We start from the raw sequence: 195,487 nt of genomic DNA, 5'->3' as shown, positions 1-195,487 counted from the left end.
AAGGCCGGATGGAGCCCCGACTACCTCGCCTCAATCCTCGGTCAACTTCCCCGTTAACCTGGATTCGCAGCCCTGCGGCCAAAAGCCTGTGGCTCCAGGGTTGTTGCAGGCGCATGGCCGCCATGCGGCAATCCCCCTGTGAGAGCCTGTGGGGCGCTCTTATTTGTTAGCCATCAAACGAATTGAATTGGCGCGCGCTGGCGCGCGAAAGGACAAGGCCATGAGCAAGCGCAAGATATTTTCCACCTTGGGCGATCTCTTCACCACATTCGGCAGCGCCGTTGCCGCATCGCGCGCCGTGGAAGCCGGGCGTAAGCCCAGAGCCGACGACCTGCGCAATCTCGGCATGGACCCGGCCGTATTCAACAGGATCGGTCGTTTCTGACTGCGATAAGCACTCAACCCAGACTCCCGACAGCTTGCTGGAGCCATTGCCGGTTGGGCTCGCTTACGTCCTGATAAAGGTCAGATAGGCCGGTCGGCGGCCCTCGCGGATGGCCTTCGCCTCATAGCGCGTACCCGGCCAGCCCTGATAGGAGCGATGCCAGTCCGCCGCTTCCGCGGCCTGCCATGCGAAGGCGCCATGCGCGCGGCAATGCAGCAAGGTCCAGTTCACATAAGTGTCGATGTCGGACGCGAAGCGAAATTTTGAGCCCGGCTTCAGGACGCGCGCGAAACGGTCGAGATTAAGCGGGCTGACGAAACGCCGCTTCCAGTGCTTCTTCTTCGGCCAGGGGTCGGGATAGAGAAGGTCGATACCGTCGAGCGAGGCCGGTGGCAGCCAGTCAAGCAACTGGGTGGCGTCGTCGTCGTAGACCCTGAGATTGGCCAGCGGCGCTGCCCGCACCGCCATCATCATCTTGGCCATGCCGTTGACGAAAGGTTCTACGCCGATGAAGCCGATCGTCGGCGCCTCGGTCGCGCGATGCAGGAGATGTTCGCCGCCGCCAAAGCCGATCTCGAGCCGAACCGCCGAAACGTCGGTTTTGAACAAGGTTCGCAGATCCGATGGGACTTCAGCCGTCAGATCGAGCCGGTAGGCGCCGAGGCCGCTTTCCAGCGCCGCCGCCTGCTGCGGGCGAACGGGTTTGCCGCGCCGACGGCCGAAGAAGGCTTCGGTCGTGCGGCTTGGCCTGTCTTGCTGGCTCATCTGGTCGCGTAGGTCCGTCGTGGCGATCAGGCCGCGACAGCATCCTTGAGCGCCTTGGCGAGATCTGTCTTTTCCCAGGAGAAAGACCCGTCACGGCCGGCCTTGCGGCCGAAATGGCCGTAAGACGACGTCTTGGCGTAAATCGGCTTGTTGAGATCGAGATGACGGCGAATGCCGGACGGCGACAGGTCCATCACGCTGCGCAACGCATCCTCGAGTCTGGCCTCGTCGACCTTGCCGGTGCCATGCAGGTCGACATAGACCGACAGTGGCTGGGCGACGCCGATGGCGTAGGAAAGCTGGATGGTGCAGCGGTCGGCAAGTTTTGCCGCCACGACGTTCTTGGCCAGATAGCGCGCCGCATAGGCAGCCGACCGATCGACCTTGGTGGTGTCCTTGCCGGAGAAGGCGCCGCCACCATGAGGGGCCGCGCCGCCATAGGTGTCGACGATGATCTTGCGGCCGGTCAGGCCGGCATCGCCGTCCGGGCCGCCGATGACGAACTTGCCGGTCGGGTTGATATACCACATGCAGTCGTCGGCGATCTTGAGGTCGCCGAGTGCTTCACGGATATAGGGTTCGACAACCTTGCGGACCTTCTTGGAATCCCAGGTCGAATCGAGATGCTGGGTCGACAGCACGATCTGCGTCGCCTCGGCGGCCTTGCCGTCGACATAGCGGACGGTGACCTGGCTCTTGGCATCGGGGCCGAGCTTCCCGGCCTCGCCGTTGTTTTCGTGACGGGCAGCGGCCAGGAGTTCGAGGATCTTGTGGCTGTAGTAGATCGGCGCCGGCATCAGGTCCGGCGTCTCGCGGCAGGCATAGCCGAACATGATGCCTTGGTCGCCGGCACCTTCCTCGCCCTGACGGTCGGCGGCGTTGTCGACGCCCTGGCCGATGTCGGGCGACTGGCCATGCAGCAGGACCTCGATCTTGGCCGTCTTCCAGTGGAAGCCGGCCTGCTCGTAGCCGATCTCGCGGATCGCCTTGCGGGCGACGGATTTGAACTTCGCCGGGTTGACGACAGGGTGGCCCGCGGCGTCCTTGAGGATGTTGCCGGCCTTGTCCTTCTTCAAGAGCGTCTCGGGGACGCGCACCTCGCCGGCGATGACGACGCGGTTGGTGGTCGCCAGGGTCTCGCAAGCGACACGGACTTTCCACGGGTCCATGCCGGTCTTCTTGGCTTCACGATAGACCAGATCGACAATTTCGTCGGAGATCCGGTCACAGACTTTGTCGGGATGGCCCTCGGCAACGGATTCCGAGGTAAAGAAGTAGTTCTGCCGCGTCACGGGTGTCCCCTCTTGAAAAACGATCGGCAGGCTGCCGATTTTGGCGCGCCACGTGTTAGCGGGGCAAAGCGCTGCTCGTCAAGCGTTGCCGCGGGTCTGGCCCGAATGTCGGAGGCGATATCTTGTGCCACCGGCGGCGCACGCCGCCGGTGCAAGGCGCATTGCGGATCAGTCGAGATCGTCCTCGGCGAGCGATTTCACCAGGTCTATGATCCTGCGGCGCACCTTGACATCGGCGATCTTGACAAAAGCCCGGTTGAGCTGAAGTCCTTCGGGACTGCCGCAGAATTCGACGGCGAAAGCCATCGAGCTATCCTCGGCAAAGCCACGGTTGGCCGTCAGTTCCTGGCCCGGCGCGTCCTCGAAAAAGAAGGCGACCGGCACGCCGAGTATGGAGGCTATCGCCTGCAGACGGCTGGCACCGACGCGATTGGTGCCCTTTTCATATTTCTGGATTTGTTGAAACGTGATGCCGAGATTCTCGCCCAGCTTTTCCTGGCTCATTCCGAGCATATTGCGGCGAAGCCGGACCCGGCTTCCAACGTGAATATCGATGGGATTGGGCTTCTTCTTGTTTTCTTCTGTCATTTTTTCCTCGCCGAATTTTTTCGGCTTTTGATTTTTTCCTGCCCAAACAAAGCCGGAGGCGACTGCCCCAACAGAACGATCCACCGGCTTCGAGAAATTTTCAGGCGGTACAGTATGGGTTTCTAATGTGCCAACTGTCAATTCACCCGTAGCCTTCGCCTTACGTTCGACAGCACCCCTACAAGCGCAAACAGCAACATGATCAGCATTCCGTTAATGCGCCGCTGGCGGGGCGAAATGACCGTCTGTTCGGAAACAGGCACCTTCACATCGATGGCTCCGCGCGCGTCGATCGCCAGCGCATCGACAACGCGGCCACGTGGGTCGACAACGGCCGAAATGCCGTTGTTGGCGGCACGCAACAAGGGCAATCCGTTTTCCACCGCGCGAATCTGGGCCTGCCTGAAATGCTGATACGGTCCCGGCGTGTCGCCGAACCACGCATCATTGGTAACGTTCACAATAAGCTGCGCTGACGTAGCGTCAACTGCCACCAGGTCGGGAAAGATCACCTCATAACAGATAAATGGCAGGGCACGAATGCCGCCCGGCAGCGTGATGGGATGACGCGCGTTGCCGGGCGTGAACGTCATGGGTCCCGCGACGAGCTGTTCGATGCCGAAACGGCGGAGCAGGTCGGCAAAAGGCAGGTACTCGCCGAACGGCACCAGATGGACCTTGTCCACGGCATCGGCGATCTCGCCCTTGTCGTTGATCGCCACCACGGAGTTGTAATAGCGGCTGTCGGCACTTGCCGCCGAGCCGCCCTCCTCACGCACGACGCCGGCAATCAGCATCTGGCCGTCGCCCAGCATGTCGCCCAAGGCCGTCAAGGCATCGGGACGCTCGGTGAAAAGGAACGGCACCGAGGTTTCCGGCCAGAGAATCAGCTGTGGTTTTTCGTGACCTGGGTCCGGCGCCTTGGCGGACAGGCCCAGCAAGGTGGCGAAGATACGGTCGCGCACCGAGGCATCCCATTTTTCCGACAGGTCGACGGCCGGCTGGACGATGCGGACATCGAGACTGCGCGACGCCGGCTTTTCGGGGGCGGTGAGCCTGACATAGCCAAAGCCGGCATGGGCGGCCGCGAGCGCGACAAACAGCGCGGCGCCCAGCCGAAGATGCCGGCGCGCCGCCAGCAGCGCCGGCAGTGCGAAAACGAAGACCGCGAGCGCGTTCATGCCGATCATGCCGGTCACCGAGACGCTCTGCATCAAAAGGGGTACAGGCATCGCCGCGTAGCCGATGGCATTCCACGGAAAACCGGTGAACAGGAAGCCGCGCAGCCACTCCGCCAGCGCAAAACCGAAGGCAAGGGCAGCGATGCGGCCGATATCGCTGCTCCACAGGAGCCGGGCAACCATCGTTGCGAAGCCATAGAAAAATGCGAGCGCGAAAGGAATGCCGACCACAGCGAAGGGAAGCGCCCAGGCAAAGTCGTCGGCCTCGACCAGCAGCGCCGAGCCGATCCACCAGAGGCCGGCGAGGAAATAGCCGAAGCCGAACCACCAGCCGATGGCGAAAGCCGGCCGCAGGCGCCGCAACAGGCTGCCCGAAGCTTCGCCGGTCGCGCCGTCGAGCAGCCAGACCAGAACCGGAAACGAAATGAAACAGGCGGCGAAGAAATCGTAAGGCGCCTGGCCCAGCACCGCCAGCGCCCCGGCGAGAAAGGCCACCAGCGCACGGCGCCAGCCCCAGAGCAGAATTATCCGGCCGGCAAGGCGCACCATGAATACTTCCGAGTCGCGCGAATCAGGACGCAAGATTTATCAGGCTGTGGCCTGCACTCCAAACGCCGGCGCGACGACCCGGCTGCGGTTCTACCGGTGCCAGCCTTCGATGTGCAAGCCACCCAACCGCTCGGCCTCTTCACGGGAAACAGAACGGATTGGCTGCGTGAACGTCCAGACATGGCCTTCGGGATCGCGCGCCCGATACTGGCGTTCGCCGTAGAACTGGTCCGCCGGCTCCTGGATTATGGCAGCACCGGCCGCGCGGGCCTGCTCGCAATGCGCATCCAGACCGTCTTTCAGCCTGACATAGACCGACTGCGTGTTCTTGCCGCGGACCGATGCGGGGCTCGCGACATGATCGGCCCATTCGGAATCGACGATGATGTAGCCATCCCCGAACCGCATCTCGGCATGGACCAGTTTTCCGCCGGTTTCGCTGACCACCATGCTGGGCTCGAAGCCGAAGGCCGCTTCGAGCCAATCCATCGCCGCACGCGGGTCGCGGTAGAACACGCCAGAACCGAGGACCGGATGCTTGAACGGATCCTCGACCGCCATGGCGCGGCAGCTTCTCAAGCCTGTTCGGTGCGCGCCGTGGCGCGCCGGCGGCGCTCGCCCTTCTGGCTCTGCACGATGCGCACGCGCTTGACGCGGCGCGGATCGGCATCGAGCACATGGAACTCGAAGCCGGGAATGGCCTGTACCACCTCGCCGCGTGCCGGCACGCGGCCGAGCGTGTTGAAGATCATGCCGCCAATGGTGTCGACATATTCGCCATGTTCGCCCGCGGTGAAATCCTCGCCGATCATCTTGGCGACCTCGTCGATCTCGGCCTTGCCGTCGACGATGAACACGCCGTCGCCGGTCTGGGTGATCAGCGGCTCGTCGTCATCGTGCTCGTCCTCGATGTCGCCGACCACCATTTCGACAATGTCCTCGAGCGAGACGAGGCCGTCCGTGCCGCCATATTCATCGATGACCAGGGCCATTTGCGTGCGTGTCGTCTGCATGCGGCCCATCAGGTCGGAAGCGAGCATCGACGGCGGCACGAACAGGACCTGGCGGATCAGGTTGAGCTCCCCGATGGTGCGCGCCAGGTCGACCTTGGCAAGATCGAGAACCGTGGCGACGGGCGCTTTGCGGGTTGCACGGCCCTTCCTGACGCGCGCGATCTTGGTGATATGGGCCAGCACGTCGCGGATATGGACCATGCCGCGCGGGTCGTCGAGCGTCTCGGAATAGACCGGCATGCGGGAATGGCCGGATTGTTCGAACATGCCAAGGAGATCGCCGAGCGTCGTGGCGATCTCGACCGCCTCGATATCGGCGCGCGGCACCATGACGTCCTCGACGCGCACTTCGCGCAGCCGCAGGATGTTGTTGAGCATGGCGCGCTCGCCAGGCGAGAAGGATTCGACATCGCTCGTCGTCTCGGCGAGCGCGCCGGCGATCTCCTCGCGCAGGCTGGTGCCGTTGCGTTGCCGGAACAGGCCCAGCACGCGGTTGAACAGGGAGGGACCGGCAGGCAACTGCTCGACGGCGGCGCTGCCGGTGTTGGCAACACCAGGGGTAACGGTACTCGGACTTGATCCCTCTTCCGACGTATCGGAAGCCTTGATCGCACTGCCGGCATCGGGGCGGGCGGCAGTCTCTGGTTTGTCGTTCATCGTCGTCCGGTCAATTGATCTTTTTTAGTTACGCGTAGGGATCGGGAATGGCAAGCCTTGCAAGCGCGGCGCGCTCGATGGCTTCCATCTCCTCGGCCTCGGCGTCGGTCTCGTGATCATGGCCCATGAGATGCAGCAGGCCATGGATGACGAGATGGCAGATATGGTTCTCCAGCGGCTTGTCTTCCAGTGCCGCCTCGCGCGCCACTGTTTCGGCGGCAAGCAGGATGTCGCCGAGCATCGGCGGCAGCGGGCCACCTTTCACATGCGGAAAAGCGGGGAAAGACAAGACGTTGGTGGGCTTGTCCTTGCCGCGCCAGTCCGCATTCAAGCTACGGATATGGGCATCGTCGGAAAAAACAACGCTGAGTTCGGAACGACCCGTCGCGCCGGTCTCGGCAAAGGCGGCGTCAACCGCGCGATCGACCAGCCGCGCCAGGCTTGCTTCATCGGGCCAGTCGCCCGCTTCAACCGATATATCGATCTCGACGGGAACCGGAAGGCTCCCGCCGCCGGATATGTTGTCCTCAGGCATGAGGCCGCATCGTCACATCAATTCTCGGCACCGAGGCCACGAGCCAGCTTGGTGTCCCGGTCATAGGCCCTGACGATTTCCGCCACCAGCGGATGGCGAACGACGTCGACATCGTTGAAGCGCACGGTTACCGCGCCAGCCACACCGTCGAGGACACGCAAGGCTTCGACCAGGCCTGACTTGGTGCTCGGAGGAAGATCGATCTGGGAGGGATCGCCGGTGACGATCATGCGCGAGTTCTCGCCGAGACGGGTGAGAAACATCTTCATCTGCATCGGCGTGGTGTTCTGTGCCTCGTCGAGAATGACGGCGGCGTGCGCCAGCGTGCGGCCGCGCATGAAGGCAAGCGGCGCGATTTCGATCACTTCGGCGGCAATCGCACGCTCGACCTTGTCGGCCGGCATCATGTCGTAGAGCGCGTCATAGAGCGGGCGCAGATACGGATCGACCTTTTCCTTCATGTCGCCCGGCAGAAAGCCCAGCCGTTCGCCGGCTTCGACGGCCGGCCGCGACAGAATGATGCGCTCGACCATGCCGCGCTCGAGCAGCATCGCCGCATGCGCCACCGCCAGATAGGTCTTGCCGGTGCCGGCCGGACCGATGCCGAACACCAGCTCCGAACGCTCCAGCGCCCGCATATAGGCGTCCTGGTTCAGCGAACGGGCATAGATGGTCTTCTTGCGGGTGGCGATCTGGGCGGCGGAAACCTTGCCCTTGCGCTCCAGCGTCGGCAGCGTCAGCTGATCGTCGGCTGCAACCGCCATGCGCACGGCGCCGTCGACATCGGACTGGCCGATGTCGACGCCCTTCTGCAGGATGCCGTAGAGATTGTCCAAGGCACGGCGTGCCTGTTCGGCGGCGGAAGCGGACCCCTTTATGGTCAGCTGGTTGCCGCGCGAGCGGATGTCGACGCCGAGCTTCTGCTCGAGCCGGGCCAGGTTCTCATCGAACTGGCCGTAAAGGGCGCTGGCAAGCTTGTTGTTGTCGAAAGTCAGAACGATGTGCGCCATGTCAGAAGCCCCGGATGCCGGTACCGGGGGCAGATTCTTCAGCTCCGCTGCGCTCAACCGTCTCTCCTCATCTGCCGAGACCATCAGGCCAATTCGGCGAACAGGCTGTTGTAGCCCGTCTTCGTGATTCGCACCTTGATAATGTCACCGATTTCGCCGGCCTTTTCATCAACAATAACCGGCTGCAGCCAAGGCGAGCGACCAACCTTCTGGCCGGCCTGACGGCCGGGCTTCTCGATCAACGTATCTATGGTGCTGCCGACCAAACTCAAGCCGAAATCCTGCTGTTGTTTCAACAGCAGCGCCTGCAGGCGCTGCAAGCGCTCGTCCTTGACCGCTTCCGGCACGTGGTCGGGCATGTCGGCGCCCGGCGTGCCGGGACGCGGCGAATATTTGAACGAGAAGGCCGAGGCGTAGTTCACCCGGCGCACCAGTTCCATGGTCGCTTCGAAATCAGTTTCCGTCTCGCCGGGGAACCCGACGATGAAGTCGCCCGACAGTGCGATATCGGGCCGGGCGCCCCGGATGCGGTCGAGCAGCGCCAGATAGTCTTGCGCCGTATGCCTGCGGTTCATCGCCTTCAGAATGCGATCCGAGCCTGATTGCACCGGTAGATGCAGATAGGGCATCAGCGACGGCAGGTCGCGATGGGCCGCGATCAATTCGTCGTCCATGTCGCGCGGATGGCTGGTCGTGTAGCGCAGCCGCGCCAGTCCGGGGATTTCGGACAACCTGAACAGCAGGCGGCCGAGACCCCATTCCTGACCGTTCTCGCCCTGGCCATGCCAGGCGTTGACGTTCTGGCCGAGCAGCGTCACCTCGCGCACACCGGCCTCCGCCAGGCGCTCGGCCTCCGCGACGATCTGCGCCACCGGCCGCGACACTTCCGAGCCTCTGGTATAGGGCACGACGCAGAAGGTGCAGAACTTGTCGCAGCCTTCCTGGACGGTGAGGAAGGCGGTGACGCCGCGCTTGATCACCTCGGCGCGCTTGGGCTGCGGCAGATGCTCGAACTTGTCCTCGATGGCGTAGTCGGTCTCGACGATCTTCTCGCCGCCGCGAACCCGGGCCAATACGTCGGGCAGACGGTGATAGGTCTGCGGACCGATGACCAGGTCGACGGCCGGCGACCGGCGGATGATCTCGGCGCCCTCGGCCTGCGCCACGCAACCAGCGACGCCGATCAGCATCTCGCGGCCGGCGCTGGCGCGCTCGGCTTTCATGTCACGGATGCGGCCAAGTTCGGAATAGACCTTTTCGGCCGCTTTTTCCCTGATGTGGCAGGTGTTGAGCAGCACCAGATCGGCCTCGCCGATGGCATCGGTCGCGGTATAGCCGTCGGCGGCCAGCGCATCGGTCATGCGCTGTGAATCATAGACGTTCATCTGGCAGCCATAGGTCTTGACGAAGACCTTCTTGCCTGCCGTGGCGCGCGCCGCCGGCTGTCCGGCCACGGTGCCGAGTTCGTCGCTTTCAATCGTGTTCAAGTCCATCCGGCGGCTTCTAACGCCTTTCCGTGACAAAAAACAGACGATTCTCCGCATGCGCCGGCTGGCGCATGCCGGCGGCTAACGGCTCGGGTGCGGATCGGCGAGGGCCGCCTGCATCATCTCGCGCACTCGGCCCTCCATCAGCTTGGCCGTTTCCTTGCGGTTGGAACCCTTGGCAAAGGCGATCGGTTCGCCGAAATGCACCTCGACGTCGAGCGAGCCCTCGGCCATCAGCACCTTGAGATGCGGCATCAGGTCCTCGTCGCCGATCCAGGCCGCGATCGGGCGGTGGCGGCGGCCAAGCGGGACGCCGTGCAGGCGCGTGTAGGCGATCGCCACCGGCTGGATGAACACTTCCTGCGCGGCACCTTCCGAGATCGCCATCGAGGCGGCGCCGAACAGCGTGCTCTTGAAGGGCAGCACGACATTGCCATCACCGGTCGACCCCTCCGCGAACAGCACCATGGCATCGCCCTTGGCCATGCGATTGGCGATCTCGCTGGCCTGGTCGCCCGAGGAGCGCTTGCGCTCGCGCTCGATGAAGACGGTGCGCTGCAGCTTCGACAGCATGCCGATCAACGGCCAGCCTTCCATGTCGGCCCTGGCGATGAACTTCACATCGGCAAAGGAGCCCAGCACCATGATGTCGGTCCAGGAGATGTGGTTTGAGGCCACCAGCAAGGGACGCTTGGTCGACAGCGTTCCCCTGACATGAATGCGCATGCCGAGCGCCCGGATGATCAACCTGTGCCAGGTCTTGAGGATGACGGTTTCCGGCCACCAGCCGGTTTTCATCGACAGTATCTGCAGCGGCACGAGAACCAGCGACCCGGCGACGACAAGGCCCAGCGCCAGGAAAATCCTGATTTTTCCGATCATATGTCCTGGCCCTACCCGATCCCTCGCTAGCGAAGATCGCGGCGCATGACAAGCGCGCCCGTCGGCCCCCGACCCGGCGACTTGTAGTAATCCGGGCGCTTGCCAACTTCCCGAAAACCCAGCCGACGATAGAGGGCGATCGCGGCGGCATTGGTCTCATCGACCTCCAGGAACAGGGCCTCGGCGCGCTGCGAATGCAGCTCGCGCAGCACCGCGTCCATCAACTGCCAGCCCAGGCCCTGGCGGCGATGCGACCGCGCCACCGCGACAGTCAGGATTTCACCCTCGCCCGCCGCCAATCGAGCGAGAACGAAGCCAACGGGCGGTTTGGCGCCCTGCCCTGTTTCGCGCGCGGCATAACCGAAGACGGTATCCTGTTCGAGCAGGGCGGCGAACTCACCGTCGGTCCATGGGCGGACAAAGTCCTCGCGGTGCAGCACCGAGACAGCGGGGCTGTCGGTGATCCTGAGCGGCTCGAGCGCGTAGTCCCGGCGGCGGGATTGGAGAAATGGTATGCGCATCAATTCTCGTTTTCTCGTCTGACCATGATCTGTGGGCAAACGGGACCGCTTGTCCGCGAAAACCGGCTTCCACTTTTCGCTAACGCGGTCCTTCGGTTCGGGATCATGGTCTTTGCCTCGAAAGTATAAATCCGGCCTGCGGCTTGGCATCGGCACCGCGCAGATAAAGCGGTTTCGGCCTTTCGCCCTGGCCCTTTGCGACAGCCAGCCGGGCGTAGGTGAGGATGTCGGCGGTGGCCGTCCGAGGCCCGACATCGAAGGTGCGGCCGGCCGCTTCGGCGATCGGCGTCGCCGCCGTGCCGGCGAGCACAGCGGAACATTCCGACGCCATGGCCACCGCGTCCGCAAGCGTGACCACCGCCGGACCGTAAGTCAATGCTGACATTTCATCGTAGAGCGCGGCATGGATTTCGTCGCGTCCGGCATCGAGCGCCGCCAGCACGGCACGGCCTGGAAATGCGGTGGCCGCCTCGGCCGCCAGCGCCTCGAGGGTCGTCACCCCGATTGCCGGAACCTTGAGCGCCAGCGCCAGGCCGCGCGCGGTCGACACACCGACGCGCAGGCCGGTGAAGGAGCCGGGGCCGACGGAAACGGCAACGGCGCCAAGGCCGGCGTAGTCGGTCGCGCCAGCCTTCAATGCTTCGGCGATGACGGCCATCAGGTGCTCGGCATGGCCTTTGCCCAGGTCAAGCACCGAACGGCCGAGCTCCCGCCCGACCGCCGCGTCGTAGACACAGGCGGCGCAGAGGCTGGCGGCACAGTCGATGGCGAGAACTTTCATGAAACGACCGGTTCGAGAAACATTCCCTGTGCCCGCCATGGCGCGCAACCGCAAGGGTATAGTGCACAATTTGTTAAGCGGCTTCGGTTTGGCCTGGCAGAGGACCTTATGCCGCCTGGCCTATGCGCAGCATGTGGTTGTCCCAGACATAGTCCGGTTCCGACCGCGTGGCACCACCGCCCTCGATGATCTCGCCGGCGCCCGTTGTCGCCATGAAACCGGCCCCGTCGGGCGCCACGCCGCAGACTTCGACCAGCGCGCTGGAGGAGACGACCCCGCCGCTGCCCGCATCGATCACGACCAGTGAATTGCCTTCCGGCGAGGAGACGGCGACGGTACCGGCAACAGGATTGGCGGCGACCGAGCCGATATAGTTGCGGAAACCGGACAGCACGTCCTGCGGCATGTCGAGCAAAGCCAACGCCTTGCCACGCGCGGCGCGGCCGACCAGCAGCGGACGATCGGTGCCGGGGCCCCGGTACTGGCAACCGAACCAGACGGCGCCGGTCTGGTCGATATCCATGTGGCGGATCGACAATTGGTGCAGTGCGGCCGGCAATTCATGCTTTTCGATCAGATCGCCGGTGGCGCGGTCGACCAGCACATAGGAGGGTTTCATAGTGGCAATGTTGAGCTCGGCGTGGCCATAGTCGGGATGGGTCTCGATGCCGCCATTGGCGACCGCGATCGTCCTGCCGTCGCCCAGCAGCAGAAGTTCGTGCGGGCCCATGCCGTAGGTCGGGAATTCGCCGATGCGATTGAATTTCGCCCGCGCGTCATAGACGCCGACCACGCCGGCCGCGTTGTCGAAATCGTTCTCGGTGGCGTAGAGCAATGCGCCGTCGGGCGAGAACACGCCGTGACCGAAGAAGTGCCGGCCGGTGATGCTGGCGATGGTCAGCGGAGCATCGCGTCCCGTGTGATCGAAAACGACGGCGAAAGTGCCGGGCTGGCGGGCAAAGACCACCGAACGCTTCAATACGGGATCGAAGGTGACGTCATGGCCGCGATCGGGCAGGTCGATCGCATGCAGCACCTTGCCGGCTTCGGACAGGACGGCAGCGCCAAAACTGCCGTCGCGCTTGACGAAGGCGGTGGCAAAGACGGCATCCGCCGCAAGCGTGTTCGCCCAGGCTGAGGGCGTCAGGGCGGCGGCAAAGCTTGCACCTGCCACTTTAAGGAAATCGCGGCGGTCGATGAGCAATCTCTTCATGCTCAGTCCCCATCCAGCGACGAGAAGCCGGCGGTCAGGCCGAATTCGGCGGTCAACCTGGTGCCGATCAGGGTCGACAGGCTGGAGGTGATCAGGACGAAATGCTCGAGTTTTTCGCGCAGCGCCGGATCGGCGAGCGTCTTGTCGATCGGGTCCTGGACAGCCTTGGCGACCGCGACGCCGTTGACCAGCTGGATGTGGATCGATTCCGCCATCCAACGCGCATCAGGCGGCAGCGCGTCGCCAAGCTTCGACACCTGGAACAGCGCATCGATGCCGGCCAGATTTCCGGCCAGCGCATTGGCGGTGTTTTGCGAACGCCAGTAGATCGCCTGTTTTGGCTTGTCGGCCTCGGGCTTGGCACCCAGAAAACCCTTCAGGCGCACATCGCGGACCATTTCCAGCTCGTTGATGAAGACGCCGACCAGTTCGGTGACCGCCTCGTTGCCATCACGATAGAGCGCGTTTTGCGGCCCCGGATTGGCCCAGAGCGCCGCGAATCCGTCCGGTTTGTTCCAGGCCGCGCTGACGTCGGCGGCGATGGTTTCGATGTTGCCGGCAACGGCCGCGCCGTACGCACAGCGATAGGGTTCAGCCTTGCCCGTCAAGGCATCGGCGCCCTCGCCGTAAAGCACGAATTCCAACGCGCCCAGCCCCTGCATGGCAACGCTTTTGCCGGCGAGCTGCGCAGGATCGGCGGCGGCGGGATCCTTGTCCGACAGCGCCGCCTGCACCTGTTTCAGACCGATGCTCTTGCGGTCCGGCCAGAATAGCATGCGCTCCAGCCTGTTGTTCTCCTTGATCGGCCCGAAACCGATGATCTCGGCCGATGACCAGGCATGGACGGTAGCCGAGAACGCAGCCCGCGCGACTTCGAGGTCGGCTTGCGAGGGCGCCTCGCAGAGCTTGTGCATCGCTTTGGCGAGGACCTCCGCATGCTGGTGCAGACCGTCATATACCGGGCGGACAAAGCCGTCGATCGCGCGCTGGATGACGTCAGAGGCTTTCACCGCGGCCGATGCGGGCAGGGCCCCCAGCAGAACCAGCGGAAGAACGAGAACCAGCGCGAAACGCTTCGGCATCAAAGTGACTCCAGGAATTTGACCAATGCATCGCGCTCGGTAGCGCTGGTGGCGGCAAAGCGATCGCGCGCCTTCCGCGCCTCACCACCATGCCACAGGATAGCCTCGACCAAAGAGCGCGCACGGCCATCATGCAGATAGAAGGAATTGTCGTTGACCGTTTCGGTGAGGCCGACGCCCCATAGCGGCGGGGTGCGCCACTCATTGCCAGTGGCCTCGCCCACTGCCTGACCATCGGCAAGATCCGGCCCCATGTCGTGCAGCAGGAAATCGGAATAAGGCCAGATCAACTGGAACGCCTGCGCCTTGTCGGGCGCATCGCGACGGGTGACGAATTTCGGCGTGTGACAGGCAACGCAGCCGATTTCGTAAAAGACCTTCTTGCCCGTGAGCACGTCAGGCGACGCGAGGTCGCGTCGCGCCGGCACCGCCAGGTTCCGCGAATAGAAGGTGACGAGATCCATCACCGGCGCCGGCGCCTCGGCAGGGCCGAGGCGCGGCTGCACGCCGTTGGGCATGGCGAGGCATTTTTCCTGCGCGGCGGTGCAATCACCCCAGTGTTTCGGCTCTTGCGGCGTCGAGATGCCGATATCGCCGGCAAAGGCATCCGCCGCCTGCTGGCGGATCGACGCCGTCTGCGCCTTCCAGCCGAAACGGCCAAGCGTCAGCTCGCCGCTCAGGCCATCGCGCACGATGTTCGGCTTGCCGGAGATCCCATCGCCATCCCTATCGTCCGGGTCGGCAAGGGCCAGAATGTCGCCGGGCGCGATCTGCTCGATCAGGCCAAGGCCGATCATCGGCGGTGTCAGACGCGGCGACAGCGTGGTGCGTGGACCGAGCGGCCCGTAGGCGAGATCGGCAACGGAATAACTGGGTTTGCGCAGGGAAACCACGGCGCCATCCGTCAGCTCCACCTTACGTTCCTGATAGTCGACACGCATCCTGCCCTCACCCCTGAGGCCAGGGACGGCCAGTTCCTGCAACTGCGTACCATAGACCGGGTCCGGGAGATTGAGCAGCCTGTGGTCGGCGAACGCCGCTTTCTCTTCCGCGCTGCTGGCGTCGCGCGCCAGCCGCAGGAACATCGAGGTGGTGCCGGCATCGCCTTGCGGCGGCCGGCCACGGCCATCCTTCAGATGGCAGTTCTGGCAGGCTCGTTCGTTGAACAGGGGGCCAAGCCCATCCGACGCCTGCGTCGAGGATGGCGACGACACCCAGTTCTTGCGGAACAGGGCGTTGCCGAGCTTGAAGGTGCCTTCTTCCTCGAAGCTGATGTTGGCCGAGGATTGCGAGAAGGAATCGCGGCTGACGTCCTTCCGCGAGGTGCCCGCGCCACCTTGCATCAGTTCGAAGGACTCGGGTTTGGAGAAATCCGTGGTCGGCCCGGTGATGGCGGTGACGCGCGCCTGATCCTTGGCGGTGAGATCGGTGCGCGTGGTGGCGAGGCCGGCGGGTTGAAGGTCGCCGGCGATCGCGGAGGATGTCAACGCCAGCATGAGAATGATGCCGCGCCGACCAGCCGATATGGCTGGCGCTTTCCGGAGGGGCAGCGGGGCTTTGGCCCGCCGCAAGCGGCGCAGGAAGTCTAAGAGGCGCCGCATTCCTGCATATCCTCAATCCGCCTCGTCCGCCGATGCGGCGTTGAGCTGGCCGTACTTTTCCTCGCCGATCGAGGCCAGCAGGTCGAGCTGCGTCTCGAGGAAGTCGATGTGGCCTTCCTCGTCGGCCAGCAGTTCCTCGAACAGTTTCATCGATACGTAGTCGCCCGCCTCATCGCAGATTTCGCGCGAGCGCTTGTAGGCAGTGCGCGCGTCATATTCACCGGCAAGATCGGATTCGAGCACTTCCTTGACGTTCTGGCCGATGCGCAGCGGCGCCACGGACTGCAGGTTGGGATGGCCTTCGAGGAAGATGATGCGGGCGACCAGCTTGTCAGCGTGGTGCATCTCCTCGATCGATTCCGCCCGCTCCTTCTTGGCCAGCTTGGCATATCCCCAATCCTCGAGCAGGCGGAAATGCACCCAATACTGGTTGACGGCGCCGAGCTCCAAAAAAAGAGCCTCGTTAAGCCGCTCGATGACCTGTGGTTCGCCTTTCATGGGTTCTGCTCCCGTATTGGACGCGCAGGCCTCTGACGCGATCCAGATGTGAAACGATGTCCACGCCGCTCGCCTGCGAGCGGGCATGGTAGTTCTCGGTGACCCGAATGATCGTTTCGACCACATTTGGGAAACAGCCGCAACAGCGGCCCCGTTTGTGCATGGCGTGATAGACCTTCGCCGGCACGATGAGCTGCCAGGGATCCTGATCCAGCAGGCCGATGATCGTCTGCTCGATCTCCTTCTCGGTGATGATGTTGCAATGGCAGATCAGCATTTCGTCGCTCTGGCTGACGGCGCCGGTGCGGCGCCGTTTGGCTGGGGTGGTAGGATTACTTGAACACCTTGTCGGGTGCGTCGAGGCTGTCGGAGCCTTCGAAGGCGATGGCGTTCAACTTCAACGAACCGACCGCGCGCTCGATCGACTTGGTCTGGTCGATCAGCGCGTCGATCGCCGCCTGAACGGTGGCATTGCCCGCGGTATTGCCTTCGGCGATCTGCTGGTCATAGGCCTCGCCGGCCTCGGCCCGCGCCTTGATCGCCTCCATCCTGGCGACGGTGACATCGAGTTTATCAGACAGTTCCTTGTCGATCGCCGGATCGGCGGCCTTGACCATATCGGACGCCGAAGGACCCGAAACGACGGTGCCGTCCAGCCTGGTATAGCTGGCATGATAGGCGGCGCGGATGCCGACGGCATCATAGAGGTGGGAATTGTATGTGTTGTCGGAGAAGCAGTCCTGCTCCTCTTCGGGATCGTGCAGCAACAGGCCGAGCTTCATGCGTTCGCCGGCCAGTTCGCCGTAAGAGAGCGAGCCCATGCCGGTGAAGATCACCGAGATCGCGGTGTTCGGCGCACCGTCGACAAGGTTCTTGCGCGCCGCACCGTCTTCCTTCCAGTTGCCGACCATCTCCTGCAGGTCCGAGACCAGAAGGGTGCTGGCGGACTTCAGATATTCGGCGCGGCGGTCGCAATTGCCGCTGGTGCAGTTCTTTGGGTCATAGTCGGTGTAGGGGCGCTCGCCGGCGCCTGGGCCGGTGCCGTGCAGGTCCTGGCCCCAGAGCAGGAATTCGATGGCATGATAGCCGGTGGCGACATTGGCCTCGACGCCGCCGGCCTCCTGCAGCGTGCCGGAGAGGAACTCCGGTGAGAGCTTCGAGGCATCGACCTTCTTGCCGTTGATCTCGATTTCCTTGTTGGCGATCACATTGGCTGTGTAGAGCGAATTCGCGTCGGACTCGGTGCCGTAGCTCTTGGCGACATAGTCGATCAGGCCTTCGTCCAGCGGCCAGGAATTCACCTTGCCTTCCCAGTCGTCGACGATCTTGTTGCCGAAGCGATAGACCTCGGTCTGCTGGTAGGGCACGCGCGATGCCTTCCAGGCGTCGCGGGCGGCATTGAGCGTTTCCGCCGACGGATCGGCAAGCAGCGCGTCGACCGCCTTGTCGAGCGCCTGCGCCGTGGTCAGCGAATCCTCGTATTTGGCAAGCCCGATGTCGGCATAGGTCTTGATGACCGCCTTTGCATCGGTTTCCGCCTTGGCAGGCAGCACGAACACCGCTCCCGTCAGCAGCGCCGTGGCGCCGATCGCCGTCAGCCTGCCGCCATATCGTGCTGTCATTATCGCTCTCCAGTTTCTCGGGAATTTTCCAAGCGGCGCGCGCGCCAACCCGCGCCAGGCCACATTCATGCCATTGGGCGCAAGACATGCCGCGCGATCGCGCGGCTCAGGGAAGAAAGACACCAAAATGCCTCCAATCGAACGGGTTCAAGGCCCAGACATCAAAGGGATGCGCCAATGCGCGAGCTTCCTTAAAGCTTTGAGTCCGAAGGAAGTCAATGGACAATTTCTGGAAAACTCAATTGAAACAATAGTTTAGAATTATTCTAAACTACGATTGTCAACTTTACACGCCCGCTGCACCGGCTTTGCGGACGAACTGTACGATTGACAGTCGCCATCCCGGGTGCGACCCGCAACCCCCCTCTTGCGGCGGCGCCAGACAATTGCCACTTGGCGAGACGTCCTAGGATCGAACGGGATCGGAATGCGATGAAGAACGGCGTGGTCATTATCGGTGCGGGTCATGCGGGCGTGCAGGCGGCCGCCAGTCTGCGCGAGGATGGCTACGATGGGCCGGTGATCCTGGTCGGCGACGAGAACGAACTGCCCTACCACAAGCCGCCGCTGTCGAAGACCTTCATCAAGGATGCCGAAGCCAAGCCTCAACCGCTTCGGGGCGAGGCCTACTATACCGGCAGCGCCATCGACTACCGGCCAGGGATCCGGATCGAGCGTATCGATGCCGGCAGCCACAGTCTCGACATTGCGGGCGGCGGCGCACTTGCCTTCGACCATCTGATCCTGGCGACCGGATCGCGCCCACGCGCCCTGCCGCTGCCCGGGGCGGATCTGTCCGGCGTGGTGTCGCTGCGCTCGCTGGCCGATGCGCGGTTGATCCGGCAGCTGAGCGCGCGGAGCGAAGATGTGGTCATCCTCGGCGGCGGCTTCATCGGGCTGGAGATCGCAGCGACGCTGCGGGCTGCCGGCCGCACCGTGACGGTTGTCGAAGCCGTCGACCGGCTGCTCGGCCGCGCCGTGGCGCCGGTGGTGGCGAGCCATGTCCGGCAAAGGCTGGAAGCGACAGGCGTGCGCATTCTCACCGGGACCTCGATTTCAAGGCTCGAAGGCGAAAACGGCCATGTCACGGCCGCGATCACCTCGTCAGGCGAAAGACTGCCGGCGCGTATGGTCGTGGTCGGCATCGGCGCCGTGCCGAATGTCGAGCTGGCGCAAGCCGCGGGCCTTGCCGTCGCCAACGGCATCCGCGTCGATCACCAGATGCGCAGCTCGGCTCCGGAGATTCTAGCCATCGGCGACGCCGCCTCGTACCGGCACTGGTTCACGGGCGGCGACGTGCGGCTGGAATCGGTGCAAAACGCCACCGACCAGGCACGGCTTGCCGCCAGGACAATTACCGGTCACACCGACGCCTACTCGGCGGTGCCATGGTTCTGGTCCGACATTGGCGACATGAAGCTGCAGATGGTTGGCCTAACCGCTGGCGGCGACAGCCATGTCGTACTCGGCGATCTTCCCGACAACAAATTCTCGATCTACCACTATGCCGGCGACCGCCTGCTCGGTATCGAATCCGTCAACCGCCCCGGCGACCACATGCTTGGCCGCAAGATGCTCGGCGCCGGTTTCTCGCCGACGCCGCAGACGGTAGCCACGGGTCCCGAGGGGCTAAAGGCGGCGTTGGCCGCATTTCAGAACATGGAGTCAGTCAAGGTTAGGGCCTAGGGTTGCCAATTTTGCCATGGGCAATAAAATCTCGCAATGAGCACAATGAACATCTCGCTGCCTGACAGCCTGAAGCATTTTGTCGATCAACAAGTGACGGATCGCGGCTTCGGCACGAGCAGCGCGTATGTGCGTGAATTGATCCGCCGTGACCAGGAACGCCAGCTTCTCCGCGGTTTGCTCCTCGAGGGCGCATCATCCGCGCCAGGCGCTCCCGTTGACGATGACTATTTCGCCGCGCTGCGAAAGCAGGCGCAGGGCCAATAGATCAGGTGGCCGCAAAGGCAATTATTCCTCGAAGCCTTGCTCTGCGCGATATCGAGGAGGCTGTTGATTATTTTGCCCGCGAAGTTGGTTCGCAAATGGCGTTGGGCTATGTCGACGATCTCCAGAACGCCCACGAACTGATAGCCAGCCATCCGGCATCGGCTCTCCGAGATATGGCTACGAAATTGGATTGCCCGGCCTGCGCAGCGTGCAACTCAAGCGCTATCCATACCTGATTTTCTATCTTGAGCAGGCCGATCGTATCGACGTCTAGCGGGTGCTGCACGCCAGAATGAACATCCCAGCTTGGTTGCAGAATCCGAGCTCCTGACGGCACGGCCACCGGCTTCGTCGTAGACCGTCAGGAGAAAAAGGCGCTGCCTTTTCAGGCGGCGCAGACTTCGCGGATCGAGCTTTCCAGAATGTCGAGCGCTTCGTTCATGACCTCGTCCTGGATGGTGATCGGCGCCAGGAAGCGGATGACGTTGCCGTAGACGCCGCAGGTCAGCAGGATCAGGCCCTTGTCGAGCGCCTTCAGGCGGATCGCGTTGGCGATCTCGGCCGACGGCAGGCCCTTCTTGACGTCGTTGAACTCGACCGCGTTCATGAAGCCCAAACCCCTGATGTCGACAATCTCGGGCACGTCGTCACGGACCGACTGCAGACGCTGCTTCAGCCTCGCACCCAGCGTGTTGGCGCGGTCGCAGAGCTTTTCGTCCTCGATGACGTCAAGCACGGCATGTGCCGCGGCAACGCCGATCGGGCTGCCGCCATAGGTGCCGCCGAGGCCGCCGGGGCTGGGCGCATCCATGATCTCGGCGCGGCCGGTGACCGCCGACAGCGGAAAGCCGCCAGCGAGGCTCTTGGCCATGGTGGTGATGTCGGCCGCCACATCATGGTGGTCCATGGCGAACATCTTGCCGGTGCGGGCAAAGCCGGTCTGCACTTCGTCGGCGATGAGCAGCATGCCGTGCTGATCGCAGAGCTTGCGCAGCGCCGTCAGGAGTTCACGCGGCGCGTCGTAGAAGCCGCCCTCGCCCTGAACCGGCTCGATGATGATCGCGGCGACGCGGGCCGGATCGACATCCGCCTTGAACAGCTTGTCGAGCGCCGCCAGCGAATCGGCGACCGAGACACCATGCAACTCCACGGGGAACGGCACGTGGTAGACGTCACCCGGCATGGCTCCGAAGCCAACCTTGTAGGGCACGACCTTGCCGGTCAGCGCCATGCCCATGAAGGTGCGGCCGTGGAAGCCGCCGCCGAAGGCGATGACGGCCTGGCGGCCGGTGGCGTTGCGAGCGATCTTGATGGCATTCTCCACCGCCTCGGCGCCGGTGGTGACGAAGATGGTCTTCTTCTCGAACTTGCCGGGCAGCATGGCGTTCAGCCGTTCGGCGAGCCGCACATAGCTCTCATAAGGCACGACCTGGTGGCAGGTGTGGGTGAAGCGGTCGAGCTGCGCCTTGACCGCCTCGATCACCCTGGGATGGCGGTGGCCGGTGTTGACCACGGCGATGCCCGAGGAGAAGTCGATATAGCGGCGCCCCTCGACATCCCAGATTTCCGAATTCTCGGCCCGATCGGCGTAGATCTGCGTGGTCATGCCGACCCCGCGCGAGATCGACTGGTTCTTGCGTTCGGAAATGGCGGAGTTCTTCATGATATCCCTCACCGGGCCGGCGCCCGTTCTGTTTGATGTCGTTGAACTCCCCTTCTGGCCTTATTTCAGATTTTCCTCAAGTCGGCACCATCACCGGGTCGATTGGGCCTGACTTAACCAGTCCAGCGATACACGCGGCCGTGGTGCCGCTGATGCTGTTCGTCATGGCGACCATCCCGATGGTTGCAGTTGCAGAGCTTCCAGCGCCTGCTCCTGGTGGTGGCGGTGGCGCGGCTGGGCCTGATCGGCGTTGTGGCCTACGCCATGATGGGCGGCATTATCGCGGGCACCGCGATCACGCTGCTGTTCCTGCCGGCGCTTTATGTGACGTGGTTCAGGATCAAGGAGCCGAAAGACCAGGAAACCCCGCCCGTTGCGGAGAATGGCGACCCGGTTAAAGCTTCGACGTAAGGCTTTGCTGGATTATTCGTTGTCGTTGGAGGGTACAGGACGCGACTTGGCCCGCTGCCACGGCGAGGACTTCGAGCCGCGCCAAGCATGCCAGCCTTCAGGCAAGTCGGCCAAGGCCAGGATGGTTTCATCCCGCCGCAACACGTTTTGCAAGCTGACAATCATGATGTCGCCGTCGTCAACAGGGCCAGTTTCGCTGTTGTGGAATTGCCAGCTGCCATCATCATCGTCATGCGATACATATGCGATCCAGTCCCCGCGGGTGACTATGCCTCTATCCAGAAAAACCGCGACATGGGGCGGATCTGCAAATTTCCATTCCTCCATGGGAATCCCCTGAAAACCAACGGTTCAGCGCATAGTGAGAAGGATTCTCATGAATTCAGCCGGTTCTCACAAACCCGTCGCTCGCCCTGAGCAGGTTGCGCGTATAGTCCTTCGAAACACGGCGCTCGACAAGGTCACCCGCCACCAGATTCTCCACCGCCTCGCCGCCCTGCATCACCATCAGCCGCTCGCACATATGGGTGATGATGGCGAGGTCGTGGCTGACCATCAGGAAGGTCAGCTTGCGCCGCCGGCGGACTTCTTCCAGCAGGTTGAGCACCTCCGCCTGCACCGAGGCGTCGAGCGCCGAGGTCGGCTCGTCGAGCAGCAGGATTGAGGGTTCGAGGATCAGCGCGCGTGCAATCGCCACACGCTGACGCTGGCCGCCCGACAATTGGTGGGCGTAGCGGAAGCGAAAGCCGTTGCCGAGGCCGACTTCGTCGAGAGCGCGTTCGATCCGCTTTTCGCCATCGGCAAAGCCGTGGATGGCAAGCGGCTCCTGCAGCAGGCGATCGACGGTCTGGCGCGGATGCAGCGAGCCATACGGATCCTGGAAGACCATCTGCACTTCGCGGTAAAAGGCCTTGTCGCGGCGCGCGCCGAGCGTCTTGCCGTTGACGACAATGCTGCCCGAGGCAACCGGCGCGAGGCCGGCGATGGCCCGCAGCAATGTCGATTTGCCGGAACCGGATTCGCCGACAAGGCCGAAGGATTCGCCCGGCTGCACGTCGAGGCTGACGCCCTTCAGCGCGCGGAAGCGATCGAAGATCACCTCCAGCCTGTCGACGGCAATCGCAGAAGTCATGCCGCCCACTCCGGCTTGCGGTCGAGCACCGGCAGCGGGTGACGGTCGGCGCCGATCTTGGGCATGCAGTTGAGCAGCCCACGCGTGTAGGGATGTTGGGCCTGGCTGAGTTCCGAGGCCTTGAGCTGCTCGACCACCTTGCCGGCATACATGACGATGACGCGGTCGCAGAAAGAGGAAACCAGGCGCAGATCGTGCGAGATGAAGATCAGTCCCATGCCACGCTCTGCGACCAGCCGGTCGAGGATGCCGAGGACATCGAGCTGCACCGTGACGTCGAGCGCCGAGGTCGGCTCGTCGGCGATCATCATTTCCGGCCCGGCGATCAGCATCATGGCGATCATGGCGCGCTGGCCCATGCCGCCGGACACTTCGTGCGGATGCAGGTCGAAGACACGTTTGGGATCGCGGATCTGCACCGCCTCCAGCATGGCCAGCGCGCGCTCGCGCGCCTCGGCCTTGCCGACCTTTTCATGGGTGCGCAGCGTTTCGACGATCTGACGGCCGATGCTCATCACCGGGTCGAGCGAATATTTCGGGTCCTGCAGGATCATGGCGATGCGGTTGCCGCGCAACGCCCGGCGTTGGCGCGCCGAGACGCCGAGCAGGTCGATGCCGTCGAAGGTCAATTTGCTGGCCGATATCCGGGCCTGCGGCGGTGTCAGTCCCATGATGGCACGGCCCGTCTGCGACTTGCCCGAGCCGGATTCGCCGACGATGCCGAGCCGCTCGCGGCCGAGCGAAAAGGAAACCCCGCGCACCGCCTCAATCATGCCGGTGCGGGTCGGAAAGGTGACCCGCAGATCCTCGACGTCGAGAAGCGTGCTCTTTGATCGCCGTTGATCAGGGGGCCCACTCATTGGTCACCGCTGCGGGGATCGAGTGCGTCGCGCAGGCCGTCGCCGAGCAGGTTGAACCCGAGGCTGACGATCAGGATGGCGAAGCCAGGCGCGCCGGCAACCCACCATTGGTCGAGGATGAATCGGCGGCCCGAAGCGATCATGGTCCCCCATTCCGGTAGCGGCGGCTGCGCGCCAAGGCCGAGGAAGCCGAGGCCCGCGGCCGTCAGGATGATGCCAGCCATGTCGAGCGTCACGCGTACGATCAGCGAGGAGATGCACAGCGGCATGATGTGGCGCAGCACGATGCGGAAAGGCGAGGCGCCCATCAATTGCACTGCCTTGATGTAGTCCGAGTTGCGCACGGTGAGCGTCTCGGCCCGAGCGATACGCGCATAAGGCGGCCAGGAGGTGATGGCGATCGCCAGCACGGCGTTCTCGATGCCGGGACCAAGGGCGGCGACGAAGGCCAGCGCCAGCACCAGCTTGGGGAAGGCAAGGAAGATGTCGGTGATGCGCATCAGCACGGCATCGGTCCAACCGCCGGCATAGCCGGCGACGGTGCCGACCAGAAGGCCGATGGGGGCGGCGATGATGGCGACCAGGACGACGACATAGAGCGTCCAGCGGGAGCCGTAGAGGATGCGCGAATAGATGTCGCGGCCGAGGTCGTCGGTGCCGAACCAGTGCTGCCCGCTCGGCGCCAGCAGCCGCGCGTTCTTCAGGTCACCGAAGGTCGGCGAATACGGCGCCAGCACACCGGCAAGGGCGGCGACGAGCAGCAGGGCGATGATGATCAGCAGGCCGACAAAGGCCAGACGATTGGCGGAAAAGCGCCGCCATGCGACATAGGTGCGGCCGAGTCTTGCCTGCATGCGCGATGCCGGCCGCTCCGACAGCAACCATTCGCGACGGGAGAAGGGGCGGGCGTCGGAGACGGTCATGACGATGCCTCTTGAAGCCGTCGACCCCCACTCCGGTCTGCTTCGCAGACCACCTCCCCCCCGTTCGACGGGGGAGAGGAAAGGCGCCAAGCGTGCGGCGGCCTTTTCCTCTCCCCCGGGCAGGGGGAGAGGTGGCCCGAAGGGCCGGAGTGGGGGTGATTAGCCGCAGCCAAGCCCGAAAGCGCGATACCTCTGCTCATCCTGTCTTGGTCCTCGGGTCGAGGACACGGTAGAGCAGGTCGGACAGGAGGTTGATGCCGATGAACACCGAGCCGATGACAATGGTACCGCCGAGCACCGCGTTCATGTCGGCGTTCTGCAGCGAGTTGGTGATGTAGAGGCCGATGCCCGGCCAGGAGAAGACGGTCTCGGTCAGCACCGAGCCTTCGAGCAGCCCGGCATAGGATAGTGCGATCACCGTCACCATCGGCACGGCGGCATTGCGCAGCGCGTGACCCCAGATGATACGCGTTTCCGACAGGCCCTTGGCGCGCGCCGCGACGACATATTCCTGGGCGAGCTCATTGAGCATGAACGAGCGCGTCATGCGGCTGATATAGGCGAGCGAGAAATAGCCGAGCAACGAGGCCGGCAGGATGATGTGCCGGAAGGCGTCGTAGAAGACGTCCCACTGTCCCTGCATCGCGGAATCGAGCAGGTAGAAACCGGTGATCGGCGTGAAAGTGTATTCGTAGACGACGTCAAGCCGTGCAGGGAAGGCCACCCATTGCAGCTTGGCATAGAATAGGACGAGCCCAAGCAGGCCGAGCCAGAAGATCGGCACGGAATAACCGATCAGGCCTATGACGCGCACGATCTGGTCGACGAGGCTGCCGCGTTTGACCGCGGCCAGCACCCCGAGCGGAATGCCAAACAACGCGCCGATCAGTGTCCCCAGTGTCGCCAGTTCCGTCGTTGCCGGAAGCGCGCGGCGGATGTCGGTCATGACAGGATTGGTGGTCAGCACCGAGATACCGAAATCGCCGCTCAGCGCGTGTTTCACATAGATATAGAACTGCTCGATCAACGGCAGGTCGAGGCCCATCTCGCGGCGCGTGCGCTCCACGACATTGGCGGGTGCCCGGTCGCCCAGAACGGCCAGCACCGGGTCGATCGGGATGACGCGGCCAATGAAGAAGGTGACCGCGAGAAGACCAAGATAGGTCGTCACCGCGATGACCAGGAAGCGACCGAGCGATGATGCAAGGGCGGCGGCGCGGGCGCTGCCGCGCCCGCTTTCGTTTTCAATCGCGCTCATGCGGCGTGTCCGCGAACGCTATTCCTTGGAAACCGGCCCGACGAAGTTGGTGTCGAAGCTCGGACCGAGCACGAAGCCCTTGAGGTTCTTGCGCAGACCGGCGACTTCCAGCTGCTGGTGGATGATGACGAAGGGGCTGGTGTCGAGGACTTTCTTTTCGAGATCCTTGTACATGTCGGCGCGCTTGCCCGAATCCTTCTCCAGCAGTGCTGCTTCGGTTTCCTTGGTCAGGTCCGGAATGTCCCAGCTGTTGCGCCAGGCGAGCGTGTGGGACTTGCCGGCATCCGAATTGTCCGGGTTCGAGGCAAAGGTCTGCGCGTTCGAATTCGGATCGAAATAATCCTGGCCCCACTGGCCGATATAAATGTCATGGTTGCGGGCGCGGTATTTGGTCAGCGTCTGTTTGCCGTCGCCGGGGATGATCTCCAGCTTGATCCCGGCCTGCCCCAGCGTCTGCTGGATCGATTCCGCCATGCCGGTGTATGGCTGGCCGGTGCGCACGTCCATGGTGACGCTGAAGCCGTCCGGCAGGCCGGCCTTGGCCAGCAACTCCTTGGCCTTGGCGACATCGAGCTTGAACGGGTTTTCGTCCAGTTCGCCGAGAACGCCCTTGGGCAGGAAGGTCTGGTGGATTTCGCCGATGCCCTTGAGGATGGTCGAGCTCAGCGCATCATAATCGACAAGGTATTTGAAGGCCTGGCGAACCTCGGGCTTGGCAAGGTTCGGGTTCTTCTGGTTGAGGCTGATGTAAAAAACTGTGCCCTTCGGCGCGCTGGTGGTGGTCAGGTCGGCGTTCTTGGCGATGGCGCCGAGATCGTTCGGCTCGAGATTGCGGGCAACGTCGATGTCGCCGGCTTCGAGTGCCAGGCGCTGCGCCGAGCTTTCCTTCATGTTGCGGTAGATGACGCGGGCGAGCTTGGCCTTTTCGCCGTGATAATTGTCGTTGCGCTCCATGACGACGGCTTCGTTGGCACGCCACTCGCGCAGCTTGTAGGCGCCGGAACCAGCATAGCCTGTTTTCAGCCAGGCGTTGCCGAAGTCGTTGTCCCATTTGTAGTCGGCAGTGGGCGCTGCCTTGACGACGTGCTCCTTGACCAGCTTGCTATCGACGACCGAGGCGACCGTCGCCGACAGGCAGTTCAGGACGAAACTTGGCGCGTAGGCCTTGTCGACGGTGAACTGGAAGGTGGTGTCGTCGACGGCCTTGGCCTTTTCGGTGACGTTGTCGCCGCTGATGCCGAACTGGTCGATGATGAAGGCGGGACTCTTGTCCAGCTTGACGGCGCGCTCGAACGAGTAGGCGACGTCGGCTGCGGTGATCGGGTTGCCGGAGGCGAATTTCAGGCCCGGCTTGAGCTTGAACGTATAGGTCAGACCATCGTCGGAGACGGTCCAGCTTTCGGCGAGATCGGGCTTGACCTTGGAGGTGTCGCTGAGGTCCAGGCGGACAAGAAGGTCATAGGTGTTGCCGGTGACTTCGGCGGTCGACAGCTCGAACGCCTCGCCTGGATCCATCGAGATGATGTCATCGATGGCAAAACCTTCGACAAGCGTGTCGGCGGGGGTGACCGCGCCGGCCGGCGCTCCGGCCAGAAGCAGCGCCGACATGGCGGCGCCCGCAAGCAGGATGCGGGATCGTAGAGCAAGCTTTTCCATCATCATGATGATTGTTCCCTGTTTTGTTGTTTGTTGACCTGAGTTCCCGGCTCAGGTTGCGGTGTTCTTTCAAGACTCGACGAGAGCCTCTGAGCCACCAACGTCGTGGTTTTTGTCCAGTTGGTCAATACCTTATCCGGCGACGCCCGACCCGGCAACGAGGATTTGCGAGACGGCCTCAGTGGAGCAGAATGCACGGCGGCGTGTCGACGCATGCGCCGGCCAAATGACGCCGCGGATCGTGAAAAATCTGCTAAAATTTCGAAGCTATTTCAGCGCGGCGACGAGGCCGGCATCGGGAAAACAGGTTGCGGCCCGACCATTCTTTTCCTGCCATCTGCCAATCGAGCGGCGAGTCTTGAAGCCGGGCAGGCCATCGGCGCTGCCAACGTCGTAGCCCTTGGCTTCCAGGGTCCGCTGCAAGGCGGCGATGTCGGAGCGGTGGAGGTCGCCGACCGGACCCCAGCTACCGGAAAAATTCTGATCGCCATGGGCGATGCGGTCGGCGCCATGGCCGATGAACAGCGCATAGAGGTCGCTGGTGTTGTATTCCTTCAGCACGTAGAAATTGGGGGTCGCGATGAAGGCCGGGCCGCTGCGCCCGGCCGGCATCAGCAGGAAGCCTTCCGCCTTCATCTCGGCGGCCGGGAAGGCCTTGCCGCCGACGCGCTCGATGCCCATGGCGGCCCATTGCGAAATCTTCTTGCCCTGGTCCGGACCTTCCAGCGAACAGGACACGCTCTGAGGTACGGTCACCTCGAAACCCCAGCCGCGTCCCCTCACCCAGCCGTAGTGGACAAGATAATTGGCGATCGAAGCCAGCACGTCGGGAGTCGAATTCCAGATGTCGACGCGGCCGTCGCCGTCGAAATCGACCGCATGCTTGAGGAAGGAGGTCGGCATGAATTGCGGCTGGCCGAGCGCACCGGCCCAGGACGATTTCATCGCGCCGACCGGGGCCAGCCCGCGCTCGACGATTTCGAGCGCCGCCAGCAGTTCGGTGCGGAAGAAATCCTTTTTCGTCGACATGAACGCCTTGGTGCCCAGCACCTCGAAGGCATCGTAGGGCATCTTCGCCGCGCCGAAGCCGGTCTCGCGGCCCCAGATCGCCAGAAGGATTTCGCCCGGCACGCCATAGCGCTTTTCGATCGCGGCAAGCGTGCGGGCATTGGCGGCTTCGCGGGCGCGTCCGCCCGATGTCACCGCGCGAACCGTCTTCTCGGCAAAATAGGCGCCGGGCGAACCGAACTCGGCCTGGTGCTGCTTCTGCGGCGTCTTAGGCTTCTCGCCCGGCATGACAAGATCGGGGAGATTGAGATTGGGCTTGATGCCGTTGAACGCGGCATCGAACGTTTTTTTGGAAATGCCTTTCGCCTTGGCGTCGGGCCAGAGGTCGGTTTGGAGCCAGGCGCGGAACTGATCGTCGATGCTGGCGGCGGAGGCGGGGATGGTGAGAAAGATGGCGAGGAGCGCGGCCATAAAGAAAATAAAGCCGAATTTGCGAATGCCGCGTTTTGTGGCGCCCCCCTCTGTCCTGCCGGACATCTCCCCCTCAAGGGGGGAGATTGGCAGCTTCGACCTTGCCGCCAATCTTGCAGCGTTGAAAATCAGCGACCGCAGACAAATCTGGCGATCTCCCCCCTTGAGGGGGAGATGTCCGGCAGGACAGAGTGGGGCGTGCAGCACCAACTTCGAAGGAGACGCAATCATCGTCAGCATCCGCCCCGCCGACTTGTCAAAACGCCGTCCGCGAGCGCAGCGCCGCGGCTAGCGTGCCTTCGTCGAGATAGTCGAGTTCGCCGCCGACCGGCACACCGTGCGCCAGCCGGGTTATCTTGACCTCGAAGCCGGAGAGCTGATCGGTGAGGTAGTGCGCGGTGGTCTGGCCCTCGACCGTCGCGTTGACGGCGAGGATGACCTCCTTGACCTCGCCCCCGGCGATGCGGTCGATCAGCGAACGGATGTTGAGCTGATCGGGGCCGATGCCGTCGAGCGGCGACAGCGTGCCGCCGAGCACGTGGTAACGCACATTCATCGCCGCTGCCCGCTCCAGGGCCCACAGATCCGAGACGTCCTCGACGATGATCAGGGTGGCGGCATCACGACGGGCGTCCGTGCAGATCATGCAGGGGTCCGACGTATCGACATTGCCGCATGTCGAGCAGATGCGCACCTTGTCGGCCGCCTCGCCCATGGCGGCGGCGAGCGGCGACAGCAATTGTTCCTTCTTCTTGATCAGGTGCAGCGCCGCGCGCCTGGCCGATCGGGGGCCAAGCCCCGGCACCTTGGCCAGGAGCTGGATCAGGCGTTCGATCTCGGGACCGGCGATTCGCTTGGACATCGCCCTGATCTAGGATTTTTCAGAGCGCTTTGAAACATCCCCATCGACGCATGGCCCGCCATGCTGCCATGTGGAAGGGATCAGTTGGCTTCGAGCGGGCGGCCCTGGCTGACGATCATCGCGCCGATGGCATCGGTGTTCTCAGGCGTCGACTGGAAGCCCATCGACGCTTCCTGCGGAGCGTCCTCAACCGAGGAGATGACCCTTTTGTTCGAGGTTCCGCTGTTCAGGGTTCCGCCAAAACGGGCGGCATCCGGCTCTTCCATCGGCTCCTGCATGGCAACTTCGATCGGCTTGGCCTGGATCCGCGCGGACTTTGCCGTCGGTGCTGCGGATGCCGTCAGATAGGTCTGCTGCGCGGGGGCGATGCGGGCGGGCGACGGCTTGGTCGCCGGTTCCGCGGCGGCGGTCATGTAGACCTGCTGTGCCGGAGCGGTGCGAGCGGTTGCCGTCTTGCTGGGGCGTGACGGCTCCGCCGCTGCGGTCATGTAGACCTGCTCTGCCGGAGCGGTGCGAGCGGTTGCCTTGGCCGGGCGCGCCATCTCGACGGATGCGACACGCGTCGCGGGTACTCCCGGCAACGCGGTCGGCGGCTCGGCCGATGCGACCATCGGCTCATCCGGCAGCGGTTGCCAGTTGCGGCCGCGCTTTTCGTAGAAGGCATTGCCGCCCGCAACCATGGTGTAGTGCATGTTCTTGTAAGGGAAGCGCAGGCCGGCGGTGTGGAAATACATCGTGTTCTTGAGCTTGGCCTTGCGCTCGCCCTTGAGCACGGCGTCGGCGGCCTCCTCGACATCGGGCATTGCGCGCGAATTCATCGGCCTGGTCATGACGCCCGGCGCGAACTGCCCGGGTTCACCCACCACCTGGCAGATGGTGCTGCCATGATTGCCCGAGCGCAGCCGGTTCATCACCACCGTGCCGACGGCGATCATACCGTCGCGGCTCGACCGGTTGGATTCGAAGAACATTGCCCGTTCCAGGCATTCCCTGTCCTTCGGCGTGTGGCTGTAGGCGCGCGAACTCAGGAAACTCGGCGTGATGGCGTCGGTCAGGCTGGCAACCGACATGCCGTGCGAGGTGGTCTGGCTGCAAGCGGCCAAGAAAAGGGGAGACGTGACGACGCCGAGCAACAGCGGCGTCTTCCATCGCATGGCGATCAACAGGTAACCCTCTCACTTCAATGCCCGCCCCCAGGCTGCGGCAAGAATGAGACACTTTCGGGCAAAATGATGGCCAAAACGTTATTAACGGCAGACTGTTGCCGAATTGACACAAATCGAGGCTTTCCAGATGGATCGAGCCGTCGTTTCACATAGACGATGACCACCTTTTCTTCGTTTCGCCGCAATTCCCTTGGGGAAGCGCCATGCGCTTTTCCCGGGAAAGCCGCGCCACGCTTTCTCAAAAACAGCCTATCGCCCGGCGGCGATTGCTGCCGGTCGACCGGGTTCGACCTCTTCGACCGTCTCTGAAAACAGGCCCCGCCCGAGAAACAGCGCCCGCGCCTCCCTGGCCGTCGGCGCGATCTTGCCCGGCCAGTCGCTGTCGATGAACTCGGCCTTGGTGAAATCAGGATTTGTTTCGGACGCCGCCTCCAGGAATTCGGCGATTTCCAGCACGATGGCGCGTTCGTCCTTCGAAAGCGCCGACGTGCCGGCCTCGATCGAAGGGCGGTGCACGAAATCCTCGAAGAGATTGAAGTAGCCCTTGATGCCGACGAGATCGACGCCCGCATCGCAATCGGCGAGGATTTCCAGAATCTCGTAGATCCTGTTGCGGATACGCTGCTCGATCAGCCTTTCGGACGGCTCGCCGATCATGGCCGCGCCGGTCTCAGCTTTATGCATATCGTTGCCCCAAAACCGCTGCGCACTTTTGGGCGACATGCATTAGAAAGGCAGTTTCATTCCTGGCGGGATGGGCAGGCCGGCGGTCAGCGCCTTGGTCTTTTCCTGCATGATCTGCTCGACCTTGGCCTTGGCGTCATTGTGCGCGGCAAGAATCAAATCCTCGAGGATTTCGACCTCGTCTTCCCTAAACAAAGACGGGTCGATCTTCAGCGACTTGATGTCGAACTTTCCGCTCAACGTAATGCTGACCAAGCCGCCGCCGGCCTGGCCGACGGCTTCGACAGTGGCGATCTCATCCTGCATGGCCTGGAACTTGGCCTGCATTTCCTTCGCCTTGCCCATCAGGCCGAGAAGATCTTTCATGGTCCGATCCTTTGCGGATTAGTGCTGGATATCAGGGTTCGTCGTCATCGGCCGGCGGCTCGACCGGCATGTCGGCCTCGCTCGTTTCGGCGTCCGGCGTGTCGGGAATGCGCACGTCGATGATCTTGGCGCCGGGAAAGCGGGCCAGGATGGCGGCCACGGTCGGGTCGTTCCTGGCATCGAGGAAGGCGTTTTCACGCTTCGTCGATTCCATTTCGGCCAGGGTCTGGCCGCCCTCCTCCTTCGACAGCGACACCAGCCAGCTGCGGCCTGTCCAGGCGCGCAGTTTCATCGTCAGCTCGTTGAGCAGCATCTTGGGCGCATCATCGGTCAGGCTGACGTCGATGCGGCCAGGTTCGATGCGCACGAGACGGATGCAGCGCTTGACCAGCACCTTGAAGGCGATGTCGCGCTGCGCGTCGGCGAGGGCAACTATGTCGGCCAGCGATTTCAGCGGTACGGCTTGCGTCTCCTGCGCCGGTTGCGGGGGCGCGACGAAGGCGGCCGGAGCAGGCGTGGCCTCGACCAGCCGCATGGTCTGCGCGCCGCCCGACCCGCCAGGCATGCGCGCCTGCGCCACGGCGCTGGCGCCATTGCCGCCAGCACCGCCATTGCCGGGGTTCACGGGCGCGCCGTTCGGGCGCGGCGCGGCGCCAGTTGCCGAGGCGCCGCTCTCCAGCGATCTCAACGCCTCGTCCAATGTCGGCAGGTCGGCGGCGTGCGCCAGCCGGATCAGCACCATTTCGGCGGCACTGACCGGCCGGTTGGACGACTGCACCTCGGGAATGCCCTTGAGCAGCATCTGCCAGGTTCGCGACAGCACGCGCACCGACAGCGCCCTGGCGAAATCGGCGCCGCGCTGGCGCTCGTCCTGCGACAGCGAGGCATCGTCCATGGCGCTCGGCACGAAACGCAGCCGCGTGACGAGATGGTTGAACTCGGCCAGATCGGTGAGCACGGCGGCCGGATCGGCGCCGGTGTCGTATTGCGCGCGGAATTCGCCGAGTGCGGCCGCCACATCGCCCTTCATCACATGTTCGAACAGGTCGACGATGCGGGCGCGGTCCGCCAGGCCCAGCATGGCGCGCACGGCCTCGGCGCTGACCGAGCCGGCGCCATGAGCGATCGCCTGGTCGAGAATGGAGAGCGAATCGCGGGCGGAACCTTCCGCCGCGCGCGCGATCATGGCCAGCGCGTCGTCGTCGACCGAAATGCCTTCCTTGCCGGCGATCGAGGAGAGATGCGCGACCAGCGCGCCAGCGTCGATGCGCCTCAGGTCGAAACGCTGGCAGCGCGACAGGACCGTGATCGGAACCTTGCGGATCTCGGTGGTGGCGAAGATGAATTTGACGTGCGGCGGCGGTTCTTCCAGCGTCTTCAGCAGGCCGTTGAAGGCCTGTGTGGACAGCATGTGCACTTCGTCGATGATGTAGACCTTGTAGCGGGCCGAGACGGGTGCGTAGCGCACGCGTTCGATGATGTCCCTGATGTCGTCGATGCCGGTGTGCGAGGCGGCGTCCATCTCGATGACGTCGACATGGCGGCCTTCCATGATCGCCTGGCAATGCTCGCCGAGCATGGCGAGATCGACCGAGGGCTGGTCGACGGTGGCGGTCTTATAATTCAGGGCTCGCGCCAGGATACGTGCCGTCGTGGTCTTGCCGACGCCGCGCACGCCGGTCAGCATCCATGCCTGGGCAATGCGGCCAGTGGCAAAGGCGTTGGTGAGGGTGCGCACCATCGGCTCCTGGCCGACCAACTCGGAGAAATTCGACGGACGGTATTTGCGCGCCAGCACGCGGTAGGCCGCGGCCTTGCCGGTCGCCAGACTATCGGACCCCGAATTTCCGGCTTCACTCATTCGCCCGTTAAGCTCCAAAAGGCCGCGCCCGAAGGCGCCGATTCCTGCGCATAGTCTCGCCCGCGCTGCAATGCGTCGTCAATGTCGCGAGGAGGGCCGATGAGGTGGGAGGCTGGAACAATGACCCGTTCCGGGCTCGTTAGGGCTGCTTCCTTCCGGACCTGACCCGGTTGGCGAGTGGATCGTCCACCACCAACCTCCCGCTGTCCATATCGGCAATTGCGCGACGAAATGCAAGTGCGCAGGCAAATCGGCACCGCGAAGCACGGGATTCGCTTGCAGCCCCGATGCAGCCGCTCTAGCGTTCAAGGTTTGAGGAAACCAAGAAAAGCAAGGGAAACGCCGATGCTGCCGGGCCTGAAGGCCGGATTCACGCTGGATGCCCGGCTGGAGGCGGACAGCGAGCAGTTGATGTGGCTTGGGCTGTGCGAATTGCGGGTGATGAACGACCGCCGCTGGCCATGGCTGCTCCTGGTGCCGCAGCGCCCGGGCGCGGAGGAGATCCACGACATGACGCCGCTCGACCAGGCGATGCTGACCTTCGAGACCAATATGGTGGCGCAGGCGCTGAAGAAGGTGAGCGGCTGCACCAAGATCAACACCGGCGCGCTCGGCAACATCGTGCGCCAACTGCATGTCCATATCATCGCACGGTCCGAGGGCGATCCCGGCTGGCCCGGCCCGGTGTGGGGGCATGGCCTGCGCGAGCCGTATGAGCGTTCCGACCTGCGCCGGTTTGCCGAAACGATAAGGGCGGCGCTATAAGCCTTCCCCGTGTCCATCCCAAGCATGTCCATCCCAAAGCACCAGAGTCCATATGAGCTTCCGCCTGTTTGACGCGCCTCTGCGCGAGCCGAGCCAGTTCGTCGGCTTTGCCGGCAACACGATCGACCGGCAATCCGAGAACCGCGCCGACGATTCGGTCGACAAGGCGCTGGCCGATCCGACGACACGGCTGCTTTTGATGAATGGCGGCCGGCTCCACCTGAAACTCGCCGATGGCGGTTTCGACCCTTGGTACCGCGTCGCCGAGAGCCAGCCCTTCAGCCCTTCCTTCACCCAGGGCGTCCTGCTCGGCTTTTCCGAACAGGGGCCGGTGCTGGCCGTGCTGGCCGGCATCGATCCCGAACAGTTGCCCGAAACCGTCAAGGCGATCGATTACCGCTCGGTCTACATGCAAGGGCTGATCGACGAGGCCGCCGCCGGCGCGATGGCGCAAGGCGCCGCCCTGCTCGCCTGGCACGCCAGTCACCGCTTCTGCAGCAAATGCGGCACCGAATCGCAGATGCGCGCGGGTGGTTACAAGCGCCATTGCCCGAATTGCGGCACCGAGCATTTTCCGCGCACGGACCCGGTGGCGATCATGCTGACGGCGACGCGGGAGAAATGCCTGCTCGGGCGCGGCCGGCATTTTGGGCCGGGCATGTATTCGGCGCTTGCCGGCTTCATCGAGCCCGGCGAGACGATCGAGGCGGCGGTGCGCCGCGAAACGCTGGAGGAGGCCGGGATCCGGCTCGGCCGCGTCGTCTACCATGCGAGCCAGCCGTGGCCGTTTCCCTACTCGCTGATGATCGGCTGCTTCGGCGAGCCGCTCAACGAAGACATCCAGGCCGATCTCGACGAATTGGAGGACTGCCGCTGGTTTTTGCGCGACGAGGTGCGCCTGATGCTGGACCGTACACACCCCGACGCCCTGGTCACGCCGCCGAAAGGCGCCATCGCGCACCACCTCATCCGCGCCTGGGTCGACAGCGAATAGCGAATATCGAAGTCATTGCAGGAGAGACAAATGATCCGTCACACCGTCGTCTTCACGCTGAAGCACCCGCCGCACTCGCTGGAGGAAAAGCGATTCCTCGTCGACGCCAGGAAAATCCTCTCGGCGATCCGGGGCGTCACGCATTTCGAGCAATTGCGGCAGATCAGCCCAAAGAACGATTATCAGTTCGGCTTCTCGATGGAGTTCGCCGACCAGGCCGCCTACACCAGGTACAACGACCATCCCGACCATGTCGCCTTCGTGCGCGACCGCTGGGTGCCGGAGGTCGAGACGTTCATGGAGATCGACTACGTGCCGCTGGGCTGGTAGCTCAATCCGCCACCTTCCACTGCTCGCGTGACTCGCTGGCCGGATAGACGCCAAGTATCCTCACCTCGCGCGAGAAGAAGCGCAGTTCGTCCAACGCCAGCTTGACCAGCGGATCGTCGGGATGGCCCTCGATGTCGGCGTAGAACAGCGTCGCCGTGAAGGCGCCGAGCTGGTAGCTCTCCAGCTTGGTCATGTTGATGCCGTTGGTGGCGAAGCCGCCCATGGCCTTGTAGAGCGCGGCCGGCACGTTGCGGACGCGGAAGATGAAGGTCGTCATCATCTTGACGTCGGGTGACGGGCGCTCGGCCCATTGCTTGCTCTTGGTCAGGACGACGAAGCGGGTGACGTTGCTGTCGGTGTCCTCGACGTTCTCCTCGATGATGTCGAGCCCGTAGAGCGTCGCGGCCAGCGCCGGGGCCAGCGCGGCCATGCTGCGGTCCCTGACTTCGGAGACCATTTTGGCGGCGCCCGCCGTGTCCCCGGCGACTACCCCTTTCCACCCATTCTTGCGGATGTATTTGCGGCACTGGCCGAGCGCGTGGATGTGGGTGTGCACGGTCTTGATCTCGTCGCGCTTGACGCCCGGCAGCACCATCAGCTGGAAATGGATCGGCAGGAAATATTCGCCGACGATGTGCATCCTCGATTCCGGCAGGAGATGGTGGATGTCGGCGACGCGTCCGGCGATGGTGTTTTCGATCGGGATCATGGCGAGATCGGCCTTGCCGGTCTCGACGGCATTGAACGCATCCTCGAAGGTCGGGCACGGCAACGGCTCCATCGAGGGATAGACGTTGCGGCAGGCTGTGTCGGAATTGGCGCCCGGCTCGCCCTGGAAGGATATTCTGTTGGTCTTTTCAGGCATGCTGATATCTCAGTTTGAAAGGATTTCCCTGGCACGTTCCAGGTCATGCGGCGTGTCGACGCCAAGCGGCAGCGACTGGACGATCTCGGCGTCGATGCGCATGCCGGCTTCCAGCGCCCGCAGTTGCTCCAGCCGCTCGCGGCGCTCGAGCGGCGACGGCTTCAGCGCGACGAAACGCTCGAGCGCGGCGCGGCGATAGGCGTAGAGGCCGACATGGTGATAAAGCGGCCCGTCGCCCCAAGGTGCCGTGGCGCGGGTGAAGTAAAGCGCCCGCAACCGCGTGCCGGAGAGCGGCGACCCGACGATCTTGACGACGTTGGGATTGGTCTTTTCCTCCTCGCGGACGATCTCGACGCCGAGCGTGGCGATATCCACCGAGGCGTCCTCGAACGGCCTCAGCGAGGCCGCGATGATCGCTGGGTCGATGGTCGGCAGGTCGCCCTGCACATTGACGATGGTTTCGACCTTTTGCCCGGGGTCAAGTTCCATCAGAGCTTCAAAGATGCGGTCGGAACCCGACTCATGGTCCATGCGCGTCATCACCGCCTCGAAACCATGCGCGCGCACCGCCTCGGCCACGCTTTGCGTGTCGGTCGCCACCGCCACCCGACCAAGGCCGGCTTCGGCCGCACGGCGGGCGACATGCACGATCATCGGCGCGCCTGATATATCGGCCAGCGGCTTGCCCGGCAGCCGTGTCGAGGCCATGCGGGCCGGTATCAGGATCAAGGTGGACATCGGTCTGGCAAGGCGTCCGAAACGAGGAGGGGAAAAGTGGCAAAAGGTCTCACTGGCAGCGCCCTTATAGGTGTTGCAACGCCCGAGCAAAAGACCTAGTTTCCGCCCGATTTGACCGGCTCTGGAGGGCAGGTCTCGATACCGACGGACGGAGTGGACGGATCAGTCCGCCGGAAAAGGGAGCAAGGGGCGAATGGATTCCAACGAAGTCAACAAACTGCTCGCCGGATTGCTCGGAACCGTTTTCGTCGTTTTCTCGGTCGGGCTGGTATCGGACGCGCTGTTTGCCTCGCCGGCCCCGGAAAAGCCCGGCTTCGCCATCGAGGCCGCGGAGCCCGCCGAAGGTGGCCCCGCCGCTCCGGCAGCAGCCGAAAAGCCGATCGCCGACCTCCTGGCCAGCGCCAGCGCCGAAAAGGGCGCTGCCATCTTCAAGAAGTGCCAGGCCTGCCATTCCGGCGAAAAGGGCGGCCCCAACAAGGTCGGTCCGGATCTCTGGGACCTCGTCGACCGCCCGGTCGCCGAGCATGAAGGCTTCGCCTATTCGGCCGGCATGAAGGAATTCTCCAAGGGCGGCACCGAGAAGTGGACCTATGACAACATCAACCACTTCATCACCTCGCCGAAGAAATTCGTGAAGGGCACGGCGATGGGCTTTGCCGGCCTGCCCAAGGAAGAAGATCGCGCCAACGTCATCGCTTATCTGCGCACGCTGTCGGACAACCCCAAGCCGCTGCCGGCACCGGGTGCCGCCGCGGACGCCTCCGCGCCCGCCAAGCCGGCCGATGGGGCCGCTCCGGCGAAACCGGCTGACGGCGCCGCACCGGCCAAACCCGCGGCTCCCGCCGCGCCTGCGCCGGCCGCACCGGCAAAATAACCGGAAATGCGGTGATCATCTTGAAAAAGCCGGGTTCTGCCCGGCTTTTTCGTTAGGAAAAGCTCCGATGCGGCGACAAAGCCGCGCATGGCGGTTTTCACGAGCGCCAAATCATCTAGATTGCGTCTGGATGATCCGCAGGCATGGCGAAGAGGATGGTGCATGACGGTTGGCCGAACGGTTCTAAGGTCGTTGCTGACGGCGGCCCTGCTGGCGGTAGGGTTGCAGGCGACCCGAGCCGACGAGTGGCGGACCACCTCATCGCTGATCGGCGACTCCAAATACGGCGACAATTTCCAGCACTACGACTACGTCAATCCGAACGCGCCCAAGGGCGGCACACTGAATTCAGTGGTGCTCGGCACCTTCGATAGTTTCAACCCCTACATCGTACAGGGAACGCCGGCAGCAGGCCTGTTCGGGTTCGGCGGCGGGTTACTTTATGACACGCTGATGGAGCAGGCGACGGACGAGGGCAGCACCTACCATCCGCTGATTGCCGATGCTCTCAAATACCCGGCCGACTATTCCTCGGCGACCTACCGGCTCGACCCGCGCGCGAAATGGCATGACGGCCAGCCGATCACCGTCGACGACGTGATCTGGTCATTCCAGGTGCTGAAGACGAACAGCCCGCAATACAACCGCTATTTCGAGAATGTCACCGATGCGGTGGCGGTTTCCGACCGCGAGGTCGAATTTCACTTCAACCAGAAGGGCAACCGCGAACTGCCCAAGATCATGGGCGACCTTGCCGTGCTGCCGAAGCACTGGTGGGAGGGTACCGATGCCAACGGCAAGAAGCGCGACGTCACCAAGTCGACGCTGGAAATTCCACTCGGCTCGGCGGCCTACAAGATCGCCAGCTTCAAGCCTGGCTCCGAAATCATCTGGCAGCGCGTGCCGGACTATTGGGCCGCCAAACTGCCGGTGAAGGTCGGCCGCGAGAATTTCGATACGCGCCGCTACACCTACATCCTCGACGACAATGCCGCCTGGCTGGCCTTCACCAAGGGCGGGCTGGAAGACATCCACCGCGAAAACAGCTCGCGCAAATGGGCGACGGCCTACAATTTTCCGGCTGTCCAAGCCGGTGATGTCATCAAGAAGGACTTCCAGACCCGGTCGCCACAGCCGATGCAGGGCTTCGTTCTCAACCAGCGGCGGCCGCAGTTTCAGGACCGGCTGGTGCGTGAGGCACTGACTATGCCGTTCGATTTCGAAAGCATGAATCGTACGCTGTTCTTCGGTTTCAATACCCGCACATCGAGCTATTTCCAGGGCACCGAACTGGCATCCAGCGGGCTGCCGCAAGGCAAGGAACTGGAGATCCTGGAAAAATATCGCGACAAGCTGCCGCCGGAACTCTTCACACAGGAATTCAAGCTGCCTGTCTACGACTCTCCGCAAGCGGAGCGAAGGTACCTGAAGCAGGCCGTCGATCTGTTCGCAAAGGCCGGATGGGTCATCAAGGGCGGCAAGATGGTCAACGCCAAGACAGGCGCACCGTTCAAGTTCGAGATCCTCGGGTGGAACGACACAGACCAGGTGATCGCCAGCCCCTACATTGCCAACCTGCGCAAGATCGGCGTCGACGCTACTCTGCGCATCATCGATCAGACGCAGTACATCAACCGCGTCAACAACTTCGATTTCGATGTCGTGACGGGTCTGTTCGGCCAGTCGGATTCGCCCGGCAACGAGCAGCGCGATTTCTGGAGCTCGAAAGCCGCCGATGCGCCTGGTTCGCGCAACCTGATGGGCATCAAGAATCCAATCGTCGACGCGCTGGTCGATCGCATCATCTTTGCCACCGACCGCGATGATCTGGTCGCCGCCACCCATGCGCTCGACCGCGTCCTGCTGTGGAACTTCTACGTGGTGCCGCAATATTACCGTTCCGCGGTCTGGCTGGCCTATTGGAACAAGTTCAAGTTCCCCGACAAGCAGCCTGCCTATGTGGGCGTCGACATCGATTCCTGGTGGGTCGATCTCGACAAGGAAAAAGCGCTGGCGGCCAAATACAAGGGCGGTAATTGATGGGGCGGCAATCGATGACGGTGCTGCCCCGCCGCGATTTTCTCGCTCTTGGCGCAGCCGCCGCTGCCGCCGCCTTGCTGCCGGGCAAGGCTTTCGCAAGCATCGCGACCGGGACCAAGCTGCACGGTCTGTCCGCCTACGGCGACCTCAAATACAAGCCTGATTTCCCGCATTTCGACTATGTCAATCCTGACGCGCCCAAGGGCGGCCAGATGAATTTCGCGCCGCCCAACGCAACCCTCAATCAGAGCTTCCTGACTTTCAACACGCTGAATTTCCTGGTGTTGAAGGGGGAGGCGCCGCCGCGCGCCGAACTCTGCTTCGATTCCCTGATGACAAGCGCCCTCGATGAGCCGGATGCGGTCTACGGCCTGCTTGCCGAGTCCGTCACGCTGTCGCAAGACCGCAACGGCTTCCGCTTCGTGCTTCGGCCGCAAGCGCGTTTCCACGACGGCTCGCCGCTGACCGCAGAGGACGTCGCCTTCGCGCTGAAGCTTTACAAGGACCAAGGTCACCCGAACCTTTCCAAGGCACTGCGGCATATGACGGAAGCGGTCGCGGTCGATCCGACCACGCTCGAGCTGACCTTCAATGGCGAGCAGTCGGCGCAAAACATCCTGGCGGTCGTGGTAATGCCGATCGTGTCCAAGGCCTTTTATACGGCCAATAAATTCGACGCCTCGACGATGACACCGCCGCTCGGCTCCGGGCCTTACAAGATTGGACGCGTGGCGGCCGGACAGACTGTCGAATATGAGCGCGTGGCCGACTATTGGGGCCGCGATCTCCCTGTGAACCGCGGCCTGTACAATTTCGACCGCATCCGCATCGATTTCTACCTCGACCGGCAGGCGGCCTTCGAAGCGTTCAAAAAAGGCGACACGCATTTTCGCGAGGAATTCACCGCGCGCGTATGGGCGACCGGATACGACTTTCCAGCGTTGAAGGACGGCAAGGTCGTCAAACGGGAATTTCCCGGCGAGAAGACGCCGGACATGCAGGGCGTCGCTCTGAACCAGCGTCGTCCGCAATTTCGCGACGAACGGGTGCGACGGGCGATCGCCAGATGCTTCGATTTCGAATGGATGAAGCGGGCGCTGTTTTACGGCTCCTACGAACGTGCTCAGTCGAATTTCGAACGGTCGGATTACAAGGCAGAAGGGCTGCCCTCGCCCGAGGAATTGGCCCTGCTGGAGCTGTTCAGGGCCGAGTTGCCGCCAGAAGTCTTTGGTGAAGCGGTGACGCAGCCCCTCTCCGACGGTTCGGGCCATGACCGCAAGCAGCTGGGCGAGGCTTCGCGATTGCTTGCGCAGGCCGGCTGGAAACGTGCCGGCAGTTTCCTCGTCAACGACAAGGGTGAGCGGCTGCGGGTTGAAATGCTGGCGGAGGATGACGGCATCGTTCGCATCTACACCCCGTGGTCCGAGAATATGAAGGCGATCGGAATCGACGCATCGATCCGGCAAGTCGATTCAGCGCAATATGAACAGCGGCAGAGCGATTTCGACTTCGATCTCGACATGCTGCATTGGTCGATCGGAGCGACACCGACCGATGACGGGCTGGAAATGCTCTATGATTCCCGGATGGCTGACATACCGGGGCAGCGCAATTATCCGGGTACGAAAAGCAAGGCCATCGATGCGCTGATCGTGGCGGCCGGCAAGGCACAAAGCCGCGTAGAACTGGTCACCGCGCTCAGGGCGCTCGACCGGGTCTTGCGCGCGCGGCTAGACTGGATACCAACATACTATCTGGCGAATCACCGCGTCGCCTATTGGGACATGTTCGGCTTTGTCGAGCAAAAGCCCGATTTCGGCTTTCCGGTCGAGACGCTGTGGTGGTTCGACAAGGGCAAGGCGGCAAAAATTGGCAAAGGCTGAATTTCTTGCGGGTGTTGGCGCTGCCCCTCACCTGCCTGCCGGCATCCTCTCCCCGTATAGTGACGGGGAGAAGGGCGCTCTCATCGGTGATTTCGCCAACTGCAAACGTCGCGATAAGAGCGCCGAGGCTGCGGCCAGTCCCTTTCTCCCCGTCACTATACGGGGAGAAATGTCCGGCAGGACAATGAGGGGCGGCGCCGGCGTCGACAATTGGACTGAGGCGACTGCCTTGGGGGTGCCGCCGGACACGGTGGCTCTCCTTGAGGAGGATACCATCTGATGGGCGCCTATATACTGCGCCGTATCCTTTTGATGATCCCGACCCTGTTCGGCATCATGGCGATATCCTTCGCCGTCATCCAGTTCGCCCCAGGCGGCCCGGTCGAGCAGGTCATCGCCAAGCTGACCAACCAGGGCGGCAGCGACCGCCTCGGCGGTGGTGGCGGCGACGCGGGCGGCTCCAATTTCGACGCCGCCGGCGATGTCGGCTCGAAATATCGCGGCGCCCAGGGTCTCGACCCGGAATTCATCAAGAAGCTGGAGAAGCAGTTCGGCTTCGACAAGCCGCCGCTCGAACGCTTCGGCATGATGCTGTGGAATTACGCCAGGTTCGATTTCGGCAACAGCTATTTCCGCGATATTTCGGTGCTCGACCTTATCCTCGAGAAGATGCCCGTTTCGATTTCGATCGGGCTCTGGATCACGCTCCTGTCCTATCTGATCTCGATCCCGCTCGGCATCCGCAAGGCGGTGAAGGACGGCACCCCCTTCGACGTCTGGACCAGCGGCGTCGTCATCGTCGGCTATGCCATTCCGGGCTTCCTGTTCGGCATCCTTTTGATGGTGCTGTTCGCCGGCGGCTCGTTTTGGGACTGGTTCCCGTTGCGCGGCATCGTCTCGGACAATTGGGACCAGTTGTCGTGGCCGGCCAAGATCGCCGACTATTTCTGGCACATGACCTTGCCGCTGACGGCGCTGGTGCTGTCGGCCTTCGCCACGACGACGCTTTTGACCAAGAACTCGTTCCTGGAGGAGATCCGCAAGCAGTATGTGGTGACGGCGCGCGCCAAGGGCCTGTCGGAACGGCAGGTGCTTTACGGCCATGTGTTCCGCAATGCCATGCTGATCGTCATCGCCGGCTTCCCGGGCGCCTTCATCTCGGCCTTCTTCACCGGCTCGCTGCTGATCGAGAACATCTTTTCGCTCGATGGCCTCGGCCTGCTCGGCTTCAGGTCCGTTGTCGAGCGCGACTATCCCGTGGTGTTCGCCAATCTCTACATCTTCTCGCTTCTCGGCCTGTTCATCGGGCTCCTGTCCGACCTGATGTACACCTGGGTCGATCCGCGTATCGATTTCGAGCGGAGAGACGTCTGATGTCGGAGGCAAGCGTTACCGCCGGTGTCTTGCCGGAGCGGCTCCCACGGCCGTTCCTGTCGCCGCTCAACAAGCGCCGTCTGCAGAATTTCAAGGCTAATAAACGCGGCTTCTGGTCTTTGTGGATTTTCCTCGTCTTGTTCGTTTTGTCGCTGTTTGCCGAGTTCATCGCCAACGACAAGCCGATCATCGCGTCCTACAAGGGCGAAATCCTTTTCCCGGTGATGGTCGCCTACCCGGAAGAAAAATTCGGCGGCTTCTATGCCGTCACGGACTACCGCGACCCGGTGATCCAGGACGAGATCAACGCCCATGGCTGGATGGTCTGGCCGCCTATCCGCTACTCCTACCAGACCGTCAACAACGCCATCCCGGAAGCAGCACCCGCCAAGCCGTCCTGGGAATATGACGCCAAGACGCGCTGCAACCAGTATCCGCAAGGAGCGGCCGATCCTGCCTGCAATGTCGGCAACTGGAACTGGCTCGGCACCGACGACCAGGCGCGCGACGTGCTGGCGCGCGTCATCTACGGCTTCCGCATTTCGGTGCTGTTCGGCCTGATCCTGACCGCGGGGTCGGCCTTGATCGGCGTCGGCGCCGGAGCCTTGCAGGGCTATTTCGGCGGCTGGACCGATCTGCTGTTCCAACGCTTCATCGAGATCTGGTCGGCCATTCCCGTGCTTTATCTGCTGCTCATTGTCGCCGCCATCCTGCCGCCGGGCTTCTTCATCCTGCTCGGCCTGATGCTGCTGTTCTCCTGGGTGGCGTTGGTCGGCGTGGTGCGGGCGGAGTTCCTGCGCGCCCGCAACTTCGAATATGTCAACGCGGCGCGCGCGCTCGGCGTGCGCAACCGCACCATCATGTTCCGGCATCTGCTGCCCAATGCGATGGTGGCGACATTGACGTTCCTGCCCTTTTTGCTGAGCGGCTCGATCTCGACGCTGACCTCGCTCGACTATCTCGGCTTCGGCCTGCCGCCGGGTACGGCCTCGCTCGGCGAACTGCTCAAGCAGGCGCAGCGCAACCTCAACGCGCCTTGGCTCGGCATTTCCGGCTTCGTCGTCATCTCGCTGATGCTGTCGCTGCTGGTTTTTGTCGGCGAGGCCACGCGCGACGCCTTCGATCCGCGCAAGACGTTCAAATGAGCGAAACCACCTTGCTCAGCGTCCAGGACCTCAGCGTCGCCTTCAGCCAGGACGGCGGCCAGTCTGTCGCCGTCGACCACATCTCGTTCGACATCGCCAGGGGCGAGACGGTGGCGCTGGTCGGCGAATCCGGCTCCGGCAAATCGGTCTCGGCGCTGTCGGTGCTGAAGCTGCTGCCCTACCCCAGCGCCAGCCATCCCTCGGGCAAGATCCTGTTCCAGGGCGCCGACCTGCTGGCCATGAGCGAGAAGCAATTGCGGCAGGTGCGCGGCAACAAGATCACCATGATCTTCCAGGAGCCGATGACCTCGCTCAATCCGTTGCACACGATCGCGCACCAGATCGTCGAAATCCTGAAGCTGCATCAGGGCATGGGCGATCGTCCGGCCAAGGCGCGGACGCTGGCCCTGCTCAACGAGGTCGGCATCCGCGATCCACAGAAACGGCTCGACGCCTATCCGCACCAGCTTTCGGGCGGCCAGCGCCAACGCGTCATGATCGCCATGGCGCTCGCCAACGAGCCGGAACTGTTGATCGCCGACGAGCCGACGACGGCGCTCGATGTCACCGTGCAGGCGCAGATCCTCGAACTGCTCGCGGGCCTCAAAAGCCGCAAGGGCATGTCGATGCTGTTCATCACCCATGACCTCGGCATCGTACGCAAGATCGCCGACCGGGTCTGCGTGATGACCAAGGGCAAGATCGTCGAGACAGGACCGACCAAGGACATCTTCGCCAACCCGCAGCACCCCTATACGCGCCACCTCCTGGCCGCCGAGCCGAAAGGCAAGCCGCCGGTGGCCAATGCAGGCGCCAAGCCTGTCATGACCGGCAAGGACATCAAGGTCTGGTTTCCGATCAAGCAGGGCTTCTTCCGGCGTGTCGTCGATCACGTGAAGGCGGTCGACGGCATCGATGTCACGGTGCGCGCCGGCCAGACGCTGGGCGTGGTCGGGGAATCCGGTTCGGGCAAGACGACGCTCGGCCTGGCGCTGGCGCGCATGATCTCGTCGACCGGAGCCATCCAGTTCAACGGCCGCGACATCAACCAGCTCACCTTCAACGCCATGCGGCCGCTCAGGCGCGAACTGCAGATCGTCTTTCAGGATCCGTTCGGTTCGCTCAGCCCGCGCATGTCGATCGCCGAGATCATCGAGGAAGGCCTGAAGATCCACGAGCCGAAGCTGTCACCCGACGAGCGCGACGACAAGGTCGCCGCCGTGCTGAAGGAAGTCGGCCTCGACCCGGCGACCCGCAACCGCTATCCGCACGAATTTTCCGGTGGCCAGCGCCAGCGTGTCGCCATCGCGCGCGCCATGGTTCTCAACCCGCGCTTCGTCATGCTGGACGAGCCGACATCGGCGCTCGACATGAGCGTGCAGGCGCAGGTCGTCGATCTCCTGCGCAATTTGCAGGCCAAGCACGACCTCGCCTATCTCTTCATCAGCCATGACCTCAAGGTCATCCGGGCGCTGGCCAACGACGTCATCGTCATGCGCAACGGCCGGATCGTCGAAGCCGGCACGTCCGAACAGATTTTTGGAAATCCGCAAACCGACTATACTCGGGCGCTGATCTCGGCCGCCTTCAAGATCGAGACGGCGCCGACAGGCGTGGTCAGCGAGTGATCCGCACAAGGAAGGACTGAACGAACCGCGATGGAAAAAGGCCGTATCCTGCTTGCCGTCACCGGCTTTCATCCGCAGCGCTGGCGCGACCTGTTGTCGGCCGAGCGCGAGGTGGTGCTGGAGCCGGACGGCGCCAAGGATCCCTCGATCACCTATGCGGTGGTGTGGAAGCACAAGCCCAATCTGATGTCGTCGCTGCCCAATCTGCGCGCCATCTTCTCGATCGGCGCCGGCGTCGACCATATCTTCGCCGATCCCGGCCTGCCTGACGTGCCGATCGTCAAGGTCGTCGCCGAGAACCTGACGCAGTACATGACCGAGTACGTCGTCTGGCGAGTGCTCGACCATCATCGCCAGGGCCTGCTCTACCGGTCGCAGCAGCTGAAGAAGATCTGGCACGAACCGCAACAGAGGCCGGCCGGCGACATTTCCGTCGGCATCATGGGTCTCGGCAGTCTCGGCCGGGCCGCGGCCTCGGTGCTTCTGTCGCTCGGCTTCGCGGTCAATGGCTGGTCGCGCAGCGACCGGCCGATGAAGGGGGTGGCGACCTATTCCGGCGAAGCGGGCCTGATCCCGTTCCTCAACGCCACCGACATTCTGGTGGTGCTCCTGCCGCTCACTCCGGACACGCAAGGCATCATCAATTACGGCGTGCTGAAGGAATTGCGCAAGCGCAATGGACTTGGCGGCTCGGTGCTGATCAATGCCGGACGCGGGCGGTTGCAGAAGGACGCCGACATCGTGCGGGCATTGGACGACGGCACACTGAAGGAAGCCAGCCTCGACGTGTTCGAGGTCGAACCGCTGCCGAAGACCAGTCCGCTGTGGCGCCATCCGAAAGTTTTCGTGACGCCGCATGCCGCGGCGACTTCCGATCCCGTGCACCTGGCGCCAATCATGCTGCGCCAGATGGACGCTTTCGAGCGCGGCGAGAAGCTCGACAATCTGGTGGACCGCAAGGCGGGATATTAGCCAGACGTCGTCGTCACCTGGCCAAGTCCCAGTCCTGAAAACATTTCTTGATCGCCCGAACCGAAGGCAGCTGCAGCTTTGGCAGGTCGATCGGCTCGAACATCGCCCTGTATCTCTGCCGGTTTTCCGGCGTGGCCACGGCGATGTGGTGGATCATGTCCCATTTGATGCTGTCGCGCCCGCCTTCCAGGCCACCGCACCTCTCCTTGTCGAACAGGGTTCGCCTGAAATAACGCAGCAGACTTGCCGAGGTGGAGATGTCCAGCAGGATCAATCCCGTCGCGCGCTGGAAGCGTTGCGGCATGCAAACCGAGTAGTTTCCGTCCATCACCCACCGCTCGCCGGCGATCGCGGCGTCATGCAAGGCAATGAACTCGTCCCTCGGGCGCTGCTCCCAATCCGTGTTGGGCAGATGAAAGAGCAGATCGAGATGGATGGGCGTCAGGCCACGCTTGCGCGCGATCGCGTCGGCAAGCGTCGACTTGCCGCTGTTGGACGGCCCCAAAATACAGATGCGGTCGCCTAAGTCCGAGAGATTCACCGGATGGAGCCTTGCGATTGGATCATCAGCCGGGCAGAGCGAACTTCTTCTGCTTGTCCGGCTTGCCGCAGTCGCGGCGGTCGATGGACCGGTTCATGGCATCGATTTCGCCTGACGCCTTGTCGCTGTCGCGCTGGGCCTTGGAGCGCAAGTCGGGCGTGAACGGGCCGAAGCCCATGGCAGGATTGGAGAAGGCCGGCTTGGCGGTCGTCGGGAGGTTGTATTGCTGCGCCAGCCCGTTGCGTTGCGCCAGCAACTGATCGCATGGCACGGTGTCATATTGCAGCGAGGACTCTACGTTGGCGTCCTGCCGCTCGGACGCTGAATTGCCGACGCAGCCGGTGGTTGCCAGGCAAGACGCCAAGATCATCATATTCCAGCGCATCGAAGTGCTCCTCCTGGTATCCCGCCCTGATGCGACCAGATCGCAAATATCAGTCGCGCACGCAAATCGGACTTTTTCGCAGCAGTACCAAGGGCTGCCCTCACACAGCGTGAGCTTTCCGTGCCACGACGGCCAGGCCTTTGACGGGCTCGCGGCGATCCTGCCGGATGGTGGTTGGCTCCAATGCCACAATTGAAAAGCCATTGGCCTCGAGGGTCCGTCCAACATAGCCCTCCGAATGGGCATAGCGCCGCGACGGCTGCAGCGCGAAGTCGCCGCCATCCGCCAAGCTCTCGACGGAAAAGGCAAACAGGCCGCCCTCGGCGAGCAGGCCGGCGACCGTTCCCACAAAACCTTCGAGCCCGCCGATGTAGATCAGCACGTCGGCTGACGTCACCAGATCGGCCACGTCGCCGGAATAGGAAAAGTCCTGCAAATCCGCTTTTGTCAGCGCGTCATAAATACCTTTTGCCCGCGCCTTCCTCAGCATCCTTGCCGAGATATCGACCCCCTCCAGCCGGTCGACGATCGGCCTCAGCCTCTCGCCCATCAATCCGGTGCCGCAGCCCAGGTCGAGCGCGAGGCGGAAGCGGCCCGGCCTTGCCTTGCGGATGGCGGCGTCGAGTACCTCGGGCAGCCGGTAGTCGAGCTTACCGACCAGCATCTCCTCGAATGTCTCCGCATAGTGGTCGAACAGCGTTTCGACAAAGGCACTGGGCGGCGCCATGGAGACCGGACCCTTGCCGATCAGCTGCAATTTGAGGGCCGCGCCCTGGCGATCGGCCGGATCGAGTCTCAGCGATGTCGTCCAGGCTGGCGCCGCCAGGTCGAGCCTGCCTGATGCCTCCTGCATCTCGCCGAGCCGAAACCAGCCCATTGCCCATTGCGGCGCCAGTTCCAGCGCACCGAGCAGCAACTCGGCCGCAGCAGTATGATCGCCTGAGGCAAAGAGCATTTCGGCATAATCTGCACGGCGATCGGCGTTCGGGTCGCCCGACGAGGTCTGAAGCGGTTTCATTGATGATGGTTCCACCGGCAGGGTAGCCAGCCGCCATCTCTGTAGAGCAAAGCATGCCGAAGCTGAACCGAATTGAGCTGGCTTTGCCCGGGGAGTCAGCAGTCTGGGGCAACGGGCTTCTCGCAGCGGAATTATATCCTATCTTGGGACCATGCGTGCCAGCGACCTGCTTCATCCCCGGCCCGAAGGCCTCTACTGCCCGCCGGGCGATTTCTTCATCGACCCGGTGCGGCCGGTGAACCGGGCGCTGATCACCCACGGCCATTCCGACCATGCTCGTTCCGGCCACGGCTCGGTGCTTGCGACGCAGCAGACGCTCGATATCATGGGACTTCGCTATGGCGAGGATTTTGCCGGGACGACGCAGGCAGCCATGCTCGGCGAGACGATTGCCATCGACGGCGTCGATGTCACCTTTCATCCGGCGGGCCATGTGCTGGGTTCGGCGCAGATTGCTGTCGAGCACCAGGGCAGGCGCATCGTCGCCTCCGGCGACTACAAGCGGCAGAAGGATGCGACCTGCGCGCCGTTCGAGCCGATCCGCTGCGACGTCTTCATCACCGAGGCAACCTTCGGCCTGCCGGTGTTTCGCCATCCGCCCGACACGGAAGAGATCGCCCGCCTCTTGAAATCGGCGGCGCAATTTCCGGAGCGATCGCACCTGGTCGGCGCCTATGCGCTGGGCAAGGCGCAGCGCGTGATGCGGCTGCTGCGCGACGCCGGTTACGACAAGCCGCTCTACATCCATGGCGCACTGGCCAAGCTCAGCGCGTATTACCAAAGCCAGGGCATCGATCTCGGCGAACTCGAGCCGGCGACGGTGGAGAGCGGTGGCAAGCAGGATTTCGCCGGGGCCATCGTGGTCGGCCCGCCATCGGCCTTCGCCGACCGCTGGGCTCGGCGCTTTCCCGATCCGATCTCGTGCTTTGCGTCGGGTTGGATGCGCATCCGCCAGCGCGCCAAGCAAGGCGGCGTCGAACTGCCGCTCATCATCTCGGATCATGCCGACTGGGACGAACTGATCGTCACCATCAAGCAGACCGGCGCCGAGGAAATCTGGGTCACGCACGGCCGAGAGGAAGCGCTGGTGCGCTGGTGCGAACTGGAAGGGATAGCGGCCAGGCCACTGCATCTGGTGGGCTATGAGGACGAGGGCGACTGAGGATGACACCCATCGATGCCGCGCCCTACGGCGCCCCCCTCTGGCCTGCCGGCCATCTCCCCCTCAAGGGGGGAGATTGGCAGTTTTGGCGGCTGCGCCCTTGCTTCTGCGTTGAAGATTGGCGAAAGCCGTCGCGACATCTGATCTCCCCCCTTGAGGGGGAGATGGCCGGCAGGACAGAGGGGGGCGCCTCGCGCCGGCTTTCACTACTGGCGTGGTGCGTCCAGCCATGAACCGCTTCGCCGAGCTTCTCGACCGCCTGGTGCTGACGCCGTCGCGCAACGGCAAGCTGACGCTTTTGACCGACTATTTCCGCAGCGTCGAGGATCCCGATCGCGGCCTGGCGCTGGCCGCCATCACCGGCGATCTCAAGATTGCCGCGGTCAAGCCGGCCATGCTGCGCACGCTGGTCATCGAACGCATGGACCCGGTGATGTTCGGCTATTCCTACGACTATGTCGGCGACCTCGCCGAGACGGTGTCGCTGGTCTGGCCACAAACGCCTGGCGGGATCGCGAACCGCGAGCCGACGCTTGGCGAAGTTGTGGCGAAGCTGCAGGCGGCGAGCCGCTCCGATGGACCGATGGTGCTGGCGGGGCTGCTCGACAGCGCCGGCATCTCGGCGCGCTTTGCCATCATCAAGCTGGTCACCGGCGGCCTGCGCATCGGCGTCTCGGCGCGGCTGGCCAAACAGGCGCTGGCCGATTTCGGCAAGGTCGACGTGGCCGAGATCGAGGAGCTCTGGCATGGGCTGTCGCCGCCCTACACGGCGCTGTTCGCCTGGCTGGAAGGCAAGGCCGAAAAACCGCGCAACACGGCGCTGGCGCTGTTTCGCCCGGTCATGCTGTCGAATCCGATCGGCGACGGCGATCTCGAAAAGCTCGATCCCTTGGACTATGCGGCGGAATGGAAATGGGACGGGATCCGCGTCCAGGCGGTGGGCGAAGGCGGCATCCGCCGGCTCTATTCGCGCACCGGCGACGATGTCTCAGGCGCCTTTCCAGATCTCGCCGACGCCATGAACTTTTCCGCGACGCTCGATGGCGAATTGCTTGTCGGCGATCCGCGAGAGGCGACGGGAACCTTCTCGGACCTGCAGCAACGGCTGAACCGCAAGACGGTGACGCCGAAGATGCAGCAGCAATATCCGGCCTTCATGCGTTGCTACGACCTGCTGCAGATCGGCGCGGAGGATCTGCGCCCACTGTCCTTCCGCGAGCGGCGCGGCCGTCTCGAAGCCTTCATCGGGACGCTCGACCCCAGCCGCTTCGATCTTTCCCCCTTCGTCCACTTCACGGACTGGCAGGCGCTCGAGGACCTGCGCCGCGCGCCGCCGCATCCGATCATCGAAGGGGTGATGCTGAAGCGCTGGGATTCGCCCTATGTCGCTGGCCGGCCGAAGGGGCCGTGGTTCAAATGGAAGCGCGATCCGCACACGGTGGACGCCGTGCTGATGTATGCCCAGCGTGGCCACGGCAAGCGCTCGAGCTTCTATTCCGACTACACGTTCGGCGTCTGGTCCGGAGCCACGGGCGAGGAGGAACTGGTGCCGGTCGGCAAGGCCTATTTCGGCTTCACCGACGAGGAGCTGAAGCAGATCGACAAATATGTCAGGGACAACACCGTCGAGCGCTTCGGACCGGTGCGCTCGGTGCGCGCCGATCGCGACAATGGCCTGGTGCTGGAAGTCGCCTTCGAGGGGCTCAACCGCTCGACCCGGCACAAATCGGGTGTGGCCATGCGTTTCCCCAGGATTTCACGGCTGCGCTGGGACAAGCCGGCCAACGAGGCCGACCGCATCGAAACCCTGCAGGCGCTGCTCGACCGCTAGAGACCACCGATGTGTCGGTCGCAGTTCAAGGCTCGATCGACACGCGGATCTCGTAGATGTTGACCGCCTTGCCCTGCTTGTCGAAATCGGAATTGATGGCGATGGTTCCGGCCGAGCCCGGATGCTTGTCGGGGAACTTCACGTCGAACAGATATTCGTTTTTCTGCTGGCCGACCGCGTAACGCTTGCGGCCGCAGTCGCCGAGTTCGCCGAAATTGCAGTCGACGGAGATCTGCGTGTCCTTGCCGTCCTCGGCGCGGGCGATGATGTCGAACACGGCGTGCTTGCCGGCGAGCTTTTCCAGCACGCCCTGCCCGACATCGAAGGCGATCGCCGAGCCGGAGGCGCCGGACTGGATGCGCAGGAACGGCCCGCTGTCGTCCTTCACGGCCTCGGCCTTGGCGTCCGACGGGGCGGCGACATGGGTCGGATCTGTCGGTGAAAACACATTGATCCAGGCGCGCGACTGGTCCGCGGCACCGGGCTTTGCCGGCGCGTTGGCGCCGTCGGCCGGGGTGAAATCGGGGTCCTCGACCGTCGGAGGCGCTTCCGGCGGCGCGGTGTTGAGCTGCGCGGCCGTCTTGAACACACCGGTCTGCATGGCGAAGTACAGTCCGATGCCAATCGCCGCGAGCAGCGTGACCGTGAAGAAAATGGCGGTCAGCGGCATGCGCCGGCCGCGAATGCGCCGCTCATCGCGGTCTGGGGTCACTTCCGTCGCGGCTCCCGGCGCTGCGGGAGCCGACATGTCGATGGCTGGCGCGCCGGGAAGGTTGGCGTCGGGCATGATGTCGGGAACCACCGGCAGCACGCGCGAGCGCGGCGCGTCGGAGGCCGGCTGCACCGGGCCGTCGACGGTGACAGCGGGCGATGGCGCCCTCGGGCCGGCCTCGACCGCAGGCGCACCGTCAGCCTCGGCCTCGCCCGCCGGCGCGTCGATCTGCGGGGCAACGCCGGGCACCGCGGGCAGGTACTCGGATTCGATTTCGGTGATTTTCGCCTGGATAGCCTTACGGCGCTTGATGGCGACTTCCACCGTCACGCCGGGATTGGCCTGGAGCGCACGGTCGAGCGCGGCGAAGGCCGACCGATAGACCCTCTCGCGGAACGCTCGGTTCTCGGCATTGCCCTTTTCCAAGGCGTTCCGGATCGCTTTTTCGATCGCGTCCAAGCGAGATCCCTCTGCAAATTGCCACAAGCTTTCACGATGGTTAGCGGCAGGCGACCAATCAATCAACGGGCGGGCGGCCGCATTCTGCCTCGACGTGCCGTCCAAAGTCCATCTTCGCGATGTTCCGGCAAACAAAATCGGAACATGGCGCCGATTCCAGCATGCAGGGGCGCTAGAACCCCGGTTTCGATCGCGGCGGCGCTCTTCGCATGATTTGCCAAGTCGCATCTTGAATTCGCGGCCCGTTGAGTCTATCACCCTGCCCATCTTGGAGGTCCTGGCCTCCCGGGCCGCTTTAGCTCAGTTGGTAGAGCACATCATTCGTAATGATGGGGTCAGGTGTTCGAGTCACCTAAGCGGCACCAGTTTTCAAACCAATGATCGAAGCAGCTCGGGTGCGTAGAAGATGGCCCGAATCCTGGCCGTTTGCTTCTGCCAGGCCGGATAGTCGTGCGACTTGCAGATACCGGCCCAGGCGCGAGGTCCTCCGGCCCTATAAATGCGTCGACAAGGTGCGATGGGGCCTTTTTCAAACCTCAACAACAAATGATGGACCGCGCGTTTCTATTTTTTTGGAACAGACGCCTGTTTTTTGGAACAGACGCTTGGGTCGCACATTTCCTGCCGTGGTTTCTACGGACAGGAGGTTTCAAATTGCCAAGGCGTGTCGACAAGGAAAGGCTCGAAAGGGCGGACCGCGAGGCGAAGCGGGTGCTGGATGCCGAGCGTCACGCAAGGGACGCCAAGACAACCCGACTGAGGGAGCAGAGACTGCAGCAGGAGGCATTGGCGGACAAGTCTCCGCCTGCGCGCCGACGCGAGCCGGTCAGGAAGCAGGCGCGGCGTGTGATCGAGGTGGACTGATCCGCGGAGGTCGCCGGTTCGCCCCTGGAGCGCGATCCGCGTTGCCGCATAAGGCGGCAACCCAGAAGACCCATATGCCATTGTCGGGACACCGGTTTTGGTATGAAATAACAGGCGTCAGCATGGGAGGTCCAAATGCCCAACACTTTCAAGACCGGAGACGTCGTCAAGCTGAGGTCGGGAGGCCCGAAGATGACGGTCAGCGACGGCGCCGCTTCCGGCATGTATCTGTGCCACTGGTTCAACAAAGAGGGCGAGGTGTGGACGCCGCAGCATGCCGGCTTCAAGCAGGAGCAGCTGGTAGCCGCCGACCAATCGACGTAATTCCCGCTTTCGCCAAGGAATGGCCGGCCCGGGCGTATCCAGACGCGCCGGAGGAGGTGTTCTGCTGCTCCCCGGGCCGCGAAGGTCCGTCATCGCCGGCAAGCGGCGTGATCGGCATGGGTGACCGACGGATTTCTCCGATCGCGACGTTTAACGGTTGAAGCGTGACCATGGCATTGGGCCATGGCATGCGCCAACCGGAGACGTAAAGCCATGATACGCCGTTCGATCCTTGCCGCTGCCTTGAGCCTGCTGACCACCGCGGCTCCGGCCCAGACAGCGGCACAGCCACCGGCCGCGACGCCACCGGCCGCCGCGTCGCCCGCTGCTACATCGTCGGCCGCCAAGTCCGACATCACACTGGCCAAGTTCCAGAAACGGCGGGAGAAGGCGATCATGGCCGCCGACACGGACGGCGACGGCAAGATCAGCCTGCTGGAGTGGGAGGCTTTTCAGGCCAAGCGCAACGTCAAGGGCGATCCGGCCAAATCCTTCGCGCGCATCGATTCCAATCATGACGGCTTGATCGACCGGGCCGAGCTCGATGCGTTCTTCGCCAAGCGCTTTGCCCGGCTCGACAAGAATGGCGACGGCATGCTGACGGCCGACGAGATGCCGGGCCACAAATCCGCTCCCAAGCCGGAGCAGTGACCAAGAGGCTATGACGTGTGATGGATATCGGAAGTGCGCCAGCCGATGAGCGGCGATCCGGACGAGGAGTTGGTTCGTCGGGTCGGTGCTGGCGATCCCGCGGCGGTGCAGGCGCTCGTCGCGCGGAAGTTGCCGCGCATCCTTTCGCTTGCCGTGCGCATGCTGGGCGATGCGGCGGAGGCCGAGGATGTCGCGCAGGAAACCTTTATGCGCATCTGGCGTCATGCCTCGAAGTGGCGGCGTGGCAATGCACGCTTCGACACCTGGATCCACCGCGTCACGCTCAACCTTTGCTACGACCGGCTGCGTCGGCGCCGCGAATGGGTGACCGACGAAGTGCCGGACATTGTCGATCCCGCCCCGCTTCCCGATTCCCATCCTGGCGACGAGGCGCATCGGGTCGAGCGGGCCTTGCAGGCAATCGCGCCACGCCAGCGCGAGGCGATCATCCTGGTCTACTACCAGGAGATGTCCAACATCGAGGCGGCCGCGACCCTGGAGATCAGTGTCGATGCCCTGGAGAGCCTGCTGTCGCGCGGCCGGCGGGCGCTGCAGGCGATGCTGGCCAGGGATGGCTGCGATGACTGAGAAAGGCGCGCGCCCGAATACTGTACATTCAACCCGCCTTGCGGGTGTCCGGGTGGTCTGCGTCGTTTCCAACCCGCGTGGGCACCCGGCACCAAGGGGCAAGGGGAAAACAAATGGCTGAAGACATCGAAGACGGGCCGGCAATGGATGCCAAGCGTTTCGCGGCGCTCGCGCAAGCCTATGGCGGCGATGTGCGCCGCTGGCCGGAAGCAGAACGCGAAGCCGCCTGGGCCTTTGCGTCAAGCGAAGCGGGCCAGGCCATTTCGCGACACGCCGGCAGACTTGACGCCCTGCTCGACAGCTATCGGGTCCAGCATCCCGGCAAGGCGCTGCACGGCAGCATCCTGCGCGCGGCCGACCGGCACCTCGTCCAGCGTCGGCGTCATCGGTTCTGGTGGCTGGGCCTGGGACTGGCCGGCATTGGCCTCGCGGGGGCCGTCGCCGGGCTGGCGCTGGTGAGCATTGTCACGCCGGAAGCCGGATCGGATCACTATGTGCTGGACGCCAACGCAACGGCGTTCGGCGATGCCGGCCCCGATGCCGAAAATGGTGAGGAGAGCTTATGAGCACGCGCTGGGTTCGTGGTCTGGTCATCGCCTCGGTCGTGCTGAACGTCTTTCTTGCCGGGGCATTTGTCAGCGGGGCCGTCTGGCTGAGAAATGCCAAGGCAGGCGCCGGGTACTCGTTGGAGTCGGTTGGCGGACAGCTTCCCGAAAAAGATCGCAAGTCCTTTCGCAAGGCGCTGCGGCAAGTACGCATTGAAGCCCGCCAGACTATTCTTGACGGCCAGCAGGCAAGGCAGGAGGCGGCGGACCTGTTGCGCCAACCCGTTGTGGACACCGTGGCTTTGTCCGCCGCCCTGGAGCGGGCGCGCAACGCTGACGTGACCGTGCGCACGCGGCTTGAACAGGCCATTGTCGACTTCGCGGCGAACACATCGCCGCAGAACCGGAGCGCGCTGGCCGCGGCACTGATGCGCCATGTGGAACGCCGCGCGGCCGTAGCACCAAAAAAATCGCCGTGACGACCGACGGAAAACGCTCGCAAGGCCGTTTAACTAGGGGAAGGGCAGACCTGCCGGACCAATCGGTACGAACAGGTTTTCATTCTCGGACAACATTCGGAGTAACGTCATGAACCGTCTGACACAATACGCGGCAGCAGCCGTCCTCGCCTTGACCGGAACCGGCGCAACCGTCGCGACCTCCGCCGCCATGCCTATGACGGTGCAACCGGCCGCCCCGGCGCTGATCGAGCATGTGGCCTGGGGCTGCGGGCCCGGCTGGCATCCCAATCACTGGGGGCGCTGCGTTCCCAACCGTGTCGTGGTGTATCCGCGCTACCGCTATTGGCACGGCCCGGCCTATTACGGCTGGCATCCGCACCGCCACTGGCACCGCTGGCATCGCTGGTAGGCGCGTGGAGGGCCGGGCGACACACGCCGGCCCGGCCGCCTATTCCCAACTTGAGCTGGGAAACAGCCCAGTCGGGCGTCGCGCGCCTCCCGTGATATCCAACCATGGAGAGCTGACATGGCAGCCCCGGCTAAAGGTTCCGCCCTGCTGGATCCAGCCCTGATTGCCTTCAATCGCTTCGGGCTCGGGGCCCGGCCCGGCGACCGCGACGGGCTGGCGGACGACCCTCGCGGCTATCTCAAGGCGGAACTGCGACGGCCGGACGTCGCCATGATCTCGCCTGACGATCCGGCCTACACCGATCTCGAGGGAAGCACGTCTGCCATCCAGGCCAGCATGGCGGCAAACCTCCAGCGCAAGCTGGACCGGGAGCGGATGGCGACAGGTCAGCCGGCAACGGCAACGGGCACGCCAGCCTCGGCCTCGGCTACGCCGCCGCCCGCTGCCTCGGCCATGTCGCCGTCCGCCGCCCCGGCCGCTGCCAAGGCCAAACCCGCCGTGCCGCCTGTCGAGGTCACCTTGTTCCGGGCCGAGGCACAGGCGCGCTTCGACAAGGCAATGCAGGCCGAGGCCGGCTTCGTCGAGCGTCTGGTCTATTTCTGGTCGAACCATTTCTGCGTCTCCGTGGCGAAGGGCAACATCGTGCGCGCCAGCGCCGGGGCCTTCGAACGGGAAGCCATCCGGCCCTTCGTGCTCGGGCGTTTCGCCGACATGCTCATGGCGGTGGAGCGGCATCCGGCGATGCTGTTCTATCTCGACAACCAGCACTCGATCGGCCCGAATTCGCGCGCCGGCAAGAACCGCCAGCGCGGCCTCAACGAGAACCTCGCCCGCGAGATCCTGGAACTGCACACGCTCGGTGTCGGCAGCGGCTATAGCCAGGCCGACGTCACCAGCTTCGCGCGCATCCTGACCGGCTGGACGATGGCCGGACGGGAAGGACGGCTGGGCGAACCCGGCAGTTTCGTCTTCAACGCCAATGCGCACGAGCCGGGCGAGGCGGTGCTGCTCGGCAAGACCTATCCGGCCGGCGGCATGGGCCAGGCCGAGGCCGCGCTCGATGACATCGCCCGTCATCCGGCGACCGCGCAACACATCGCCACGCAACTTGCCCGCCATTTCATAGCCGACGCCCCGCCGCCGGCGGTGGTCGCCCGTCTCGCCAAGGTGTTCATCAAGAACGACGGCAATCTCAGGGCACTGGCGGTGGCGCTCATCGACCTGCCGGAGGCGTGGTCGACACCATTGGCCAAGATGCGCTCGCCCCTCGACTATGTCACCGCCATCAGGCGGGCGGCCGGCCCGGGACCGAACGATCCCGGCCAGTCGCTCAACTGGCTCAACGCGCTGGGCGAGCCGCTCTGGCGGCCGCCGGGACCGAACGGCTTTTCCGACAAGGCGGACAGCTGGGCATCGGCGGAGGGCATGAAGACACGGCTCGACATCGCCTGGCAGGCTGCCAGGCAAGTGAAAGACATCGGCAATCCCAACGACATGCTCGACGCGGTCATCGGTCCCTCCGCCTCGCCGGAAACGCGCCAGGCGGTCGCCCGCGCCGAGTCCAAGCAGCAAGGCCTGGCGCTGTTGCTGATGGCGCCCGAATTCCAGCGCCGATAGCGCCAGCGCGGACAATGGAGACAATGTCATGAGCCTGCTGTGTGAAACACCTCATCCTTCCCGCCGCGCCGTGCTGATGACCGGCGGCTCGCTGTTCGCCTGGGCCTATCTGCCGCGCTTCGCCCGCGCCGCCGACAATCGCGACCCGCGCCTGATCGTCATCGTACTGCGCGGCGCGCTGGACGGCCTGTCGGCGATCGGTCCGGTCGGCGATCCCGACTATGCCGGCCTGCATGGTGACATCGCGCTATCGCTTTCCGGCCCGCATGCGGCGCTGCCGCTCGATGCTTTCTTCGCGGTCAATCCGGCGATGCCGGAGTTCGCGCGCCTGTTCAAGGCGAACCAGGCGGCGGTCGTGCATGCGGCGGCGACCGGCTATCGCGAGCGCTCGCATTTCGACGGACAGGATGTGCTGGAAAGCGGCTTTGCCGGTCCCGGCCATGTCGCTACCGGCTGGCTCAACCGGGCGCTCGAGAACCTGCCGGCGGGCGACCGCGTGGCGACGCTTGGCGGCCTGGCCGTCGGGCCGTCGACGCCGCTGGTGATCCGTGGCGCTGCACCAGTACTCGGCTGGGCGCCGCAATCGCTACCGGCGCCCGCCGGCGACCTCGCGACGCGTGTTCTCGATCTCTACCAGCACCGCGACCCGGTTCTGGCGGTGGCGCTGCAAGAGGGCCTCGACGCCGACCGCATGGCGCTCGACGACCAGATCGGCTCCAAGGCGATGAAGCCTAGAGGCGGCCTCGACAGCGCCGCCGGTATGCGGCAGGCCGCGCAAGGTGCCGCCAGGCTGATCGCGGCCGATGACGGGCCGCGCGTCGCGGCACTCGCCTTCGACGGCTGGGACACGCATGTCAACGAAGGCGGCGCGAGCGGCCGGCTCGCCACGTTGCTCGGCGGCCTCGACGGTGCCTTCGAGGAATTCGAAAAAGGTCTCGGCGAGCGCTGGAAGGATACGGCGATCGTCGCCATCACCGAATTCGGCCGCACGGCGCGGATCAACGGCACGGTCGGCACCGATCACGGCACCGGCACCGTGGTGCTGCTCGCCGGCGGCGCGATCAAGGGCGGCCGCGTCATCGCCGACTGGCCGGGGCTGAAACCGGCGCAACTTTACCAGCAGCGCGACCTTGCGCCGACCAGCGATGTCAGGGCGGTGCTGAAAGGCCTGCTCGCCGACCAGTTCGGACTTTCGGCCGCCGTGCTCGGCGAGAAGGTGTTTCCGGACTCGGGTGCGGTGAAGCCGATGATGAACCTGATCGCCTGAGGCTCTGGCAACGCCGCGTTCCTGACGCGGCGTCGCCTCGCTCTTGCCGGTGATCAGGCGGCCTCGACCTTGGCGGGCGCGAAGTCTTCGCCGCGCACCAGTCTGGTCACGCCGACGAAGTCGATCTTGCCCGAGCCGAGCACCGGCACATGCGACACGACGCGCACTTCGGCCGGCACCATCAGGTCCATGGCGCCGTTCGCCTTGGCGAAGGCCAGAAACTCGGCGCGCGTCGCCCTTTCGGCTTCGGTGACGAGCACCAGCTTTTCGCCCTTGCGCGGATCCGGCACGGTCGCGACCGCCGAGAGCGAACCTTTCCACAGCTCGCCCGCCATCGCCTCGACGGCAGCCAGCGAAATCATCTCGCCGCCGATCTTGGCGAAGCGCTTGGCGCGGCCACGGATGCTGACGAAACCGGCCTCGTCGATGCTGACGATGTCGCCGGTGTCGTGCCAGCCATCATGCAGCGGTTCGAGCACACCAGGCTTTTCGGCCCTGAGATAGCCCGCCATGACGTTGGGGCCGCGCACGAACAACCGTCCGCCACCTTCGACGCCGATCACCGGTTCCAGGCGGCATTCCATGCCGGGCATGATTTTTCCGACCGTGCCTGATTTGTTGTACATCGGCGTGTTGATGGAGATCACCGGCGCCGTCTCGGTAACGCCGTAGCCTTCGAGAATGCGCAGGCCGAACTTCTCCATATAGGTTTCGCGGGTCGAGGCCTTGACCGGCTCCGCACCGGAAAAGCAATAGCGCACCGAGCGGAAATCATAGGGATGCGCCGTGCGCGCATAGCCGTTGAGGAAGGTGTCGGTGCCGAAGATGATCGTCGCGTTCGAGGCATAGACCAGTTCCGGCACAATGCGGTAGTGCAGCGGCGACGGATAGAAATAGACGGGGACGCCCGACACCAGCGGCAGCACCGTGCCCGCCGTCAACCCGAAGGAATGGAAGATCGGCAGCACGTTGAACACCTTGTCGCCCGAGTGGAAATCGATGCGCGAGGCGGCCTGCGCGGCATTGGCCAGGATGTTGCGATGGGTGAGCACCACGCCCTTCGGCGTGCCTTCGGAGCCCGAGGTGAACAGGATCACGGCCGGGTCGGAGGCCTTGCGGGCAACCCTGGGCGTGCTCTTGCGCAACAGGCCAAGCAGCTTGTCCTTGAGGCCGATGGTTGCACGCAGATCATCGAGCCAGACGATGTTGACCGACCGGCCGACCTCCTCGACCGTCGCGACGAGCTTGGCCTGCTCGACAAAAGCCCGAGAGGTCAGAATGGTGGTAACCCGCGCCGCCTTGCAGGCGGACAGGATATTGGCGGCACCGGCGGTGAAGTTGATCATCGCCGGGACCTTGCCGGCGGACATGACGCCGAGCAGCGCGGCACAGGCGCCATTGGCGTTGGGCAGCATGATGCCGAGCGTGTCCTGTCCGGCATAGAGCGTCTCGAACTTCTCGCCGAGCACCGCGACGCCAGTGAGCAGCTTGCCGTAGCTCAGCGAACCGGCGACCGGATCCTGCACGGCGAGTTGCTTCATGCCGCGCTCCGTCGCCGTCTCGATGATCCTTTCGAGCACGGTCTTGTCGATATGCTGGGTGCGGAAGACGAGGTCGGACATCACCTGGTAGAGCGCGGCACCGGCGGCGGCTCGGCGCTTGCGGCCTTTCAGCTCGTCGTCGACCTTGAGCTTGACCGGCGGCAATATGGTCACCCTGACCTTCGGGAACAGGCGGTGGCGGACATGCTGCGCCGTCAGCCGCGAGAAGGGGCTTTTCTCCAGCCCCTCGATATGGATCGGCACCACCATCGAGCCGGTCTTGTCGGCCACCATGGCGGCGCCGTCATAGACCTTCATCAGCCCGCCGGTGACGGTGATGCGGCCCTCCGGGAAGATGACCAGCGGGTCGCCGTTCTGCACGATCTTGATCAGCGTGCGCGTCGACATCGGCTTGGCCGGATTGAGCGGCAGGGCTCGGGTCAGTTTGAGGAACGGCTTCATCCACCAGGCCCGCGCGATCGTGTAGTCGATGGCGAAGACCGGCTCTTCATCGGTCAGCGTCAGCGCCAGCGGACCGTCGAGGAAGCTGACATGGTTGAGCGCCAGGATCGGTGCCGGGCCCGCGGCCTTGAGGTTCTCCAACCCTTCCACTTCGAGCCTATGGAAGGCGCGGAAGAGAATGGAGACGAAGTCGCGGAAGGCGTTGGTCGGCAGATATTTCAACATCAGCCAGGCGGCCACGGCATTGAAGGCGGCAAGCCCGAACAGCACGCTGGCAATGGAGACGCCGGCGGCCTGAATGGCGGCGACGAGGATGCCGCCCAGCGTCATGAAGCCGGCGTTGACGATGCTGACAGCGGCGACGACGCGGGCGCGGCGCGCCTCGGGCGACCAGGCCTGCACGGCAGCGAAGGTCGGCACCACCAGGAAGGCGCTGGAAATGGCCATGCCGGCAAGGTCGATCGCAACACGGATCGTGTTCGGCCCGGCGAAGAAGAGGCCAAGGGTTTCGGCCTTGGGCGAAGGCTGCATGCTCCAGATCGTCCAGGCAAGGTGCAAGCCGAACAGCGCCAGCAGCGCCGTGCCGACCGGCGCCGGAAGCAGCACCATGCGGCCCTGCGACATCCAGGCGGCGATCGCCGAGCCGATGGCGATGGAGACGGCGAACACCGCGAGATAGGCGGTGACCGCGATCTCGTTGCCGCCGAGCTGATCCTTGATCAGCGTCGGCAGGATCGAAAGCACGATGGCGCCGATCAGCCAGAACCACGAGGTCATCAATCCGGCGCGCCAGGTGCGCGTGTCGGTGCGCAATTCGCTGACCTGCCGCCATGTCGAGCGGAAGATGTTCCAGTCGATGACAAGGTTCGGCGCGGCCGAGCCGGTCGAAGGGATGGAACGGCTGACGACCCAGCAGCCGACCGCCAGGATCATCATCATCGGGCCGAAGACGGCGACACCAATGCCGTCGGCGGAGACGATGCCGCCCACGATCGTGCCGCCGAGGATGGCGGCGAAGGTCGCCGACTCGATCCAGGCGTTGGCGCGGGGCAACTCCTTGCGTTCGAGATGATCGGGCAGGATACCGTATTTGATCGGCCCAAACAGTGCCGAGATGACGCCGAACATCAACAGCGCCGTCATCAGCACGGGAATGGAGGACAGCGCGATGCCGACGACCGCGACGGCGGCGGCGCCGATCTCCGCAAATTTCAGCCGGCGGGCGATGAGCGCCTTGTCGAAGCGGTCGGCAATCTCGCCGCCCAGCGCCGACAGGAGCAGGAACGGAGCCATGAACACGGCGCCGGCCAAAGTGACCAGCGAGGCCGCCTGATCGGCGGCAAGTGTAAAGAGGATCAGGAACACCAGCGTGTTCTTGAGGAAATTGTCGTTGAAGGCGGACAGGAACTGCGTCCAGAAAAGCGGCGCGAAGCGCCGCGAAAGCATGAGATGCGTGTTCATGGCGATTTCCCATTTGGCGGAACCACGCGGCGATGCTCCGGTGATCCCCGCGGGTTCATGCGCTGTTTCAATCGTGTAATAACGCGAGCTGGTTAAACTTCCTTACTGCGCTTGATGCCCATCCGTAGCTTTCGGCCTGTCGGAAATGAACATCGTTCACAATCACACTCTATCACGTTTTGAACATTGTTCAAGCTCAAAAATGAACATCGTTCACTGCGGCTTAAAACGGAACCGACGAGTTTAAGACTGTTGGTTAAGCGCCTGCCGGGCGTAGTCCCAGCCTCGCCACAATTTTCAAGCGCCATAAAGCATGACGGTAAAACGGTTGACAGTGTTCTATAAATATGAGAACATTGTTCCATCATGAAGCAAGCTGATTTGAAGACGATTCTTTCCGACCTTGAACTTTCGCAGGCCGATTTTGCGCGACTTATAGATGTTACGCCTCGTGCAATCAGCCTTTGGCTGGCTGGCGAGCGCGCCATCCCAGGTCCCGTCGAAAGCTACCTGCGCTTGTTCAAATTCCTCCCAGGGAATCTTCGGCAGCAGGAACTGCTGCGGCTAAAAGCGAAAGGAACAAACATGCGTGACGGAATGTACGGTATCAGTTTTCAATACGGAAACTCCGCAGGAATGGGCGCTCTCGTGTTCGAGGGCGGCCGCATCTATGGCGCCGACTCAGGCGGCGTGAAGTATGATGGCGAGTATGAGTTTCATGAAGAGACTGGGCTTGCTGATGTGAAGCTGAAGGTCTCGTTCCCGCCCAATGTTCCCTCGGTGTTCGGCGTCCAGAACCCGTATGAATGGTCGATTGACATCACCTCCACGTTCAATCCGAACATTACCTCCGGGAATATGGCCGTGAAGACATCGATCGGAAGGAGTTTGCAGGCTCAATATGTCTATCTGCGTCAACTCCCCGAGGCCGCGTAGTTGTCGCGACGAAGCACAGGGTGAACTGCTGAAGCAATTCAACCTCGCCATGATCATCTGGCTGGGAAAGGGTCCGTGTTCAGCGTTGCCACGGTCTTCAGCGCGCCATCGAGCGTGTCGCCCTTCTCGTCCTTCAGCGCCGTCTCGCGCAGGCGGCGGATCCAGTCGGCGGCGTCGTCGCGGCCCTTGAGCAGGTCGAGAGATGAGAGTACCCGGTCGAACTTCGACTGGGCGCGGACATGGGTGTCGCTGTAGCCCTTGATCAGCCGGCGGCAGTTGAGGATTTCGACGGCCAGCGCATAGTCTGAGGGTACGTAGCCAAGTGCCAGCGTATACCAACGTTCCAGATGCGCCGTCTCGACCTGGTGGCGCAGCAGGCGGCGACGCCAGCGGCGCAGGCCGCCGATGAACCACAGGGCGGCAAAGCCGGCAAAGCTGTCGGTGCGGATGCGGCGGCCACGGTTGATGCGGCGGTCGAGGAAGCCGGCGAGTTTGGGCCGGTTCTCGATGTAGCTGCCGAGCCCCGCCGGCAGCGTGCCGCAGAACTCCTCGATGCGCGGATGGAAGTACTCGGTCACCTGCAGGACCGAACCGCCCTTGACGCCAACCTCCTTGCGTACCCGCCTGTCGCGAGTCGAGCGCGTTTTCAGATCGGCGACGCGGATCATGTCGTCGTAGCACATGGCATTGGCCAGATGCTTGGCGGCGGCGATGGACAGCGCATGGGCGTGGCCGGCGCTGTCCAGCGCGACGGCCTTGTCCAGCCGGTCGAGATATTCGCGCCCATAGGCGATGTCCTGATAGTCGACGACCTTTTTCAAGCCGCGAAGCGCCATGTCGCGCACGGCCACGGGCATCAAGTCGATGCGGGCGGCCAGCGCCCGCAATCCGTGCAGCAGGTCTTGCGGACCGCTCACGCGCCCGAGACCCAGGGCGGATTCGACTACCGCTGGATCCGCCGCCTTTGACGAAGGTGCGGCCGTCACGCCGCGCGCGCGATCGAACGCGGCGCCGAAGGCGGCGAGGCTGGCCTTGACGCCACGGCCGCCGGTGCCGATCGCCTGCTCATAGGTTTCGCGGGTAAACGGCAACGCGTCGGAGCCGGCCAGCGCGCCAAGCAGGCTTGCAGAGATCATCGAGCCGTTGTCGGCGGCGATCTTTTCCATGTCGAATGCGATGAAGCGTTTCGACACGGCTTCCGCCGTGGCGTGGACCTTCGACGACGGAGCACGGCCGTCGCCCGGTTCGATCTTTTCCGACACGGCGGCGATGCGGTGCGAGGAAGCGATCAGCGTGGTGCGGTTGGGGGTGACGAAGCCCCTGATGATGGCGCGGCCGGCCTCCATCAATTCGGCGGCGATCAATATGTCGACATCGCCCTGCGAGGGTGACAGCGCGAAGACCGGCAGGCGGCCCGTGTCGCGGGCCATCTCGATATAATAGATGGTGGCGCCGGTTCGCTGGGCGACGCCGGCGACCGAGGTCGATTGCGCGACATAGCCATTGCGCTCGGCGACATCGGTGATCCAGTCGGCGAGCACGCCGCCGCCCTGGCCGCCAACCGCCAGCACGGCGAGCTTGATCACCGGCTCATCGGCAGCACCGGACCTGGGACGCAGGGAGGGAACAGGCTCAAGCATCGGCGAATGTCAGGCGCCGGCTTTCGCGCCGCCTCTGCAGGAAGCCGATCGTCGCGCGGCGCGTGGCTTCGAGGAAACGATCCCAGCGGCTTGGATTGTGTACGACATCGGCGCGGTAGAAGGACGGGCAGAGCACAGCCGCGTCCGCCACCTCGCCGCAATTGCCGCAGCCGACGCAGTTCTGGTCGATCGATGCGACCGGATCGTCGCGCAGCGGATCGTCCAGCGATTTCACCGACAGCGACGGGCAGCCGGAGAGCCGCATGCAGGCATGGTCGCCGGTGCAGATGTCCTCGTCGACGCCGAATTTCGGCTTGACGACACGCTCGCCGCCTTTGATCGCCTTGTCGACCAGCGGCTTTTCGCGGCGCTGGCGGTTGAGCATGCATTCCGACGAAGCGACGATGACTTTTGGCCCCTTCTCGTCCGTCGTCAGCGCCTCGCGCAAGGTGTCCTGCATCTTGCCGACATCATAGGTGCGGTCGACATGGCGCAGCCATTTGACGCCCATGCCTTTCACCGCCTCGGTGATCGGATGCTTGGTCGACTTGGTCTTGTTGCCGGCGCGGGACGACAGGATGTCCTGCCCGCCGGTGGCGGCCGAGTAGAAATTATCGACGATGACGATGACGCCGTCATTCTTGTTGAACACCGCATTGCCGATCGAGGAGGTCAGGCCGTTGTGCCAGAAGCCGCCGTCGCCGACGAAGGAGATCGAGCGGCGCTTGGCGTCGGGCGAATTGAACGCCGAGGCCGAGGCCGGACCCAGCCCGTAGCCCATGGTTGTAGCGCCGAGTTCGAAAGGCGGCATGATCGAGAACAGATGGCAGCCGATGTCGGAGGCGATGTGGTGCTTGCCGAGCTCCTGCTCGACCAGTTTGGTTGCAGCAAAGATCGGCCGTTCCGGGCAGCCTATGCAAAAGCCGGGCGGGCGGCCCGGCACGACGTTGATCAGATCAGCCGTGTCGACGCCGTCGCCGATCTTGTTGGGCGCGCGCACCTCGCCCGGCAACAGATGCGGCGCCTCGGCGCGCAGGAAGGCGCCGATGCCGTCGAGCATGACCTGGCCGGTATATTCGCCGGCCATCGGCAGATGCTCCTTGCCGACCAGGCGGGTGCCGCGCCCGGCCTTGTGCAGCATGGCGGCAAAGGCCTGTTCGATGTAGTTGGGCTGGCCTTCCTCGACCACCAGCACCGCCTGCTTGCCCTCGCAGAAGGCGAGGAACTCGTCGTCGATCAGGGGATAGACGGCATTGAGGACATAGAGCGGCACATCGGTGTCACCATAGGTGTCGGCAAGTCCGAGCCGCTGCAGCGCACGGACGACCGAATTGTACATGCCGCCCTGCATGATGATGCCGACCGAGCCGTGGTCCGAACCGAAGAATTCGTTGATCTTGTTCCTAGTGATGAAATCCACCGCCGCCGGCCAGCGCTTCGCCACCTTCTCCTTCTCGTGCAGGAAGGAGGCGGGCGGCAGCACGATGCGGCCGGTGTCGCGACGCGGTGCGTCCAGCGCATCGGCGACCGTCATCGGCGGGCGCTTGTTGTCCTTGGCGATGAAATGCCCATGCACATGGCAGCAGCGGATGCGCACCTGCAGCATGACCGGTGTGTTGGAGATTTCCGAGAGCTCGAAACCATCCTCCACCGCCTTGACGATCGACGGCAGGTTCGGACGCGGGTCGAGCAGCCAGACCTGGCTCTTCATGGCGAAGGCATGGCTGCGCTCCTGCATGATCGAGGAGCCCTCGCCATAATCCTCGCCGACGATGATCAGCGCGCCGCCGGTGACGCCGCCGGAGGCGAGATTGGCCAGCGCGTCTGAAGCCACGTTGGTGCCGACGGTCGACTTGAAGGTCGCGGCACCACGGATCGGGTAATGCACGGAGGCGGCCAGCATGGCGGTGGCGGTGGCTTCCGAGGCGCTGGCCTCGAAATGCACGCCGAGCTCGCCCAGAATGTCCTGCGCGTCGGCCAGCACGTCCATCAGATGGCTGATCGGCGCGCCCTGGTAGCCGCCGACATAGCCGACGCCGCATTGCAGCAGCGCCTTGGTGATGGCGAGGATGCCCTCGCCGGCAAATTCCTCGCCGGCGCCGAGCCTGAGTTTTTCGACTTCCTTGGCAAAAGACCGTTCGGCCATCTCTGCCTCCTTCCGTTGCCGCCGACAGCCGGCGGCGCGTGCGTTCTAGAATCCTTGTTTATGCATGTCGTTTCCCCAAAACCGGGTCCACTTTTGGGCGACATGCATTAGATGTCGTGCTTGCGAATGTTCTTCAGCATCTTCAAAAGCGTGGCGATAAGCGCTGCATATTCCGCGTCGTCGATATCGTCGAACATCGCCTCGAACGCATCATGCATGGCCGGCCAGGCGCGGGTGAACTCGGCGCGCCCCTCGTCGGTCAGGAACACATGGCGGATGCGGCTGTCGGTGACGCCCTGCTCGCGCCGCACGAACCCTTGCCCCTCCAGCGTGTCCAGCGTGCGGCTCAAGGTCGACTGCTCGATGACAGTATAGACCGAGAGGTCGTTGACGGTGACGCCGTCGGTGACCGACAGCACGGCCAGCGTGCGCACCTGCGAAATCGTCAGGCCCTGCTTGCGGAAATCTTCACGCAAGGTGGCGTTGTAGCGGCCCATGATGCGGTTCATCAGATAGGGCGCGAATTGCTGCAGGCCGATCTGACCGAGGGTCGAAATGCGTTGGCGTTTTTCCGCGACCTTCTGTTCCATCACAGCTTCCCCGCCAGCAGGAAACCGGAGCCGCCGCCAAGGCCCGCACCGGGATGGGTCGACGCGCCGATATGGTAGAGGTTCTTGATGCCGGTCTGGTGGTTGCGGCTGGTCTTGAACGGCCTCCACAGGAAGGACTGGTCAATGGTCGAGGAGCCGCCGTAGGGATCGCCGCCGACCAGGTTGACATTCATCGCCTCGAGATCGGCCGGCGAATAGACGCGGCGCGCGATGATGCTGTCCTTGAAGCCGTCGATATGGCTGGCGAGGATCGCTTCGGCACGGTCGGCATAGGCTTCGCGCAGCGCCTCGGTCCATTGACCGTCAGCCGGCGCCTGCAGCTTGCCGGCAGCGTCGCCCTTGATGTGGCGCGGCGCCTCGGGCAATTGCAGCCACAGGATCGCCTTGCCTTCCGGGCAGCGCGACGGGTCGAGCGCATGCGGCTGGCCGACACAGATGGTCGGCACATCAGGCAGCATGCCGCGCGCCGCCTCGTTGCAGGCTTTCGAGACGCCATCCAGGCCAGGCGTCAGATGCAGCAGCGCCACCTTGTCGAGGCCCTCGCCGCCGCGCCAGGCCGGTGGCTTGTCGAGGGCGTAGTGAATCTGGAAGTTGCCTTTGCCATAGCGGTATTTCCGCGTCGCTTCGACGTCGTCCTTCGGAGCGTCCGTGCCGAGCAGGCGACCATAAAGCTGCGTCGGCGTGACCGAGCAGATGACGCTCTTGGTGGCGTGAACGGTTTCGCCCGAGGCCAGCCGTACGCCTGTGGCGCGACCTCCGGTCAGGAGGATGGAGGCAACGTCCGCTTCGGTGGAAATGACGCCGCCACGCTCCTTGATGAGCGCCTCGAAAGCCGACAGCAGGTTCTTCGCGCCGCCCTTGACGATCGGCGCGCCGGCAGCCTCCAGCGCGAAGGCGATCACCTTGGCGATCTGGCCGGAAAAGCCGTCTTCCGGGCCAAGCCCGGCATGCAGCACCCACGGCGCCCAGAGCGCGCGGACGGTCTCGGACTGATAAGCGCTTTCCAGCCAGCCGCGCGCCGACACAAGGGCGTCACCGAGAAAGGCGGCAAGCCCGCGCGGACCACGCCGCCAGGCGTCGCCGGCCAGCAGCTTGGCCGTCGGATAGGACCACAGACTGCCACTGAGCAAGCCGAACAGCAGGCCGGCATTGCGCTCGATGCCGCCGACATCTTCCGCATGGCGGTCACCGTCGCCGGCCGCGATCGCGTTGAACGCAGCGATGTTGGCGGCGCGGTCGGTGGTGAGCACCGCGTGGCTGCCATCCGGCCGCAGCACGCCCGTTGGCGTGCCGGTGTGGCAGAATTCCAGCCCGTGCCGGGCGAGGTCGGCGCCCAGTGCCGCGAAGGCCGGCGAGGTGATGAACAGCACGAAGGTCGTCGCCATCACGTCGTGGATGAAGCCGGGCGCGGTGATCTCCTCGGTGCGCATGCAGCCGCCGATACGGTCATTGCGCTCCAGCACGAGCACCCTGGCGCCATTACCGCCAAGCATCGCCGCGCAAACCAGCCCATTGATGCCGCTGCCGACGATGATGTGATCGGGGGCGTTCATTGGGGGGTGCTCGCCGTCTCTGGGAGATGGCGTTCGATTGCGTGGGCTGGCGCTCTCCGGCGCCCCCCTCTGTCCTGCCGGACATCTCCCCCTCTAGGGGGGAGATCGGCTGTCATCGCGGCTTTCGCCAATTGTCGGCGGCGCAGGATTGAGCGGGGTGCCGAAGCTGCCAATCTCCCCCCTTGAGGGGGAGATGTCCGGCAGGACAGAGGGGGGTGAGCGCCAGCGCTGCAAGGCTGCCACCCATCACTCATCGTCATTGCGTTTTCCGCAACCATGATCTTCTCCCGAAGACCGCCTTCGCCCTATTTCCCCGGCACCAGCGCGAGTGCGCGGATCGGGCTGCCCGTGCCGTGCTCGATCTTGAGCGGTGCCGCGATCAGGATGGCACCTTTCGGCGGCAACTGGTCGAGGTTGCAGAGGCTGGCCAATCCATAGCGGTTGGCCTTGTGCATCAGCGTGTGCGCCGGGAATGGCGGCTCCATGCCGCCGGCCTTGCCGGCATCGGTGCCGATGGTCTCCGAGCCCCAGCCCTTGATATTCTTGCTGATCAGGAACTGGATGGCTTCAGCCGTCGGGCCGGGCGTGTGCGGGCCGGTCTCGTTGGCGTTGAGGAACTCGGCTTCCGAGCCGTTGCGCTTGTACCAGTCGGTGCGCATCACCACCCACTCGCCGGCATTGATGGCGCCATGCTTGGCTTCCCAGGCCTTGATGTGGTCGACGGTGAGCAGGAAATCAGGGTCGGCGGCGGCCTCTTTCGAACAGTCGATGACATTGACCGGACCGATGAAATTCTGCGCCGGAATGGTGTCGGTGGCGCCGTCCGGATAGTCCTTACCGCTGATCCAATGCTGCGGCGCGTCGAAATGCGTGCCGGAATGCTCGCCGAGCTTCAGCCAGTTCCACGCCCACCACGGACCGTTCTTGTCGTAGCGGGAGATCGAGTGGATCTCGACCTTCGGCGTGTCGACCGCGAGCTCTGGCGGGAGCTTGATCAGCGGTGTGTCCGGTCCGAGCGGCGCCGTCAGGTCGACCACCTTGATGGCGCCGGAAAGGAGCTGGCCGGCGACTTCGCCGAGAAGTTTTTGGGTGTCCATGGTCTCTGTTCCCTCTTGTCTGACATGATCAAGGCTCGTCTCGGCCCTTAATATCCTACTAGACGAAAACATATGCATCTGCAATTATCTTTAAGCATAAAGGAAATGGGAACGGGGCGTGAGCGAGTTCGACGCCATCTTTGTCGGGGCGGGCCATAACACTCTGGCATGCGCCGCGCATCTGGCGCTCAAGGGCTGGAAAACCGGGGTTTTCGAGCGCAGCGCGACAATCGGCGGCGCCGTCCAGACCCGCGAATTCACCCTCCCCGGCTTCCGCCACGACTTCGGCGCGATGAATCTGAGCCTGTTCGCCGGCTCCGCCTTCCACCGGAAATATGCAAATGAATTGAAAGCGCAGGGGCTGGAATTCGCCCCGGTCGCCGACTGTTTCGCCAGCGCCTTTCCGGATGGACGCTGGTTCGGCGTCAGCAACGATCTGGAAAAGACCGCCGGCCACATGGCCGCGTTCTCCGCCGCCGATGCCGCGACGTGGCGCAAGCTGGTTGCCGCCTTCCCGGCCGAAGCCGAGCATTTGTTCAAGCTGCTGGGCTCGCCAATGGGCGCTCGTGCGCTTGCGGGCACCGCCTGGAACCTGTGGCGCAAGAAGGGTGTTTCGGGCGCGCTCGACACCGGCCGGCTGCTGTTGTCTTCGCCGCGTGCCTGGCTGGAGGAGACTTTCGAGTCTCCACACATCGGGGCGACGCTCGCAACCTGGGGCATGCATCTCGACTTCGCGCCCGATATCGCCGGCGGCGCCGTGTTTCCCTATCTGGAATCGATGGCCAACCAGAGTTTTGGGATGGTGCTCGGCAAGGGCGGCGCCGACACGATCATCCGTGCGCTGGCCGGCATGGTGACGTCGGCCGGCGGCAAGATCGTCACCAGCGCCGATGTCGCCGAGATCAAGGTCTCCGGCGGCAAAGCGACAGGCGTACGGCTTGCCTCCGGCGAGACGCATACGGCCACCAGGGCGGTCATTGCAGGCGTCGCGCCCAAGGCGCTGACCGGCAAGTTGCTGCCCGGAGGTTCCGGCGACACCCGCTTCGACACGGCGATGCAAAAATTCCGGCATGCGCCGGGCACGATGATGATCCACCTGGCGCTGGCCGATCTGCCGGATTGGCGGGCCGGGGCAGAGTTGCGCCAATTCGCCTATGTGCATCTGGCGCCATCGCTCGACCAGATGTCGCGCACCTATCAGCAGGCGATGGCAGGCATGTTGCCGGACGAACCGGTACTTGTCGTCGGCCAGCCGACGGCAGTCGATCCGTCGCGCGCGCCTGCGGGCAAACATGTTTTGTGGGTGCAGGTGCGCATGCTGCCCGCCGAAATCGCGGGCGACGCCTCGGCCAAGATCGCGCCGGCGCATTGGGATCAGGTCAAGGAGGCCTACGCCGACCGCGTGCTCGACATCATCGAAACCTACGCGCCGGGCCTGCGCGCAAAAGTCCTCGGCCGCGCGGTGTTTTCGCCCATCGATCTCGAGCGCGAGAACCCGAACCTCGTCGGCGGCGACCAGGTCTGCGGCAGCCATCACCTGTCGCAGAACTTCCTGTTCCGTCCTGCGCGCGGCTATGCCGGCTGGAACACGCCGGTCAGCAATCTGCACCTCACCGGCGCCGCGACATGGCCCGGTGCCGGCACGGGCGCCGCCTCGGGGTTCATGCTCGCGCAACAACTTGGCGGGAGGTAGGCCAGACGATTTCATGAGGGCGACGAGAGGCAAGGCGCTGCTGCCGACGAAGCCCGAACCAATGACCGGACGAAGCCGCGCGAAGACAATAACCAACAAGGGGAACGACCATGACAATCAACAGACGCGAATTGCTGGGGTACAGTGCCGCGGCACTTGGCGTGGCCGCCGTTGGCCTGCCAACCACCGCCCAAGCTGCCGCCGGCGAACTGACCATCGCCTACAACGTCAACCTGCCGTCCTGGGATCCGACCACCGGGCCGTCAGCCGTCAACCCGACGATCCAAGGCCTCTACCAATCGGTGTTCGACCAGTTCATCCCGCAGAAGCCGGACCTGTCCTTCGCGCCTGGCCTGCTGACCGAATGGGGCTGGAACGACGACCGCACCAAGATCATGATGACGGTGCGCGAAGGCGTGAAATGGCATGACGGCTCACCCTTCACACCGGAAGACGTCGTCTGGTCGCTGCAGCGCGCTGGCGACGAAAAGACCGGCAACCCGATCCAGTTCGTCTGGAAAAACGTCAGCAATTTCAAGATCGACGGCAACAAGATCACAGGCGACGTCGTGCAGTTCGACCCGGTCTATTTCAAGTGGATGTCGTTCCTGACCGGCTACATCATGCCCAAGGCCTATTACGAGAAGGTCGGCGCCGAAGGGTTCGAGAAGGCGCCGATCGGCACCGGCCCCTACATGGTCGAAAAATTCGAGCGCAATGCCTTCCTGCGGCTGAAGGCCAATCCGAATTATTGGGGCGGCAAGCCGGCCTTCGAGAATGTGACGATCAAGTTCGTCACCGATGCGGCAAGCCGCGTCGCCGAGATCGAATCCGGTTCCTCGCAGGTGACGCTCGAAGTCCCCTATGAGGAGTATGACCGGCTGATCGCCAAGGATGGGCTTGCCGGCTCGATCAAGAACGTTTCCGACATCGGCATGATCTTCTTCAACAACAAGGATGCCATGCTCGACAAGAACGTCCGCCAGGCAGCCGTCATGGCTGTCGACAAGGAGCTTTTGGTCAAGCGGCTGCTGCGCGGCTACGGCCAGCCGATCGACACGCTGGAGACACCGGAATACGCGGCCTACGACGCTTCTATCAAGGTCGAGCACAATCCTGAGAAGGCCAAGGAATTGCTCGCCGCTTCTGGCTATTCGCAGGAGAAGCCGGCCAAGATCACCGTCCAGACGACCAAGGGCTTCAAGCCCAAGGACTATGAGATGGTGCAGGCCATCGTCGGCATGTGGCGCAAGATCGGCATCGAGGCAACGATCGAGGTCTACGAGATCGCCAAGCACTACGAGCTGCGGGCCGCGCACAAGCTGGCGCCGGCGGCCTTCTACAACTGGGGCAACGCCATCGGCGATCCGACCACTTCGACCGGTTTCGCCATGTTCGGACCCTCGCCGCACTCGTCATGGAAGACCGACGACCTCGACGCAAAGATCGGCCCGCTCTGGGGCGAGAAGGACGAGGCCAAGCGCATCGCCGGCTGGAAGGCGGTCGATAAATACATCGCCGAGCAGGCCTACGTGCTGCCGCTGTTGCAGTTCGCGCAGCCGATCGTGCATGCCAAGGGCGTCAATGTGGTGCAGCATATTTCCGGCGCGCTGCTGCCGGCGCTGATGACCCCAGCCTGATCGGCCTGGAATTGCCGCGCGCCGTCGCCAATGACGGCGCGCATTTTCCATCGGGCATACGAGCCCCCTGCAAAGATTTACATGCTCCTGCAACGATTCCTGATCCGTCTGCTGACGATGCTGATCACGCTGTTCGGCGTGGCGGTCGTCGTATTCGTGGTCATCCGCGTCGCGCCCGGCGATCCGATCGCCATGATGCTGCCGCCCGGCGCCACTGACGCCGACATAGCCCGGCTGCGCGCGCTCTACGGGCTCGACAAGACGATCGTGCAGCAATTCTTCATCTGGCTGTCCCGCGTTGCCAGGGGCGATTTCGGCACCTCGATCTCGCTGCGGCAAGAGGTGCTCGGCCTCGTCTTCAACCGGCTTCCGGCAACGCTGGAGCTTGCCATCGTCGCGCTTGTCATGGCGGTGGCGATAGGCGGCACGACGGCGATCCTCGGCGCGCGCGAACGCGGTACGGCGGTCGAGGCCGGCATCGACATCGCCAGCGGTGCGGCGCTGTCGATTCCCGACTTCCTGTGGGGCCTGGTGCTGATCCTGCTGTTCGGCGTGCTGGTGCCGATCTTCGACATTTCCGGCCGCGTGTCGCCGCAGCTCGACCTGCCCTTCGTTACCCAGTTCTACTTGTTCGAGAGCCTGGTTCGGCTGCGCTTCGACCTGACCTGGGATCTCTTGAAGCACATGCTGATGCCGGCGATTGCCCTGGCGCTGCCGCTCGCGGCAATCATCTCGCAGCTGTTGAAACAGTCGCTGAAGGAAGTGCTCGACCTCGACTACGTCGTGCTGGCGCGGGTCAAGGGTTTTTCGGAAACGCAGGTCATCCTGCGCGAGGCGCTGAAGAACGCCGCCCTGCCGACACTGACCCTGGTCGGCGTGCAGTTCACCTTCCTCATCGGCGGCACGGTCATCGTCGAACGGCTGTTCTCCTATGAGGGCCTCGGCAACATGGCGATCGACGCCGTCATCAACCGCGACCTGCCGCTGATCCAGGGCATCGTGCTGGTCTTCGCGCTGCTGTTCGTGTTGATCAACCTCGCCGTCGACATGATGTATGCGCTGCTCAATCCGAGGCTGCGCCATGGATGAGGCACGCATCTCGCGACGCGGATTGAGCCCGAGGCTGTGGCTGGCCGGCGGCTGGCTCCTCATCGCGCTCTTGGCGGCGATTTTCGCGCCGCTGGTCGCGCCGCAGGATCCGCTGGCGCAGGATTTAATGCTCGAACGTCTGCCGCCGTTCTGGCTCGATGGCGCCGAGCCTGGTTATTGGCTCGGCACCGACAGCCTCGGCCGCGACCTGCTTTCGCGCCTGATCTTTGGTGGCCGCATCGCCTTCATCGTCGCCTTTGCCGCGGCCATCGCCGCCTGCGTCGTCGGTTCGACGCTCGGCTTGATCGCCGGCTATTTCGGCGGCTGGGCGGACCGGATCATCTCGCGCATCGTCGATATCTGGATGGCGTTCCCGCCGGTGCTGTTCGCCATTCTTCTGGTCGCCGTGCTCGGCACCGGCTTAAGCTCCGTCATTCTCGCGATCGCCATCATCGACTGGACGCGCTTCTGCCGCGTGATCCGTGCCGAAGCCATGGGTCAGTCGCGCATGGATTATGTCGAGAATGCCCGCATCGCCGGTTATGGCCGTATCGGCATCATGCTGCGCGAGGTGCTGCCCAATGTAGTGCCGTCTATCGTGGCGCTGCTGTCGCTGGAAATGGGCATCGCCGTCATCGTCGAGGCGATCCTGTCGTTCGTTAATTTGTCGATCTCGACCGACGATCCTACCTGGGGCGGCATCATCGCCGAGGGCCGGCTGTCGATCCATCAGGCCTGGTGGGTTCTGGTTTTCCCGCTGATCACGCTCATCCTCACCGTGCTCTCGTTCAGCCAGTTCGGCGAAGCGCTGAAGACGCGTTTCGATCCGGTGCTGCGATGAGCGCCTGTCTCGACATCGCCAATCTGAGCGCCGTGCTGGCCAACGGCCAGCGCGTGCTGCGCTCGGTATCGCTCTCAGTGCAGCCCGGCGAGGTGCGTGCCCTGGTAGGCGAAAGCGGCGCCGGCAAGACGATGATCGGCAAGGCGGTGCTTGGCGTCCTGCCATCGAGTGTGCGCATCGTCGAAGGCGATATGCGGCTCGAGGGCGAAGACCTCGGCAGACTCCAGCCCAAGGCGCGGCGCACGCTGATCGGCGCGCGCACGGCGCTGATCCCGCAGGACCCGCTGACCGCGCTCAACCCGTCGCGCCGCATCGGCCCGCAGATGACCGACCGGCTGGTGCGCATCCTCGGCTGGAGCGGCGACAGGGCCGACCGGCGCATCCGGCAATTGCTGGACGAGGTGCAGATCCGCGACCCGGACCGCGTGCTGAAGAGCTATCCGCACGAGCTGTCCGGCGGCATGCGCCAGCGCGTGCTGATTGCCGCCGCCTTCGCCGCCGAGCCACGGCTGATCGTCGCCGACGAGCCGACCACGGCGCTCGACGTCACCGTGCAGAAACAGATCCTTCGGCTGATCGCCGCGTTGCAGCGCGAGCACGGCACGGCGATCCTGTTCGTCACCCACGATCTCGGCGTCGTCGCCAAGATCAGCCAGAAGGTGTCGGTGCTCTATGCCGGCAAGGTGGTGGAAGAGGCCGATACCGCTGATCTGTTCGCGGCACCTCGGCACCCCTACACCCGGGCACTGATGGCTGCCACGCCGCGCTATACCGATCCCTTCGCCTCGCTGAAACCGGTGGACGAGACGGTGCTGGCCGGACTTGCCGCCGAGATCGCGTCCGCCGATCAGGCCTGGAGGCGACCGCATGGCTGAGCCGCTGTTTTCCGTGCGCGGGCTGAAGGTCGCGCTGCCCGACATGACGCGCAAGCCGCTGATCGGCCGCGCACCGCTGGCCGAGATTCTGAAAGGCCTGGATTTCGACCTGCCCAGCGGCTCGGTGACGGGCATCGTCGGCGAATCCGGATCCGGAAAATCGACGCTTGGCCGTACGCTGGTGCGGCTGTTGGAGCCAAGCGCCGGCAGCGTCCGTTTCGAGGGCCGCGACATCACCCATCTGCCGGAAGCGGCACTGCGGCCACTGCGCCGCGACCTGCAGATGATCTTCCAGGATCCGATGTCGTCGCTCAACCCGCGCCGCACCATTGCCAGCATCATCGCCGCGCCGCTCAAGCAGAACGGGCTTGGCGACAATCTGAAGACGCGTGTCGCGGAGGCCCTGCAACGCGTCGGCCTGCCGCAAAGCTTCGCCACCCGCTACCGCCACGAACTGTCGGGCGGCCAACGCCAGCGCGTCGGCATCGCACGCGCGCTGGCGCTGTCGCCGAAATTCGTACTGGCCGACGAGATCGTCTCCGGGCTCGACGTCTCGACGCAGGCGCAGATTCTCACCTTGCTGGAGAAGCTTGCCGCGGAGATGGGCCTGACGGTCGCCTTCATCAGCCACGACCTGTCGGTCATCCGGCGGCTCTGCCAACAGGTGATCGTCATGCGCGAGGGCAGGATCGTCGAGGCGAACGCCACCGACGCGCTGTTCGACGATCCCAGGGAGACTTACACGCGAGACCTGCTTGCCGCAATTCCGCTTCCCGAGATCGACGCGGACTGGCTGCGGCCGCCCGGGAAGGCGCCGGCATAAGACTGTCCATCCCGCACGGTGCTTGCCGCGATCCTGTTCGGCTCGATGGGAGCGGCCTCGGCGGATACGCCTGAAGGTCGTCACGGCAAGCGCGCGACCCACGTCCGCATAATCATTTCGACATAAAACTTTAAGCTTGAAATATCTTGCCGCCGGCGCGATACTCGATATGCAGCAAGCGAAGAGGAGAGCGCACGGATGAAGGTTGCGGTTCTCGGCGGCGGACCAGCCGGCCTCTACTTTGCCATTTCAATGAAGCTGAGGGACGCCGCGCACGAGGTGACGGTTTTCGAGCGCAACCGCGCCGACGACACGTTCGGCTGGGGCGTCGTGCTGTCGGCCGAGACGCTCGACAATCTTGCGAAGAACGATCCGGTCAGCGCCGTCTGGATCAAGAAGCATTTTGCCTATTGGGACGACATCGCCGTCATCCATGACGGCGTGCGCACGGTCTCGTCAGGCCACGGCTTCTGCGGCATCGGCCGCAAGCGCCTGCTGGTTCTCTTGCAGCGCCGCGCCCGCGAACTCGGCGTCAAGCTGATGTTCGAAACCGACATCGCCGATCCAAAACCCTATATGGAGACCCATGATCTGGTCGTCGCCGCCGACGGGTTGAACTCCAGGGCGCGCAACAGCTTCGTCGATATCTTCAAGCCCGACATCGACACGCGCAAATGCAAGTTCGTCTGGCTCGGCACCAACCAGAAATTCGACGACGCCTTCACCTTCATCTTCGAGAAGACCGAGCATGGCTGGGTGTGGGCGCACGCCTACCAGTTCGACAGCGAGACCGCGACCTTCATCGTCGAGTGCAGCGAACAGACCTGGGCCGCCTTCGGCTTCGGCGCGATGACGCAGCAGGAGTCCATCGCGGTGTGTGAGCGCATCTTTGCCAAACATCTCGGCGGCCACGCGCTGATGACCAACGCCAACCATATCAGGGGCTCGGCCTGGATCAATTTTCCGCGCGTGCTGTGCGAGCGCTGGTCCTACAAGAACCTCGCGCTGATGGGCGACGCGGCCGCCTCGGCGCATTTCTCGATCGGTTCCGGTACCAAACTCGCGCTGGAAAGTGCCGTGGCGCTGGCCGACTATGTCGAGACCGAACCGGACCTCGAGGCCGCGTTCCGCAAATATGAGGATGCCCGCCGCACCGAGGTGCTGAAGCTGCAGTCGGCGGCGCGCAATTCTCTGGAATGGTTCGAGGAGGTCGAACGCTATCTCGGTCTCGATCCGGTGCAGTTCAACTATTCGCTTTTGACCCGTTCGCAACGCATCAGCCACGAGAATCTGCGGCTGCGCGATGCCGAATGGCTGGGCGGCGCCGAAGAGTGGTTCCAGCGGCAGGCCGGTGCCGGCGGCAACAGGCTGCGTCGGGCGCCGATGTTCGCGCCCTTCAAGCTCCGCGACATGGTCCTCAACAATCGCGTCGTCGTTTCGCCGATGGCGCAGTACAAGGCCGTCGACGGCTGCCCGACCGACTGGCATTTCACCCATTATGCCGAGCGCGCCAAGGGCGGCGCCGGGCTCGTCTATATCGAGATGACCTGCGTCAGCCCGGAAGGACGCATCACGCCCGGCTGCCCCGGCTTCTACGCGCCCGAACATGAGATGGCATGGAGGCGGCTGGTCGACTTCGTCCATACCGAAACCGAAGCGAAGATATGCGCCCAGATCGGCCATTCCGGCGCCAAGGGTTCCACCCGAGTCGGCTGGGAAGGCACCGACGTGCCGCTGGTCTCGGGCAACTGGCCTGTCATGGCGGCATCGGCCGTTGCGTGGTCGCCTGAGAACCAAGTTCCGAAGGCGATGAACCGCGCCGACATGGATTTGGTGCGCGATCAATTCGTGGCCTCAGCCGAGATGGCCGATCGCTGCGGCTTCGACATGCTCGAAATCCACGCCGCGCACGGCTATCTGCTGTCGTCGTTCATCACGCCGGTCACCAACCGGCGCACGGACGCCTATGGCGGTCCGCTGGAAAACCGCATGCGCTATCCCCTCGAAATCTTCCACGCGGTGCGCGCCGCCTGGCCGGCGGGAAAACCGATCTCGATGCGCATTTCGGCCAATGACTGGGTCGGCATCGAAGGCGTGACGCCGGCAGATGCCGTCGAGATCGCGCGGATGCTGCACGAGGCCGGCGTCGACATCTGCGACGTTTCGGCCGGCCAGACTTCTGTGTTGGCAAAGCCGGTCTACGGACGCATGTTCCAGACGCCGTTTTCGGACCGCATTCGCAACGAGGTCGGCATGGCGACGATGGCGGTCGGCAACATCTTCGAGCCCGACCACGTCAATTCGATCCTGATGGCTGGCCGCGCCGATCTGGTGGCGCTGGCGCGGCCGCATCTCTCCGATCCCTACTGGACGCTGCATGCGGCGGTGACGCTCGGCGACCGTGGCGTCAAATGGCCGGATCCCTATCTCCCCGGGCGTGATCAGATTTACCGACTGGCCGAGCGCGACGCGGCCGCGGGGCTGAAAGTATGACGGCCGCGACGACGATTCCCGGCAAGCACGCGCTGGTCACCGGTGGTGGCTCCGGCGTCGGCCGGGCCATCGCGCTCAATTTGGCCGAGGCTGGTGCCGACGTGACCATATGCGGGCGCCGCGAAGCTGAGCTCGCCAAGCTTGCCAGCGCAAACGGCCACATCCATGGCATCGTCGCCGATGTCACCAATGAGGTGGCGATGGCATCGCTTTACGAGACGGCAGAATCCGCGCGCGGGCCGTTCGACATCGTCGTCGCCAATGCCGGCATGGCCGGCAGTAGACCGGCGGACAAGACCTCGCTGGCCGACTGGCAGCGAACGCTCGACGTCAATCTGACTGGAGCCTTCCTGACGGTGAAACCAGCGCTGGCCGGCATGGCCGCGCGCAAGGCAGGCCGCATCGTCTTCATCGCATCGACCGCCGGACTGAAAGGCTACGCCTATGTCGCGCCTTACGTCGCGGCCAAGCATGGCGTCGTCGGCCTGATGCGGGCGCTTGCCGCCGAGATGGCGAAATCCGGCGTCACCGTCAATGCGGTGTGTCCGGGCTTCGTCGAGACCGACATGTTGGAGGAATCCATCCAGCGCATCATCGAAAAGACCGGCCGCTCGGCTGGCGAGGCGCGAGCCAGCCTCGCCTCGACCAATCCGCAAGGCCGTTTCATCCAGCCGCAGGAAATTGCCGAAGCCGTGCTGTGGTTGTGCGGCGACGCGGCGGCGTCGATCACCGGACAGGCGATTTCTATCTCGGGAGGTGAAACATGGTAGCCGGCCCCCTGCCCGTGCCATCGGGACCCGGCAAGGACCGGCTGCGTCTTTGGATCAGGCTGCTGCGCGCCTCGCGTACGATCGAGTCCGAACTGCGCGAACGGCTAAAGAGGGAATTCGATACAACCCTGCCGCGCTTCGACGTCATGGCCGCGCTTTACCGGGCGCCGGAAGGCATGCTGATGAGCGACCTGTCACGCTTCCTGCTGGTGTCCAACGGCAATGTCACCGGCATTGTCGACCGGCTGGTGTCGGAAGGGCTGGTGGCGCGTGCGCGCCGCAATGGCGACCGCCGCACCTCGATGGTGCGGCTGACCGACGAAGGCACGAAGTCCTTCGCCACCATCGCCGCCGCGCATGAGGGCTGGATCGGTGAATTGCTGGGCAAGGTCAGCGAGGAGGATGCGCGCCGGCTGACCGGCATGCTGACCTCGTTCCGCAGCAACTGGGAGGGACGCGAATGACTGCAATGGCCGGCCTGAAGCCGAAGCATTTCCTGTGGGAGGTCGAGGGCAGGATCGCCAAGATCCGGCTCGACCGGCCGGAGCGCAAGAATCCGCTGACTTTCGACAGCTATGCCGAGCTACGCGACACGTTCCGCGACCTCGTCTATGCCGACGATATCGACGCCGTGGTGTTCCTGTCCAATGGCGGCAATTTCTGCTCCGGCGGCGATGTCCACGACATCATCGGTCCGCTGGTCAAGATGGACATGAAGCAACTTCTCGCCTTCACCCGCATGACCGGCGATTTCGTCAAGGCGATGCTCAATTGCGGCAAGCCGATCCTCGCGGCGGTGGACGGCGTGGCGGTCGGCGCCGGCGCCATCATCGCCATGAGTTCGGACATCCGCATCGCCACGCCGGAAGCCAAGACGGCGTTCCTGTTCACCCGTGTCGGCCTTGCCGGCTGCGACATGGGCGCCTGCGCGATCCTGCCGCGCATCATCGGCCAGGGCCGCGCCGCCGAACTGCTCTACACCGGCCGCACCATGACGGCTACGGAAGGCGAGCGCTGGGGGTTCTACAACAGGCTGGTCGATGCGGCGGCTCTCGAGGCCGACGCGCTGGAGACGGCGGCACGGATCGCCTCCGGCCCGACCTTCGCCCACGGCATCACCAAGACGCAGCTCAACCAGGAATGGTCGATGAGCCTCGACCAGGCGATCGAGGCCGAAGCGCAGGCGCAGGCAATCTGCATGCAGACGCGCGATTTCGAGCGGGCGTACCTGGCTTTCGTGGCCAAGGAAAAGCCGGTGTTCGAGGGAAATTGAGGATGGGCGTTCTATCGGAGACGTTGGCGGGACAGCGCCCCCCTCTGTCCTTCCGGACATCTCCCCCTCTAGGGGGGAGATTGGCTGTCACGTATGCTTTCGCAAACCGCCAACGTCGCAGAAAGGGCGCCGCTGCCGACACTGCCAATCTCCCCCCTAGAGGGGGAGATGTCCGGCAGGACAGAGGGGGGCGCCGTAGAGCACTAATCTTGAAGTACCGCGGAGGCAGACATGCCTGACCGCTCTTTCCTCAACTGGCCTTTTTTTGAAGACCGCCATCGCATACTCGCCGAGCACCTAGACACTTGGTGCGCGAAAAACCTGCCCGTCGATCATCATGACGTCGATCCCGCCTGCCGTGAACTGGTGGCTAAGCTCGGCAAGGACGGCTGGCTGAAGCCGACGGCGCTCGACACCGACAATCCGGGACCGCTCGACGTACGCACGCTGTGCATCACGCGCGAGACGCTGGCGCGCCATGATGGGTTGGCAGACTTCGCCTTCGCCATGCAGGGGCTCGGCACCGGCGCGCTCAGCCTGTTCGGCACGCCGGACCAGCAGCAATGGCTCGCAAAGACACGCGCCGGCAAAACGATCTCCGCCTTTGCCCTGTCGGAGCCGCGCTCCGGATCCGATGTCGCCAACACCGAGATGACAGCGACGCGTGACGGCGACAGCTACGTTCTCACCGGCGAGAAGACCTGGATCTCCAATGGCGGCATCGCCGATCTTTATGTTGTCTTTGCCCGCACGGGAGAGGCACCGGGCGCCAAGGGGCTTTCGGCCTTCATCGTGCCGGGAGACGCCAAGGGCCTCGGTATCGCCGAACGTCTCGAAGTCATCGCGCCGCATCCGCTGGCGCGGCTTTCGTTCGGTCAGGTCCGGCTGCCTGCCTCTGCGCTGATCGGCAGGCCGGGCGACGGTTTTCGCATCGCCATGTCGGTGCTCGACGTGTTCCGCTCGACGGTCGGCGCGGCGGCGCTCGGCTTTGCCCGCCGCGCGCTCGATGAAAGCATCAAGCGCGTGGCCGAGCGCAAATTGTTCGGCGCGCCTATGGCCGAGTTGCAGATGGTGCAGGGCCATGTCGCCGACATGGCGCTCGACATTGATGCGGCGGCGCTGCTGGTCTATCGCGCCGCCTGGACCAAGGACATGGGCGCCGCGCGGGTGACGCGCGAGGCGGCGATGGCCAAGCTGTTCGCCACCGACAAGGCGCAGGAGGTCATCGACAAAGCAGTGCAACTGCATGGCGGCGACGGTGTCCGCAAAGGCCACATCGTCGAGAGCCTGTATCGCGAAATTCGCGCACTGCGCATCTATGAGGGAGCATCGGACGTGCAGAAGGTGGTGATCGCGCGGCAGGTGATGGGCGAGGCCTGAACAGGTCGCGTTGATGGATTGGATTGTTTTGAAACGCGGATATTGCGGACCCGATATTGGATAGGCGGAGAGACGACATGCACGAGATCCTGCAGCCGGAAGGCTGGGCAAAACCGGTCGGCTACGCCAATGGCATAGCCGCGCGCGGCAGGCTCGTCTTCGTCGGCGGACAGGTCGGCTGGAACGGGCAATGCCAGTTCGAGACCGACGATTTCGCCTGCCAGGTGCGGCAGACGCTCCAGAACATCGTCGCGGTGCTGGCCGAGGCCGGCGCGGAGCCACGGCACATCACCTCGATGACCTGGTATTTTACCGACAAGGCCGAATATCTCGGCAACCTCAAGGGGATCGGCGAGGCCTATCGCGAGGTGATCGGCCGACATTTTCCGGCCATGGCCGCCATGCAGGTGGTGGCGCTGGTGGAAGACCGCGCCAAGGTGGAGATCCAGGCGACCGCCGTCGTTCCGGAATAAAGAATTCGTCTCTCCGGAATATTTTATTCGCGAAGTCCGGCCTGCCTCAGCAAGGGCAGCACGTGGTCGCAAAAATAGGGCAATTCCTGCGTATAGTTGACGAAGGACAGGGCGATACCTTGATAGCCGTGCGCGGCAATGGCGGCCATCTCGGCGGCAATCGTCTGCGGCGTTCCAACCAGCGGATAGGTGCCGGCGCCGCCGGCGAAACGCTGGCGGTAGCGGTCATAGGCATGCGGGTCGTGCGACTGCGAGAATTCCTTCTTGCCGGCCATATGCGCATCGACCGCCTCGTGATCGGCCAGATCGACGGCATATCTGTTATAATAGGCCTGCGCTTCTTCCATGGTCGGGCGGCAGACGACATGGGCCACGGTGTAGACGCCGACCTCGCGGCCCACCTTGTCGGCCCGCTCGCCGATGTCGGCGACATGCTTGCCGGCATCGGCGATCTCGGAAAAGGTCGTGAACAGGTAGTCGCAGTGGGCGGCGGCGAAATCGCGGCCCGGGCCGCCGAAAGCGGCATTCATGGTCACCGGGCGCGGAACCTGCAGGCTGGCCGGCCGGCTGACCGCCTGGGTGAGGTGATAATAGGTGCCTTCATAGTCGAGCGGCTCCGCCGACGCGTAGAGCTTCTCCAGAATTTCGATCCATTCAGCCGCCTGGTCATAACCCTTCTCGACCAGCGGCGTGCCGAACATGCCGAACTCATTCGGGTTCCAACCGCAGACGATGTTCAAACCGGCACGGCCCTGGCTGATGTGGTCGACCGTCGCCAGCGCCTTGGCGGCATAGAGCGGATGCACCAGCGGCACATGCACGGTCATGAACAGGCCGATCCGGTCGGTGGCCACGCCGAGCGCCGCCGCCCAGGTGAAGGTCTCGAACGACGATTCTCGTACCTTGTTGCGGCCGCCAAAGCCGCGCCAGCGAGCGATCGGCAGCAGGAACTCCAGCCCGGCGCGGTCGGCGATCCGGGCTGCGGTCAGATTGTCCTGCCAGCTCGCCGTCCAGCGCTCCGGCACATCCGATATGGCAAGGCCACCATCGGCGTTGGTCGAGAAGACGCCAAGCTTCAGTTTGTTGGAGCCATGCAACGGATGTGCTTTGTTCATGTCGCGACCTCCCGGCGAAGATCGCACGCTACGGCTCCGCGAAAATATTTCAAGCATGAAATAGCTTCGCCTCGCGCTGGTTTGCCGATATGAATTTGGCGGGATGAAAAAGGGATCGGCATGAGCGAGTTCCGCCAGAAATGCATCGGCAAGACCAGCCTCGTCGGCTCCTTCGCCGCCATTCCTCACCCCGTCGCGGTCGAATTGCTGGCGCTGTCCGGCCTCGATTTCCTCTGCATCGACTGGGAGCATGCCCAGATTTCCCGCGACATGGTCGAGAGCATGGTACGCGCCGCCGATGTGCATCGCGTGCCGGCGATGGTGCGCGTTCCCGGACATGCGCCCGAAGCCATCCAGGCGGCATTGGACAGCGGCGCGCAAGGCGTGCTGGTGCCCCGCGTCTCAACACCGGCACAGGCGGCAATGGCGGTGAAAGCGGCCCGCTATCCGCCACGCGGCGAACGCGGCGTCGGACCCGGCCGCGCCGCCGGTTATGGCTATCGCATTCCCGAATACCTGGCCGGCGCCAATGACAGGACCGTCGTGGCGCTTCAGGTCGAAACTTCCGAGGGATTGGCCAACATCGAGGCGATCGCCAATGTCGACGGCGTCGACATGATTTTCGTCGGCCCCGGCGATCTCTCCGTGTCGATCGATGCGATCGGACCGAAGGGCGCCGACAAGCTCACGGATGCGATCCGCAGGATCATCGGCGTGACGATCGCTCACGACAAGACCTCCGGCATATTTTGCGCCAGCCCGCAGACCGTCGGCCAATGGGCAGCCGTCGGCGCCAGCTTTTTCGTCCTGGCCAGCGACACGATGTTTCTCGGTGCGGGCGCCGCGGCCAACTATGCCGCCGCCCGGGCCGAACTGGCACGGGAAAACCCGCGCTAGCGCCCAGCCGAGCGGCAAGCCGGACAAGTTTTTTAAGCTTAAAACTTTTGCCTTGAAAAGCGCTGCACTTTGGATAAGCATTCAAGATCGATGGCGGCCGTCGGGCTGGCGGGTTTCCGGGCATTTCATCGTTCTGCTCCGGGTAGGAGAGGTTTCAGTCCTTGTCGTTTGTGCTGCCCCAATCATCGTCCAGCGCGCCCTACGCCTGTGATGCGTGCGCCCAGGAATCCGCATACCGAGACCATCGCCAACCTTGCCGCGCGCATGAATGCCTACGCGACGGTGACCAGATTGCAGCCACGCTCGAGCCCATGGTCGCCATCATGAATTGACGCCCCGCTGGGAGGCGGGACGGCAACAAACCGTGCGGGGCAGCCCGCCCGATCAACAACCAGAGGGAACACCCCAGAGGGACCACCAATGAACCTGACCCGTCGCAATCTCATCCTTTTCGCAGCGGCAATCGGCATCGCCGCCGGACCGGCCACCTCCTATGCCGCCGATGTGCTCAATGTCGGCGCCTACCCGACCAACCCGCCCTTCGAATACAAGAACGAGAGCGGTACCTTCGAGGGTTTTGAGGTCGACATCGTCAACGAGGCGGCCAAGCGCGCCGGCATGACAACAGACATCGCCGATCTCGGCTTCCAGGCACTGTTCGCCGCGACCACTTCCAAGCGCATCGACGTCGCCATCTCCTCGATCACGATCACGCCGGAGCGGCTGAAGTCGCAGTCGTTCACCCAGCCCTATTATGATTCCGACATGGGCATCGCCACCAAGACCGACAGCGCGGTCAATGCCGAGGCCGACCTCAAGGGCAAGATCGTCGGCGTGCTCTCGGGCTCGACCGGCGAGACCTGGGTCAAGGCGCACCAGGACGCCGACGGCTTCAGCGACGTGAAGGGCTATGACACGCAGCAGAACCTGCTGCTCGACCTCAGCGCAGGCCGTGTCGACGCCGCCGTCAGCGACATTCCCGGCATGGAATATTCCTTCACCAAGATGAAGGACCTGAAGGTCAAGCAGCGCATCAAGACCGGCGAGCAGTACGGCCTGATGATGACCAAGGATCATCCGCTGCTCGGCAAGCTCAACGACGCGCTGAGCGCGATGAAGAAGGACGGTACGCTGGCCGCCATCCACAAGAAGTGGTTCGGCAGCGACGCCCCGGCCGATTCCTCGACCGTCAAGGAAATGCCGCTGCCCAAGGCCTGAGCCGCGATCGACAGGACGGAAGGCGTGCCGGCTCCGAAAGGATCGGCCGTTTTCACGCATAACCTTCCCGGGACCAGCATCCGTTCGGCAAAGCCGATCTTGATCCCGGGACGGCTCTCTGGCGTCAGATGACGCAACACCGTTCGGGAATGCTCCGATGTCGCTGATCGACACTTTCTTCAACGCAGACGTCATCGCGTCGAGCCTGCCGGCGCTGCTGCGCGGCTTCCTGAACACGCTGCTGCTCGGCCTGCTCAGCATCGGCATAGGCATTCCCATCGGCCTGGTGATCAGCCTGTTGCGGCTCTATGCGCCGAAGCCGCTGCGCTGGCTGGCGGTCGGCTACACCGACATCTTCCGCGCCTTGCCCGTTCTCGTCGTGCTGATCCTGATCTACTATGCGCTGCCTTTCCTCGGCATTCGCCTGTCGTCCTGGGCTTCGGCGGTGACCGCGTTCGCCATCATCATGTCGGCCTACTCGGCGGAAGTGTTCCGCTCCGGCATAGAGAGCATTCCGCGCGGCCAGTTCGAGGCCTCGCAGGCGCTCGGTCTGCCGTTCCTCTTGACCTTGCGCAAGGTGGTGCTGCCGCAGGCGGTGCGCGTCGTCATCCCGCCGATGACCAGCAACTGCGTCTCGATGTTCAAGGATACATCGCTGGCCTCCACCGTGGCGCTGCCGGAACTGCTGAAGGAAGCGACCAACGCGCAATCGCTCTACGCCAACCCCTCGCCGCTGATCGGCGCGGCGCTGGTCTATCTCATCTTCCTCTGGCCGATGGTTCGTCTCGTCAGCCTGCTTGAAGCCCGCTTCAAGGACGAGAAAGCCCGCTAGAGCGGTTCAGTGTTCGTTGGAATCGCCGAACCGCTCTAACTCTTTGTTTTCACGCAATTCCGGACGGAAAACCGCTACGCACTTTTCCTGGAATTGCTCTAGCCACCACAATCACTTCGCAGGAGATATTCTTGAGCAATCCCCAGGCCACCGGCGGCTTTCCCGTCGACACCATCCGCGTCATGTTCCCTGCCCTGCAGCGGGCCGGCGATTTCATCTTCATGGACAATGCCGCCGGCGCGCAAATCCCGCAGAGCGTGCTCGACGCGGTGACCAACCACCTGGTTTCGCACAATGTGCAGCGCGGCGGCCGCTATGGCCGCAGCGTCACCGTCGACCAGTCGGTCGCCGATGCTCGGACAAGCGTCGCCTTGCTGATCAATGCCTACAGCCCGGCGGAAATCTGCTTCGGCATGAACGCCACCTCCTTCATCCGCCTGGTCAGCCTCGGCATCGGCCAGATGCTGCAAGAGCGCGATGAGATCGTCATCACCGACATGGACCACGATGCAAACATCGCCACTTGGCTGGCGCTGGAATCCGCCGGCGCCAAATTCAAGTGGTGGCGCATGCGCGAGGACGGCAATCTGCATGTCGACGATTTGCGTCCGCTGGTCTCCGATCGCACCCGCCTCGTCGCTTGCACGGTGACGGCGCATTCGATCGGCTCGATCGTCGATGTCGCCTCGGTGGCTAAAATCGCGCATGCGGCCGGCGCCGAAGTGTTCCTCGACTGCGTGCATTACGGGCCGCATGGACTGATCGACGTGCAGGCCTGGGATTGCGACTACCTCGTCTGTTCCGGCTACAAGAATTTTTCGCCGCATATGGGTTTCCTGTGGGGCCGCTTCGAAACGCTGAAGCGCCTGCCGACCTTCCGCGAGGACTTCATCCCCAACGAGCCGCCCTACAAGGTCGAGGCCGGCACCTTCATCTATGAGAACGTGTCCGGCATGGATGCCGCCGTACAGTACCTGGAACTGATCGGCCGCAATCTCGCGCCGTCCAACAACCGCTCGCGGCGCGAGAATATCGTCGCCGGCATGGGCGCCATCCGCGACTATGAGCTGGTGCTGGCGCGCGAGATGATGAGCGTGCTGAAGAACTGCGGCGCGACCATCTACGGTGTCGCCGACGACGCCCGCATCAACGAGCGCGTGCCGACCTTCTGCTTCAACATCGGCAAGCTGTCGCCACAGCGGATCGTCGAGGAAATGGCCGAGATGCAGATCGGCATCCGCGACGGCCACATGTACGCGCCCCGCCTGATGAACCGCCTCAACCTGTCGATGGACAGCGGCGCCATCCGCGCCTCGCTGGTGCATTACAACACGGTCGAGGAGATCCACAAGTTCGGCGAGGCGCTGCGGGCAATCATTGCGAAGCTGTCGTAACCGGATGGGCCGTGCCTGACCTCCGGTCAGGCCGCCTTCTTCTTCGCCAACCTCGCCTTGATCGAGGCAACATCGGCGCGCGGCGTGGCGGCGAACAGCGTCCTGGTGTAGCTGTGCTTGGGGTCGGCAAAGACCTCGTCGCGCGAGCCGTATTCGACGGCCTCGCCGAAATACATCACCATCACGTCGTCGGCGATGTAGCGCACCACGGAGAGGTCGTGGCTGATGAAGACATAGGTCAGCTGGAATTCGTCCTGCAGGTCGGCGAGCAGGTTGAGCACCTGCGCCTGCACCGACAGGTCGAGCGCAGAGACCGGCTCGTCCAGCACCAGCAGGCTGGGGTTGAGCATCAGCGCGCGGGCAATGGCGATGCGTTGGCGCTGGCCACCCGAGAACATGTGCGGATAGCGGTTGTAGTGCTCGTGGCCGAGGCCGACCTTCTTCAGCATCTTCATGGCGAGGTCGCGCCGTTCGGCGGCCGGCTTGTCGGTGTTGATCAGCAGCGGCTCGCCGAGCACGTCGCCGATCTTCTGGCGCGGGTTCAGCGAGCCATAAGGGTTCTGGAAGACGATCTGCACCTTGCGGCGCATCTCCTTCGTCAATCCGCCCTTGGCGATGTCGACCTTGTTGCCGTCGATGAACAATTCGCCCGACGTCGCGGGATCGATCAAGGTGACAATGCGGGCGAGCGTGGACTTGCCGCAGCCGCTTTCGCCGACAATGGCCAGCGTCTTGCCCTTGTCCACCGTGAAGGAGACGCCCTTGACCGCGTGCACGGTGCGCGGTCCGGTGAACAGGCCGCCGCCGATATGGTAGTCGCGAACGATGTTCTTGCCTTCGAGGACCGTCGTGCTCATGCGGAGGCTCCCGCTACCGAGGGGGCCGGCTCGAACAGCATGTCGGACACGGTCGGCAGCCGGTCGCCGACGGCGTTTTCCGGCAGCGCCGACAGCAGTGCGCGCGTGTAGTTGCTCTTCGGCGATTCAAACAGCGACAGCACGTCGGCCTCTTCCATCTTGCGGCCCTTGTACTGGACGATGACGCGATCGGCGGTCTCGGCCACCACGCCCATATTGTGGGTGATCATGATCAGGCCCATGCCGTATTTGGCCTGCAGCGAAACGAGCAGATCGAGGATCTGCTTCTGGATGGTGACATCGAGCGCTGTCGTCGGCTCGTCGGCGATCAAAAGCTTCGGATTGCAGGCAATGGCGATCGCGATCATGACGCGCTGGCACTGACCGCCGGACATCTGATGCGGAAACGAACTCAGCCGTTCTTCCGGATCGGCAATACCGACCAGCTTCATCAGTTCGATGGCGCGGGCGCGGCGCTGTGCTCGGTCCATGCCCATGTGGAAGCGCAGCACTTCCTCGATCTGGAAGCCGACCGTGAAACACGGGTTGAGGCTTGCGATCGGCTCCTGGAAGATCATCGAGATGTCCTTGCCGACGATCTTGCGGCGCTCGGACGGGCTGAGCTTCAACAGGTCGACGCCGTCGAAGGCCATGCGGTCGGCCTTGACCGTCGCGGTGTTGGGCAACAGCCCCATCACCGCCAGCATCGATACCGACTTGCCGGAGCCGGACTCGCCGACGATCGCCAGCACCTCGCGCGGCTCGATCGAAAGGTCGATGCCTTGCACGGCCATGAATGGCCCGGCGGCGGTGTCGAAGGAAACGGTGAGGTTCTTGATCTCGAGCAGAGGCATGCTCACGACCTCTTCAGCTTGGGGTCGAGGGCGTCGCGCAGGCCGTCGCCGATCAGGTTGATGGCAAAGACCGTGATCAGGATGGCGAGGCCCGGGAAAGTCACCACCCACCAGGCGCGCAGGATGAACTCGCGCGCTTCGGCAAGCATCGTGCCCCATTCGGGCGTCGGCGGCTGGGCGCCCATGCCGAGGAAGCCGAGGGCGGCGGCCTCGAGAATGGCGTTGGAGAAGGACAGCGTCGCCTGCACGATCAGCGGTGCGATGCAGTTGGGCAGGATGGTGACCAGCATCAGCCTGACATGGCTGGCGCCGGCGACCTTGGCCGAGACCACATATTCGCGGGTCTTCTCCGCCATCACCGCGGCGCGGGTGAGCCGGGCAAAGTGCGGCTGCAGCACGAAGGCGATGGCGATCATGGCGTTGACGAGGCCGGGGCCGAGCACCGCGACCAGCACCAGCGCGAGCAGCAGCGACGGGAAGGCCAGGATGATGTCCATGATGCGCATGATCAGCGTGTCGACCCAGCCGCGGCAGTAGCCGGCAAGCAAGCCGAGGATGACGCCGGAGATCAGTGCCGTGGTGACGACGACGAAACCGATGGCGAGCGAGAAGCGCGAACCGTAGATAAGGCGCGAAAGCATATCGCGGCCGACGGCATCGGTGCCGAGCAGGAACTGCGCGTTGCCGCCCGCCTGCCAGGCCGGCGGCGTCAGGAAGAAGTCGCGGAACTGATCGTCCGGCGAATGCGGGGCGAGCAGCGGCGCGAAGATGGCGACAAGGATCAGCAGGGCGAAGACGACGAGGCCTATCACCGCGCCCTTGTTGATGGAGAAATAGTGCCAGAATTCGGCGAACATCTGCAGCCGCGCGTCCCGCGGTTCGACGACGGTCGCGGCTTCGATGGTGGCTGGGCCTTCATTGGTCATGTCAATTCGCCCGGATACGCGGGTTGATGACGGCGTAGAGCACGTCGACGATAAGGTTCACCGACATGACGATCAGCGCGATCAGAAGCAACCCGCCCTGCACGGTGAAATAGTCGCGCTTGGAAATAGCGTCGATCATCCACTTGCCGATGCCGGGCCACGAAAAGATGCTCTCGGTCAGGATGGCGCCGGTGAGCAGCGTGCCGACCTGCAGGCCGATGGTGGTGACGACCGGGATCAGCGCATTGCGGAAGGCATGCAGGCCGATGACACGGCGCGGCGCCAGGCCCTTGGCGCGCGCGGTGCGCACATAATCCTCGCCCAGCACTTCGAGCATGGCCGAGCGCGTCTGCCTGGCGATGACCGCCAGCGGAATGGTGCCGAGCACGATGGTGGGCAGGATGAGGTGCGACACCGCCGAGCGGAAGGCGCCCTTCTGGCCCGAGATGAGGGAATCGATGGTCATGAAGCCGGTCACCGGCTTGAAGAAGTAGAGAAGGTCGATGCGGCCCGAGACCGGGGTCCAGTGCAGCATGCCGGAGAAGACGATGATCAGCAGCAGCCCCCACCAGAAGATGGGCATGGAATAGCCGGCGAGCGCGGTGCCCATGGTCAGCTGATCGAACCAGGAGCCACGGCGGATCGCGGCGAAGATGCCGAAGGCGACACCGAAGATGACGGCGAAGATCATGGCGAAGATGGCGAGTTCGACCGTGGCCGGGAACCGCACCAGGAAATCCTTGAGCACCGGTGTCTTGGTGGAAAACGAGGTGCCGAAATCGCCGCTGAGGATGTTGGTCAGATAGGTCAGATACTGTTGCCAGATCGGCAGGTCGAAACCGAACTGATGCATCAGCGCCGTGTGGCGTTCGGGCGACAGGCCACGTTCGCCCGCTAGCACCAGCACCGGATCACCGGGCAGGATGCGCACGAAGCCGAAAGCGAGGATGGTTATCCCGACGAAGGTCGGGATGATGAGGGCGAGCTTACCGAGGATGTAACGCAGCATGGCGGGCGAGGTGGGGCGGCGCCCTGTGGCGCCGCCCCGTTTCGCGAACCTTATTCGGCGATATCGACGCCGTCAAAGCGGTGGATGCCGAGCGGATCCATCGCAAAGCCGGAGACTGTCTTCTGCATCGGCATGAACACCTTGGAATGGGCCAGCGTCGCCCACGGTGCCTGCTCCTTGAAGATGACCTGTGCCTGTTCGTAGAGCTTGGTGCGCTCGGCCTGATCGGAAACCGTCTTGGCCTTGTTGATGAGCGCATCGAAGTCCTTGTTGCACCATTCCGCGCGGTTGTTCGAACCGACGGAAGCGCAGCTCAGGAGCACGCCGAGGAAGTTGTCCGGATCGCCGTTGTCGCCGGTCCAGCCGACGATGACGGCGCCGTCGTGATCGACCGCCGAAGCGCGCTTGAGGTATTCACCCCAATCGTAGCTGACGATGTTGACGGTGACGCCGACCTTGGCGAAGTCGGCCTGGATCAGCTCGGCGGTGCGGCGCGCGTTCGGCATGTACGGACGCGACACCGGCATGGCCCAGACGTTCATCTTGAGGTCCTTGACGCCAGCCTCTTCAAGCATCTTCTTGGCCGCGTCCGGATCGTACGGATCGTCCTTCACGTTCTTGTTGTAGGACCACATGGTCGGCGGGATCGGGTTGATCGCCACCTGGCCCGCGCCCTGGAACACGGCGTCGATGATGGCCTTCTTGTTGATGGCCATGTTGAGCGCCTTGCGGACGCGCACGTCGTCGAACGGCTTCTGCTGGGTGTTGTACATCAGCGCGCCGACGTTGAGGCCTTCCTGCTCCGCGACCGTCAGGTTCGGATCAGCCTGCAGGCCTTTAATATCGGCTGGCGCCGGGTAGGACATGATGTTGCATTCGCCGGCCTTCAGCTTCTGCGCGCGCACCGCCGGATCGGTGGTGATGGCGAAGACCAGATCGTCGATCTTCTGCTTGCCGCCCCAATAGTCCGGGTTGGCCTTGTAGCGGATTGCGGCGTCGGTCTGGTAGTCGACGAAGATGAAGGGGCCGGTGCCGACCGGCTTCTGATTGAACAGTTCAGGCGTCTTGTCGGCCTGCAGCTTGTCGGCATATTCCTTCGAGACGATCGAGGCGAAATCCATGCCCAGCGTCGGAATGAAGGTGATTGCCGGCTCCTTGAGGGTGAACTTCACCGTCAGGTCGTCGACCTTCTCGACCTTGGTGATGTTGTCGCCGAACTGGTCATTGTAATACTGATAGGCGATGCCCGGTATGTACTGGAACCAGGGGCCGTTCTTGTCGACCTGGCGCTGGAACGAAAACACCACGTCGTCGGCGTTCATGTCGCGCGTCGGGGTGAAATAGTCGGTGGGCGCGAACTTGACGCCCTTGCGCAGCTTGAAGGTATATTCCTTGCCGTCGTCGGAAATCGCCCAGCTCTCAGCCAGGCCGGGCGAGACCGAGGTCTTGCCGTGATCGAATTCGACGAGGCGGTTGAAAACGGTACGCGAGGACGCATCGAACGTCTGTCCCGCGGTGTACGGTGCCGGATCGAAACCTTCCGGCGACGCCTCCGCGCAATAGACCAGAGTTTTCGCGTTGGCCACGCCTCCCAGGACGCTTGCAGCCAGCAACGCGGCTGCAAAAGTCAATTTCTTCTTCATTGAGCACTCCCTGATGTTCTGCCAAGCCCCTCTATCAGGCTCGCGAAGCGCGCATATAAGCACCGTTTTTCCGGCTTTGGAACACCCCGTTTGCTTACCCCTCGGGAAGCAGAAAAAGAATCCGCGATTTCGCTAAACGGCAGAAAAAATTAGCAGTTCTTTCTATTCACGATATTATTAACGACCGCATTTTTTTATTGATCCGGCGGCCAGCGACCAAGGTGCCGCGCGCCGTCTTCATGCGGCCATCGATGCGGAAAGATGCCGGTTCCAAATGCAGCCGGCGGGAACGATTTTCGGCGGCAAGTCTTTCGGCGTCTTGCCGCAAGGGCAAGACTTGCACCGCCGCCGATAGTGGCAATACATAGATGGACAACGAGCGGCGGCGGAGGACGTGTCCATCAATCCGGAGGCGGCGCGGCACGGGCCAACGAGAAACAGGCGACCAGGGTTGTCGAGGAGGAACGGGTGGCAAAAGCATCGAAGGCGCCAGTGAAGGCGTCGGCCAAGGCGGTCTCGAAACCAGCCGCTGGAGCCGATAGGCAAGGCAAGGCTGCGGGCAAAGCCGCGACCGCGAAGGCGGCGACCAAAACCGCCAAGAATACCCCCGCGGCAAAAGCAGCGGCCACCGCCAAGAAGCCGGCGACGAAAGCCGCGCCGGCAAAGGCATCCGCGACCAAGGCCGGAACAGGCAATGCCGGAACCGGCAAGATCGCGATGACGAAGAGCTCGCCACCAGCGAAAACTTCACCGGTCTCGAAACCGGCAACGGCAGCCAGCCAGCGGTTGCCGAAGGCGCTCACCGAACTCACCGCCGGCCTGCCGCAAAAACCATGGCTCAACAGCTATCCCAAGAACATGCCGGCCGAGATCGGCGCCCTTCCCTACAGTTCCATCGGCGACTTCCTCGTCGGCGCCTGCAAGCAGTTCGCCGGCCAGCCGGCTTTCACGTGCATGGGCAAGTCCATCACGTACGCTGAACTCGAGCAACTTTCGGCGGCCTTCGGTGCCTATCTGCAGTCCACCGGATTGCAGAAGGGCGCGCGCGTCGCCCTGATGATGCCGAACGTGCTGCAGTATCCCGTGGCGATGATGGCGGTCGCCCGCGCCGGTTTCACGGTGGTGAACGTCAATCCGCTCTACACGCCGCGCGAACTGGAGCATCAGCTCAAGGATTCCGGGGCGCAGGCCATCGTTATCCTCGAAAATTTCGCCAGCACCTTGCAGGCGGTCGTCGCCAGGACCTCGGTCAAGCATGTCATAGTCGCCGCCATGGGCGACATGCTCGGCGGCCTGAAGGGCTCGATCGTCAATCTGGTCGTGCGCCGCGTCAAGAAAATGGTGCCGGCCTGGTCATTGCCCGGCCATGTCAAGTTCAATGCCGCCCTGAAGGCTGGCCGCGGCATGACTTTCAAGCCGGCCACGGTGGCCGCCAGTGATGTCGCCTTCCTGCAATATACCGGCGGCACCACCGGAATCTCGAAAGGCGCGACCCTCTTGCACAGCAATGTGCTGGCCAATGTCGCGCAAAATTCGCTGTGGCTGCAGGACGCCTACACGGTCAAGCCGAAGCCAGCGCATCTCAACCTCGTCTGCGCACTGCCGCTCTACCATATCTTCGCGCTGACGGTGAATGCGCTTATGGGCATGCAAATGGGCGGTCAGAACATACTGATCCCCAATCCGCGCGACATTCCCGGCTTCGTCAAGGAAATGGGCAAATATCCGATCCATATCTTTCCAGGCCTCAACACGCTGTTCAACGCGCTGCTCAACAATGAGGACTTCCGCAAGCTCGACTTCAAGCCGCTGCTTCTGACCCTGGGCGGCGGCATGGCGGTACAGAAGGGCGTCGCCGAGCGCTGGAAGGCGCTGACCGGTTGTCCCGTCAGCGAAGGCTATGGCCTTTCGGAGACCTCCCCGGTGGCGACGGCCAACAAGTTCAGCTCCGGCGAGTTCACGGGAACCATCGGCCTGCCGCTGCCTTCGACCGAAATCGCCATTCGCGACGACGACGGCAACAACGTGCCGCTGGGCGAGGTCGGCGAGATCTGCATCAGGGGACCGCAGGTGATGGCCGGTTACTGGAACCGGCCGGACGAGACCGCCAAGGTGATGACCAGGGACGGCTTCTTCAAGTCGGGCGACATGGGCTTCATGGACGAGCGCGGCTACACCAAGATCGTCGACCGCAAGAAGGACATGATCCTCGTTTCCGGTTTCAACGTCTATCCGAACGAACTCGAGGAGGTCGTGGCGGCACATCCCGGCGTGCTCGAAGTGGCGGCGATCGGCGTGCCGGACGAGCATTCGGGCGAAGTGCCCAAGCTGTTCATCGTCAAGAAGGATCCGGCCCTGACCGCCGAAGCCATCACCGCCTTTTGCCGTGAGAACCTGACCGGCTACAAGCGGCCCAGATACATTGAGTTCAGGACGGAATTGCCGAAGACGCCGGTCGGCAAGATCCTGCGCCGGGCTTTGCGCGAATAGTGGATCTCGCCGACGACGATGCGCCGGACCGGCGCCTCCGCCTCGACCCGACGGAATTCATCAAGGCGAATATGCGCCTTGCCCCGGTACCGGCGCTTCCCGAAATCCAGCTTTACACGGCTCACCCGGGCAGCGGATTGAGGCGCCTCGTCGACCCCGAAGACGATGGCGATACGGACGATGGCAGGCCGGAACCGCAGCCGCCCTATTGGGCCTATGCCTGGGCGGGCGGCGCCGTGCTGGCGCGCTATATCCTCGACCATCCGAAGATCGTGGCCGACCGCCGCGTGCTCGACCTCGGAGCGGGCTCCGGCATTGTCGGCATCGCCGCCGCGAAGGCCGGCGCGCGCGAGGTGATTGCCGCCGAGATCGATCGCAACGGCGTTGCCGCGATCGGCCTCAATGCGGCGGCGAATGGGGTCGAGATCGCCCTTGTTGACAAGGATGTCACCACAGGCCCGCCGCCGGCCGTCGACCTCGTTCTCGCGGGCGACGTGTTCTACGGCCGCGAGGTTGCCCTGCGGGTTATCCCGTTCCTCGATCGCTGCCTGGCAGCCGGTATCGAGGTGCTGGTCGGCGACCCCCGCCGCAGCGACCTGCCGCTGCACCGGCTGCGATTGCTCGCCGAACATCAAGTGCCGGATTTCGGTGACGCGAGGGGCACTGCAACCAAGCCGAGCGGGGTGTTTTCCTTCGAGACGGAATGTCGCTGAAACCCCGACTCAAATACAATCGCCCTTGCAGACGATCCTATACAAGCTATAGTCCAATCATGGGGTATCGGCTCGATATAGAAGCCTTGCTAGCCCCGCTAGAGCTTGATCAAAACACCTCCGATCGACCACAATTTGTTTTCGAAGTTTCGTTCGCCCAGTCGAGGTTCCGGCAATCCGGAGCTGATGACCAACCCCGTCTGGGCATGGGCGGTTGAGCACCGTCTCACCGGTTACGGTCTGAACAAGGCGTTCCTCGGCCCACGCTCGGAGCATGTAGGGCCGTGCTGGAGCTTCAGCCGGTACGGGGGCACTGAAACACTGCTGCCAGACGGTCGCCTTGTCAGGATCGGCGGCGAGTATGAAGATCACTACGATGCCGATTTCTATATTTACAATGATGTGATCGTGAGCGACGCCGAGGGGCACACCGAGATTTTTGGCTACTCGGATAAGGTTTTTCCGCCCACCGATTTCCACACGGCAAATCTTGTCGACGACCGCATATTTATGATCGGCAACCTATCTTACCCCTTTATTCGGGCCGACAAGGCGCAAGTGCTCGTGCTGGACACAACAAGTTATGGCATCGGTCACTTCGAAACGACAGGCGAGGCTCCGCCATGGATATACAAGCACTCTTCAGAACTTGTGAAAAATGGTGGTGCGATCCTGGTTCGCGGCGGTCTCCTCATCGGGCCAGCGTGGCCTGTCGTGGTCGAGAACATCGACGACTGGCGCCTGGACATCACCGCGGGCCGGTGGGAACGCCTCACCAAGCGGCCATGGCCTCGATTTTCATTCGTTCGAGATGACGGCTTGCCTAACCATCTAACTTGGCTTCGCCGCGCTCTGTCGGATCAAAAATGGGGGAAAAGCGAAAACAGAAGCAGCTTTCTAGCCGAGCGCCTTCGCGAACTTGGCCCCAACCCTCGGATAGACCTGATCGAAACGTTGTACACGCCCGAGCTTCCACACTCGAATATCCCTGAAATGGCGGACGAGCATGGCGTCCACCGTCTGTGTGTCGAAGGCGTCACCGTGCGCTATGTCGAGGACTGGCACGATATCCAGTTGACGGTCGAAGGTGTTCTTCCAGACCAGACCGTCGAAATGATCCGCCTGGATCTATTGACCAAACTGGCCGCCATCGAGAATGCGAATATCGACTGCGTCCGCCTGACAGTCGACTAGTGCCTGGAAGAACTCCCTGTACTCGTTCGACTATTGGCGACAAAGCACAGATTGATTGCGCTTGCCCCGCCTTCCTGATCAGACCGTCTCTTTGACCCGTGCCGATAGCAAATCCGGCAGATCGGCAACCGAATCCAGGACGACGTCGGCGATCTCGGCCAGCGACTCACGTGTGCCGGTGCCGGAGAGCACGCCGACCGCGAGGCCGCAGCCGCCGGCACGCGCCATTTCGAGATCGTGCCTGTTGTCACCGACCATGGCGATCTCCGCCGGCTTCAGCCCGGTAAGATCGCAGAACGCCTGGATGGTGTCGGGGGCCGGCTTGGGGTTCGCCACGGCGTCGTAACCATAGGCCGCGTCGAACAGCTGGGCGACGCCCAGCGTGACCAAGGTCTTCTCCGCGCCGCTGGTCGAATCGTTGGTGGCGACGCCAAGCCGGTAGGATCGCTTGTGCAGCAGAGCCAGCGTGTCGACGATATCAGGCAGCGCCACCGCCATCGCCGAGCCCTGCACCGAAGTGATCTCGTTGAAGCGGGCGACGGCCAGCATCTGGTCCTCGTTGGACAGGCGCGGAAACCACAGTTCGACGACGTCGAGATTGGTGCCGGAGGCAAAGATGGAATCGGGTTTGAAGCGCCGGTTGGCGAAATCGAAGCCGGCGGCCGCCAGCAGTCTGTCGGCCTTCCAGCGATCGCCCTCGGCTGCATCCATGGCCATGAAATCGGCCACGCCCAGCCAGGTCGCGTTGAAGTCGACAAGTGTCCCGTCCTTGTCGAACAATATCCCCTTGATGTCTGCCAAACTTTTCACTCCGAACCACGCAATTGGTGGATGTATCCCACAAGGCCAGCGGTCGACGCGCCGCGCTTGGCGGCGCTTTCCTTGCCTTCGACGACAGGCAGAAGGCCAGTCGCCAGTTCCTTGCCGAGCTCGACGCCCCACTGGTCGAAGGAGTTGATGTTGAACAGCGTGCCCTCGACGAAGACGCGGTGTTCGTAGAGCGCGATCAGCCGGCCGAAGGTGCGCGGATCGAGCTTGCGGTAGAGGATGGTCACCGAGGGCCGGTTGCCGGAGAAGACACGATGCGGCGCGATACGGTCGACATCGGCAGGCTTCATGCCCTTGGCCAGCATCTGCGCGCGCGCCTCCTCCAGCGTACGGCCCTTCATCAAGGCTTCCGACTGCGCCAGGCAGTTGGCGAGCAGCAGGTCATGCTGGTGCTTGAGATCAGGCTCGTGGCCGATGGCGGCGGCGAGGAACTCGACCGGGATCAGATCGGTGCCCTGGTGCAGCAGCTGGAAGAAGGCGTGCTGGCCGTTGGTGCCTGGCTCGCCCCAGACCAACGGTCCGGTCGGCGTCGTCACCGCAGTGCCGTCAAGGGTGACGCTCTTACCGTTCGATTCCATGTCGAGTTGCTGAAGATAGGCCGGCAGCCTGGACAGGCGCTGGTCGTAGGGGATGACCGCGCGGGCCGGGTAGCCGCAGATCACGCGGTGCCACCAGCCGACAAGCCCCAGGAGCGCCGGCAGGTTCTTGCGGAGCGGCGCGATGCGGAAATGCTCGTCCATCTCGTGCGCGCCATCGAGAAAGGCACGGAAATTACGCGGGCCGACGGCGATCATGACCGGCAGGCCGATCGCGCCCCACAGCGAATAGCGGCCGCCGACCCAGTCCCAGAAGCCGAAGACGCGATCCTGCTCGATGCCGAACTTGGCCACCAGGTCGAGCGCGGTCGAGACGGCGGCGAAATGCTTGCCCACGGCCTCCTTGCCGAGCGCCTTCTGCACCCAGTCGCGCGCCGTCTGCGCATTGGTCATCGTCTCGACCGTGGTGAAGGTCTTGGACGCGATGATGAACAGCGTGGTTTCGGCGGACAGCCCCTTCAGCGTGTCGTGGATGTGGGCGCTGTCGATGTTGGAAACGTAGTGCGCGCGCGGGCCGTCATGATAGGGGGCGAGCGCCAGCGTCGCCATGGCCGGACCAAGGTCCGAGCCGCCGATGCCGATGTTGACGATGTCGGTGATCTTCTTGCCGGTGGCGCCTGTCGCCTTGCCGGAGCGGATGGCATCGGCGAAGGCGCCCATGGCGTCGAGCACGGAAATGACATCCGCCTTGACGTCCTGGCCGTCGACCGTGACACCCTTGCCGCTGAGGTTGCGCAGTGCCGTGTGCAGAACGGCGCGGTCTTCCGTGACATTGATCTTCTTGCCGGCGAACATGGCGGCGCGACGGCCTTCGAGATCGGCAGCGGCGGCCAGCTTTTCCAGCAGATCCATGGTGGTCGCATCGACGGCGCATTTCGACCAGTCGAGCAACATCTCGTTGTCCGTGGCGGAGAATGTCGCGAACCGCCGCGGATCGGCGGCAAAGGCCTGGCGCATGCTGGCGGGCGCCACGGCGCGATGATTGCGCAGGGCGGCAAGCTGTTTCTGGAAGGCTGACTGATCCACTGGCGGGGACTCCTGGCGTTTTGGACGCACCATATCAGACCGGATGTTTCCGGCGCGTGTCGTCGCGCCGAAACTATTGAGCCGAATTCCATCCGGTCAATACGCGGCGATGACGCAGCGCATCACGATGCGATGACACAATGTATCGGGCAGGGAGGTAGCAGCGCGTTGGTTCGGGCCTGAAGGATCACTGGCATAAATCCCAAAGATCAGAAAAATTGATTGGCGCAACCCCTTGTGCCACGGGTACGTTCGGCTGGTCCAGCCAAGCGAAAAAAGCTGGCCATCGAGGAACATCTTCCATGCCACAGAGAAACGACACGGCGATATGGTCCGGCCTGTTCCGGATTTCGGCCGAATCCGGCCAGACCCTGCAGGCGCAGATCCGCCAAGCCATCGTGGCCGCCATTCTCGACCGCCAGATCGCCGCTTCGATGCCGCTTCCTTCCTGCCGTATCCTGGCCGAAAAACTCGGCGTGGCGCGCGGGACCGTGGTGCTGGCCTTCCAGCAGCTCGTCGACCAGGGTTTCCTGGTGGCGCGCGAGCGGCGCGGCCATTTCGTCAATCCCGACGTGCTGGCGACACCCGCCAAGCCGCACCAGAAGGCGCCCGACCAGGCCAACGAGATCGACTGGAAGGCGCGCCGGCAGATCGCCGCAAGCGACATGCCGCCGCCGGCCAAGCACGAGAACTGGATCAAGTCGTCCTATCCCTTCGTCTACGGCCAGTTCGACCCGGCGCTGTTCCCGACCGCCGAGTGGCGTGAGTGCAACCGCATGGCGCTGGCGGTGCTGGAGATCCGCAACTGGGCGTCCGACATGGTCGACCGCGACGATCCGCTGCTGATCGAGCAGATCCAGGCACGGCTGCTGCCCAGGCGCGGCATCTTCGCCAATCCCGACGAGATCATCGTCACGCTGGGCGCCCAGAACGCGCTCTATATGCTGGCTTCGCTGCTGATGACCAAGGGCTCCAAGGTGGCGATGGAAGATCCGGGCTACCCCGACGCGCGCTCGATCTTCCGGCTCGCGGGCGCCGACATCGAGCCGGTGCCGGTCGACCAGTCCGGCATCGTAACCTCTTCTATTCCCAATGATTCCGGCTTCGTCTTCGTCACGCCCAGCCATCATTGCCCGACCATGGTGCCGTTGTCGGCGGAGCGGCGGCAGGACCTTCTGGCGCGCGCCAACCGGCACAACCAGATCATCATCGAGGACGGCTATGACAGCCAGCTGCTCGACGAGGCGCCGCAGCAGGCGCTGAAGAGCCTCGATCGTTCCGGCCGCGTCGTCTATGTCGGCTCGATGTCGAAGACGCTGGCCCCCGGTCTGCGGCTTGGCTACATCGTGGCCTCGGCTGGGCTAATCGCTGAACTGAGGGCGCTGCGCCGCTTCATGCTGCGCCATCCGCCGGCCAACAATCAGCGCGCCGTGGCGCTCTTCCTGTCGCTCGGCCATCACGAAGCGCTGGTGCGGCGGCTGTCGAGCGCCTTCGACGAGCGGCGCAAGCGTCTGGTCCATGCGATTTCCGCCTTCCTGCCGGAATGGCGCTCGACCGATTCGGCCGGCGGCACGTCGCTGTGGCTGGAAGGACCGCGGGGTACCGATTCCCGCGGTTTGGCCGAAGCCGCCGCCTCGCGCAGCGTCATCATCGAGCCTGGCGACCGCTTCTTCGACCGCACCGAAAAGCCTTCGCGTTTCATGCGGTTGGGTATTTCCTCGATCGCGCTGCAGCACATCGAGCCCGGCATCCGCGAACTGGCCACCGCCGCCGGCCGCAGGCCCGCAGCCGCCTGATTCCACTGACCGGAGCCGCCCAATGGCGGCTTCGGCTCCTTTAGCGCTGGCATATGCAACCGGGCCGGCTGGCTCATAGGCTGTGCCAATGCCGGCAGCATAGTCGTGGCACAAAGGGGAAGAAGCAGCCGATGGTGGGCCAACCGCCGCGCTGTTTCTCAGCAAAGGTGGAGTGCTTCCATGTCTGTGGTTCTTGAAAAGCAGGAAGCGGCGGCGGATCAACGCTCGCGCCGCTCCGGCGGACGCGAAGCGCGTCGCGCCATGCGGGCAGCGCCATTGGCCGACGACATCAAGCCGGTGCGTGCCGGCCTCGAGGGCGGCAGCTACGGACCACTCAAGGGCAATGATCGCGAGCGCATCCACGAAGCGGTGCTGACGCTCCTGGAAACGGTCGGCTTCGCCAACGCCATCCCCTCCTGCATCGAGGCGCTGACCCAGGCCGGCGCCACTTATGGCGACGATGGCCGCATCCGGTTCCCGCGCGCGCTGGTGCTCGAGACGATCAAGAAGGCGGCACGGAACTTCACCCTGCACGGCCAGGATCCCAAACACGACATGGTGATCCAGGGCAAGCGCGTGCACTACGGCACGGCAGGCGCCGCGGTTCATCTGGTGGATGTCGAGAAGCGCGAATACCGCGAGTCGCTGCTGCAGGACATCTATGACGCCGCCCGCATCGTCGAAGGGCTCGACAACATCCATTTCTTCCAGCGGCCGATGGTGCCGCGCGACATTCCCGATCCGCTCGAAATGGACTTCAACACGCTCTACGCCTGCGTGATGGGCACGTCCAAGCATGTCGGCACCTCGTTTACGGTGCGCGAGAACGTGCAGCCGGCGCTCGAAATGCTCTATGCCATCGCCGGCGGCGAGGAGAATTTCCGCGCCCGGCCATTCGTGTCGAATTCGAACTGCTTCGTCGTGCCGCCGATGAAGTTCGCCGAGGACGCCTGCGGCGTGCTCGAGGCCTGCGTCGAGGGCGGCATTCCGATCCTGCTTTTGTCAGCGGGACAGGCCGGAGCCACGGCACCGGCGGCGATTGCCGGCGCCGTGGTGCAGGCGGTGGCCGAAGTGCTGGCCGGCCTGGTCTATGTCAACGCCATCAAACCAGGACATCCGGCGATCTTCGGCACCTGGCCGTTCGTATCGGATCTCAGGACAGGCGCCATGTCGGGCGGCTCGGCCGAGCAGGCCGTGCTGACCGCGGCCTGCGCCCAGATGGCGCAATATTACGACCTGCCGGGCGGTTCGGCCGCCGGCATGACGGATTCGAAACTGCCCGACATCCAGTCCGGCTATGAGAAGGGCATCACCGACGTGATGGCGGGCCTTGCCGGGCTCAACCTGGTCTATGAATCGGCCGGCATGCATGCCTCGCTGCTCGGCTTCTGCCTGGAAAGCCTGATCATCGACAACGACATGCTCGGACACTGCCTGCGCTGCGTGCGCGGCATCGAGGTGACCGACGAAGCGCTGTCGATCGACACCATCGCCGATGTCTGCCTGAAGGGGCCAGGTCATTATCTCGGCAACGAACAGACGCTGCGGCTGATGCAGACCGAATATTTCTATCCCGCCGTCGGCGACCGGTTTTCGCCGAAGGAGTGGAACGAGAAGGGTCGGCCGGACATCCTGCAGCGCGCGATCATCGAGAAGAAGCGCGTCCTTGCCGAACGCTTTCCGCGCCATGTGCCGAAGCTGCTCGACGACAAGTTGCGCGCCCGCTTCGGCGACATGATCAAGCTGCCGCGCGGCGGCATGGGCGGGTAGAACTGCTTCTCGCCAAGAGATTTAGTCGGCGCCCCTAATTCGAAGAGATACGTCTCTACAATCGCCAAGACCTAACTTGATTTAATGTCGAGACAACAATAGATAAATAATTATTTAAAATCTTGAGATTGCTATCGGATGTATCGCAATATTCGAAAGGTTCTTTGAAATTCAATCCAACTACTGCATATATGATTTTTCCAAATGCTTCCCAATCGCTTACGCCACAGAGCAGATCTCCATCTTTCGAGAAAATTCCGACATTAAATCGCATTCTCCATTTGTATTTCGTTCTAACGTCAAAAGCTACTCTTATGCTTATTTGTTCAAGAAACTCAATGCCTCGCCATGTCAGATATCCATCCCCTTTCGTATAGGAAACGTCTTTTAATCCTGACGATACAAAGCAATCTTTTACTACCGATCCGGCAATCTTAACCTCAGCACCATTCGGTATTTTACGTTCAAGAGAATTTTCGTCACGGCGAAAGAGATAACCCGTCCGCTCTTTCCACATACCTACGTCTGTAACAATGTTATTGAGCGAGTTCTCCTCAGCAGGGCTCATGCCAGCGGAGAGAGGCATCGCTTGCTGGAGTCGTCGCGACATGAACACGGCTTCTGTCTGAGAACGATCTAATCCGATTTCCCTCATTGCAGGCTCAAGGAAAATATCTTGCATACCGGTATAGCTAAGTTCGGAAAATCCACCTTGGCGACTATCGATGGCATAAAGTAAGACTTCTAGTTTCTGTTTGATTACCTTCCCTAAGTCGAAATCCGACATAATTTCACCCCTTAGAAAGCGAGCGCTGCTAATCCAGCCCATGCGGCTAAACCACCCATCAGTCCAATCGCATTTCGCGTAGATTGATTCTCTCGATCAGATACATTTGGCTTTGTCGAATTATTTGTCACAGGTGCAGAAGAAGTAGCCTCGTTTGTCCTCTTTGACGTTACTGAAGTGGCTAGGCGATATCTGCTGAGTTGCGTCCGACCTACCTTTCAACCCCTACGCCCTTTACCCGTCGGTCGGGACTAAATAAATCTCCTCGGACGGTATCATGCTCTATCTCTTTGATTTAGAGAGGGATTCAGATTTCAGGTCGATTAGACCTGAAATCATCCGGCTGCCAGCCCATAGCGTTCGACGACTTCGGCGTTGATCAGCTTGGCGTGCAGCGCCATCAGCACGATCCGCGCATCGAAGCTGTCGCCGGTTTCGAGAGCCGCCTCGATCCGGCGCTCCGCGTCGAGCCGCTGCAGCAAGCCTTGCGCACGCTCGAAGGTTTCCGGGCCGGCGATGCAATAGCTGAACAGCTGCGCCACCTGCGGATAGGCCTGCGGCGGTGGCTCCTCGGGCCAGCGGTCCTTCATCAGATTGACGATGGTGAGTTTCACCCCTTCGGGCACAAGGGCGGGGTGCAGGTCGGCGCCGCGCAAGGCGGCATCGAGCTGCCGCAAATCACCCGAGCGGCCGAACATGCCGAGAAAGCCGAGGGAAGAGCGTCGTTGCGCCATGATGGTCCAATCCGTTTCCAACCAGTTAGAGCAATTCCAGGAAAAGTGCGTAGCGGTTTTCCGTCCGGAATTGCGTAAAAACAAGAAGTTAGAGCGGGTCAGAGATTCTATCAAACACTGAACCGCTCTAGGTGGTTGGCTGGCAGAATACAAAGGCAGCAACATGCGCCTATCCGCTCACCGCCAGCAGCAGGACACCGGCCAGGGCTGACCCGGCAAGTGTCGGCAGCATGCCGATCTTCAGCTTGAGGATGGCGATCATGGCGGCACAGGACAAAAATGCGGCTCGCCAGTCGATCGATGACGGCACCGGCACATTCATGCCGAGGCCAAGTTTGCTGACTTGGTGAAAGATGACGTGCATGGCGAACCACAAAGCGAGGTTCAGGATGACGCCGACCACGGCGGCGGTGATGGCTCCGAGCGCGGCCGACAGGGCCTTGTTGCCACGCAAGGCCTCGATATAGGGCGCACCGAGGAATATCCAGAAGAAGCACGGGGTGAACGTGACCCACAAGGTCAGCAGCGCTCCAAGCGATCCGCCAAGCAACGGGTTCAGCGAGCCGGAGTGGCGAAACGCGGCGATGAAGCCGACAAACTGCAACACCAGAATGAGCGGACCAGGCGTGGTTTCGGCAAGCCCGAGGCCATCGACCATCTCGCCGGGTGCCAGCCAGCCGAAAGATTCGACGGCCGCCTGTGCGACATAGGCGAGAACCGCGTAGGCGCCGCCGAAGGTGACGACCGCCATGAGACTGAAGAACCCGCCTATCTGCGTCCACACGCTGCTCGTCCCGGTGAGCGCCCAGAGCAACAGAACCGGCCCGAGCCAGATCGGCAGCCAGATGGCGACCGTGCGCGGCGCATGCCATCGTGTCGGCCTGGTATGGGTTAGCTCGCCGCGTTCGAACATCAGGTCGACCGCTCCCCGGATGTCGGGAGCGTCGTTCTTGCCGTGCGCCGCACCGGAAAACAGGGCTGGCGCGACCCGGTTTCCCAGCCATCCCACCAGCCCCGCAAGCAGGACGATGAGCGGGAACGGGATGCTGAGCACATAGATGCCGAGAAAAGCGCAAGCCGCGATCGCCACCATCACCCGGTTCTTCAAGGCGCGGCGGCCGATGCGGATCACCGCCTCGACCACGACCGCGAGCACGGCGGCCTTGACCCCGAAGAACAGCGACTCGACCAGCGGGACATCACCATAGAGCGCATAAAAGGTGCTCAGGGTGAGCATGACGAGCGCACCGGGCACCACGAACAAGACGCCTGCGACGAGACCGCCGACCGTCCTGTGCAGCAGCCAGCCAATATAGATGGCGAGCTGCTGGGCCTCGGGACCGGGCAGCAGCATGCAGTAATTCAAGGCATGCAGGAAACGCTGTTCGCCGATCCAGCGCCGGTCCTCGACCAATTCCTTGTGCATGAGCGCGATCTGCCCCGCGGGTCCGCCGAAGCTCAGCAATCCGATCTTCGCCCAGAGTTTCGTAGCCTCGCGGAAGCTCGGGACCGCCGGCACATCCACGACGTCCGCATCTTTCCCCGAAACGAGGCTGCTCATGACGGCTTTGCCCCGCCCGGCCAGTTGTGCGTCTCGTCGGTGGCGTCGCGGCACCAGCGGAAGAACGCGTCATAGAGCAGCATCCCCGCCCCCAGCTGTTCCAGATCGTCGCGGAACATGCGTGACAGGCCGAGCGAGGCGGCAAGGAATCCGGCGGCCTGGGGAACGAGATCGAGCCTGGCGGTGTCCGCCGCGCGCACGATCGTGGCAAGGCGGTCGAGTGCCTGGGATTCCAGCCCGAACTCCTCGATCATCGTGTCGAAGGTGCAGCGTTCGCCGCGGTGGCTCCAGAACACATTGTCGATGTCGAAGGGCACTGCTTGGAAGCGGTCGGCGACGGCAGGCACTTCGGCCGCCTCGACGAAAAGAAAGACCGCATGCGGATCGATGAAACGCCGGATCAGCCAGGGGCAGGCGATGCGGTCGACCTTGGGGCGAGCCCGCGTCACCCAGACGGTGCGGCCTTTTTCATCGCGGGACGGTATCTTGCCGGCGCGGACCAGAAGGCCCCCGGCATCGCGCCAGGCCTCGAAACCGCCTTCGAGGGATTCGGCGGCAACGCCCTGGTGCCGCAGCCATGCGGCCACGCCCTGCGAAAGCTTTTGCCCCCTCTGGCAGACGACGGCCACTTGGCTGCCGGCAAAATCGTTTGCCCAGACCGAGACGGTTTTGAAGTTGCGCCGGTGCGAGGCCGGCAGCAGGCGCGGATCGGCGTCGTGATCGTCATCGATGCGGACATCGACGATCACAGGTGCGCCGGGCAGACCAATCAGACGGGATAGTTGCTGTACGGTGATAGCGGTTGTTGACGGCATGGCGTCCACCTCCTGAACAGAGAAGCCTGGACGCGAACATTGGGCTGACGCCTCACGGGGTCGTCGCGATGCACCCCTTGGCATGATGGTGGAATTGTTGGGCGGGCTTGTCAAGGACGGAGCGTTCCCGGCCTAATGGCGCACCGGCGGCCTGATCGATCAGGCCGCCGGTGTTCGTCTATTCATCCATCTGTGACCAGCCAGGAATAATCGATGATTATTCCGGGGAAGAATCAGTGATTGTCGCGAGGCACGCCCATGGTGTGCGCGACATCCTGGTATTTCACCGCCGGCTTCAGCACCATGCCGGCCGAGAACTGGTCGACCATGCCGCGTTGGATCTCCTGCCACGGGGTCTGGTGCTGGGGATAATGATAGCCGCCATCTTTCTCCAGTTCGGCGCGACGCCGGGTGATTTCGTCGTCGCTGACGAGGATATTCGCGGTGCCTTTCCGCAGGTCGATGCGGACGCGGTCGCCGGTCTTGAGCAGCGCCAGGCCGCCGCCGACGGCGGCTTCCGGCGAGGCGTTGAGGATCGACGGCGAGCCCGACGTGCCGGACTGGCGGCCGTCGCCGATGCAGGCGAGCGCGTGGATACCCTTCTTGATGAGGTAGGCCGGCGGCTGCATGTTGACGACCTCGGCGCCGCCAGGATAGCCGACAGGGCCGGCGCCGCGCATGAACAGGATGGTGTGCTCGTCGATGCCTTGCGCCGGATCGTCGATGCGGGCGTGGTAATCCTCCGGGCCGTCGAAGACCATGGCGTTGCCCTCGAAGGCTTCCGGATCGTTCGGGTTGGACAGATAGCGCTCGCGGAATTCCGGCGAGATGCCGCTCATCTTCATGATCGCCGAATCGAACAGATTGCCCTTGAAGTTGATGAAGCCGGCATTGGACTTCAGCGGCTCGGCCACGGTGCGGATGACGTCGGTGTTCTCGTTGGCGACCCCCTCGCAGTTGGCACCGATCGACTTGCCATTGACGGTCAAGGCATCGGGATGCGGCAGCATTCCGGCCTTCATCAGTTCGGCCACCACGGCGGGTACGCCACCGGCGTGGTGATAGTCTTCGCCGAGATATTCACCCGACGGCTGCAGGTTGACGATGAGCGGCACGTTGAGGCCGACCTTCTGCCAGTCGTCATTGTCGAGCGGTACGCCGAGATGGCGGGCGATCGCGTTGAGATGGATCGGCGCGTTGGTGGAGCCGCCGATCGCCGAATTGACGACGATGGCGTTTTCGAAGGCCGCGCGGGTCATGATGTCGGACGGCTTCAGGTCCTCGTGTACCATGTCGACGATGCGTTTACCCGTCTCATAGGCGATCTGGCCGCGCTCGCGGTACGGCGCCGGGATGGCGGCCGAACCAGGCAGCTGCATGCCGAGCGCCTCGGCCAGCGAATTCATCGTGGTGGCGGTGCCCATCGTGTTGCAGTAGCCCGTGGACGGCGCCGAGGAGGCGACGATGTCCATGAACTCGTCATAGTCGATCTCGCCGGCCGACAGGCGCTGGCGCGATTCCCAGACGATGGTGCCCGAGCCGGTGCGCTTGCCCTTGTGCCAGCCATTGAGCATCGGGCCGACCGATAGCGCGATGGCCGGGATGTTGACGGTCGCCGCCGCCATCAGCAAGGCAGGCGTGGTCTTGTCGCAGCCGATGGTCAGAACGACGCCGTCGAGCGGATAGCCATAGAGCACTTCGACCAGGCTGAGATAAGCGAGGTTGCGGTCAAGTGCCGCGGTCGGCCGCTTGCCGGTCTCCTGGATCGGGTGACAGGGGAATTCGAAAGGAATGCCGCCCATCGAGACGATGCCTTCGCGCACGCGCTTGGCGAGCTCGATGTGGTGCCGGTTGCAAGGCGAAAGATCGGAGCCCGTCTGGGCGATGCCGATCAGCGGCTTGCCCGACATCAGCTCGGCGCGTGTCAGTCCGTAATTCAGGTAGCGCTCGAGATAGAGCGCCGTCATTCCCGGATTGTCGGGATTGTCGAACCACTCCTGCGAGCGGAACTTTTTCTTTTTCGTGGGGGCGCCGGCCATCATGGTCTCCGTATTTGTATGACAAATCGATATGACAACGCGCGGATGCAGGCAAGGGGCACGCGTGATCTGAATCCCGACTTTGGTGCGATAGACAGCTATCGAGCCGCGCGCTACGACCAATCCGACATCGGCGATCGGGGAGGTTTAGATGGCTTTGGTGATCGAGGGCGAGGAACGTATCGCCGCACCCGTGCAGAAAGTGTGGGAAGCGCTGAATGACCCAACCGTCCTGAAGGACGCCATTCCGGGCTGCAAGAGCCTGGAAATGAAATCGGCGACCGAGATGGCGGCAACGGTGGTGCTGAAGATCGGGCCGATCAAGGCGACCTTCAACGGCGAAGTGACGCTGAAAAATCTCAAGCCGCCGCATGCCTATACCATCCAGGGCGAAGGCAAGGGTGGCATCGCCGGCTTCGCCAAGGGCGGCGCCGACGTCACCCTCACCGCCGACGGGCCGGACGCGACGGTCCTCAAATATGCCGCCAAGGCAGAAGTCGGCGGCAAGATCGCGCAGCTCGGCAGCCGGCTGATCGAATCGACATCGAAGAAACTGGCCGGACAGTTCTTTTCGGCATTCGGCGAGAAAGTCGGCGGCTGATTCTTCCCGTGAAGGATCACTCAAATACGATGTTGGGCACCGCCGCTTCGGCCGCGCCGCGTTCCTCAATGACCCTGTCCCAGACCTTGGAGGCTATATCGCGGTAGATTTTCGCCTCGGCGCCGTCGGGCTTCGAGGCGACCACCGGCGTGCCGGCGTCCGAGCTCTCGCGAATGCCCATTTCCAGCGGCACCTCGCCGAGGAAGGTGACGCCCAGCCTCTCGGCCTCGCGGCGCGCGCCGCCATGGCCGAAAATGTCGTAGCGCTTGCCGGTGTCCGGGGCGAGGAAGTAGCTCATGTTCTCGACGATGCCGAGCAGCGGCACGTCGACTTTCTTGAACATGTTGAGACCCTTGCGGGCATCGATCAGCGCCAGGTCCTGCGGCGTCGAGACGATGACCGCGCCGGCCAGAGGCACCTGCTGGGCCATGGTGAGCTGCGCGTCGCCAGTGCCGGGCGGCATGTCGACGACGAGCACGTCGAGCCGCCCCCATTCGACCTCGCGCAGCATCTGCGTGAGCGCCGACATCACCATCGGCCCGCGCCAGATCATCGGCGTCTCCTCATCGACGAGGAAACCCATCGACATCACCTTGAGGCCGTAATTCTCCATGGGTTTCAGGATCTTGCCGTCGACCGTCTGCGGCCGGCCGTGGATGTTGAGCAGCCTGGGCATGGACGGGCCGTAGATGTCGGCATCGAGCACGCCAACCCGCAAGCCATTGGCGGCAAGGCCAAGCGCCAGATTGACGGCCGTGGTCGACTTGCCGACGCCGCCCTTGCCGGAGGCAACCGCGATGATCGCCTCGATGCCGGGCACGCCGCGCTTGCCGTGGCTCTGCGAAGCGGGAGCATGCGGGGCCGCCCGCGGTGCGGCGGCGGGCGGAGCCCGCCTGGGTGCGGGACGCGGTGGAACCGGTGCCTCCATGCCTCCGCCTTTCTTTTCGGCCGTCAGCGCAACGACCGCGCCGGCGACGCCGGGAATGGCCTTCACCACCCGCTCTGCGGCGGCACGCAAGGGCTCCATCTCCGGGGCGCGCGCGGCGGGAACGGTGATCGAGAAGAACACCTTCGAATCGGCGATGAAAATCTCCGAAACCATGCCGAGATCGACGATGTTGCCGGTGAAGTCGGGCCCGTTGACGGTCTTCAGGCGCTCGACGACGATTTCCTTGGTGATGGACATGGCTGTTATTCCCTGGCGTTCGGCTGCAGCTCACATAGTGCAGAACGCGGACGGCTCCAAGCGTCAGCCGTGTGGCGGTCGTCAAGCGGCCTGGGTGACCTATTTCCATGACCAGAGGGAATGACAGCCAGGAAAGGAGACGATCATGCTTGAAAACAGCAACGCAACGGCCAATCTCGCGGTCAGGGACCTGGCCAAGGCAAAGGCTTTCTATGAGGGGACGCTCGGCCTGAAACAGGTGCACGATGAGGGCGGCGAACTGATCGTGTACAAAAGCGGCGACACCACCATCAATGTCTATCGCTCCCAATTCGCCGGAACCAACAAGGCGACAGCGGTGACGTGGACGGTCGGCGACGCGATCGGCACCGTCGTCGCCGCGCTGAAATCGAAGGGCGTCGTCTTTGAACACTACGAAATGCCCGGTTTGACGCTGGAAGGTGATGTCCATGTCGGACAGGGTATGAGGGTCGCTTGGTTCAAGGATCCGGACGGCAACATCCTGAATCTCGTCGACAGGTAGTTTTTTGCGATTGCGCAATGGCTGGGGGCGGCACGATTGTCGGCGGTAGCAGCAACCATCTGGCGCGGCGCCACTGCGCCGGATAGCTTCCGCCAATGATCGACAAGCTGGAATTCTTCATCGCACTGGCCAGGGAAGAGCATTTCGGCCGCGCCGCGGAAGTGTGCGGCGTCACCCAGCCGACGCTGTCGGCCGGCATCAAGCAACTGGAAGGCCAGCTCGGCGTCATGCTCGTACTGCGCGGCTCGCGCTTTCAGGGGCTGACGCCGGAGGGCAAGCAGGTGTTGGTCTGGGCGCGCCGCATCGTTGGCGACTCCAGGACCATGCGCGAGGAGATGCGGGCGGCGCGCCACGGCCTCTCCGGCCGCATCCGCATCGCCGCCATCCCGACGGCGCTCGCCATGGTGGCGCGGCTGACGACGCCGTTTCGCGAAAAGCATCCGGGCGTCACTTTTTCAGTATTGTCGCGCACCTCGATCGAAGTGCTGTCGCTGCTAGGCAATTTCGATGTCGATGCCGGCATCACCTATCTTGACAACGAACCGCTGGGTCGGGTGACCAGCGTGCCGCTCTATGACGAGCGCTACCAGTTGATCACCGCTATCGGCAATCCCTATTCCGACCGCGACAAAGTGACATGGGCGGAGATCAGCCATTTGCCGCTGTGCCTTCTGACGCCGGACATGCAGAACCGCCGCATCATCGACCAGCACCTGGCGGAAGCGGGCGTACAGGTGCGGCCGACGCTGGAATCGAACTCGATGATCGTGCTGTTCTCGCACATCCGAACCGGCAAATGGTCATCGATCATGCCACTCAACCTTGCGGAAACGTTCGGTTTTTCCGAACCGATCCGGGCCATTCCGATCGTCGAACCCGATGCCAGCCATACGGTCGGCCTGGTGGCCGCGCCGCGCGAGCCGCACACGCCGCTGGTGCAGGCGCTGCTGGACGAGGCGATGGCGCTGGCAGACGATTTCCGCGCCCATCGCTAGGCTAGAGAATGGAGGCTGAGCGTTGTCGATAGAAAATTTCTATCAAACGACGGGACAGCTTTATTGATCTCGGGGGTTTCCTCTGATTTCGTAAGGACTTAGCGATATTGCGCCCTGTGCATGTCGTTACCCCAAAACCGCTCTATATCTTGGGGTGACATATATCGGGCCGCCATGACCAGGGAGGGCGCTGCATGACCGTGCAGCCTGCAAGTACCGAGATCGCATCGCGCACCGCGGCGATCATTCAGGATCTGAAGGACCTCGAAGGTCCGTTGCTGCCGATCCTGCACGGCATCCAGGAAGAGTTCGGTCATGTGCCGCAGGCCTCACTGCCGGTCATCGCCGACGGGCTGAACCTCTCCAGGGCCGAAGTGCACGGCGTCGTCAGCTTCTATCACGATTTCCGTGCCCGGCCGGCCGGCCGGCACGTGCTGAAGCTCTGCCAGGCGGAAGCCTGCCAGTCGATGGGCTCGGACGCCGTCGCCGCCAGGGTCAAGCAGTTGCTCGGCATCGATTTCCATGAGACCACGCATGACGGGTCGGTTACATTGGAGCCGGTCTATTGTCTCGGGCTGTGTGCCTGTTCGCCGTCGGCTATGCTGGACGGCGAGGTGATCGGACGGCTCGATGACGAGAAGATCGACGAGATCGTCGCCGAGGTGCGCTCATGACCCCCCGCATCTACATTCCCGGCGATTCCGGCGCGCTGGCGCTGGGCGCGGAAAAGGTCGCCAAAGCGATCGCAAATGAACTGGCCGAGCGCGGCATCGATGCCAAGATCGTGCGCAACGGCTCGCGCGGCGCCTATTTCCTCGAACCGATGGTCGAGGTGGCGACAGACAATGGCCGTGTCGCCTACGGGCCGGTGAAGCCGTCGGACGTGAAGAGCCTGTTCGACAGCGGCTTTCTCCAAGGCGGGTATCACAAGCGCTGGCTGGGTGCGCCCGACAAAATCCCGTTCCTCGCCAAGCAGACGCGGCTGACCTTCGCACGCTGCGGCATCAACGACCCGCTGTCGCTCGATGCCTACAAATCGCTCGGCGGATTGAAGGGCCTGCAGAACGCGGTGGCCATGGCGCCCGCCGACATCGTCAAGCAGGTGACCGACTCCGGCCTGCGCGGTCGCGGCGGCGCGGGCTTCCCGACCGGCATCAAATGGAAGACGGTGCTCGACACGACATCGGAGCGCAAATACATCGTCTGCAACGCCGATGAAGGCGACAGCGCCACCTTCGCCGACCGCATGATCATGGAGGGCGACCCCTTCGTGCTCATCGAGGGCATGGCCATCGCCGGCATCGCCACCGGCGCGACCAAGGGTTTTGTCTACATCCGCTCGGAATATCCGCACGCGGTGGCTGTCATGAACAAGGCGGTCGAGATCGCCCGCAAGGCCGGCGTGCTCGGCGTCAATGTGCTGGGCTCGCCCAACGCCTTCGACATGGAAATCCGCGTCGGCGCCGGCGCCTATGTCTGCGGCGAGGAAACCTCGCTCTTGAACAGCCTGGAAGGCAAGCGCGGCGTGGTGCGCGCCAAGCCGCCGCTGCCCGCGATACAAGGATTGTTCGGCAAGCCGACGGTGATCAACAACGTCATCTCGCTGGCCTCGGTGCCTATCATCATGGACAAGGGCGCCACCTTCTACAAGGATTTCGGCATGGGCCGCTCACGCGGCACGATCCCGATCCAGATCGCCGGCAACGTCAAGCAAGGCGGCCTGTTCGAAACCGCTTTCGGCCTGACACTGGGCGAGATCGTCGACGATATCGGCGGCGGCACGTCCACTGGACGTCCGGTCAAGGCGGTGCAGGTCGGCGGGCCGCTCGGCGCCTATTTCCCGCGCGCCTTGTTCGACACGCCGTTCGACTACGAAGAATTCGCCAAGCGCGATGGACTGATCGGCCACGCCGGCGTCACAGTTTTCGACGATACTGCCGACATGCTGAAGCAGGCACGCTTCGCCATGGAGTTCTGCGCCATCGAAAGCTGCGGCAAGTGCACGCCTTGCCGCATCGGCTCGACGCGGGGCGTGGAAACCATCGACAGGCTTGCCGCCGGCATCGAGCCGGAGAAGAACCTCGCTTTGGTCACGGACCTCTGCAACACGATGAAGTTCGGTTCGCTCTGCGCGCTGGGCGGCTTCACGCCCTACCCGGTGATGAGCTCGATCACGCATTTCCCCGAGGATTTCAAGCCCGCGCCGGCGCGCGTGGCTGCTGAATAGGAGCTGGCAGATGAACATCAAGGCCGACTTCCCGACGCTCATCGAAGAACTCGATTACGGAACTCCGCAGTCGAAGGCCGAGAAGCAGGTCACGCTGACCGTCGATGGCCGCAGCATCAGCGTGCCGGAAGGCACGTCGATCATGCGTGCGGCGATGGAAGGCGGGGTGGAGATTCCGAAGCTCTGCGCCACCGACATGCTGGACTCCTTCGGTTCCTGCCGCGTCTGCCTCGTCGAGATCGAAGGGCGTGGCGGCACGCCGGCCTCCTGCACGACGCCGGTCGGCGAAGGCATGGTGGTACGTACGCAATCGGACAGGCTCGACGCCATCCGCCGCGGCGTCATGGAACTCTACGTCTCCGACCATCCGACCGGGTGGAACGAGAAGGCGGGAACCGGCGCCAGCGAGTTCGATGTGGTGGCGAAGTCCGTCGGCCTGACCGAAAACCGCTACGGCGTCGAGGGCCGCAACCACGTCAAGGAAGAAAATGGCGTCGCGCCCGGCCATGGCTCGCTCGCGGTCGACTACATCGCCCGCGATGAATCCAACCCCTATTTCACCTACGATCCGGCGCAGTGCATCGTCTGTTCGCGCTGCGTGCGCGCCTGCGAGGAGGTGCAAGGCACTTTCGCGCTGACCATCGAGGGCCGCGGCTTCGAATCGCGCATGGTCGCCGGCATGCACGAGGACTTCATTGCCTCGGAATGCGTCTCCTGCGGCGCCTGCGTGCAGGCCTGCCCGACCGATGCGCTGCGCGAGAAGACCGTGCTCGAAAAAGGCCTGCCGGAGCGCTCGGCCGTCACCACCTGCGCCTATTGCGGCGTCGGCTGCTCGTTCAAGGCCGAAGTGAAGGGCGACGAGGTCATCCGCATGATGCCCTACAAGGAGGGCATGGCGAACCACGGCCATTCCTGCGTCAAGGGCCGCTTCGCCTATGGCTACGCCACCCACAAGGACCGCATCCTGTCGCCGATGATCCGCGAAAAGGTCAGCGATCCCTGGCGCGAAGTGAGCTGGGAAGAGGCGATCGCCCACACGGCCAAGGAATTCCGCCGTATCCAGTACCAGTACGGCCGCACCGCGATCGGCGGCATCACCTCCTCGCGCTGCACGAATGAGGAAACCTATCTCGTCCAGAAGCTGGTGCGGCAAGGCTTCCGCAACAACAATGTCGACACCTGCGCACGCGTCTGCCATTCGCCGACCGGCTATGGGCTCGGCCAGACCTACGGCACCTCGGCCGGCACGCAGGACTTCGATTCCGTCGAATTCACCGACGTCGCCGTCATCATCGGCGCCAATCCGGCTTCGGCGCACCCGGTGTTCGCCTCGCGGCTGAAGAAGCGGCTGCGCCAGGGCGCCAAGCTGATCGTGCTCGATCCGCGTCGCACCGAGATGGTCAAGTCGGCGCATGTCGAAGCCGATTACCATTTGCCGCTGAAGCCCGGCACCAATGTCGCCGTGCTAACGTCGCTGGCGCATGTCATCGTCACCGAGGGGCTTTTCGACGAAGCCTTCATCCGCGAGCGCTGCGACTGGGCGGAATTCCAGGACTGGGCGTCCTTCGTCGCCCTGCCGGAAAACAGCCCCGAAACCGTGGGCAAGCTGTCGGGCGTCGATCCCGAGCTGATCCGCGGTGCGGCGCGCCTCTACGCCAAGGGCGGCAATGGCGCGATCTATTACGGCCTCGGCGTCACCGAGCACAGCCAGGGCTCGACTACGGTGATGGCGATCGCCAACCTCGCAATGGCCACCGGCAATATCGGCCGCCCGGGTGTCGGCGTGAACCCGCTGCGCGGCCAGAACAACGTGCAAGGCTCGTGCGATATGGGCTCGTTCCCGCATGAGTTGCCGGGCTATCGGCACATTTCGGGCGACGCGGTGCGCGATATCTATGAGAGCCTATGGGGCGTGAAGCTGGACGACGAACCCGGCCTGCGCATCCCCAACATGCTGGATGCCGCCGTCGACGGATCGTTCAAGGGCATCTACATCCAGGGCGAGGACATCCTGCAGTCCGATCCCGACACCAAGCACGTCGCCGCCGGCCTTGCCGCGATGGAATGCGTGGTCGTGCACGACCTCTTCCTCAACGAGACGGCGAACTACGCGCATGTCTTCCTGCCGGGATCGACCTTCCTCGAGAAGGACGGCACCTTCACCAATGCCGAGCGCCGCATCAACATGGTGCGCAAGGTGCTGGAGCCGAAGGCGCGCTACGCCGATTGGGAGGCGACGCAGGAGCTCGCCCGCGCGATCGGTCTCGACTGGAACTATATGCATCCGTCCGAAATCATGGACGAGATCGCCAAGACGACGCCAAGCTTCGCCAATGTCTCCTTCGACCTGCTCGACAAGGTCGGCTCCGTGCAATGGCCCTGCAACGACAAGGCGCCGCTCGGCACGCCGATCATGCATGTCGACGGCTTCGTGCGCGGCAAGGGCAAGTTCATCCGTACCGAATATGTGGCCACGGACGAAAGGACCGGGCCGCGCTTCCCCTTGCTGCTGACCACCGGCCGCATTCTCAGCCAGTACAATGTCGGCGCGCAGACACGGCGCACCGAAAATGTCATGTGGCACTCGGAGGACCGGCTGGAAATCCATCCGCACGACGCGGAAAACCGCGGCCTGCATGATGGCGACTGGGTGCGGCTGACCAGCCGCTCGGGCGAGACGACGCTGCGCGCGCTGATCACCGACAGGGTGTCGCCGGGCGTGGTCTACACGACCTTCCACCATCCCGACACGCAGGCCAACGTCATCACCACCGATTTCTCCGACTGGGCGACCAACTGTCCGGAATACAAGGTGACCGCGGTGCAGGTCGGCGCTTCCAACGGCCCGTCGGAATGGCAGCGCGACTATGACGAACAGGCCAAGCAGAGCCGCCGCATCGCTCCGCTGCAGGCGGCGGAGTAGCTGTGTCGAGGCATTCGACAACAAGAGCTTCAATCTTGACGGCTGATCGACCCCCACTCCGTCGAGCTTCGCTCGACACCTCTCCCCCGATCGACGGGGGAGAGGAAAGGCGCGCGCTTTTGCCGGGAGGCACCCTTCCTCTCCCTCCGGAGGGGGGAGAGGTGGCGCTGCGAAGCAGCGACGGAGTGGGGGGCGGCCTGGGAGAGCAATCGCCGATTGAAGCAAAAAACCTTCGGCGCTTCCTAAGCGAAATGGCCGGCAGGCCAAAGGTTGGCGCCTCGTGACCCGCTCTCCTATCTCTCAAATCTCCAGACTGGCGCACCGCGCCAGCGGCACGGCTGCCGCCAACCGCATGGTGCCCGAGGAGACGCCGGTGGCGTTCTCCTTTGCCGGTACCACGCATGCGGTGATGATGGCGAGCCCCGCCGATTTCGAGGATTTCGCGCTCGGCTTCTCGCTGACCGAAGGCATCATCGCTGTGCCTGACGAGATCGAAGCCATCGAAGTGGAAGATCATGGCGCCGGCATCGACATTCAGATCCGGCTGAAGGACCAGGCCAATACGCGCTTCGAGGCGCGGCGGCGGCGGCTTGCCGGACCGGTCGGCTGCGGGCTCTGCGGCATCGAATCCATCGAGGAGGCGATGCGCTCGGTCGATGCGGTCGGTGCGTCGAAACTTACACTCAATGCCGAAGACATCACCCGCTCGGTCAAGTTGCTGTCGAAGGTGCAGCCGCTGCACACCGAGACCGGCGCCGTGCATGCCGCCGGCTTCTACGTACCGGGCAAGGGCGTCATCATGGCGCGCGAGGATGTCGGCCGCCACAATGCGCTGGACAAGCTGGCGGGCGCGCTGGCCAAGGCCAATATCGATGGCGCATCGGGCGCCGTCGTGGTGACCAGCCGTGTTTCGGTCGAGATGGTGCAGAAGACGGCGGCGATCGGTTCGGCCTTCGTCATCGCCGTTTCTGCTCCCACCGCCCTTGCCATCCGCACGGCGCAAGAAGCCGGCATGACGCTGGTGGCTTTGGTGCGAGGTGACGATTTCGATGTTTTTGCCCACCCTGACCGGGTGATCTCCGGAGTTACCCAGCATGTCGCATGACGAAGAGCACATCATGAGCACACGGGAAAAGCTGGTGCGCATGGCCAACCAGATCGCCGCCTTTTTCCACTCCAGGCCACGCGAGGAAGGCGTTGCCGGCGTCGCCGAGCACATCAACAAATTCTGGGAGCCGAGAATGCGGCGCCAGTTCTTCGAGATGCTGGACAGCGGCGGTGAGGGCTTCGACGAACTGGTCGTGGCGGCTTCGGCCAAGATCAAACGGCCGATCACGTCGGCGGAGGCCGATCTCAAGCTCGGGCTTGAAGCCTTTCCGGGCGACGTCGCGGCGTCGCAGAGATAGCCCCAGCGCCGGCTTATATTGCTCTTTGCTAAAGTTTAAGCTGCCGCAACCGGCGCGGCTCTGCTATGGTTGGCGATCAGAAATCGTCAGGCCGGGCGGACAATCTCGTGAGGCCGATCGAAACCCGATACGCCCTTAGCGGCGAGGTGCGGATCGCCTATCAGGTGGTCGGCCAGGGATCGTTCGACCTCGTCTTCGTGCCGGGCTTCATCTCCAATCTCGACCTGCATTGGGAAGACGAGGGGTATACCCGGCTCCTGAAGCGGCTTTCGGCGTTCTCCCGACTAATCCTGTTCGACAAGCGCGGCACGGGTCTCTCCGATCGCGTCGATGTCCATCACCTGCCCAGCCTCGAAACCCGTATGGACGATGTGCGAGCGGTGATGGATGCGGCGGGCAGCGGTCGTGCTGCCCTGCTTGGCGCTTCCGAAGGCGCGCCGCTGGCCATGCTGTTCGCCGCCACCTATCCGGAGCGGACGCGGGCGCTGACGCTCTATGGCGGCTATGCGCATTTCCACAAATGGGTGATGCCACCGGAGCGTCTGGACGCCTTCATCGCGATGGCCGAGACGGCTTGGGGCACTGGCGCCACCTTGCCCAATTTCGCGCCAGGCCGGGTTGATGACGCCCGGTTCTCAAACTGGTGGGCCCGCTTCGAACGACTGTCGGCGAGCCCGACCGCGGCGGTGGCACTGGCGCGGATGAACGCCGAGATCGATGTGCGCGGCGTGCTGGCGGCGATCAGCGCGCCGACGCTGCTGATCCATCGCCGCAACGATGTGCGGGTCGACCCCGACGCCAGCCGTTTTCTGGCCAGGAAGATTCCCAACGCGCGACTAGTCGAAATCCCGGGGCGCGACCATCCGATCTGGACCGGCGATGTCGACCGGGTGGCCGACCTGATCGAGGAATTCCTGACCGGTGAACGCGCCGTGGGGGAAGCGGAGCGCGTTCTGGCGGCGCTTCTGGTGACACGCATCTATGACACGGCACGGCTTGGCGACAGGATGTGGAGCGAACGCAGCGAGCATTTCCACGAGATATGGCGGGCACTTGTGGGCCGCCATGGCGGGCGCTGCACGGATGTGCATGGCGAAATGATGATTTCGCGCTTCGACGGCCCGGGGCGGGCCTTGCGCTGCGCGGCGGCATTGCGCGACGCGGCGCAACAAATCGGTGTGGCAAGCGCGCAAGGGGCGCATGTCGGCGAGATCGAATTGCGCGGCCCCCCCGCAGGATTGACGGGCCGCGTGACGATCCAACTCGCCGCTCACGCCGGGCGCGGCGAGATATTGGCGTCGAGGCTGGTCGCCGACCTCGCAGCCGGCTCGGGGCTTCATTTCGCCGACGCTGGCCGTGTCAGCATCGACGAACTGGACGAGCCCATGGCGCTAGTCTTGGCGATGTCCGAACAGCACCTGGAGCCGGCTTGTCGTCCCAAGGCCAAGGCGAGCGAACCGGCTTGCCTGACCGCGCGCGAGAGCGAGGTGGTGAGCCTGATCGCCGACGGCAAGAGCAATGCCGCGATCGCCGCCGAACTCAGGCTGAGCGAGCACACGGTCAAGCGCCACGTCGCCAACATATTGCTCAAGCTCGACCTGCCATCGCGAGCGGCGGCGGCGGCATTTTCCGCCAGGCAGACTGGCCCGGACGGGCCATGAGAGCCATGGCGCTTTCGGGCGAAGCAGGCACACCGGTGTAAGCGCTATCAATTCCCCATGCAGTCCAGGCGGATATCGCCGAAAGGCGCTGCGAACGGAGGATGAGATGCTCAAGTCAAAACTGAATGTCAGATCCCTTATGGTCGTGGCAGGCATTGGCGTGCTGACCACGACCTCTCCCGTAAGAGCAGAGGATGCATCGGCGACCGCCGCCTACAAGGACATCCGGGCGACGCTCGGCTCGGTGCCGGACATGTTCAGGACACTGCCTGATGTCGCCATCGCCGGCGCCTGGGCCGAGATCAAGGGTGTGCAGCTCAACCCCAAGACCGCGCTTGATGGTAAGACCAAGGAGTTGATGGGGCTCGCGGTCGCGTCGCAGATCCCGTGCCAGTACTGCATCTATTTCCACACCGAAGCCGCCAAGCTCAACGGCGCCAGCGACGAGGAGATCAAGGAGACGATCGCGATGGCGGCAATCGTGCGCCATTGGTCGACGATCCTCAACGGCAGCCAGGTCGATCTCGCGACCTTCAAGAAACAGACCGACGACGTGTTCGCGGCCGTCAAGGCCAAGTCGCAGTGAGGACCCGGCTCGGCGATGAGTGCCGGGCGACACCTCAAAGCATGAACCGCCCGATCGCAACGACGGGCATATGGAGGACAAAATGCTGACCAAGACCCAGACAGTGGACGGCGCGGCGATCAAGAAGGCGATCGAAGGCCGTGATGGAAAGATGCTGTCGAGCTTCTATGCGGACGACGCGCTGGTGCGGGTGATCGACCGCAACAACCCGCCGAGCAAGCCACGCGAAATCCGCGGACGCGCGGCGATCACGATGTTTTGGGACGATATCTGCAGCCGCGCGATGACCCACAAGGTCGATGCAACCATCGCCGACGGCGACAGCCTGGCCTTTACCCAGGCCTGCGCCTATCCGGACGGCACGAAGGTGTTCGCCGCGGCGATGCTGGAACTCAAGAACGGGCAGATCGCGCGGCAAACCGTCGTGCAGGCCTGGGACGAGTAGTCAAACGCGGCCATGCCGAAACAACGGAGGACAAGATGTTCAGCGCCAGATGGCAGATCGACGCCAGGTTCGGACACAAGCAGACCGTGCTCGAACTGATGCGAAAATGGGAACGCGAGATCGGCTCACAGGTTGGTCTCGCCGACCTCGAGTTCCAGATCATGACCGGCTCGATCGGCGCGCGCGAAGCGACGGTCGAGTCTCACCACCAGGTCGAGAGCCTCGCCCAGTTGGAGGCGTTCTTCGCCAAGATCGGCAAGATCGACGCGCACGCCAAATGGGGCAAGGAGTTGGAGCCCTATGTCGTGTCAGGCACCAGCCTGTGGCAGATTTTCCGTATCGTCGAATAGTTGATGTCGGATAGCCGTGGCCCAGCCCCTGGGAGGCGGCGAGTACCAAGGAGGGTGGCTGCGAGGCGGCGGCCACCTTCATCATGCGCCATGCGATAAAGGCAAAGCCACGAGGCGTGGCTCCCGCTCTCCTATACGGTCAATCTCTTCGGCGGCTTCCGGCTGCCCGCCATGGCTCTCCTGGGCCATTGCCCATTGGCCCTTTCGGGCGAAGCAGCGGGGACAGGATCGGTGCAATGTACTCGCCTCTGCTCCATCCAACGCATCCGCCCCGAGGGAGGCGGCACAACGAAGCAACAAGATGCGTCGCGCCGACGCCGCATAGCGCCGGCGCAATCAAAGGGAGAAAACCGATGACCGACGAAACCCATGCAAAACTGCGTGAAAACCTGCGCGGGGGGCTGATCCTGCGTGACGATGCCGGATATGACGAAGCACGCAAGATCTACAACGGCATGATCGAAAAGCACCCGCTGCTGATCGCACGCTGCGCCGATGTCGCCGACGTGATCACCGCCGTGAGATACGCGCGCGACAACGACCTCCTGATCGCCGTGCGCGGCGGAGGGCACAATGGTGCCGGATTGGGAATTTGCGACAACGGCCTCGTCATCGACCTGTCGACGATGAAGGGGGTCCATGTCGACCCGAACAGGCGAACCGTGAGGGTCGCGCCCGGCTGCACGTCCGGTGACGTGGACCACGCCACCCATGCTTTCGGGCTCGCCGTCCCGTTCGGCATCGTCTCGACCACGGGCGTTGCCGGCCTTACTCTCGGCGGAGGGACGGGCTATCTCACGCGCAGATACGGTCTCACCATCGACAATCTTGTCGAAGCCGATCTGGTGCTGGCCGATGGCAGCGTGGTGAGGGCCAGCAAAAGCGAGAATCCCGACCTGTTCTGGGCGCTGCGGGGCGGCGGCGGCAATTTCGGCGTCGTGACCAGCTTCCTGTTCCAGGCCCATCCTGTGAACATGATCTTCGGCGGCCCGGTATTCTGGGAGGCCAAGGATGCTCAGGCCGTCATGCAGGTCTATCGCGACTACCTACCGGAGGCGCCGGAAGACCTCGGTGCTTTTGTCGGCCTGAAGTCCGTGCCCTCGACCGATCCCTTCCCGCGCGAGTATTGGGGCAAGCGCGCCTGCGCCATCATCTCCTGCTACAACGGCACGGAGGAGGACGGGCGCAAGGCGATGGCGCCACTGCTGGACAACTTGCCGCCGCCGATCTTCAACTGGATGGGCGTCATGCCGTACCCGGCGTTGCAGGCGCTGTTCGATCCGCTGCTTCCCAAAGGCCTGCAATGGTATTGGAAGGGCGATTTCGTCAAGTCGCTTCCCGACGAAGCCATCGCGACCCACATCGCGCAGGCCGCCCAGGCGCCCAGCGAATTGTCTCTCATGCATCTTTACCCGATAGACGGCGCCGTGCGCCGCGTCGGCAAGGACGAGACTGCCTGGAACGCACGCGACGCAAGCTGGTCAATGGTCATAGCCGGCATCGATCCCGATCCGGGCAAGGCCGCCGACCTCACCAAGTGGGCCAAGAATTACTGGGCGCGCATCCATCCCCACAATGGCGAAGGCGGCTACGTGAATTTCATGATGGAGGACGAAGGAGAAGCGCGCTTGCGGGCAAGCTATGGCGCGAATTACGAGCGGCTGAGCCAGGTGAAGCGGACCTATGACCCATCCAACGTCTTTCGGGTCAATCAGAACATCAAGCCCGCGCCATCCGGGGTACAAGGCAGGACGGCGGCTTAGCTGGTGGATCGCTGCTTATGCCGCTTAGGCGGTCTTCCCTCCGTCAAAGGCAGGGCCTTATAGAGAGTATAGTAACGCTGACGCCCTCCTTCAGACAAAGGGCGTCAGCGCCGCGATGCGATATCCCCTTACCCGTGAGCCACCATGACATGGCGCACGGCGGTGTAGTCCTCCAGCGCGTAGAGCGACATGTCCTTGCCGTAGCCGGACTGTTTCAGTCCGCCATGCGGCATCTCGTTGGTCAGCATGAAATGCGTGTTGATCCAGGTGCAGCCATATTGCAGGCGGGCAGCCGTTGCCATGGCGCGTGAAACGTCCTTCGTCCATACCGAAGACGCCAGGCCATAATCGCTGTCATTGGCCCAGTTCACAGCGTCGTCGACCTCCGAGAACCGGGTAATGGAGACGACTGGGCCGAACACTTCGCGGCGCACGATCTCGTCCTCCTGCAGCGCGCCGGCGACGACAGTCGGTTGATAGTAGAAGCCGGTGCCCTCGCCCGGCTTGCCGCCGGTGGTGATCTCGATGTGCTTCAGTTCCGAGGCACGCTCGACGAAGCTCGAGACGCGGTCGCGCTGGCGGCGCGAGATCAGCGGCCCGATCTCGTTCTCGGTGTCGTCGGGCTGGTTGTATTTGATGGTCGAGACCGCGGAGGAGAGGTCGGCGACGAGCTTGTCGTAGATCTTCTTGCCGGCATAGATGCGGCAGGCGGCGGTGCAGTCCTGGCCAGCATTGTAATAGCCGAAGGCGCGCAGGCCGTTGACGACGGCTCCGAGGTCTGCGTCGTCGAAGACGATGACCGGCGCCTTACCGCCGAGTTCCAGATGCGTGCGCTTGACCGACTTGGCGGCGGCCTGCAGCACCTTCTTGCCGGTGGCGACGTCACCGGTGATCGAGATCATATTAACCTTGGGGTGATTGATCAGCGTGTTGCCGACGCTGTCGCCCCGGCCAAGCACGACATTGACGACGCCTTCGGGCAGGATTTCGGCCAGGATCCTGGCCAGTTTCAGCGCCGTCAGCGGCGTCTGCTCCGACGGCTTGAAGACGACGGTGTTGCCGCCAGCGATCGCCGGCGCCAGCTTCCAGGCCATCATCATCAGCGGATAGTTCCACGGCGCGATCGAGGCGACGATGCCGATCGGATCGCGCCGCACCATGGAGGTGTGGCCGGGCAGATATTCGCCCGCGACGACACCCGGCATGGAGCGGACCGCGCCGGCGAAGAAGCGGTAGCAGTCGACGATCGCCGGGATTTCGTCATTGAGTACGGCGTTGATCGGCTTGCCGCAGTTCAACGCCTCGAGCGTGGCGAATTCCCTGGCCTCGGCCTCGATGCGGTCAGCGATCTTCAGGAGATAGCCGGAGCGCTGCGCCGGCGTGGTGCGCGACCACAAGACGAATGCTTGTTCGGCGGCAATGACTGCCGCCTCGATCTGCGCCTGGCTGGCCTCGGGCAGGTTGAGAATGGTCGCCCCGGTCTTTGGGTTGAGGATTGGCTCCTCGGTCTCGGTGCCCTTCTCGAATTTCGAGCCGATCAGCATCTGGGTGTCCATTGGATTCTCCTTGGGCAGAAGTAGTGAGTAGTGAGTAGTGAGTAGTGGATGAGTTTCCACCGTGGATTCGGCTATTCCCTACTCACTACTCACCACTCACTTCTTTCATTTCCCGCTTCCGGCGATCTGGTCGCCGTCGCGGGTCAGGTAGTAGGCAAACAGGATCGGCAGCAGCGTCACCAGGACGACGACCATAGCGACGACATTGGTGACCGGGCGCTGGCGCGGACGGATCAGCTCTTCCAGCATCCAGATCGGCACGGTCTGTTGCTGGCCGGCGGTGAAGGTGGTGACGATGACTTCGTCAAAGGACAAAGCGAAGGCGAGCATGCCGCCGGCGAGCAATGCGGTGGCGATGTTGGGCAGCACGACATGGCGGAAGGTCTGAAAGCCGTCGGCGCCGAGATCCATCGAAGCTTCGATCATCGAGCCCGAGGTGCGGCGGAAACGGGCGACCGCATTGTTGTAGACGACGACCACGCAGAAAGTGGCGTGGCCGAGCACGATCGTCCAGAACGAGAACGGGATGTCGGCGAGCGCGAAGGCCGAGCGCAGCGCGATGCCGGTGATGATGCCGGGCAGTGCGATGGGCAGGATGACCAGCAGCGAGATGGTTTCGCGGCCGAAGAATTTCGTCCGCGACACGGCGGCGGCGCACAGCGTGCCGAGCACCAGAGCAATCGTGGTCGAGATAGCGGCGACGCGGACCGACAGGGACAGCGCTTCCCAGACATCGGGCCGATTCCAGGTGACGGCGAACCATTGCGTGGTCAGCCCGGGCGGCGGCCAGACGAAGCTCTTCTCCTCGGTGGTGAAGGCATAGACGAAGATCAGCAGGATCGGCAGATGCAGGAAGAGCAGGCCGCAGGCGGCCGCGATCTTGAGGCCGACGGGAGCGGATTGACCACGATCAGAGCGCATCGAAGGCCCCCATGCGCTTGGCGCCCCAGAGGTAGAAACCCATGATGACGATGGGCACCACGGTGAAGGCGGCGGCGAGCGGGATGTTGCCGGCGGTGCCTTGCTGCGAATAGACGGCCTGCCCGATGAACAGGCGCGAGGTGCCGATGATCTGCGGGATGATGTAATCTCCCAATGTCAGCGAGAAGGTGAAGATCGAGCCGGCGACGATGCCGGGCAGCGCCAGCGGGAACAGCACGTTGCGGAAGGTCTGGCCGGGCGAGGCGCCGAGATCGGACGACGCCTCGACCAGATTGCCGGGCACGCGCTCGAGTGCCGCCTGGACCGGCAGGATCATGAAAGGCAGCCAGACATAGACGAAGACGATGAAGGTGCCGGTGAACGACACCGACAGCGAATTGCCGCCGACCACGGGCAGCGACAGCCAGGCATCGAGCAGCCACAACAAATGCAGCTTGGCGAGCAGCCAGGTGAGAATGCCTTCCTTGGCCAGGATCAGCTTCCAGGCATAGATCTTGACCAGGTAGCTCGACCACAGCGGCAGCATGACGCCGAGATAGAACAGCGCCTTCCAGCGGCCGCGTGCATAGCGCGCCGCGTAGTAGGCAATGGGGAAGGCGACGATGGCCGAAGCCAGCGTGACCAGGGCCGCCATCGTCACCGTGCGCAGGATGATGTCGAGGTTGGCGGCCTGCAAAAGGTCGCCATAGGTCTTCAGCGTCAACTGGCGGTTGATGAGGCCGGAGAACTCGTCGATGGAGAAGAAGCTCTGCGCCAAAAGCGCGAACAGCGAGCCGATATAGACGATGCCGAGCCACAGAACCGGCGGCAAAAGCATGAGCAGCAGCAGGACTTGCGGCCTACGCCAGAAGAGGTCGGAGAGCGCACCGCGCATGCCGCCGCTGCCGGGCAGGATGGCGGGGACGGGATTGGGGTTGAGGGCGGTGATGGTCATGACAGATGCACAGTTCTGCTAACGCCGTGATCCGTCGCGCCCCCCTCTGTCCTGCCGGACATCTCCCCCACGTGGGGGGAGATTGGCAGCTCGTGCGCGGCGCCAGCCTTCAGACGTTGGAGATTGGCGAAGGCCGATGCGACATCCGATCTCCCCCCTAGAGGGGGAGATGTCCGGCAGGACAGAGGGGGGCGCATCGCGCAAACCTTCATCATGCCGGCTCGTCCATCAAATGCAGGTGCTCGCGATTGAACGTCAGCACCACCGCCTCGCCCTCCGCCGGCAAGGCAGTGCCGGCAGGCACCACGGCGTGCAGTTTCAACCCGTCGGCATCAAGCGCCAGCCTGGTCGTGGCGCCGAGATAGTTGGTCGAGACGAGGCGCGCAGCGACGCCCTCGCCGCTCGCGGCGCGGCCGACGCGAATGGATTCAGGCCTGAGACTCCCCCAGCGTTGCTGGCCGGAATAACGCTGGACGAAATCCGGCGGCAGCACGTTCGAGGAACCGACGAAATCGGCGACGAAGCGCGTGCTCGGCCGCTGATAGATGTCCTCCGGTGTGCCGATCTGCATGATCTTGCCATCGTTGAAGACGGCGACGCGGTCGGCCATCGACAGCGCCTCGCCCTGGTCATGGGTGACGAAGACGAAGGTGATGCCGAGCGCCTTCTGCAGCGATTTCAGCTCCTCCTGCATGTTTTCGCGCAGCTTGAGGTCGAGCGCGCCGAGCGGTTCGTCGAGCAGCAGCACCTTGGGCTGGTTGACCAGCGCACGCGCCAGCGCGACACGCTGGCGCTGGCCGCCGGAAAGCTGGCCGGGCCGGCGCGCGCCATAGCCGGGCAGCCGCACCAGCGACAGCGCTTCTTCCGCCGCCTTGTGCCGCTCGGCCTTGCCGATACGCTTGACCATCAGCCCGTAGGCGACGTTGTCGAGCACGTTGAGATGCGGGAACAGCGCGTAGTCCTGGAACACGGTGTTGACGTTGCGGCGGTAGGGGGGCACGCCCTCGGCGCGTTCACCGAAGATCGAGATCGAACCCGATGTCGGCTGCTCGAAACCGGCGATCAGGCGCAGGCACGTCGTCTTGCCGGAACCGGACGGCCCGAGCATGGCGAAGAATTCGCCTGGTACAATGTCGAGGTCGACAGCGTCGACAGCGCGAACGCTGCCGAAATGGCGCGAGACTTTTTGAAAGGAAACGGCTGGGGTCATGTGGTGTCCTGATCTGTCAGGCTCGTCAAATCTTGGGCGTTGGCGCTGCCCCTCATCGGCCTGCCGGCACCTTCTCCCCGTATTGAGACGGGGAGAAGGGACGCGCTTCAACGCCGATGATCCCCTCTCCCCGTTCTTCACGGGGAGAGGGCAAGGGTGAGGGGCAGCGCCAACTATCGACGAAGCGAAGCGAAAATTATCGTCCGCCGATGACGCCGATATAGTCCGACACCCAGCGGTAGTAGGGCACGCACTGGTCGTTCTGGGTGGCGCATTTCGAGACCGGCGTCTTCCAGAACTTGATCTTGTCGAAATTGTCGTAGCCGTTGGTCTTGCAACCTTCCTCGCCGAGCAGCTCGTTGCCTTTGCAGGCGGCCGGCACGACCGGGAGCGAGCCAAACCAGGCCGAGACATCGCCCTGCACCTTCGGCGCCAGCGAATGCTCGAGCCACATATAGGCGCAGTTCGGATGGGCCGCGTCGGCTTCCATCATCGTGGTGTCTGCCCAGCCGGTGACGCCTTCTTCCGGCACGGTCGAGGCAACCGGCTTCTTGGCGGCGACCAGCGTGTTGACCTGATAGGGCCACGAGCCCGAGGCGACCACGCCTTCATTCTGGAAATCGTCGACCTGGATGGCGGCGTCATGCCAGTAGCGGCCGACCAGCGTGCGCTGGACGCGCAGCAATTCGAGCGCGGCCTTGTACTGGTCCTCGTTCAGTTCGTAGGGATCCTTGATGCCGAGTTCCGGCTTGTGGAACATCAGGTAGTTGGCGGCGTCGGCGATGTGGATCGGCCCGTCATAGGCCTGGACGCGGCCTTTGTTGGACTTTCCGTCCGGCAGCTTCATTTCCTCGAAGACGACGTTCCAGCTCTTCGGCGCTTCCTTGAACACCTCGGTGTTGTACATCAGGATGTTGGGACCCCACTGATAGGGGATGCCGTAATGCACCTTGTCGACGGTGAACCAGGGCGCGTCCTTCAGCCGGTCGTCGACCGTCTTCCAGCTTGGGATGAGATCGGTGTTGATCGGCTGCACGCGCTTGCCGGCGACGAGGCGCAGCGAAGCATCGCCCGAAGCGGTGACGAGGTCGAAGCCGCCCTCGTTCATCAGCGACACCATCTCATCCGACGTGTTGGCGGTCTTGACGTTGACCTTGCAGCCGCTCTCCTTTTCGAAGGCGGTGACCCAGTCATAGCCCTTGTCGGTCTCGCCGCGCTCGATATAGCCCGGCCAGGCAACGATGTTGACCTGGCCTTCGCCCTTGCCGAGTTCCTTGACCTGGGCAACGGCCTGCCCGGAAAAGGTCAGCGCGACCGTCAGCGCGGTGCATGACTTCAGGAATGAATTCATCATCGATCTCCCATTTTGGCGCCCGGCCTCCGAAAACCGGTTTCGGTTTTCGCCAAGGTCAACGCGCGGACTGAAAAAGTATCAGTTCGTCCGACGGACGCATGTCGCTCTGGTGGCGGCTTTGGTCCCTTGAAGGGAAGGTGCTTTGAAAATTCCGGTTTCGCAAATTCATTTATCAGAAAGGCGATATCGGTTTTTCCGATAGCAAGACGCCCTTCAAGCCAGCGCCGTCACAAGCCAGCAGGCGGCATTGAAGCGGGCCTCACCATCCTTCACGAAAGGCGCGTACGCAGCAGGCAACACCGTAGTGATTTTTTCGGCCGTTGCCCGGTCAACTTCGCGCAGCGTGGCGGCGACCGGCCCTAGCCGGGTGGCAAACGTCATCAAATCGCCTTCTGCGATCCGACACAGGACGTTCGCCTGTTCGACTTCGATTGATGACCAGCCGCTCGCTTCAAGGATCCGCTTCACCTTGGCGCCGTCGGCCAAGGCAAACTGTCCCGGCGCATCGGGATCTGGCGCGGGTGCGGGCGGCAGGAAAGGCTCAGCCGCTCGCGCGGCGGTCGTCATGAAATCATTCTCGACCGGACTGCGCCAAGCAACAAAGGCGAGTTTGCCACCGCGCCTTGCGGCTTGTCTTATATTGGAGAACGCGGCCACTGGATCATCGAAGAACATAACACCAAAGCGCGAGACAACAGCGTCGAAGCGTCCTGGTTCGAACGCATGCGCCTGGGCATCGCCCACTTCGAAACTTGCGTTTGCTGCCCCTTCCACCCGCGCGCGCTCCGTCGCCAGGGCGACAAGCGGCCGCGAGATGTCGAGCCCAACACAATTTCCGTCGTTGCCCACGCGGCGCGCCATCGTCAGGGTTGTGGCGCCAGCGCCGCAGCCGATGTCCAGGACATTGCCCCCCTCCCCGGGATAGCCGGCATCGACCACCAGCCGCTCCAACGGTGCCAGTATCTCGTCGAGGATCGGCTGCATCTCGACCCAGGCCTTCCCGCTGACGTCGTTCCAGAGCGCGGCTTGGCGTGTGTTTGGCTGCGCGGATTGCGGCATAACGGGCCTCACTTTCTGTTGCTCTCACCGATCGTCGCGACATTCTACGAGTCCGAGCCGACTTGAGGTCAAGCATAAAAGATATCGACATTGCCAAAGTGCCGCGCCGCACCGGCGTGCCCGCCTGACACTTCGCTACTACCAGGATAAGGGCCTCATCGCTTCGATCGGCCGTCGCAGCCTGCGCCGCTTGTTCGACCCGACCGTCCTGGAACGGCTCGCCTTGATCGTGCGCAAGACTGGCGACGTCAGCCTGGAGTAGGCCACACCAGGCGTCAGCCTGGAGTAGGCCACACCAGACTAGCGGCGGACCGTCCGCTGCGACTGGGCAAGGCCGACGAAGTCGCGGGCCGCCTGCGGCAGGCCGGAGCCCCGCCGCCAGACCATGCCGACCTGCACCACCGGCAAGGAGCCCGAAATGTCGCGCGATTCGATGCGGTCGCCTTCCAGCGACCAGGGCCGGTAGACGAGGTCGGGCAGCAGCGCCACACCGGCGCCGGTGGCGACCAGGCTGCGCACGGCTTCCACGGAACGGGTGCGGAAGGCGACATGCGGCCTGGCGCCGATCGCCGTCAGCAGCTTGCCGGTGTTCTCCTCGATCTCGTCGACGGTCAGCATGATCAGCGGTTCAGAGGCGATATCGCCGATGCCGATGATGTCGGCGCCAGCCAAGGGATGGCCGAGCGGCAGCCACAGACGGTAAGCCGAGACTTCGAGGATTTCCGATTGCAGGGCAGTGCGGTCGCGCAAATTGGAGGTGACCATGACGGCAATGTCCAGCTTGCCGCCGATCAGCAGGTGTTCGAGGTAGTCGCCGTTGTCCTCGATGGCCGACACCTCGACGCCCGGATAGGCGCGGCGGTAGCGTGAGAGCAGATCCGACAGCACGTAGCCGGCGACCAGCGAGGTGACGCCGAGTTGCAGCCGCCCGCCCGCCACGGCCTGTTCGCCGGAAAAAGAGCGCCGCGCGTCGGACACGTCGGCGAGAATCTTTGTCGCGTGACGCAGGAACTGGTGGCCCTTATGGGTGATGTTGAGGCCGCGCGGGTGGCGTTCGAACAGCTCGACGCCAAGATCACTTTCAAGTTCCTTGATCGCCTCGGTGACCGACGATTGCGAAATGGAGAGGTTTTGCGCCGCGCGCGACACCGTGCCTTGCTCGGCGACGGCAATGAAGAACTGCAACTGGCGGATGGTGAAGGCCATGGCCGGACTAAACACCGGCTGGCAAGCGAAGGAAAGCCGGCTGCGGAGCTTATCCCGTGACCGGAGATTGGTGCAGCGCGGTCAGCCGAGCATCAGCCTGATGCGGCGTCGCCATGTCGGGCCATAGCGCAACACAAGCATGAAGGCCGTCTCCAGCGCCACGACGATGACGATGATGCGCAAGCCCACCGCGAAGGAATCCTGGCCACTGCCGCGCATGAGGTAACCGGTCAGGAGAAAGCCCGCATTCCAAGTGGTGGCGCCAAACAGTGTCGCGGCCGCGAAAGGCAAGGCAGGCAGACAAAGCGCGCCAGCAGCGATCGGCAGGTAATTGCGCACCGTCGGGATGAACTGTGCCAGCAAGGACACCCGGACATGATTGCGGCGATAGGCCTGGCCCAGCTTGCGATAGGTTTCGGGGCGCAGGAAGACATATCTGCCGGCTCGTCCGATCAGCCTGTCGGCACGGTCGAACCCGATCCGGCGGCCGACCGCATACCAGACAAGGCAGCCGGCGAAGGAAGCAAGTGTCGTCACCGCCAGCAGGATCGCCAGCGTCGCGCCGTCAGGCGCCGCCGTCATGCCGAGAAACAGTAGCAACACATGCGAGGGCGGGACCGGCAGGATCTTTTCGGTGAAAGCGAGGCAGAAGACGCCGAACAGGCCGAAGCCGAGGATGGCTGACAACGGTCCCGTCATGCGAAGCGCCAGTCGTAGGTTTCTGACGTCTTGATCCTGGCGATGCGATAGACCGTCGCCGGCGGGAAGTTGCGAAAGGTATGGCCAACCCGCGTAACCTCGAGATCGAGCCTGTCGAGCAACGACTGATCGAACGGGCAGCGCCGTCCGAGCGTGAACTGATAGAGCGCTCCGCCCGGGCGAAGATTGACGAAAACACCTTCGAGAATGGCGAGCGTCTTGCGCGGCGAAATCAGCCGGAAAGGCAAGCCGCTGACGGCAGCACCAATGATCGGCCGATGGAAGAGCGACCGATGGCGCAGACCGACGGCATCCATTTCAAAAATCCGCGCGGCCGGAAAGCGACGCGTGAGCAGCGCGGCAAAATCCGGATCGGATTCGATCAGCGTCAAATCTTCCTCCTTCACCCCGCGCGACAGCAGCGCCCGTGTGAAAGGACCGGTTCCTGGACCGAGCTCCAGCACGGGGCCTGTCTCGGGTCCGATGTCGCGCGTCATCAATGCCGCCAGGCTCGAGCTGGACGGCGTGACGGAGCCGACCCTGAACGGCGCCACGGTCCACGCCGCGAGGAAAGACAGAGCATCATTTACAGGCATGGTAACCTCGATCCCGGACAACAGCACGCCAGATTGTGTGGCCAACTGATTCGTTTCAGCGCCATTTCGTTTCAACGTCGGGCCCGACCTGTTGCATATTCGGGCCCGACGCCTTCACGCCGGCATGGGCGATTCGCGCCGGCCGACGCTGTTTGCCGCGACTGGGTTGCATAGACATTGCGCAATATCGCGGAGCCAAAGAAAGCGCTCGTCGACCTCCGGCCGTCCGGCTTTGCCATGTTTGCGCAATGTTGGCGCGATAACGCCCGAGGTGTTGCTGGAGAATTGTCGATGCGAATCTTGCTGATCGAGGACGAGCCCGAAATGGTCTCCGCCTTGCGTGCCGCGCTGAAGCGCCACGACATGGTGGTCGATCACGCCGGCTCGCTCATCGAAGCCGAAGGCTTCGTCGCCGCCGACAGCTACGACGCCATCCTGCTCGATCGCCAGCTGCCGGATGGCGACGGGCTGTCGCTGGTTCCCAGATTGCGTTCGGCCAAGAACACGACGCCAGTGCTGATGCTGACGGCGAGAGGCGACACATCGGACAAGGTCGACGGGCTGGACATGGGCGCGGACGACTATCTGGCAAAACCATTCGCCTTCGAGGAATTGCTGGCCCGCCTGCGCGCGCTGCTCAGGCGCCCGGCACCGCTGCAGTCACAGTTTATCCGCGCCGGCGATCTGGTGCTCGACGTCGGGCATCGCGAAGCGTCTGTCCGCGCCGAACCGCTCAGCCTGCCGCGCCGCGAACTCCTGGTGCTGGAGGCGCTGATGCGGCGCACCGGGCGCATGGTGCAGCGTGAGGCGCTGATGGAGGCGGTGTTCGGCCTCGACGACGAGATCCAGTCCAACGCGCTCGACACCCATGTCTCGCGCCTGCGCCGCAAGCTCGCCGATGCCGCTGCCGGGGTGACGATCAACGGCATTCGCGGCGTCGGCTATCTCCTGCGCGAAACGACATGAGCGCCAAGCGGTGAGTCTCAAGCGCCCGCGTTCGCTGAAATGGAGCCTGGTGTTGCGCATCGCCTTGCTGCAATGCGCGATGCTGACGCTGATCATCGTCGGCATTCTCGTCGCATTGCTCGCCACCGGGCTCATTCCGCACGATTACGAGGACGGCACAATGGACGTGCTGGCGGATGCGGTGGCGCGTGACGCAGGCGGCAAGCTCGTCCTGCGCGAGACCTCGGACCTGACGAAGCTGCGATCCGATGTCCCCGATCTCTGGTTCATCATCCGCGACAAGCAGGGCCAGCGGCTGCAGGAGGGCACCGTGCCGCCCATCTTCCAGCCTTTCGCCGGATTGCTGGATACTATCAGCGACGCCCGTATCGACCACGCAATCGGGCAATCCGCGCCGCCGGAGGGAAAGATCCGCTGGACCGACACGGCGGCCGGCAACGTCCAGATCTTCACCGGCACCAACGGCGGGCTTCCGCTGCTGCGCCTGCTCGGCCAGGCGCCGCAATTCTTCCTGCAAGGCATATTGCCGCTCGCCGGGCTGATGGCGCTGGCCACGCTGTTCGCGACGCCCTGGGTGGTTCGTGGCGCGCTTTCGGGCCTAGGCCATGCAGCCGCCGAGGCCGAACGGATCGACATCGACCAGCGTGGCGTGCAGCTGCCGCTGAAGGACGTGCCGACGGAAGTGACACCGCTGGTCAAGGCGGTGAATGCAGCCCTTGCGCGGCTGGACAAGGGCTATGAGCGCCACAAGCGTTTCCTCACCGACGCCGCCCATGAGCTCAGAACACCGGTCGCCATCCTCAACACGCGCCTGGCCTCGCTGCCGGCGACACCGGAACGGGCACGGCTGCTGCAGGATGCGGCACGGCTTTCGACGCTGACCGACCAGTTGCTCGACCTGCAGCGGCTCGACCGGCAGACATCGCCTTTCGAAAAGGTCAATCTCGTGGCGATCGCGCGCGGCGTTATCGTCGACCTCGCGCCGATGGCGTTCTCGGCCGGCTACGAAATGTCGTTCGAGCCGGACAGCGACACGCTTTTTGCAACCGGCGACCGCACCGCGATCGAACGTGCGGTGACCAACATCGTCCAGAACGCCATCGAGCATGGCGGCCGCGCCGGCAAGATCACCGTCGGCGTCACAACGCCCGCCGTCATAGAGGTCCGGGACGAAGGCGACGGCGTGCCGCCGGGCGAGCGGGAGCGCATTTTCGAGCCCTTCTACCGGCTGCGCCCGCAGGATCATGGCGCCGGCCTCGGCCTCAACCTCGTGCAGGAAATCATGCATCTTCATGGCGGCCGCATCGAAATCCTCGATGGCAAGCCCAGCGGCGCCTGCTTCAGGATGAGTTTTCGCGCTTTGCCGGCATAGCGTCGCCGCGAGTTCACAGGGACGCCGGCGCGTTTGACATCGCAGCTTATTGTAACTAATTAAGTTACATGAAGCGCAACAGCCGTCTATCCTCCACCTTGCATATCCTCGTCCACATGGCCGAGAAACCCGATCAAGCGCTGACCTCCGAGCAGCTTGCCACCTTCATTCATACAAATCCGGTGGTGGTGCGCCGCACCATCGCCGGCTTGCGCGACGCCGGCATCGTCACCTCGTCGCGCGGACATGGCGGCGGCTGGCTGCTCGGGCGCGCGCCCGAGAACATTTCGCTGGCCGAGATAAGCGTTGCCCTTGGCGAAACGCTGCTGCCGTTCAGCACCGAGCCGGAAAGCCCAGGCTGTCTCGTCGAGCAAGCAGTGATCGCCGTGCTCGACGATTTTCGCCTCGCGGCGGAGAGGTTGTTGGCGGAGAAGCTCAGCCGCATCACCCTGGCCGACCTGACCGCAGATTTCCGCCGCCGTTTCGACCTCATTGGAGTTTCCAGCCATGCAGTATGATCTTGCCGTCGTCGGCGGCAGCTTCGCCGGCCTGTCCGCCGCCATCCAGGCGGCGCGGGCGCGGCGCAACGTGCTGGTGATCGACGCCGGCCAGCCGCGCAACCGCTTTGCCGCGCATTCGCACGGCTTCCTCGGCCAGGACGGGCGCACGCCAGGCGCCATCCTCGACGATGCCAGGCGGCAATTGCTTGCCTATCCGACGGCCAGGCTGGTCACCGCGCGTGCGGACAAAGCCATTGCGAACAGCGGCAGTGATTTCGAAATCACCATCGATGGCGGCGAGACATTCGGCGCCGCACGACTGGTGCTGGCAACCGGCGTGCGCGACATCCTGCCGGAGGTTCCCGGGCTTGCCGAGCAATGGGGCAAGACCGTGCTGCATTGCCCCTATTGCCACGGCTACGAGGTTTCCGGCGGACCGCTTGGCGTGCTCGCGACCGGCCCGATGTCCATGCATCAGGCGCAGCTGATTTCCGACTGGGGCGACGTCACGCTGCTCGGCAACGGCCTGATCGAGCCCACCGCCGAGGAGATGCTCGCGCTGGAGGACAAGAATGTAAGATTCGAGCCCGCGACGGTCAGCGAACTGAGGGAAGACGGCTCCGGCGGATTGGTTGTCCACCTGGACGGCGGCCGGAAGGCCGGTGTCAAAGCGATATTCACCGCGCCCCGCAACACGATGGCGAGCCCGCTGGCCGAACAGCTCGGCTGCGGCTTCAAGGACGGCCTGCTCGGCTCGATGATATCAGTCGATGACAGACAGCAGACGACCGTTCCCGGCATCTATGCCGCCGGCGACGCTGCGCGCGCGATGCACAACATCGCCTTCGCCGTGTCGGGCGGCACTTTCGCGGGCGTATGTGCCCATCAGTCCCTGGTGTTCGGCTAAATTCCGGCTTCGCCGCCGGCGATGCTGAGCCGCGCGCCGGCTTGTGCGAGGGCGGCTCCAATGTCATGCGGCGGCGCGCGGTCGGTGGCGAGTTCGGAAAAGCCGTCGAAGCCGCAGACCTGAACCAGCCCCTGGCGGCCGAACTTCGTGTGGTCGGTGACGACGAGCGAGCGCTGGCCGCGCGACAGCACCATGCGGGCGAATTCCGCCTCGTCCAGATCAAAGTCCATGACGCCCGTCACCGCATCCACGGCGCCGGTGGAGATGATGGCATGGCTGACCGAGAAGCGGCTGACGAACTCGATCGCCGACGTCCCGAACGCGGCGCCTGAATCGCTGCGCAGCTCGCCGCCCGCCATATAGACCTTGTTGCCGTTGATGGTGGCCAGCGTGCGGGCGATATCAGACGAGTTGGTGACGACCGTCAGGCGCCGGTGGCCGAGCAGTTCGCGCGCCAGGAACGACGTCGTGGTGCCGGTGTCGAGCATGATCGATTCGCCGTCGCGGATGGTGGCGGCAACCATGCGCGCGATGACGCGCTTGGCGTCGGCATGCTCGCGCATGCGCCGTTCGAACGGTGCCTCGCCGATCATCGACGGCAGGCCGATGGCGCCATGCATCTTCAGAACCGAGCCGTCGCCGGTGAGCGGCTTGACGTCCCGCCGCACGGTTTCGAGTGAAACGCCCAACCGGTCGGCAAGGCTGGCGATGGTGACGGTTCCCTCTTCCTGCAGCAGCCGCAGGATCTCGCCATGCCGTTTCGAGTGGACCATATGTGCGCGTCCCAGAATTTGCCCGCTTCTATGGCATTCCTAGCGCTTTTAAAGGAATTGCCTATACTTTCGGGCAAAATACCCAAAAAAGGTCACATCTTTTTATTGACAGAAGGGCAACCCTGGCGTGAAATCCACCCTCAATAGGTTCGGAGCTGCAGCGGGAGGTTAATTGGCAGAGCCGCAACTCATTGACCGGACAGCCCGTAACGTGTCTGGCTCAAGGAATTTTCAGATCCGCGGGGGCGGATGCCGGGCTCAAAAGTCTGGCCAAGGGGCTCGTCGGTGCGGTGCGGGATACCGATCCTGGCGTCCCGCACCGACGAGATTGTTTGCGTTTCTCCCATTGCGCTGCCCATGGCGCCTTGTCGAAATCCGGCAAACCAGGCCAGCAAACCAGGCCAGCAAAAACCAGGGATGATTTCGTGATTGCCGAAGACCGCATCCGCGCCCTGCCCTGCTGGACGGGCGCCATCGAGATCGCGCCGCTGCCCGGCGGCTTGAGCAATGCCAATTATGTGGTCACCGACACCGCCGGCAAACACGTCGTGCGCTTCGGCCAGGATTATCCGTTCCACCATGTCTTCCGCGAACGCGAGGTGATGACCGCGCGGGCGGCTCACGCCGCCGGCTTCGCGCCGGCGGTCCATTATGCCGAACCGGGAATCCTGGTGACGGCGTTTCTTGGCGCCAAAACCTATCTGGCCGAGGACGTGCGCGCCAATCTCGGCCGCGTCGCGGCGCTGATGCGCGGCTTTCACCGGGAGATGCCCAATCATATCTCCGGCGCCGGCTTCATGTTCTGGGTGTTCCACGTCATCCGCGACTATGCGCGCACGCTTGACGAGGGTAACAGCCGCAAGCGCGGTGACCTGCCGCGCTTTCTGGCGCTCGCCGACGAACTGGAGCGCGCCCAGAAACTCCTGCCGATCGTCTTTGGCCACAATGATCTCTTGCCTGCCAATATTCTCGACGACGGCAGCAGGCTGTGGCTGATCGATTTCGAATATGCCGGCTTCAACACGGCGATGTTCGACCTTGCCGGCGTCGCTTCGAACGCGGGCATGAGCGACGAGGAATCCTTCGCCTTCCTGACCGCCTATTTCATGAAGGAACCGGACGAGGCGATCCGCCGCTCGCACGCAGCCATGCAATGCGCCTCGCTGCTGCGCGAGGCGATGTGGAGCATGGTGTCGGAGCTCTATCTCGACGCGCCCGGCATCGACTACGTCGCCTATACCGAGGAAAACTTGGCGCGGCTCGACGCGGCGCTGGAAAACTACCGGACAAAATACGGGATCCTGAAATCATGACCTTGCCTAGCCAGGCCGCGATCGTCGTCATCGGCGGCGGCATCATCGGCTGTTCGACGGCCTATCATCTGGCGCGCGACCACAAGGCCGACGTGGTGCTGCTCGAACAGGGCAAGCTGACCTCGGGCTCGACCTGGCATGCCGCTGGCCTGGTCGGGCAATTGCGCTCTTCGGCCTCGATCACGCGGGTGCTGAAATATTCCGTCGATCTCTACAAGGGGCTGGAGGCCGAAACCGGCCTTGCCACCGGCTGGAAGATGACCGGCTGCCTCAGGCTCGCCACCAATGCCGACCGCTGGACCGAGTACAAAAGGCTGGCGACGACGGCGAAAAGCTTCGGCATGGACATGCATTTGCTGTCTCCGGCGGAGGTCAAGGCGATGTGGCCGCTGATGGAAACCGGCGATCTCGTCGGCGCTTCCTGGCTGCCGACCGACGGCCAGGCGAGCCCTTCCGACATCACGCAATCGCTGGCCAAGGGCGCGCGCATGCATGGCGCCAAACTCTATGAGGAGGTGCGCGTCACCGGTTTCGAGATGAAGGGCGACCGCATCACGGCGGTGAAGACCAATCAGGGCGACATCGCCTGTGACAAGGTCGTGAACTGCGCCGGGCAATGGGCACGACAGGTCGGCGCCATGGCCGGCATCGATGTGCCGCTGCAGCCGGTGAAGCACCAGTACATCATCACCGAGAAGATCGCGGGGCTGGCGACCGATGCGCCGACGCTGCGCGACCCCGATCGGCGCACCTATTTCAAGGAAGAGGTCGGCGGCCTGGTGATGGGCGGCTATGAGCCGAACCCGCAGGCCTGGACAACCGGTCTCCCCGGGGGCGACGTGCCCGATGACTGGGAGTTCCGGCTGTTCGACGACGACTACGATCATTTCGAGCAGCACATGGCGCAGGCGATCGCACGCGTGCCGGCGCTGGAGACGGTCGGCGTCAAGCAGATGATCAACGGGCCGGAGAGCTTCACGCCGGACGGCAATTTCATCCTCGGCCTGGCGCCCGAATGCGCCAACATGTTCGTCGGCGCCGGCTTCAACGCCTTCGGCATCGCCTCGGGCGGCGGCGCCGGCTGGGTGCTGGCGCAATGGGTGGTCGATGGCGAGGCGCCGCTCGACCTGTGGGTGGTCGACATCAGGCGCTTTTCCAACCTGCACCGCGACCGGCAATGGGTGTGCGAGCGCACGCTGGAAGCCTATGGCAAGCACTATACGATCGGCTTCCCGCACGAGGAATATGTTTCCGGCCGGCCGCGCATCGTCTCGCCGCTCTACGACAGGCTGAAAGACCAGCGCGCCGTGTTCGGCTCGAAGCTCGGCTGGGAGCGGCCGAACTGGTTCGCGCCGGAGGGCGTCGAGCCAAAGGACGTCTATTCGATGGGCCGGCAGAACTGGTTCGCCGCCGTCGGCGACGAACACCGGCATGTGCGCGAGCATGTCGGCATCTTCGACCAGTCGTCCTTCGCCAAGTATGAGCTGAGCGGGTCCGACGCGGCGAGGGCCCTGGACTGGATCTGCGCCAATGATGTCAACAAGCCGGTCGGCCGGCTGATCTACACGCAACTCCTCAACACGCGCGGCGGCATCGAGGCCGATTTGACCGTGTCGCGGCTTGGCGAGGAAAAATTCTACATCGTCACCGGCACAGGTTTCCGCAACCATGACGCCTCGTGGATCAGCGACCATATTGGCGAGGGCCTCGATGCCCAGCTCGCCGATGTCACCGAGGATTTCGGCACGCTGTCGCTGATGGGACCGCGTGCCCGCGACGTGCTTTCGGCGGTGACCGGGAGTGACGTGTCGAATGCCGGCTTCCCGTTCGGCCATGTGCGCGAGATCACAATAGCCGGCTACACGGTGCGGGCGCTGCGCGTCACCTATGTAGGCGAACTGGGCTGGGAGTTGCATGTGCCGATCGCCGCCACCGGCGAAGTCTTCGACGAGCTGATGGTCGCCGGCGGGAAACACGACATCCGGCCGGTCGGCTACCGCGCGCTGGAATCGCTGCGGCTGGAAAAGGGCTATCGCGCCTGGGGCTCCGACATCACGCCCAACGACACGCCGCTGGAGGCCGGGCTCGGCTGGGCGGTCAAGCTGCGCAAGAACACCGACTTCGTCGGACGGCGCGCACTCGAGAAGGTTGGCGGCGCGTCCCTGAAGAAGCGCTTTGCCGGCTTCACGGTCGACGATCCGGAGATCGTGCTCGTTGGGCGCGAGACGATCCTGCGCGATGGCGAGCCGGTGGGTTATCTGACCAGCGGCGGCTATGGCTACACGGTCGGCAAGAACATCGGCTATGGCTATGTGCGCAACGCCGACGGGGTGAGCGACGATTTCCTCGCCTCGGGCAGCTATGAACTGGTGGTCGCGATGCAGCGGACGCCGGCTAAACTCCATTTCGAGCCGCTATACGACCCGGCAATGGAGCGAGTGAAGGCTTAACTCACCCGCAAGGCGAGGCCCCGACTCGGGACGGTATCAGCCTCCCCGGGCATCGAGACATAAGGGCGGGTTTCCTCGGCGCGGGTGACGAGGCCTCGCGCCTCGAGTTCCGCGATGCGCGCGGCAAAACCCTGATCCCACAGCGTGTTCTTGACCGTCAGCACGATCACTCCGCCCGGCCGGCAGATGCGGATCAGTTCGTCCAAGCCCTCGGCGCCGACATGACCCGAGGTGAACACGCCGGCCGAGATGATACCGGCATAGGTGTCGTCGGCAAAAGGCAAGGCGCCGCCGAGCGCCAGGCAATGCAGCGCCGAATAGACGCCCTTGCGCGCGGCCTGATCCAGCATGCCTTGCGAGATATCCAGCCCCTCGACCTGGGGATAGCCGGCAATATCCAGCCATTCGCCGATCAGCCCGGTACCGGCGCCGGCGTCGAGCAACGGGGCTGAGCCGCGCGGCAGATGGCGGGCCAGCAAGGCAAGGCAAATCGTCGGATGGCGGTAGCCGGCGGCCGACATGTCGGCGTCATAGGTCTGCGACCACCTGTCATAGAGTGCCGCCACCTCTTCCGGGCGCTTGGCCGCGTAGACCTCGCCAAGTGCGCCATGATGTTTGCTGTCCGTCACGTGTCCACCAATCCCTCGTCTTGGCGGGATGATAGCCAAACGGCGAAAATTGTGGAACCGTTGCGGCGAAGAAATAGCGCGTGGGGACGCAGGCATGGTCACAGACGAGGCGCGGGCAAAACTTGCCGCCATTCCGGTGCTGGCCGGCTACACCGGGCCGCTGGAACGGCTCGGCGGCCTGACCAACCTCGTCTTCAAGGCCGGCGATTACTGCCTGCGCATTCCAGGCAAAGGCACCGAGGAATACATCAACCGCGCCAATGAGGCGGCGGCGGCGCGCGAGGCGGCAAAGGCCGGTGTCAGCCCCGAGGTGCTGCATGCCGATGCCGCCACGGGCCTGATGGTGACGCGCTACATCGCTGGTGCCGAGACGATGTCGCCGGAGAAATTCAGGGACCGGCAGGGCAGTCCGGCCCGGGCGGCCGAGGCCTTCCGCAAGCTGCACGCGTCCGGCGCGGTGTTCCCCTTCCGCTTCGAGCTGTTTTCGATGATCGACGACTATCTCAAGGTGCTGTCGACGAGGGATGTCGCCCTGCCCGCCGGCTATCACGACGTGGTGCGCGAGGCCGGCAGCGTGCGCTCGGCGCTGGCCGTCCGCCCCTTGCCCCTCGTCGCCTGCCACTGCGATCCGCTGTGCGAAAATTTTCTCGATACGGGCGAGCGGATGTGGATCGTCGACTGGGAATATTCCGGAATGAACGACCCGCTCTGGGACCTCGGCGATCTCAGCGTCGAGGGCAAATTCGACGCGGCCCAGGACGAGGAGCTGATGCGCGCTTATTTCGGTGGCGAGGCGAAGCCGGCGGAGCGCGGCCGCATCGTCATCTACAAGGCGATGTGCGACCTGTTGTGGACGCTGTGGGGGCTGATCCAGCTTGCCAACAACAACCCAGTAGACGATTTCCGCGCCTATGCCGACGGCCGCTTCGCGCGCTGCAAGGTGCTGATGGAGACAGAGGAATTTTCGCGGCACCTGGCGGCGATACGCCGGGGTTAGCAGCGACCCGGAAATCCGGGCCTCAGTTCACACCCTTCGGCACGTTCTCCGGCGGCACCGTGGTGTCGACCACTTTCTGGCGATGGAAGATGAACAGGCCGGCCAGAACGACGATGCCGGAGCCGATCAGGATGCGCGGGCCGGGAACGTCGCCGAAGAACACCAGCCCGAACACCACGGCCCACAAGAGCAGCGTGTAATGCAGCGGCGCCAGCGTCGAGGCCGGCGCCAGTTTCAGCGCCCGCGTGATCATCAGATGCGCGCCGCAGGAGACGATGCCGAGCAGCAGCATGGCGCCGAGATCGAGCGCCGAAGGCGCCTTCCAGGCGCCGATGGTCAGCACGCCGCCAACCGCCAGCGTGCCGATCGTCTGCCATGTCACCAGATTGGTGTCGCTGGTGCCGCGCAAGCGCCGGTTGAGGATGATGGCGAATGCGAAGGCAAGGCTGCCGACAAGCGCGAAACCCGACGACAGCGAAAACGCGGCAGAGGATGGTTTCAGCATGATCACCACGCCGCAGAAGCCGAGCAGGATCGCCACCCAGCGGCGCCAGCCGACCTTTTCGCCAAGCAGGAAATGCGATAGCGCCGCCACATAGATCGGCCCGGCCATGTAGAAGCTCATCACATCGGCAAGCGGCAGATAGACGACGGCGGCGTAGAACAAAGCGGTGTCCAGCGTCGTCGCCACCACGCGCAGGATCTGCAGCCCGGGCCGTTCCAGCTGGAACAGTCTGCCAGCGCCCTGGTTGGCGATCATCGGGCCGAGCACGATGAAGGCGCCAATCGAGCGAATCAACACGACCTGGCCGACGGAGAAGCTGGTAACCAGCCACTTGCCCATCGCGTCGTTCAGCGCAAACAGGAAGTCGCCCGCCAGCATCAGCAGGATGCCGGCCAGAAGCACATTCCTGACCATCGAATTCCGGGCGACGGGCTCAACCATGCCCGGCTCCTATCCGCAAGCGCCAACTTTGACGAGTGGGAATCGGAGAAACGGTAAGACCAGCGTCGGGAATCGGCTGTTCTAGGTGGATATATGTCTGCGGTTCACCTGCGATGGCCTGCCGGAGATCGAAAGCCTGGTATCCTGCCTTGTTCGCTCCGCCACCACCTTGCCCCTGGCGATGACGCAGATGCGCTCGGCGCGCAGGCGCAGGGCCTCGATCGGATTGCCGGCATCGAGGACCACCAGGCTGGCGCGTTTGCCGACGGCCAGGCCGAGATGATCGAGGCCCATGATCGCGGCGTTGACGTTGGTGACCATGTCGAAGCAGCGCGCCATGTCGGCCGGGCTCGACATCTGAGCGACATGCAGGCCCATGAAGGCAACGTCGAGCATGTCGGCGGTGCCGAGCGAATACCAGGGATCGAGTACGCAATCCTGACCCCAGCCGACACGGATGCCGAGCGCCTGCATTTCCTTGACCCGCGTCATGCCACGCCGCTTCGGGAACGTGTCGTGACGGCCCTGCAGCATGATGTTGATCAGCGGGTTGGGGATCGCCGAAACACCGGCCTCGGCGATCAGCGGAAGAAGCTTCGAGACATAGTAATTGTCCATCGAATGCATCGAGGTAAGGTGCGAGCCGGCCACCCTGCCCCGCAGCCCGAGGCGCTGCGTTTCATAGGCGAGTTGCTCGATGTGACGCGACAGCGGGTCGTCGGTCTCGTCGCAATGCAGGTCGACCATGAGGCCGCGTTTTGCCGCGATCTCGCACAGTTCGGTCACCGAGCGCGTGCCGTCGGCCATGGTGCGCTCGAAATGCGGAATGCCGCCGACGATGTCGACGCCCATGTCCAGCGCGCGAATGGTGTTTTGGCGCGCCGTCGGCGATCGATAGAAGCCGTCCTGCGGGAAGGCCACCAATTGCAGGTCGATATAGGGGGCGACGGTCTTCTTGACCTCCAGCAGCGCCTCGACCGCCAGCAGCCTGTCGTCACAGACGTCGACATGGGTGCGGATGGCGAGTAGCCCCATCGACACCGCCCAGTCGCAATAGGCGAGCGCGCGATCGCGCACCGCTTCGTGCGTCAGGAGCGGCTTCAGTTCGCCCCACAGCGCAATGCCCTCGAGCAACGTGCCCGACGCGTTGATGCGCGGGATGCCGTAGGACAGCGTGGCGTCCATATGGAAATGCGGATCGACGAAGGGCGGCGAGACCAGATTGCCATCGGCGTCGACCTCGGTCGGCGCGGAACCCTCGAGCTTCGGCTCGATCGCCGCGATCGTCTCGCCGCTGATGCCGATGTCGGCTATGCCGCCCTCCGGCAGCGTGCCGCCACGAACGATTAGGTCGAAATCCATCTCTCATCATCCCGCTTGAAAGAATCACAGTTGCATCGTGTCTCAAAAGACAGCCTGCCGCAGCGGTTTCTTTCGATGGCGGCGAAAGGTTCCCTCCGGCGGCAACTCCCTCTATAAGCCGCCTTCGTCATCCCGGCATCAAGGATCAGCCGTGTTTCGCTTCTTCCGCTCGACGGAAAACCAGCGCCTCGTCGCTAGGCTGCTCCAGGAATCGTTCCGGCAGCACAGGGCCGGCTACGCCGCCGCGATCTTGTCGATGCTGGTGGTGGCCGGCATGACGGCCGCCAGCGCCTGGATCCTGCGCGAAATCACCAATGAATTCGTGATCGACAAAAGGGTCGATCGCGTCAACATGATTGCCGTGGCGGTCGCCGGGATCTTCATCGTCAAGGGCATCGCCAACTTCGTCCAGGCCTACTTCATGAGCCGGGTCGGCAACGCCATCATCGCCGAACGGCAACGCAAGATCTACGATCGCATCCTGGCGCAAGGCATCGAATTCTACCATTCGACCTCGTCGTCCGACCTGATCACCCGCATGACCAACAATGCCCAGGCGGCGCGCAACGTGCTCGACCTCATCGTCACTTCCTATGTGCGCGACCTGGTGACGCTGGCTGCCTTGATTGGGGTCATGGTCTGGCAGCAGCCGGCGCTGTCCCTGATCTGCTTCGTCGTCGGTCCGCTGGCCATCTATGGAGTCAACCGCATCCTGAAGCGCGTGCGCAAGTTCGCCGCCATGGAGTTCCGCTCGGTCGGCCAGATCGTCCAGGTGATGCAGGAAACCGCGATCGGTGTGCGCGTGGTCAAATCCTTCAACCTCGAAGGCCTGATGCGCAAGCGTATGTACAGGGCGGTGTCCGATGTCGAGGACCGGGCCAACAACATCGCCGCGCTGGAAGCGGTGACCAATCCGGTGATGGAAACGCTGGCCGGCCTGGCGATCGCCGGCGCGGTCATGGTCAGCGGCTTACTGGTCCTGAAGGGCGGCCAGATGCCTGGCAACATCATGGCCTTCATCGCGGCGCTGCTGCTCGCCTATGAACCGGCAAAGCGCCTCGCGCGCGTGCGCATCTCGCTGGAAAGCGGCATTGTCGGCGTGCGCATGATGTTCCAGTTGGCCGACGAGCCGCTGACATTGGCCGAGAAGCCGGATGCAAGGCCGCTTCAGGCCGGACCGGGCGAGATACGGTTCGACGCGGTCAGCTTCGCCTACCAGAACGGCTCCCCGGTGCTGGATGGGTTCGACCTGACCCTGGCGCCCGGCAAGATGACGGCGCTGGTCGGCCCCTCCGGCGGCGGCAAGTCGACGATCCTGAACCTGATCATGCGTATGTACGACCCGAAGAGCGGCAGGGTGCTGCTCGACGGCCAGGACATTTCCCATGCCACGCTCGCCTCGCTCAGGGAAAAGATCGCCTATGTCAGCCAGGACACGTTCCTGTTTGCCGGCACCATCATGCACAACATCCGGCTTGGTCGCGAGGACGCGACCGACGACGAGGTGATCGCCGCGGCCAGGGCGGCCAACGCGCATGATTTCATCGTCGCGCAGGCGAAAGGCTATGAAACCGATGTCGGCGAGAATGGCGGCCTTTTGTCGGGCGGCCAGCGCCAGCGCATCTCGATCGCGCGCGCCATGCTGCGCAACGCCGAAATCCTGCTGCTGGACGAGGCGACCAGCGCGCTCGACGCGGAGTCAGAGGCGCTCTTCCGCGATGCGCTGCAGCAATTGACGGAAGGGCGTACCACGATCGTCATCGCGCACCGCCTGTCGACCGTGCACCAGGCCGACACGATCGTGGTGCTGGAAGCGGGCAAGGTGGTGGAAAGCGGGCCGCACAAGACGCTGCTCAGGCAAGGCGGGCTTTACCAGAAGCTCTATGAGTATCAGTTGATGCCGTAGTGCCGACTCCCCTTCTCCCCTTGTGGGAAGGGGAGTCGAACTTTACTCCGGCACGTGCCTCACAGCGCCCTTGTCGGCGCTGGTGGCGAAGGCGGCGTAGGCGCGCAGCGCGGTCGTCACCTTGCGCTTGCGCTTTTCCTGCGGCTTCCAGGCGTCCGCGCCCTTGGCCTCCATGGCCGCGCGCCGGGCATCGAGTTCCGCGTCGTCGACGGCAAGACGAATGGTGCGGTTCGGGATATCGATCTCGATCGTATCGCCCTCCTGCACCAGCCCGATCAGACCGCCTTCCGCTGCTTCCGGCGAAGCATGACCGATGGACAGGCCCGACGTGCCGCCGGAGAAGCGTCCATCCGTGACCAGCGCGCAGGCCTTGCCCAGGCCCTTCGACTTCAGATAGCTGGTCGGATAGAGCATTTCCTGCATGCCGGGGCCGCCGCGCGGTCCCTCATAGCGGATGACGACGACGTCGCCGGCCTTGATCTCATTGGCAAGGATCGCCTTGACCGAAGCGTCCTGGCTTTCGAAGACGCGGGCAGGACCGGTGAATTTCAGGATCGACTCGTCGACCCCTGCCGTCTTCACGATGCAGCCGTCGAGCGCCAGATTGCCTTTCAGCACGGCGAGGCCGCCGTCTTTCGAGAATGGCGTCTTCGCCGAGCGGATGACGCCGGTCTCGCGGTTCGTGTCGAGCTCGTCCCAGCGGCGGTCCTGGCTGAAGGCGACCTGCGTCGGCACGCCGCCGGGAGCAGCGAGGAAAAAGTCCCGCACATTCTGGCTCGAGGTGCGTGAAATATCCCAATGGTCGAGCGCTTCGCCGAGGCTGGCGGTGTGCACGGTCGGCAGGTCGCGATTGATCAGTCCGGCCTCGTCGAGCTGGCCGAGGATGGCCATGATGCCACCGGCGCGATGGACGTCCTCCATGTGCACGTCGGATTTGGCCGGCGCCACCTTGCACAGGACGGGGACCCGCCGCGACAGCCGGTCGATGTCCTCCATGGTGAAGTCGACCTCGCCCTCATGGGCGGCGGCCAGGATGTGCAGCACGGTGTTGGTCGAGCCGCCCATGGCGATGTCGAGCGTCATGGCGTTTTCGAAGGCGCCCTTGGAGGCGATGCTGCGCGGCAATGCGCTCTCGTCATTCTGTTCGTAGTAGCGCTGGGCGAGATCGACGACGAGGTGGCCGGCCTCGACGAACAGCCGCTTGCGGTCGGCATGTGTCGCCAGCGTCGAGCCGTTGCCGGGCAGGGAAAGCCCCAGCGCCTCGGTCAGGCAATTCATCGAGTTGGCGGTGAACATGCCCGAGCAGGAGCCGCAGGTCGGGCAGGCCGAGCGCTCGATGACCTTGACGTCCTCGTCGGAGATCTTGTCGTCGGCGGCGGCGACCATGGCATCGACCAGGTCGAGCGCCTGCGTCTTGCCGGCCAGCACCACTTTGCCGGCTTCCATCGGGCCGCCGGAGACGAACACGGTCGGGATGTTGAGGCGCAGTGAGGCCATCAGCATGCCGGGCGTGATCTTGTCGCAGTTGGAGATGCAGACCATGGCGTCGGCGCAGTGCGCATTGACCATGTATTCGACGGAGTCGGCGATCAACTCGCGCGACGGCAGCGAATAGAGCATGCCGTCATGCCCCATGGCGATGCCGTCATCGACGGCGATGGTGTTGAATTCCTTGGCAACGCCGCCGGCCTTCTCGATCTCGCGCGCGACCAACTGGCCAAGATCCTTCAGGTGGACGTGACCCGGCACGAACTGCGTGAAGGAATTGACCACCGCGATGATCGGCTTGCCGAAATCACTGTCCTTCATGCCTGTGGCGCGCCACAGGCCGCGGGCGCCGGCCATGTTGCGGCCATGGGTGGTGGTGCGGGAACGGTAGGCGGGCATGTTTTTTCCTTGATGGCTGACCGCAGCCGAAGAATGGCGCGGCGGCGCTTAATTTTGATCGCAGGGGTTATAGACGCGCAAGTATGGTCTGGCCACATTTTTGCAATGCGCCAGATTCTCCAGGAAAATTCGATGCCACTGTCGGATCGGGCGTTTCACGGCCGTCCTTGGGCAGACGGCAAGAAATGGCACCATTCCGGGAGTCGGCCGTTTCATTGTGGCGCAAGAAGCAACCGAGGAGCACGACATGCAAAAGATCACCACCTGCCTGTGGTTCGACGGCCAGGCCGAAGAAGCGATGAACCACTACGTCTCCATCTTCAAGAATTCGAAGGTGCTGAGCGTGCTGCGTTGGCCCAAGGGTCACGCCGATGAGGGCAAAGTGCTGCTGACCACGTTCGAGCTCGACGGCGTGCCGTTCCAGGCGCTCAATGGCGGCCCCAACTTCAAGTTCAACGAGGCGATGTCGCAGTCGATCGACTGCAAGACGCAGGAAGAAGTCGATTATTTCTGGGAGAAGCTCACCGAGGGCGGGGAGCCTGGCGCCTGCAGCTGGTTGAAGGACAAGTTCGGTGTTTCCTGGCAGGTCGTGCCGGAACAGTTGCCGCGCCTGCTTCTGGATCCGGACCGGGCCAAGGCCGGCCGGGTGATGAGTGCGATGATGCAGATGGGCAAGATCGACATCGCCAAGATCGAGGAAGCGGCGAAGGGGTGATCGCAAGTGAGTAGTCAGTAGTGAGTAGTCAGTAGCGATATTACTACTCACTACTCACTACTCACTATAATCACGCCGCCTTGTCTCTCACCTGGTAATCCTTGATCGTGGCGAAACGGATCGCTTTCCAGCGGTCGGCTTCGTAGTTCAGAGAGAAGGCGTGCTGGGCGAGGAAGACCGGGTCGTTGTCGAGGTCGCGGGCGATGTCGCCGCGATGCGCCTCGATGAAGCGAAGCACCTCGGCCTTGTCGTCGGCCGAGATCCAGCGGCAGACCGAAAAGCGCGACATTTCGAACTCTACGGGCAGCGTGTACTCGAAGTTCAGCCGCTCTTTCAGCACATCGAGTTGCAGGGCGCCGACGACGCCGACGATGGCCGGAGAGCCGTCCTCGGGCGAGAACAGCTGCACGACGCCTTCCTCGGCCATCTGGTGCAGCGCTTCCTTGAGTTTTTTCGCCTTCATCGCGTCGCCGAGACGGACACGACGTAGAATTTCCGGGGCGAAATTCGGCACCCCGCGAAACAGGATTTCCTCGCCTTCGGTCAGCGTGTCGCCGATGCGCAGCGTGCCGTGGTTGGGAATGCCGACGACATCGCCGGCAAACGCCTCGTCGGCGGTGACGCGGGTGCGGGCGAAGAAGAATTGCGGCGCCGAGAGTGACATAGGCTTGCCGGTGCGCACCAGCTTGGCCTTCATGCCGCGCTCGAGCTTGCCCGAGCAAACGCGCACGAAGGCGATGCGGTCGCGGTGGTTGGGATCCATGTTGGCCTGGATCTTGAAGACGAAGGAGGTCATTTTCTCCTCGGTCGCCTCGATGGTGCGGGTATCGGCCTCCTGCGCGCGCGGCGGCGGGCCGAAGGCGCCCAGCGCCTCGATCAGGTCGCGCACGCCGTAGTTGCGCAGCGCCGAACCGAAATAGACCGGCGTCAGATGGCCCTCGCGAAAAGCGTCGATGTCGAGCGGGCGGCAAGCTTCGCGCGCGAGTTCCAGTTCCTCGATGAAGGCCTCGCGCTCGTTTTCCGGCAGCAGGCCGGCAACACGGTTGGAATCGGGACCGTTGACCGGCGTGCGCTCCTTCTCGTCATCGCCCTTACGCACCGCGTTCAGCGCCAGGTGATAGGTGCCTGAAAAGGTCCTGCCACGGCCGATCGGCCAGGTGATGGGCGCGGTGTCCAGCGCCAGCTTCTGCTCGATCTCGTCCAGAATCTCGAACGGATCGCGACTTTCACGGTCCATCTTGTTGACGAAGGTGATGATCGGGATGTCGCGCAGCCGGCAGACCTCGAACAGCTTCAGCGTGCGCGGCTCGATGCCCTTGGCGGCATCGATGACCATGACCGCCGAGTCGACCGCCGACAGCGTGCGATAGGTATCGTCGGCGAAATCCTCGTGGCCCGGCGTGTCGAGTAGGTTGAAGACGTTGTCCTCATATTCGAAGGTCATCACCGAGGTGACGACCGAAATGCCGCGCTCGCGCTCGATCTTCATCCAGTCGGACCGCGTCTGGATGCGGTCCTTCTTTGCCTTGACCTCGCCGGCAAGCTGAATGGCGCCACCGAACAGCAGCAGCTTTTCGGTCAGCGTCGTCTTGCCGGCGTCAGGGTGGGCGATGATCGCGAAAGTGCGGCGGCGCGATACCGCCTGTTCGATGTCTTCTGCCAATTTCTGGAATCCTGTCTGTGGCGCGGGCTTCTAGCAGCGCTTTTCCAGCCTGTCGACGGTTTTGGCCTGACGGGTCCTGTCCGCACTTGAGCTCCGGCCGCGGCGATGGCATCAGGGATGCCAATCCGACGGAGATCAAGCATGAGCGAAACCAAGCAAATCATCGTCATCGGCGCCGGCATCATCGGTGCTTCCATCGCCTGGCATCTGACCAAGGCCGGCGCGCAAGTGACCGTCATCTCCGAAAGCGGCATTGGCGGTGTCGCCACGCCAAGTTCCTTTGCCTGGATCAATGCCAGCTGGGGTAACCCGGAGCCGTATTTCCGGCTGCGCAGCCGCGCGATGGCTGAATGGACTCGGCTAGCGCGGGATCTGCCAAGCCTGCCGCTCGCCTGGTGCGGCGGCCTGTGCTGGGATCTATCGGCGGCCGAAATGGAAACCTATGCCGCGGAGCATTCTGCCTGGGGCTACGGCATCGAGCGCGTCGATCGTGCCGGCGCGGCGCGCATCGAGCCGAATCTCGCCGAACTTCCGGATGTCGCTTTGCATGTAGCCGAAGAGGGTGTCGCCGAGCCGGTCGCAGCCGCCAAGGCGCTGCTGGCGGATGCCGAACAACGCGGTGCACGCATCGCCTCCAGCACGGTGACGGCACTTGCCCAGACCAATGGCAGGATAACCGGCGTGGACACATCGCATGGGCTGATCGCCGCCGACGAGGTGGTGATCGCGGCAGGCGTCGGCTCGCCTGACATTGCGGCGACTGCCGGCATCAACCTGCCGATCGAGACGCCGCCCGGCCTGATCGTCCATTCGCGGCCATACAAGAAGCTGCTCAACGGACTGGTGCTGGCCGAGCGGCTGCACATGCGCCAAACGGCGGAAGGCCGCATCATCGCCGGCTCGGACTTCGGAGGCGCCGATCCGGGGATGGATGCCGAGGCCACCGCGCGCGCGTTGTTCGCGGCCACGAAAGCCATGTTGCGCGACAGCGACGGACTTGAGCTGGATTTCCACACGGTCGGCTACCGGCCGACTCCGATCGACGGCTTTCCGATCATCGGCCGCGCCGAGGGTATGGATGGCGTCTACATCGCGGTCACGCATTCCGGGATCACGCTGGCGCCGGCCGTCGGCCTGTTCGCCACGCGCGAAATTCTTGGCGGCGAGCGCGACCCGCTGCTCGAACCTTATGGTTTGTCGCGCTTCGCTCAATAACCCGGCGGACGACTGAAACCGCCGGTCAAGGGCGCCATCGCCCTAGCGATGGCGAGCAGCCGCGCCTCCGACCAGCGTTTGCCGACAAGCTGCAGGCCGATCGGCAGACCGGCGCTGTCCTGGCCACACGGCATCGAAAGCGCCGGGTGGCCGCTGTAGTTGAAGACGGCGCCGTAGGCCGGCAGCATCCAGTAGCTCCGGTCCTTGCCGTCGACCTTGATCGCAGTGCCCGGCGCACAATGTAGGAATGCCGTGGTCATGGCGACCGGGCAGAGCAGCGCGTCCCAATCCTCGAAGAACCGGTCCCAGGCGAGAATGGATTTGTCGCGGCGGGCCAGTGCCTCGAACCAGCGCGAGACCGATGTCGGCCGTTCCGGGGTTTCCTGCGCCGCCTCCATCATCATACCGATCAGCGCGCCGCCCTCGGCAAGATCGTCGTGCAGGTCGAGCTTGGGCAGTTTCGCTTCCTCGATGATGGCACCGGCATCTTGCAGTTGCGTTGCGAGATTTTCGACCGCGGCACTGATGTCGCCGGCCACCGGGAACCCGGCAAAGTCGGGCGCGAAAGCGATGCGCAAAGGCTGGAGGTCGAGCTTCGGCATGGCCTCGACCGGCACCGGCGCAAGGTCGGTGTCGCGGCTGTCCGGGCCGGCGATGATCCGATAGATCAACGACAGATCCTCGACGCTGCGCGCCAGTGGGCCGAGACAGGACATCAGCCGCACGCCGCGCGCGGCACCGTCAGGATCCGGAAAGGCGCCGGCCAGCGAAACGCGATGTTCGGTCGGCTTAAGCCCATAGACGCCGCAGAAAGCCGCCGGAAGGCGGATCGAGTCCTGCATGTCGGTGCCGACGTCGAACGGTGTCATGCCTGTGCAGACGGCGGCAGCGGCGCCGCCGCTGGATCCGCCCGGGGTGCGCTGGAGGTTCCAGGGATTGCAGGTGCGGCCGAACAGCGGATTGTCCGACTGCCAGTCGGACAACATGGTGGCGACATTGGTCTTGGCCATTAGCACACCGCCGGCCGCCTTCAGCCTGATAACGACCGGGCTGTCTTCTTTCGCCACATAGTCGGCGAAGGGCGGGAAGCCGACTGTGGTCCTCACGCCGAATGTCTCGTGCATGTCCTTCAGCGTGAAGGGAACGCCGTGCAGCGGCCCAAGTACGGCACCGCGCGCCAGTGCCGCGTCGGCCTTCTTGGCACGCTCGCGAGCCCCTTCCCTGTCGAGTGAGATGACTGCGTTGACGGCAGGGTTGTGTTTGTCGATCCGCGCGAGATGGGCGTCGAGCGCCTCGACGGCAGAGATCTTGCGATTGGCGATGGCGGCGGCGAGATCGGTGGTTGTGGAAAAGACCGGGTCCATGACGAATGCTCCAGCTTGCTTGCCGCCTGCCCTTCAAGATGGCGGACAGCGGCGCGGCTTCAAGCGGAGTTGAGCATTCCTTGGAAGTCGGCCTTTGATTGGGATTGCGTTGAGGTCGGCACTCTACGGCGCCCCCCTCTGTCCCGCGACGTTACTCAACGCGGCGAAAGCCTATCCAACCAGCGCCAGTTTCGCCGCAGTTGGCGCAAAGGGGCGGATGTCGATGCCATCCCTTGTCATGGTGACGAAGCTCGATGGCGGGACTGCCTGCCAGTCGCCGCCCTCGCGATCGAAGGGCTCGGAGACGATGCAGCGGCCTCCGCCCTTGCCGAACATCGCTGTGTAGAGCGTCGGCGCCTGGGCGTCGCTGGCATAGCGGACCGCATACAGCGCCTGTCCGTCCGAGAAGGCGGCGGTGAGTTTCAGCGCCGGCTCGAGGCCAGCGCGGCGCGAGGCGTCGAGCACGCGGCTGGTGGCGCGGGAAACGGCGCCTTGCGGATCAGCAGCCAATCCTTCGTCGATCATCAGGAGAAAGAAGAGTTCGGAATCGGTGGTGCCTTCGCGCTGGTCGAAGACGGCGTCGGACAGCGAGTTCTCCAGCGCGCGGCGGATCTTCTCGAAGCCGCCGATCTGGCCGTTGTGCATGAACGACCAGCGGCCGGAGATGAACGGATGGCAATTCATGCGGCTGGTGGCGCCGCCGGTCGAGGCCCGCACATGGGCGAGGAACAGGCCGGATTTGATCTGCCGGCACAGGCTCTTCAGGTTGGGATCGGACCACGCCGGCAGGATGTCGCGGTAGAGACCGGGCTCGGGCCGGTCGCCGTACCAGGCAAGGCCGAAACCGTCGCCATTGGTCGGCGACTTCGCTTCCTGGGCGCAGTGGCTCTGGGCGATCAGCGAGTGACAGGGCGCCGTGAGGATGTCTTCGAGAAAGACGGCTTCACCGAGATAGGCGGCCCACCGGCACATCGCTTGTCGTCCCCTAGGCGCGATCCGGAAGAGCCACCGGCTCGTTGATCGCGTGTGTGCCTCTGTTGTGCGTCCGCTCGTAGAGCTCGCGGATGATTCGGCTGGCGGTAGTCTCGAAGAGAAATGGCAAGAAAGCGTGAACAAATGCTGCTCCCGCCGCCATCAGCAGGCGCGACGAGAACCAGGCGGCGAAGGCCATGTGGCCGAAATAGGTTTCACCGACCTTGGCCGGATGTGAGGTAAAAATTCTTGCGACCGACATGCTGGTTCCCCTTCAGCGTTTGCGTTCCGATATGAGTATCCTGACACGCCTCACCGGTTCATTGGTCCCAAAATATCCTTGTATTTTGCCATTTCATGGGACAAATATCCCGCATGACACTGGCAATCGACGAAATCGATCGAAAACTGCTCGCCGAATTGCAACGCGACGGCACCTTGTCGGTCGACCAGTTGTCGGACCGGGTGGCGTTGTCGCGCAATGCCTGCTGGCGTCGCGTGAAGCGGATGGAGGAAGATGGCGTCATCACTGGCCGCGTGGCGCTGGTCGACGCCGAAAAGCTCGGGCTCGGCCTTTCGGTGTTCATCCTGATCCGCACATCCAATCACGATCCGGACTGGCTGCAGAAATTCCGCGCCGCGGTGGCGGGCTTGCCCGAGATCATCGGCGTCTACCGCATGTCTGGCGATCTCGACTATGTGCTGCGCGCCCGCGTCGCCGACGTGAAGGCCTATGACCGGCTCTACCAGCGGCTGATCGCCAAGGTGGCGCTATCCGATGTGTCCGCCTCCTTCGTCATGGAGGAGATCAAGGAGACGACGGTGGTTCCGATGGAAGTGCGCTAGGCCATAGTGATGCCCGAAAGAAAGCCGTTGATAGCTCCGCGGTCGAGTTGACCGAATCGGCAATCGCGCCGATAGGATCGATTTTATGCGCGCAGCCCTCCAAACTCCCTCCGTCATCGGTCCGACCGTCGGCTTCGTCAGGTTGCCGCATGGTGAGGGTCTTCCCCTTCCCGCCTATGAAAGTGCCGGCGCCGCCGGCATGGATTTGCGCGCAGCGGTGCCCGAAGACCGGCCGCTTCTGATCCTGCCGGGCAAACGCGCTTTGGTGCCGACCGGGCTGATCCTGGAAATTCCCGAAGGCATGGAAGGCCAGGTGCGGCCACGCTCGGGCCTTGCCTTCAAACATGGCCTTACCGTCCTCAATTCACCGGGCACGGTCGACAGCGATTATCGCGGCGAGGTGAAGGTGCTGCTGGTCAATCTCGGCGACGAGGATTTTGCCGTCACGCGCGGCATGCGCATTGCCCAGATCGTTTTCGCCGCAGTGACGCAGGTGGCGGTGGAAGAACGTTCGCTCGCCGGCGGCACGGCGCGCGGCTCGGGCGGCTTCGGATCGACCGGCACCGCCTGATGCATGGCTGCGTTTCGGCATATTGAACCGTTTGCCGGGTAGACTGATCCGATATGATTGAAACACGGCCGCTGCCAAAGCTCGTCATCTTCGACTGCGACGGGATCCTGGTCGATACCGAGAACCTGGCCAATCGACGCCTGGCCGAATGGCTTAGCGCGGCCGGGTACCCAACGACCTTCGAATATTGCCGCAAGAACTTCTCCGGCCGCAGCATGGTGTCGGTGCAGAAGGAGATCGAAGAGACGACCAGCGTCAGGCTCGGCGCCGATTTCGTCGAGCGCTGGAATGCCGGCCTGCCGGATCTGTTCGCCCATGGCGTCGAAGCGATCCCTTACGTCCGGGAGTTCATCGAGGCGGTCCGTGCGGCCGGCCTCGCCTATTGCGTCGCCACCTCGGCCAGGATCTCCAAAATGCACATAACGCTTGGTCAGACCGGGCTGTTGCCTCTGTTCGAGCATGCCATGTTCAGCGCCACCATGGTGTCGCGGGGCAAGCCGTTCCCCGACCTGTTCCTGCATGCGGCCAGGACCATGGGCTTCGAGCCCGCCGACTGCATCGTCATCGAGGACAGCGTCGCCGGCACGCAGGCCGGCATCGCCGCCGGCATGCGGGTGTTCTCCTATCATGGCGATCCCTATTCCGACCGCGACGGCCTGATCCAGGCCGGCGGCATCCTGTTCGACGACATGCGCGAACTCGCCGGGCTGGTGCCGATCCACTGACTTTGCCAACCGGTTTGGCTAGCTGCGGCGCCCCGCAAGCCATGTTAGCTTCGCGATGCTTGCGGTGAGGGGACGATATCAAGCATGTCAGGATTTTTGCATCGGCTCGTCTTTGCCTGCCTGTTGCTGCCATTGCTGTGCGGCGCGGCCAGCGCCCAGGACGCCGCCAGCCCGGACCTTCGCAAACCCATTACCGGCCACGCCGATACGACCTATGCCGATCTCATCAGGATGGTCATTCCGGATCTGACGGCGAAGGGTGACTATTATGTCGGCTCCTCGCCGATCGAGATGCGGCACATTGCCGGTCCCGACAATGACAGCTCGCCACCGGAATCACCGAGCATTTTCAGCGCCGGCGTGCTTGGCATCAAAGCCGGCGGCAAGGACCGGCTGGCCATGCTGTTCGACCTCGGCGAGTCGCCCGACAGCGCGGAGGGCTATGCGGTGCTGGCGCTTTACGACCTCACCGGCAAACCGAGGCTGCTCGACGCCGTCAATGTGGCGACCGACCGTTTCACCTTCTTTCGCCACCCCGGTAAACTTTCGCTCGGCGCCAGTGACGATGCGCTGATGATCTCCAGCACGCATTTCAACTCGAACCAAGGCTACATGTCGACGCCGCTTATCCTGGTGCGAGACGACCGTTTTGAGCTGATCGACCTCATCAACACGTTCGACGAAAATGTCTGTTCCTATCGGCGCTCCCAAGACCTGGCCGTTCAGGCTTTGAGCGATGGGCCGCCCTACGCGGCGATCAAGGCGACGATAACCGACAAGACAGCGCCTGGCGAAGAGCCTTGCGACGAACCGGCTCCGAAGGCCGTCTCGAACGACATTTCCGTAACCTACCGCTGGGATAAGAGAACGGCGGGCTATGTCGCCGATTCCGACGCTTTCGAGAAATTGGCAGCAGACAACGAGAAACGCTTCTGAACCAACCGCATTCGTTTGCCCGGCCGCAAACAGCGCGCTAGCATCCGCCCCGACACTCGTTATGGGGGAGCATCCATGGACAAGGGCAAGATTTTTCGCGACCTGCATGCCTCGACCTTCGTCATGCCCAATCCCTGGGACCCAGGCACGACGAAGCTGCTTGGCTCCTTCGGCTTCAAGGCATTGGCCACGACCAGCGCCGGCTTTGCCTTTTCGCGCGGCTTGCCGGATGGAGCCGTGAGCTTCGACCAGATGATCCATCATTGCCGCGACGTGACGGCCGCCACCGACCTGCCGGTTTCGGCCGATCTCGAGAAGGGCAAGGGCGACAGCGCCGAGCAGGCCGCCGAGACCATCTTCGCGGCGGAAGCCGCCGGGCTTGCCGGCTGCTCGATCGAGGACCACACCGGCGATCCGGATAAGCCCATCTATGAGTTTTCGCACGCGGTCGAGCGTGTCGCGGCCGCGGTGGAGGCGGCGCGGGCGCTGAAGCGCGATTTCGTCTTCACGGCGCGGGCCGAGAATTTCCTGTGGGGCAAGTCCGACCTCGACGACACGATCAAGCGGCTGCAGGCTTTCGAAAAGGCCGGCGCCGACGTGCTCTATGCGCCGGGCATCGGCGACATCGAGATGGTGCGCACGATCTGCTCGGCGGTCGGCAAGCCGGTCAACGTCATGGCGAGGCCCGGCTTCACCATCGCCGACCTTGCCATGGCCGGCATCAAACGGATTTCGCTTGGCCCCTGGCTGACCAATTTCGCCTACGGCATGCTGGAGACGGCGGCGCGCGAAATCCAGCAGGACGGCACGTTCGGCTTCACCCGCGCCGCCATGCCGTTCGGCAAATTGCAGGCGCTGTACGGCAAATCCCAGGGCTAGGACGGGCCCGGACGCATGAACCTCACTGTTGTCGACATGCATACGGGCGGCGAGCCTCTCCGGATCGTCACGGGCGGCTATCCCAGCATTCCCAAGGGCGCCATCCTGGAGAAGCGCGCCTATGTGCGTGATCATCTCGATCATTTGCGCAAACTGCTGATCTTCGAACCGCGCGGCCACTACGACATGTATGGCGCCCTGCTGGTCGAGCCGGACCTGCCCGGCGCCGACCTCGCCGTGCTGTTCATGCACAATGAGGGCTATTCCACCATGTGCGGCCACGCCATCGTCGCGCTCGGCCGCTACGCCATCGATCAAGGGCTGGTGGCGAAACAGGAGCCGTTCACCACCGTGAACATCGAGGCGCCGTGCGGTCTGATCGTCGCCTCGGTCGCGGTCAGCGACGGCAAGGCCGGCTCGGTGTCGTTCGAGAGCATGCCGGCCTTCCTGTTCGCCCGCGACCAGCAGATCGAACTGACGGAATATGGCAAGATCGGTTTCGATATCGCCTATGGCGGGGCTTTCTACGCGCTGGCCGACTGCCATCAATTCGGGCTGGAATTCGGCCGCAACCGCGTGCGCGATTTCGTCGACGCGGCAACCGCGCTGACGAACCGGCTCAAGGCCGAATTTCCGCTATCGCATCCCGATCATGATGATCTCGCCTTCCTCTATGGCACTATCCTGACCGATGGAAAGGACGCCTTTTCCGAGGAGGTCACCAGGAATGTCTGCGTCTTCGCCGAGGCGGAGGTCGACCGTTCGCCGACTGGTTCCGGCGTCACCGCCCGGCTGGCGGCCATGCATGCCAAGGGCGAGATCGCCATCGGGCAGACGCGCGTTTTCGAGAGCATCGCCGGCTCGCGCTTTTCGGGGGCCGTGGCGCGAACGGCACAGGCCGGCGCGCATGAAGCGATCGTCGCCCGCGTTGGCGGCCGTGCCTATTATTCGGGACGAGCCGAGTTCATTGTCGAACCGGACGACGAGCTGGGGCGCGGTTTTCTCTTGCGCTGAAGGCTCAACCGCGTGCGGGACGGGCCATTTCCCGCGCCGAGACCGCCTTGTGCAGATGCACCATCATGGCGGCGGCGAAGAGCGGCGTCAGCAGGTTGAGCAGCGGCACGGCAAGGAAGGCCGCGATCACCAGCCCGGAGAGAAACACCGTACCGGCATACTGCCTGCGCAGGGCCCTCGCATCTTCCTCGGGGCGAAAGCGCATGGCGGCGAATTCAAAGAATTCGCGTCCGAGCAAGTAGCCGTTGACGATGAAGAAGGCGGCGATGTTGATGCCTGGCACCAGCAGAAGCATGAGCGCCACGATATTACCCAGGATGACGACGCCGAAGAATTTTATCGCCAGCGCCAGCGACCGCAATGCCGGCATGGCGCGTCCGGCCGGGTCGCCGGGATAGTCGGTGCGCTCGACCACGTCAGCGATATCGTCGAGGAACAAACCGGCGACCACTGCCGTGACCGGCGCGACGAGCAGCGCCATGCCGAAGGCAAGCGCTATTGCCGCGATGATGCCGCCCAGCCAGCCGGCCCAGGATGGCATGCCGGGCAACAATGTCTGGAGCCACGGCAGGGCCAGCCATTCGACAAGGCTGGTCAGGCCTAACCACAGGGCGACCAGCGCCAGCAGGGTCAGGCCGAGCGTCTTGATGAACACGGCGCGAAATGGAGGAGAGAGCAGCTCCCGGGCCGCGGTGCGGGCAGCGTCGAAAATCACCGTGCTTCAACCCCAAGTCAGCGGACACAGCCGCAAGAGCAATTCCAGGAAAAGTGCGTAGCGGTTTTCCGTCCGGGATTGCGTAAAAAAAAAGAAATTAGAGCGGGTCAGAGATTCCATCAAACACTGAACCGCTCAAGGCAGGACGCTCCCGAGATAGGCAGCACGGCCCGCGAGCACAAGCGCGGAGCGTTGCTCGCCTTTGGACGCTCTCGAAATTTGCATATCGGGCGAAGGCCGGCCTGCGGACCGGTATGGTCATGGCAGCCACGCCTGCGACGACAAAACCCATGCCGAGCCAAGCCGTGGGGCCTAGGCTTTCACCGAGGAAGACGGCGCCGATGCCGACACCGATCGGCACGCGCAGATAGGCCTGAGACGTGGTGCCGACCGAACCCAGCGTGTGGATCAGACGGAAATAGATGACGAAAGCCAGTGCCGTCGAAAACACGGACAGGCCGAGCAGCGCGAGGATGGAAGCCGCCGAAGGCGCCAGCGTCCACGGCTGGTCGACCGCCAGGCTGAGCGGCACCAGCATGACCGCGCCGCACAGCATCGAACCGGCGGCGGGGAGCATCGGATCGAGGCCCTTGAAGCCACGGCCGAAAATCGGGGCGCCCGCATAGCACACGGTTGCCGCGACGATGGCCAGCTGCGCCCAGAGCTGGTGGCCGATGCCGCCAAGCGCCTGCGTGCCGACGATGAGGCAGATGCCGGCGATGCCGGCGCCGACGCCGACCAGCTTGCGCACTGTGACCGGCTCATGGCGGGTGATGAGCGCCGTCAGCAGGAAGGTGAAGATCGGCGAGGTGGCGTTGAGGATGGTGGCAAGGCCGGCGTCGACCGAGCGCTCGGCGGCGGCGATCAACGTGAACGGGACGACGCTGTTGAGGCAAGCCTGGAAGGCGAAGCGGCGCCAGCTTGCCGCATCGCCCGGCATGGCAAGCCCGCGCCAGCGGATGATGGCGAACAGGATGGCGCCGGCGATCAGGGTGCGAGCGGCGATGAAGGTGATGGGCGGGATGGTCTCGACGCCGATCTTGATGAAGGTGTAGGAGGCGCCCCACAGCACCGCCAGCACGCCGAGCAGCGCCAGGTCGGTGGTCGTATCGCTCTTTGCAGACATGGGCTTGCCGCCTTCGGGTCGAGATCGAACAAGCCCTTTTAGGCAACGCCACGACGAAATGCTTCGGCCACGATCGAATTGTCGTAACGCCTGGGGGTACAACGAAAACCATGGGCAGAACCGCTTTACAGGCACGTAGTTGCTGGCTTCTTCGACAAAGATGGGCCTCGCCGCAACGCCGGCAACGACAGAAAATCGGTTGCCAGTTTTCAGGATCATGCTGTAGACCCGCGCGGGCATGGCAAGAAGCCGGCCCGGGTTTTGGCGGAGACATTGATGCCGGAATATGACGTGCTTTGCATCGGCAATGCGATTGTCGACATCATCGCCCAGTGCGAGGAGGACTTCCTCCAGACCAACGGCATCATCAAGGGCGCGATGAACCTCATAGACACCCACCGCGCCGAATTGCTCTACAGCCGCATGGGTCCGGCGATCGAGGCCTCCGGCGGCAGCGCCGGCAACACGGCGGCTGGTGTCGCCTCCTTTGGCGGACGCGCCGCCTTCTTCGGCAAGGTCTCCAACGATGCGCTGGGCGAAATCTATGCGCACGATATCCACGCGCAGGGCGTCGCCTTCGACACCAGGCCGCTCGAGGGCGAGCCGCCGACGGCGCGCTCGATGATCTTCGTCACCCCCGATGGCGAGCGCTCGATGAACACCTATCTCGGCGCCTGCATCGAACTCGGGCCGGAAGATGTCGAGGCCGACAAGGCGTCGGGCGCCAAGGTCACCTATTTCGAGGGTTATCTGTGGGACCCGCCGCGCGCCAAGGAAGCCATCCGGCAGACGGCCAGGCTGGCCCACGCGGCCGGCCGCGAAGTGTCCATGACTCTCTCCGATTCGTTCTGCGTCGACCGCTACCGCGACGAGTTCCTCGACCTGATGCGTTCGGGCACAGTCGACATCGTTTTTGCCAACAGCCACGAGATCAAGTCGCTTTACCAGACTTCGTCGTTCGACGAGGCGGTGGCGCAGATCCGCAAGGATTGCAAGATCGCGGCGGTGACCCGTTCCGAAAAGGGCTCGGTCATCGTGCGCGGCGACGAGACCGTGGTCATAAAGGCGACCGCCATCAAGGAACTGGTCGACACGACGGGCGCCGGCGATCTCTACGCCGCCGGTTTCCTGCATGGTTATACACAGGGCTGCGACCTCCAGACCTGCGGCGATCTTGGCTCACTGGCGGCCGGATTGGTGATCCAGCAGATCGGCCCAAGGCCACGCCAGAACCTGCGCAAAGAGGCCGAGCAGGCGGGGTTGTTGTAGGGTGAAGCTGCCGATCTCCCCCTCGTGGGGGTTGAGGAGTGGTCCGCGAAGCGGGCGGAAAGCCAATTGCTTGGCTTCCGAACGACGAACGCCGGCAGGCCAGAGGGGGGCGCTGTCCCGCCGACATCTCGAGGTTTTCCCTGCCAACCGACGGCATGCCCCCGGCGACGCTGAGCGGCCGCGCGTGTGAACACAAGCATCACTGTGTAGCGATCCTTTGCGCCCCCCTCTGCCCTGCCGGGCATCTCCCCCACGAGGGGGGAGATCGGCAGCTTCGCCGTCTCGCCCACCGTCGCGCAGTTGTCACATACCGCTCCTACATGCGAGCGTGCCGTGACTGACATTTCGGCAAGCTAATCGGGTGTGGAGCAATGCAGGACAGCAACCTGTCGGGTCGCTGCATCTGTTGCCGTCGCGCTTTCCGCTTTCCGCCGTAACCGTTCAACAACCGGCCGCGGCTGAGGGAGGAGAGCGCGCGACCAAGAAGACAGATGCATGACCAGATTTCAGACCAAGACGACCGGCATCACGCAGGACGATTTCGCCGACATGGTCGCGGAAAAGGTCGAGCGTGCGCTTGCCCACTATGACGAGGCCATCAACGGTCCGACAAAGGTCTCGGTCGGCAAGATCGCCGGCAGCATAGCGTCCGCCGTCACTTTGCTGTCGCCCAAGCACCAGCGCGCCATCGACGCCATCCATGCCGACCTTCCCGGCCTTGCCTCGAAATTCGTGCGTGCGCTCGCGGCCGAAGCCGCGCGCCGCAGCGAAGCCGGCACAACCGGGACGACAACGCTGTCGGCTGAGGCCGAAACACCACCCGCGTTTCCCCCGTCCGACGACCTCGAATCGATGCTGATCGAGGACTGGGCCGGCCGCGTCGCCGGCTCGACCTATCTGGAAGAAAACCTGCGCATCGCCCGCTCCACCTTGCACCGCTGGCAGAGACGCGGCGACGTCATCGCGCTGCGCAAGGGCGGCCGCAAGCACGTCTTCCCGCTGGCGCAGTTCGTCGACGGCAGGCCGGTGGCGGGCATAAGCGACGTGCTGGAGCTGATCGGCAACCCGAGACTGACCTGGCTATGGCTGACCCGCCCAGCGGCACAGCTCGACGGCCGCATTCCAATCGATCTGCTGCGGCAGGACCGGGCGGAAGAGGTGGTCGAGGCGGCGCGGGTGTTCGCGCCAGGGTGAGGGTCCCAGCCTGATCGCCAGCTTTCGTCAGTCCGTCTGCCTCAAGTCCCCGCCGTATACGCCGCGATCGCCGCCATGTTCACGATGTCCGAGTCCTTGGCGTTCAGCGATACGATTTGTACCGGCTTGTTCAGGCCGACCAGCAGCGGACCGATGACGGTCGAGCCGCCCAGTTCCTGCAGCATCTTGGTCGAGATCGAGGCTGAGTGGAAAGCCGGCATGATCAGGACGTTGGCCGGGCCGGTCAAACGGATGAACGGGTATTGCGCCATGGCGCGGGGGTTGAGCGCGACGTCGGCGGCCATTTCGCCGTCATATTCGAAATCGACGCGGCGCTTGTCGAGGATGCGCACGGCTTCCTGGATGCGTTCGGAACGCTCGCCCTGCGGGTGACCGAAGGTGGAATAAGCGAGCATGGCGAGCCTCGGCTCATAGCCCATGCGGCGGGCGAAGCCGGCCGCTTCCTCGGCGATGTCGGCGATCTGCTCGGCGTTGGGCATGTCGTGGACGGCGGTGTCGGCGACGATGACCGTCCGGCCGCGCGCGAGCACGATCGAGGCGCCGATGACGCGATGGCCGGGCTTGGCGTCGATGACGCGCCTGATGTCGTCGAGCGCGGTGGAATAGTTGCGGGTGACGCCGGTGACGATGCCGTCGGCGTCGCCCAGCGCCACCATGCAGGCGGCGAAATGATTGCGGTCGTTGTTGATCAGGCGCTGGCAGTCGCGGAACAGGAAGCCTTTGCGCTGCATGCGTTCGTAGAGGTAGTCGGTGTAGATCGAATTGCGACGCGACAGGCGCGCATTGATGATCTCGATGCCTTGCTTGTTCAAGTCGATGCCGGCGTGCCTGGCGTTCTCCTTGATGACGTCGTCGCGGCCGAGCAGGATGGCGGTGCCGAGCCGCTGGTTCACATAGGAGACGGCGGCGCGCATCACCTGCTCCTCCTCGCCCTCGGCGAAGACGATGCGCTTGGGCTGGCGGCGCACGCGGTCGTAGATGCGCTGTAGGGTCGAGGCGATCGGGTCGCGGCGGGCGGAAAGCTCCTGCGCGTAGCGGTCGAGATCGAGGATCGGCTTGCGGGCGACGCCCGAATCCATTGCCGCCTTGGCCACGGCAATCGGAATGGCCGAGATCAGGCGCGGGTCGAACGGCACCGGGATGATGTAGTTGGGCCCGAATTTCGGCCGGTTGCCCTGATAGGCGGCGGCGACGTCGTCGGGCACGTCCTGGCGCGCCAGGTCGGCCAGTGCACGCGCGGCGGCGATCTTCATGTCGTCATTGATGGTGGTCGCCCTGACATCCAGCGCGCCGCGGAAGATATAGGGGAAGCCGAGCACGTTGTTGACCTGATTGGCGTAATCCGAACGCCCGGTGGCCATGATGGCGTCGGTGCGGATCTCGGCCACTTCCTCGGGCGTGATCTCGGGATCGGGATTGGCCATGGCGAAGATGATCGGGTTCTTGGCCATCGACTGCACCATGGCGGTGGTCAGCGCCCCCTTGGCGGAAAGGCCGAGGAAGACATCGGCGCCGTTGAGCGCCTGGGCCAGGGAACGCGCCTCTGTCTTGACCGCATGCGCCGATTTCCACTGGTTCATGCCCTCGGTGCGGCCCTGGAAGACCACGCCCTTGGTATCGCATAAGGTGATGTTTTCGGGCGAAAAACCCATCGCCTTCATCAGCTCGATGCAAGCGATGCCGGCCGCACCCGCGCCATTGCAGACCAGCTTCGTGGTCTTCATGTCGCGGCCGGTTACCTCCAGCGCATTGATCAGGCCGGCGGCCGAGATGATGGCGGTGCCGTGCTGATCGTCATGGAAGACCGGGATGTCCATCAGTTCGCGCAGACGCTGCTCGATTATGAAGCATTCCGGCGCCTTGATGTCTTCCAGGTTGATGCCGCCGAAGGAGGGACCGAGGAAGCGCACGCAGTTGATGAACTCGTCGGCATCCTCGGTGTCGACCTCGAGGTCGATGGAATCGACATCGGCGAAGCGCTTGAACAGCACCGCCTTGCCTTCCATCACCGGCTTCGAGGCCAGCGCGCCGAGATTGCCGAGGCCAAGAATGGCGGTGCCGTTCGAGATGACGGCGACCATGTTGCCGCGCGTCGTGTAGTCGAAGGCTCTGGATGGATCCTCGGCGATGGCGCGCACCGGCACGGCGACACCAGGCGAATAAGCGAGGCTCAGATCCCGCTGCGTCATCATCGGTTTGGTGGCGACGATCTCCAGCTTGCCGGGCCGGCCCATGGCATGGAATTCGAGCGCTTCCTGCGCGCTGACGGATGGACCGTTGTTCTCGGTTTTCCTGGCCATGATGCTTTTGATTTCCTCGCCGGTGCGACACCTCCTTGAGGCGGGTGCCTGTGTGCTTGCGAATTAAGACCACGGGCCGCCGCGTGTAAACCACGAAGCTCTGCAAAGCTGCTTCAAAGCGGACGCAGCCGGTCAGGAGCCGTTCCGCGCTACCCTGGATGCCGTGATTTCATGCGCATGCGCGATCACGGCATCGGGCAATGCACCTGAATAGCCGTCCCACGGACGATGGCTCGCGGTCTTCCCCTGCTTTTCGATGGCCCGGCATTAAACCCCGCCATCACATCTGCTAGCGTGCCGCGCCATGAACATGCACAGCCCGAACGAGCCCGACGCCCCCGAGGCGATGACGCCGCCACAGCCCGGCACGGCCGCCGTCACGCCGATGATGGAGCAGTTCATCGAGATCAAGGCGGCGAACCCGGATTCGCTGCTGTTCTACCGCATGGGCGATTTCTACGAGCTGTTCTTCGACGATGCCGAGAAGGCGAGCCGGGCGCTCGGCATCGTGCTCACCAAGCGCGGCAAGCATCAGGGCCACGACATTCCGATGTGCGGCGTGCCGGTGCATGCGGCCGACGACTATCTGCAGAAGCTGATCGGCCAGGGATTCCGCGTCGCCGTCTGCGAGCAGATCGAGGACCCAGCCGAAGCCAAGAAGCGCGGCTCCAAATCGGTGGTGCGCCGCGACGTGGTGCGGCTGGTGACGCCGGGCACCATCACCGAGGACAAATTGCTGGCGCCGTCGGAATCGAGCTTCCTGATGGCGTTGGGCAGGGTGAAGGGCGGGGCGGAGCCAAGAAGCGGGGAGCGCGGCAGCGCGACAGGGAACCAAGGAAGCTTTGCAATTGCCTGGATCGACATCTCGACCGGCGCCTTCCGCGTTGCCGAGACAACCGCCGACCGGCTGCTCGCCGACATCTTCCGCGTCGATCCGCGCGAGCTGATCGTCGCCGAGCCGGTGTTCCATGATCCCGAACTGAGGCCGGTTTTCGATGTGCTCGGCCGCGTCGCCAGCCCACAGCCGCCGAGCCTGTTCGATTCGGCATCGGCCACGGGGCGGATCGCGCGCTTCTTCGGGGTGGCGACACCGGACAGTTTCGGCACGTTTTCGCGCGCCGAACTGTCGGCCATCTCGGGCGCCATCGCCTATGTCGAGAAGACGCAGAAGGCCGAGCGGCCGCCGCTGTCGCGGCCCGAACGCGAGGAGCAGGGCTCGACCCTGTTCATCGATCCGGCGACGCGCGGCAATCTCGAACTGTTGCGCACGCTGTCCGGCAGCCGCGAGGGTTCGCTGTTCAAGGCGATCGACCGCACGGTAACCGGCGGCGGCGCAAGGCTGCTCGCCGACCGGTTGATGGCGCCGCTGACCGATCCGGCGGCCATCGCCGCGCGCTTGGACTCAGTGTCGTTCTTCCGTTCCGAAGTGCGGCTTTGCCAGGCAGTACGGATGAGCCTGAAGAGCGTCGCCGACATGCCGCGTGCGCTGTCCAGGCTGGCGCTCAACCGCGGCGGCCCACGCGACCTCGGCGCGCTGCGCGCCGGCTTCGAGGCGGCCGGCGCCATTGCCGAAACCTTTGCCGCGGTCGCCTTGCCCCAGGAACTGGCCGGCGCAATGGCCGCCATCCAGACGCTGCCCAGGGCACTTGCCCAGCATCTCACCCAGGCGCTCGGCGAGGAACTGCCGCTGCTCAAACGTGACGGCGGTTTCGTTCGCGGCGGTTACCATGCCGAACTCGACGAGATGCGGGCGCTGCGCGACGAGTCGCGCAAAGTGATCGCCGCGCTGGAGCGCTCGCTGATCGAGGAGACCGGCATCCGTTCGCTGAAGATCCGGCACAACAACGTGCTCGGTTACTACATCGAGGTGACGGCCAACCATCATGCCGTCATGACCGGCAGCGATGGCGCCAAGGCGCGGTTCATCCACCGCCAGACCATGGCCAATGCCATGCGCTTCACCACGACGGAACTCGCCGAACTCGAGACCAAGATCGCCAATGCCGCCGACCGTGCGCTGAGCATCGAACTGGCCGCCTTCGATGCGCTGACGGCGGAAGCCGTCGGCGAGGCCGAGGCTATCCGCGCCGGCGCCGATGCGCTCGCCGTGCTCGACGTGTCGGCAGCACTCGCGCTTTTGTCGGAAAGCGAAGCCTGGTGCCGGCCGGTCGTGGATTCCAGCCTGGCCTTCGAGATTTCGGGTGGCCGGCATCCAGTGGTCGAACAGGCGCTGCGCCGTTCGGGCGAAGGCCCGTTCGTCGCCAATGATTGCGACCTCTCGCCCAAGGGGAATGCCAAGAACGGCGCGATCTGGCTGCTGACCGGCCCAAACATGGGTGGTAAGTCGACGTTCCTGCGGCAAAACGCGCTGATCGCGATCCTGGCCCAGACCGGCTCCTTCGTGCCGGCGGCGTCTGCCCATATCGGCGTCGTCGACCGGCTATGCTCGCGCGTCGGCGCCTCGGACGATCTGGCGCGCGGCCGCTCGACCTTCATGGTCGAGATGGTCGAGACGGCGGCGATCCTCAACCAGGCCGGCGAACGGGCGCTGGTGATCCTCGACGAGATCGGCCGCGGCACCGCGACGTTCGACGGCCTGTCTATCGCCTGGGCGGCGGTGGAATATCTGCATGAGAAGAACCGCTGCCGGGCGATCTTCGCCACCCATTTCCACGAAATGACGTCGCTCGCCGGCAAGCTGGCGCGGCTCTCCAACGTCACCATGCGGGTCAAGGAATGGGAAGGCGACGTCGTCTTCCTGCACGAGGTCGGCAAGGGCGCGGCCGACCGGTCCTACGGCGTGCAGGTGGCGCGGCTCGCCGGCCTGCCGGAAGCGGTGGTCGACCGGGCCAAGGCGGTGTTGCATCAGTTGGAGGAAGGCGAGGTCTCCGGCAAGACCAACCGGCTGGTCGACGACCTGCCGCTGTTTTCGGTGGCGCTGAAGCGGGAAGCGCCAAGGCCGGTGAAGAGCGACGCGCTGGGCGCAGCACTGGGCGACATCAACCCCGACGAGATGACGCCGAAGGAAGCGCTGGAGGCGCTTTACCGGCTGAAGGGGCTGGCGGGGAAATAGGAGAGGCGGCGGCGATACCGCCAATCTCCCCCGGAGGTGCAGGCGTTCGCTATCCACATCTTCGAGTGGTGCGGCAATCTTGATGCGGGTTTCCATGACGGTTCTTCCCATCTAGGTTCGATGCACGCAACTGTTGCCGGCACCAATGACCGCTGATGACAACCAAATGGATACGAGGATCGTCAACGTGGATTGCACCTCGACAGGCACATGTCTCCGAGGTGCGGGCCGGTTTGACGACTCGCTTGGCAGATGTCGTTACTTCATATGTTGAGGGTCCGGTTGTTGTAGCCATTGACGGTCGTACCGCCTCCGGCAAGACAACATTTGCCGATGAGCTCGCCCACACTCTGAGCGCGACCGTGACAGGTGTGTTTCGGGCGAGCCTGGATGACTTCAAGAAACCCTGGCGAGATCGTTACCTTTACGATCGAGCGAGCGGTGAAGGCTACTATCGCAACGCGTTCGATATTGAACGCATTCGCTCAGATTTGGTCGGCGGCTTCCGAGCAGGACAGACCATGCTGTGCTCGATTGATCCGATAACGCAGATAGACCATTCAGCTGAACTTATACCGGTGCCGGACCAAGCCATTCTCGTCATTGACGGCGTATTCGCATTGCGTCCCGAATTGCGCGATCTTTGGGATGTTGGGGTGTGGTTGGATGTAGATCCTCAAATATCGGAGCTTCGTGCAACGGCACGCGATGGCGAGATGTTGGAACGCTATCGCCTGTCTGAACAGCTCTACCTGACCGAGGCACGGCCTCAGCAGGTTGCCGATATCATCATCGACAACGATGATATCTCCGCTCCGGCTTCTAGCATTTGGCCGCATCGATGATGGCAGTGGTCGGCTCTGCAGGGATTGCTTCCTAGCTAAATCATCTCCAGTCCGCGCTTGCGCGTCGGTTGCGGGGACGCACGATCGAGATCGGCGATGTCCTGATGTGTAAGCCTGATATCGAGCGCGGCGACATTCTGGCGGACGTGCTCCTGGCTGCCGGCCTTGGGAATGGCGATGACGTCGTCCTGCCGCATCACCCAGGCCAAGGCGATTTGCGCCGCGCTCGCACCATGGCGGGCGGCGACCTCGGCAAGCCTGGCATTATGTGCCAGCGCGCCCTGCTCCACCGGCGAATAGGCCATCAGCGGGATGCCGCGTTTCCTCATCCAGGGCGAGAGATCGAATTCCGGGCCGCGGCGGACGAGATTGTAGAGCACCTGGTTGGTCTGTACCTTGTCGCCGTCGGACAGGAGCACCAATTCCTGCATCTCGTCGGTGTCGAAATTGCTGACGCCCCAATGCCCGGATCTTGCCGGCTTGCTTCAGCGCTTCGAACGCCTCGACCGTCTCGGTCAACGGCACGCTGCCCGGCCAATGCAGGAGATAGAGGTCGATGCGGTCGGTGCGCAGGCGCTTCAGGCTGTTTTCGCAGGCGCGGCGCACGCCGGCGCGCGAGGCGTTGGAGGGCAGGACCTTCGAGACCAGGAAGGTTTCGTCACGACGCCCGGCGATGGCTTCCGCTACCACGACCTCGGCACCGCCATCGGCATACATTTCGGCGGTGTCGATCAGCGTGACGCCGAGGTCGAGGCCGAGCTTCAGCGCCCTGACCTCATCGGCGCGGCGGCGCGAATCCTCGCCCATCTTCCACGTGCCCTGGCCGAGGACGGGTATGGCCTCGCCGCAGGGCAGCGTGGTGGTTCTGACGCTCGATTCCATGGCATGGCTCCGTGGGTACCCGATCGCATCGAGCCTCGACGTGAACCCGGAAGAAGTTCTCGCCGGACCTGCTTAGTGCTGCCGCGAAGCTTACTTCACCGGATAGGCGGCGAGCCAGTCCTGCATCTGCTTGATTTCGGCTTCCTGCGCGGCGATGACGCCTTCGGCGAGCTTGCGGATTTCGGGACCCTTGCCGTTGGCCAGTTCGACCTTGGCCATGGCGATCGCGCCCTGATGATGCGGAATCATGCCGCGGACAAAATCGACATCGGCGTTGCCGGTATATTGCGAGGCCATCATGTCGGTATGCATCTTGTCCATCGCCGCCTTGTAGCCCGCCGTCGAAGGGCTTTCCGCTCCCATGGCCATGGCGCCCATGTCGTGCTTCATCTCCTCGCTCCGCGCCGGCACGCTTTCGAGGAAGACGGCAAGCAGCATTCCGGCGGCCATCAGCAGCAGCACGAGTTTCTTAGCCAAGGTCATTCATGGTCTCCTGTTGGTTGGGTTTCGTATCTGGGGGCTGATCTCAGAGTTTCAACGTTCTGAGCCGCAAAGCGTTTGCGATCACCGAGACGGAGGACAGACTCATCGCCGCGGCCGCCAGCATCGGCGACAGAAGCGTGCCGGTGAGCGGATAGAGCACGCCGGCGGCGACCGGCACGCCGAGCACATTGTAGAGGAAGGCGAAGAACAGGTTCTGCCGGATGTTGCCGATAGTCGCCTGGGCCAGGGTGCGGGCGCGGACGATGCCGTTAAGGTCGCCCTTGACCAAGGTGATGCCGGCGCTTTCGACCGCGACATCGGCGCCCGTTCCCATGGCGATGCCGACATCGGCGGCGGCAAGCGCCGGCGCGTCGTTGACGCCGTCGCCGGCCATGGCGACGCCGGCACCCCTGCCGCGCAATTCGTCGACGAGCGCTGCCTTCTGTTCCGGCAACAGACCTGCCCGAACCTCGTCGATGCCGAGACGTCCAGCGATCGCCTTGGCGGTGCGCTCATTGTCGCCGGTCGCCATGACGATCCTCAGCCCGCTGCCGTGTAGCGCCTTGATCGCCTCGGCCGTGGTCGCCTTGACCGGATCGGCGACGGCGACGATGCCGGCCAGCTTGCCGTCGACGCCGACGAACATCGCCGTCTTGCCATCGCCCTGCAATGCTTCCACGCTGGCTTGGATTGCGGAAACGTCGATGGCGAGGTCGGCCATCATCGCGGCATTGCCGAGCGCGACCTTCTTGCCCGACACCGTGCCGGAAACGCCCTTGCCGGTAACCGCCTCGAAGCTGCCGGCCTCAGCGATCTTCACGCCGCGCTGGTCCGCCCCCTCGACGATGGCCTCGGCCAGCGGATGCTCCGAGCCTTTTTCCAGGGTCGCGGCGTACACCAGCAATTCGTCCTCGGAAAAGCCAGTAGCCGCGACGACATCGGTCAGTTTCGGCCGGCCTTCGGTCAGCGTGCCGGTCTTGTCGACGATCAAGGTGTCGACGGAGGCGAAGCGTTCGAGCGCGGCGGCTTCCTTGATCAGCACGCCGGCATGCGCGCCGCGCCCGGTGGCGGTCATGATCGACATCGGCGTGGCGAGACCCAGCGCACAGGGACAGGCGATGATCAGCACCGAAACCGCCGAGACGATGGCGAAGATCAGACTGGGCTCGGGGCCGAAGACCGCCCAGGCGATGAACGCGACGATGGCGACCAGGACGACGGCCGGGACAAAGTAGAAGGAAACGCGGTCGGCCAAGCCCTGGATCGGCGCGCGCGAGCGCTGTGCCTTGGCGACAAGTTCGACGATGCGCGACAGCGTGGTCTCGGCGCCGATCCGTTCGGCGCGCATGATCAGCGAGCCGTTCTTGTTGAGCGTGCCGCCGGTCAACGCATCGCCTTCGGCCTTCTCGACCGGCAAGGGTTCGCCCGTGATCATCGATTCGTCGATGGAGGAGCGGCCTTCGAGCACCGTCCCGTCGACCGGGACCGCATCGCCGGGCCGGATGCGCAGGCGCTCGCCGGTCTTCACCTCGTCCAGTGCCACATCGGTCTCGACACCGTCCTCGGCGATCCGCCGCGCGGTCTTCGGCGCGAGGTCAAGCAAAGCGCGGATCGCCGATCCTGTCTTTTCGCGGGCGCGCAATTCCAGCACTTGGCCGAGGAAGACCAGCGCGACGATGACGGCGGCGGCCTCGAAATAGATCGGCACCGCACCGCCATGGCCGCGAAACTCATGCGGAAAGATCTGCGGGAAGAGCGTGGCGACGACGCTGTAGAAATAGGCGGCGCCGACACCCAGCGAAATCAGCGTCCACATGTTGGGGCTGCGGTTGAGGATCGAGTCCCAGCCGCGATGGAAAAACGGGAAGGCGGCCCAGAGCACCACGGGGCTCGCCAGGGCCAGTTCGATCCAGACCTTTGCGCGATCCTCGACCAGGCCCTCCAGCGACAGGCCGACCATCGGCGCCATGGCGATGATCAGCAGCGGGATCGACAGCACCGCGCTCACCCAGAGCCGCCTGGTGAAATCGACCAATTCGGGATTTGGCCCTTCATCGCCCGTCGGCACGCCCATTGGCTCGAGCGCCATGCCGCAGATCGGGCAGGAGCCGGGCTTGCCGCGGATGATCTGCGGATGCATCGGGCAGGTGTATTGCGTGCCCTTGGGCATCGGCGCCGGCGCCGGCCTGCCGTCGAGATAGGTTTGCGGCGCCGCCTCGAACTTCGCCTTGCAGCCGGCGGAACAGAAATAGAAGCCCTGGCCTTCATGACGGACGAAATGTTTCGCCGTCGAGCGGTCGACGCTCATGCCGCACACAGGGTCGGCGGCCGTGAGGTAGTTCTCAGGCTCGGACTGGAACTTCGAGCGGCAGCCCTCGCTGCAGAAGTGATAGAGGCGGCCGCCATGCTCTGATGTCGGCGTGCCGGCGGCCGGATCCACGATCATGCCGCAGACCGGGTCGCGCAGGACCGTATTCGCGGCGGCGCCTTTCGGCGCGCAACAGCCGCCATGCGAGCCATGTGCGTGGTGATCGTGATCTGAATGCGTCATTCCGAAAATGCCTTGATGTCATTGCTTCGAACCCGAGGTAATGCTTCCAGTAACTAGAAGGTCAAGGGCCGTTTTGATTTTCCGATTTCGGGGGCCGTGAAATCGATCGAACACCCCCTGCACAAAGGCACATCTCGTGCTAAAACTTTTCTTGCTAATATTATTCGCCGCATCCCGTTCATCTCGCTAGATTTCGGTCGACTATGAAGTGCCTGGTCATCAATCTCGATCGGTCCCCGGACCGACTTGCTCACATAAGTGCAGAGTTCGCCCGGATCGGCGCCGCGTTCCAACGTGTTGCGGCGGTCGATGCGCGCAGCCACCCCGAACTCGGGCAGCAACCGCAACATCCGATGTATGCCCCCCGGCGTTTGCTGGGCAGCGAGATCGCCTGCCTGCACAGCCACCGCCTCTGCTGGGCGATCCTGGCGCAGGACGATGCCAGCTACGGCGCCATCTTCGAGGACGACGTGATTTTTTCAGCAAATGCCGGTCCGTTGCTTGCCGACAACGGCTGGATTCCGACCGATGCCGACATTGTCAAGTTGGAGACGTACTTCAAGAGAACCCTCATCCACCGGCGAAGGACCGCCGCTGGACCTGGCTTTTCCGCGTTCAGGCTCTACAAGAACCATCCGGGGACCGGGGGCTACATCATCTCCAGACAGGCCGCGCGCGATCTCCTTGAGGCGACCGAAAAGATCAATATCACCGCCGACGATCTAATTTTCACCCCAGCATTCGCGACCTCATCCAGCAAGACGATCTACCAGCTCGTCCCTGCGCTGTGCGTGCAGGATCAGTTCGTCGGCGACCGATTGCCTAGCCTGCTCGGCCAAGAGCGGGACGCCGAGGGAACCGCGAATGCTCTTGTCGCAAAACGCAGAAGGCCCGTCGCCGAAAGAATCATGAAGGAAGGCGGACGAACCGCGCGGTGGATCGCCGATTTCTGCAGATATCGGCGACACATCGTCGTCCCCTTCGATTCGACCGGCGCAACCGACTAAGCTTGCCTGGCCGGCAGGACCGCCAACATAAGTATAGACCTCAGTGTTGTTTCGACCCTCCCTTGCGACGAGCGGGGGATAGAAATTGAAAACCACCCCTTCCCCAAACATCGACAGTGATTCCTGCCAGTTGAATGGCTAAACAGCCGTATTGTCCCTTTCATTTGGCCATAAAGCAAAGTCCTTCCCAAAAAAACAGAAGACGCAAGCTCCGCATGTGCTATAGAGCGCCGCCACCACAAGAAAAAACAAGTTAGTGAAGAATGAAGCGCCTGGTTATCAACCTCGATCGATCTCCCGACCGGCTTGCCCATACGACTGCGGAGTTTGCGCGCATTGGCCTTGGATTCGAGCGGGTTGCCGCAATCGATGCAAGGGACCGTCCAGACCTCGTGTTGCAGCGCCAGCATGCATTGTATGCGGTGCGGCGTCTGTCCGGCAGCGAGATCGCTTGCCTGCACAGTCATCGCGCCTGCTGGACCATCATCGCGCAAGACGACGCGCCCTATGGCGCCGTCTTCGAGGACGACATGGTGTTTTCCGCGAAAGCCGGTGCGCTGCTGGCCAATACGGACTGGGTTCCGACCGGCGCCGATGTCGTCAAGCTCGAGACGTTCTTCCACACGACGGTGATCCAGCGGGAGAAGGTTGCCGTCGGCCACGGTTTTTCGGTGTTCAGGCTTCGCAAGAACCATATCGGAGCCGGTGGCTACCTGCTGTCTAGGCAAGCGGCTCACGCTCTTCTCGAGGCGACCTCCGATGTCAATGTGGCGGTGGACAATCTCATCTTCGATCCTGCGTTCGCGACGTCGACCGGCAAGACGATCTACCAGCTTGTCCCGGCGCTCTGTGCGCAGGACCGGTTCGTGGACGACCGGTTGCCGAGCCTGCTTGAACAAGGCCGGGAGGCCGAGCGGGTCGCAAGCGGGCTCGCCAACGGACAGAGGATGCCGGCTCTCGCACGGATCCGTAGGGAGGCCAGGCGGGCAACGCGGCAGATCACCGATCTCTGCAGGCTGCGGCGGCAGATTGTCGTCCCGCTCGCTCCAGTCGAGGCAAACGACTAGAGCGTTTGCGGGATCGACAGCAGGCCCATACCCAGCGCCGCGAAAACACGCTATAGACGCCGCCCAAAAGGCAAGGCCAACCGGTATCTATGGCAAAAATCTCTCTGAAGCTCGATGAACTGATCGACGGCGACGCTTTGCGCCGCGAGATGACCGCACAGACCGCGGCCAGTGCCGGCGATGGTTCCAGCCAGGCCATCCGTGCTGCCGTTCTTCAGCTTCTCAAGGGGCGCCTGGCCGAGGGCCGCAAGACAGCCGAGGCGATGCTGAGGCAAGATGGCGGCGGCAATGCTTGCGCCGAACGGCTGTCGCACCTGATGGACGAGCTGATCCGCGCGCTCTACGATTTTGCCGCCACGCATGTCTACCGGGTGAAGAACCGGTCCTCGGCCGAACGCATGGCGGTCGTTTCCGTCGGCGGCTATGGCCGCGGTACACTGGCGCCGGGATCCGACATCGACCTGCTGTTCCTGCTGCCCTACAAGCAGACGCCTTGGGGAGAACAAACGGTCGAATACATGCTCTACATGCTGTGGGACATGGGGCTGAAGGTCGGCCATGCCACCCGCAACATCGATGAGTGCCTCAGGCTGTCGCGCACCGACATCACCATCCGCACCTCGATCCTGGAAGCGCGTTTCCTGTGGGGCGAACGCAAGCTCTATGACGAGCTGATGCTGCGCTTCGACCATGAGGTGGTGCGCACGACCGGACCGGAATATGTGCAGGCCAAGCTCGCCGAACGCGACGAGCGCCATGCCAAGGCCGGCGAAAGCCGCTATCTGGTCGAGCCCAACGTCAAGGACGGCAAGGGCGGCTTGCGCGACCTGCAGACGCTGTTCTGGATCGGCAAGTATTTTTACCGCGTGCGTACCGGCGAGGAACTGGTCGAGAAAGGCGTCTTCACCGAGGCCGAGTATCGTGAGTTCCAGAAGGCCGAGGATTTCCTGTGGGCGGTGCGCTGCCACATGCATTTCCTCACGGGGAAGGCCGAGGAGCGGCTGCATTTCGACATCCAGCGCGAGATCGCCGAACGGCTCGGCTATACGACCCATCCCGGCCTGTCGGCGGTCGAACGTTTCATGAAGCACTATTTCCTCGTCGCCAAGGATGTCGGCGACCTGACCCGCATCTTCTGCGCCGCGCTGGAGGAGGAGCAGGCCAAGCACGTTCCCGGCTTCAACCGCATCTTCCTCACCTTCCAGCGCCGCAAGCGCAAGCTTGCGGGCACGTCCGACTTCATCGTCGACAACCATCGCATCAACATCGCCGACGACGGCGTCTTCGAGCGCGACCCGGTCAATCTTCTCAGGCTGTTCTGGTTCGCCGACAAGCACGGGCTGGAATTCCATCCCGATGCGCTGAAACTGCTCACCCGTTCGCTCGGCCTGGTCAACAAGTCGCTCAGACGCGACGAGGAAGCCAACCGGCTGTTTCTCGACATATTGACCTCGGACCGCAACGCCGAACTCAACCTGCGGCGTATGAACGAGGCGGGGCTGCTGGGCCGGCTGATCCCGGATTTCGGCAAGATCGTCGCCATGATGCAGTTCTCGATGTACCACCACTACACGATCGACGAGCACCTGATCCGCTGCATCGGCGTGCTGGCCGAGATCGAGCGCGGCGACGGCGAGAAGGTGCATCCGCTGTCGCATTCGCTGATGCCGGGCCTCAAGAAGAGCCGCGAGGCGCTCTATGTCGCCGTGCTGCTGCACGACATCGCCAAGGGCAGGCCTGAAGACCATTCCGAGGCCGGTGCCAGGATCGCAAGGCGGATCTGCCCGCATATGGGGCTTTCGCCGGCCGATACGGAAACCGTCGCCTGGCTGGTCGAGAACCACCTCGTCATGTCGATGACGGCACAAACCCGCGACCTCAACGACCGCAAGACGATCGAGGACTTCGCCTCGATCGTGCAGTCGGTCGAGCGGCTGAAGATGCTGTTGATCCTGACCGTCTGCGACATCAGGGGCGTTGGACCGGGCGTGTGGAATGGCTGGAAGGGCCAGTTGCTGCGTACGCTCTACTACGAGACCGAGTTGCTGCTGACCGGCGGCTTTTCGGAAGTCTCGCGCGCTCAACGCACGGCGGCGGCGCGTGAACGGCTGGCGGAGGCGCTCGCCGACTGGCCCGACAAGGCGCGCAAGCGCTATGTCAGGCTGCATTATGAAAACTACCTACTGACCGTGGACCTGCCGGACCAACTTCGCCACGCCGAATTCATTCGCGAGACGGACGCGGCTGGCAACAAGCTCGCAACCATGGTCAAGACGCACCAGTTCGAGGGGGTGACCGAAATCACCGTGCTGGCGCAGGACCATCCCCGTCTTCTCTCGGTCATTGCCGGGGCATGCGCCGGCGCCGGCGGCAACATCGTCGACGCGCAGATCTTCACCACGTCGGACGGCCGGGCGCTGGACACGATCCTGATCTCGAGGGAGTTCGACCGCGACGAGGACGAGCGCCGGCGCGCCGAGCGCGTCGGCAAGCTGATCGAGGACGTGCTGTCGGGCAAGAGCTGGCTGCCGGAAATGATCGAGAAGCGCACCAAGCCAAGGCGCGGATCCAAGGTGTTCAAGATCCCGCCGCGCGCCGAAATCCGCAACGCGCTGTCGAACCGGTTTTCGGTGATCGAGGTCGAGGGGCTCGACCGCCCCGGCCTGCTGTCGGAAATCACCGGGACGCTGTCCGACCTGTCGCTCGACATTGCCTCGGCGCATATCACCACTTTTGGCGAGAAGGTCATCGACACCTTCTATGTCACCGACCTTACCGGCCAGAAGATCGACAGCCCGGCCCGCATCGCCACCATCCGCAACCGGTTGATAGCGACGCTCGAAGGCGCAGCACTCGAACGCGGCGGCAGGGCCAAGGCAGCCGCCGAGTGACGGCCATCATCCCGTTCTCCCAATCCCACAGGCAGTTTGCGAACGCATGAGTCTCGTCAAGAAATTCGCTACCGTAGCCTCCGGCACGTTGATGAGCCGTGCGCTCGGTTTCGGCCGCGAGATGCTGATGGCAGCCGCACTCGGCACCGGACCGGTCGCCGACGCCTTCAACGCCGCCTTCCAGTTCCCCAACACGTTTCGCCGGCTGTTCGCCGAAGGCGCGTTCAACGCCGCCTTCGTGCCGCTATTCGCCAAGGAGATCGAGACGCACGGCACCGACGGCGCCAAGCGATTCTCGGAAGAAGTGTTCGGGGTCCTGTTCACCGCGCTGCTGGCGCTGACCATCGCCATGGAACTGGCGATGCCGCTGATCGTGCGCTACCTGGTGGCGCCGGGCTTTGCCGACACGCCGGGCAAGTTCGAGACGACCGTCCGGCTCGCGACGATCATGTTCCCCTACCTGATCTGCATGTCGCTCGCAGCCATGATGGCGGGCATGCTGAACTCGCTGCGCCGCTATTTCGCCGCCGCGATCGCGCCGGCTTTCCTCAACATCATCCTGATCAGCGTGCTTGGCTACGCCTGGTACCATGGACTGGATGCACATGCTGTCGGCTTCGCCCTGTCCTGGGGCGTGCTGGCGGCTGGCATCGTGCAGCTCGCCATCGTCTGGGTGGCGGTGCGCAATGCCGGCATCGCGATCGGATTCCGCCGGCCGAAGATGACGCCGAACGTGAAGCGGCTCCTGATCCTGGCGCTGCCGGCGGCGATCACCGGCGGCATCACCCAGATCAACCAGCTGATCGGAACGGCCATTGCCTCCGCGCAGGACAGTGCCGTCTCCTCGCTGGCCTATGCCGACCGCGTCTACCAGTTGCCGCTCGGCGTCGTCGGCGTCGCGGTGGCGATCGTGCTGTTGCCCGAACTGTCGCGGGCGCTGAAATCAGGCAACCTGATCGAGGCCGCCAATCTGCAGAACCGCTCCGTCGAATTCACCCTGTTCATGACCTTGCCGGCGGCGGCGGCACTCTGGGTCATGTCGGAACCGATCGTACGGCTGGTCTATGAACGCGGCGCGTTCGCCGCCAACCATTCGACGCCTGTCGTGGCGGCGATCCTGGCGATCTTCGGTCTCGGCCTGCCGGCCTTCGTGCTGATCAAGGCCTTCACCCCCGGCTATTTCGCCCGCGAGGACACGCGCACGCCGATGATCTTCGCCGCAATCTCCGTGGCGGTGAACGTCGCCACCGCGCTGACGCTGTTCCCGAGGATGGGCGCACCCGGTATCGCCGTGGCGTCCGCCGTCGCCGGCTGGGTCAACGCGCTGATGCTGCTTGCCGTACTGATCCGGCGCGGCCATTGGGGCCGCGACGTGCCGCTCTTGACGCGCATTCCGCGGCTGGTGCTGTCGGCGGCGGTAATGGCGGTGGCGCTTTATTTCGCCGAGCATTATTTCGCCGTCAGGCTCGGACCCGGTTCGCCGCTGGTCATCAAGGCAGCCACGGTACTCGCGCTGGTGGCAGGTGGGGCGACGCTCTATTTCGTCACCGCGTTCGCCACCGGCGGCGCCGATTTCGGCATGATCCGGCGCAATGTCGGGCGCAGGAGAACAGAATCCGGTCGGTCCGTGGCAAAATCAGAACTCGACGAATAAATCGGCCGTCCGGCCCGTCTCGCTGCTCTTGATCCTCCCCCCACTCTCGTCCATAAGCGCGCCGTCGCAAGACTTTCGCCGCGCGCGGTTTCCAGCCGCGTGATTGGCTCCGAAAAGTCTGCAACTTTTCGGAATCACGCTTATACGGCCCTCCACAAGCCATGAGGAAACCCATGTCCGCCTTCAAGCCACTCGTCTTCTCCGGTGTCCAGCCGACCGGCAATCTGCATCTCGGCAACTATCTCGGCGCCATCAAGAAATTCGTCGCCCTGCAGGACACGTCCGACTGCATCTATTGCGTCGTCGACCTGCATTCGCTGACCGCCCAGCTCGTCTATGACGACCTTGCCGACCAGACGCGGTCGATCACCGCGGCGTTCCTCGCCTCCGGCATCGATCCGAAGAAGCACATCGTCTTCAACCAGTCGCGGGTGATGCAGCATGCGGAGCTCGCCTGGATCTTCAACTGCGTCGCGCGCATCGGCTGGATGAACAAGATGACGCAGTTCAAGGACAAGGCTGGCAAGGACCGCGAGAATGCCTCGCTGGGCCTGCTCGCCTATCCCTCGCTGATGGCGGCCGACATCCTGCTCTACCGCGCCACCCACGTGCCGGTGGGCGAGGACCAGAAGCAGCATCTGGAATTGACCCGCGACATCGCCCAGAAATTCAACAACGATTTCTCCGACCGCATCGCCGGTCTTGGCGTCGGCGTCGAGATGCAGGTCGGCGAGGAGACGGTGAACGGCTTCTTCCCGATCACCGAACCGGTCATCGGCGGCCCGGCAGCGCGCATCATGAGCCTGCGCGACGGGTCGAAGAAGATGTCGAAGTCGGACCCATCGGACCTGTCGCGCATCAACCTGACCGACGATGCCGACACCATCTCGAAGAAGATCCGCAAGGCCAAGACCGACCCGGAAGCCTTGCCGAGCGAGGTCGACGGGCTGGAAAGCCGGCCCGAGGCGGAAAACCTGGTCGGCATCTATGCGGGCCTCGCCGAGATGTCGAAGGCCGACGTGCTCAGGCAATTCGGCGGCCAGCAATTCTCCGTCTTCAAGCCGGCGCTGGCCGATCTCGCGGTGGAAAAACTGGCGCCGATCGCTGGCGAGATGCGGCGCATCCAGGGCGACCGCGCCTATGTCGACGCCGTGCTCCGGGACGGCGGCGAACGTGCCGGCGTGCTTGCCGAGACGACAATGAAGACGGTGCGCGACATTGTCGGGCTGCTGCAGGGCTGAGCCTGATCGTCAACGCACCGCCTCATACCGGCCCAGGACATACTGGCCAAGACATACTGGCCTATGGCCGGCGGCTTGCCGCCGGCCTGCGGCGGTGGCAGATTGCGGCGCAAAAGATACCGAGTAGGTAGACATGGTCTCCAAACGCCTCAGCCGCGAAGCCGGTCATCGCAGGAAATTCCTGGCGATCATCGATGACACGCCGGAATGCGAACGCGCCGTCGCCTACGCCTCGAAGCGGGCGCAGAGCACCAGCGGCACGCTGGTGCTGCTCTATGTCATCGTACCGGACGATTTCCAGCACTGGCTGGGCGTCGAGAAGATCATGCGCGAGGAGGCGAATGCCACGGCGCGCGCGGCGCTCGATGGCTACGCCAACAAGGTGCGCCAGAAGCTCGGCATCGAACCGGAGATGGTCGTGCGCGAAGGCAAGCCGACGGAAGAGATCCATAAACTGATCGAGGAAGACCAGGATATCGCCATTCTCGTGCTGGCGGCCGGCGCCGGCAAGGAAGGCCCCGGACCGCTGGTCGGCGCCGTGGCCGGCAAAGGCGCGGCCTTCCCGATTCCGGTGACCGTGGTGCCCCAGAACCTCTCCGACGAGGAGATCGACAGCCTCGCCTAGGGTGTGAGCTTTCGGGTTCCGCGAAGGACCCCTCCCGTGCAATCGGGTGGATGGATCCGACCCGATCGGCGTCATAACTCAATCGGTGCGCGACAAAGCGCGCCCTTGGCGCGCTATCCCGTTGCGCCATTTGGAATCGGCATGGAAGCCATGATTCCAAAGGAAAGCCGATGGCCAGATTGAACCGGGAAGCAGGCAAGAGCGGGCGGCCCAACCCGCGAAGCAGCGGGAAGGCCCGGCCTGCTCCACGACACCGCGAGCAGTCGGCACGAGCTCAGGACAAGGTGCAGCAGACTCCGCAGGCGCAGCAGGAGCGCAAGCTTCGTGTGCTGACCAAGGGGCATCCGGCCATGGTGGACAGCATCGCCGGTGCGGTCACGGTCAAGAACCTCGATCTTTACTACGTCGTCGCTTCGGACGCGCAGATGCCTGTGAAAGGCGAGCACGGGTTCGGGCTGTATTTTCACGACTGCCGCTTCCTCGGCGGCTATGAGATGGCGCTTGCCGGTCTGGCTCCCGTCGTGTTGGCCTCGACCGCACAAAAGGGCTATCAGGCGCTTTTTGAATTGACCAATCCCGAGTTGCAGCTCGAGCAGGGGCAATCGATCCCCAAGGACGAACTCGGCATCCGCTGGCAGCGTGTTCTCGATGCGGGGCAGACCTGCGTGCGGGAGGTCATGACCATTCGGAACTTCGGGCACCAGGCATGCAGCTTTCCGCTGACCTTGCACTTCCGGGCCGGCTTCGAGGACGTCTTCAGCGTGCGCGGGTTGGTGCAGGACAACCTCGGCAGGTCCGAGCAACCCGCCTGGCGCGGCGGCAAGCTGGAGTTCGTGTACCACGGCGCCGATCGGCTGCGCAGGACAGTGACGGTCACCTTCTCGCCCGCGCCCGACACCAGGCACAAAACCGCTGCGGAGTTCCGCATCCGTGTCCCCGCAGGCGACACGCGGACCATCACGGTTACCATCGAGCTTACCGAAAACGCCGAGGAGGCCGGGGCCGGGCATTTGGACCAGCGGCCGGCGGTTACGCTCGGCAGCCTCGCAAGAAACCTCCAGAACAGTTCACAACAATGGCTGGAGCAGCATACGAAGCTCACCAGCGACAGCGCGCTGCTCAACGGCATCATGGACCGCTCGCTGCGCGATCTCGCGGTGCTGAGATCGCGCCTGGGCGACAAGGAGTATTTTGCCGCCGGCGTGCCGTGGTTCGTCGCCCTGTTCGGCCGCGACAGTCTGATCGTGGCCCTGGAGATGCTGGCTTTCCAGCCGGAGATCGCCGCTCAGACACTTCGGCTGCTGGCCAGCTATCAGGGGCGGCGGGACGATCCGTGGCGCGAGGAGCAGCCCGGCAAGATACTCCATGAACTCAGGGTCGGCGAGCTTGCCCGGGCCGGCGACGTTCCGCACGCCCGCTTCTACGGCACGGTGGATGCAACCCCGCTCTTCCTGCTGCTTCTGGGCCGCCATGCGGCGTGGACCGGCGACCTCGGTCTGTTCCGCGAATTGCGGGAGCCGGTGGAACGCGCGCTGGGATGGATCGCGAAGGCCGGGGACAACCATGGCGACGGCTACCTCAAATATCGCAGCCGGTCCGAGAAAGGCGTGGTCAACCAGGGATGGAAGGATTCAGGCGACGCCATCGTCAGGGCCGACGGCAGCCTTGCGAAGCCGCCGATAGCGCTGGTCGAGGTGCAGGGCTACGTCTTTGCCGCGAAGCGGGCGATTGCCGATCTCTACGAGCGCGCCGGAGAGCCCGATCGAGCAAGCCAGCTTCGCCATGAAGCCGAGACGCTTCGGAAACGATTCAACCGTGACTTCTGGAGCGAGGAGCAAGGCATCTTCGTTCTCGCCCTGGAGGCCGGAGGCCGCCGGGCCGAAGTCGTCTCCTCAAATCCCGGGCACGCGCTGTGGACCGGTATCGCGGACGAGGACAAGGGGCACCGGTCCGTGGCGCGCCTTATGCAGGACGACATGTTCAGCGGCTGGGGCGTGCGCACCCTGTCGACGGCGGAACGGCGCTACAATCCGGTCGGATACCATCTCGGAACCGTTTGGCCGCATGACAATGCGCTGCTGGCGGCCGGCTGTCGAAACCATGGCGAGGATGAAGCGGCGCTGCGGATCTTCACCTCGATTGCCGAGGCTGCCGCGCACTTTCGCCACCAAAGGCTGCCCGAGGCGATGGCGGGCTTTCGACGCGAGGATTTCCAGGCGCCGGTGCATTATCCCGTGGCTTGCCACCCGCAGGCCTGGGCAGCCGGAGCGATACCGTTCCTGGTGACCACGTGCCTCGGGCTGGAGCCCGACGCATTCGCCGGGAAACTGCGGGTGGTGCGGCCTCGCCTGCCCGACTTTGCAAAGCACATAGCGCTTCACGGGCTGCGCGTCGGTGATGGCAGCGCCGACCTCGAATTCAGGCGGACCGCCGACGGGGCCGAGGTAACCATCCTGCGGAAAAATGGACAACTGAGCGTCGATGTTGAAGGATAGTGCTTGTCGGGTTTCGAAGGGCCACGGCAAAAACATTCCGCCAGCCAGCCGTCCCGGCGACGCGTTTCGCTTGAATGTCCCGCCGATAGAGCCTATTTAGAACCATTCCAAACTGTATGCCCACAGTGGGGTTGGAGATACCATGTTCATCCAGACCGAATCGACACCGAACCCGGCAACGCTGAAATTCCTGCCCGGCAAGGAAGTGCTGCTCGAAGGCACCGCCGATTTCCGCGATGCCGACAGTGCGGCGACGGCCTCGCCGCTGGCTGGCCGGCTGTTCGAAATCCCTGGCGTCACCGGTGTTTTCTTCGGCTACGATTTCATCACCGTGTCCAAGGACGGCCCGGACTGGCAGCACCTGAAGCCGGCGATCCTCGGCGCGATCATGGAGCATTTCATGTCCGGCGCGCCTGTCATGGCCAAGGCCGGTCCCGCCGCCGAGACCAGCCAGACCGGCGAATTCTACGACAAGGCCGACGAGGAGCTCGTCATCACCATCAAGGAGCTGCTCGACACGCGGGTGCGCCCGGCGGTGGCGCAGGATGGCGGCGACATCACCTTCCGCGGCTTCGAGAACGGCACCGTGTTCCTGCACATGAAAGGCGCCTGCGCCGGTTGCCCGTCGTCGACGGCGACGTTGAAGCACGGCATCCAGAACCTGCTTCGCCATTTCGTGCCGGAAGTGCAGCAGGTCGAACAGGTTTCCTAATCAGTAATTTCCCACAAAACAGACAACAAAAAACCGGGCCGAATTGCCCGGTTTTTTGTTTGGGACGTCCGTTGTTGCCTAGACGGTCCGCGTATGAAAGGCGACTTCCAGTCTAACCACGATATGCCGAAAAAGCGGACAGGCTTTCCGGCATCATGGCCTAAAGAACGATGACCTTGGCGCCGACCTCGGCGCGATCGTAGAGGTCGATGACATCCTGGTTCATCAGCCGGATGCAACCCGACGACATCGCCTTGCCGATCGAGTTCCATTCCGGGCTGCCGTGCAGGCGGTAGCCCATGTCACCGCCCTTGTTGAACAGGTACATGGCGCGAGCGCCGAGCGGGTTCTTCAGGCCTGGATCCATGCCGCCGGCGAACTTGGCGAGTTCGGGCTGGCGCTTGATCATCTGCGAGGGCGGGGTCCAGGTCGGCCATTCGCGCTTGATGGCGATATGGGCGGTGCCGTGCCATTCGAAGCCCTCGCGGCCGACGCCGATGCCGTAGCGGATGGCCCGGCCGCCGCGCTCGACGAAGTACAGGAACTTGTTCTGCGTATCGACGATGATGGTGCCCGGCTTTTCCTTGGTGTCGTAATTGACTTCCTGGCGATGGTACTTCGAAGGCACTTTCTCGATCGGGATACGCGGCAGCTGGTAACCGGCATCGGTCACCGCGCCATAGTCGTTGGAGAAGATCTGCCCGCCGATGGTGCTGCAACCGGCAATAGCGGTGGACAACGCCAGTGCGGCGACTATTGCAAGCGACTTCATGCGCATGTGGTGATCCGGTGCCCCGCCTAAACCAGAGCGGCACGAGTCGGCCGCTTTCTCACCATCATTCATGCTGGCATTTGCTTTGCTTGCCAAGCACACGATGCCTATATGCGGGGACTTACATGCTGGTATGCGTATCACTATGGCATTTCGGCAACATGCTTCACCGGATTGTGAAGGAAATTCAATGGGCCTGAATCGCAGGCCTCGCAAAACCGAGGACCCGCCATGAATGTCGGCGACGCCGCCAACCGCTCAGGCCTGCCGGCCAAGACCATCCGCTACTACGAGGAAATCGGCCTGATCGCGCCCGCGCGCGCCGCCAATGGCTACCGCGACTATTCGGGCGACGACATCCACCGGTTGGCCTTCCTGCGCCGCGCGCGCAACCTCGGCTTTTCCATCGACGACTGCCGCCAACTGATGGCGCTCTACAGGGATCGCGGCCGCGCCAGCCACGACGTGCGCGCGATCGCCGCCGCCCACGTCACAGCCATCGAGGAGAAGGTGCGCGAGCTGCAATCGATGCGCTCGACGCTGCAGAAGCTCGTTCATGCCTGCCATGGCGACGAGCGGCCGGACTGCCCGATCCTGGATGATATGGCGGGGGCGGCGTTGGCCGGCGACAAACCGCACCGCAGGAGCGGTCGACAGCGTGTCGAGGAAGGTGTCCTGGGCGAAGGCGGCGCCAGCCGCCTTGCCACGCGCTGGTGAAAGCCGCCAGCATTGGTTCGTGCAGTATATTGCACGCTCTAATATGAGCGTAGGGTACAAGCACAGCCGCTGGTCCCGCTTGCCGGTGACCCAATGACCGGAGAGAGCGCATGACCCGCGACCAGATGCTCGCCCACCTTCGCACCGCCGATGCGGTCGCTCGCGAGACTGCCGCGCACGGCCATCATCCGTTCGGTGCGGTGCTGGTCGGTCCCGACGACGCGATCCTCATGCGCCAAGGCAACATCGACACCGTTCATCACGCCGAGACCGAACTCGCACGGCGCGCGGCGGCAGCCTATTCGCCGGCGTTTCTCTGGACCTGCACGCTGGTCTCGACCGGCGAGCCCTGTGCGATGTGCACCGGAACGCTCTACTGGGCGAATATCGGGCGGCTGGTCTATGGCTTCGAGGAGACCGAGCTTCTCGCGCTGACCGGCGACCATCCCGAAAACCCGACGATGAGCCTGTCCTCGCGCGTCGTGCTCGGCTCTGGACAGAAGAAGATCGAGGTTCACGGCCCCTTCCCCGAAATCGCGGACGAACTGGTCGCGGTGCACCGTGGCTTCTGGCAGCGATAGCGGTTCTTCGCGACCACGCCCCGCGGAAATGCTGCCCGGCATTCGAATGACGCCACCCCGCCAATCCTGCGCTATTATGGTCAAAGCTGACGGCGACCAAATCCCCAAATCTGCCGCCGCCAGTCAGGCTCGGCGGTTTTGCCAGTATTTATGTCCCCCCAAACCGCCGAGCCGCCCCCGGTCAGCCGGTCGATTCCTCTGCCTAAAGCGGGTTGGCCGGCAGATTCAACGCGCGTTTTTGAGGCGGCTGGTCCACGGCCTCTCGTCCTTGCCTTGGTACGAAGGGGCGCGCCAACGCTGCCCTGTTCAAATCCAATAAAAAGCCCGCCACAGTAGCGACCCGGGACGGGCTTCATTCTGAGCGGCTACATCCTGAGAATCGACCGCTGCACCCTAACTATTTAGCATTTTAATTATTCTGTGAATGGTGTTATCGCACCACTGGGTCTGTCAAATACACAATCGCCGCCTAAAAGGCGATTATCCGGAATATGATCCTCGACAGGCCGGCTCTTTCTGTACGCATCATACCAAGCCCGCGTTGGCCTCTAGGAAATCCATGGCGCCGCTCTAGGTGGGGCGGAATGGCGCTCTATTATTTCCACCTCGACAACAACGGAACGAGCTTCCCTGACGATGGGGGCACAGAGTGCCAGGACGTTGCCGTTGTCAGGTATGAAGCAATCAATTTCCTGGCAGAGATGACGAGAAACGCGCTTCCGGATGGCGATGACCACAAGCTGGTGATCGTAGTCAAAGATGGCGGCGGAGATTTGGTTTTTCGAGCCAGCATTCTTTTTGAGGTTGAAACGGGGCGTCTGTCGGCATCACCACCCTCGCCAGGTCATGGAACCGTCGGAGCCTGACGATTACCTCAATATTAGCGCTCGCCCATATCAGGAACGAGCGATGGCACATGTTGAGGATTTGCGCTCGGATATCGAAGAGACGCGCCGCGTAATCGAGGAAATCCCGCAAGCCGCTAGACCGACTTGCCGCCAAGTCAGGCGGCGGTATCCAGCTGTAGGGGAATGGCTCCGCTGTGGAAGCTCTGATACAAATCAGCCATGGTCGCGCCCTTTAGTAGTTTAGTTGGAAGCATGATCCTTAGTGCGATCGGTATTCTCGCGTACCGGTGGTTTGGCCTCATCGCGGTCGTCATTGTCGGCGGCATTGGTTTTCCCGCGTTGCTGGCCTTGACCTTTTACTGGGGCGATTTGAAAGCCCGGAAGGTCTTTAATCCGACTGATCAGGACCTCTAGCCGTTCAGAACTAGGCCGTATGGGCCTGACAGGCCGGCAACCTATTTGGTGGTTCGACGCAACCACTGGATAAAGGGCGATTGTATATTTGACAGAGTCGCCACCACCGAAGGTCGACGCCAAAAAAGAGCCGAAGCCGCGCTAGCTTAAGCCAAGCAGGCGGCCAAGTTCAAATGCCGCGTCTTCGGACGGCAGCTTTGCCAATATGCACACGTCCGCATTATGTGTGCCGGCAGGCTTCTGATATAAGAAGTAACCGATGGATTCGGAGTCGGCGATATTGTGCGCCGCAGCAACGTCCGACGTGATCGGGGCGATGAAGAGTTTTTCGCCGGTCTTTGATTCGCCGCTAAAGAAGTAATCCGACACGCGAGGCTCCTTCGATGTCCGTCAAGACCCATAGGGAAGTGAAGCATCCACGTCTTTCCGACAATAAACTTGCCGACTACATGAACGCCTCCGAACAGGCCCGCCGTGGCATATTACGGAGTTGCAAATATCAGCCCAAAGCGGCTGTCATTCAGCACCACGACGCAAAGAAAATGGTAGCAGAATCAATGGTTAATGGCAATGTTAACCACGATATGTTAACGCAAAAACTTGAACTATATCACGGAAAGATTACTGACACCGAATTTGAAGCAGAGGTTAAGCAGCACAATATCGATTACGTTAATTGTGTGTTAACGATGGGTTGTGAGGCAATTAAGGGGAAGGACTTTGACCGCTGCAAGACCCAGAGGAAGCTGGACTTCAACGGGACCGAGATTTCCTTCTTCCCGGATTTGCTCGTAGCGCGGACGAACCAGAAGAATAACCGCAAGATCGGAGCCATCAATTTCCGCTACAGCAAATCGGCCAAGCTGCCGGATAAGACGGCAGGGTACCAGTCCGCTTTGATGTTTGGCGTGCTCCGAGACGAACCGTTTGAGCCGGAGGCTGTGGCCGAGCGCGATCTTTGTCAGACGCTCGATTGCTTCAACGGAAAGGTCTATGCCGCACCGTCGAATGCCGTCTACCTCTACAAGGAGATGCAGGCCGCGTGCGGGGCAATCGCCTATCAATGGCCTAATATCGAGCCTCCTGCCGGGGCGGTTTTCTAGCCATTTCCTACGGCTGGACAGCGCCAAAAAGCTTAGTTGCGCAATTGCTAATGTATAATATTTTAGGCAGTGCGGGAGGGACGTCCGATCAACCCGCAGTGACCGGTGCGGCCTGCATCCCCCAAGGAACCCCCGGGTCGCGCCGGTCATTCCCCTGCGGCTGGGTAGCGCCGCCTTACGGAACGGCGGCGGCACGTTCGAGATAGCTATGGTCGTCGTCATGACTTCGGCGGCTATCGGGATCATCCTGGTCGCCGCCACGGCATTTGTCTGACAACTGATTATTTTAGACGGAACTAAAAAGCCCTCCGCGCGTTGGCGGCGCCAGAGGGGAACGATTTTTAATGATGAATGGGTTGGTTCTGGTCGTTGAAGACGAACCACTGATATTGCTCGATCTCGAAGGCGGGCTTGAAGAATCTGGCTTCAAAGTTGTGGGTGTGACTAGCGCTGCGCAAGCCCTGTCAGCCTTTGATGCCGCCCCCGGGTCGTTCAACGCTTTGATCTCTGATATCCGGCTCGGTGACGGCATGTCCGGTTGGGACATTGCACGGCATGTGCGGCAAGCCAATGCGATGATGCCCGTGATCTATATCAGCGGGGACAGCGCCATCTATTGGAGCGTCGAAGGTGTCCCGGAAAGCATTATGATCGCAAAGCCGTTCGCTCTGCCTCAGATCATCACGGCCCTATCTACCCTGCTTAATCAGCAGCATCCACTGCCACCAAGCGAGCCGCGCGCATAGTGGGTTTGTAAAATATACAATCGCCAACGGAAAACGGGTTCAAACCGTGAACAAAATCTGGCATGGTGCCTGCCATGCCAATCATCTCCCCGATTCCCCTGAATCCTCTGATCGACGGTCGCCAGTCCGAGCGCGCCATGCTGGTGCGGCGGGGCGTGCAGCGGCTGCTGATGCAAATGGGCGCGCATGTGCTGCCCGAACTGTCGCTGGCCACCGGCCGCCGCGCCGACCTCGTGGCGCTGACGCGGCAGGGCGATGTCTGGATCATCGAGATCAAATCCTCGATCGAGGATTTTCGCGTCGACCGCAAATGGCCTGACTATCGCCTGCATTCCGACCGTTTTTTCTTTGCTACCCATCCCGGCGTGCCAGCCGAAATCTTTCCCGAGGAATGTGGCTTCATCCTCTCCGACGGCTATGGCGCCGAAATCCTGCGCGACGCGCCGGAGCACCGCATGGCGGCGGCAACGCGCAAGGCATTGATGCTGAGGATCGCGCGCGCGGGCGCGGCGCGGCTTCTCGCGGCAGAGCTTGCGGGCGTGGCAGTTCCGGCGCTGGAGGGGGAGAGCGAGTAAACGCGGCCCTGAAATTGACGCCCGCAACTGTCAGGGTGCTGGCGCCGCCCCTCATCTGCCTGCCGGCATCTTCTCCCCGTATAGCGACGGGGAGAAGGACGCTCTGTCCGAACCGGATAGATAGGTAACAGAATGGACCGATAGCATGGGTGACAGTTTTCTTGTCCGCCGGGAGGACCGG

At 63.6% G+C, this 195,487-nt stretch carries 176 protein-coding genes, 1 tRNA gene, 1 other RNA gene and 4 pseudogenes; 97 read left to right on the top strand and 85 right to left on the bottom strand.

Translation table 11 applies throughout. The annotated features are described in order from the left end of the window. Positions 1–220: 220 nt before the first annotated feature. Positions 221–385, top strand: coding sequence for a hypothetical protein (locus tag FJW08_RS13310; RefSeq protein ID WP_140810940.1), 165 nt, complete (start codon positions 221–223; stop codon positions 383–385). 63 nt (positions 386–448) lie between these two features. Here FJW08_RS13310 and FJW08_RS13305 read toward each other — a convergent pair whose 3' ends face one another. The 18 genes from FJW08_RS13305 to FJW08_RS13220 form a co-directional block, all read right to left on the bottom strand. Beyond that, positions 449–1,150, bottom strand: a complete 702-nt coding sequence (locus tag FJW08_RS13305) for a tRNA (guanosine(46)-N(7))-methyltransferase TrmB (RefSeq protein WP_140810939.1) — start codon at positions 1,148–1,150, stop codon at positions 449–451. 26 nt (positions 1,151–1,176) lie between these two features. Beyond that, positions 1,177–2,442 carry a methionine adenosyltransferase gene (metK, locus tag FJW08_RS13300; protein ID WP_140810938.1) on the bottom strand — a complete coding sequence of 422 codons (1,266 nt, stop codon included), beginning with the start codon at positions 2,440–2,442 and terminating at the stop codon, positions 1,177–1,179. Positions 2,443–2,610: 168 nt separating this feature from the next. Further along, positions 2,611–3,030 carry a helix-turn-helix transcriptional regulator gene (locus tag FJW08_RS13295; protein WP_127279029.1) on the bottom strand — a complete coding sequence of 140 codons (420 nt, stop codon included), beginning with the start codon at positions 3,028–3,030 and terminating at the stop codon, positions 2,611–2,613. A 137-nt stretch (positions 3,031–3,167) separates the two neighbouring features. Continuing rightward, positions 3,168–4,760 (bottom strand): apolipoprotein N-acyltransferase, encoded by a 1,593-nt coding sequence (gene lnt, locus FJW08_RS13290; RefSeq protein WP_140810936.1) that lies wholly within the window; start codon positions 4,758–4,760, stop codon positions 3,168–3,170. Between the two features lie 90 nt (positions 4,761–4,850). Then, positions 4,851–5,321, bottom strand: coding sequence for a VOC family protein (locus FJW08_RS13285; protein WP_140810935.1), 471 nt, complete (start codon positions 5,319–5,321; stop codon positions 4,851–4,853). A 14-nt stretch (positions 5,322–5,335) separates the two neighbouring features. Next, entirely contained in the window at positions 5,336–6,430 is a 1,095-nt protein-coding gene (locus FJW08_RS13280) for a hemolysin family protein (RefSeq protein WP_140810934.1), read from the bottom strand. A 28-nt stretch (positions 6,431–6,458) separates the two neighbouring features. Continuing rightward, complete coding sequence (ybeY, locus tag FJW08_RS13275; RefSeq protein ID WP_140810933.1) at positions 6,459–6,965, bottom strand: rRNA maturation RNase YbeY; 507 nt, start codon at positions 6,963–6,965, stop codon at positions 6,459–6,461. Between the two features lie 17 nt (positions 6,966–6,982). Beyond that, positions 6,983–7,975 (bottom strand): PhoH family protein, encoded by a 993-nt coding sequence (locus FJW08_RS13270; RefSeq protein ID WP_224594177.1) that lies wholly within the window; start codon positions 7,973–7,975, stop codon positions 6,983–6,985. A gap of 83 nt (positions 7,976–8,058) precedes the next feature. Beyond that, on the bottom strand, positions 8,059–9,468 hold the full coding sequence (gene miaB / locus FJW08_RS13265; protein WP_140810932.1) for a tRNA (N6-isopentenyl adenosine(37)-C2)-methylthiotransferase MiaB: 1,410 nt from the start codon (positions 9,466–9,468) through the stop codon (positions 8,059–8,061). A gap of 75 nt (positions 9,469–9,543) precedes the next feature. Next, entirely contained in the window at positions 9,544–10,344 is an 801-nt protein-coding gene (locus tag FJW08_RS13260) for a 1-acyl-sn-glycerol-3-phosphate acyltransferase (protein WP_140810931.1), read from the bottom strand. A gap of 26 nt (positions 10,345–10,370) precedes the next feature. After that, entirely contained in the window at positions 10,371–10,865 is a 495-nt protein-coding gene (gene rimI / locus FJW08_RS13255) for a ribosomal protein S18-alanine N-acetyltransferase (protein WP_140810929.1), read from the bottom strand. 103 nt (positions 10,866–10,968) lie between these two features. Continuing rightward, entirely contained in the window at positions 10,969–11,646 is a 678-nt protein-coding gene (gene tsaB, locus FJW08_RS13250; protein ID WP_140810928.1) for a tRNA (adenosine(37)-N6)-threonylcarbamoyltransferase complex dimerization subunit type 1 TsaB, read from the bottom strand. Positions 11,647–11,752: 106 nt separating this feature from the next. Further along, positions 11,753–12,859 (bottom strand): DUF1513 domain-containing protein, encoded by a 1,107-nt coding sequence (locus tag FJW08_RS13245; RefSeq protein WP_140810927.1) that lies wholly within the window; start codon positions 12,857–12,859, stop codon positions 11,753–11,755. Between the two features lie 2 nt (positions 12,860–12,861). Next, positions 12,862–13,941, bottom strand: a complete 1,080-nt coding sequence (locus FJW08_RS13240) for an imelysin family protein (RefSeq protein ID WP_140810926.1) — start codon at positions 13,939–13,941, stop codon at positions 12,862–12,864. Next, complete coding sequence (locus FJW08_RS13235) at positions 13,941–15,542, bottom strand: di-heme oxidoredictase family protein (RefSeq protein WP_140810925.1); 1,602 nt, start codon at positions 15,540–15,542, stop codon at positions 13,941–13,943. Before FJW08_RS13235 ends, FJW08_RS13240 begins: the two co-directional genes overlap by 1 nt. A 12-nt stretch (positions 15,543–15,554) precedes the next feature. Beyond that, positions 15,555–16,040 carry a bacterioferritin gene (gene bfr, locus FJW08_RS13230; RefSeq protein ID WP_140757898.1) on the bottom strand — a complete coding sequence of 162 codons (486 nt, stop codon included), beginning with the start codon at positions 16,038–16,040 and terminating at the stop codon, positions 15,555–15,557. After that, entirely contained in the window at positions 16,006–16,317 is a 312-nt protein-coding gene (locus FJW08_RS13225) for a (2Fe-2S)-binding protein (protein WP_140507681.1), read from the bottom strand. Before FJW08_RS13225 ends, bfr begins: the two co-directional genes overlap by 35 nt. Positions 16,318–16,372: 55 nt before the next feature. Then, entirely contained in the window at positions 16,373–17,662 is a 1,290-nt protein-coding gene (locus FJW08_RS13220) for an imelysin family protein (protein ID WP_140810924.1), read from the bottom strand. 432 nt (positions 17,663–18,094) lie between these two features. On the opposite strand from FJW08_RS13220, the gene FJW08_RS13215 reads away from it, so the two are divergent. The 3 genes and pseudogenes from FJW08_RS13215 to FJW08_RS32920 all read left to right on the top strand — a co-directional run bounded on the left by FJW08_RS13215 (position 18,095) and on the right by FJW08_RS32920 (position 19,889). Further along, positions 18,095–19,348 (top strand): FAD-dependent oxidoreductase, encoded by a 1,254-nt coding sequence (locus tag FJW08_RS13215; RefSeq protein ID WP_140810922.1) that lies wholly within the window; start codon positions 18,095–18,097, stop codon positions 19,346–19,348. A gap of 36 nt (positions 19,349–19,384) precedes the next feature. Further along, complete coding sequence (locus tag FJW08_RS13210) at positions 19,385–19,615, top strand: type II toxin-antitoxin system ParD family antitoxin (protein WP_140810921.1); 231 nt, start codon at positions 19,385–19,387, stop codon at positions 19,613–19,615. A gap of 5 nt (positions 19,616–19,620) precedes the next feature. Further along, a pseudogene (locus tag FJW08_RS32920) lies at positions 19,621–19,889 on the top strand (type II toxin-antitoxin system RelE/ParE family toxin). Positions 19,890–20,000: 111 nt separating this feature from the next. Here FJW08_RS32920 and FJW08_RS13200 read toward each other — a convergent pair. Further along, positions 20,001–21,278: a 4-aminobutyrate--2-oxoglutarate transaminase gene (locus tag FJW08_RS13200; RefSeq protein WP_140810920.1), complete on the bottom strand. Its 1,278-nt coding sequence runs from the start codon at positions 21,276–21,278 to the stop codon at positions 20,001–20,003. Between the two features lie 134 nt (positions 21,279–21,412). On the opposite strand from FJW08_RS13200, the pseudogene FJW08_RS13190 reads away from it, so the two are divergent. After that, positions 21,413–21,689, top strand: a pseudogene (locus FJW08_RS13190) (hypothetical protein); the annotation flags it as partial. A gap of 12 nt (positions 21,690–21,701) precedes the next feature. On the opposite strand, the gene FJW08_RS13185 reads toward FJW08_RS13190, so the two are convergent. From FJW08_RS13185 to ffs, 13 genes are all read right to left on the bottom strand, one after another. Further along, positions 21,702–22,016 carry a hypothetical protein gene (locus FJW08_RS13185; protein WP_210241188.1) on the bottom strand — a complete coding sequence of 105 codons (315 nt, stop codon included), beginning with the start codon at positions 22,014–22,016 and terminating at the stop codon, positions 21,702–21,704. Between the two features lie 55 nt (positions 22,017–22,071). Next, on the bottom strand, positions 22,072–22,821 hold the full coding sequence (locus tag FJW08_RS13180; protein ID WP_140810917.1) for an ABC transporter ATP-binding protein: 750 nt from the start codon (positions 22,819–22,821) through the stop codon (positions 22,072–22,074). Then, positions 22,818–23,681 carry an ABC transporter ATP-binding protein gene (locus FJW08_RS13175; RefSeq protein ID WP_140810916.1) on the bottom strand — a complete coding sequence of 288 codons (864 nt, stop codon included), beginning with the start codon at positions 23,679–23,681 and terminating at the stop codon, positions 22,818–22,820. The genes FJW08_RS13180 and FJW08_RS13175 overlap by 4 nt, the downstream gene beginning before the upstream one ends. After that, on the bottom strand, positions 23,678–24,604 hold the full coding sequence (gene nikC, locus FJW08_RS13170) for a nickel transporter permease (protein WP_140810914.1): 927 nt from the start codon (positions 24,602–24,604) through the stop codon (positions 23,678–23,680). The genes FJW08_RS13175 and nikC overlap by 4 nt, the downstream gene beginning before the upstream one ends. A 196-nt stretch (positions 24,605–24,800) precedes the next feature. Further along, the gene (locus FJW08_RS13165; protein WP_140810913.1) at positions 24,801–25,862 is read right to left on the bottom strand and encodes an ABC transporter permease; all 1,062 of its coding nucleotides are present in this window, start codon (positions 25,860–25,862) and stop codon (positions 24,801–24,803) included. 18 nt (positions 25,863–25,880) lie between these two features. Beyond that, positions 25,881–27,524 carry an ABC transporter substrate-binding protein gene (locus FJW08_RS13160; RefSeq protein ID WP_140810912.1) on the bottom strand — a complete coding sequence of 548 codons (1,644 nt, stop codon included), beginning with the start codon at positions 27,522–27,524 and terminating at the stop codon, positions 25,881–25,883. Between the two features lie 261 nt (positions 27,525–27,785). After that, positions 27,786–29,063, bottom strand: a complete 1,278-nt coding sequence (locus tag FJW08_RS13155) for a lytic murein transglycosylase (RefSeq protein WP_140810911.1) — start codon at positions 29,061–29,063, stop codon at positions 27,786–27,788. A gap of 190 nt (positions 29,064–29,253) precedes the next feature. Further along, positions 29,254–29,859, bottom strand: a complete 606-nt coding sequence (recR, locus tag FJW08_RS13150) for a recombination mediator RecR (RefSeq protein ID WP_140757910.1) — start codon at positions 29,857–29,859, stop codon at positions 29,254–29,256. A gap of 80 nt (positions 29,860–29,939) precedes the next feature. Continuing rightward, positions 29,940–31,022 carry a cell wall hydrolase gene (locus tag FJW08_RS13145; RefSeq protein WP_140810910.1) on the bottom strand — a complete coding sequence of 361 codons (1,083 nt, stop codon included), beginning with the start codon at positions 31,020–31,022 and terminating at the stop codon, positions 29,940–29,942. 252 nt (positions 31,023–31,274) lie between these two features. Further along, complete coding sequence (locus tag FJW08_RS13140; RefSeq protein ID WP_140810943.1) at positions 31,275–31,682, bottom strand: hypothetical protein; 408 nt, start codon at positions 31,680–31,682, stop codon at positions 31,275–31,277. A gap of 69 nt (positions 31,683–31,751) precedes the next feature. Continuing rightward, positions 31,752–32,075: a YbaB/EbfC family nucleoid-associated protein gene (locus tag FJW08_RS13135; RefSeq protein ID WP_027142071.1), complete on the bottom strand. Its 324-nt coding sequence runs from the start codon at positions 32,073–32,075 to the stop codon at positions 31,752–31,754. 31 nt (positions 32,076–32,106) lie between these two features. Beyond that, entirely contained in the window at positions 32,107–33,936 is a 1,830-nt protein-coding gene (locus FJW08_RS13130) for a DNA polymerase III subunit gamma/tau (RefSeq protein ID WP_140810909.1), read from the bottom strand. Positions 33,937–34,040: 104 nt separating this feature from the next. Further along, positions 34,041–34,137, bottom strand: an RNA gene (gene ffs / locus FJW08_RS13125) — signal recognition particle sRNA small type. Between the two features lie 144 nt (positions 34,138–34,281). Here ffs and FJW08_RS13120 point away from each other — a divergent pair. The 3 genes from FJW08_RS13120 to FJW08_RS13110 are packed head-to-tail and all read left to right on the top strand — an operon-like array spanning position 34,282 to position 36,025. Then, positions 34,282–34,701 (top strand): HIT family protein, encoded by a 420-nt coding sequence (locus FJW08_RS13120; RefSeq protein WP_140507712.1) that lies wholly within the window; start codon positions 34,282–34,284, stop codon positions 34,699–34,701. A gap of 52 nt (positions 34,702–34,753) precedes the next feature. Then, positions 34,754–35,695, top strand: coding sequence for an NAD(+) diphosphatase (gene nudC / locus FJW08_RS13115; protein WP_140810907.1), 942 nt, complete (start codon positions 34,754–34,756; stop codon positions 35,693–35,695). Between the two features lie 30 nt (positions 35,696–35,725). Further along, entirely contained in the window at positions 35,726–36,025 is a 300-nt protein-coding gene (locus FJW08_RS13110) for a Dabb family protein (RefSeq protein ID WP_140757914.1), read from the top strand. A 1-nt stretch (position 36,026) separates the two neighbouring features. Here FJW08_RS13110 and FJW08_RS13105 read toward each other — a convergent pair whose 3' ends face one another. Beyond that, positions 36,027–36,890: a prephenate dehydratase gene (locus tag FJW08_RS13105; RefSeq protein WP_140810906.1), complete on the bottom strand. Its 864-nt coding sequence runs from the start codon at positions 36,888–36,890 to the stop codon at positions 36,027–36,029. A 9-nt stretch (positions 36,891–36,899) separates the two neighbouring features. After that, a complete protein-coding gene (locus tag FJW08_RS13100) occupies positions 36,900–37,628 on the bottom strand; it encodes a 3-deoxy-manno-octulosonate cytidylyltransferase (protein ID WP_140810905.1) in 729 nt (242 codons plus the stop codon). Between the two features lie 193 nt (positions 37,629–37,821). On the opposite strand from FJW08_RS13100, the gene FJW08_RS13095 reads away from it, so the two are divergent. From FJW08_RS13095 to FJW08_RS13060, 7 genes are all read left to right on the top strand, one after another. Further along, positions 37,822–38,502 carry a cytochrome c family protein gene (locus FJW08_RS13095; RefSeq protein ID WP_140810904.1) on the top strand — a complete coding sequence of 227 codons (681 nt, stop codon included), beginning with the start codon at positions 37,822–37,824 and terminating at the stop codon, positions 38,500–38,502. Positions 38,503–38,664: 162 nt separating this feature from the next. Next, complete coding sequence (locus FJW08_RS13090) at positions 38,665–40,542, top strand: extracellular solute-binding protein (protein WP_140810903.1); 1,878 nt, start codon at positions 38,665–38,667, stop codon at positions 40,540–40,542. 14 nt (positions 40,543–40,556) lie between these two features. After that, positions 40,557–42,425, top strand: coding sequence for an extracellular solute-binding protein (locus FJW08_RS13085; protein WP_140810902.1), 1,869 nt, complete (start codon positions 40,557–40,559; stop codon positions 42,423–42,425). Positions 42,426–42,704: 279 nt separating this feature from the next. After that, a complete protein-coding gene (locus FJW08_RS13075; protein WP_140757920.1) occupies positions 42,705–43,799 on the top strand; it encodes a microcin C ABC transporter permease YejB in 1,095 nt (364 codons plus the stop codon). Next, positions 43,799–44,944 carry an ABC transporter permease gene (locus FJW08_RS13070; protein WP_140810901.1) on the top strand — a complete coding sequence of 382 codons (1,146 nt, stop codon included), beginning with the start codon at positions 43,799–43,801 and terminating at the stop codon, positions 44,942–44,944. Before FJW08_RS13075 ends, FJW08_RS13070 begins: the two co-directional genes overlap by 1 nt. Then, positions 44,941–46,572 (top strand): ABC transporter ATP-binding protein, encoded by a 1,632-nt coding sequence (locus FJW08_RS13065; protein ID WP_140810899.1) that lies wholly within the window; start codon positions 44,941–44,943, stop codon positions 46,570–46,572. Before FJW08_RS13070 ends, FJW08_RS13065 begins: the two co-directional genes overlap by 4 nt. A 30-nt stretch (positions 46,573–46,602) precedes the next feature. Continuing rightward, positions 46,603–47,544, top strand: a complete 942-nt coding sequence (locus FJW08_RS13060) for a glyoxylate/hydroxypyruvate reductase A (RefSeq protein WP_140810898.1) — start codon at positions 46,603–46,605, stop codon at positions 47,542–47,544. Positions 47,545–47,557: 13 nt separating this feature from the next. Here the strand turns inward: FJW08_RS13060 and FJW08_RS13055 are convergent, their stop codons facing one another. From FJW08_RS13055 to FJW08_RS13045, 3 genes are all read right to left on the bottom strand, one after another. Beyond that, positions 47,558–48,085, bottom strand: coding sequence for an AAA family ATPase (locus tag FJW08_RS13055; RefSeq protein ID WP_140810897.1), 528 nt, complete (start codon positions 48,083–48,085; stop codon positions 47,558–47,560). Positions 48,086–48,110: 25 nt separating this feature from the next. Then, positions 48,111–48,470, bottom strand: a complete 360-nt coding sequence (locus tag FJW08_RS13050) for a hypothetical protein (RefSeq protein ID WP_140810896.1) — start codon at positions 48,468–48,470, stop codon at positions 48,111–48,113. A gap of 100 nt (positions 48,471–48,570) precedes the next feature. Beyond that, a complete protein-coding gene (locus FJW08_RS13045; protein WP_140810895.1) occupies positions 48,571–49,488 on the bottom strand; it encodes a class I SAM-dependent methyltransferase in 918 nt (305 codons plus the stop codon). Between the two features lie 151 nt (positions 49,489–49,639). Here FJW08_RS13045 and FJW08_RS13040 point away from each other — a divergent pair, with 151 nt between their 5' ends. Beyond that, complete coding sequence (locus FJW08_RS13040) at positions 49,640–50,650, top strand: ligase-associated DNA damage response exonuclease (RefSeq protein WP_140757927.1); 1,011 nt, start codon at positions 49,640–49,642, stop codon at positions 50,648–50,650. 229 nt (positions 50,651–50,879) lie between these two features. Next, entirely contained in the window at positions 50,880–52,481 is a 1,602-nt protein-coding gene (locus FJW08_RS13030; RefSeq protein WP_140810894.1) for a cisplatin damage response ATP-dependent DNA ligase, read from the top strand. Positions 52,482–52,506: 25 nt separating this feature from the next. Here FJW08_RS13030 and FJW08_RS13025 read toward each other — a convergent pair whose 3' ends face one another. Then, the gene (locus FJW08_RS13025) at positions 52,507–53,652 is read right to left on the bottom strand and encodes a hypothetical protein (protein ID WP_140810892.1); all 1,146 of its coding nucleotides are present in this window, start codon (positions 53,650–53,652) and stop codon (positions 52,507–52,509) included. A gap of 289 nt (positions 53,653–53,941) precedes the next feature. On the opposite strand from FJW08_RS13025, the gene FJW08_RS13020 reads away from it, so the two are divergent. The 10 genes from FJW08_RS13020 to FJW08_RS12975 all read left to right on the top strand — a co-directional run bounded on the left by FJW08_RS13020 (position 53,942) and on the right by FJW08_RS12975 (position 60,378). After that, positions 53,942–54,017 (top strand) — tRNA-Thr (locus tag FJW08_RS13020). A gap of 289 nt (positions 54,018–54,306) precedes the next feature. After that, on the top strand, positions 54,307–54,516 hold the full coding sequence (locus tag FJW08_RS13015; protein WP_140757930.1) for a hypothetical protein: 210 nt from the start codon (positions 54,307–54,309) through the stop codon (positions 54,514–54,516). Positions 54,517–54,651: 135 nt separating this feature from the next. After that, the gene (locus tag FJW08_RS13010) at positions 54,652–54,840 is read left to right on the top strand and encodes a DUF2158 domain-containing protein (protein WP_140757931.1); all 189 of its coding nucleotides are present in this window, start codon (positions 54,652–54,654) and stop codon (positions 54,838–54,840) included. Positions 54,841–55,053: 213 nt separating this feature from the next. After that, a complete protein-coding gene (locus tag FJW08_RS13005; RefSeq protein ID WP_140757932.1) occupies positions 55,054–55,491 on the top strand; it encodes an acid-shock protein in 438 nt (145 codons plus the stop codon). 45 nt (positions 55,492–55,536) lie between these two features. Continuing rightward, positions 55,537–56,079, top strand: a complete 543-nt coding sequence (locus tag FJW08_RS13000; protein ID WP_140757933.1) for an RNA polymerase sigma factor — start codon at positions 55,537–55,539, stop codon at positions 56,077–56,079. 113 nt (positions 56,080–56,192) lie between these two features. Next, positions 56,193–56,645 carry a hypothetical protein gene (locus tag FJW08_RS12995; RefSeq protein WP_140810891.1) on the top strand — a complete coding sequence of 151 codons (453 nt, stop codon included), beginning with the start codon at positions 56,193–56,195 and terminating at the stop codon, positions 56,643–56,645. Beyond that, positions 56,642–57,103: a periplasmic heavy metal sensor gene (locus FJW08_RS12990; RefSeq protein WP_140810890.1), complete on the top strand. Its 462-nt coding sequence runs from the start codon at positions 56,642–56,644 to the stop codon at positions 57,101–57,103. The genes FJW08_RS12995 and FJW08_RS12990 overlap by 4 nt, the downstream gene beginning before the upstream one ends. A 109-nt stretch (positions 57,104–57,212) precedes the next feature. Then, on the top strand, positions 57,213–57,494 hold the full coding sequence (locus FJW08_RS12985) for a hypothetical protein (RefSeq protein WP_140810889.1): 282 nt from the start codon (positions 57,213–57,215) through the stop codon (positions 57,492–57,494). A 117-nt stretch (positions 57,495–57,611) separates the two neighbouring features. Continuing rightward, on the top strand, positions 57,612–59,111 hold the full coding sequence (locus FJW08_RS12980) for a DUF1800 family protein (protein ID WP_140810888.1): 1,500 nt from the start codon (positions 57,612–57,614) through the stop codon (positions 59,109–59,111). Between the two features lie 28 nt (positions 59,112–59,139). Continuing rightward, complete coding sequence (locus tag FJW08_RS12975; protein ID WP_140810887.1) at positions 59,140–60,378, top strand: DUF1501 domain-containing protein; 1,239 nt, start codon at positions 59,140–59,142, stop codon at positions 60,376–60,378. Positions 60,379–60,431: 53 nt separating this feature from the next. Here the strand turns inward: FJW08_RS12975 and FJW08_RS12970 are convergent, their stop codons facing one another. After that, a complete protein-coding gene (locus tag FJW08_RS12970) occupies positions 60,432–63,842 on the bottom strand; it encodes an acyl-[ACP]--phospholipid O-acyltransferase (protein ID WP_140810885.1) in 3,411 nt (1,136 codons plus the stop codon). 366 nt (positions 63,843–64,208) lie between these two features. Between FJW08_RS12970 and FJW08_RS12965 the strand changes: the two genes are divergently transcribed. Then, complete coding sequence (locus FJW08_RS12965) at positions 64,209–64,778, top strand: helix-turn-helix transcriptional regulator (RefSeq protein WP_140810884.1); 570 nt, start codon at positions 64,209–64,211, stop codon at positions 64,776–64,778. A gap of 53 nt (positions 64,779–64,831) precedes the next feature. On the opposite strand, the gene FJW08_RS12960 is transcribed toward FJW08_RS12965, so the two are convergent. The 5 genes from FJW08_RS12960 to FJW08_RS12935 form a co-directional block, all read right to left on the bottom strand. Continuing rightward, on the bottom strand, positions 64,832–66,418 hold the full coding sequence (locus FJW08_RS12960; protein WP_140810883.1) for an indolepyruvate oxidoreductase subunit beta family protein: 1,587 nt from the start codon (positions 66,416–66,418) through the stop codon (positions 64,832–64,834). After that, complete coding sequence (locus tag FJW08_RS12955; protein WP_140810882.1) at positions 66,411–68,564, bottom strand: indolepyruvate ferredoxin oxidoreductase subunit alpha; 2,154 nt, start codon at positions 68,562–68,564, stop codon at positions 66,411–66,413. Before FJW08_RS12955 ends, FJW08_RS12960 begins: the two co-directional genes overlap by 8 nt. A 107-nt stretch (positions 68,565–68,671) precedes the next feature. Continuing rightward, positions 68,672–69,154: a MarR family transcriptional regulator gene (locus FJW08_RS12950; protein WP_140757942.1), complete on the bottom strand. Its 483-nt coding sequence runs from the start codon at positions 69,152–69,154 to the stop codon at positions 68,672–68,674. Beyond that, positions 69,154–70,728: an NAD(P)/FAD-dependent oxidoreductase gene (locus FJW08_RS12945; protein WP_140810881.1), complete on the bottom strand. Its 1,575-nt coding sequence runs from the start codon at positions 70,726–70,728 to the stop codon at positions 69,154–69,156. The genes FJW08_RS12950 and FJW08_RS12945 overlap by 1 nt, the downstream gene beginning before the upstream one ends. A 305-nt stretch (positions 70,729–71,033) precedes the next feature. Beyond that, positions 71,034–71,825: a cyclase family protein gene (locus FJW08_RS12935; protein ID WP_140810880.1), complete on the bottom strand. Its 792-nt coding sequence runs from the start codon at positions 71,823–71,825 to the stop codon at positions 71,034–71,036. 118 nt (positions 71,826–71,943) lie between these two features. Here FJW08_RS12935 and FJW08_RS12930 point away from each other — a divergent pair, with 118 nt between their 5' ends. From FJW08_RS12930 to FJW08_RS12870, 12 genes are all read left to right on the top strand, one after another. Continuing rightward, positions 71,944–73,518, top strand: coding sequence for an NAD(P)/FAD-dependent oxidoreductase (locus tag FJW08_RS12930; protein WP_140810878.1), 1,575 nt, complete (start codon positions 71,944–71,946; stop codon positions 73,516–73,518). A 110-nt stretch (positions 73,519–73,628) separates the two neighbouring features. Then, on the top strand, positions 73,629–75,158 hold the full coding sequence (locus FJW08_RS12925; RefSeq protein WP_140810877.1) for an ABC transporter substrate-binding protein: 1,530 nt from the start codon (positions 73,629–73,631) through the stop codon (positions 75,156–75,158). A gap of 81 nt (positions 75,159–75,239) precedes the next feature. After that, complete coding sequence (locus FJW08_RS12920) at positions 75,240–76,247, top strand: ABC transporter permease (protein ID WP_140810876.1); 1,008 nt, start codon at positions 75,240–75,242, stop codon at positions 76,245–76,247. Next, a complete protein-coding gene (locus FJW08_RS12915; protein WP_140810875.1) occupies positions 76,240–77,088 on the top strand; it encodes an ABC transporter permease in 849 nt (282 codons plus the stop codon). The genes FJW08_RS12920 and FJW08_RS12915 overlap by 8 nt, the downstream gene beginning before the upstream one ends. Continuing rightward, positions 77,085–77,963 carry an ABC transporter ATP-binding protein gene (locus FJW08_RS12910; RefSeq protein ID WP_140810874.1) on the top strand — a complete coding sequence of 293 codons (879 nt, stop codon included), beginning with the start codon at positions 77,085–77,087 and terminating at the stop codon, positions 77,961–77,963. Before FJW08_RS12915 ends, FJW08_RS12910 begins: the two co-directional genes overlap by 4 nt. Further along, positions 77,956–78,786, top strand: coding sequence for an ATP-binding cassette domain-containing protein (locus FJW08_RS12905; protein WP_140810872.1), 831 nt, complete (start codon positions 77,956–77,958; stop codon positions 78,784–78,786). Before FJW08_RS12910 ends, FJW08_RS12905 begins: the two co-directional genes overlap by 8 nt. 198 nt (positions 78,787–78,984) lie before the next feature. Beyond that, a complete protein-coding gene (locus FJW08_RS12900; protein WP_140810871.1) occupies positions 78,985–81,279 on the top strand; it encodes a bifunctional salicylyl-CoA 5-hydroxylase/oxidoreductase in 2,295 nt (764 codons plus the stop codon). Further along, complete coding sequence (locus tag FJW08_RS12895; protein WP_140810870.1) at positions 81,276–82,049, top strand: SDR family NAD(P)-dependent oxidoreductase; 774 nt, start codon at positions 81,276–81,278, stop codon at positions 82,047–82,049. Before FJW08_RS12900 ends, FJW08_RS12895 begins: the two co-directional genes overlap by 4 nt. Then, positions 82,043–82,513 (top strand): MarR family transcriptional regulator, encoded by a 471-nt coding sequence (locus tag FJW08_RS12890; RefSeq protein WP_140810869.1) that lies wholly within the window; start codon positions 82,043–82,045, stop codon positions 82,511–82,513. The genes FJW08_RS12895 and FJW08_RS12890 overlap by 7 nt, the downstream gene beginning before the upstream one ends. Beyond that, positions 82,510–83,322: an enoyl-CoA hydratase family protein gene (locus FJW08_RS12885; RefSeq protein ID WP_140810868.1), complete on the top strand. Its 813-nt coding sequence runs from the start codon at positions 82,510–82,512 to the stop codon at positions 83,320–83,322. The genes FJW08_RS12890 and FJW08_RS12885 overlap by 4 nt, the downstream gene beginning before the upstream one ends. A gap of 231 nt (positions 83,323–83,553) precedes the next feature. Then, positions 83,554–84,702, top strand: coding sequence for an acyl-CoA dehydrogenase family protein (locus FJW08_RS12875; protein WP_140810867.1), 1,149 nt, complete (start codon positions 83,554–83,556; stop codon positions 84,700–84,702). 77 nt (positions 84,703–84,779) lie between these two features. Beyond that, complete coding sequence (locus tag FJW08_RS12870) at positions 84,780–85,175, top strand: RidA family protein (protein WP_140810865.1); 396 nt, start codon at positions 84,780–84,782, stop codon at positions 85,173–85,175. A gap of 23 nt (positions 85,176–85,198) precedes the next feature. Here the strand turns inward: FJW08_RS12870 and FJW08_RS12865 are convergent, their stop codons facing one another. Then, the gene (locus FJW08_RS12865; RefSeq protein WP_140810864.1) at positions 85,199–86,290 is read right to left on the bottom strand and encodes an LLM class flavin-dependent oxidoreductase; all 1,092 of its coding nucleotides are present in this window, start codon (positions 86,288–86,290) and stop codon (positions 85,199–85,201) included. 120 nt (positions 86,291–86,410) lie between these two features. Between FJW08_RS12865 and FJW08_RS12860 the strand changes: the two genes are divergently transcribed. The 4 genes from FJW08_RS12860 (at position 86,411) to FJW08_RS12845 (ending at position 90,631) form a co-directional block, all read left to right on the top strand. After that, positions 86,411–87,187, top strand: a complete 777-nt coding sequence (locus FJW08_RS12860) for an HpcH/HpaI aldolase/citrate lyase family protein (RefSeq protein WP_140810863.1) — start codon at positions 86,411–86,413, stop codon at positions 87,185–87,187. A gap of 420 nt (positions 87,188–87,607) precedes the next feature. Next, the gene (locus FJW08_RS12855; protein WP_140810862.1) at positions 87,608–88,405 is read left to right on the top strand and encodes an ABC transporter substrate-binding protein; all 798 of its coding nucleotides are present in this window, start codon (positions 87,608–87,610) and stop codon (positions 88,403–88,405) included. Positions 88,406–88,562: 157 nt separating this feature from the next. After that, complete coding sequence (locus tag FJW08_RS12850) at positions 88,563–89,237, top strand: amino acid ABC transporter permease (protein ID WP_127870695.1); 675 nt, start codon at positions 88,563–88,565, stop codon at positions 89,235–89,237. A 131-nt stretch (positions 89,238–89,368) separates the two neighbouring features. Then, positions 89,369–90,631, top strand: coding sequence for a cysteine desulfurase-like protein (locus tag FJW08_RS12845; RefSeq protein WP_181182911.1), 1,263 nt, complete (start codon positions 89,369–89,371; stop codon positions 90,629–90,631). A 26-nt stretch (positions 90,632–90,657) separates the two neighbouring features. Here the strand turns inward: FJW08_RS12845 and FJW08_RS12840 are convergent, their stop codons facing one another. The 5 genes from FJW08_RS12840 to FJW08_RS12820 form a co-directional block, all read right to left on the bottom strand. Continuing rightward, positions 90,658–91,488 carry a dipeptide ABC transporter ATP-binding protein gene (locus tag FJW08_RS12840; protein ID WP_140810860.1) on the bottom strand — a complete coding sequence of 277 codons (831 nt, stop codon included), beginning with the start codon at positions 91,486–91,488 and terminating at the stop codon, positions 90,658–90,660. Then, entirely contained in the window at positions 91,485–92,342 is an 858-nt protein-coding gene (locus FJW08_RS12835) for an ABC transporter ATP-binding protein (protein ID WP_140810942.1), read from the bottom strand. The genes FJW08_RS12840 and FJW08_RS12835 overlap by 4 nt, the downstream gene beginning before the upstream one ends. Before the next feature lie 2 nt (positions 92,343–92,344). Then, a complete protein-coding gene (locus FJW08_RS12830; RefSeq protein ID WP_181178453.1) occupies positions 92,345–93,199 on the bottom strand; it encodes an ABC transporter permease subunit in 855 nt (284 codons plus the stop codon). A 70-nt stretch (positions 93,200–93,269) separates the two neighbouring features. After that, positions 93,270–94,277, bottom strand: a complete 1,008-nt coding sequence (locus tag FJW08_RS12825; protein ID WP_140810858.1) for an ABC transporter permease subunit — start codon at positions 94,275–94,277, stop codon at positions 93,270–93,272. A 50-nt stretch (positions 94,278–94,327) separates the two neighbouring features. Beyond that, positions 94,328–95,920 (bottom strand): ABC transporter substrate-binding protein, encoded by a 1,593-nt coding sequence (locus FJW08_RS12820; protein ID WP_140757964.1) that lies wholly within the window; start codon positions 95,918–95,920, stop codon positions 94,328–94,330. Positions 95,921–96,388: 468 nt separating this feature from the next. Between FJW08_RS12820 and FJW08_RS12815 the strand changes: the two genes are divergently transcribed. The 3 genes from FJW08_RS12815 to FJW08_RS12805 all read left to right on the top strand — a co-directional run bounded on the left by FJW08_RS12815 (position 96,389) and on the right by FJW08_RS12805 (position 100,317). Continuing rightward, the gene (locus tag FJW08_RS12815) at positions 96,389–98,410 is read left to right on the top strand and encodes a long-chain fatty acid--CoA ligase (protein ID WP_140810857.1); all 2,022 of its coding nucleotides are present in this window, start codon (positions 96,389–96,391) and stop codon (positions 98,408–98,410) included. Next, positions 98,407–99,123: a methyltransferase gene (locus FJW08_RS12810; RefSeq protein ID WP_246682322.1), complete on the top strand. Its 717-nt coding sequence runs from the start codon at positions 98,407–98,409 to the stop codon at positions 99,121–99,123. The genes FJW08_RS12815 and FJW08_RS12810 overlap by 4 nt, the downstream gene beginning before the upstream one ends. A gap of 186 nt (positions 99,124–99,309) precedes the next feature. After that, positions 99,310–100,317, top strand: coding sequence for a hypothetical protein (locus FJW08_RS12805; protein WP_140757966.1), 1,008 nt, complete (start codon positions 99,310–99,312; stop codon positions 100,315–100,317). Positions 100,318–100,395: 78 nt separating this feature from the next. Here FJW08_RS12805 and FJW08_RS12800 read toward each other — a convergent pair whose 3' ends face one another. From FJW08_RS12800 to FJW08_RS12790, 3 genes are all read right to left on the bottom strand, one after another. Beyond that, positions 100,396–101,118 (bottom strand): HAD family hydrolase, encoded by a 723-nt coding sequence (locus FJW08_RS12800; protein WP_140757967.1) that lies wholly within the window; start codon positions 101,116–101,118, stop codon positions 100,396–100,398. A 5-nt stretch (positions 101,119–101,123) separates the two neighbouring features. Further along, on the bottom strand, positions 101,124–102,800 hold the full coding sequence (gene pgi / locus FJW08_RS12795) for a glucose-6-phosphate isomerase (RefSeq protein WP_181182910.1): 1,677 nt from the start codon (positions 102,798–102,800) through the stop codon (positions 101,124–101,126). A 63-nt stretch (positions 102,801–102,863) separates the two neighbouring features. Next, positions 102,864–103,064 carry a hypothetical protein gene (locus FJW08_RS12790; protein WP_140757969.1) on the bottom strand — a complete coding sequence of 67 codons (201 nt, stop codon included), beginning with the start codon at positions 103,062–103,064 and terminating at the stop codon, positions 102,864–102,866. Positions 103,065–103,069: 5 nt separating this feature from the next. On the opposite strand from FJW08_RS12790, the gene FJW08_RS12785 reads away from it, so the two are divergent. Then, positions 103,070–104,563, top strand: coding sequence for a PLP-dependent aminotransferase family protein (locus FJW08_RS12785; RefSeq protein ID WP_015314107.1), 1,494 nt, complete (start codon positions 103,070–103,072; stop codon positions 104,561–104,563). Between the two features lie 180 nt (positions 104,564–104,743). After that, on the top strand, positions 104,744–106,333 hold the full coding sequence (locus FJW08_RS12780) for a trimethylamine methyltransferase family protein (protein WP_140810855.1): 1,590 nt from the start codon (positions 104,744–104,746) through the stop codon (positions 106,331–106,333). Positions 106,334–106,388: 55 nt separating this feature from the next. Here the strand turns inward: FJW08_RS12780 and FJW08_RS12775 are convergent, their stop codons facing one another. The 5 genes from FJW08_RS12775 to FJW08_RS12755 all read right to left on the bottom strand — a co-directional run bounded on the left by FJW08_RS12775 (position 106,389) and on the right by FJW08_RS12755 (position 112,269). Beyond that, on the bottom strand, positions 106,389–107,120 hold the full coding sequence (locus FJW08_RS12775; RefSeq protein WP_140810854.1) for a hypothetical protein: 732 nt from the start codon (positions 107,118–107,120) through the stop codon (positions 106,389–106,391). A 335-nt stretch (positions 107,121–107,455) separates the two neighbouring features. Further along, positions 107,456–107,854: a hypothetical protein gene (locus FJW08_RS12770; protein ID WP_140757972.1), complete on the bottom strand. Its 399-nt coding sequence runs from the start codon at positions 107,852–107,854 to the stop codon at positions 107,456–107,458. A 169-nt stretch (positions 107,855–108,023) separates the two neighbouring features. Continuing rightward, the gene (gene chrA / locus FJW08_RS12765) at positions 108,024–109,415 is read right to left on the bottom strand and encodes a chromate efflux transporter (protein ID WP_140810852.1); all 1,392 of its coding nucleotides are present in this window, start codon (positions 109,413–109,415) and stop codon (positions 108,024–108,026) included. After that, on the bottom strand, positions 109,412–110,230 hold the full coding sequence (locus FJW08_RS12760) for a sulfurtransferase/chromate resistance protein (protein ID WP_140810851.1): 819 nt from the start codon (positions 110,228–110,230) through the stop codon (positions 109,412–109,414). Before FJW08_RS12760 ends, chrA begins: the two co-directional genes overlap by 4 nt. A gap of 233 nt (positions 110,231–110,463) precedes the next feature. Continuing rightward, positions 110,464–112,269: an IlvD/Edd family dehydratase gene (locus FJW08_RS12755; RefSeq protein ID WP_140810850.1), complete on the bottom strand. Its 1,806-nt coding sequence runs from the start codon at positions 112,267–112,269 to the stop codon at positions 110,464–110,466. A 151-nt stretch (positions 112,270–112,420) separates the two neighbouring features. On the opposite strand from FJW08_RS12755, the gene FJW08_RS12750 reads away from it, so the two are divergent. After that, positions 112,421–112,870, top strand: a complete 450-nt coding sequence (locus FJW08_RS12750) for a carbon monoxide dehydrogenase subunit G (protein WP_140757976.1) — start codon at positions 112,421–112,423, stop codon at positions 112,868–112,870. A gap of 16 nt (positions 112,871–112,886) precedes the next feature. Here the strand turns inward: FJW08_RS12750 and FJW08_RS12745 are convergent, their stop codons facing one another. Beyond that, positions 112,887–114,056 carry an Mrp/NBP35 family ATP-binding protein gene (locus FJW08_RS12745; RefSeq protein ID WP_140810849.1) on the bottom strand — a complete coding sequence of 390 codons (1,170 nt, stop codon included), beginning with the start codon at positions 114,054–114,056 and terminating at the stop codon, positions 112,887–112,889. 145 nt (positions 114,057–114,201) lie between these two features. On the opposite strand from FJW08_RS12745, the gene FJW08_RS12740 reads away from it, so the two are divergent. The 12 genes from FJW08_RS12740 to FJW08_RS12680 all read left to right on the top strand — a co-directional run bounded on the left by FJW08_RS12740 (position 114,202) and on the right by FJW08_RS12680 (position 126,935). Continuing rightward, a complete protein-coding gene (locus FJW08_RS12740) occupies positions 114,202–114,579 on the top strand; it encodes a VOC family protein (protein ID WP_140757978.1) in 378 nt (125 codons plus the stop codon). Positions 114,580–114,674: 95 nt separating this feature from the next. After that, positions 114,675–115,574, top strand: coding sequence for a LysR family transcriptional regulator (locus tag FJW08_RS12735; protein ID WP_140757979.1), 900 nt, complete (start codon positions 114,675–114,677; stop codon positions 115,572–115,574). A gap of 194 nt (positions 115,575–115,768) precedes the next feature. Then, on the top strand, positions 115,769–116,248 hold the full coding sequence (locus tag FJW08_RS12730; RefSeq protein ID WP_140810848.1) for a formate dehydrogenase subunit gamma: 480 nt from the start codon (positions 115,769–115,771) through the stop codon (positions 116,246–116,248). Continuing rightward, complete coding sequence (locus FJW08_RS12725; RefSeq protein ID WP_140757981.1) at positions 116,245–117,801, top strand: NADH-quinone oxidoreductase subunit NuoF; 1,557 nt, start codon at positions 116,245–116,247, stop codon at positions 117,799–117,801. The genes FJW08_RS12730 and FJW08_RS12725 overlap by 4 nt, the downstream gene beginning before the upstream one ends. A 10-nt stretch (positions 117,802–117,811) precedes the next feature. Beyond that, complete coding sequence (gene fdhF, locus FJW08_RS12720) at positions 117,812–120,724, top strand: formate dehydrogenase subunit alpha (protein ID WP_140810847.1); 2,913 nt, start codon at positions 117,812–117,814, stop codon at positions 120,722–120,724. Between the two features lie 280 nt (positions 120,725–121,004). Beyond that, complete coding sequence (fdhD, locus tag FJW08_RS12710; protein WP_140810845.1) at positions 121,005–121,829, top strand: formate dehydrogenase accessory sulfurtransferase FdhD; 825 nt, start codon at positions 121,005–121,007, stop codon at positions 121,827–121,829. Next, positions 121,819–122,130 carry a formate dehydrogenase subunit delta gene (locus FJW08_RS12705; RefSeq protein WP_140810844.1) on the top strand — a complete coding sequence of 104 codons (312 nt, stop codon included), beginning with the start codon at positions 121,819–121,821 and terminating at the stop codon, positions 122,128–122,130. The genes fdhD and FJW08_RS12705 overlap by 11 nt, the downstream gene beginning before the upstream one ends. Before the next feature lie 107 nt (positions 122,131–122,237). After that, complete coding sequence (locus FJW08_RS12700) at positions 122,238–123,791, top strand: alpha/beta fold hydrolase (RefSeq protein WP_140810843.1); 1,554 nt, start codon at positions 122,238–122,240, stop codon at positions 123,789–123,791. A 106-nt stretch (positions 123,792–123,897) separates the two neighbouring features. Further along, positions 123,898–124,377 (top strand): carboxymuconolactone decarboxylase family protein, encoded by a 480-nt coding sequence (locus tag FJW08_RS12695; RefSeq protein WP_140810842.1) that lies wholly within the window; start codon positions 123,898–123,900, stop codon positions 124,375–124,377. 82 nt (positions 124,378–124,459) lie between these two features. Further along, positions 124,460–124,822 (top strand): nuclear transport factor 2 family protein, encoded by a 363-nt coding sequence (locus tag FJW08_RS12690; protein WP_140757987.1) that lies wholly within the window; start codon positions 124,460–124,462, stop codon positions 124,820–124,822. A 35-nt stretch (positions 124,823–124,857) separates the two neighbouring features. Next, positions 124,858–125,172 carry a hypothetical protein gene (locus FJW08_RS12685; protein WP_140810841.1) on the top strand — a complete coding sequence of 105 codons (315 nt, stop codon included), beginning with the start codon at positions 124,858–124,860 and terminating at the stop codon, positions 125,170–125,172. A 353-nt stretch (positions 125,173–125,525) separates the two neighbouring features. Next, positions 125,526–126,935: an FAD-binding oxidoreductase gene (locus tag FJW08_RS12680; protein WP_140757989.1), complete on the top strand. Its 1,410-nt coding sequence runs from the start codon at positions 125,526–125,528 to the stop codon at positions 126,933–126,935. A 128-nt stretch (positions 126,936–127,063) separates the two neighbouring features. Here the strand turns inward: FJW08_RS12680 and FJW08_RS12675 are convergent, their stop codons facing one another. The 9 genes from FJW08_RS12675 to FJW08_RS12625 all read right to left on the bottom strand — a co-directional run bounded on the left by FJW08_RS12675 (position 127,064) and on the right by FJW08_RS12625 (position 136,491). Continuing rightward, the gene (locus FJW08_RS12675; protein ID WP_140757990.1) at positions 127,064–128,491 is read right to left on the bottom strand and encodes a gamma-aminobutyraldehyde dehydrogenase; all 1,428 of its coding nucleotides are present in this window, start codon (positions 128,489–128,491) and stop codon (positions 127,064–127,066) included. A gap of 105 nt (positions 128,492–128,596) precedes the next feature. Then, on the bottom strand, positions 128,597–129,412 hold the full coding sequence (locus tag FJW08_RS12670; protein WP_140757991.1) for an ABC transporter permease: 816 nt from the start codon (positions 129,410–129,412) through the stop codon (positions 128,597–128,599). Further along, entirely contained in the window at positions 129,402–130,307 is a 906-nt protein-coding gene (locus FJW08_RS12665) for an ABC transporter permease (RefSeq protein ID WP_181182912.1), read from the bottom strand. The genes FJW08_RS12670 and FJW08_RS12665 overlap by 11 nt, the downstream gene beginning before the upstream one ends. 271 nt (positions 130,308–130,578) lie before the next feature. After that, positions 130,579–131,577, bottom strand: coding sequence for an ABC transporter ATP-binding protein (locus FJW08_RS12655; protein ID WP_140810838.1), 999 nt, complete (start codon positions 131,575–131,577; stop codon positions 130,579–130,581). Between the two features lie 196 nt (positions 131,578–131,773). Then, positions 131,774–132,928, bottom strand: coding sequence for an ABC transporter substrate-binding protein (locus tag FJW08_RS12650; RefSeq protein WP_140810836.1), 1,155 nt, complete (start codon positions 132,926–132,928; stop codon positions 131,774–131,776). 216 nt (positions 132,929–133,144) lie between these two features. Next, entirely contained in the window at positions 133,145–133,990 is an 846-nt protein-coding gene (locus FJW08_RS12645; RefSeq protein WP_140810835.1) for a class I SAM-dependent methyltransferase, read from the bottom strand. A 300-nt stretch (positions 133,991–134,290) separates the two neighbouring features. Further along, positions 134,291–135,196, bottom strand: coding sequence for a LysR substrate-binding domain-containing protein (locus FJW08_RS12635; protein ID WP_140810834.1), 906 nt, complete (start codon positions 135,194–135,196; stop codon positions 134,291–134,293). Positions 135,197–135,277: 81 nt separating this feature from the next. Continuing rightward, a complete protein-coding gene (locus FJW08_RS12630; RefSeq protein ID WP_140810833.1) occupies positions 135,278–135,895 on the bottom strand; it encodes a DedA family protein in 618 nt (205 codons plus the stop codon). Further along, positions 135,892–136,491: an rRNA adenine N-6-methyltransferase family protein gene (locus FJW08_RS12625; RefSeq protein WP_140810832.1), complete on the bottom strand. Its 600-nt coding sequence runs from the start codon at positions 136,489–136,491 to the stop codon at positions 135,892–135,894. Before FJW08_RS12625 ends, FJW08_RS12630 begins: the two co-directional genes overlap by 4 nt. Positions 136,492–136,782: 291 nt before the next feature. Here FJW08_RS12625 and FJW08_RS12620 point away from each other — a divergent pair, with 291 nt between their 5' ends. The 4 genes from FJW08_RS12620 to FJW08_RS12605 all read left to right on the top strand — a co-directional run bounded on the left by FJW08_RS12620 (position 136,783) and on the right by FJW08_RS12605 (position 140,236). Further along, positions 136,783–137,457, top strand: coding sequence for a response regulator transcription factor (locus FJW08_RS12620; RefSeq protein WP_140810831.1), 675 nt, complete (start codon positions 136,783–136,785; stop codon positions 137,455–137,457). Positions 137,458–137,467: 10 nt separating this feature from the next. After that, entirely contained in the window at positions 137,468–138,829 is a 1,362-nt protein-coding gene (locus FJW08_RS12615; RefSeq protein WP_140810830.1) for a HAMP domain-containing sensor histidine kinase, read from the top strand. Positions 138,830–138,897: 68 nt separating this feature from the next. After that, positions 138,898–139,347 (top strand): Rrf2 family transcriptional regulator, encoded by a 450-nt coding sequence (locus FJW08_RS12610; RefSeq protein ID WP_140810829.1) that lies wholly within the window; start codon positions 138,898–138,900, stop codon positions 139,345–139,347. After that, complete coding sequence (locus FJW08_RS12605; RefSeq protein ID WP_140810827.1) at positions 139,337–140,236, top strand: NAD(P)/FAD-dependent oxidoreductase; 900 nt, start codon at positions 139,337–139,339, stop codon at positions 140,234–140,236. The genes FJW08_RS12610 and FJW08_RS12605 overlap by 11 nt, the downstream gene beginning before the upstream one ends. On the opposite strand, the gene FJW08_RS12600 is transcribed toward FJW08_RS12605, so the two are convergent. Next, positions 140,233–141,009 carry a DeoR/GlpR family DNA-binding transcription regulator gene (locus FJW08_RS12600; protein ID WP_140810826.1) on the bottom strand — a complete coding sequence of 259 codons (777 nt, stop codon included), beginning with the start codon at positions 141,007–141,009 and terminating at the stop codon, positions 140,233–140,235. The genes FJW08_RS12605 and FJW08_RS12600 overlap by 4 nt on opposite strands. A 425-nt stretch (positions 141,010–141,434) precedes the next feature. On the opposite strand from FJW08_RS12600, the gene FJW08_RS12595 reads away from it, so the two are divergent. Both FJW08_RS12595 and FJW08_RS12590 read left to right on the top strand, forming a co-directional pair. Further along, positions 141,435–142,322 (top strand): phosphotransferase family protein, encoded by an 888-nt coding sequence (locus FJW08_RS12595; protein WP_140765506.1) that lies wholly within the window; start codon positions 141,435–141,437, stop codon positions 142,320–142,322. Further along, positions 142,319–144,772, top strand: coding sequence for an FAD-dependent oxidoreductase (locus FJW08_RS12590; protein ID WP_140810825.1), 2,454 nt, complete (start codon positions 142,319–142,321; stop codon positions 144,770–144,772). Before FJW08_RS12595 ends, FJW08_RS12590 begins: the two co-directional genes overlap by 4 nt. Here FJW08_RS12590 and FJW08_RS12585 read toward each other — a convergent pair. After that, positions 144,769–145,401: a class I SAM-dependent methyltransferase gene (locus tag FJW08_RS12585; protein ID WP_140810824.1), complete on the bottom strand. Its 633-nt coding sequence runs from the start codon at positions 145,399–145,401 to the stop codon at positions 144,769–144,771. The genes FJW08_RS12590 and FJW08_RS12585 overlap by 4 nt on opposite strands. A gap of 94 nt (positions 145,402–145,495) precedes the next feature. Between FJW08_RS12585 and FJW08_RS12580 the strand changes: the two genes are divergently transcribed. Continuing rightward, positions 145,496–146,398 carry a phosphotransferase family protein gene (locus FJW08_RS12580; RefSeq protein ID WP_140810823.1) on the top strand — a complete coding sequence of 301 codons (903 nt, stop codon included), beginning with the start codon at positions 145,496–145,498 and terminating at the stop codon, positions 146,396–146,398. Positions 146,399–146,420: 22 nt separating this feature from the next. On the opposite strand, the gene FJW08_RS12575 is transcribed toward FJW08_RS12580, so the two are convergent. Then, positions 146,421–147,344: a DMT family transporter gene (locus tag FJW08_RS12575; protein WP_140810822.1), complete on the bottom strand. Its 924-nt coding sequence runs from the start codon at positions 147,342–147,344 to the stop codon at positions 146,421–146,423. Positions 147,345–147,425: 81 nt separating this feature from the next. Further along, complete coding sequence (locus FJW08_RS12570; protein ID WP_140810821.1) at positions 147,426–148,706, bottom strand: amidohydrolase family protein; 1,281 nt, start codon at positions 148,704–148,706, stop codon at positions 147,426–147,428. Between the two features lie 151 nt (positions 148,707–148,857). Here FJW08_RS12570 and FJW08_RS12565 point away from each other — a divergent pair, with 151 nt between their 5' ends. Beyond that, positions 148,858–150,612: an ABC transporter ATP-binding protein gene (locus tag FJW08_RS12565; RefSeq protein ID WP_140810819.1), complete on the top strand. Its 1,755-nt coding sequence runs from the start codon at positions 148,858–148,860 to the stop codon at positions 150,610–150,612. Between the two features lie 42 nt (positions 150,613–150,654). On the opposite strand, the gene ilvD is transcribed toward FJW08_RS12565, so the two are convergent. Continuing rightward, complete coding sequence (gene ilvD / locus FJW08_RS12560) at positions 150,655–152,499, bottom strand: dihydroxy-acid dehydratase (protein ID WP_140810818.1); 1,845 nt, start codon at positions 152,497–152,499, stop codon at positions 150,655–150,657. A 247-nt stretch (positions 152,500–152,746) separates the two neighbouring features. Here ilvD and FJW08_RS12555 point away from each other — a divergent pair, with 247 nt between their 5' ends. Further along, complete coding sequence (locus tag FJW08_RS12555) at positions 152,747–153,214, top strand: VOC family protein (RefSeq protein ID WP_140760803.1); 468 nt, start codon at positions 152,747–152,749, stop codon at positions 153,212–153,214. Positions 153,215–153,284: 70 nt separating this feature from the next. On the opposite strand, the gene FJW08_RS12550 is transcribed toward FJW08_RS12555, so the two are convergent. After that, the gene (locus FJW08_RS12550; RefSeq protein ID WP_140760801.1) at positions 153,285–154,877 is read right to left on the bottom strand and encodes a peptide chain release factor 3; all 1,593 of its coding nucleotides are present in this window, start codon (positions 154,875–154,877) and stop codon (positions 153,285–153,287) included. Between the two features lie 141 nt (positions 154,878–155,018). On the opposite strand from FJW08_RS12550, the gene FJW08_RS12545 reads away from it, so the two are divergent. Continuing rightward, on the top strand, positions 155,019–156,092 hold the full coding sequence (locus tag FJW08_RS12545; RefSeq protein ID WP_140810816.1) for an FAD-binding oxidoreductase: 1,074 nt from the start codon (positions 155,019–155,021) through the stop codon (positions 156,090–156,092). Here the strand turns inward: FJW08_RS12545 and FJW08_RS12540 are convergent. From FJW08_RS12540 to FJW08_RS12530, 3 genes are all read right to left on the bottom strand, one after another. Next, positions 156,086–157,456, bottom strand: a complete 1,371-nt coding sequence (locus FJW08_RS12540) for an amidase (RefSeq protein WP_140810815.1) — start codon at positions 157,454–157,456, stop codon at positions 156,086–156,088. The two genes, FJW08_RS12545 and FJW08_RS12540, sit on opposite strands and share 7 nt — an antisense overlap. A 171-nt stretch (positions 157,457–157,627) precedes the next feature. Further along, entirely contained in the window at positions 157,628–158,428 is an 801-nt protein-coding gene (locus tag FJW08_RS12535) for a class II glutamine amidotransferase (RefSeq protein ID WP_140810813.1), read from the bottom strand. A gap of 13 nt (positions 158,429–158,441) precedes the next feature. After that, a complete protein-coding gene (locus FJW08_RS12530) occupies positions 158,442–158,690 on the bottom strand; it encodes a DUF6356 family protein (protein ID WP_140760793.1) in 249 nt (82 codons plus the stop codon). A 113-nt stretch (positions 158,691–158,803) separates the two neighbouring features. Between FJW08_RS12530 and FJW08_RS12525 the strand changes: the two genes are divergently transcribed. From FJW08_RS12525 to FJW08_RS12500, 6 genes are all read left to right on the top strand, one after another. Beyond that, positions 158,804–159,274, top strand: coding sequence for an Lrp/AsnC family transcriptional regulator (locus tag FJW08_RS12525; RefSeq protein ID WP_140810812.1), 471 nt, complete (start codon positions 158,804–158,806; stop codon positions 159,272–159,274). 85 nt (positions 159,275–159,359) lie between these two features. After that, positions 159,360–159,845 carry a dUTP diphosphatase gene (gene dut / locus FJW08_RS12520; protein WP_140760788.1) on the top strand — a complete coding sequence of 162 codons (486 nt, stop codon included), beginning with the start codon at positions 159,360–159,362 and terminating at the stop codon, positions 159,843–159,845. A 53-nt stretch (positions 159,846–159,898) separates the two neighbouring features. Continuing rightward, a complete protein-coding gene (locus FJW08_RS12515; protein ID WP_140810810.1) occupies positions 159,899–160,570 on the top strand; it encodes an HAD family phosphatase in 672 nt (223 codons plus the stop codon). Positions 160,571–160,654: 84 nt separating this feature from the next. Continuing rightward, positions 160,655–161,506, top strand: coding sequence for a hypothetical protein (locus FJW08_RS12510; protein ID WP_140810808.1), 852 nt, complete (start codon positions 160,655–160,657; stop codon positions 161,504–161,506). 75 nt (positions 161,507–161,581) lie between these two features. Further along, positions 161,582–162,385, top strand: coding sequence for an oxaloacetate decarboxylase (locus tag FJW08_RS12505; RefSeq protein ID WP_140810807.1), 804 nt, complete (start codon positions 161,582–161,584; stop codon positions 162,383–162,385). A 15-nt stretch (positions 162,386–162,400) separates the two neighbouring features. Further along, complete coding sequence (locus FJW08_RS12500; RefSeq protein WP_140810806.1) at positions 162,401–163,399, top strand: proline racemase family protein; 999 nt, start codon at positions 162,401–162,403, stop codon at positions 163,397–163,399. A 4-nt stretch (positions 163,400–163,403) separates the two neighbouring features. On the opposite strand, the gene FJW08_RS12495 is transcribed toward FJW08_RS12500, so the two are convergent. Together FJW08_RS12495 and FJW08_RS12490 are read right to left on the bottom strand one after the other, a co-directional pair. After that, on the bottom strand, positions 163,404–164,114 hold the full coding sequence (locus FJW08_RS12495; RefSeq protein ID WP_140810805.1) for a sulfate transporter family protein: 711 nt from the start codon (positions 164,112–164,114) through the stop codon (positions 163,404–163,406). A gap of 238 nt (positions 164,115–164,352) precedes the next feature. Next, positions 164,353–165,240 (bottom strand): annotated as a pseudogene (locus FJW08_RS12490) (EamA family transporter); the annotation flags it as partial. 276 nt (positions 165,241–165,516) lie between these two features. Here FJW08_RS12490 and FJW08_RS12485 point away from each other — a divergent pair. After that, on the top strand, positions 165,517–166,509 hold the full coding sequence (locus FJW08_RS12485; protein ID WP_140810803.1) for an adenosine kinase: 993 nt from the start codon (positions 165,517–165,519) through the stop codon (positions 166,507–166,509). Between the two features lie 495 nt (positions 166,510–167,004). Continuing rightward, positions 167,005–167,703 carry an antitoxin Xre/MbcA/ParS toxin-binding domain-containing protein gene (locus tag FJW08_RS12480; RefSeq protein ID WP_140810802.1) on the top strand — a complete coding sequence of 233 codons (699 nt, stop codon included), beginning with the start codon at positions 167,005–167,007 and terminating at the stop codon, positions 167,701–167,703. A gap of 41 nt (positions 167,704–167,744) precedes the next feature. Here the strand turns inward: FJW08_RS12480 and FJW08_RS12475 are convergent, their stop codons facing one another. Continuing rightward, a complete protein-coding gene (locus tag FJW08_RS12475) occupies positions 167,745–170,024 on the bottom strand; it encodes an NADP-dependent malic enzyme (protein WP_140810801.1) in 2,280 nt (759 codons plus the stop codon). A gap of 304 nt (positions 170,025–170,328) precedes the next feature. On the opposite strand from FJW08_RS12475, the gene mutS reads away from it, so the two are divergent. Next, a complete protein-coding gene (gene mutS / locus FJW08_RS12470) occupies positions 170,329–173,097 on the top strand; it encodes a DNA mismatch repair protein MutS (protein ID WP_140810800.1) in 2,769 nt (922 codons plus the stop codon). Positions 173,098–173,342: 245 nt separating this feature from the next. Then, positions 173,343–173,942, top strand: coding sequence for a hypothetical protein (locus tag FJW08_RS12465; protein ID WP_210241187.1), 600 nt, complete (start codon positions 173,343–173,345; stop codon positions 173,940–173,942). Between the two features lie 35 nt (positions 173,943–173,977). On the opposite strand, the pseudogene FJW08_RS12460 reads toward FJW08_RS12465, so the two are convergent. The 3 genes and pseudogenes from FJW08_RS12460 to FJW08_RS12450 form a co-directional block, all read right to left on the bottom strand. Then, positions 173,978–174,824: pseudogene (locus tag FJW08_RS12460) on the bottom strand (aldo/keto reductase). 90 nt (positions 174,825–174,914) lie between these two features. Next, positions 174,915–175,307: a DUF305 domain-containing protein gene (locus tag FJW08_RS12455; protein ID WP_140810798.1), complete on the bottom strand. Its 393-nt coding sequence runs from the start codon at positions 175,305–175,307 to the stop codon at positions 174,915–174,917. 43 nt (positions 175,308–175,350) lie between these two features. Next, a complete protein-coding gene (locus FJW08_RS12450; protein WP_140810797.1) occupies positions 175,351–177,858 on the bottom strand; it encodes a heavy metal translocating P-type ATPase in 2,508 nt (835 codons plus the stop codon). Between the two features lie 203 nt (positions 177,859–178,061). Between FJW08_RS12450 and FJW08_RS12445 the strand changes: the two genes are divergently transcribed. The 8 genes from FJW08_RS12445 to FJW08_RS12410 all read left to right on the top strand — a co-directional run bounded on the left by FJW08_RS12445 (position 178,062) and on the right by FJW08_RS12410 (position 189,550). Further along, positions 178,062–178,865: a glycosyltransferase family 25 protein gene (locus FJW08_RS12445; protein ID WP_140810795.1), complete on the top strand. Its 804-nt coding sequence runs from the start codon at positions 178,062–178,064 to the stop codon at positions 178,863–178,865. Positions 178,866–179,128: 263 nt separating this feature from the next. Then, positions 179,129–179,932, top strand: a complete 804-nt coding sequence (locus FJW08_RS12440) for a glycosyltransferase family 25 protein (RefSeq protein ID WP_140760754.1) — start codon at positions 179,129–179,131, stop codon at positions 179,930–179,932. A gap of 89 nt (positions 179,933–180,021) precedes the next feature. Next, positions 180,022–182,823 (top strand): [protein-PII] uridylyltransferase, encoded by a 2,802-nt coding sequence (locus tag FJW08_RS12435; RefSeq protein WP_140810794.1) that lies wholly within the window; start codon positions 180,022–180,024, stop codon positions 182,821–182,823. A gap of 46 nt (positions 182,824–182,869) precedes the next feature. After that, complete coding sequence (gene murJ, locus FJW08_RS12430) at positions 182,870–184,477, top strand: murein biosynthesis integral membrane protein MurJ (protein ID WP_140810793.1); 1,608 nt, start codon at positions 182,870–182,872, stop codon at positions 184,475–184,477. Positions 184,478–184,650: 173 nt separating this feature from the next. Then, positions 184,651–185,718: a tryptophan--tRNA ligase gene (trpS, locus tag FJW08_RS12425; RefSeq protein WP_140760747.1), complete on the top strand. Its 1,068-nt coding sequence runs from the start codon at positions 184,651–184,653 to the stop codon at positions 185,716–185,718. A gap of 133 nt (positions 185,719–185,851) precedes the next feature. Further along, complete coding sequence (locus FJW08_RS12420; protein ID WP_140810792.1) at positions 185,852–186,343, top strand: universal stress protein; 492 nt, start codon at positions 185,852–185,854, stop codon at positions 186,341–186,343. A 170-nt stretch (positions 186,344–186,513) separates the two neighbouring features. Then, positions 186,514–188,838 carry a glycogen debranching N-terminal domain-containing protein gene (locus tag FJW08_RS12415; RefSeq protein WP_140810791.1) on the top strand — a complete coding sequence of 775 codons (2,325 nt, stop codon included), beginning with the start codon at positions 186,514–186,516 and terminating at the stop codon, positions 188,836–188,838. A gap of 142 nt (positions 188,839–188,980) precedes the next feature. Next, positions 188,981–189,550, top strand: a complete 570-nt coding sequence (locus FJW08_RS12410; protein ID WP_027142904.1) for a NifU family protein — start codon at positions 188,981–188,983, stop codon at positions 189,548–189,550. Between the two features lie 160 nt (positions 189,551–189,710). Here FJW08_RS12410 and FJW08_RS12405 read toward each other — a convergent pair whose 3' ends face one another. Continuing rightward, a complete protein-coding gene (locus FJW08_RS12405) occupies positions 189,711–190,328 on the bottom strand; it encodes a L,D-transpeptidase (protein ID WP_140810790.1) in 618 nt (205 codons plus the stop codon). Positions 190,329–190,553: 225 nt separating this feature from the next. Here FJW08_RS12405 and cueR point away from each other — a divergent pair, with 225 nt between their 5' ends. From cueR to FJW08_RS12385, 4 genes are all read left to right on the top strand, one after another. After that, positions 190,554–191,039 carry a Cu(I)-responsive transcriptional regulator gene (cueR, locus tag FJW08_RS12400; RefSeq protein ID WP_140810788.1) on the top strand — a complete coding sequence of 162 codons (486 nt, stop codon included), beginning with the start codon at positions 190,554–190,556 and terminating at the stop codon, positions 191,037–191,039. 110 nt (positions 191,040–191,149) lie between these two features. Next, positions 191,150–191,620 carry a nucleoside deaminase gene (locus FJW08_RS12395; protein WP_140760735.1) on the top strand — a complete coding sequence of 157 codons (471 nt, stop codon included), beginning with the start codon at positions 191,150–191,152 and terminating at the stop codon, positions 191,618–191,620. Positions 191,621–192,204: 584 nt separating this feature from the next. Continuing rightward, the gene (locus FJW08_RS12390) at positions 192,205–192,486 is read left to right on the top strand and encodes a hypothetical protein (protein ID WP_140810787.1); all 282 of its coding nucleotides are present in this window, start codon (positions 192,205–192,207) and stop codon (positions 192,484–192,486) included. 201 nt (positions 192,487–192,687) lie between these two features. Next, positions 192,688–192,882 (top strand): hypothetical protein, encoded by a 195-nt coding sequence (locus tag FJW08_RS12385; protein ID WP_140810786.1) that lies wholly within the window; start codon positions 192,688–192,690, stop codon positions 192,880–192,882. Between the two features lie 141 nt (positions 192,883–193,023). Here the strand turns inward: FJW08_RS12385 and FJW08_RS12380 are convergent, their stop codons facing one another. Next, positions 193,024–193,251 carry a hypothetical protein gene (locus FJW08_RS12380; protein WP_140810785.1) on the bottom strand — a complete coding sequence of 76 codons (228 nt, stop codon included), beginning with the start codon at positions 193,249–193,251 and terminating at the stop codon, positions 193,024–193,026. 14 nt (positions 193,252–193,265) lie between these two features. Between FJW08_RS12380 and FJW08_RS12375 the strand changes: the two genes are divergently transcribed. From FJW08_RS12375 to FJW08_RS12365, 3 genes are all read left to right on the top strand, one after another. After that, on the top strand, positions 193,266–193,985 hold the full coding sequence (locus FJW08_RS12375; RefSeq protein WP_140810784.1) for a hypothetical protein: 720 nt from the start codon (positions 193,266–193,268) through the stop codon (positions 193,983–193,985). Positions 193,986–194,329: 344 nt separating this feature from the next. Next, complete coding sequence (locus FJW08_RS12370) at positions 194,330–194,731, top strand: response regulator (protein WP_140810783.1); 402 nt, start codon at positions 194,330–194,332, stop codon at positions 194,729–194,731. Between the two features lie 74 nt (positions 194,732–194,805). Continuing rightward, positions 194,806–195,306, top strand: a complete 501-nt coding sequence (locus FJW08_RS12365; protein ID WP_181182908.1) for an MmcB family DNA repair protein — start codon at positions 194,806–194,808, stop codon at positions 195,304–195,306. Positions 195,307–195,487: the final 181 nt, after the last annotated feature.

Source organism: Mesorhizobium sp. B3-2-1, assembly GCF_006439515.1.
In the GTDB taxonomy this organism is placed as follows: Bacteria; Pseudomonadota; Alphaproteobacteria; order Rhizobiales; family Rhizobiaceae; genus Mesorhizobium.
This window is presented reverse-complemented; position numbering and strand designations above follow the sequence as displayed.

Bases quoted from the DNA above. Each gene is read 5' to 3' on its own strand.
- FJW08_RS12985 (WP_140810889.1), top strand. From the start codon at position 57,213: ATGAACCGTCTGACACAATACGCGGCAGCAGCCGTCCTCGCCTTGACC.
- FJW08_RS12755 (WP_140810850.1), bottom strand. From the start codon at position 112,269: ATGGCCGGCGCCCCCACGAAAAAGAAAAAGTTCCGCTCGCAGGAGTGG.
- FJW08_RS12780 (WP_140810855.1), top strand. From the start codon at position 104,744: ATGTCTGTGGTTCTTGAAAAGCAGGAAGCGGCGGCGGATCAACGCTCG.
- FJW08_RS13110 (WP_140757914.1), top strand. From the start codon at position 35,726: ATGATCCGTCACACCGTCGTCTTCACGCTGAAGCACCCGCCGCACTCG.
- FJW08_RS13225 (WP_140507681.1), bottom strand. From the start codon at position 16,317: ATGCTGATCTGCCATTGCAACATCATCACCGAGAAGGAGATCGAGCAG.
- FJW08_RS13310 (WP_140810940.1), top strand. From the start codon at position 221: ATGAGCAAGCGCAAGATATTTTCCACCTTGGGCGATCTCTTCACCACA.
- FJW08_RS12665 (WP_181182912.1), bottom strand. From the start codon at position 130,307: ATGCGCGGTGCGCTCTCCGACCTCTTCTGGCGTAGGCCGCAAGTCCTG.
- FJW08_RS12680 (WP_140757989.1), top strand. From the start codon at position 125,526: ATGACCGACGAAACCCATGCAAAACTGCGTGAAAACCTGCGCGGGGGG.
- FJW08_RS12905 (WP_140810872.1), top strand. From the start codon at position 77,956: ATGGCTGAGCCGCTGTTTTCCGTGCGCGGGCTGAAGGTCGCGCTGCCC.
- FJW08_RS12625 (WP_140810832.1), bottom strand. From the start codon at position 136,491: ATGCCTGTAAATGATGCTCTGTCTTTCCTCGCGGCGTGGACCGTGGCG.
- FJW08_RS12895 (WP_140810870.1), top strand. From the start codon at position 81,276: ATGACGGCCGCGACGACGATTCCCGGCAAGCACGCGCTGGTCACCGGT.
- FJW08_RS12475 (WP_140810801.1), bottom strand. From the start codon at position 170,024: ATGGCCAGGAAAACCGAGAACAACGGTCCATCCGTCAGCGCGCAGGAA.
- murJ (WP_140810793.1), top strand. From the start codon at position 182,870: ATGAGTCTCGTCAAGAAATTCGCTACCGTAGCCTCCGGCACGTTGATG.
- FJW08_RS13245 (WP_140810927.1), bottom strand. From the start codon at position 12,859: ATGAAGAGATTGCTCATCGACCGCCGCGATTTCCTTAAAGTGGCAGGT.
- FJW08_RS12990 (WP_140810890.1), top strand. From the start codon at position 56,642: ATGAGCACGCGCTGGGTTCGTGGTCTGGTCATCGCCTCGGTCGTGCTG.
- FJW08_RS12955 (WP_140810882.1), bottom strand. From the start codon at position 68,564: ATGGCCGAACGGTCTTTTGCCAAGGAAGTCGAAAAACTCAGGCTCGGC.
- FJW08_RS12735 (WP_140757979.1), top strand. From the start codon at position 114,675: ATGATCGACAAGCTGGAATTCTTCATCGCACTGGCCAGGGAAGAGCAT.
- FJW08_RS13040 (WP_140757927.1), top strand. From the start codon at position 49,640: ATGCGTGCCAGCGACCTGCTTCATCCCCGGCCCGAAGGCCTCTACTGC.
- FJW08_RS12820 (WP_140757964.1), bottom strand. From the start codon at position 95,920: ATGAAGAAGAAATTGACTTTTGCAGCCGCGTTGCTGGCTGCAAGCGTC.
- FJW08_RS12900 (WP_140810871.1), top strand. From the start codon at position 78,985: ATGAAGGTTGCGGTTCTCGGCGGCGGACCAGCCGGCCTCTACTTTGCC.
- FJW08_RS12775 (WP_140810854.1), bottom strand. From the start codon at position 107,120: ATGTCGGATTTCGACTTAGGGAAGGTAATCAAACAGAAACTAGAAGTC.
- FJW08_RS12385 (WP_140810786.1), top strand. From the start codon at position 192,688: ATGGTCGCGCCCTTTAGTAGTTTAGTTGGAAGCATGATCCTTAGTGCG.
- dut (WP_140760788.1), top strand. From the start codon at position 159,360: ATGCGCGCAGCCCTCCAAACTCCCTCCGTCATCGGTCCGACCGTCGGC.
- FJW08_RS12500 (WP_140810806.1), top strand. From the start codon at position 162,401: ATGAACCTCACTGTTGTCGACATGCATACGGGCGGCGAGCCTCTCCGG.
- FJW08_RS12875 (WP_140810867.1), top strand. From the start codon at position 83,554: ATGCCTGACCGCTCTTTCCTCAACTGGCCTTTTTTTGAAGACCGCCAT.
- tsaB (WP_140810928.1), bottom strand. From the start codon at position 11,646: ATGAAAGTTCTCGCCATCGACTGTGCCGCCAGCCTCTGCGCCGCCTGT.
- FJW08_RS12925 (WP_140810877.1), top strand. From the start codon at position 73,629: ATGACAATCAACAGACGCGAATTGCTGGGGTACAGTGCCGCGGCACTT.
- FJW08_RS13065 (WP_140810899.1), top strand. From the start codon at position 44,941: ATGAGCGAAACCACCTTGCTCAGCGTCCAGGACCTCAGCGTCGCCTTC.
- FJW08_RS12890 (WP_140810869.1), top strand. From the start codon at position 82,043: ATGGTAGCCGGCCCCCTGCCCGTGCCATCGGGACCCGGCAAGGACCGG.
- nikC (WP_140810914.1), bottom strand. From the start codon at position 24,604: ATGACCGTCTCCGACGCCCGCCCCTTCTCCCGTCGCGAATGGTTGCTG.
- miaB (WP_140810932.1), bottom strand. From the start codon at position 9,468: ATGGACTTGAACACGATTGAAAGCGACGAACTCGGCACCGTGGCCGGA.
- FJW08_RS12580 (WP_140810823.1), top strand. From the start codon at position 145,496: ATGGTCACAGACGAGGCGCGGGCAAAACTTGCCGCCATTCCGGTGCTG.
- FJW08_RS12630 (WP_140810833.1), bottom strand. From the start codon at position 135,895: ATGACGGGACCGTTGTCAGCCATCCTCGGCTTCGGCCTGTTCGGCGTC.
- FJW08_RS12645 (WP_140810835.1), bottom strand. From the start codon at position 133,990: ATGCCGCAATCCGCGCAGCCAAACACACGCCAAGCCGCGCTCTGGAAC.
- FJW08_RS12790 (WP_140757969.1), bottom strand. From the start codon at position 103,064: ATGTTCCTCGATGGCCAGCTTTTTTCGCTTGGCTGGACCAGCCGAACG.
- FJW08_RS13305 (WP_140810939.1), bottom strand. From the start codon at position 1,150: ATGAGCCAGCAAGACAGGCCAAGCCGCACGACCGAAGCCTTCTTCGGC.
- FJW08_RS12405 (WP_140810790.1), bottom strand. From the start codon at position 190,328: ATGCGCATGAAGTCGCTTGCAATAGTCGCCGCACTGGCGTTGTCCACC.
- FJW08_RS12620 (WP_140810831.1), top strand. From the start codon at position 136,783: ATGCGAATCTTGCTGATCGAGGACGAGCCCGAAATGGTCTCCGCCTTG.
- FJW08_RS13000 (WP_140757933.1), top strand. From the start codon at position 55,537: ATGAGCGGCGATCCGGACGAGGAGTTGGTTCGTCGGGTCGGTGCTGGC.
- FJW08_RS12970 (WP_140810885.1), bottom strand. From the start codon at position 63,842: ATGAACACGCATCTCATGCTTTCGCGGCGCTTCGCGCCGCTTTTCTGG.
- FJW08_RS12655 (WP_140810838.1), bottom strand. From the start codon at position 131,577: ATGACCCCAGCCGTTTCCTTTCAAAAAGTCTCGCGCCATTTCGGCAGC.
- FJW08_RS13220 (WP_140810924.1), bottom strand. From the start codon at position 17,662: ATGACAGCACGATATGGCGGCAGGCTGACGGCGATCGGCGCCACGGCG.
- FJW08_RS12885 (WP_140810868.1), top strand. From the start codon at position 82,510: ATGACTGCAATGGCCGGCCTGAAGCCGAAGCATTTCCTGTGGGAGGTC.
- FJW08_RS12545 (WP_140810816.1), top strand. From the start codon at position 155,019: ATGAGCGAAACCAAGCAAATCATCGTCATCGGCGCCGGCATCATCGGT.
- FJW08_RS12370 (WP_140810783.1), top strand. From the start codon at position 194,330: ATGATGAATGGGTTGGTTCTGGTCGTTGAAGACGAACCACTGATATTG.
- ybeY (WP_140810933.1), bottom strand. From the start codon at position 6,965: ATGCCTGAGGACAACATATCCGGCGGCGGGAGCCTTCCGGTTCCCGTC.
- FJW08_RS13165 (WP_140810913.1), bottom strand. From the start codon at position 25,862: ATGAGCGCGATTGAAAACGAAAGCGGGCGCGGCAGCGCCCGCGCCGCC.
- FJW08_RS12375 (WP_140810784.1), top strand. From the start codon at position 193,266: ATGTCCGTCAAGACCCATAGGGAAGTGAAGCATCCACGTCTTTCCGAC.
- FJW08_RS12935 (WP_140810880.1), bottom strand. From the start codon at position 71,825: ATGGACACCCAAAAACTTCTCGGCGAAGTCGCCGGCCAGCTCCTTTCC.
- FJW08_RS13235 (WP_140810925.1), bottom strand. From the start codon at position 15,542: ATGCGGCGCCTCTTAGACTTCCTGCGCCGCTTGCGGCGGGCCAAAGCC.
- FJW08_RS13095 (WP_140810904.1), top strand. From the start codon at position 37,822: ATGGATTCCAACGAAGTCAACAAACTGCTCGCCGGATTGCTCGGAACC.
- FJW08_RS12840 (WP_140810860.1), bottom strand. From the start codon at position 91,488: ATGAGCACGACGGTCCTCGAAGGCAAGAACATCGTTCGCGACTACCAT.
- FJW08_RS12870 (WP_140810865.1), top strand. From the start codon at position 84,780: ATGCACGAGATCCTGCAGCCGGAAGGCTGGGCAAAACCGGTCGGCTAC.
- FJW08_RS12675 (WP_140757990.1), bottom strand. From the start codon at position 128,491: ATGGACACCCAGATGCTGATCGGCTCGAAATTCGAGAAGGGCACCGAG.
- FJW08_RS13045 (WP_140810895.1), bottom strand. From the start codon at position 49,488: ATGAAACCGCTTCAGACCTCGTCGGGCGACCCGAACGCCGATCGCCGT.
- FJW08_RS12855 (WP_140810862.1), top strand. From the start codon at position 87,608: ATGAACCTGACCCGTCGCAATCTCATCCTTTTCGCAGCGGCAATCGGC.
- FJW08_RS13155 (WP_140810911.1), bottom strand. From the start codon at position 29,063: ATGTCCGGCAGGACAGAGGGGGGCGCCACAAAACGCGGCATTCGCAAA.
- FJW08_RS12770 (WP_140757972.1), bottom strand. From the start codon at position 107,854: ATGGCGCAACGACGCTCTTCCCTCGGCTTTCTCGGCATGTTCGGCCGC.
- FJW08_RS12480 (WP_140810802.1), top strand. From the start codon at position 167,005: ATGACCAGATTTCAGACCAAGACGACCGGCATCACGCAGGACGATTTC.
- FJW08_RS12915 (WP_140810875.1), top strand. From the start codon at position 76,240: ATGGATGAGGCACGCATCTCGCGACGCGGATTGAGCCCGAGGCTGTGG.
- FJW08_RS13030 (WP_140810894.1), top strand. From the start codon at position 50,880: ATGAACCGCTTCGCCGAGCTTCTCGACCGCCTGGTGCTGACGCCGTCG.
- lnt (WP_140810936.1), bottom strand. From the start codon at position 4,760: ATGGTGCGCCTTGCCGGCCGGATAATTCTGCTCTGGGGCTGGCGCCGT.
- FJW08_RS12365 (WP_181182908.1), top strand. From the start codon at position 194,806: ATGCCAATCATCTCCCCGATTCCCCTGAATCCTCTGATCGACGGTCGC.
- FJW08_RS12450 (WP_140810797.1), bottom strand. From the start codon at position 177,858: ATGACGCATTCAGATCACGATCACCACGCACATGGCTCGCATGGCGGC.
- FJW08_RS12670 (WP_140757991.1), bottom strand. From the start codon at position 129,412: ATGCGCTCTGATCGTGGTCAATCCGCTCCCGTCGGCCTCAAGATCGCG.
- FJW08_RS12590 (WP_140810825.1), top strand. From the start codon at position 142,319: ATGACCTTGCCTAGCCAGGCCGCGATCGTCGTCATCGGCGGCGGCATC.
- FJW08_RS12965 (WP_140810884.1), top strand. From the start codon at position 64,209: ATGAAGCAAGCTGATTTGAAGACGATTCTTTCCGACCTTGAACTTTCG.
- FJW08_RS12740 (WP_140757978.1), top strand. From the start codon at position 114,202: ATGCTTGAAAACAGCAACGCAACGGCCAATCTCGCGGTCAGGGACCTG.
- FJW08_RS12510 (WP_140810808.1), top strand. From the start codon at position 160,655: ATGTCAGGATTTTTGCATCGGCTCGTCTTTGCCTGCCTGTTGCTGCCA.
- FJW08_RS12865 (WP_140810864.1), bottom strand. From the start codon at position 86,290: ATGAACAAAGCACATCCGTTGCATGGCTCCAACAAACTGAAGCTTGGC.
- ilvD (WP_140810818.1), bottom strand. From the start codon at position 152,499: ATGCCCGCCTACCGTTCCCGCACCACCACCCATGGCCGCAACATGGCC.
- FJW08_RS12835 (WP_140810942.1), bottom strand. From the start codon at position 92,342: ATGCCTCTGCTCGAGATCAAGAACCTCACCGTTTCCTTCGACACCGCC.
- FJW08_RS12440 (WP_140760754.1), top strand. From the start codon at position 179,129: ATGAAGCGCCTGGTTATCAACCTCGATCGATCTCCCGACCGGCTTGCC.
- FJW08_RS12435 (WP_140810794.1), top strand. From the start codon at position 180,022: ATGGCAAAAATCTCTCTGAAGCTCGATGAACTGATCGACGGCGACGCT.
- fdhF (WP_140810847.1), top strand. From the start codon at position 117,812: ATGAACATCAAGGCCGACTTCCCGACGCTCATCGAAGAACTCGATTAC.
- FJW08_RS12760 (WP_140810851.1), bottom strand. From the start codon at position 110,230: ATGCCGTCAACAACCGCTATCACCGTACAGCAACTATCCCGTCTGATT.
- FJW08_RS13060 (WP_140810898.1), top strand. From the start codon at position 46,603: ATGGAAAAAGGCCGTATCCTGCTTGCCGTCACCGGCTTTCATCCGCAG.
- FJW08_RS12690 (WP_140757987.1), top strand. From the start codon at position 124,460: ATGCTGACCAAGACCCAGACAGTGGACGGCGCGGCGATCAAGAAGGCG.
- FJW08_RS12485 (WP_140810803.1), top strand. From the start codon at position 165,517: ATGCCGGAATATGACGTGCTTTGCATCGGCAATGCGATTGTCGACATC.
- FJW08_RS12635 (WP_140810834.1), bottom strand. From the start codon at position 135,196: ATGGCCTTCACCATCCGCCAGTTGCAGTTCTTCATTGCCGTCGCCGAG.
- FJW08_RS12420 (WP_140810792.1), top strand. From the start codon at position 185,852: ATGGTCTCCAAACGCCTCAGCCGCGAAGCCGGTCATCGCAGGAAATTC.
- FJW08_RS12605 (WP_140810827.1), top strand. From the start codon at position 139,337: ATGCAGTATGATCTTGCCGTCGTCGGCGGCAGCTTCGCCGGCCTGTCC.
- FJW08_RS13285 (WP_140810935.1), bottom strand. From the start codon at position 5,321: ATGGCGGTCGAGGATCCGTTCAAGCATCCGGTCCTCGGTTCTGGCGTG.
- FJW08_RS12535 (WP_140810813.1), bottom strand. From the start codon at position 158,428: ATGTGCCGGTGGGCCGCCTATCTCGGTGAAGCCGTCTTTCTCGAAGAC.
- FJW08_RS13280 (WP_140810934.1), bottom strand. From the start codon at position 6,430: ATGAACGACAAACCAGAGACTGCCGCCCGCCCCGATGCCGGCAGTGCG.
- FJW08_RS12415 (WP_140810791.1), top strand. From the start codon at position 186,514: ATGGCCAGATTGAACCGGGAAGCAGGCAAGAGCGGGCGGCCCAACCCG.
- nudC (WP_140810907.1), top strand. From the start codon at position 34,754: ATGAGCTTCCGCCTGTTTGACGCGCCTCTGCGCGAGCCGAGCCAGTTC.
- bfr (WP_140757898.1), bottom strand. From the start codon at position 16,040: ATGAAAGGCGAACCACAGGTCATCGAGCGGCTTAACGAGGCTCTTTTT.
- rimI (WP_140810929.1), bottom strand. From the start codon at position 10,865: ATGCGCATACCATTTCTCCAATCCCGCCGCCGGGACTACGCGCTCGAG.
- FJW08_RS12610 (WP_140810829.1), top strand. From the start codon at position 138,898: ATGAAGCGCAACAGCCGTCTATCCTCCACCTTGCATATCCTCGTCCAC.
- FJW08_RS12960 (WP_140810883.1), bottom strand. From the start codon at position 66,418: ATGCTTGAGCCTGTTCCCTCCCTGCGTCCCAGGTCCGGTGCTGCCGAT.
- FJW08_RS12860 (WP_140810863.1), top strand. From the start codon at position 86,411: ATGAGCGAGTTCCGCCAGAAATGCATCGGCAAGACCAGCCTCGTCGGC.
- FJW08_RS12515 (WP_140810810.1), top strand. From the start codon at position 159,899: ATGATTGAAACACGGCCGCTGCCAAAGCTCGTCATCTTCGACTGCGAC.
- FJW08_RS12525 (WP_140810812.1), top strand. From the start codon at position 158,804: ATGACACTGGCAATCGACGAAATCGATCGAAAACTGCTCGCCGAATTG.
- FJW08_RS12920 (WP_140810876.1), top strand. From the start codon at position 75,240: ATGCTCCTGCAACGATTCCTGATCCGTCTGCTGACGATGCTGATCACG.
- FJW08_RS13130 (WP_140810909.1), bottom strand. From the start codon at position 33,936: ATGAGTGAAGCCGGAAATTCGGGGTCCGATAGTCTGGCGACCGGCAAG.
- FJW08_RS13185 (WP_210241188.1), bottom strand. From the start codon at position 22,016: ATGGAGGAATGGAAATTTGCAGATCCGCCCCATGTCGCGGTTTTTCTG.
- FJW08_RS12555 (WP_140760803.1), top strand. From the start codon at position 152,747: ATGCAAAAGATCACCACCTGCCTGTGGTTCGACGGCCAGGCCGAAGAA.
- FJW08_RS13105 (WP_140810906.1), bottom strand. From the start codon at position 36,890: ATGCCTGAAAAGACCAACAGAATATCCTTCCAGGGCGAGCCGGGCGCC.
- FJW08_RS12570 (WP_140810821.1), bottom strand. From the start codon at position 148,706: ATGGATTTCGACCTAATCGTTCGTGGCGGCACGCTGCCGGAGGGCGGC.
- FJW08_RS12705 (WP_140810844.1), top strand. From the start codon at position 121,819: ATGTCGCATGACGAAGAGCACATCATGAGCACACGGGAAAAGCTGGTG.
- FJW08_RS13160 (WP_140810912.1), bottom strand. From the start codon at position 27,524: ATGATGATGGAAAAGCTTGCTCTACGATCCCGCATCCTGCTTGCGGGC.
- FJW08_RS12975 (WP_140810887.1), top strand. From the start codon at position 59,140: ATGAGCCTGCTGTGTGAAACACCTCATCCTTCCCGCCGCGCCGTGCTG.
- FJW08_RS13005 (WP_140757932.1), top strand. From the start codon at position 55,054: ATGATACGCCGTTCGATCCTTGCCGCTGCCTTGAGCCTGCTGACCACC.
- FJW08_RS13085 (WP_140810902.1), top strand. From the start codon at position 40,557: ATGACGGTGCTGCCCCGCCGCGATTTTCTCGCTCTTGGCGCAGCCGCC.
- FJW08_RS12600 (WP_140810826.1), bottom strand. From the start codon at position 141,009: ATGGTCCACTCGAAACGGCATGGCGAGATCCTGCGGCTGCTGCAGGAA.
- FJW08_RS13120 (WP_140507712.1), top strand. From the start codon at position 34,282: ATGCTGCCGGGCCTGAAGGCCGGATTCACGCTGGATGCCCGGCTGGAG.
- FJW08_RS12505 (WP_140810807.1), top strand. From the start codon at position 161,582: ATGGACAAGGGCAAGATTTTTCGCGACCTGCATGCCTCGACCTTCGTC.
- FJW08_RS12390 (WP_140810787.1), top strand. From the start codon at position 192,205: ATGGCGCTCTATTATTTCCACCTCGACAACAACGGAACGAGCTTCCCT.
- FJW08_RS12685 (WP_140810841.1), top strand. From the start codon at position 124,858: ATGTTCAGCGCCAGATGGCAGATCGACGCCAGGTTCGGACACAAGCAG.
- FJW08_RS13070 (WP_140810901.1), top strand. From the start codon at position 43,799: ATGTCGGAGGCAAGCGTTACCGCCGGTGTCTTGCCGGAGCGGCTCCCA.
- FJW08_RS13210 (WP_140810921.1), top strand. From the start codon at position 19,385: ATGAGCACAATGAACATCTCGCTGCCTGACAGCCTGAAGCATTTTGTC.
- FJW08_RS13075 (WP_140757920.1), top strand. From the start codon at position 42,705: ATGGGCGCCTATATACTGCGCCGTATCCTTTTGATGATCCCGACCCTG.
- FJW08_RS13270 (WP_224594177.1), bottom strand. From the start codon at position 7,975: ATGGCGCACATCGTTCTGACTTTCGACAACAACAAGCTTGCCAGCGCC.
- FJW08_RS12395 (WP_140760735.1), top strand. From the start codon at position 191,150: ATGACCCGCGACCAGATGCTCGCCCACCTTCGCACCGCCGATGCGGTC.
- FJW08_RS13050 (WP_140810896.1), bottom strand. From the start codon at position 48,470: ATGCGCTGGAATATGATGATCTTGGCGTCTTGCCTGGCAACCACCGGC.
- FJW08_RS12785 (WP_015314107.1), top strand. From the start codon at position 103,070: ATGCCACAGAGAAACGACACGGCGATATGGTCCGGCCTGTTCCGGATT.
- FJW08_RS12950 (WP_140757942.1), bottom strand. From the start codon at position 69,154: ATGGAACAGAAGGTCGCGGAAAAACGCCAACGCATTTCGACCCTCGGT.
- pgi (WP_181182910.1), bottom strand. From the start codon at position 102,800: ATGGTGCGTCCAAAACGCCAGGAGTCCCCGCCAGTGGATCAGTCAGCC.
- chrA (WP_140810852.1), bottom strand. From the start codon at position 109,415: ATGAGCAGCCTCGTTTCGGGGAAAGATGCGGACGTCGTGGATGTGCCG.
- FJW08_RS12995 (WP_140810891.1), top strand. From the start codon at position 56,193: ATGGCTGAAGACATCGAAGACGGGCCGGCAATGGATGCCAAGCGTTTC.
- FJW08_RS13135 (WP_027142071.1), bottom strand. From the start codon at position 32,075: ATGAAAGATCTTCTCGGCCTGATGGGCAAGGCGAAGGAAATGCAGGCC.
- FJW08_RS12830 (WP_181178453.1), bottom strand. From the start codon at position 93,199: ATGTTCGCCGAATTCTGGCACTATTTCTCCATCAACAAGGGCGCGGTG.
- FJW08_RS12850 (WP_127870695.1), top strand. From the start codon at position 88,563: ATGTCGCTGATCGACACTTTCTTCAACGCAGACGTCATCGCGTCGAGC.
- FJW08_RS13100 (WP_140810905.1), bottom strand. From the start codon at position 37,628: ATGTCCACCTTGATCCTGATACCGGCCCGCATGGCCTCGACACGGCTG.
- FJW08_RS12910 (WP_140810874.1), top strand. From the start codon at position 77,085: ATGAGCGCCTGTCTCGACATCGCCAATCTGAGCGCCGTGCTGGCCAAC.
- FJW08_RS12805 (WP_140757966.1), top strand. From the start codon at position 99,310: ATGACCAACCCCGTCTGGGCATGGGCGGTTGAGCACCGTCTCACCGGT.
- FJW08_RS12540 (WP_140810815.1), bottom strand. From the start codon at position 157,456: ATGGACCCGGTCTTTTCCACAACCACCGATCTCGCCGCCGCCATCGCC.
- FJW08_RS13175 (WP_140810916.1), bottom strand. From the start codon at position 23,681: ATGAGTGGGCCCCCTGATCAACGGCGATCAAAGAGCACGCTTCTCGAC.
- FJW08_RS12945 (WP_140810881.1), bottom strand. From the start codon at position 70,728: ATGAACGCCCCCGATCACATCATCGTCGGCAGCGGCATCAATGGGCTG.
- FJW08_RS12410 (WP_027142904.1), top strand. From the start codon at position 188,981: ATGTTCATCCAGACCGAATCGACACCGAACCCGGCAACGCTGAAATTC.
- FJW08_RS12750 (WP_140757976.1), top strand. From the start codon at position 112,421: ATGGCTTTGGTGATCGAGGGCGAGGAACGTATCGCCGCACCCGTGCAG.
- FJW08_RS13260 (WP_140810931.1), bottom strand. From the start codon at position 10,344: ATGATCGGAAAAATCAGGATTTTCCTGGCGCTGGGCCTTGTCGTCGCC.
- FJW08_RS12745 (WP_140810849.1), bottom strand. From the start codon at position 114,056: ATGTCCATCACCAAGGAAATCGTCGTCGAGCGCCTGAAGACCGTCAAC.
- FJW08_RS12575 (WP_140810822.1), bottom strand. From the start codon at position 147,344: ATGGTTGAGCCCGTCGCCCGGAATTCGATGGTCAGGAATGTGCTTCTG.
- FJW08_RS12455 (WP_140810798.1), bottom strand. From the start codon at position 175,307: ATGACCTTGGCTAAGAAACTCGTGCTGCTGCTGATGGCCGCCGGAATG.
- FJW08_RS12725 (WP_140757981.1), top strand. From the start codon at position 116,245: ATGACCCCCCGCATCTACATTCCCGGCGATTCCGGCGCGCTGGCGCTG.
- FJW08_RS13010 (WP_140757931.1), top strand. From the start codon at position 54,652: ATGCCCAACACTTTCAAGACCGGAGACGTCGTCAAGCTGAGGTCGGGA.
- FJW08_RS12650 (WP_140810836.1), bottom strand. From the start codon at position 132,928: ATGAATTCATTCCTGAAGTCATGCACCGCGCTGACGGTCGCGCTGACC.
- recR (WP_140757910.1), bottom strand. From the start codon at position 29,859: ATGTCCAAGCGAATCGCCGGTCCCGAGATCGAACGCCTGATCCAGCTC.
- FJW08_RS13180 (WP_140810917.1), bottom strand. From the start codon at position 22,821: ATGACTTCTGCGATTGCCGTCGACAGGCTGGAGGTGATCTTCGATCGC.
- mutS (WP_140810800.1), top strand. From the start codon at position 170,329: ATGAACATGCACAGCCCGAACGAGCCCGACGCCCCCGAGGCGATGACG.
- FJW08_RS13295 (WP_127279029.1), bottom strand. From the start codon at position 3,030: ATGACAGAAGAAAACAAGAAGAAGCCCAATCCCATCGATATTCACGTT.
- FJW08_RS12980 (WP_140810888.1), top strand. From the start codon at position 57,612: ATGGCAGCCCCGGCTAAAGGTTCCGCCCTGCTGGATCCAGCCCTGATT.
- FJW08_RS13240 (WP_140810926.1), bottom strand. From the start codon at position 13,941: ATGCCGAAGCGTTTCGCGCTGGTTCTCGTTCTTCCGCTGGTTCTGCTG.
- FJW08_RS13090 (WP_140810903.1), top strand. From the start codon at position 38,665: ATGACGGTTGGCCGAACGGTTCTAAGGTCGTTGCTGACGGCGGCCCTG.
- FJW08_RS12825 (WP_140810858.1), bottom strand. From the start codon at position 94,277: ATGCTGCGTTACATCCTCGGTAAGCTCGCCCTCATCATCCCGACCTTC.
- cueR (WP_140810788.1), top strand. From the start codon at position 190,554: ATGAATGTCGGCGACGCCGCCAACCGCTCAGGCCTGCCGGCCAAGACC.
- FJW08_RS13140 (WP_140810943.1), bottom strand. From the start codon at position 31,682: ATGATCGGCGAGCCGTCCGAAAGGCTGATCGAGCAGCGTATCCGCAAC.
- FJW08_RS13215 (WP_140810922.1), top strand. From the start codon at position 18,095: ATGAAGAACGGCGTGGTCATTATCGGTGCGGGTCATGCGGGCGTGCAG.
- FJW08_RS12445 (WP_140810795.1), top strand. From the start codon at position 178,062: ATGAAGTGCCTGGTCATCAATCTCGATCGGTCCCCGGACCGACTTGCT.
- trpS (WP_140760747.1), top strand. From the start codon at position 184,651: ATGTCCGCCTTCAAGCCACTCGTCTTCTCCGGTGTCCAGCCGACCGGC.
- FJW08_RS12695 (WP_140810842.1), top strand. From the start codon at position 123,898: ATGCTCAAGTCAAAACTGAATGTCAGATCCCTTATGGTCGTGGCAGGC.
- FJW08_RS13200 (WP_140810920.1), bottom strand. From the start codon at position 21,278: ATGAAGAACTCCGCCATTTCCGAACGCAAGAACCAGTCGATCTCGCGC.
- FJW08_RS12530 (WP_140760793.1), bottom strand. From the start codon at position 158,690: ATGTCGGTCGCAAGAATTTTTACCTCACATCCGGCCAAGGTCGGTGAA.
- FJW08_RS12730 (WP_140810848.1), top strand. From the start codon at position 115,769: ATGACCGTGCAGCCTGCAAGTACCGAGATCGCATCGCGCACCGCGGCG.